Source organism: Rothia sp. HMSC065G12, assembly GCF_001811455.1.
Lineage (GTDB): Bacteria > Actinomycetota > Actinomycetes > Actinomycetales > Micrococcaceae > Rothia > Rothia dentocariosa.
Window position 1 is genome coordinate 1 of sequence record NZ_KV804815.1, and the last position, 208930, is coordinate 208930.

Annotated in this window: 169 protein-coding genes, 5 tRNA genes, 1 pseudogene and 1 CRISPR repeat array; of the genes and pseudogenes, 128 read left to right on the top strand and 47 right to left on the bottom strand. The window is 52.0% G+C overall.

The genetic code is table 11. The features are described from left to right. Positions 1–212 precede the first annotated feature (212 nt). From HMPREF2804_RS05320 to der, 17 genes are all read left to right on the top strand, one after another. Positions 213–1343 (top strand): tetratricopeptide repeat protein, encoded by a 1131-nt coding sequence (locus tag HMPREF2804_RS05320; protein WP_070449439.1) that lies wholly within the window; start codon positions 213–215, stop codon positions 1341–1343. Between the two features lie 62 nt (positions 1344–1405). Then, positions 1406–2440 carry an HAD-IIA family hydrolase gene (locus HMPREF2804_RS05325; protein ID WP_070449441.1) on the top strand — a complete coding sequence of 345 codons (1035 nt, stop codon included), beginning with the start codon at positions 1406–1408 and terminating at the stop codon, positions 2438–2440. Positions 2441–2443: 3 nt separating this feature from the next. After that, the gene (locus tag HMPREF2804_RS05330) at positions 2444–2644 is read left to right on the top strand and encodes a hypothetical protein (protein WP_004004338.1); all 201 of its coding nucleotides are present in this window, start codon (positions 2444–2446) and stop codon (positions 2642–2644) included. After that, on the top strand, positions 2645–3379 hold the full coding sequence (locus HMPREF2804_RS05335) for a TlyA family RNA methyltransferase (RefSeq protein ID WP_070449443.1): 735 nt from the start codon (positions 2645–2647) through the stop codon (positions 3377–3379). It abuts the gene before it with no gap. Positions 3380–3505: 126 nt separating this feature from the next. After that, on the top strand, positions 3506–4474 hold the full coding sequence (locus HMPREF2804_RS05340; RefSeq protein ID WP_070627628.1) for an NAD kinase: 969 nt from the start codon (positions 3506–3508) through the stop codon (positions 4472–4474). 141 nt (positions 4475–4615) lie between these two features. Further along, positions 4616–6325 carry a DNA repair protein RecN gene (gene recN / locus HMPREF2804_RS05345; protein WP_070627630.1) on the top strand — a complete coding sequence of 570 codons (1710 nt, stop codon included), beginning with the start codon at positions 4616–4618 and terminating at the stop codon, positions 6323–6325. Positions 6326–6563: 238 nt separating this feature from the next. Continuing rightward, a complete protein-coding gene (locus HMPREF2804_RS05350; protein WP_070627632.1) occupies positions 6564–8261 on the top strand; it encodes a CTP synthase in 1698 nt (565 codons plus the stop codon). A 151-nt stretch (positions 8262–8412) separates the two neighbouring features. Next, the gene (locus HMPREF2804_RS05355) at positions 8413–9135 is read left to right on the top strand and encodes an NUDIX domain-containing protein (RefSeq protein WP_083308356.1); all 723 of its coding nucleotides are present in this window, start codon (positions 8413–8415) and stop codon (positions 9133–9135) included. Positions 9136–9141: 6 nt separating this feature from the next. Further along, complete coding sequence (locus HMPREF2804_RS05360) at positions 9142–10317, top strand: site-specific tyrosine recombinase XerD (RefSeq protein WP_070627634.1); 1176 nt, start codon at positions 9142–9144, stop codon at positions 10315–10317. A 343-nt stretch (positions 10318–10660) separates the two neighbouring features. Beyond that, positions 10661–12088 (top strand): cation:dicarboxylate symporter family transporter, encoded by a 1428-nt coding sequence (locus HMPREF2804_RS05365; RefSeq protein WP_070627636.1) that lies wholly within the window; start codon positions 10661–10663, stop codon positions 12086–12088. A gap of 271 nt (positions 12089–12359) precedes the next feature. After that, positions 12360–13220: a ParA family protein gene (locus tag HMPREF2804_RS05370; RefSeq protein WP_037231464.1), complete on the top strand. Its 861-nt coding sequence runs from the start codon at positions 12360–12362 to the stop codon at positions 13218–13220. A gap of 144 nt (positions 13221–13364) precedes the next feature. Beyond that, positions 13365–14357 (top strand): segregation and condensation protein A, encoded by a 993-nt coding sequence (locus tag HMPREF2804_RS05375; protein ID WP_070627638.1) that lies wholly within the window; start codon positions 13365–13367, stop codon positions 14355–14357. Then, positions 14354–15289 (top strand): SMC-Scp complex subunit ScpB, encoded by a 936-nt coding sequence (scpB, locus tag HMPREF2804_RS11180; RefSeq protein ID WP_083308357.1) that lies wholly within the window; start codon positions 14354–14356, stop codon positions 15287–15289. The genes HMPREF2804_RS05375 and scpB overlap by 4 nt, the downstream gene beginning before the upstream one ends. 86 nt (positions 15290–15375) lie before the next feature. Then, positions 15376–16452, top strand: a complete 1077-nt coding sequence (locus HMPREF2804_RS05385) for a pseudouridine synthase (protein WP_070627640.1) — start codon at positions 15376–15378, stop codon at positions 16450–16452. Then, positions 16452–17588, top strand: a complete 1137-nt coding sequence (locus HMPREF2804_RS05390) for a prephenate dehydrogenase (protein WP_048752008.1) — start codon at positions 16452–16454, stop codon at positions 17586–17588. The genes HMPREF2804_RS05385 and HMPREF2804_RS05390 overlap by 1 nt, the downstream gene beginning before the upstream one ends. Before the next feature lie 99 nt (positions 17589–17687). Next, positions 17688–18413: a (d)CMP kinase gene (gene cmk, locus HMPREF2804_RS05395; protein ID WP_070627642.1), complete on the top strand. Its 726-nt coding sequence runs from the start codon at positions 17688–17690 to the stop codon at positions 18411–18413. Positions 18414–18504: 91 nt separating this feature from the next. Next, positions 18505–20094: a ribosome biogenesis GTPase Der gene (gene der / locus HMPREF2804_RS05400; RefSeq protein ID WP_070627644.1), complete on the top strand. Its 1590-nt coding sequence runs from the start codon at positions 18505–18507 to the stop codon at positions 20092–20094. A 93-nt stretch (positions 20095–20187) separates the two neighbouring features. Here der and HMPREF2804_RS05405 read toward each other — a convergent pair whose 3' ends face one another. Further along, positions 20188–20787, bottom strand: coding sequence for an NAD(P)H-dependent oxidoreductase (locus HMPREF2804_RS05405; protein WP_041321726.1), 600 nt, complete (start codon positions 20785–20787; stop codon positions 20188–20190). A gap of 290 nt (positions 20788–21077) precedes the next feature. Between HMPREF2804_RS05405 and HMPREF2804_RS05410 the strand changes: the two genes are divergently transcribed. From HMPREF2804_RS05410 to HMPREF2804_RS05420, 3 genes are all read left to right on the top strand, one after another. Next, a tRNA-Pro gene (locus HMPREF2804_RS05410) sits at positions 21078–21151 on the top strand. A gap of 617 nt (positions 21152–21768) precedes the next feature. After that, positions 21769–23427, top strand: a complete 1659-nt coding sequence (locus tag HMPREF2804_RS05415) for an L-lactate permease (protein WP_070627646.1) — start codon at positions 21769–21771, stop codon at positions 23425–23427. 188 nt (positions 23428–23615) lie between these two features. Beyond that, positions 23616–24011: a DUF1304 domain-containing protein gene (locus tag HMPREF2804_RS05420; RefSeq protein WP_070627647.1), complete on the top strand. Its 396-nt coding sequence runs from the start codon at positions 23616–23618 to the stop codon at positions 24009–24011. A gap of 109 nt (positions 24012–24120) precedes the next feature. Here HMPREF2804_RS05420 and HMPREF2804_RS05425 read toward each other — a convergent pair whose 3' ends face one another. Both HMPREF2804_RS05425 and HMPREF2804_RS05430 read right to left on the bottom strand, forming a co-directional pair. Beyond that, positions 24121–24825: a DNA-3-methyladenine glycosylase I gene (locus HMPREF2804_RS05425; protein WP_070627649.1), complete on the bottom strand. Its 705-nt coding sequence runs from the start codon at positions 24823–24825 to the stop codon at positions 24121–24123. 98 nt (positions 24826–24923) lie between these two features. Beyond that, positions 24924–25517: a methylated-DNA--[protein]-cysteine S-methyltransferase gene (locus tag HMPREF2804_RS05430; RefSeq protein WP_048751996.1), complete on the bottom strand. Its 594-nt coding sequence runs from the start codon at positions 25515–25517 to the stop codon at positions 24924–24926. Between the two features lie 194 nt (positions 25518–25711). On the opposite strand from HMPREF2804_RS05430, the gene HMPREF2804_RS05435 reads away from it, so the two are divergent. The 3 genes from HMPREF2804_RS05435 (at position 25712) to HMPREF2804_RS05445 (ending at position 28164) form a co-directional block, all read left to right on the top strand. Beyond that, positions 25712–26689, top strand: coding sequence for a hypothetical protein (locus HMPREF2804_RS05435; RefSeq protein ID WP_048751995.1), 978 nt, complete (start codon positions 25712–25714; stop codon positions 26687–26689). 198 nt (positions 26690–26887) lie between these two features. After that, positions 26888–27328: a hypothetical protein gene (locus HMPREF2804_RS05440; protein WP_048751994.1), complete on the top strand. Its 441-nt coding sequence runs from the start codon at positions 26888–26890 to the stop codon at positions 27326–27328. 203 nt (positions 27329–27531) lie between these two features. Continuing rightward, positions 27532–28164: an endonuclease III domain-containing protein gene (locus HMPREF2804_RS05445; RefSeq protein WP_070449465.1), complete on the top strand. Its 633-nt coding sequence runs from the start codon at positions 27532–27534 to the stop codon at positions 28162–28164. Positions 28165–28367: 203 nt separating this feature from the next. On the opposite strand, the gene glpK is transcribed toward HMPREF2804_RS05445, so the two are convergent. The 3 genes from glpK to HMPREF2804_RS05460 all read right to left on the bottom strand — a co-directional run bounded on the left by glpK (position 28368) and on the right by HMPREF2804_RS05460 (position 32851). Next, a complete protein-coding gene (glpK, locus tag HMPREF2804_RS05450; protein ID WP_070449466.1) occupies positions 28368–29924 on the bottom strand; it encodes a glycerol kinase GlpK in 1557 nt (518 codons plus the stop codon). A 102-nt stretch (positions 29925–30026) separates the two neighbouring features. Then, positions 30027–30818, bottom strand: a complete 792-nt coding sequence (locus tag HMPREF2804_RS05455) for an MIP/aquaporin family protein (RefSeq protein WP_070449468.1) — start codon at positions 30816–30818, stop codon at positions 30027–30029. 266 nt (positions 30819–31084) lie between these two features. After that, complete coding sequence (locus HMPREF2804_RS05460; protein ID WP_070449470.1) at positions 31085–32851, bottom strand: glycerol-3-phosphate dehydrogenase/oxidase; 1767 nt, start codon at positions 32849–32851, stop codon at positions 31085–31087. Positions 32852–32984: 133 nt separating this feature from the next. Between HMPREF2804_RS05460 and HMPREF2804_RS05465 the strand changes: the two genes are divergently transcribed. Next, positions 32985–33932 (top strand): sugar-binding transcriptional regulator, encoded by a 948-nt coding sequence (locus HMPREF2804_RS05465; RefSeq protein ID WP_013398821.1) that lies wholly within the window; start codon positions 32985–32987, stop codon positions 33930–33932. 16 nt (positions 33933–33948) lie between these two features. Here the strand turns inward: HMPREF2804_RS05465 and HMPREF2804_RS05470 are convergent, their stop codons facing one another. Continuing rightward, the gene (locus HMPREF2804_RS05470) at positions 33949–34854 is read right to left on the bottom strand and encodes a LysR family transcriptional regulator (protein WP_048754844.1); all 906 of its coding nucleotides are present in this window, start codon (positions 34852–34854) and stop codon (positions 33949–33951) included. A 576-nt stretch (positions 34855–35430) separates the two neighbouring features. Between HMPREF2804_RS05470 and HMPREF2804_RS05475 the strand changes: the two genes are divergently transcribed. The 6 genes from HMPREF2804_RS05475 to HMPREF2804_RS05500 all read left to right on the top strand — a co-directional run bounded on the left by HMPREF2804_RS05475 (position 35431) and on the right by HMPREF2804_RS05500 (position 44549). After that, on the top strand, positions 35431–38922 hold the full coding sequence (locus HMPREF2804_RS05475; protein ID WP_048751982.1) for a bifunctional proline dehydrogenase/L-glutamate gamma-semialdehyde dehydrogenase: 3492 nt from the start codon (positions 35431–35433) through the stop codon (positions 38920–38922). A gap of 289 nt (positions 38923–39211) precedes the next feature. After that, positions 39212–39598, top strand: coding sequence for a glycine cleavage system protein GcvH (gene gcvH, locus HMPREF2804_RS05480; protein WP_004004367.1), 387 nt, complete (start codon positions 39212–39214; stop codon positions 39596–39598). Between the two features lie 453 nt (positions 39599–40051). Continuing rightward, positions 40052–40828, top strand: a complete 777-nt coding sequence (locus HMPREF2804_RS05485) for a transcriptional regulator FtsR (protein WP_004004368.1) — start codon at positions 40052–40054, stop codon at positions 40826–40828. A gap of 588 nt (positions 40829–41416) precedes the next feature. Then, positions 41417–42004 (top strand): MerR family transcriptional regulator, encoded by a 588-nt coding sequence (locus tag HMPREF2804_RS05490; RefSeq protein WP_004004369.1) that lies wholly within the window; start codon positions 41417–41419, stop codon positions 42002–42004. Positions 42005–42193: 189 nt separating this feature from the next. Further along, positions 42194–43006: a ParA family protein gene (locus tag HMPREF2804_RS05495; protein ID WP_048751981.1), complete on the top strand. Its 813-nt coding sequence runs from the start codon at positions 42194–42196 to the stop codon at positions 43004–43006. Between the two features lie 106 nt (positions 43007–43112). Beyond that, positions 43113–44549, top strand: coding sequence for a mycothione reductase (locus HMPREF2804_RS05500; RefSeq protein WP_048751980.1), 1437 nt, complete (start codon positions 43113–43115; stop codon positions 44547–44549). 81 nt (positions 44550–44630) lie between these two features. On the opposite strand, the gene HMPREF2804_RS05505 is transcribed toward HMPREF2804_RS05500, so the two are convergent. Both HMPREF2804_RS05505 and HMPREF2804_RS05510 read right to left on the bottom strand, forming a co-directional pair. Beyond that, entirely contained in the window at positions 44631–46727 is a 2097-nt protein-coding gene (locus HMPREF2804_RS05505; RefSeq protein WP_239664739.1) for an AMP-dependent synthetase/ligase, read from the bottom strand. Positions 46728–46755: 28 nt separating this feature from the next. After that, entirely contained in the window at positions 46756–47619 is an 864-nt protein-coding gene (locus HMPREF2804_RS05510) for an alpha/beta hydrolase (RefSeq protein WP_048751979.1), read from the bottom strand. Between the two features lie 339 nt (positions 47620–47958). Between HMPREF2804_RS05510 and HMPREF2804_RS05515 the strand changes: the two genes are divergently transcribed. Together HMPREF2804_RS05515 and HMPREF2804_RS05520 are read left to right on the top strand one after the other, a co-directional pair. Beyond that, the gene (locus HMPREF2804_RS05515; protein WP_070627651.1) at positions 47959–48708 is read left to right on the top strand and encodes a lysophospholipid acyltransferase family protein; all 750 of its coding nucleotides are present in this window, start codon (positions 47959–47961) and stop codon (positions 48706–48708) included. Between the two features lie 118 nt (positions 48709–48826). Then, complete coding sequence (locus tag HMPREF2804_RS05520; protein ID WP_013398830.1) at positions 48827–50188, top strand: class II 3-deoxy-7-phosphoheptulonate synthase; 1362 nt, start codon at positions 48827–48829, stop codon at positions 50186–50188. An 80-nt stretch (positions 50189–50268) separates the two neighbouring features. On the opposite strand, the gene HMPREF2804_RS05525 is transcribed toward HMPREF2804_RS05520, so the two are convergent. Beyond that, a complete protein-coding gene (locus tag HMPREF2804_RS05525) occupies positions 50269–51933 on the bottom strand; it encodes a serine/threonine protein kinase (protein ID WP_070627653.1) in 1665 nt (554 codons plus the stop codon). 197 nt (positions 51934–52130) lie between these two features. Here HMPREF2804_RS05525 and HMPREF2804_RS05530 point away from each other — a divergent pair, with 197 nt between their 5' ends. Further along, on the top strand, positions 52131–52499 hold the full coding sequence (locus HMPREF2804_RS05530; RefSeq protein WP_004004377.1) for an Rv2175c family DNA-binding protein: 369 nt from the start codon (positions 52131–52133) through the stop codon (positions 52497–52499). Between the two features lie 108 nt (positions 52500–52607). Here the strand turns inward: HMPREF2804_RS05530 and HMPREF2804_RS05535 are convergent, their stop codons facing one another. Further along, positions 52608–53750, bottom strand: a complete 1143-nt coding sequence (locus HMPREF2804_RS05535; RefSeq protein WP_070627655.1) for a polyprenyl synthetase family protein — start codon at positions 53748–53750, stop codon at positions 52608–52610. A gap of 168 nt (positions 53751–53918) precedes the next feature. Here HMPREF2804_RS05535 and dinB point away from each other — a divergent pair, with 168 nt between their 5' ends. The 24 genes and pseudogenes from dinB to nrdR all read left to right on the top strand — a co-directional run bounded on the left by dinB (position 53919) and on the right by nrdR (position 84745). Continuing rightward, positions 53919–55253: a DNA polymerase IV gene (gene dinB, locus HMPREF2804_RS05540; protein ID WP_048751976.1), complete on the top strand. Its 1335-nt coding sequence runs from the start codon at positions 53919–53921 to the stop codon at positions 55251–55253. Positions 55254–55509: 256 nt separating this feature from the next. Further along, the gene (locus HMPREF2804_RS05545; RefSeq protein WP_004004380.1) at positions 55510–55929 is read left to right on the top strand and encodes a DUF3040 domain-containing protein; all 420 of its coding nucleotides are present in this window, start codon (positions 55510–55512) and stop codon (positions 55927–55929) included. Between the two features lie 246 nt (positions 55930–56175). After that, positions 56176–56607: a division/cell wall cluster transcriptional repressor MraZ gene (gene mraZ / locus HMPREF2804_RS05550; protein WP_004004381.1), complete on the top strand. Its 432-nt coding sequence runs from the start codon at positions 56176–56178 to the stop codon at positions 56605–56607. An 86-nt stretch (positions 56608–56693) separates the two neighbouring features. Further along, positions 56694–57773 (top strand): 16S rRNA (cytosine(1402)-N(4))-methyltransferase RsmH, encoded by a 1080-nt coding sequence (gene rsmH / locus HMPREF2804_RS05555; protein ID WP_256388193.1) that lies wholly within the window; start codon positions 56694–56696, stop codon positions 57771–57773. An 83-nt stretch (positions 57774–57856) separates the two neighbouring features. Then, positions 57857–58834 (top strand): cell division protein FtsL, encoded by a 978-nt coding sequence (locus HMPREF2804_RS05560; protein WP_135007633.1) that lies wholly within the window; start codon positions 57857–57859, stop codon positions 58832–58834. Between the two features lie 50 nt (positions 58835–58884). Further along, positions 58885–60732 carry a peptidoglycan D,D-transpeptidase FtsI family protein gene (locus tag HMPREF2804_RS05565; RefSeq protein WP_070627657.1) on the top strand — a complete coding sequence of 616 codons (1848 nt, stop codon included), beginning with the start codon at positions 58885–58887 and terminating at the stop codon, positions 60730–60732. 127 nt (positions 60733–60859) lie between these two features. Continuing rightward, positions 60860–62578, top strand: coding sequence for a Mur ligase family protein (locus HMPREF2804_RS05570; RefSeq protein ID WP_070627660.1), 1719 nt, complete (start codon positions 60860–60862; stop codon positions 62576–62578). A gap of 9 nt (positions 62579–62587) precedes the next feature. After that, on the top strand, positions 62588–64195 hold the full coding sequence (murF, locus tag HMPREF2804_RS05575; RefSeq protein WP_070627662.1) for a UDP-N-acetylmuramoyl-tripeptide--D-alanyl-D-alanine ligase: 1608 nt from the start codon (positions 62588–62590) through the stop codon (positions 64193–64195). A 2-nt stretch (positions 64196–64197) separates the two neighbouring features. Continuing rightward, entirely contained in the window at positions 64198–65403 is a 1206-nt protein-coding gene (mraY, locus tag HMPREF2804_RS05580) for a phospho-N-acetylmuramoyl-pentapeptide-transferase (protein WP_048754838.1), read from the top strand. Continuing rightward, on the top strand, positions 65403–67004 hold the full coding sequence (murD, locus tag HMPREF2804_RS05585; protein WP_070627663.1) for a UDP-N-acetylmuramoyl-L-alanine--D-glutamate ligase: 1602 nt from the start codon (positions 65403–65405) through the stop codon (positions 67002–67004). Before mraY ends, murD begins: the two co-directional genes overlap by 1 nt. Positions 67005–67106: 102 nt before the next feature. Beyond that, positions 67107–69083: an FtsW/RodA/SpoVE family cell cycle protein gene (locus HMPREF2804_RS05590; RefSeq protein ID WP_070627664.1), complete on the top strand. Its 1977-nt coding sequence runs from the start codon at positions 67107–67109 to the stop codon at positions 69081–69083. Positions 69084–69216: 133 nt separating this feature from the next. Then, positions 69217–70311, top strand: a complete 1095-nt coding sequence (gene murG / locus HMPREF2804_RS05595) for an undecaprenyldiphospho-muramoylpentapeptide beta-N-acetylglucosaminyltransferase (RefSeq protein WP_004004391.1) — start codon at positions 69217–69219, stop codon at positions 70309–70311. After that, positions 70312–71796, top strand: a complete 1485-nt coding sequence (murC, locus tag HMPREF2804_RS05600; protein ID WP_070627666.1) for a UDP-N-acetylmuramate--L-alanine ligase — start codon at positions 70312–70314, stop codon at positions 71794–71796. It abuts the gene before it with no gap. Positions 71797–71798: 2 nt separating this feature from the next. Next, on the top strand, positions 71799–73019 hold the full coding sequence (locus tag HMPREF2804_RS05605) for a cell division protein FtsQ/DivIB (protein WP_246824173.1): 1221 nt from the start codon (positions 71799–71801) through the stop codon (positions 73017–73019). Positions 73020–73228: 209 nt separating this feature from the next. Next, complete coding sequence (gene ftsZ / locus HMPREF2804_RS05610; protein ID WP_004004394.1) at positions 73229–74440, top strand: cell division protein FtsZ; 1212 nt, start codon at positions 73229–73231, stop codon at positions 74438–74440. 94 nt (positions 74441–74534) lie between these two features. Then, positions 74535–75350: a purine nucleoside phosphorylase YfiH/LACC1 family protein gene (locus HMPREF2804_RS05615; RefSeq protein WP_048754834.1), complete on the top strand. Its 816-nt coding sequence runs from the start codon at positions 74535–74537 to the stop codon at positions 75348–75350. A gap of 54 nt (positions 75351–75404) precedes the next feature. Beyond that, complete coding sequence (locus tag HMPREF2804_RS05620) at positions 75405–76223, top strand: YggS family pyridoxal phosphate-dependent enzyme (RefSeq protein ID WP_048754833.1); 819 nt, start codon at positions 75405–75407, stop codon at positions 76221–76223. Positions 76224–77050: 827 nt separating this feature from the next. Beyond that, positions 77051–77347: pseudogene (locus tag HMPREF2804_RS11310) on the top strand (cell division protein SepF); the annotation flags it as partial. Positions 77348–77350: 3 nt separating this feature from the next. After that, positions 77351–77653 carry a YggT family protein gene (locus HMPREF2804_RS05630; protein ID WP_004004398.1) on the top strand — a complete coding sequence of 101 codons (303 nt, stop codon included), beginning with the start codon at positions 77351–77353 and terminating at the stop codon, positions 77651–77653. A gap of 274 nt (positions 77654–77927) precedes the next feature. Continuing rightward, complete coding sequence (locus tag HMPREF2804_RS05635; RefSeq protein WP_013398846.1) at positions 77928–78512, top strand: DivIVA domain-containing protein; 585 nt, start codon at positions 77928–77930, stop codon at positions 78510–78512. A gap of 170 nt (positions 78513–78682) precedes the next feature. Continuing rightward, a complete protein-coding gene (gene lspA / locus HMPREF2804_RS05640) occupies positions 78683–79306 on the top strand; it encodes a signal peptidase II (protein WP_070627668.1) in 624 nt (207 codons plus the stop codon). 66 nt (positions 79307–79372) lie between these two features. Next, positions 79373–80281: an RluA family pseudouridine synthase gene (locus HMPREF2804_RS05645; RefSeq protein WP_246824232.1), complete on the top strand. Its 909-nt coding sequence runs from the start codon at positions 79373–79375 to the stop codon at positions 80279–80281. A 56-nt stretch (positions 80282–80337) separates the two neighbouring features. Beyond that, entirely contained in the window at positions 80338–83880 is a 3543-nt protein-coding gene (dnaE, locus tag HMPREF2804_RS05650; RefSeq protein ID WP_070627671.1) for a DNA polymerase III subunit alpha, read from the top strand. A 253-nt stretch (positions 83881–84133) separates the two neighbouring features. Further along, a complete protein-coding gene (gene nrdR / locus HMPREF2804_RS05655; RefSeq protein ID WP_013398850.1) occupies positions 84134–84745 on the top strand; it encodes a transcriptional regulator NrdR in 612 nt (203 codons plus the stop codon). A gap of 111 nt (positions 84746–84856) precedes the next feature. Here the strand turns inward: nrdR and ppgK are convergent, their stop codons facing one another. Then, positions 84857–85648, bottom strand: a complete 792-nt coding sequence (gene ppgK / locus HMPREF2804_RS05660; RefSeq protein WP_172461400.1) for a polyphosphate--glucose phosphotransferase — start codon at positions 85646–85648, stop codon at positions 84857–84859. Between the two features lie 123 nt (positions 85649–85771). Next, the gene (gene map / locus HMPREF2804_RS05665) at positions 85772–86668 is read right to left on the bottom strand and encodes a type I methionyl aminopeptidase (RefSeq protein WP_070627673.1); all 897 of its coding nucleotides are present in this window, start codon (positions 86666–86668) and stop codon (positions 85772–85774) included. A 228-nt stretch (positions 86669–86896) separates the two neighbouring features. Here map and HMPREF2804_RS05670 point away from each other — a divergent pair, with 228 nt between their 5' ends. Continuing rightward, a complete protein-coding gene (locus HMPREF2804_RS05670) occupies positions 86897–87091 on the top strand; it encodes a hypothetical protein (RefSeq protein ID WP_004004406.1) in 195 nt (64 codons plus the stop codon). A gap of 107 nt (positions 87092–87198) precedes the next feature. On the opposite strand, the gene panB is transcribed toward HMPREF2804_RS05670, so the two are convergent. The 3 genes from panB to HMPREF2804_RS05685 form a co-directional block, all read right to left on the bottom strand. After that, positions 87199–88122, bottom strand: coding sequence for a 3-methyl-2-oxobutanoate hydroxymethyltransferase (gene panB, locus HMPREF2804_RS05675; protein ID WP_070627675.1), 924 nt, complete (start codon positions 88120–88122; stop codon positions 87199–87201). Positions 88123–88221: 99 nt separating this feature from the next. Next, positions 88222–89751: a hypothetical protein gene (locus HMPREF2804_RS05680; RefSeq protein WP_048754829.1), complete on the bottom strand. Its 1530-nt coding sequence runs from the start codon at positions 89749–89751 to the stop codon at positions 88222–88224. 65 nt (positions 89752–89816) lie between these two features. After that, positions 89817–91469, bottom strand: a complete 1653-nt coding sequence (locus HMPREF2804_RS05685; RefSeq protein WP_070627678.1) for a hypothetical protein — start codon at positions 91467–91469, stop codon at positions 89817–89819. Positions 91470–91948: 479 nt separating this feature from the next. Here HMPREF2804_RS05685 and HMPREF2804_RS05690 point away from each other — a divergent pair, with 479 nt between their 5' ends. The 3 genes from HMPREF2804_RS05690 to HMPREF2804_RS05700 all read left to right on the top strand — a co-directional run bounded on the left by HMPREF2804_RS05690 (position 91949) and on the right by HMPREF2804_RS05700 (position 97821). Then, complete coding sequence (locus HMPREF2804_RS05690; RefSeq protein WP_004004410.1) at positions 91949–93289, top strand: glutamine synthetase family protein; 1341 nt, start codon at positions 91949–91951, stop codon at positions 93287–93289. Positions 93290–93316: 27 nt separating this feature from the next. After that, complete coding sequence (locus HMPREF2804_RS05695) at positions 93317–96703, top strand: bifunctional [glutamine synthetase] adenylyltransferase/[glutamine synthetase]-adenylyl-L-tyrosine phosphorylase (protein ID WP_070627679.1); 3387 nt, start codon at positions 93317–93319, stop codon at positions 96701–96703. Between the two features lie 80 nt (positions 96704–96783). Continuing rightward, a complete protein-coding gene (locus HMPREF2804_RS05700; protein WP_070627683.1) occupies positions 96784–97821 on the top strand; it encodes a hypothetical protein in 1038 nt (345 codons plus the stop codon). 403 nt (positions 97822–98224) lie between these two features. Here HMPREF2804_RS05700 and HMPREF2804_RS05705 read toward each other — a convergent pair whose 3' ends face one another. Further along, positions 98225–98863, bottom strand: a complete 639-nt coding sequence (locus HMPREF2804_RS05705; protein ID WP_070627685.1) for a hypothetical protein — start codon at positions 98861–98863, stop codon at positions 98225–98227. A 118-nt stretch (positions 98864–98981) separates the two neighbouring features. Continuing rightward, on the bottom strand, positions 98982–99398 hold the full coding sequence (locus HMPREF2804_RS05710) for a hypothetical protein (RefSeq protein WP_246824175.1): 417 nt from the start codon (positions 99396–99398) through the stop codon (positions 98982–98984). 353 nt (positions 99399–99751) lie between these two features. On the opposite strand from HMPREF2804_RS05710, the gene HMPREF2804_RS05715 reads away from it, so the two are divergent. Further along, entirely contained in the window at positions 99752–100006 is a 255-nt protein-coding gene (locus tag HMPREF2804_RS05715; RefSeq protein WP_070627690.1) for a type II toxin-antitoxin system Phd/YefM family antitoxin, read from the top strand. 2 nt (positions 100007–100008) lie between these two features. Next, complete coding sequence (locus tag HMPREF2804_RS05720; protein ID WP_013398864.1) at positions 100009–100269, top strand: Txe/YoeB family addiction module toxin; 261 nt, start codon at positions 100009–100011, stop codon at positions 100267–100269. A 67-nt stretch (positions 100270–100336) separates the two neighbouring features. On the opposite strand, the gene hrpA is transcribed toward HMPREF2804_RS05720, so the two are convergent. Continuing rightward, positions 100337–104776, bottom strand: coding sequence for an ATP-dependent RNA helicase HrpA (hrpA, locus tag HMPREF2804_RS05725; RefSeq protein ID WP_070627692.1), 4440 nt, complete (start codon positions 104774–104776; stop codon positions 100337–100339). A 111-nt stretch (positions 104777–104887) separates the two neighbouring features. Here hrpA and HMPREF2804_RS05730 point away from each other — a divergent pair, with 111 nt between their 5' ends. Continuing rightward, on the top strand, positions 104888–105583 hold the full coding sequence (locus HMPREF2804_RS05730; RefSeq protein WP_070627695.1) for a GNAT family N-acetyltransferase: 696 nt from the start codon (positions 104888–104890) through the stop codon (positions 105581–105583). Here the strand turns inward: HMPREF2804_RS05730 and HMPREF2804_RS05735 are convergent. The 3 genes from HMPREF2804_RS05735 to HMPREF2804_RS05745 all read right to left on the bottom strand — a co-directional run bounded on the left by HMPREF2804_RS05735 (position 105580) and on the right by HMPREF2804_RS05745 (position 107606). After that, positions 105580–106524 (bottom strand): NADP-dependent oxidoreductase, encoded by a 945-nt coding sequence (locus HMPREF2804_RS05735; RefSeq protein ID WP_210399313.1) that lies wholly within the window; start codon positions 106522–106524, stop codon positions 105580–105582. The two genes, HMPREF2804_RS05730 and HMPREF2804_RS05735, sit on opposite strands and share 4 nt — an antisense overlap. Positions 106525–106746: 222 nt before the next feature. Beyond that, on the bottom strand, positions 106747–107265 hold the full coding sequence (locus tag HMPREF2804_RS05740; protein ID WP_070449519.1) for an HXXEE domain-containing protein: 519 nt from the start codon (positions 107263–107265) through the stop codon (positions 106747–106749). Positions 107266–107533: 268 nt separating this feature from the next. Next, positions 107534–107606, bottom strand: a tRNA-Arg gene (locus HMPREF2804_RS05745). Between the two features lie 118 nt (positions 107607–107724). Here HMPREF2804_RS05745 and argS point away from each other — a divergent pair. The 9 genes from argS to HMPREF2804_RS05790 all read left to right on the top strand — a co-directional run bounded on the left by argS (position 107725) and on the right by HMPREF2804_RS05790 (position 120760). After that, positions 107725–109389, top strand: a complete 1665-nt coding sequence (gene argS, locus HMPREF2804_RS05750; protein ID WP_210399314.1) for an arginine--tRNA ligase — start codon at positions 107725–107727, stop codon at positions 109387–109389. Between the two features lie 183 nt (positions 109390–109572). Then, positions 109573–111087: a diaminopimelate decarboxylase family protein gene (locus HMPREF2804_RS05755; protein WP_070627699.1), complete on the top strand. Its 1515-nt coding sequence runs from the start codon at positions 109573–109575 to the stop codon at positions 111085–111087. A 208-nt stretch (positions 111088–111295) separates the two neighbouring features. Further along, positions 111296–112579: a homoserine dehydrogenase gene (locus tag HMPREF2804_RS05760; RefSeq protein ID WP_070449523.1), complete on the top strand. Its 1284-nt coding sequence runs from the start codon at positions 111296–111298 to the stop codon at positions 112577–112579. A 79-nt stretch (positions 112580–112658) separates the two neighbouring features. Then, positions 112659–113759 (top strand): threonine synthase, encoded by a 1101-nt coding sequence (gene thrC, locus HMPREF2804_RS05765; protein WP_013398873.1) that lies wholly within the window; start codon positions 112659–112661, stop codon positions 113757–113759. Between the two features lie 195 nt (positions 113760–113954). After that, positions 113955–114935 carry a homoserine kinase gene (thrB, locus tag HMPREF2804_RS05770; protein ID WP_070449525.1) on the top strand — a complete coding sequence of 327 codons (981 nt, stop codon included), beginning with the start codon at positions 113955–113957 and terminating at the stop codon, positions 114933–114935. Between the two features lie 390 nt (positions 114936–115325). Next, entirely contained in the window at positions 115326–117413 is a 2088-nt protein-coding gene (gene rho, locus HMPREF2804_RS05775) for a transcription termination factor Rho (RefSeq protein ID WP_070449527.1), read from the top strand. A gap of 163 nt (positions 117414–117576) precedes the next feature. After that, positions 117577–118659, top strand: a complete 1083-nt coding sequence (prfA, locus tag HMPREF2804_RS05780) for a peptide chain release factor 1 (protein ID WP_048754816.1) — start codon at positions 117577–117579, stop codon at positions 118657–118659. A gap of 17 nt (positions 118660–118676) precedes the next feature. Then, positions 118677–119618, top strand: coding sequence for a peptide chain release factor N(5)-glutamine methyltransferase (prmC, locus tag HMPREF2804_RS05785; RefSeq protein WP_070449530.1), 942 nt, complete (start codon positions 118677–118679; stop codon positions 119616–119618). Between the two features lie 92 nt (positions 119619–119710). Beyond that, positions 119711–120760 (top strand): L-threonylcarbamoyladenylate synthase, encoded by a 1050-nt coding sequence (locus HMPREF2804_RS05790; RefSeq protein ID WP_070449534.1) that lies wholly within the window; start codon positions 119711–119713, stop codon positions 120758–120760. Positions 120761–120882: 122 nt separating this feature from the next. On the opposite strand, the gene HMPREF2804_RS05795 is transcribed toward HMPREF2804_RS05790, so the two are convergent. Further along, entirely contained in the window at positions 120883–121893 is a 1011-nt protein-coding gene (locus HMPREF2804_RS05795) for an NAD-dependent epimerase/dehydratase family protein (protein ID WP_070449536.1), read from the bottom strand. A gap of 307 nt (positions 121894–122200) precedes the next feature. Here HMPREF2804_RS05795 and HMPREF2804_RS05800 point away from each other — a divergent pair, with 307 nt between their 5' ends. The 13 genes from HMPREF2804_RS05800 (at position 122201) to HMPREF2804_RS05860 (ending at position 135284) form a co-directional block, all read left to right on the top strand. Further along, positions 122201–124120: a glycosyltransferase gene (locus tag HMPREF2804_RS05800; RefSeq protein ID WP_246822619.1), complete on the top strand. Its 1920-nt coding sequence runs from the start codon at positions 122201–122203 to the stop codon at positions 124118–124120. Beyond that, a complete protein-coding gene (locus tag HMPREF2804_RS05805; RefSeq protein ID WP_048754813.1) occupies positions 124121–126031 on the top strand; it encodes a polysaccharide biosynthesis protein in 1911 nt (636 codons plus the stop codon). A gap of 141 nt (positions 126032–126172) precedes the next feature. Next, positions 126173–127279, top strand: coding sequence for an MraY family glycosyltransferase (locus HMPREF2804_RS05810; RefSeq protein ID WP_048754812.1), 1107 nt, complete (start codon positions 126173–126175; stop codon positions 127277–127279). Between the two features lie 134 nt (positions 127280–127413). Next, positions 127414–127767 (top strand): hypothetical protein, encoded by a 354-nt coding sequence (locus HMPREF2804_RS05815; RefSeq protein ID WP_239664734.1) that lies wholly within the window; start codon positions 127414–127416, stop codon positions 127765–127767. Between the two features lie 39 nt (positions 127768–127806). After that, positions 127807–128061, top strand: coding sequence for a DUF2339 domain-containing protein (locus tag HMPREF2804_RS05820; RefSeq protein WP_048751857.1), 255 nt, complete (start codon positions 127807–127809; stop codon positions 128059–128061). A gap of 99 nt (positions 128062–128160) precedes the next feature. Then, positions 128161–128958, top strand: coding sequence for a F0F1 ATP synthase subunit A (atpB, locus tag HMPREF2804_RS05825; protein WP_004004435.1), 798 nt, complete (start codon positions 128161–128163; stop codon positions 128956–128958). A 112-nt stretch (positions 128959–129070) separates the two neighbouring features. Further along, positions 129071–129277: an ATP synthase F0 subunit C gene (gene atpE / locus HMPREF2804_RS05830; RefSeq protein ID WP_274378571.1), complete on the top strand. Its 207-nt coding sequence runs from the start codon at positions 129071–129073 to the stop codon at positions 129275–129277. Between the two features lie 50 nt (positions 129278–129327). Next, complete coding sequence (locus HMPREF2804_RS05835; RefSeq protein ID WP_013398885.1) at positions 129328–129885, top strand: F0F1 ATP synthase subunit B; 558 nt, start codon at positions 129328–129330, stop codon at positions 129883–129885. Further along, the gene (locus HMPREF2804_RS05840) at positions 129885–130700 is read left to right on the top strand and encodes a F0F1 ATP synthase subunit delta (RefSeq protein ID WP_013398886.1); all 816 of its coding nucleotides are present in this window, start codon (positions 129885–129887) and stop codon (positions 130698–130700) included. The genes HMPREF2804_RS05835 and HMPREF2804_RS05840 overlap by 1 nt, the downstream gene beginning before the upstream one ends. Positions 130701–130852: 152 nt before the next feature. Beyond that, complete coding sequence (atpA, locus tag HMPREF2804_RS05845) at positions 130853–132478, top strand: F0F1 ATP synthase subunit alpha (protein ID WP_037230835.1); 1626 nt, start codon at positions 130853–130855, stop codon at positions 132476–132478. A gap of 79 nt (positions 132479–132557) precedes the next feature. Further along, positions 132558–133502 (top strand): F0F1 ATP synthase subunit gamma, encoded by a 945-nt coding sequence (locus tag HMPREF2804_RS05850; protein ID WP_037230839.1) that lies wholly within the window; start codon positions 132558–132560, stop codon positions 133500–133502. A gap of 55 nt (positions 133503–133557) precedes the next feature. Further along, positions 133558–135000, top strand: a complete 1443-nt coding sequence (atpD, locus tag HMPREF2804_RS05855) for a F0F1 ATP synthase subunit beta (protein ID WP_013398888.1) — start codon at positions 133558–133560, stop codon at positions 134998–135000. 2 nt (positions 135001–135002) lie between these two features. Continuing rightward, entirely contained in the window at positions 135003–135284 is a 282-nt protein-coding gene (locus tag HMPREF2804_RS05860; RefSeq protein ID WP_004004442.1) for a hypothetical protein, read from the top strand. Between the two features lie 113 nt (positions 135285–135397). Here HMPREF2804_RS05860 and nucS read toward each other — a convergent pair whose 3' ends face one another. Next, positions 135398–136111, bottom strand: coding sequence for an endonuclease NucS (gene nucS / locus HMPREF2804_RS05865; protein ID WP_037231476.1), 714 nt, complete (start codon positions 136109–136111; stop codon positions 135398–135400). 112 nt (positions 136112–136223) lie between these two features. Here nucS and HMPREF2804_RS05870 point away from each other — a divergent pair, with 112 nt between their 5' ends. Beyond that, entirely contained in the window at positions 136224–136550 is a 327-nt protein-coding gene (locus HMPREF2804_RS05870) for a hypothetical protein (RefSeq protein ID WP_004004444.1), read from the top strand. A gap of 66 nt (positions 136551–136616) precedes the next feature. Continuing rightward, positions 136617–137435 carry an alpha/beta hydrolase gene (locus HMPREF2804_RS05875; RefSeq protein ID WP_070449539.1) on the top strand — a complete coding sequence of 273 codons (819 nt, stop codon included), beginning with the start codon at positions 136617–136619 and terminating at the stop codon, positions 137433–137435. Positions 137436–137519: 84 nt separating this feature from the next. Here HMPREF2804_RS05875 and HMPREF2804_RS05880 read toward each other — a convergent pair whose 3' ends face one another. After that, positions 137520–138842, bottom strand: coding sequence for an AI-2E family transporter (locus HMPREF2804_RS05880; protein ID WP_210398370.1), 1323 nt, complete (start codon positions 138840–138842; stop codon positions 137520–137522). A 213-nt stretch (positions 138843–139055) separates the two neighbouring features. Here HMPREF2804_RS05880 and HMPREF2804_RS05885 point away from each other — a divergent pair, with 213 nt between their 5' ends. The 5 genes from HMPREF2804_RS05885 to HMPREF2804_RS05905 all read left to right on the top strand — a co-directional run bounded on the left by HMPREF2804_RS05885 (position 139056) and on the right by HMPREF2804_RS05905 (position 145290). After that, complete coding sequence (locus tag HMPREF2804_RS05885; protein WP_070449545.1) at positions 139056–140012, top strand: co-chaperone YbbN; 957 nt, start codon at positions 139056–139058, stop codon at positions 140010–140012. 299 nt (positions 140013–140311) lie between these two features. Then, entirely contained in the window at positions 140312–141160 is an 849-nt protein-coding gene (locus HMPREF2804_RS05890) for an ABC transporter ATP-binding protein (RefSeq protein ID WP_070449610.1), read from the top strand. Further along, positions 141136–142791: a transporter gene (locus HMPREF2804_RS05895; RefSeq protein ID WP_070449549.1), complete on the top strand. Its 1656-nt coding sequence runs from the start codon at positions 141136–141138 to the stop codon at positions 142789–142791. Before HMPREF2804_RS05890 ends, HMPREF2804_RS05895 begins: the two co-directional genes overlap by 25 nt. A 169-nt stretch (positions 142792–142960) precedes the next feature. Then, positions 142961–143260, top strand: coding sequence for a DUF3039 domain-containing protein (locus HMPREF2804_RS05900; protein WP_004004450.1), 300 nt, complete (start codon positions 142961–142963; stop codon positions 143258–143260). 239 nt (positions 143261–143499) lie between these two features. Beyond that, a complete protein-coding gene (locus HMPREF2804_RS05905; protein ID WP_070627701.1) occupies positions 143500–145290 on the top strand; it encodes a DEAD/DEAH box helicase in 1791 nt (596 codons plus the stop codon). A 17-nt stretch (positions 145291–145307) separates the two neighbouring features. Here the strand turns inward: HMPREF2804_RS05905 and HMPREF2804_RS05910 are convergent, their stop codons facing one another. Further along, a complete protein-coding gene (locus HMPREF2804_RS05910) occupies positions 145308–145934 on the bottom strand; it encodes an isochorismatase family protein (protein ID WP_004004452.1) in 627 nt (208 codons plus the stop codon). 41 nt (positions 145935–145975) lie between these two features. After that, positions 145976–147283, bottom strand: a complete 1308-nt coding sequence (locus tag HMPREF2804_RS05915; protein ID WP_305793931.1) for a nicotinate phosphoribosyltransferase — start codon at positions 147281–147283, stop codon at positions 145976–145978. Positions 147284–147425: 142 nt separating this feature from the next. On the opposite strand from HMPREF2804_RS05915, the gene clpS reads away from it, so the two are divergent. From clpS to HMPREF2804_RS05950, 7 genes are all read left to right on the top strand, one after another. Beyond that, positions 147426–147773: an ATP-dependent Clp protease adapter ClpS gene (clpS, locus tag HMPREF2804_RS05920; RefSeq protein ID WP_013398899.1), complete on the top strand. Its 348-nt coding sequence runs from the start codon at positions 147426–147428 to the stop codon at positions 147771–147773. Between the two features lie 3 nt (positions 147774–147776). Further along, positions 147777–148343 carry a DUF2017 domain-containing protein gene (locus HMPREF2804_RS05925; protein ID WP_013398900.1) on the top strand — a complete coding sequence of 189 codons (567 nt, stop codon included), beginning with the start codon at positions 147777–147779 and terminating at the stop codon, positions 148341–148343. Between the two features lie 224 nt (positions 148344–148567). Beyond that, positions 148568–149608 carry a glutamate racemase gene (murI, locus tag HMPREF2804_RS05930; protein WP_070627705.1) on the top strand — a complete coding sequence of 347 codons (1041 nt, stop codon included), beginning with the start codon at positions 148568–148570 and terminating at the stop codon, positions 149606–149608. A gap of 12 nt (positions 149609–149620) precedes the next feature. After that, positions 149621–150508, top strand: coding sequence for an MBL fold metallo-hydrolase (locus HMPREF2804_RS05935; protein WP_070449564.1), 888 nt, complete (start codon positions 149621–149623; stop codon positions 150506–150508). Positions 150509–150515: 7 nt separating this feature from the next. After that, complete coding sequence (gene rph, locus HMPREF2804_RS05940; protein WP_070627706.1) at positions 150516–151253, top strand: ribonuclease PH; 738 nt, start codon at positions 150516–150518, stop codon at positions 151251–151253. Positions 151254–151260: 7 nt separating this feature from the next. Continuing rightward, positions 151261–151923 (top strand): non-canonical purine NTP pyrophosphatase, encoded by a 663-nt coding sequence (locus HMPREF2804_RS05945; RefSeq protein ID WP_070627708.1) that lies wholly within the window; start codon positions 151261–151263, stop codon positions 151921–151923. Positions 151924–152127: 204 nt separating this feature from the next. After that, positions 152128–153357 carry a peptidase E gene (locus HMPREF2804_RS05950; protein ID WP_070627709.1) on the top strand — a complete coding sequence of 410 codons (1230 nt, stop codon included), beginning with the start codon at positions 152128–152130 and terminating at the stop codon, positions 153355–153357. An 88-nt stretch (positions 153358–153445) separates the two neighbouring features. On the opposite strand, the gene HMPREF2804_RS05955 is transcribed toward HMPREF2804_RS05950, so the two are convergent. Continuing rightward, positions 153446–153658, bottom strand: a complete 213-nt coding sequence (locus HMPREF2804_RS05955) for a DUF7455 domain-containing protein (RefSeq protein ID WP_070627711.1) — start codon at positions 153656–153658, stop codon at positions 153446–153448. Positions 153659–153876: 218 nt separating this feature from the next. On the opposite strand from HMPREF2804_RS05955, the gene HMPREF2804_RS05960 reads away from it, so the two are divergent. From HMPREF2804_RS05960 to cydC, 4 genes are all read left to right on the top strand, one after another. Next, complete coding sequence (locus HMPREF2804_RS05960) at positions 153877–155979, top strand: DNA gyrase/topoisomerase IV subunit B (protein WP_048752618.1); 2103 nt, start codon at positions 153877–153879, stop codon at positions 155977–155979. 487 nt (positions 155980–156466) lie between these two features. Beyond that, the gene (locus HMPREF2804_RS05965) at positions 156467–158044 is read left to right on the top strand and encodes a cytochrome ubiquinol oxidase subunit I (protein WP_004004464.1); all 1578 of its coding nucleotides are present in this window, start codon (positions 156467–156469) and stop codon (positions 158042–158044) included. A gap of 20 nt (positions 158045–158064) precedes the next feature. After that, a complete protein-coding gene (gene cydB, locus HMPREF2804_RS05970) occupies positions 158065–159138 on the top strand; it encodes a cytochrome d ubiquinol oxidase subunit II (protein WP_048752620.1) in 1074 nt (357 codons plus the stop codon). Positions 159139–159319: 181 nt separating this feature from the next. Then, positions 159320–163114, top strand: a complete 3795-nt coding sequence (gene cydC, locus HMPREF2804_RS05975) for a thiol reductant ABC exporter subunit CydC (protein ID WP_246824178.1) — start codon at positions 159320–159322, stop codon at positions 163112–163114. A 113-nt stretch (positions 163115–163227) separates the two neighbouring features. Here the strand turns inward: cydC and HMPREF2804_RS05980 are convergent, their stop codons facing one another. Beyond that, entirely contained in the window at positions 163228–163698 is a 471-nt protein-coding gene (locus HMPREF2804_RS05980; RefSeq protein ID WP_070627715.1) for a GNAT family N-acetyltransferase, read from the bottom strand. A 60-nt stretch (positions 163699–163758) separates the two neighbouring features. On the opposite strand from HMPREF2804_RS05980, the gene HMPREF2804_RS05985 reads away from it, so the two are divergent. Then, positions 163759–164136, top strand: a complete 378-nt coding sequence (locus HMPREF2804_RS05985) for a nuclear transport factor 2 family protein (protein WP_048754797.1) — start codon at positions 163759–163761, stop codon at positions 164134–164136. 62 nt (positions 164137–164198) lie between these two features. Here the strand turns inward: HMPREF2804_RS05985 and HMPREF2804_RS05990 are convergent, their stop codons facing one another. The 5 genes from HMPREF2804_RS05990 to HMPREF2804_RS06010 form a co-directional block, all read right to left on the bottom strand. Beyond that, entirely contained in the window at positions 164199–164798 is a 600-nt protein-coding gene (locus HMPREF2804_RS05990; protein WP_070627716.1) for a tetratricopeptide repeat protein, read from the bottom strand. Between the two features lie 162 nt (positions 164799–164960). Then, positions 164961–165476, bottom strand: coding sequence for a GNAT family N-acetyltransferase (locus HMPREF2804_RS05995; protein ID WP_070627717.1), 516 nt, complete (start codon positions 165474–165476; stop codon positions 164961–164963). Positions 165477–165482: 6 nt separating this feature from the next. Continuing rightward, a complete protein-coding gene (locus HMPREF2804_RS06000; RefSeq protein WP_246824179.1) occupies positions 165483–166829 on the bottom strand; it encodes a tetratricopeptide repeat protein in 1347 nt (448 codons plus the stop codon). Positions 166830–167032: 203 nt separating this feature from the next. Next, on the bottom strand, positions 167033–168757 hold the full coding sequence (locus HMPREF2804_RS06005; protein WP_070627719.1) for a tetratricopeptide repeat protein: 1725 nt from the start codon (positions 168755–168757) through the stop codon (positions 167033–167035). A 160-nt stretch (positions 168758–168917) separates the two neighbouring features. Then, positions 168918–171446 carry a DNA gyrase/topoisomerase IV subunit A gene (locus HMPREF2804_RS06010; protein ID WP_070627721.1) on the bottom strand — a complete coding sequence of 843 codons (2529 nt, stop codon included), beginning with the start codon at positions 171444–171446 and terminating at the stop codon, positions 168918–168920. A gap of 213 nt (positions 171447–171659) precedes the next feature. On the opposite strand from HMPREF2804_RS06010, the gene HMPREF2804_RS06015 reads away from it, so the two are divergent. Both HMPREF2804_RS06015 and HMPREF2804_RS06020 read left to right on the top strand, forming a co-directional pair. Then, positions 171660–172256, top strand: a complete 597-nt coding sequence (locus tag HMPREF2804_RS06015; RefSeq protein WP_013398920.1) for a DUF5998 family protein — start codon at positions 171660–171662, stop codon at positions 172254–172256. 1 nt (position 172257) lies between these two features. Beyond that, on the top strand, positions 172258–173502 hold the full coding sequence (locus HMPREF2804_RS06020) for an alkaline phosphatase family protein (RefSeq protein ID WP_070627722.1): 1245 nt from the start codon (positions 172258–172260) through the stop codon (positions 173500–173502). 59 nt (positions 173503–173561) lie between these two features. Here HMPREF2804_RS06020 and sepH read toward each other — a convergent pair whose 3' ends face one another. Continuing rightward, a complete protein-coding gene (gene sepH, locus HMPREF2804_RS06025; RefSeq protein ID WP_070627729.1) occupies positions 173562–174653 on the bottom strand; it encodes a septation protein SepH in 1092 nt (363 codons plus the stop codon). 325 nt (positions 174654–174978) lie between these two features. On the opposite strand from sepH, the gene HMPREF2804_RS06030 reads away from it, so the two are divergent. Then, positions 174979–175278 (top strand): DUF4193 domain-containing protein, encoded by a 300-nt coding sequence (locus tag HMPREF2804_RS06030; protein WP_004004482.1) that lies wholly within the window; start codon positions 174979–174981, stop codon positions 175276–175278. A 66-nt stretch (positions 175279–175344) separates the two neighbouring features. Here HMPREF2804_RS06030 and HMPREF2804_RS06035 read toward each other — a convergent pair whose 3' ends face one another. Next, positions 175345–175794 carry a DUF3093 domain-containing protein gene (locus tag HMPREF2804_RS06035; protein WP_004004483.1) on the bottom strand — a complete coding sequence of 150 codons (450 nt, stop codon included), beginning with the start codon at positions 175792–175794 and terminating at the stop codon, positions 175345–175347. Between the two features lie 208 nt (positions 175795–176002). Between HMPREF2804_RS06035 and dut the strand changes: the two genes are divergently transcribed. The 5 genes from dut (at position 176003) to HMPREF2804_RS06060 (ending at position 180905) form a co-directional block, all read left to right on the top strand. Then, positions 176003–176449: a dUTP diphosphatase gene (gene dut, locus HMPREF2804_RS06040; protein ID WP_246824193.1), complete on the top strand. Its 447-nt coding sequence runs from the start codon at positions 176003–176005 to the stop codon at positions 176447–176449. 108 nt (positions 176450–176557) lie between these two features. Next, complete coding sequence (locus tag HMPREF2804_RS06045) at positions 176558–177421, top strand: DUF3710 domain-containing protein (protein WP_070627733.1); 864 nt, start codon at positions 176558–176560, stop codon at positions 177419–177421. After that, positions 177421–177978: an asparaginase gene (locus HMPREF2804_RS06050; RefSeq protein ID WP_070627735.1), complete on the top strand. Its 558-nt coding sequence runs from the start codon at positions 177421–177423 to the stop codon at positions 177976–177978. The genes HMPREF2804_RS06045 and HMPREF2804_RS06050 overlap by 1 nt, the downstream gene beginning before the upstream one ends. After that, positions 177971–178711 (top strand): DUF3159 domain-containing protein, encoded by a 741-nt coding sequence (locus tag HMPREF2804_RS06055; RefSeq protein ID WP_070627737.1) that lies wholly within the window; start codon positions 177971–177973, stop codon positions 178709–178711. Before HMPREF2804_RS06050 ends, HMPREF2804_RS06055 begins: the two co-directional genes overlap by 8 nt. 88 nt (positions 178712–178799) lie before the next feature. After that, the gene (locus HMPREF2804_RS06060) at positions 178800–180905 is read left to right on the top strand and encodes a hypothetical protein (RefSeq protein ID WP_070627739.1); all 2106 of its coding nucleotides are present in this window, start codon (positions 178800–178802) and stop codon (positions 180903–180905) included. Positions 180906–181021: 116 nt separating this feature from the next. Here HMPREF2804_RS06060 and HMPREF2804_RS06065 read toward each other — a convergent pair whose 3' ends face one another. Together HMPREF2804_RS06065 and HMPREF2804_RS06070 are read right to left on the bottom strand one after the other, a co-directional pair. Then, the gene (locus tag HMPREF2804_RS06065; protein WP_004004494.1) at positions 181022–181675 is read right to left on the bottom strand and encodes a potassium channel family protein; all 654 of its coding nucleotides are present in this window, start codon (positions 181673–181675) and stop codon (positions 181022–181024) included. 12 nt (positions 181676–181687) lie between these two features. After that, a complete protein-coding gene (locus HMPREF2804_RS06070; protein WP_004004495.1) occupies positions 181688–182455 on the bottom strand; it encodes a potassium channel family protein in 768 nt (255 codons plus the stop codon). Positions 182456–182588: 133 nt separating this feature from the next. Between HMPREF2804_RS06070 and HMPREF2804_RS06075 the strand changes: the two genes are divergently transcribed. The 3 genes from HMPREF2804_RS06075 (at position 182589) to dxs (ending at position 188554) form a co-directional block, all read left to right on the top strand. Next, positions 182589–184634: an APC family permease gene (locus HMPREF2804_RS06075; RefSeq protein WP_246824194.1), complete on the top strand. Its 2046-nt coding sequence runs from the start codon at positions 182589–182591 to the stop codon at positions 184632–184634. A 111-nt stretch (positions 184635–184745) separates the two neighbouring features. Further along, positions 184746–186380 (top strand): class I SAM-dependent RNA methyltransferase, encoded by a 1635-nt coding sequence (locus HMPREF2804_RS06080; protein ID WP_070448612.1) that lies wholly within the window; start codon positions 184746–184748, stop codon positions 186378–186380. Positions 186381–186544: 164 nt separating this feature from the next. Then, entirely contained in the window at positions 186545–188554 is a 2010-nt protein-coding gene (gene dxs / locus HMPREF2804_RS06085; protein WP_048754282.1) for a 1-deoxy-D-xylulose-5-phosphate synthase, read from the top strand. A gap of 137 nt (positions 188555–188691) precedes the next feature. Here dxs and HMPREF2804_RS06090 read toward each other — a convergent pair whose 3' ends face one another. From HMPREF2804_RS06090 to HMPREF2804_RS06125, 8 genes are all read right to left on the bottom strand, one after another. Further along, on the bottom strand, positions 188692–189213 hold the full coding sequence (locus HMPREF2804_RS06090) for a Rieske (2Fe-2S) protein (RefSeq protein ID WP_048754283.1): 522 nt from the start codon (positions 189211–189213) through the stop codon (positions 188692–188694). Between the two features lie 192 nt (positions 189214–189405). Then, positions 189406–190680: an HRDC domain-containing protein gene (locus HMPREF2804_RS06095; RefSeq protein ID WP_048754284.1), complete on the bottom strand. Its 1275-nt coding sequence runs from the start codon at positions 190678–190680 to the stop codon at positions 189406–189408. 172 nt (positions 190681–190852) lie between these two features. After that, a complete protein-coding gene (gene msrB, locus HMPREF2804_RS06100; RefSeq protein WP_048754285.1) occupies positions 190853–191269 on the bottom strand; it encodes a peptide-methionine (R)-S-oxide reductase MsrB in 417 nt (138 codons plus the stop codon). A 22-nt stretch (positions 191270–191291) separates the two neighbouring features. Then, entirely contained in the window at positions 191292–191510 is a 219-nt protein-coding gene (locus HMPREF2804_RS06105) for a GNAT family N-acetyltransferase (protein WP_070448616.1), read from the bottom strand. Then, on the bottom strand, positions 191491–191991 hold the full coding sequence (gene ybaK, locus HMPREF2804_RS06110) for a Cys-tRNA(Pro) deacylase (protein WP_004004504.1): 501 nt from the start codon (positions 191989–191991) through the stop codon (positions 191491–191493). The genes HMPREF2804_RS06105 and ybaK overlap by 20 nt, the downstream gene beginning before the upstream one ends. An 88-nt stretch (positions 191992–192079) precedes the next feature. Further along, positions 192080–193006, bottom strand: a complete 927-nt coding sequence (locus HMPREF2804_RS06115; protein WP_070627743.1) for an anti-sigma factor — start codon at positions 193004–193006, stop codon at positions 192080–192082. After that, positions 192996–193625 (bottom strand): sigma-70 family RNA polymerase sigma factor, encoded by a 630-nt coding sequence (locus tag HMPREF2804_RS06120; RefSeq protein ID WP_048754289.1) that lies wholly within the window; start codon positions 193623–193625, stop codon positions 192996–192998. Before HMPREF2804_RS06120 ends, HMPREF2804_RS06115 begins: the two co-directional genes overlap by 11 nt. A 115-nt stretch (positions 193626–193740) precedes the next feature. Continuing rightward, positions 193741–194118, bottom strand: coding sequence for a hypothetical protein (locus HMPREF2804_RS06125; RefSeq protein WP_013398938.1), 378 nt, complete (start codon positions 194116–194118; stop codon positions 193741–193743). Positions 194119–194477: 359 nt separating this feature from the next. On the opposite strand from HMPREF2804_RS06125, the gene HMPREF2804_RS06130 reads away from it, so the two are divergent. From HMPREF2804_RS06130 to HMPREF2804_RS06150, 5 genes are all read left to right on the top strand, one after another. Next, positions 194478–196289: a cytochrome c biogenesis protein DipZ gene (locus HMPREF2804_RS06130; RefSeq protein WP_070627747.1), complete on the top strand. Its 1812-nt coding sequence runs from the start codon at positions 194478–194480 to the stop codon at positions 196287–196289. Between the two features lie 238 nt (positions 196290–196527). After that, complete coding sequence (zapE, locus tag HMPREF2804_RS06135) at positions 196528–197580, top strand: cell division protein ZapE (protein WP_070627749.1); 1053 nt, start codon at positions 196528–196530, stop codon at positions 197578–197580. Between the two features lie 206 nt (positions 197581–197786). Further along, positions 197787–197859: transfer RNA gene (locus HMPREF2804_RS06140), tRNA-Gly, on the top strand. Positions 197860–197904: 45 nt separating this feature from the next. Continuing rightward, a tRNA-Cys gene (locus HMPREF2804_RS06145) sits at positions 197905–197975 on the top strand. Positions 197976–197998: 23 nt separating this feature from the next. Continuing rightward, positions 197999–198070, top strand: a tRNA-Val gene (locus tag HMPREF2804_RS06150). Positions 198071–198130: 60 nt separating this feature from the next. On the opposite strand, the gene HMPREF2804_RS06155 is transcribed toward HMPREF2804_RS06150, so the two are convergent. Next, entirely contained in the window at positions 198131–201124 is a 2994-nt protein-coding gene (locus tag HMPREF2804_RS06155) for a CRISPR-associated helicase/endonuclease Cas3 (protein WP_070627752.1), read from the bottom strand. Positions 201125–201464: 340 nt separating this feature from the next. Between HMPREF2804_RS06155 and casA the strand changes: the two genes are divergently transcribed. From casA to cas2e, 7 genes are all read left to right on the top strand, one after another. Beyond that, complete coding sequence (gene casA, locus HMPREF2804_RS06160) at positions 201465–203180, top strand: type I-E CRISPR-associated protein Cse1/CasA (protein WP_070627754.1); 1716 nt, start codon at positions 201465–201467, stop codon at positions 203178–203180. Continuing rightward, positions 203173–203796: a type I-E CRISPR-associated protein Cse2/CasB gene (gene casB / locus HMPREF2804_RS06165; RefSeq protein ID WP_070627755.1), complete on the top strand. Its 624-nt coding sequence runs from the start codon at positions 203173–203175 to the stop codon at positions 203794–203796. The genes casA and casB overlap by 8 nt, the downstream gene beginning before the upstream one ends. 17 nt (positions 203797–203813) lie before the next feature. After that, on the top strand, positions 203814–204947 hold the full coding sequence (gene cas7e, locus HMPREF2804_RS06170) for a type I-E CRISPR-associated protein Cas7/Cse4/CasC (protein WP_070627757.1): 1134 nt from the start codon (positions 203814–203816) through the stop codon (positions 204945–204947). A gap of 2 nt (positions 204948–204949) precedes the next feature. Further along, positions 204950–205654: a type I-E CRISPR-associated protein Cas5/CasD gene (gene cas5e, locus HMPREF2804_RS06175; protein WP_070627759.1), complete on the top strand. Its 705-nt coding sequence runs from the start codon at positions 204950–204952 to the stop codon at positions 205652–205654. Next, entirely contained in the window at positions 205651–206316 is a 666-nt protein-coding gene (gene cas6e, locus HMPREF2804_RS06180) for a type I-E CRISPR-associated protein Cas6/Cse3/CasE (RefSeq protein WP_070627761.1), read from the top strand. Before cas5e ends, cas6e begins: the two co-directional genes overlap by 4 nt. A 111-nt stretch (positions 206317–206427) precedes the next feature. Further along, the gene (gene cas1e / locus HMPREF2804_RS06185) at positions 206428–207366 is read left to right on the top strand and encodes a type I-E CRISPR-associated endonuclease Cas1e (RefSeq protein ID WP_070627762.1); all 939 of its coding nucleotides are present in this window, start codon (positions 206428–206430) and stop codon (positions 207364–207366) included. Beyond that, complete coding sequence (gene cas2e / locus HMPREF2804_RS10770) at positions 207366–207713, top strand: type I-E CRISPR-associated endoribonuclease Cas2e (protein WP_080972529.1); 348 nt, start codon at positions 207366–207368, stop codon at positions 207711–207713. Before cas1e ends, cas2e begins: the two co-directional genes overlap by 1 nt. Before the next feature lie 90 nt (positions 207714–207803). After that, positions 207804–208929: a CRISPR direct-repeat array (repeat unit 28 nt; unit sequence ATGTTCCCCGCACCCGCGGGGATGAGCC). Position 208930 lies beyond the last annotated feature (1 nt).

Genomic DNA, 208930 nt, shown 5'->3' on the forward strand with positions numbered 1-208930 from the left:
TGTGGTTTTTACTCAACAACCCCAACCCGGTAGCCCGCCTTCTACGAGTAGATGCAGAAGAAAAGCTATCTTGTGATCTAGTATCTCTAGGGTATCGGTCTATGCCAACCTGTACTAGAATATAAAAGGTGCATTTAGCACCCTGAGATTATCTTCCATAATTTGTAGCGAAGATTCTGCGTTTGATCCCGCCTTCCCCTTTGAGGAGATTCATGTCTGAGACCCCCCAGTCTAAAAATAAGCAGGGTGCTATTGGTGCTTCCACTGCGAAAAACTCCCAGAAGAGCAACTACCACAGTAACGCTCAACATTCTGATGGGGCTGGGGCAAATCATAAGGATAGCGATGGAGGACGCCGAAACGACTTGAAAAACCCGAATAAATCGCATCGTTTCGGTTTTCGGAGTAAGTCACCTAGGCAGCACGCGTATAAGACAGAGTCTCAGGAGAACGTGCGATCTGTTGACGGTCGAGCGGGTTATCGTCCTGCCAAGCCAAAGGCGCCTGAGATTGACAGTGATGTAACAGGTCGTGAGTTAGACAGTACTACAAGCCGTCAACTTCGCGCGCTTGAGTCTAGGAATGCCGCTACCGTTGCAAAACATCTTGTTATGACTGGACGATATCTGGAGCTTGATCCCCAGTTTGCGCTTGAGCATGCTGTTGCTGCGTCTCGAAGCGCAGGACGTATTTCTGCGGTACGTGAGGCTGTAGGTGTCGCCGCATATGTCGCTGAAGATTACGAACTAGCATTACGTGAATTACGTACGCATCGTCGCATAAGCGGTTCTCTGGATCATCTTGCGCTCCTCGTAGACTGCGAGCGCGCTCTTAACCGTATTTCTAAAGCTCTTGACATGATAGAGGAAGCTAAACGTGAAGAGCTTCCTGCCCCGGTTCGCGTTGAACTCGCCATTGTTGAATCTGGGATATATGCAGATCAGGGCAAAAAATCGCAAGCGATATCGGCCCTTCAAATTCCGCAGCTAAACCCAAAACGGGCTTTCGAATACAGCCCTCGACTCTTCACAGCATATTCCGAGGCTCTAGATAATGCAGGACGAAGCCAGGAAGCAGAACAGTGGGCACGCCTCGCGTTCAGGGCCGAAGCCGCTTTGGGACAGGGTGAGTTCGCCGAGCCTGAGATTTTCGATATTTATGGTGAATCCGAGCTCTTTGAACCTGAGGAACCTGTGCTAGAAGACCTCGAACAACAAAGCAATACTGACGAGGGAACACAGCCAGAGAAGGAAGAGACATATAGTTCTGACAAGTCAAAGAACTTGGCGGTTGCATCTTCTGAATATGAAACGAAGCCTTCCCAAAATGAAACAGAGCAGTAGAAACTATCCGTCCCTCGCCTGAGGCTACTTGCTTTGTCTATAACCAGAAAGAATTGAACATTATGACGAGCGAACCCCTACTAGCTCAGTACGATGCCTTACTTTCAGATCTCGACGGGGTAGTATACGCTGGACCCTACGCTATTGAGGGAGCGCCAGAAGCCTTGAACCGCGCTGAAAGCAGTGGGGTTCCCGTCGTCTTTGTGACTAATAATGCCTCGCGCTCCGTAGAATCTGTAGCGGCTCACCTGCAAGATTTAGGCGTGCGCACGCAGGCGGAACGTGTTGTCAGTTCTGCCCAGGCTGGTGCGGCTTTATTGGCTCAACATGTGCCCGCCGGGTCTAAAATTCTGGTTACCGGTACTGAAGCTTTAGCAGATTGTCTGCGGGCTGTCGCGTTGGAGCCTGTATCATCACAGTCCGACAACCCTGTTGCCGTGGTTCAGGGTTTTAACCCGCAACTCAGCTGGGAAGATTTGGCAGAGGCAGCGTACACTCTCGCTGATCAGAACGTCTTATGGGTTGCCACGAACACAGACCAAACTATTCCTAAGGAACGAGGGCAAGCGCCCGGTAATGGTACTCTAGTAGCGGCGGTAGGCATCGCAGCACGCCGTACTCCGATAGTCGCAGGGAAACCTGAAGCCGCTATTTTTGAGACTGCGGCTCAATCAGTAAAAGCCTCAAAGCCCGTTATTGTAGGGGACCGCCTTGACACCGATATTCTGGGAGCCAACAAAGCTCATATGGCGGGTGCACTTGTGCTGACCGGCGTGCAGACCTATCAGGATGTTATATCGGCGGTCCCTGAACAACGTCCCACATATATTTTGCGCACTCTTGATGACTTTTTCGAACCATATCCACAGATCGAAATTCTCCATGAGGACCACGCGATTACAGCGCATGGACCATCATGGACTGCCAAGGTACAGGGAAACAATATCTATTTAACCGTCCAAGGCTCTTTCGCGCCAGATGACTTTTCCGGCAGCGATGCGGAAGCAGAAGCATGGCGCGTAGCCTGCGCTGCCTGGTGGGCGGCGCATCCGGAGCAGGCAGTGACCCCGAATATTCAAGGCCTTCCCGAGGTTTAACTTATGGGTAAGAAACAACAAAACTCTACAGAAAATGCTGATAGCCATGAGTCCCTTGAAGAAGCTGATTACCAGGAGTTTGAAACACAGCTGCAGGCTGTTTTAGCGATGGATCCTGTAGAGCGTATTCGGGCCTATGGAACCTTAGTTGATAACCTCGAAGATAATGTACGTTTCTCCCGAGAACCCGGGGAGAACTCCTAGGTGCGGCTCGATAAATTTCTTGCCGAGCATGAGCTTGTTGCATCTCGTACTTTAGCGGCAAAACTTATTGATGCCGGGTGCGTGAGTGTTAATGGGAAAATTGTGTATAAGGCATCGCAGCCTGTACATCGTGATGATGATGTACTGGTACAAGAAAGCCCTCTTACAGAATATGTGAGTCGTGCCGGGCATAAACTTGCTGGTGCCTTAGATATTTTTACGCACATAACTGTAGCCGGTCGTCGCTGTCTGGACGCAGGTGCCTCTACCGGAGGATTTACCGACGTACTTTTGCGCCGTGGGGCTTCACATATTGCAGCAGTTGACGTGGGTCACGGTCAACTTGTTGAGTCTTTGCGCATGGACCCCCGAGTTGATGCTTATGAAGGTCTTAACGTGCGTTATCTAACTCCAGAAGATATTGGGGGCTTAGTTTCCCTAGTTGTCTCGGACCTATCCTTTATCTCGTTGACGTTAGTCATAGACGCTCTTGCACAGGTGACTGAAGAAGATGGGGACTTAGTACTCATGGTGAAACCACAATTTGAAGTAGGAAAACACCAAATTGGGCGTGCAGGAGTGGTTAAAGACCCTCAAGCACATGCTTTCGCCGTGCGCAAGGTGCAAGATTCGGCTCAATCATGTGGTCTTCGCGTTATAGATACTGTGCAAAGCCCCTTACTCGGGCAGGATGGTAACGCCGAATTCTTCTTATGGTGCAAGAAGCAGAAGTAACGAAAAAACCTTCTGTCGAAATAATGTTCTAGAAAATATGTTCCAGTGTAGTGGGAAATTCGGCTATACTAAAGAAGTAGTCGTGAGATAATTCGCAAATAACGCCTGCTGTGGGGAGGATAGAACGTGTCAGTAACGGAAAATCGTAAAATTCTAGTCTTTGCGCATACTGGCCGCAAAGAAGCACGGGATGCAGCCCGCCAGGCGTGTAAACAGCTGCATCGCGCAGGTCTAGTGCCCGTGATGAACCGTTCTGATCTGGAAGCCCTGACGGAAAATTGGGACGATCCGGTGCCTGTGCAGGTGGTACATGAGAGTGTTGCGCTTATTGATATTGAGCTTGGTATGGTCCTCGGTGGTGACGGTTCTATCCTGCGTGCCGCAGAAATGGTGCGACATACAAGCATTCCGCTGATCGGCGTGAATCTGGGACACGTAGGATTCTTAGCGGAATCGGAAGAAAGTGATCTGCAAGAAACTGTAGACCGCATCGTCAAGAGCGAGTATGCGGTCGAAGAGCGTATGGCAATCGACATTGAAGTATGGCACGAGGAGAAACGTGTTCACACAGATTGGGCGCTTAATGAAGTAAGTGTTGAAAAAGGCAACCGCGAGAAGATGATTGAGGTCATCATTGAGGTAGATCGTAAGCCAATAAGCACATTTGGCTGTGATGGTGTGGTGATAGGTACGCCCACGGGATCCACCGCATACGCATTTTCAGGTGGGGGACCGGTAGTCTGGCCCGAGGTAGAGGCTATATTACTGGTGCCGCTTTCAGCACATGCCCTTTTTGCACGACCGTTAGTAGCATCTCCGTCTTCTATGGTAGCTGTTGAAATGATGGCTCATGGTGCATCCGGTGTGTTGTGGTGCGATGGACGACGTATGAATGATCTGCTGCCCGGTTCCCGCATTGAGGTGCGTAAATCTGAAAAACCAGTGCTTTTGGCACGTATCCACCCCGCCCCGTTCTCTGAACGGCTGGTTCGTAAGTTTGCTCTGCCTATTCGAGGATGGCGAGGCCCAACCTCTGAGGAGGAGCGTGAGGTGTGCGATGCCGGTGAAAAAAACAGTTCGCAAGATCCTCATTAGTTTATATCTGGTACCCACACGGAAGCCGAATGTTTGGGGTGCTCCAGCAGGAAGTCAGTCAGTGCAATAGAGCCGCACATAGCTTGCGTATGTGGCATGACTCCAGCCCCTATGCGGTAAGGACTTTAAGGTAGACGCATCGTGATTGAAGAAATCCATATTCGGGACTTGGGCGTTATTACTGATGCTCGATTACCCTTGCAGCCCGGGCTGTCGGTTCTAACAGGTGAAACTGGTGCCGGTAAAACTATGGTCGTTACGGCGCTTGGTATGCTTCTTGGGGCACGTAGTGATGCTGCAAGTGTGCGTCAAGGGGCAAAGAGCGCTTTAGCGGAAGCCATCGTGCGCCTACCTCAAGAGCATAAGGCTTTGACCCTTGCGGAGGACGTGGGCGGAACAGTTGACCCGGTAGATGAAAAAACAAGCGAACTTCTCTTAGCTCGCACCGTTAATGCTTCTGGGCGTTCTCGAGCACATGTAGGAGGATGCACTGCGCCTATCGGTAAGCTTTCAGAGATTGGGCAAACTCTTGTAGCTGTGCACGGTCAGTCGGATCAATTGCGTCTCAAGTCTGCCAGCGAGCAACGTCGTGCACTAGACCTTTATGCGGGCGAAAAGCTTTTTGACCTGTTAGAGAAGTACCAGCATACCTATGAGCGGTACCGAGTCGCAGCCGCTGAATATAAAGAGGTTCGTGAGAATTCTCGTGCACGAGCATTAGAGGCGCAAAGCTTGCAGGGGGCGCTTGAAGAAATAGACTCCGTAAACCCACAGACGGGCGAGGACGAAGCGCTTAAGAATGAAAGCATCAAACTGATGAATGTTGAGGCCCTTCGTACCGCAACCGATGTTGCAGCGGCGGCGCTGTCGGGCAGTGAATATGCGGAAGGCACAGAGGCAAATGTACTGAGTCTTCTGGATGCGGCCCATACATCTCTTCTGGGACAAGCCGGTGCCGATAGCGATATAGAGAATTTAGCTCAACGGGTCAACGAACTTTTAGTTCTGGCGACCGATGTTGCCACCGATATCTCTACCTATTCGACCTCGTTAGATTCTGAAGGGCCTGAACGCCTAGCGCAGGTACAGGAGCGTCGTGCGCAGCTGAAAAATTTGACGCGAAAATATGGTGCAGATATTGCGGAAGTCCTTGAGTGGGCCGAAGAATCTCGTGATCGCCTGACTCGCCTTGTTGATGATCCAGCGCGACAGGAATCTCTGGAACAAGAGCTCACCGACCTGCGTCAGGCTTTAGGAGAGCAGGCAGCTCAGCTTATGAAAGCGCGTCAAGAAGCCGCTTCGCGCTTGGCGGATTCTGTTAGTGAAGAACTAACCGCGCTTGCCATGCCGAATGCTTCTCTTGTTGTTGAAGTTGCCGAGGCAGATAAATTTTCAATTCATGGTCGTGACACAGTGACCTTTATGCTTGCTCCGCATCGTGAGGCAATCCCTCGTCCACTTGGGAAAGGCGCCTCTGGAGGTGAGCTTTCGCGCGTAATGCTTGCGTTGGAGGTTGTGTTGGCAGAAGTTGATCCGGTACCTACCTTTATCTTTGACGAAGTAGATTCGGGCGTTGGCGGTAAGGCTGCTATTGAGATCGGTCGCAGGCTTGCAATGCTTGCCCAGCATGTACAAGTTTTGGTGGTAACTCACCTACCACAGGTTGCGGCTTTCGCGGATCAGCATATTCTGGTCCTTAAAAATGATGACGCATCGTTATCGAAAGTACAGGTACTTTCTGACCAAGAGCGTGTTGTAGAACTCGCTCGTATGCTCGCCGGACACGATCAGTCGGAAGCAGCCCAAGAACACGCGCGGGAGCTTTTACGCGCAGGGGGTCAGCTTGAGTAAACAGGTGCTGAAAAGACAACGGTCATAGCTGATATATCTGAGGAGCATTCCAAGGATATTCGGTAGTATTGGGTCGCAGATATTTCTAGAGGCCGTTGTGGTGTAACACGGTATTCAGCGGTAGATGAAGCGTTTATTATGGCGTAAAAACTGCGCGAAATACGGGAAAGAGCTCATTAAATCTAGGGAAGAGAAACGCTCTCGTCCGTTAGTGTTCTATTGGATAGGGGAAAAGAAAATGGTAAGCTTGAATTCCGTGGTGAATGAAAATAATAACGCTCTTAACGCGTCCGCTAACGGTAAGGTAACCCGCCAAATCTTTGTTACGGGTGGTGTTGCTTCTTCTCTCGGTAAAGGTCTTTCAGCTTCTTCTCTCGGCCAGATTCTACGTTCTCGTGGTCTATCGGTCACGATGCAGAAATTTGACCCGTACCTTAACGTAGACCCCGGTACCATGAACCCTTTCCAGCACGGCGAAGTCTTTGTAACTGACGATGGTGCTGAAACAGACCTTGATATTGGGCATTACGAACGCTTTCTTGATGAGAACCTTGACCAATCCGCTAACGTTACAACCGGTCAGGTGTACTCGACCGTTATCGCAAAAGAACGTCGCGGAGAATATTTGGGCGATACCGTGCAGGTTATTCCTCATATCACTGATGAAATCAAAGCACGTATGCGTTACGCCGCCGAAATCGAAAACGCGCCCGATATCATCATCACCGAAATCGGCGGTACGGTAGGCGATATTGAATCGCTGCCCTTTATGGAAGCGGCACGCCAAGTACGCCGTGACGTTGGACGTCAGAACGTGTTTTTCCTCCATGTATCTTTGGTCCCCTTTATCGGCCCTTCCGGCGAACTCAAAACGAAGCCTACTCAGCATTCCGTTGCAGCATTACGTGGTTTGGGTATCCTGCCCGATGGCTTGATTCTGCGTTGTGAGCGTGATGTTCCGGAATCGCACCGCGCCAAAATCGGTAACGCCTGCGATGTTGATACTGCCGCCGTTATCTCATGTCCCGATGCCCCCAGCATCTACGATATTCCCAAAACCCTTCATTCCCAGAAGCTCGACGATTATATTCTGGAATACTTTGGCATGACTGCCCCCGAACCCGATTTCACGCAGTGGGATCGTTTGTTGGATGCGGTGCACCGCCCCTCCGCCGACGTTAACATTGCCCTCGTGGGTAAGTATATCGATCTTCCCGATGCATACCTCTCGGTTTCTGAGGCTCTGCGCGCCGGGGGCTTTGCGAATAATGCAAAGGTCAATATCAAATGGGTCGCTGCAGACCTATGCGCCACCGATGAAGACGCAGACCATCAGCTGCACGATATGGATGCCATTTTAGTACCCGGCGGTTTCGGTATTCGCGGTCTAGACGGCAAGATCGGCGCATTGAAATATGCTCGTGAACATAAGATTCCTACTCTGGGCATTTGCCTGGGGCTGCAGTCCATGGTGATTGAGTACGCTCGAAACGTTTTGAATCTTTCTGACGCATCCTCAACCGAGTTTGACCCGGAGACATCGGTTCCGGTCATTGCCACGATTGAAGAACAAAAGCAGTTTGTGGAAGGCGCAGGTGATTTGGGCGGAACCATGCGTTTGGGCCTGTACACAGCTAATCTGGTTCCCGGTTCACAGGTTGCTCAGGCCTATGGCGAGACCGAAGTGGCGGAACGGCATCGTCACCGGTACGAAGTTAATAACGAGTACCGTGAACAGCTTGAGAACGCGGGCTTGGTTATCTCCGGTACTTCGCCGGATTCCTCGCTCGTGGAGTACGTTGAGCTCCCCACTGATGTGCATCCTTACTATGTGGCGACTCAGGCACATCCGGAGTACCGTTCGCGTCCTACGCGGCCGCATCCGCTTTTTGCGGGGCTGGTGAAAGCAGCTCTCAAGCGTAGCGGTAAAGAGTAAGAACTTTCTTCATAAAAAGTCGCGGACTGCCAATGTAGTCCGCGACTTTGCTCTGCCAAAGGAAAATAGAAACGTCAGCGCTGTCAGCTGATAGCTCTGTCCTTAAGGTTCTGATTCTGGCGACCGTAAGTATGCAAATTAGAATAGGGATATGAACACTTCAGAGAACAAGAATCCGCATCGAATAGATTCTATGTATGCTGATGTGACCGATGCTCCCTCAACGCGAGAAATCCTAAGCCGTGAGGTGCAGTATAGCGGATATGTTCTCCAAGCAGCCGTGGAACACTATGATCTTGACGGGCACGGTACCACTTTAACGCGGGATGTTATCGACATGCCCGGTTCCGTTGCGGTTGCTGCGGTGAACAACCGGAATGAGATTCTGCTTCTGCGCCAGTATAGGCATCCCGTGCGTATGAATCTCTGGGAGGTCCCCGCAGGTCTTCTTGACATCACCGGTGAAGACCCTCTTCATGCAGCGCAGCGCGAGCTTGCGGAAGAAGCCGATCTTGGGGCTCATCGCTGGCACAGCCTGGTCGATTATTATACGACTCCGGGAGCCGCTTCGGAAGCGGGCCGTATATACCTTGCCCAAGACCTGTACGAGATTCCTGAAGCAGACCGTATAGTACGCAGGGACGAAGAAGCGGAGATTACCTACCGGTGGGTTCCACTTGAACAGGCCGTACGCCTTGTGCTCGCGGGACGACTACATAACGGTTTGGCTATTCAGGCTATTCTCGCGGCATATTGCGCGGTCGGGACTCGACAAGAGCAATTGCCCTTGCGAGATGCCGCCGATACCTGGGATTTTCACCCTTACTTGGGAGGGCGCCGTATCCGACCCGAAACTTTTAAACACGAGGAATAATTCGCTATGGTTTCTCAGCACCTGAGCGAAGGAATACATCGTATAAGTCCGCTTGAGCGGGATATTGAACAGTATCTTATTCACCTGCGAGTTGAAAAAGGCAGCAGCGAGAATACGATAGCTTCGTATTCACGTGATTTAAGGCGGTATGTAGAATTTATGGCGTCACGCGGTATCATTGATGCCCACCGAATTCGCACTGCCGATGTGCGTGCCTTTATGCGTGAACTTGCCCAACCGACACTGCCGCGTGCGGAGGAGAGCGGGGATTCGGGGCATCCCAGCAAACGTCAGGGAGAAAAACCATCTGAATCTGATACCCGAGCAGAGGAACTCGAAGATACCCTGGAGTCTTTGGCGGTTTCCCTCTACACCTCGGATCAGACAAAGGCTCCTTCAACGAGTACGCGTGATGTCACACTGCCTCTGCCGCTGGGCCCTAATTCAATTGCACGTACCATGGCTGCAGTTCGTGGCGCGCATAGTTTCTGGCATGCTTCGCGCATCCTGGAGACCGATCCTGCCGCTGTCGTGAAACCGCCTAAAAATGTGAAGCGATTGCCCAAAGCCGTATCCGTGGAGCAAATGCAAAAGCTCCTTGCCATTCCCAGCCTCAAGAATCCTACCGGCCTGCGTAATCGAGCGATACTTGAGTTCTTATATGCTACCGGTGCGCGCGTGAGCGAGATGCTGGCAACAGATCTGGACGATATACACCTGGGCGAAAAACCCCGCGATGAAAACGGGGAATCTATTGCCGTGCCTGGGTATGTGCGTCTTTTCGGCAAAGGGGGTAAAGAGCGTTTAGTACCTTTGGGATCCTATGCGCAGAGGGCGCTGGAAGACTACATTGTGCGCGCTCGCCCCAAGTTTGCTTCACACGGTAAAGGCACCGCTGCGCTTTTCCTCAACGGGCGGGGGAGCCGGCTGGGTCGACAGGGGGCATGGCTTATCCTCAAAGAAGCAGCTGAGGAGGCGGGGCTGAGCTCTGATTTTTCGCCCCACTCTATTCGACACTCGTTTGCGACGCATCTTGTACAGGGCGGCGCCGATATTCGCGTGGTTCAGGAACTATTGGGACACGCCTCGATTGCGACTACGCAGGTGTATACCAAGGTTACTCCGGAAGGGATGCTGGAGGTTTACCGGATGGCGCATCCTCGTGCACATGAGCGTACTTAGTAGGTGATTAGTAGAAGTAGACTGTGGGGAATAGCGGCGCGGAAGAACGACGACACTATGTCTGTATAGCTATGCCGACAAATATGCGTTTAAAGAGAAAATACGCCAATAAGATACTATAATTTAGCTTATTTATACGATTTACACTCTAAAGATGTAATATTTATGCTGTTTGTAACAGACATGTAAATATTCTGTTGCAATGGCATATTTTAGTCAGAAAACACCCGCGTTAATGTTGCCGTAGGTGTAGCCTGTATAACATCCTGAATCCGGAACAATAAAGTTCTGGTCGGTATAGACACACAGCACCGTGCGTCCCCGGCGCGAAAGGAAAGAATTAATGAGTACGGAATCCGCAAAGAAACCGTTCTACAAAGACCCAACCCATATGCTCTACCTCTCGGTGATTGCCGCTGTGATCCTTGGGTGTATCTTGGGAATGACCGTTCCCGATTTTGCAAAAGAGCTGCAGCCCATCGGTACTGGTTTTATCGCTCTCATCAAGATGATGATCGCCCCTGTAATTTTCTGCACGATTGTGCTGGGTGTAGGGTCTATTGCTAAGGCAGCAACCGTCGGCAAGGTCGGTGGATTGGCACTGCTGTACTTCGTACTCATGTCGACCTTTGCCTTAGGAATTGGCCTGGTTGTAGGTAATATTATCGAGCCGGGAAGCTCGCTGCACTATGACCCGGCAACAACGAAATACACGCTTCCGAATTCGTCTGAAGGACATGGCGGTGACAGCACTGTCTCGTTCCTGCTCAACATCGTGCCGACTTCTTTGCTTTCGGCATTGACGAGCGGTAATATTCTGCAAACCCTTTTCGTAGCGCTTTTGACCGGCTTTGCCCTGCAGAAGATGGGACCGGTTGGCGCTCCCATTCTCAAATTTCTGACCTATTGTCAGGCGCTCGTATTCCGTCTGCTCATGATGATTATGTGGTTAGCGCCTGCTGGTGCGCTTGGTGCGATTGCAGCTGTTGTAGGTTCTACGGGTTCCCGTGCGATCTCCTCAATGTTTATTTTGATGGTGGCATTCTATATCACTTGTATTCTCTTTGTCGTAATCGTTCTGGGCACTATTCTCAAGCTCGTAACCGGTGTGAATATCTTTACCCTGTTGAAATATCTGGCGCGCGAATATCTCCTCATCTTCTCAACATCCTCGTCTGAGGCGGCGCTGCCGCGTCTTATCGCCAAAATGGAACACTTAGGTGTTTCGAAGCCTGTCGTAGGCGTTGTGGTTCCTACGGGGTATTCCTTTAACCTGGATGGCACCGCAATTTACCTGACGATGAGCGCCCTTTTTGTCGCGGAGGCTATGGGGACTCCACTTGCATTAGGCGAGCAGATTTCTCTGCTGGTCTTCATGATCATTGCTTCGAAAGGAGCTGCCGGTGTTTCGGGCGCAGGGTTGGCGACCCTGGCAGGCGGTTTGCAGTCACACCGCCCCGACCTTGTTAATGGTGTGGGCTTGATCGTGGGAATCGATCGCTTCATGTCTGAAGCACGTGCGGTCACTAACTTCACAGGCAACGCAGTGGCGACGTTACTCATGGGGAAGATTGTTAAAGAGGTAGATATGGATCGTGTTCATGCGGTGCTGAAAGGGGAGATCCCCTTTGACGAATCCACCATGGGCGGCGAACTACACGGTGACCAATACGTGGATAATGCGGTAAGTCAAAAATCTCCCACCAAACAGATGTCCGTTGTGACTGAACCAAAGATTAAAAATACTGTAACGCTACCGGAAGATCAATAAGTTAAAAAGTATGCGGGGAGGTGTATCTGTTTCTAGGAGGAAAGCGCCTTCCCGCATATTGCAAGGTCTGATTTAGCATGAGAATTACATAATGCTGTGGCTTATGGTGAGCGGGGCCTCTAGAATTCCCGAATTATTTGTTTTATAGACCTGAACAGAGCGCGATGTAACATAATTCGTACGTAAAGCGAACTCACAAACCTGCTGAGCGGGCGTGTGTGGGGTAACCTTATACATGAAGAGAAAATTCGTTGACGAAGGTGAAGATAAGTTGACCGAAGCACCGGCACAAGAACTCGGACCAACCGGCCGACCCCTACGTGAATATCCCGATCCTGCGCCTATAAGCCAACATGGTCCCGCCCGCATCATCTCAATGGTGAATCAGAAGGGTGGCGTAGGAAAGACGACCTCAACCATAAACCTTGGTGCTGCACTTGCGGAGTGTGGTCGTAAAGTGCTCCTTGTAGACTTTGACCCTCAGGGTGCCCTATCCGCTGGTTTCGGTACAAATCCGCATGAGCTTGAGCTGACCGTGTACAACGTGATGATGGATCGTAAGGTCGATATTAACGACGTTATTCTACCGACCGATATCGAGAACATCGACCTTCTTCCCGCAAACATCGACCTTTCTGCGGCTGAAGTTCAGCTAGTAAACGAAGTTGCTCGCGAGCAGGTACTCGCCTCAGCCCTACGTAAGGTACAGAATGAGTACGATGTTATTCTGATTGACTGTCAGCCCTCGCTCGGCCTGCTAACCGTAAACGCATTGACAGCATCGCATGGCGTTATCATTCCGCTTATATGTGAATTCTTTGCCCTGCGAGCTGTGGCGCTTCTCGTGGACTCTATCGAGAAAGTGCAGGATCGCCTGAACCCGGATCTAGAAATTACCGGCGTTCTTGCGACCATGTTTGACGCCCGCACCATCCATTCTAAAGAAGTGCTTGCACGTATTATTGACGCCTTCGGAGATAAAGTCTTTGACACCGTGATTAAGCGAACCGTTAAATTCCCGGATGCTACAGTATCGGCAGAGCCTATCCTCTCATATGCCAGCAACCACACCGGGGCTCAAGCTTACCGGCAGGTAGCCCGTGAACTTATTTACAAGGGTGGAGCCCGATAAGATCCTGGATCCCATGTGCCTTGACACCACCTATAAACCTTGAAGGTATGGTGTCAAGGCACGTATAATATGGGCGGTACATCCTGTATCTTTCATGATCTCGCAGGTTATCCTGCAATCCCCAGTAAAGGAAATCGGTCACCTATGACCAAAAATGTCGCTGCCGTGAGGGTACCGACACCGCATGAGACGCCTGATGCCTCCAATTCGGTGAACGGTGCCGGATTCACGCTTAATTTACCGAATTTTGAGGGCCCATTCGACCTTCTCCTAACACTGATCACACGTCGTAAGCTCGATATTACAGACATTGCGCTTGCTGAAGTAACCGACGAGTTCCTGGAGTATCTGCATGCCCTATATTCACAGGGCACCGAACGCGCATTAGATGAGGCAAGCGATTTTTTGGTAACGGCCGCGACTCTGCTAGAGCTTAAAGCCGCCCGGCTACTCCCGCAGAATCATGAGCCATTGGATCAGGATGTGGCTCTTCTAGAAGCGCGTGATTTGCTTTTTGCCCGGTTGCTTCAGTACCGCGCCTACCGTGAGGTAGCCGCTATTTTCGCTGATCGTTGGCGCGAAGAGACCCAGCGCTTTCCGCGGACCGTGGCGCTTGAACCTGTATTTGTGAAGGCCCTTCCAGAGCTTGTTTTCAAAGGGGGAGTGGAGGAATTTGCGCGTATTGCAGCGCAAGCATTTGCCCCGAAACCTTCGACTAATCTAGAACCGAACCCGGCTGATGTTGCTGAGGAACTGAATGAGCATCTTCACGGCGCCTCAACAACGATTGCACACGAAGAACAATATATTCTGGATGCGCTTCTTACGTGTAAACCGACGGTATCATCGGTAACATTTTCGGCACTGGTGCATGATGCTCAGGGACTTGACATCGCAGTTGTGCGTTTCTTGGCGCTCTTAGAACTGTATAAAGAGGGTGCGGTAGACGTACATCAGGATGCGCCGCTTGCCGAGATTTCGGTACGTGCTACCGAATATGCGCGTGCTTTTGTTCCTGCTGAACCGGCAGTTTCAGCACATGATACAAGGCAGGGCTACAGCCCAGAACATCGCGATAGCCCGGATGATCTTACCTTTTCAGAGAACGTTAAAAACGCAGGGGAGGAGACCGCATGAGCGAAGAATCCTTCGACTCTGCTGGTAAGACAGCCGCGCAGCAGCAGGGGAGCCGATTTGAGGATGAATTCACCGAGAATGATTTAGCGATGGTGAACCTAGGCTACTGGGACCCTAGTGCCGATACTGAGACAGACAGTGAATCCGGAGAAGAATCTGATCGCGAAAATGCCTCGGTACCCGAGCAGACTTCTACTGACCAGGAACACAAAGCCGAGACTGAGCGCGATTCTGATAAAAATATAACGTCTTCGGATGCTCGGCATCCCGCGAAGGTAACCCGAGCGGTTGCCGCTGATGCAGAGGAATTCTCGCGCGTTGAGCTTATTCCTGGGGGCGTGAAAAGCGCTATTGAAGCTATTCTTGCTGTCGCTGATACTCCTGTAAGCGTGCGCGAACTCTCTGCCGCCCTGATTGTCAATGAACGCAGTATTGAGCATGCTCTTGACGAGCTTTATCGTGAATATAACGGTGACGATTCGGAATATGGTGAAGACACTCCAGCCCACGAGCCGCGTGGTTTTGAGCTTCGCCAAGTTGCCGGTGGCTGGCGGTTGTATTCTCGCACCGATTTTGCTCCCTGGGTAGCGAGGTTTGTGACCCGTTCACAGAGCGCTACCCTGAGCAAAAGCGCATATGAAACCCTGGCAGTTATCGCTTACCGGCAGCCGGTTACGCGTGCCGCAATAGCCGCAGTCCGAGGAACAAACGCAGATGCATCGGTACGTCAGCTGCTACAGCGCCAGCTCGTGCGCGCGGCCGGTAAAGAGGAGGGAACCGGCGCGGTTCTTTACGAGACTACGGAACTTTTCTTGACAAAATTAGGTCTCAACTCTCTGGAAGAGCTTCCCGCGCTTGCGCCTCTTTTACCTGATGAAACCGAGGCAGCAGTGCTCTCTGACAGCCCCTCTGAACACGGTAATCGTAACTAACCTATCCGCCCGCGGACTAAATCTAGGAAGCGGCGGGCACCAAAATCTTGTGAAAACTTCAGGCGAACGACATAAGGAATAAGACTATGACATATGGAAACTCTCGCGGTAAAAACCCCGGGTCGCGGAAACCTCGACCTGGCGTGAAACGTAATGGCGTGGGCGCTAGATCCTCAACCCGAGGCGGTAAATTTAGCGGCAAAACTTCATCAGGCGGCGGAAAGCCTAAAGCCGGTACATCAGGGTCTCCACGCGCCGCGCGTAGCCACGGTGCGGGTGCTTCCAAGCGGGATAGGCGGGCGCCGCATCGCCCCTATCGTTCCGGTGAAGCTTTCCCACATGAGCGCGGTGAATACAGGGTAAATAACTACTCTGGGCCACATCGCCCACGCCGTCCCCGTAATGCGCCTGTGGATCATTTTGATTTCTATGATCACGACGGTGTACGCCTGCAAAAATTGATGGCGCAGGCAGGTGTTGCATCGCGTCGTGTATGTGAAGAGATGATCACGGAAGGACGAGTGACCGTTAACGGTGAGGTCGTGACCGAGCTGGGGGTGCGTGTTAATCCTGCCGATGTGATTGTGCAGGTTGATGGTATGACCGTGCAGACTAACGAGAAGCTCATCTACATGGCGTTCAATAAACCTGCTGGCGTCGTTTCCACGATGGAAGACCCCGATGGCCGCCCCTGCATTAAAGATTTTCTACGTGACTCTATGAATGAGCGTGTTTTCCATGTGGGACGATTAGACGTGGAAACCGAGGGTCTGCTGCTTCTTACTAACGACGGCGAGCTCGCAAACCGTTTAACACATCCTTCGTATGAGGTACCCAAAACGTATCTGGTGCAGGTGCGCGGTCCAGTAGAATCAGGTATTGGCGCTGAGCTAAAGAAAGGTATTCGCCTTGAAGACGGCGTATCGAGGGTGGACTCTTTTAAACTTGTGGATTCGGCGCCCGGCCATGTGCTGATTGAAGTGACCATTCACTCGGGCAAGAATCGTATTGTGCGCCGCCTCTTTGAAGCCGTGGGGTACCCTGTGGAGAAACTTGTTCGTGTGCAGATGGGCCCCATTCGTATCGGATCGCAGAAGCAGGGGACTGTTCGTAATCTTTCTAAAGTCGAAATTGGGCATCTGCTTGCTTCGGTGGAGATGTAATGACAGAAACAACTATGACCCCCATGCTGGAAGGACCGGTCCTCGTGGTAGGGGCTGGCCTATTGGGCGCATCTATCGGGCTAGGTTTGCGTGCTGCGGGGCTTGAAGTTTATCTGCAGGATATTTCGCCCACCGTTGAAGCCGTCGCCGAAGATATTGGGGCAGGAACCCGGCTCGATACCCTTGAGCCCGATGAGCGTGAGTCTTTCGCCCCGCAGCTGGTAGTTGTGGCTTCTCCGCCGGATATAGCCGGAAAGCTTTGCATACAGGCATTGCGGGAGTATGCGCCTAGCCCCGGATATGCGGGCGCTACCGTGACCGACATTGCCTCCGTTAAAGTACAGCCTTTAGAGCAGGTACTCGCCTCTGATGCTGATGCTTCACGATACGTTGGTTCGCACCCGATGGCTGGGCGTGAAAAGACCGGCCCGGTTGCGGCGCGTGGGGAGCTTTTTCAGGCGCGTCCCTGGATTATCTGCGAACATGACGATGCACGTATCGAGTGCGTGCGATTAGTGCGCGCCCTTGCGGTAGAGCTTGGCTCTTTCGTGACGACTCTTAGCGCTGAAGAACACGACGAAACGGTTGCGTTGATTTCACATCTGCCGCAGGCTATGAGTTCCCTGCTAGCGACTCGGCTGCAGGAAACTCCCTTATATGCGCTTGGTTTAGCGGGGCAAGGGCTTCGCGATACGGTCCGCATCGCTGCTTCCGACCCCGCACTCTGGGTGCAGATTTTTGCGGCGAACGCAGCGCCTATCGTGAAGAGCCTCTATGGTGTGCGAGAAGATTTAAACCGTCTGATTGAAACATTGGAAGATCCTTCGGCATCGGGCGCCAGGCTTGATCTTGCGCAGCTGATGAGCGAAGGCAACGCCGGTGTGGCGCGCATCCCCGGTAAACACGGCGGAGTTCCGACGGCTTTTGCGACCCTCACCGTTTTGGTTGATGATGAGCCCGGAACTTTGGCCCGGATGCTGGCAGATATTGGTGACTTAGGGGTTAACCTTGAAGATTTGCGGCTGGAGCACTCCACGGGCGCGCCCGTCGGCATGGCTGAGGTCTCGGTAAACCCGGCAAAACACGACTATTTGGTAGACGGGCTCACGGAACGAGGCTGGAAAGTCGTAAAATAGCTGGCGTTCTTCAGCAGTTACCCCCCCCCGTAAGCCTGGATATTCAAGATTATTTTGACACTCAACATGCGGGACCCCTCGCAGACAGAAAGTAATGTTATGCATGAGAACCCTAAACTTACGATCGCGATCGATGGACCGTCAGGTTCTGGAAAATCATCGGTCTCAAAAGAAGTCGCACGCCATTTTGGGTTAGCGTATCTAGACACAGGCGCTATGTATCGTGCCGCAACCTATCGTGTACTTCAACTCGATATTGATCTTGCTGACCAAGACGCTATCGGGAAAGCTGTGCGAGAGATGCCGCTCGTCTTCGGAACCAATATCAATGAAGAAGAAATTTTGATGGGCACCACCGATATTCGCGAGGAAATCCGCACTGAACGAATTTCTGGTGCGGTCTCTGCCGTAGCTTCTGTGCCTGCCGTTCGTGAATACCTCATCGAGCTACAACGCTGGACGATCAACCACGCGGTCAACGGTATTGTGGCGGAGGGGCGAGATATTACAACCGTGGTGGCACCGGATGCGGATGCACGCATACTGCTAACCGCATCGGAAGAGGTGCGCATGGCACGCCGTGGACTAGAGAACACCGAAAAATCAGGGGAGTCCGGCGACCTTACGCAGCAGATCTCTGAACGCGATACCCAAGATTCTAAAGTGAATAATTTTATGGAAGCCGCTCCCGGTGTAGCCCTGGTAGACAGCTCGGATTTGGATTTTAACGAGACCGTATCAGCAGTTATTAATGCTGTTAATGCGCAGGTGAAGGCAAAACGACAGGCATCACGGGATGCCTCTGCAGGGACCGAGACCGCATAAAATACTTGAAAGACAGCGAACATACTAGTGAGAAATTAAAGCTGCTAGGACAAGCCTTAAGCTGGCGTTCGCGCAGAAGAAAGGACGGCGCATGGCTGAGAACGACGCTACCCGCGATGACTACGAAGACAAATACCTAGGCGGCGGAGAAGATGACCTCACCGAACGTTTAGCCGATATTGACGACGAAACCGCAGAAGCGCGTGCGCAGGCTCTTCTGGAAGGACTCGACGACTATGACCTTGATGAAGAAGACCGTGCCCTTCTTGGTGCTTGGGGCTTCGACTTTGACGAAGAAAACGAACAATTCGCCGATCCTGTAGTAGCTATCGTGGGGCGCCCCAACGTGGGAAAATCCACCATTATTAACCGCATTCTGGGGCGTCGGGAAGCCGTGGTAGAAGATAAGCCGGGCGTGACTCGCGACCGCGTCTCCTATAAAGCCGAATGGGTTGGCAAACGCTTTACCCTCGTCGATACCGGCGGCTGGGAGTCCGATGCTCGTGGTATTGACGCGCAGGTAGCGGATCAGGCAGAGATTGCGGTTGAGCAGGCCGATGTTGTCATCCTCGTTGTGGACGCACGCGTGGGAATTACCGCCTCAGACGAACAGATCGTGCGTATGCTTCGCCGTGTCAAGAAGCCTATCATTCTGATGGCAAATAAGATCGATGATTCCCACCTGGAACCGGAAATCTACAGCCTGTGGTCGCTGGGTATGGGACAGCCCTTCCCTGTTTCGGGTTTGCACGGTCGTGGCCTGGCGGATGCCCTCGACGAGCTTCTAGAGGTTATGCCCGAGCACTCCCAGTATGCGCAGCCGGAGGCACCGGGCGGACCGCGCCGTGTGGCACTTATCGGTCGCCCCAATGTGGGCAAATCCTCGCTGCTGAACAAACTAGCGGGTTCCGAACGTGCCGTCGTGAACGATCTCGCGGGTACTACACGCGACCCTATTGATGAGGTTATTGAGTTGGGCGGCTACCCGTGGCGATTCATCGATACGGCGGGCATTCGCCGTCGCCAGCATATGGCGAAAGGCGCCGAATTTTATTCCTCACTTCGCACTCAGACAGCCCTGGAACGCTCCGAAGTAGCAGTCGTACTTCTGGATGTTTCTGAACCGCTGAGCGAGCAGGATGTGCGCATCATTCAGACCACGATCGACTCCGGTCGCGCCATGGTGCTGGCTTTCAACAAATGGGATACCCTCGATGAGGAACGCCGCGATATGCTCGAACGCGAAATTGACCGCGACCTGGCACATGTGAAATGGGCTCCGCGCGTGAATATCTCGGCAAAAACCGGCTGGCATAAAGATAAGCTGGTTCCCGCCCTGGAACGCTCGCTGGAATCCTGGGATTCGCGTATTCCAACCGGGCGACTGAACGCTTTCTTAGGCGAATTGGCGGCGGCGCATCCCCATCCGCTGCGTGGTGGTAAGCAGCCGCGCATTCTGTTCGGTACACAGGTGTCTTCACGCCCGCCGAAGTTTGTGCTCTTTACAACCGGGTTCTTAGACCCGGGATATCGGCGTTTTATCACGCGTCGCCTGCGTGAAACCTTTGAGTTCACAGGTACGCCGATCGAAATTTCGATGCGCGTACGCGAACGTCGCTCCCTCGGGGATCGTCAGGGAGGCAAAGCGAAAAAGGGTGGCAAAGGCTCACGCAAACGCTAACGTGCTACCCAAACGTGAACGAGCATAACTACCCCACCCTTTATATCTTTGGTGGGGTGCTTATGCTTCCCTTGGCTAATTCGTCGCGCTCATCTAAAAAGGTACGTTTGCGAGTAACTGGGCGCGTTGTTCAGCTGTCATTTTGTCTACCCGCGCATAAGGAAGCCAGCGGAAATTTTTGATCCCGGTCTTCCGGAAAATACTCTGTTTGAAAATTCTGACGGCGGGCGCTCGCATGATGTATTTGTATATGGGCAAGGGCATACCGAGCGGGGTTACAAGAACGATTTCGGTATCGTGATTCAGCGTAGTAACAAGCCGGTATTCGCTGGGCTGTGTGTACAGCAGATCTTTGGCGTAGACTTTATCGATAAAGCCCTTGGTCATAGCGGGCATAGAATCCCACCAGATAGGGAAGATAAAGATCAAGCGATCTGCGGATTTTACACGCGCCTGATAGTCCGCTATCTGGTTAGTGATGGGATTACCACGACGCCAGTTAGCAAGATCTTCTGCTCGCATGACCGGGTCGAAACCATCGGCATGTAGATCAAGAAGATCGACCTCGTCGCCGCGTGCCTCAAGTTTATCGGTTATATTCTTGCACAGGGCAGCGCAAAAAGACCGCTGATGGGGGATATTACGCCAAGCCTCGGCAGTGTAGGGATGATCGAAAATAATGAGGTTTTTCATGATGCCCTCTCTAAAAGTCTGTAGCGTCTGTGAAGAGTCAGTGTGTTTTAACACTGTCATCGCAGTAGCCCATATGCAAGCAGGGCTTTGGCAGGAATCCAAGCATTCTGAAGAGACGCTATGTTCTCAAAGTTCCCTTAGTCGTCTGCGTGGAATATATATTGAGCGGCAGCGAAAAATCCAGTATTTTCGCGTTTTCTAAGTTGCACGGGGTGAGAACCTGGGGTATAGTTATTCGAGTGTTCGCAGGGATTTCCTGGAAACACGGTACATAATAGTGTGATGTACATCGGGTTGTGGCGCAGCTTGGTAGCGCACTTGACTGGGGGTCAAGGGGTCGCAGGTTCAAATCCTGTCAACCCGACGTAGAAGACGCTCTAATCGGTAAAACTATCGATTGGAGCGTTTTTATATTGGATTTATCGTATATCGCTGTTTTCTGTCTACAACGCCGTTTTTTGTTAAGCTCTGCCGTGGTACGGGTAATCCCCGTCTTGGTTATTGAGCTGCTACTCTCGTATTTTTTTACCGCATCTGAACATTCTTTAGATCTGTGAGGGCGATGTCGCTGCAAGCTCCTCCTTGGATAGATTATTTCGCGAATCAATATCGTTTTTTGTCTCGATTCGTATGCTTTGCATATTATGGCTTTCACTAGGCAAGAATACGCTTTAGGTGAAAGTACAACTATGATGTTCCTGTCTTTGAGTGGGAATACTTGCGAATTATTCTGTCGATAGTGGTATATTTTGGAGTGGATGAGGTGTCTACAGCTGGTCTGCCAAGGTAAATTCCTTGACACTACAAAGAGGTATTGGTAGCGCAGTGTGGAAGCAACATCCGCACACACTGGCTTTCATAGCCAAAAACCACAGAATCGCAACCGTGGATCTTGGGTAAAAGTTCATGAACCCACGTTAATCCACATTAGCGGTACGCAGTGACCACTAAGAACCGCGTATGTCGCGGAAAGGAAAAACCATGTGGCAGCAGGTATATGACCCGCTCAATTCCACTATGCTCTCAGCACTAGTAGCGGTAATCCCCATTGTCTTCTTCCTCCTTGGACTAACCATTCTCAAACTCAGCGGTATCAAAGCGGCGATTATTTCTCTCGCACTCGCACTCGGTATCGGAATCTTCGTATTTGGGCTGCCAGTAGGCGCTGGAGCGGGCTCAATCCTTTATGGTTTCTTGGCTGGTCTATGGCCTATCGGCTGGATCGTGCTCATGGCGGTGTGGCTATACCGCATTACAGTGCGTTCCGGTCACTTCGACATTGTTCGCTCCTCTATCTCGGCCATCTCCACTGACCAGCGTATCCAGATGCTGCTGATCGCATTCTGTTTCGGTGGATTTCTCGAAGGCGCGGCAGGGTTCGGTATTCCGATCGCAATTTGTGCGGCTTTGCTGGTCAGCCTCGGGTTTAACCCGCTCAAGGCCGCAATGTTCGCGCTGGTTGCTAACGTTTCATCCGGTGCATACGGTGCTATCGGTATTCCGGTCAGCACCGGCGCCGAGAAAGGCAGTATTCCTCTGGCCGAATTATCGGCAAATATGGTTCCTGTGTTGCAGATTTTTGCGATGCTTATCCCAGTGCTCATGGTCGTTATCCAAGACGGGATACGCGGGTTACGCGAAACCGGCTTGGTGGCTCTGATCGTTGGTGCCGTTTACTCTGGCGGACAATCCCTGCTGCTACTGACCTTGGGAAACCCTGAGCTGGTTGATATTATTCCGCCGCTTCTATCATTGATCGTTTTGGCTCTCATCATGCGCGCATGGCAACCCAAGCATATTTTCCGTGAGCCTACTGCTCCCTCCCTGGAGGAAGTGCAAGCACAAGGCGAGACCAAGCATACCTCCGGTGAAATATTCAAGGCTTGGAGCCCATTCATCTACCTGTCCGTCGCAATTCTGCTCTGGTCTACGGTCCTAAAACCGGTATTCGCTAAAGCAGCTAAAGCAGGGGAGAGCGATGGTCCCCTAGGTTTCACTAATATCCTTGTCAATGTTCCTGGTATTCATGGGGCGATCGAGCAGGTGGCTCCTATCGCTAAAAACCCGACCCCTGTGAAAGCCGTCTTCACCTGGAATATTCTGGGAGCCTCGGGTACCGCGATCCTTGTGGCTGTTATTATTACCGTGCTGTTCTCCTCCATCAGCTGGAAGGCCGCTTTCGAAGAGCTGGGCGGTGCTTGGAAACAGCTGCAGACGCCCATCATTATGATTTGCCTCGTGATGTCAGTTGCTAACGTGATGAACTATGCAGGTATGATCTCTTCCATCGCACTGGCCGTTGCGACGGTGGGTACATTCTTCCCGCTCTTCTCGCCGATTATCGGCTGGATCGGCGTTTTTGTGACCGGGTCTGTGGTTAACAACAATATTCTCTTCGCGGGTCTGCAATCGACCACCGCGCACCAGATTGGCGTGAACCCCACCCTGCTGGTGGCATCAAATACCGCAGGCGGCGTGATGGCGAAGATCGTTTCGCCGCAGTCTATAGCTATTGCGGCCGCTGCTGTGGAAAGCTCCGGGCAGGAGTCGAAGATCACCTCAATGGCGATCAAGTACAGCGCCATTTTGTTGGGGCTGACCTGCGTGTGGGTATACCTGCTGTCGCTCGTCGTCCACTAGCACATACCCCCCCCGAATGCGCCAGTCTTGTGCCTCGAACGAGGTATGAGCTGGCGTATTTTGTATGTAGGTGGGAGGAGGTTCCTCTTGTTTATCCTTGAGCCTTGGCTGTCTTACGGATTATGACGATGAGATAGTAAAATTGGTGCTTGATTTACCGAACTACCTTCGAGAAAGAGGAAATAACAATGTCTACCTTGGCAAGCGTCGTCACGGTCTTCGCATTCGTGTCCATCGCTATTCATGTGTATATCTGGATTCTTGAGACTTTCCTGTGGACTAAACCTCGGGGTCGGAATACCTTCGGTACCACGGAAGAATTTGCCGAAGCCTCCAAAGAAATGGCTGCAAATCAAGGGCTCTACAATCTCATGCTGGCCTGGATTGCAGCAACCGGCCTGTTAGCGTTCTGGGTTGGTGGTCTGCCTCAAGTTGGCATCGCCCTCATGTTTGCCGGTCTAGGTTCGATGGCCGTCGCGGGAATTTATCTCTTCTCGACCTCACCGGATAAGCGTAAACCTGCGCTTATCCAGTGTGTGCCGCCAATCCTATCTCTCATATTGCTTTTCACGATGGTGTCATAACGCAGGGCTTTAAAAACAAGACCCAACTAGCCACACAGTAGAGGTTTCTGCTTTCGCCTTTCAGCAGGCGAGGCAGGAATCTCTTCGTTTTAACCAAAACCCTTTATATCTATGAGCCCCGGCGCAGTTCTCCTTCGGGAGTGAATAATCCTGATGATCCACGCCGGTGTGAGTCCAGTAGGTGCGCATCCACCATACCAACGGCACTCATTAAGGCGTAACAGCTGGTTGGACCCAAAAATTTGCCTCCGAGCTTCTTGAATGCTTTCGACATAGCTGCAGAGACATCATTTTGCGTAGGAACCTCCTCAAGAGTTTTCGGAGTAATAGTGCTTTCGGGAAGGAAAGACCAGATAAAAGCGGGTAAACCAGGTTCAACCCATAACCCGTTTGGGAGGTAAAATCCTGCTAATGACTCGTCTCCAGCAGCTGCACGCTCGCGTAGGTCAAGAGTTAGGCGCGCATTTGAGATAGTGGCACGAATCTTGAGGTTATTCCGAATGATACGTTTATCGTGGAGCAATCGTTCAACATCATCGTCTGTAAATGCTGCAAGCTTTTCAGGAAGAAAGTTGGCAAAGACTTCCCGAAACACTGGCCTTTTGACTAAGACCGTATACCATGAAAGACCGGCCTGAAACCCTTCGAGACAAACCCGTTCAAGCACCCCGGTTTCATGGGTGATAGGTATGCCCCACTCCTTATCGTAGTAGTCGCGTTCAAGATCATGACGTACCCAAGCAGGATATTTTCGGTCTGCGCTCGTTTCGACTTTGCCAGAAGCGACAGCGTTCGCAGAATCATCTGACGACATGGCCACCTCCTAATATCGTAAATATATACTAGTATAGTATATAGAGATTCAGTTGGAAGGCAAATATAGAATATTATTTCGATAAAATAGTCGAGAGCCTAAAAGAGTCGACCCTCGCGAATTTCTGCAGGTTCTTCGAGGTCGAGAAGGAATTGTTTGCGGTCGAGCCCGCCTGCGTAGCCGGTGAGCTTGCCATTAGACCCCAAAACGCGATGGCAAGGGATGATGATTGAAATTTTATTGTGCCCAACAGCTTGTCCGACCGCCTGTGCGGGTGCGCCTGGCCCCACGGCATGTGAGATGGTTCCGTAGGTTGTGGTGTATCCGTAGGGGACTGAACATAAATATTCCCATACCATGAGCTGAAAATCTGTTCCCTCAGGCGCTAAAGGAATTGTGAAGGTTGTACGTTTGCCGGCGAAATACTCCTGCAGTTCGCGAGTGGTGTGCTTAAGGATGCTCGCTGCAGGCGCTGGCTCGCTGTTTGCAGCGATTGCCGAGGGGTCTGGAATAAACTCACCGAGCTCGTCTGGTATAGGAAAATGTGTCTGTTCCTCATACCAAAGCCCGGTAAGAGCTTTGGTGCTTGCTGCAAGATAAAGGCGTCCTACTGGGCTGTCGATGAGGCTGTGCCAGCGTTTTGCTGTGTTGTTAATGAGTTCTTGTGGTGCTTTAAGTTTCTTCTCGCTCATGACAGCTCCTTTGTGTTTTTACTTCCTTAATCATAAACTCTGCCGCGAAAACATGACGTAGAAAAACTTTACATTGCATATTATTATATAAAAATATGATATAAAATACATAGTTGTTTTTAAATTTTTTAGTTATTTTGGGTAAAATAAAACTTACATACTCACTCTTTCACTTATATGTTCGGGACCCAAAGATGACTTCCTTGACTTACCCGCAAAAAACTGTGGGCGCGCATACCGTACATTCGGTGCCAAACCTAGATTACTGGCGTAATTTAGTTCTTGACTATCTTGATGATAGTGATGACATAAATCTTTATTTCGCTGCGCAAAAACTCAACGTTTTAGCACCTGAAGACCCGGTAGGTTTATATGGACTAGCTTGCGCTCAACGGTATAGAGGGGAACTTAATACCGCATATTTTAATGTTATCCAAGCACGTCGACGATTGGCATACAATTCCGGGTTTCCCGTAACCTACGAGGAAGCTCTAGAACTTGAAGCAGCTATTGCCGTCGATCTGGGACATATTGCAACTGCGATCGATCGTTATGGGGAACTCATTGAGTTGAACCCCTTAGAACCTAACTATGTATCGGCTCGCGCAAAGTTATTCGATACCGCTGAGAACATGACGGTTAGCGCGCATAAGCGACGGCAGGGACAGGACGATTCCTCTCTGGCTGATGCGCAGACCAGCCTGTTTTTGCGCGCTGCTGAGGCACACGCAATTGAGCTTGAGGGTAAGCCGGTTTTCGTTTCCTACGAAGCCGCTCTTGAAGCGTCCAAGGCACTAAGGCGCATTCAGGATATTCAGCGGGCACCGCAAAACCTCAGAATGCGATATACCGAATTGCAATCCGCTGTTACCTATGCTCTCCGTAGAAATTTTGTGCGTTACCAATGGTGGCAATTTTGTCTTTACGTTCTGTGCGGAATGACTCTGCCAGGATCGGTCATGAACAATATTGCAAAAGATATTGCAGAAAAGGGGAGCGCCGGAGTTTTCTCTGGAATATTCACGAGTATTATGATGATTTCTCTCTTTATTCTTGTGGGACTTTATTTTTTCTACCCCGTAGGGCATAAATACAATGCTCGTCGCGTGCGTAAACGTGATGCAAAACTACGTGCAGAGATGCTTGAAGAACCTGAGGGCATCTCTAGTTAACCCTGCGAATCCTGCGATGATAGACTCGTATCCCGTACACTTTCCTGCATATCGTACGCTTTTACCCTACGAAGATGCGGCAAAGTGTACGGGATATTTCTATCCTTCTAGGCGTATCACCTAATCATCTGAGACGCTGACTGCTTTTTCGATAGGTTTGATACCCTAGACATGCGCAGTGCTGAAGGGAGTGCGTAGATGCCCATACGTTTTTCTAGCGAGCAGGAAGCCAGAGACTATTCTCAGAGCGTGCTGGTTCTCCCGCTTTCGACGATGCGCGTGAGTATCAGTCCTGATGCTCGTAAACACAAGCGGCTATTTTTTGCCCCGGTTTATTATATAGATATACAGTTTGAGACCAGCCAAGAGACCGTTGTTATTGGTGGGTATGAGTTCTATGACCGTGCGTTGACCATGTTAGACACTGATCCTGATCACGTGCTTATTGGTGATAATGGGCCACCTTTTCTGATGGGCGGTGGTTTCCCAGGTGTGTATGCAGGAGAACTCAGAGATGCATATCATGTCCCAGAAGATTATTTAGCTTTAACTAGTGCAGATTGTGAACGCATTATCGCAACGGTTGCCCCGAACGAGATTCCTATGCTTCGTACTTGGATGGCTAGAGTTGTCTCTTAAAATTCGAATAGCATTTATCTTGTCTTGGGTCGCCCAACTACTCGACGGCGTAGTCTGCCAACGCTGTAAGAAGAGAGAGCTCAGATTCCGAATAGAGATTGCTGGTTTTCAATCCATATCAAGTGTGAAGGTGCTGAAATTGAACTCTTTTATGATTTCAGATGCACCATGGGTTACGCGAAAATCTATTGGAAGGGTCTGTTATGGAATCGATGCGCCAGATGATGACGGTGCTCCAGCGCGCGATTCCTGATGTGGGTGTGTGGTGGCCAGCCGAAACAAAGTTCGAGATCCTGGTAGGCGCAGTATTGGTGCAAAATACCACGTGGACGAACACCGAAACCGCATTGGCAAACCTGCGTACCCTCAACCTCCTCACTCCTGAAACACTTGCTGCAGCTGATTCGGCTGTGGTGCAAGACGCGATCCGACCCTCAGGATATTGGCGCACTAAAACCGTCTATCTGCAAACCGTCACCGATTGGTTCCTCACTACTGATACCCTTGCTGAATCCATGGGTGATGCACAGTTGAGAGCATCGTTGCTCGGGGTGAAGGGCGTAGGTGAGGAAACCGCTGACGATATTTTGCTGTATGCCTACCACCGAGGTGTGTTTATTTACGATGCTTATGCGCGCAGGCTTCTCGCAGCGGCTGGATGGGGAGATTACACCACCTATGCGCAAGCACGTAAAGCGTGCGATGAACGCATCCGTTCTGAAGTATTGAGCGTTGAAGAGTATGCACTGTTACATGGGTTAATCGTCCAAGCAGGCAAAGCGGCCCGAACCGCGGGAGGATGGCAAACCTATTGGCCTGCTATTGCTGGTAACTAGGGTTCTTCTCATACCTGATATAGACACGTGCTGTAATTACCCCGTACATTTTCCTGCAATTTCGTAGGGTAGAAGCGTACGATATGCGGCAAAATGTACAGGATACAGTAAGAATATAAAGCCCGCACTCTTTTGCATATCTCGAACAGCGGTGCTGTGCGTTTTACGCAAAAGAGTGCGGGCTTTATGTACGAAGAAAATTCTTAGGAAGTCGGTACGTCCTCATCCACCCAGTCGAGGGTACGGGCCACGGCCTTCTTCCAGAGGCGGTACTGGCGGTCTACCTCGGACTGCTCCATGGCAGGCAGCCACCGCTTATCCTCAGCCCAGTTTTCGACAACGTCTTTCTCGCCGTCCCAGAAACCGACCGCAATACCGGCTGCGTAGGCGGCACCCAACGCAGTAGTCTCAATAACCTTCGGACGGATCACCGGAACCCCCAGAATATCTGCCTGGAACTGCATCAGGAACTCGTTTGCGGTCATACCGCCATCCACACGCAGCTCGGAAAGCTTCACACCGGAATCGGCGTTCATCGCGTCCAACACCTCGCGGGTCTGGAAAGCGGTTGCCTCCAACGCCGCGCGCACAATATGGGCCTTGTTTACATAGCGGGTTAAGCCCACGATCACGCCGCGCGCATCTGAACGCCAGTGCGGTGCAAACAGGCCCGAGAATGCAGGAACCACATAGCAACCGCCCGAATCCTCAACCGAGGTTGCTAGTGCTTCGGAATCAGAGGCGTTGGTGAGCATGCCCAGGTTATCGCGGAGCCACTGAATTAGCGAACCGCTCATCGCGACCGAACCCTCTAGGGCATAAACGGGGTCAGCTTCCCCAATCTTATACGCCACGGTCGTCAGAAGACCGTTATCTGAGAACACAGGCTCATTTCCGGTGTTCATCAGCATGAAGTTACCGGTGCCGTAGGTGTTCTTCGCCATGCCCTTCTCAAAGCAAGCCTGTCCGAAGGTTGCCGCCTGCTGATCGCCAAGAATACCGGCAATGGGTGTGCCGCGCATCAGACCGGTGGGGCGACCATAGCCGTAGACCTCAGATGAAGACTTGATTTCGGGGAGCATACTCATGGGAATGCCCATATCTGCAGCGATCTGCGGATCCCACTCAAGAGTACGAATGTTCATGAGTAAAGTGCGGGATGCATTCGTAACGTCGGTTACATGTACACCGCCATCAACGCCGCCGGTCAGGTTCCACACCACCCAGCTGTCGGTGTTGCCAAAAAGTAGATCACCGCGTTCGGCACGTTCACGAGCGCCGGGAACGTTATCAAGAATCCACTTAATCTTGGGCCCTGAGAAATAGGTTGAGAGATTCAAGCCCACGATGTCATGGTACTTACCCACACCGTCATCGCCAGCAAGTTCATCGACAATCTCTTGGGTGCGGGTATCCTGCCAGACAATTGCGTTATAGACCGGCTCACCAGTGTTTTTATCCCACACCACTGTGGTCTCACGCTGATTGGTGATGCCCACTGCAGCAATCTCGTGATGGTTTACCTCACCGTTTGCCATCGCCATTGCAACGGCTTTACGCACGTTATCCCAAATCTCAACGGGGTTGTGCTCAACCCAGCCTGCCTTGGGGAAAATCTGCTCGTGCTCAAGCTGACCCACAGAAACGATCTTGCCCGCCTTATCGAAAAGGATAGCTCGGGAACTGGTGGTGCCCTGGTCGATAGACATAATGTATTTACGTTCAACATCCAAAGTTGCCGAATGCAAGGAAGTAGTCATGAGTAACCTCACTTAAATGGTTGGGGGCGCATGACCGCGCCATAACAAGGAATAATGGGTTATGCCCACTCACCAAAATATCTTTAACCTGTGTAGTGGTTTCTAGAATCCCAAGACTGCAGGCACACTCAAGCCAGCCAATACGCCACCGATGATGGGGCCCAGAATCGGAACCCAGGAATATGCCCAGTTCGAGCCGCCCTTACCGCGAATAGGCAGAACAGCATGGGCCATACGAGGGCCAAGATCACGCGCAGGGTTGATAGCGTACCCAGTAGGTCCACCTAGACTCATACCGACAGCTACCACAATAAGTGCCACAGCCAACGGACCCAAGCCGGAGGGAGTCTGCCCGGAGGCAACGACCCAGCCAACAAGTACGAAGGTACCCAGAATCTCCGTCACCAGGTTCCAGCCATAAGACTTGATCGCGGGACCGGTCGCAAAGATACCCAGACGATTACCGGGCTCTTCATCAAAGTGCTTCTTATAGGCTAAGAACGCGGCAACAGCACCTAGGAAAGCCCCAAGAATCTGCGCCACAATATAGATCACAATGTTTTCTGGAGTTGCTGGAACACCCTTAGCCAAATCTTTACCGGCCGCCGCTAAACCAAGGGTAACCGCCGGGTTAAGATGCGCACCCGAAGGTCCAGAAAGATAAACGGCCGCAAAAACCGCAAACCCCCAAGCAAAAGTAATGACAACCCATCCGGCGTCCTTCGCATATGATTTGGGGAGTGAGACACCGGCGACCACGCCAGCGCCCAGAAGAATCAAAATGAACGTTCCAAAGAGCTCGGAAGCAAAAAGCCCAAGATGGGTAGCAACACCATTATCTCCCACCAGCAGGCTTACCGCCTGTACGGGAATGGTTGCAGCCAAGAGAGACATATTTTTCCTTTCGTCGCCGTACAAGACATCCGCCCTAAGGCACGTTACAGTGTAGCCCGGTCGCGCCATTGCGGATGCGCTATGACGGTGCGTTTGTGAGGTAGAGGAATCCCACGGAATACAACATATCGTAGGATTCCAAAATTATGGGTGGTGTGCCTGCTGGAAAAATACTAAATCAAACAGGCATACCATGCAGGATACGGCAACGATAAAGGCCGTATCCTGCGGCTGTATTGAGCGAAACTCTGAGCTTCGCACAAGTTTTAGTGATGTTGCACGCTGAGTTTCCTGCGGGGAGCCACCGGGTCTACAGCCACAATCTTGGCAGACGCCTCAGCATCGGTAGAAGTGGACTCTGCCTCGCGAATAGCTTTTACCCGTTCGGTGTAGAGTGCAAGTTCGCGCGCGACCTTCGCATCATCCCAGTTGAGTTCGGATCGCATAATCTCAAGGATCTCAGGGGCCGCAGCCAACCCGCGATCACGCTGTTCAAGGTCTAGACGCACGCGGCGAACCAGTACATCCTCGAGGTGCAGGGCCCCTTCGTAGCGAAGAGCGAACACGACATCGGCGCGTAAGAACTGCGGTGCATGTTTAAGAGGTTCGCCAAGATCCGGATCAGCATCAATAAGCGCACCAAGATCTTCAATCTGCGCGCCATAGCGTTCCAGCAGATGGGTAATACGGTCTTCATCCCAACCATAGCGTTGCGCGTAACGGCCACGGCCCGCCTCAATAGCGCGATATCCCTCGGCGCCTACCAGCGCGATAGTCTCTGTCACCGACGGACGTTCCTGAGCACGATCACCGAGTGCAAAATCAACCGCATCCGCCGCCATTACGCGGTAGGTAGTCAGTTTGCCGCCAGCAATGGCACTCATACCGGGGGAAACTTCCGTAACAGTATGCTCACGAGACACCTTGGTGGACTGTGCACCATCACCTTTAACCTTCGGCTGCAAGAGGGGGCGCAGCCCCGAATAGGTACCGATGATGTCGTCGTGGGTCAACGGGTTAGCAATCAGTTTGTTCGCTTGTTCCAGCACGTAATCAATATCCTGGCGTGTTGCCACGGGGCGCTCGCGGTCCTCGGTATATGGTGTGTCGGTCGTGCCAATAATCCAATAGCGTTGCCACGGAATAATGAAAAGCACTGATTTTTCGGTTTTCGTGAAAATACCGCTGGTAGCCTGGATACGATCACGCGGCACGACAATGTGAATACCCTTAGAAGCGAGTACTTCAAGACCGGCATCCGGGTTTGCCAGAGATTCGGATTCTTCGGTCCAGACCCCGGTGGCGTTAATAATGTGCTTGGCTTTGACCGTGAGTTCCTGTCCGCTTTCAAGATCTGCCAGTCGCGCACCTACCACCTTGCCAGAGGTGTCTTTATCAATACCCACCACCTGGGTACGTGAGGCAGCCAGGGCACCATAACCGCTGGCGGTGCGAACAACATCAACGACCAGGCGGGCATCATCTACACGGGCATCGTAGAACTGAATAGCGCCGGTAAAAGCGGAGTCTTTGATATCTGGGAAGACTGTTTTGGTGCCCTTTTTTGTAAAGTGACGCTGCGAAGGAACTCCCTTTTTGCCACGCGAACCGAAGTATGCGAGAGCATCGTACATGCCAATACCGATAGCGGAATAGGAGCGCTCAATGACCGGTGTCTTCAATGGCCACAAAAAGGGCTGCGCGTGTACAAGGTGAGGTGCAATTTTTTCGAGTAACAGACCGCGTTCCTTGAGAGCCTCGGTTACGAGTTTGAAATCTAGGTTATAGAGGTAACGTAGGCCACCGTGAATAAGTTTTGAGGACCAAGCGCTGGTGCCCGCAGCCCAGTCTCCGGCCTCCACAATACCCGTACGTAGGCCGCGAGTCGCCGCATCAAGGGCAATACCGGCACCAGTAATGCCGCCGCCAATTACCAGAACATCAAGTTCAGTACCGCTGCTCATCTCAGCTAGGGCACGTGCACGGGAATCTGTTGTTAGGTGCGAGAGTTGCGCAAATTGTTGAGAGCTCATAGGTATCTTTCTTCTTGTGAGTATGGAGGCCGGACTATATGCCGAACCGAGGACGTATTGCTCTCAAGTAAAACCTAGTGGTGAAATAATTACCAAGTGGAGTGAACGGATTTTCACTTAAGGTTAGGAACGAATGAACGAACGACTCAGCCAAACCTATGAGGTCGCGCAGCTGTATTACATCCAGAATCTCACAATGGATACTATTGCATCCCGCCTAGGAGTTTCACGCGCAACTATCTCGCGTTTACTCAAAAATGCGCGCGAGACAGGCATGGTGCAGATTCGCCTCGACGACTCGTATAGAACCCGACATGAGCTCGAAAAACGGTTGGGGGAGCGGTACAAAGTTCGCGTTACTCTTGTGAATACCAAGCAGGACGCTACCCCAATCGCTAGGATGAGCCAGGTTGCGCGTTCTGCCGCGCAACTTCTTGATTCGCTAGTCGATAACGGCACAAGCATCGGGGTGGCCTGGGGTGCAACTCTCACAGAGGTTTCGCGGCATCTGCCTAAACGACCACTAGAGGGGGTGAGCGTGGTGCAATTAAACGGGGCAGGGAATGCGCATCATTCTGGAATACCATATTTAGGCACGCTACTGGGACGCATGGTAAGCGCCTACGATGCTTACATGATTCATTTTCCGGTACCCGCATTCTTTGACTTTGCCGATACCAAAGCTGCGATGTGGCGCGAGCGGAGCATCCAAGCAACACTGCAGGTGCAAAGCCGGGTCGATGTAGCAGTTTTCGGTATTGGTGCTTTCGGAGGGGCTATTCCCTCTCATGTGTACTCGGGTGGGTACTTTGATGTGACAGAACAGCGCTTACTGCGTGAGCAGGGAGTGGTTGGCGATATATGTACGGTGCTTCTGCGGGAGGACGGAAGCTGGAATGACCTTGAGATTAACCGTCGGGCATCCGGCCCCAGCCCTCAAGAGCTTTCCCGCATTCCTCGTCGTATATGCGTAGCCTCCGGAACGCACCGTGCGGCAGCGCTAAGAGGAGCGCTGCGTACGGGCGCTATTACAGACCTGGTGCTCGACGAAAAACTCGCCCGAGCCGTGATGGAGAAATAGTGTTAAAGAATTCTTGTTATGAGCCGAATGCTTCTTTAACGGCATGCTGAAGCGCATCACGAACCATTACTAGGGCCGGATTCTTCGCGGACTCTGTGCGCACTGCGGTAAAGATCTTGCGTGAAGGCTTACCCGGAAGATCTACTGTGCGAATACCCTTTGTGTTAGATAGGCTTGAGAGTACGAATCCTGGCACTATAGTGGTTGCGCATCCTGAACGCACCAAGTTTGCATTAGTGATCATGTCGTTTGCGCTGTACCGAATATCTGGTTCGAACCCTACAGTGCGGCACTGATTGATAGCCCATTGGCGCGATGTATTCTGCTCCATCTCAAGAACCCAAGGCAATTCATTGGCTTCTTTGAGAGATTTGATGCTGGAATCTTCAGGAACGATAAGACTCAGGGGATCCTCTACCAAAAGCTCAGAGTGCAGGTCTGGATACTCGGGGATAGGATGGTGCGGATAAGCCTCTGAAAGAACCATGTCGTACTCGCGGCTTCGAGTGAGTGAAGTTCCCGTCTCTGGGTCGATCTGTAGAACGTGCAGAATTAGACGCGGTGCATGTTCTTCGAGGTATTTGATAGCGCGGGGCAGAAGTGCAAAGGAAGCGGATTGGAAGATCGCCAAGCGCACGGTTCCTGCTGGTTCTCCTGCAAGGTTTGCTACTGCTGTCTGCATGCGGTCTATCTCGCGCAATATAGTACGAGCACTATCGACCATGACAAGACCGGCGTTCGTGAGCTGAACGCGCCGCCCAACACGTTGTAATAATGCTGTACCTGTATCTTTTTCGAGGTTTGCAATTTGCTGTGACACAGCAGATGGGGTCAAGCTGAGAGCATCCGCAGCAGCGATAATGGTGCCGCGTTCGTGAATCTCCAGAAGCATTTGCATACGCCGGATATCAGATACAGACATAAAGTCTCCTTAAATTAGCGCGGTCGTGGTTGGTTTAGTGGAGTAAGTGTGCGCTGTTCGCATCGGTCTTGCTGTCCCTCGTTTTGTGGAGTACTAGGCTGCCTGATGCGGTATCTTAAACCACCTTAAGCTTTTCTTCATGGTATCGAAATAGGTACTTTCTGTGTCGCAGAAACGACGGACGCAACGATAAAGTTTTCATAAACATTTTGGGATGTCATTCTCTTGTAATAAATGAACTCTGTTCGTTTTGTCCAGTACTAAGTACTGTATTTTGATTGCAAACAAGTCTGGTTTAAAGCCGTAAATCTTTAAGGTTTAAAGTGCTTGTTGAATGTTGGATGAGGTGGGGTTGGATGGTAGTTGTTTGGCTTGTAGTGCGCTCAGGCCCTTCCGCCTATTTCATGGGGCTTAGTGGGGATTTGCGGCCGTCAAAAATATTTAGATATTCTAAAATATTATTGGCAAAAACATTCAGTTTTTCTAATGAGGTATTCAATACCCTTTTGTGGTGAAATAGAGACATCAATACGCTTCGTGTGCTTATAGCACACCGTAGTTAGTTAGGAGTCAAGGATGACGCATCCTTTCGCATCTGAGCATTACCAGAAATTGGCTCAGGACGCTCGTGCACTCGTTCGTCAATGGGTGACTGAGTCTCAGTCCATTAAGCCAACTTATGCTGCCAAGCAACTGGCTGGTGTTTTGAAAGACCCAAAGGGTCTGCCCTTTACCGTTGGATTTGTCGATGGCGTCATTCGCCCTGAGGACGACAACGTTTCGGGTCGTAACCTATCTCGTATTTCTGGTCTAGCTCCTTCCTTCTTGCCGTGGTACATGAAGTCCGCCGTTGGCTTCGGCGGTAAGCTGGCCGGTAAGATGTCGTGGCCTACCGTTCCTGTGGCGCGTCGCGTATTGCGCGAAATGGTAGGTCACCTGATCGTCGATGCTTCCGAAGAGAAACTGGGAGATGCCATCGCAGAACTTACCAAGAGTGGTAACCGTTTGAACGTTAACCTGCTGGGTGAGGCAGTGCTGGGTGATAATGAAGCCGAGCATCGTCTCTCTGAGACTAAGCGTCTGCTCGCTCGTGACGACGTTGATTATGTTTCTATTAAGGTATCTGCTGTCTCTGGTCCTCATCAGCACTGGGCATTTGACGAAGTTGTCGAAGAAGCAGTTCGACGTTTGACTCCGCTGTATGAGCTGGCCGCATCCTCTTCCCCCAAGAAGTTCATTAACCTGGACATGGAAGAGTACAAAGATCTCGATATGACCATTGAGGTCTTTACTAAGATCCTGGATCAGCCTCATCTGAAGGATCTTGAAGCAGGCATCGTGCTTCAGGCATACCTGCCCGACACCCTTGCTGCAATGCAGCGGTTGCAGGCGTGGGCAGCGGAGCGCGTTGCTAACGGTGGTTCTTCCATCAAGGTTCGTCTGGTTAAAGGTGCCAACCTCTCCATGGAAATCGTGGAAGGTGTTATGCATGGTTGGCCTGTCACCACCTGGGACACCAAGCAGGCTGCAGACACCAACTACAAGCGCATCCTTGATTACGCACTGCGTCCCGAGCACGCAAAGAACATCCGTCTAGGCGTTGCCGGGCACAACCTCTTTGACGTTGCGTTTGCTCTGCTTTTGGCTGAAGACCGTGGCGTTAAGGATCGCGTGGAGTTCGAGATGCTGATCGGCATGGCCGAGCAGCAGGCAGAAATCATTCGCCGTCGTGTGGGACACCTGCTTCTGTATGTGCCCGTGGTGAACCCCAAGGAATTCGACGTTGCTATTGCATACCTGATTCGTCGCCTAGAAGAGAACGCATCTTCCGAAAACTTCATGTCGGGTATTTTTGATCTCGCAACTGACGAAGAAATCTTCAAGCGCGAAGAAGACCGCTTTATGCGCTCACTGAACTCGGTCACTGATGAGGTTCCGGAAGGCAAACGCCATCAGAACCGTCAGACTGAGAATGCAGATAACGTCTTCGTGCCCGCAGGTCGTTTTGAGAACACACCCGATACCGACCCATCGCTGTCTGGCAACCGTGAGTGGGGCCGAGCAATCCTTGAGCGTTCCAAGACCACTCAAATCGGTATTGCTACTTTGAAGGAAAACGAGCTAACTTCTGTCGCTGAGGCTGAACAGCTTGTTGCTGATGCTGAAGCATCGGGTAAGGTTTGGGGTCGTCTCTCCGGCGCTGAGCGTGCTGCTGTACTGCGTAACGTTGGTAAGGAAATCGCCCTGCACCGTGCCGAGCTTCTGGAAGTTATGGCTGCTGAGGCTGGCAAGACTCTGGATCAAGGTGATACCGAGGTTTCTGAAGCTATCGACTTTGCCTACTACTACGCAATGCTTGCTGAAGACTTAGAAAAGATTGACGGTGCTCAGGTGCAGTCGGTTGATTTGACTGTGGTTGTTCCGCCGTGGAACTTCCCGACGGCTATTCCCGCCGGTGGTGTTCTTGCCGGTCTGGCTGCAGGTTCGGCTGTTATCTTCAAGCCTGCAACTATTACTGCACGTACTGGTGCTCTGATTGCTGAGATCATGTGGAAAGCAGGCGTTCCCAAGGATGTTCTGAAGCTCGTCAAGGTTGTTGACCGTGAGGCTGGCAAGGTTTTGATCTCTCACCCCGAGGTTGATCGTCTGATCCTCACCGGTGGTTACGAGACGGCAGAACTCTTCCGTTCCTGGCGCGATGATCTTCCGCTATTTGGTGAGACCTCTGGTAAAAACTCTATCATCGTGACCCCCAACGCTGACATCGATCTTGCTGTCAAGGATGTTGTATACTCGGCATTTGGACACGCAGGTCAGAAGTGCTCCGCAGGTTCTACCGTCATTTTGGTAGGCGCTGCCGCACAGTCCGAGCGTTTCCGTCGTCAGCTTCTTGACTCCGTCAACTCTCTGCACGTGGCACATCCGCAGGATATTGAAGCTCAGATGGGGCCTGTTGCACAGAAGCCTGAAGAGAAGCTTCTGCGTGGTTTGACTACTCTAGGGCCGGGGGAGCGCTGGCTCATTCAGCCTAAGGAACTTGACGATACCGGTCGCCTATGGAGCCCCGGTGTTCGTGAAGGTGTTAAGCCTGGATCTGAGTACCATATGACCGAGTATTTTGGTCCGATCCTGGGCATCATGACCGCGGATACTTTGGAAGAAGCTATTGAGCTTCAGAACGCACCGGATTACGGCCTCACCGCTGGTCTGCATTCGCTGGATGCAGAGGAGCTTGAGCTCTGGCTCTCCAAGGTGCAGGCAGGTAACGTCTATGTGAACCGTGGTATTACCGGCGCTATCGTTCGTCGTCAGCCCTTCGGCGGATGGAAGAAATCCACTGTTGGTTCTGGTACCAAGGCAGGTGGTCCCAGCTACCTTATTGCATTGTCCGATTGGGAGCGCACCGAGGCTACCGCAACCGCTGTTCCTCAGTCAGTTGCTGTACGTGAAGTTCTGGCAACAGCAGATAATGCCGATTTGTGCACCGCAGAAGATTTCGCCTTCCTGACCCGTTCGGCATCCTCGGATGCTGAGGCTTGGGAGAGTGAGTTTGGTTACGGCTACGATCCCTCGAAGCTTGGCGTTGAACGTAACATTCTGCGTTACGTTCCCACTCAGGTTCTGGTACGTGCTGACGAATCCGCCTCTGTGGCAGATGCTGTTCGTGTGGTTCTTGCTGGCTTGGCTGCGGGTGCGCCGATGGCTCTGTCTGTGGGCAAGGATCTGCCGGTCGCTGTACGCGGTATTCTCGAAAACAAAGGCATCAAGTATCTGGTCGAATCCGATGAAGCATGGCGCACATACTTGGCTTCTAACGCTAAGACTCCGGTTCGCGCTCTGGCTGGTACTCCGCTTGAAGGTACTCGTATCCGTTACATCGGTGATGACGTCAAGTCCGTGTACACGGCCTTGGGTGGTCGTCCCGATGTTGCTGTGAACTTCCACCCCGTGACCGAGGCTGGTCGTATCGAGATGCTCCCCTTCCTGCGTGAACAGGCCGTTTCGATTACCGCACACCGCTTCGGTAACCCGAACCCCTTCTCAGAGAGTGTTATCTCCTCTCGATAAGTGAGGTTCTAGCCTGAGTTGGGCTAAATAGAATGAGATGCCTCGTCTCTGCTATACGTAGAGGCGAGGCATCTCACTATATTCTGTCTGATTTTCAATGTGTGAAATTTGCGAGGCACATCTTAACCTTACGGAAATTACTTCTGAGAACCCATGACACGATTCGGAAAAACGTGCTCAACATTACGTATCTATGAGATAATTTGTGTATTGCCTCTCGTGTCCCACACCGTGAGAGGTTCGCACAGAACCGTGCGTAGCAAGAACACACTGAAAGGAAATCGCTGCTATGAGCAACGTTCCCGCAGAACTTCTGTACACATCTGATCATGAGTGGGTTTCCCCCCTTTCGGCTGAAGGTACTGTTCGCGTCGGTATTACCGATCATGCGCAGGATGCGCTGGGTGACGTGGTTTATGTAGACCTGCCCTCTGTCGGTGACTCCCTCGATGCTGAGGGTAGCTTTGGCGAGATTGAGTCCACTAAGTCCGTATCCGATCTTCTGTCACCAGTTGCCGGTGAGGTTGTCGCCGTCAATGAGGCGCTGGCTGATGACCCCGCACAGGTGAACTCCGATCCTTACGGTGAGGGCTGGCTTATCGAACTTCGTCCTGAAAATGCTGATGATGTGGCAAAGCTTCTCTCAGCGGAGGCCTATCAGGCTGAGCTGGACTAATTACCGGTACCTAGGCGTAGGATAGATATCCGGTGATTACCGTCGAAAAGACGGTAATCACCGGATAATTTTGTAAAATGTGACGAAAAATAAATACAAATAATTCTAAAAATTTATCAATACCTATACTTATATGTCGCATGGAAAAATAAGGGTTTTTGGATGAATTGGTATTGTTTTACTACTTGATAGTTAAAGTTTTGTAATCTTTCGGCATCGAAAATGCCGTTATTCAGCGGTTTTCTAATGGAATTCTGAGACGGAACACTATAAGATTGACTCAAAGGTTCAGTGTTTATCATTTTGTGATAAATTATCTGAACCTCACTCACTCATAATACAAAAGAACAAGTAACGCCGTCTGCGAAGAAGCCGATTAGGTACTATGCAGCACGCCGAGGCGGTCTGCGCATCGGCGTGGCTTTGACGAGCACAATTTCTCAAAGGAATACTATGAACTCCCGCATTGATGACAATCTCGCTCGGGCAGAGGCTCTAGTAGAGAGCGCTGAACGTGGCAAAGATAGTCGTGACCCCCGAGATATTAAGAGCCGCACTATAGGACAGGTTTTAAGTCAACTGGATCTTGATTTTCCAGGGATCAGCGCCTCTAAGATTCGTTTTTTGGAGGAGCGTGGTTTGGTCCACCCCAAACGTACCGATACTGGGTATCGAAAGTACTCTCAAACCGACATCGAGCGCCTGCGGTATATCTTGACGATGCAACGCGACTACTATATGCCGCTCAAGGTTATTCGTCAGCATCTTGACGATCTTGAGGCGGGTCGCGCCATTAACTCTGTACCTGCACCCGTTTCGGACGAGATGTTGGACCAGGTTTTGGGATCCACCAACGTTGCGGAAGGGCGCACATACAGTATTCGTGAACTCGCAGAGTACTCGGGTGCGCCCGTTGAGCTTATTCGTGAGCTTATTGACTTCGGCCTTCTGGATGACGAGGCAGATGCGAAATATACTGAATATGATGTGCTTATTGCCCGAGCTAGCGCTGAACTTATGGGACATGGCATTCAGCCCCGTCATCTGAGAGCTTTCAAATCTGCAGCAGACCGTGAAATCTCTCTTGTTGAGATCGCGGTAGCTCCTTTAGCTTCGCGCCGTGACGCAGCTTCGCAGACGCAGGCTCAAGAGCGAGCCGATAAGATTCGCAAACTTTGTCTGCAGCTGCATGCAACCCTTGTAGAGTCGGCAATGCCGACGTATAACTAGGACTTTCCGTACGCATGTAGTTAGAAACTTGCGCTGGCTTCTGCGTCTGTCTACGAAGTAGGGGCTAGTCCTGCCAAGAAAAATATCACTCAATCTCAGCGTTGGATGCGTGAAAGTTGATCGCTTTTGCGCATCCATTTTTTTAAGGTTTGTTGCGGATATAGTGCTCAATATGAGTAGGGTTTACATGTTTCCATGACCGTATTCTAGGCGCGCTTAGACGTTGTATGGGCGGAGAATAATCTACTAAAGCTCGACTCCCACCCTGAAGATGTGCAAGTTTTATGCTAAAGGGAGAGATAGGTTAAACTATAAAGGCTGCCGTAGCTTTCAGAAGGCGCGGTTCCTCTTTTTATCCCGTAATGTATTTGCTCTCTAAACGTGTAAAAACTGCTGGAGCTTAGTGCCCGGTATTTCCGTGCATTTGAACGGGTAACAAGGTAGGATAACAAACAGAAGTAACCCGTTCGGCTACGGACATCGGATAAGAAGGAGGTATTGCCAATGGCGCGATATAGCGTCGGTGACAAGACCACACCAGGGAATACCTCAAAAACTGGATCTCGTTCTTCTGAGGCTTACCATGATATGCATGGTACAGCCGAGCAGTTAGAAGGGTTTGAAGTTCTTCTTCCGATGGCACCACCTCCGCGTGGTGAACAGGGGGTTCTTTTTAAAGATCCTGTATCAATCGTCGACGAGAACCTAGGGTACCGCGGGTCTGTTGCCAGGAAAGCTGCCGGGATTAGCTATCGGCAGCTTGACTACTGGGCTCGTACGGAGCTTGTGGTGCCTACTGTGCGCTCCGCCTCAGGGTCTGGGACTCAACGGCTCTATAGTTTCCGCGATGTATTGGTTCTCAAGATCGTTAAGCGCCTTCTCGATACCGGAGTATCTTTACAACAGATTCGTACCTCTATTGACCATCTTCATACTCGGGGGATCGAGGATCTTGCAGGAATCACCCTGATGAGCGATGGAACCACTGTTTATGAGTGTACGTCGCCGAGCGAAGTTATTGATCTCGTACAGGCTGGCCAAGGTGTCTTCGGAATTGCTATTGGGCGAGTCTGGCGTGAGATCGAAGCGAATCTGAATGGGCAACCTAGTGAAGAGATGCAGACGGTATCGGACGCGGAAGACGAACTTGCCGCACGCCGCGCCCGTAAAGCCTGACGTGCACTAAAACCTCAATACTCTAGTAGAGTGGTTTTAAAGACATACGCTGTGGCACCACATATGCGTGATATACACGAGTGTAAAGATTATTGGGAAAACTTGCGATCGAGAGTTATCGAACGCAAGTAATTTCGATAAAATAAGAGTGCACTCATTCAATTGTTGAACTTATAACTTCGGAGCGCCATGCCTAGAATTGTCAGTGTTAGTAGCCTCAAAGGTGGCGTGGGTAAGACCTCCATTGTGTTAGGTCTTGCATCAGCAGCGTTGCACGGTGGGCTCAAAACCCTTGTCATAGATCTCGATCCCCATGGGGACGCTAGTACCGGACTTGCCGCGGAAGGCGGGTGCCCGGACATTGCCTCTATCCTGCTTACCCATGACACCGATGCGCTCACCCGCCTTGTGAGCCCGTCAGCTTGGAATAGCCTGGTGGGTACACCTACGCTACTCACGAGCACTCCTATAGAGGGCGGCGAAATTCATGTAGCTCGTGGTTCGGCACGTTCGGCTCTTCTCGATACGAAAGAGCCCGCGCCCTTCATTGAACGGTTGCAGAACCTTATCGAAAATACTGGGAGCACATACGACCTAGTCCTCATCGACTGCCCACCGTTTTTAGGGACCCTTACAGCAACTGGATGGGGTGCAAGCCAGCGAGTGCTTTCGATTGCGGAGCCTTCACTTTTCTCTGTGGCGGGTACTGAGCGTACCCTCCGTGCGATTGTTAGGTTCCAGAAGGACGAGAATAGTTCTGTTGAGGCTGCTGCCGTTGTCGTGAATAAATTACGTGCCGACGATCCCGAGCACAGCTATCGGTATGAAGAATTGAAGGCACTCTTCGGGCAGCTTGTTGCTGAGCCTACGTTCAACGAGGAAGCTGTTATTCAACGTGCTCTTGGGGCAGCACATCCGATTCACTTCTGGCCCGACGAAGAAGCTGTGGAGCCCTCCATACGATTTACACGTCTGCTTGCCGGACTCATGGCAGCACTGTAGAACCTAAGTAATTGGTTGCCTGCCTGCACCCCGGAATAAAATCTGGGGTGCAGCGTTGTATTGTTCGTATTAAGACTCAAGTAATTTTTATTGCAGGTGAGGGACTATGAGTATCAAAGAGCTCGAAATTATTGATGGCGTAGCACAGTACGACCTTATCGTCATCGGTTCGGGATCGGGGAACACCCTGATAGGACCGGAATGGGATACCAAAAAAGTAGCGCTTATAGACGGCGGTACTTTTGGCGGAACATGCCTGAACGTTGGGTGCATCCCCACGAAAATGTTTGTGTACCCGGCAACTACTGCGCAGAAAGCACGTGAGCTCAATAAGTTAGGCATTGAGGCTGAAATTACTGCAATTAACTGGGCACAGATACGCGATCGTATTTTCCCTCAGCGCATCGATAAAATTTCTGCTGGTGGGCGTGACTGGCGCGCTGGTCTACCTAATGTGGATTACTACCCCGAATACGCTCATTTTGTTGATGCTCACACAGTGCAGACAGAGTCCGGGCAGAAACTTTACGGTCGCCAGGTTGTAATTGCTGCGGGTTCGCGGGCGGTTCTTCCGGCGGTTCCCGGTATTGACTTACCACAGGTTCATACAAACGACACGATTATGCGTTTGGAGGAGCTCCCTAAACGTCTTGTAGTGCTTGGTGGCGGGGTTGTCGCTGCTGAGTTCTCACACGTATTCTCTGCTTTGGGGGCACAGGTCTATCAGATGGTCCGTTCTAACCGTATTCTCCGTGAGGTAGATGTAGAAGTTGTAGACAGGTTCGTAGAAGCAGCATCTCACCAGTGGAACATTCTCCTGGAACGCTCTCTTGTCGAAATCCGCGAGAATGGCGATGGAACCGTTACCGTTGTGGTTGAACACAATGGTGAGGTAGAGGAGATTGTTGCGGATATTGTACTTGCCGCAACTGGTCGCCGCTCCAATAGCGATACTCTTAAAGCATCCAGTTTCTTTGACGTCGATAGCCGCGGGTTTATTGGAACTGATAAATACCAGCGCGTACTGTATAACGGTTCTCCCGTACCTGGAGTATTCGCGCTAGGTGATGTCTCCTCGCCATTCCAACTCAAGCATGTGGCGAACCATGAGGCACGGACCGTTCAACATAACCTCAGCCACTCCGATAGCTTCGTTGCCAGCGATCATCGTTTTGTCCCTGCTGCGGTTTTCAGTAATCCGCAGATAGCAACTGTGGGACTCTCAGAAGAGAACGCCCGGAAGCTGGGAGAGCGTGAGGGCTTCGAAGTTACGGTGAAGAGCCAGAACTACGGCGATACCGCTTATGGATGGGCTATGGAAGATTCCGTGGGATTGGCGAAACTTATTGCCCGCAAAGACACGGGACAGCTCTTAGGCGCTCACCTTGTAGGGGAAGAAGCCTCAGTGTTGATCCAGCCGCTTATTCAAGCCATGAGCTTCGGGTTAGGCGTGAAAGACATGGCCCGTGGTCAGTATTGGATTCACCCTGCTCTGACTGAAGTTATAGAAAATGCTCTTCTTGGGCTAGATGTAGATAACTAGTTTTCATATATAAAGCTGTGGGGCCCCTCCCCAACCTTGGTGAGAACCCCACAGCTTTTAGCCTCTTTTCGCATTCAAGAGCTACGATTCTTCCGAAGAGATTCGTGGAGCTTTTTGTTGTTCTGAATCTCCGTGCACGTGCTCTTTACCATCAGGGTATGTACGCTCTTTATCTGAAGGTGTGGCTCGGACTGGCTGATGCTGAGATAACTTTTCCGCCGCTTGCCCTTTAAACTCTTCAAGACGTTCAGTCGCTTCAACCTTCAGATCATGAAGTTTTTCTGTCTTCTCTGTTTTGAACTCTTGGAGCCTATCAGAAGCTTGCTCGGCGTAGCTTTGCAGACGTTCGAGTTTATTATTAGCGCTTTCCGAAACACGGCTATAGATGTCATCCACATAAGCAGAAAAATCCTGCAGAATCTTAGCCCGTTTGAGCTTTTGAGAAGGTGTTAAATAGCCGTCCGCCTCCGTCAAATCCTTACCCATAATGCGGAATTCGCGAATAGCTTCTGCACGAGATACCAGTTGATTAGCCTCATCAATAATGCGCTGGATCGCGGCGCGCACGGCAGGATGCACGGCGGCCTCTGGCATAGAAAGGGAACGCGGAAGCCCCAAATGCTCAAGCTGATCGGGGAGAGTATCGGGATCGAGAGTAACCAAAGCCGCAATAAAGGGTTTCTGGTCTCCCACGAGCATAGCCTGAGATACCAAGGGAGAAGTTCGTAGATGGTTCTCCGCAGTGCCCGGAATAACATTCTTGCCCCCGGCCGTCACGATGATTTCTTTTTTGCGCCCCACAATTTTGAGGAGCCCTTGATCATCGAAACGGGCTAGATCACCGCTCTTGAACCATCCATCGTCAGTGAAAGACTGGGCATTTTCAGCGGGATTTTTGTAGTATTCCTTCATCACGCCGATTCCACGCAGTTCAAGCTCGCCATCTTCGGCAAGACGGCCTTGAGAACCTGGCAGGAGCGGACCAATAGCCCCGATCTGAAAATTGCTGATGCGCCCGGCAGCAATCGGCGCACATGTTTCCGTGAGACCATAACCCTCAACCACTCGGACTCCTACCGCATGGTAGAAATGATTCAACCGTGGGGAGAGAGGCCCGCCTCCGCAGACTGCGTAACGTAATTTACCACCCATAGCGGCACGCAATTTTGTGTAAACTAGCTTATCGTAGAGTGCATATTGTGCCGCCAACTTGAGGGGGAGTCGTCCAGAAACTTTAGCCTCAGACCAAGCGATGGCGACCTTAACCGCTCGCTTAAAAAGATTTTCGTTTATGGTTCCGCCACGAGCCGCCTTAGCCAATGCTCCCTCATAAATCTTTTCAAAGACACGCGGTACCACCAGCAACATGGTGGGCTTAAAACTATCCAGGTCAGCCGCAAGATTCTTGATGGTAGGGGAGTGCCCAACAACAACCCCGGAATCCAAAGCAAGAACCTGAATAAACCTTGCCAGAACATGCGCTAAAGGTAAGAAAATAAGGGAAGAACTACGCGGATTAGCGATCTCCGGCTCCGCGATGCGCGTGTTAAGACTCAAATTAAGAAAGTTTCCGTGCGTGAGCGCACATCCTTTAGGCTTACCTGTTGTTCCAGACGTGTAGACGATGGTTGCAAGCGAATCGGCATGGGCATGTGTGCGTGCCGCTTCAAGTTCGGCATCGGAGACGTCTAAACCTGCTCTGATGAGCATATCCAAATCCCCATTTTCAATGACCCAACGATTTTTAATATTGAGCGGGTGAAATTTATGCGCCTTATCAGTAATCTGAACCAGTTTATCGTTCTCCACAAAAATTGCTTGTGCCTCAGAATGCGATAAGGCCCAGGCAACTTGTGCGGGTGCGTTCGTCTCGTAGATAGGTACCGATATGGCTCCGGCATACCAGATAGCAAAATCTATTAAAGCCCACTCAAAGCGGGTGCGGCTCATAATACCTATGCGATCACCAGGTTTAACGCCATGCGCAATGAGTCCCTTGGCTACAGAAACCACCATGTCATGAAACTGATGTGCGTGAATGTCCTGCCAATTGCCAGGCGACATCTGCCACCGATACAGCACTGGATTTGAGGTGTCGGAGGCATGGCGTTCCACAATACTGGTGAGATTCAACGCTGGATCTACCATAGCTTCTGCGGGTACGGAGACAATTTGCATACAAGGCCTTTCAACGCTGTAGCTTGGATTATGCTTCACAGTCAACGACAAAATCTTGTATCACGGATAAGACAAGTTCCGCGTCGTAGTCTAGAGTCGGCACATGGTAACTGTGAGTCAACCATTTAAAGTTTACCGGTGCTGAGCAGTGTTCTAGAAAATAGCGGTGCGAACTATCTGAGACAACATGATCATGAAGGGAACGCAGATAAAGCACCGGAGCTCGTAGCAAGGGTATCAGCTCACGAGTCTCTCGGCCCAAAAGGTGAAGCTGCCGTACAGAAACGGTAGGAGTTCGCGGATATGCACCTTCATCAACTCCAGGACGGGCAATGTCAGATCCCACAGATTTGAGCGAAGGAAATATAGGGGCAACTCGGTGTGCCACTTTCATCATGGGGTTTACATCCACAAAATAGGGGTTAATGAGCACCATGCCTAGAACATCATGCCGAGCCGCTAAATTGGCAGCAATGCACCCGCCCATAGAAATACCGATTACGATAACCCGATAGCCTGCATTGAGGAGTTTCCAATATCCTTCTTCGACACCGTCAACCCACTCTTTATACTCGGTCGCCACCATGTCTCGCCAGTGTGTGCCATGCCCAGCAAGACGAGGCATCTCAACAGGGTAGCCGAGCTTAATAAAGTGATCTGCTATAGGTCGCATACTGTGCGGGGATCCTGTGAAGCCATGAATGATGAGAATGCCAACATCACCCTCATAGAGTTCACGGTCAGCCGGATGGGAAATAGGATCGTGGTTGAACTCCGACTCTAAAGAGCTTTGCGCACGCATTATTGAGGGCTGGATGGCAAGCTCACGACGCTGACGTGCCTGACGGCGGATGCGGCGAAACGGTTCACCTGCATTCTCGAAAATACTCATGGCATCCTTTCAACAGTACACTCTCACTTTGAGACTTGGAACCGTTCAAGAGTTGAAATAGGTTCGTGGTCAATTATTACCTACAGCTCTGGGATAACACCGTCTGAGCTACGCTAAGAGCGCGAAAACGATAATATTCACAGATAACTATCAGACAAAAGTCACCTCGGCGTCGGGAAAGAGGGGATTTCGGCACGGTACTGCTAAAACCGTTACAATCTAATCACGTAGAGGTTTCGCATTGTTGCCGTCCTCTCGTGATATGTGCTCGCTAACCACATCCGTCATATACGGGTACGCGTGCCTATCCCGCATTTATTGTTTTATGACGGAAGAGCTATGACCCTCGCCTACAGCACCCTCAAATTTCTTAGTACGCCCATTCTGCATAGTCTCTATCGGCATGAGATTATCGGGCTTGAGAACATACCCCAGGGACCGGTCATTATTGCAAGTAACCACCTAGCATTTTGCGATTCAGTTTTTATACCTCTTGCGCTCGATCGCCCTATTAATTTCTTGGCGAAAAGTGATTACTTCACAACATCCGGTGTCAAAGGTCGCGCTATGGCTAAATTTTTTACAAGCATGGGTCAGCTTCCGATGGATCGTTCCGGTGGGGTCAAAAGTCAAGAATCTCTTGCCAGAGGCCTTCGGGTGCTAGAATCAGGCGGCATACTGGGGATCTATCCCGAAGGCACCCGCAGTCCTGACGGGCGTGGCTACCGTCCCAAAGTTGGAGTAGCAAGGTTAGCCCTTGAATCTGGAGTTTCTGTTGTACCAGTAGGGCAGATTGGTACGGACCTGGTGCAGCCGCTGGGAACAAACAGGCCGCACCTGCGCAATCGCGGACAAAAGATAACGATTCGTACAATTTTTGGAAAGCCGCTAGATTTCTCCAGCAGAAGTCACGAAGCGCATCTTTTCTCCGTACAGCGTGAGATTGCGGATCGTGTAGGTGTAGCTATTCGTGAGCTTAGCGGGCAAGAATATGTTGATGTGTACGCGGATGCGGTGAAAAAACTCATGGCGTCCGACAGCTTAACCGCCGAACAGGCTGTAAACCGTCTGTGTGCAGAGTGCCCATAAACTTATCTAAGACTGCGCCATATGCTCAGATACGGCATTTTAGGAAGGTACAATAATCTTTATCCTTTGATGCCGCGTCAGCGTGCTGAACCATACAGAAATTCTGGAGTACACACCCATGAGCAACGCGAACCATAACCACCAGCTTGGCGCAGATTACGGGTTGGATACCTGGCGGAATCTGCATATAGATCAGCAGCCTACATGGGCAAATCACGCTGATTTTGACGCAACTGTTGCCGAGCTGAGCTCTCTGCCCCCGTTAGTTTTTGCTGGTGAGGTAGATTCTATGCGCGAACAGCTGGCGGAAGTAGCCGAAGGACGTGCGTTCTTGCTACAGGGTGGTGACTGTGCCGAAACTTTTGAAGGTGCCACAGCCTACAAAATCTCTGGTCGCATCAAAACTCTTCTCCAGATGGCGGCGGTTCTTACCTACGGCGCTTCGATGCCTGTGGTGAAGATGGGTCGTATGGCTGGCCAGTTCTCAAAGCCACGTTCCTCGGATACGGAAACACGTGGCGATGTTACTTTGCCTTCCTTCCGGGGCGAAACCGTCAACGGTTTTGAGTTCACGCCTGAAGCTCGTGAGCATGATCCTAAACGTATGCTGCGCGGCTACCACACCAGTTCCGCCACCCTTAACCTTGTGCGTGCTTTTACAAAAGGTGGCTTTGCAGATCTACGCGCGGTACATCAATGGAACCGCGGGTTTACTTCAAACCCAGCGCATGAGCGATACGAACAAACAGCTGATGAAATCGGCCGCGCCCTCAAATTCATGGAAGCCTGTGGGGTTGATTTTGATGCGCTCAAAACTACCGATATGTATGTGGGGCATGAGGCTTTAGTCCTTGACTATGAAAGGTCCCTCACCCGTATCGATTCACGAACCGACTTGCCCTATGACACCTCAGCCCATTTCTTGTGGATTGGTGAGCGAACTCGTGGGATTGATGATGCGCACGTGGATTTCCTCTCTAAAGTGCGTAACCCCATCGGTGTAAAACTCGGTCCCACAACCACCGCTGAAGATGCACTGGCCCTTATCGATAAACTTGACCCGAATCGTGAACCCGGTCGCCTCACTTTTATTACCCGTATGGGGGCTAAGAATATTCGAGAGAAGTTGCCTCCTATCGTCGCAGGGGTACAAGCTGCTGGTGCACAGGTTATCTGGGTAACCGATCCTATGCACGGTAATACAATTTCCGTTCCTTCTGGCTATAAGACCCGCCGTTTTGACGATGTACTGGATGAAGTTCGCGGTTTCTTCGAGGTACATGATGCTCTCGGCTCATTCCCTGGCGGTATTCACGTTGAGATGACCGGGGATGACGTTACTGAATGCCTAGGTGGCTCAGACGCTATTGATGAAGAAGCCCTAGCTGATCGTTATGAATCTCTTTGCGATCCCCGGCTGAATCACTCGCAGTCGCTTGAAATCGCGTTCTTGGTATCCGAGTATCTCAGGAACCGATAAGCAATGTAGTTTTAGCTTTATGCTGAAGGTCGCATAGAACTTTACAGAGTTTCTATGCGACCTTCGCATATGGGATTACTCTATAATCCGCCGAAAAGCCTGGAAAAATCTTGCCACCAGGCGGCCTGCAGTACTGATGTGGCGAGCATCCAGCCCGTAAAACCAGCCGCCATAAAGAGAACGACCACCACTAATGCGGCGAGGCTCCACGCTGTAGCTGAAGGTGGCTCGGCAAGAGACTCGGTAGGGAATCGAGGATCAAGAATGTGCCGACGTTCGCGCTCCTGCGTTTGAGAAATCCAGCTTTGTTCAGAGTCTAGAGAGGAATTTTGCTCCTGGTTTGCTTGGACAGGAACACTTGAATTCCGGCGATCATATATTTGTTGCGGATCTGCATAGGCAGAGAACGATTCATCATCCAGCTGCTCTTTGGACATAGACTTTTCTTGCTGAGGAACGTGCTGAGTGGAAGGTGATTCTGATCGTGGTACTGGCGATGGCTCCGGTTGTAGCGCGTTATGGAGATTCGCTGGTGCACTAGGGGTTGAAGATGGGGGAGATATTAGGCTCTCGTCGGGACCATGTGGTTCTGGACCAATACCGATATGCCCTTGTTCATGGACAGCAGGGGAGAGAGGGACACCGAAATCGTCAATTACCGAATTCTCTGCATCTACGTCGAGAATCAAATCTACCGCGCTGCCGTACGCGCTAATAGGAGTATCACGCACCATTTGCGCCATGCCGCTGCGCTCAGCAATATCACCCACCTCATCCCAAAGCGCAAGCTCGGAAGGCTCAAGATGCGGGGAACGCCATGCACGATCTTTAGGATTCATCCGCTGGGCTATCTCGGATAAAGCAGTGAAAAGTTCCGTGGCGTCCTCGGGGCGTGCATCCGCTTGTTTACGTGTGCACCACCTGATAATCCCCGCTATATCGGGGTCGATTCCCGGAGCTACTTCCGTAATTGGAGGCATCTCAATGTTGGCGTTGTGGTAGAGAACCTGTTGATCGTTGTGTAAACCGGTAAACGGTAAACGACCGGAGAAAATACGGTACATCATAACGCCCAGCGCAAAAATATCCGCTGGAGCACCAACACGTCCTTGCGGGTCTAAAATTTCAGGCGCCACATAGGCGGGGGTACCCATAAGAACCCCAGAGTCATATTGGTCATTGCGGCGCGTAAGACCAAAATCTGCTAACTTAATGCGCCGCTGAGTATCTAAAAGAATATTCCCCGGCTTCATATCGAGGTGAACATACCGATGCGCATGCACCTCTGAAAGCCCCTCAACAACGGGAAGCAAAATTTCAAGACCTTCCCCCATAGACAGCGCTTGGCGAGAGCGAAGGAGCTGGCTGAGCGTACACCCATAAACGTACTCCAAAGCGATATACATAATGCGTTGCCCCTGAAGATACTCAGTACCTGAAGACAACACACCTACTGTGTGACCCCCGCCAATTTTACGCAGAGAGCTTTCCTCACGATGGAATTTTTGCCTGTTCTCCGCTTGTTCGGCAAGTTCGGGCGTAAGCACTTTAATAGCTACGGGATTATTCGACCACAAGTCAGAAGCGTAATAGACTTCACTCATGCCTCCGCGGGCTATCATTCGTCCCATGAGGTAGTGCTTTTCGAGCACTTGACCAGTTAACCGCAGCGGCTGCTTATAATTCGTCTGGGGAGCAGGACCGGGCACAGAGGAACCGGAATTAGGCTGTGGAGTATGACTCATAGTGATAAAAATTTTAGGCGATGCATTTGAATGATGCGACCCTATTCGTCATGTCGGAACCTAACCCTCAGCAGATTTTCAGGAAAGGTGTATACCTATGATTTAGTCGTAGGCTAGATGAGCACGCTACTTGCAACACACCAGCTTGCGGCACGGAATAAGTGGTAATTGATTAGGCTCTCTGGCACTCTTAAAGGGTGACTAACGAAAATATTGCTCAGACCTTTGCCCTTGTAGGCGAGTGGGTCACTATTCCAGAGATCGCTGAGATCCTCGATCTGAAGATCACTCGCATACATAACCTTCTTTCTGACGGGTCTTTGATAGCCTTGCGCGATCCCGAAACCAACGTGCGTAAAGTCCCCGCACTCTTTTTGAACGGGAACCGCGTCTTGGAATCTTTAAAGGGAACTCTAGTCGTACTCAAAGACTCAGGGTTCAGCGATGAAGAAGCAATCGTCTGGCTATACACGGATGATGACTCTCTTCCTGGGCGCCCTATTGATGCTTTGAAAGACGGACGCAAGACAGAGATCCGCCGTCGCGCACAGGCGCTTGCCTGGTAAAACAAAACTAAGAAGAGTTTTTATCAAGATCGAGTTCCAACGGTACCCGAAAAATATATAGTTATGCGGCGCATCTAACAGCTTGGACGCGCCGCATCACCATTCTCTCTAAGCTTTACGGTGCAGCGCCTTAGCCGCTATCGCGCTGAGCGCGCAGCGTATCGGCTCGGATACCGGCAGCGCATGAAGAGCAGTATCTACAGCTTCTGACTTCTGAGCGATAAGCTCTTCGACATGCTCTAGAGCCCCAGAGCCTATCATAAGCTCTCGGATTTTAGAGATTTGCTGGTTCGTGAGTTCCGGGTTCCCTAAGGCACCTTCAAGCATCCTGCGGTCTTCAGCAGAGATATTTTGTGCTGTTAGCGCTATGAGAACGGTGCGTTTTCCCTCACGAATATCATCTCCGGCGGGTTTGCCTGTGGCGCTAGGTTCTCCAAAGACACCAAGTTCATCATCACGAAGCTGAAATCCTTCTCCCAGCGGAAGTCCGAAAGCACGATATTTCCCAAGAATCGGGTGGTCTTGATGCGCGATTCCGGTGAGTGCTAAAGCCCCTCCTAAGACGAGTGGGTGCTCACAGGAGTACTTTGCGGATTTGTATTGAATAACACGGTGAGCACGAGCGAGGGCGTTCTCAGGAGTCTCTGCTGGAATAACTTCGGAAAGCACATCAAGGTATTGGCCAGCCATAACTTCGGTACGCATAGTATCGAAGATATTTCGCGCTTCGGTGCCGGATAAAGCACCTTCTCCGATGGATGAGAACATCTGTTCCGACCACGAAAGGCACAGATCACCCGCGATGATTCCACCGGTTAGTCCGTAGTTGAAAGTATCGCCCACCCATGAGTTCTGGATGTGCTGCGTTTCAAACTTTTTATGTACTGAGGGCTTTCCGCGGCGTGTATCAGAGCGATCGATAATATCGTCGTGAATAAGAGCCGCTGATTGAAAGAGCTCAAGGGCAGCCCCTGCTCGAATAATAGGGGTAGGAGCCGATCCTTCGAGTATGGAGTCTCCTCCAGCACCTCGCCATCCCCAATAGCCCAGAAGAGCCCGGAGACGTTTCCCCCCGGAAGAGAGCGACTCGATAGCTTCAAGAAGGGGCAGTGCATCGTGAGATATAGCGGTCAGCAGAGTGCGTTGTTGTGCGAAAAATTCTGACATAGTAGCTTCGACTGCGCGTAGGTAAGCTTCTTGCTCAGACTTAACGCCGTCGCTGAGATTTTCAGGTTTCGGCTGTTCTGCCATGTTTGTGTTCCTTAGGGGAGTGCGCGCGAATACTCCTCTAGAGTAAAGCACCGGTCGATATTTGCGAATATTATAACCTTCCTAAGGTCAGAGGTTTCTATAATATAGAATACAAGTACTAATTATAGAATATATATGCTATTATATTGTGAATTGGGAAGGAGGGGTATGAACCAGCAGCAGGGGCGCGTTGTTATGCATCTTGATATGGACGCTTTTTTCGTTAATGTGGAGCTTCTGGAGAGCCCCGAATTACAGGGTGCACCTATCATCGTTGCTCCACAAGGGCCTCGCGCCGTGGTGTGTTCTTCCTCGTATGAGGCTCGCATATATGGAGTTCGTTCTGGTATGCCCCTTTCACGAGCTCTTTCTCTATGTCCTGCTGCTGTGGTCATGCCTCTTCGCGGTAACTATAGGTATTATTCGCAGGCTGTTATGGATATTTTGCGTACAGAAAGCCCGTTGGTAGAACAGGTAAGCGTGGACGAAGCTTTTGTGGATCTCACGGGTGCAGTTATCCATGGAACGAGTCCTGTAGATATCGCTCAGCGTGTGCGTTCACGAATTGCGGAGGAACTTCATCTACCAAGCTCGGCAGGGATTTCCGTCAATAAACTTATTGCCAAGATGGCTTCGACCGGTAGTAAACCTAACGGGCTATGGGTGGTTCCTCCCGCAAAAGTCCGTGAGTTTTTAGATCCACTTCCTGTCTCAAAGCTCTGGGGTGTAGGGTCTAAAAGTGCTGCAGCCCTCGGTAAATACGGTATTACAACAATTGCTGGTTTACGCGAACTCGACATAAGCTGGCTGCGTGCACGGTTCGGACGAGCTGCTGGAGAACACCTTTGGGCTACATCTCGTGGGCTCGATAGCCGTGATGTTGTGCCCTATCGTGAAGAGAAAAGTATAGGCGCTGAGCACACATTCGGGACTGATACTACGTCGGGGTATGAGATTACAGATGCTTTGCGCTCGCTTTCGTTTAAAGTGGGTATACGTTTGCGCCGTGCACGTAAGCTGGCAGGTTCTCTCAGCCTCAAAATTCGGTATGAAGGATTTGAGACTCATACGAAATCTGTGCCGTTGTCAGTTTCTTGCGATTCAGGTATGGAAATTTATCGGGCATCTCATGCTGCACTGCGCGGGATGGGGCTTTTGGCCTTTTCTGCTGAGCAGTCTCAGGAGTATGCGACACGCGCTATTCGCCTCATTGGTGTTCGCGCCGAAAAACTTGAACGTAGTGAGCTCGGAGTGCAGTATCCACTCTTCGACGATGCAATACTGTTAGATTTAGAGGCAGGTTCTAAACATCTTGAAGATACTGTGGGTGATGATAGATTCAGGCCTGGTGCTTGGAATGGAATCCGCAATGCTCCTGACTGGAGCGCAGTGGAACATACTCTCGATAGTATCCGTCAGAAGTTTACTGATGCAGCTGTTTCTAGTGCTTCTGATCTTTCATATATTCACAAGAGCAGCCCAGAAAAACAGAAAACTTCTTAGGGGAGCGCTCTGGAGTATAGGGGAGTAAAAAGTGGAGGGAATCGAAGGATTTGGGGTAGAAAAATCTGTCCTGAGGTGAATCTTCCCATAAAGAGTGTAAACAAGACCATATTTGGTTAGAGAAGAAAATTTTCACGCGAGCGAGCGGTAGGTATCTTAAAAAAGGATTGCGGGGTAGTATAAAAGCAACGGAGTGTTGTAGGTTTAGGATAGACGAATAAGCACTCATGTCACCGGTTCGTTCAAGGAGAATGAAATGGCACTTTCTGAGCGTGAACAGAAGGTTCTCGACCAGCTCGAAGAACTGATGAGCGCTGAGGATCCACATTTTGCGTCATCAATGTCATCAACGGGTAATACAGCTCCCGTATTTAGTGCCCGACACATGGCTCTCGGCATTTTAGGCGTGTTAGCTGGGTTGGGTATTATTATCGGTGCCGTTGCCTCAAAGATGATATGGCTGGGCATTATTGGATTTATTATTGCTGCCGGTGGTGTTTATTTGGCGACAACAAGTAAGAAGACTCCGGTGGATTCGTTCTTAGGAGACAAGGCGCAGGGAGCAACCCAAGCTCGCCAGGAAGGTGCGGGTTCTTCTGAAAAATCTACAAAGCAGTCGAAGTTCATGTCTCGCCTCGAAGAGCGTTGGGACGATCGTAACCGTGGTGAAAACTAACTTTTGATGATTTAAATTTTACTAATAAGTTTAAAGAAACGTCCGAGAGGGCGAGTGGTTTTTGATAAACCACTCGCCCTCTTTGGCGCTTAAAACTAAGGAAAAGCTGTGTTCTTTCTGAGAAAAATCCTCATGAGGTAGGAATAGTGGAGCAAAATGGAGTAAAGTGGAGGGGAAGATAGTTTCAGGGGTAGACATGCCTAATTGGAGTCGCGGGTATTCCGCTTGTCAGGAAAGGGGTGCCGCATGTTTCTTGGAACATATACACCCCGCCTGGACACCAAGGGGCGCATCATCCTGCCAGCGAAATTTCGCGATGAGCTATCAGCTGGTCTCGTGCTAACACGCGGTCAGGAACGCTGCCTATACGTGTTTCCTGTCGCCGAGTTTGAGCGTATCCACGAAACAATGCGAAGCTCTCCGCTTCCTGGGCGGCAAGCACGTGACTTTATGCGCATGTTCCTTTCGGGAGCTTCTGATGAGGTGCCTGATAAGCAGGGACGTGTAACGATCCCGCCTGTGCTGCGTGAGTATGCAGGTCTGTCGCAAGAGCTGACTGTGATTGGTTCAGGAAGCCGTGCGGAAATCTGGGACTCCAAAGCATGGGAAGAATATATGGCACAGACAGAAGCAGAATTTGCGTCGTTGGACGAAGATCCTTTCGCCCCGATTCTGTAATGACTATGTCACCACACAGTTTTGTTGCCCCAAACGTAACCTGTGATCCGCTGTGAACGACCGCTAGAGCTATGGGAAGGAGCATCATGATCGCCGAGTCTCACTCACTTACCGGCGTGGTTACCCCAACGCACGATGTTTCGACATCCCCCAATGCTGTATCTGGCGACCCTGGATATCGGGAAGGGCTTTTGGGGCAGCTTTCACAACGACAGGCACAGGAACGCCATGTTCCAGTTATGCTCGATCGTTGCCTGGAGCTGTTGGAACCCGCTATTTCGCGCCAGGATGCGGTTGTCATTGACGGGACTTTGGGCATGGGGGGCCATACAGAAGCAATGCTTGAAAGGTTCTCCAACCTAACGGTTATCGGCATAGACCGTGATGCACAGGCGCATGCTATTGCTGCCGAACGTCTGGCACGTTTTGGAAATCGCTTCGTGCCTGTGCACACCGTATATGACCATATAGAAGATGCGATGTCTGCGGCGGGAGTCACCTCTGTAGATGGCGTTCTTCTGGATCTAGGCGTGTCTTCGATGCAGCTGGACGAGCGTTCCCGTGGGTTCGCGTATTCCTATGATGCACCTTTGGACATGCGCATGAACGGTGATGATGAGCTAACTGCCCGCATCGTTGTCAATGAGTACAGCGAGAATCAGCTGCGTCGCATCATCAAAAACTGGGGTGAAGAGAAATTTGCTGCCCGTATTGCCCAGCATATTGTGGAACAGCGAAAGCACGCACCCTTCACCACGACTGGGGAACTGGTAGCTGTCATTCAGACGGCTGTACCCGCTGCAGCACAGCGCAAAGGCGGTCATCCGGCTAAGAGAACTTTCCAGGCTTTGCGTATCGAGGTTAATCATGAGCTAGAAGCTCTTGAACGGGCGGTTCCAGCGGCTTTGGATGCTCTGAGACTCGGCGGTCGTTTTGTCGCTATGAGCTATCACAGCCTTGAAGACAAAATCGTCAAATGTGCTTTGACCGAGGCTGCTACGTCGAAGGCCCCTAAAGGCTTTCCCGTGGAGCTTGACGAACATCAGCCGACGATAAGAGTTATCACCCGCGGTGCAGAGCCGCCTACAGAGGCTGAAATCGCCGAAAACCCGCGTGCAGCAAGCGCTAAACTGCGTGCCGGAGAAAAAATCAAAGTATCCAGCTGAATCTCTAAGACAGCTTAATTTAACTCTCCCGGCACATCTACCTAATTGGCATAACAACAGATACAGACTTGAAAGAGCAGGATATGACCCCTCCGCAACACTCTCCGAGCGTTACCACTCCCGAAGCGCCGACTGTAACCGGCGTAGAGGAGACGCCCCGCACTGCCAATCGGCGCAGGGGAACTCGGAACGCTAATTTGCGTATTATCCCTGAGCATAAACCTGCTCAAAAACACCCAACGCGCCGGGGTGTACCGGGGCGGAATAAACCTGCGTCAAATGTGAAAAGCCGTGTTTCTCAAATCCAGGTTCCACGTACTTCTGTAACTTCTGATACGCACGCTCGAATTGCTCATCGTGCGCAGAACCGGTTGTCGGAACATGTAACCGCATACGCTGGTCCGCGCACTGGCGGTGCTCAGCATCCGCGTACTATCGGATACCCGGCGAAATCTGCATACCCAGCTCGTTCGATTGCGGCTAAGAGCTCACGAGTAAAAGCTCAGGCTCGGGAGACTCGTCGTGTACCGCTTGCCCTGTCACTGGTACGTCCGCGAAGCTGGAGTCCTGTGGCGTTGGTGGGTGTATTTGTTGCTATCCCGTTGACCTTGGTCTTTATCTTGATGCTCAATATCTTGATCGCAACCCGTCAATACGACCTTGTGGACTTGCGTACCCAAGAGCAAACACTGACCCAAGAGAACCAAGCCCTGCAACAAGAAATTGGGTACCAACAGGCCCCGCAAAACTTGGCGAACCGTGCAAGCTCACTGGGTATGCATGCGACGGATATTCCGGCAACTTTGGATATCAACAGCGGGCAGATTAACGGCACGGCTACTCCTGTAGCGAAGCCTAAAGATGATGCCCCGGGCGCTCGCAACCTCGTGGATGCCCCCGCCGTTCCCAGTCAGGGGAGCCGCGCTTCGACATCTGCAACACCGAGTGCAGCACCGTCTGCATCGGCAGATAAACAGCAGCCGGCTTCGAGTGCGTCTGCTTCATCGTCAGCGTCTGCAAAACCCTCGGCATCCACTAACCCTTCAGCATCTCAACGATAGTATATTGGTGGAGACTGGAACGAACTGTTTAAGAGTTTGAAAGGACACCTTTGAGCTTTCATGAGAATGCGCCCGTGCCGCCCGAGCCTCAACAGCTTGGGCGTCGCGGGTTTGTAGTGGGTGCTTTGGCCACTGGCGGCTTGGCAGCCGTGGGTGCACGGCTTCTCTATCTACAGGGGTTTGATCCACAGCATACTGCCGAGAAATCGCGTGAGAAACGCATGCGCTCTCAGATTGTTCCAGCGGTTCGAGGTCAGATTCTCGATATTAACGGAGTGGTGCTTGCTCGAAGCGTGCAGCGGTACAACATCATTGCGGATCAGACTATTGTTGCTTCGTATAAGCGCTACGATAATGACCGCGATACTAAGAGTGAAATCACTCCAGAACAGTTGGTGTATGAGCTAACCGACATTCTGCATACCGTTGACCCTACGATTACAGACGAGTTTATCAAGTCTAAGCTTGACGGAGACTCAAAATATGCCGTCGTGAAATCAAATGTCACCCCTGAGATATTTCGCCGTATTGATGCTCTAGGAGCCCCGTTCCTTTATGGGGAAGCCATCTCTGAGCGCCTGTACCCAAACGGACCCGTGGGCGGCTCTGTTGTGGGCCGTTACCGCATTGTTGATGAGGCAACCGGTAACGAGAACGAGACGATCAAGAAGAATTTATCTGTAGGTATTGAGCGCGTCTTTGAAAAAGATCTTGCGGGCGTGGACGGTCAGCGTACCTACGAAATTAGTGCCGATGGTGTGCGTATTCCTGTTACTAAAGAAGAGGCGACCGATGTAGAAAATGGGAAGAACGTACGTTTGACCATTAACCAGGACATCCAGTATTTCGCGCAGCAGATTGTCAAAGCGCGTGTGGACGAGCTCAAAGCGGAATGGGGCACCGTTATCGTTATGGATGTGCGGGATGCCTCGATTTTGGCAATGGCCGATTCTACGATGATGGATCCCGGCGCCGAGAAAGTTAAGAACGAGCAGGATACAAGCCCACGCGCTATTTCCCAGGTTGTTGAGCCTGGCTCAACTGAGAAGATTCTGACTGCATCAGCTTTGATCGAAAGCGGCATTACGACCCCTACCTCGGCGTATGATGTTCCGGAACGTTTGGTGATCAACGGGCAAACATTCACGGACGCCTTTGACCACCCCGCACAGCGCCGAACTTTTTCCGGTATTATCACCGATTCAATGAATACCGGAACGGTACTTGTCGGGAAGAAACTCCCTAAGGAAGACCGCTATAACTGGCTCAAAAAATACGGTATGGGGGATTATACGGGTATTGAGCTGACTGGCGAACAGCAGGGGTTAGTATCTGATTGGCATGAGTGGGACGGTCGTCAGGAATACACAGTTTTCTTCGGGCAGGGTATTGCCCAGACCCCTCTACAAACCGCCATGATTTTTCAGGCACTCGGTAATAACGGTGTGAAACTTAAACCGCGCATCGTTGACGCTTTGATTGATGCCGATGGTACGGTGCATAAACGCGATGTGGAACCCGGCACCAGGATGGTGAGCGAAAAAACTGCTGAACAATGTCGAGAACTAATGGAGAATGTTGTACTTCAAAGCCATGCGAAAACAGCCTCGGTCGAAGGGTACCGAGTCGGCGGTAAGACGGGTACAGCTGAAGCTCCCAGCGATAAAGGCGGATATGACGGATACACCACATCCTTTATAGGGCTTGCGCCTATAGACAACCCGCAGTTTCTCGTAAGCGTTACTCTGCAGCGCCCTCAGGGCGATGTGCGTAGTGTGGGAGCAACAAGCCAGTTCTCACAGATTATGGAGAAAGTACTGCACACGTATAACGTGCCTAAATCCACCACAGACCCAGTAAAAATTCCTATTTTTGCGGATGGAAAATCTAACGGGTAAGTCACATGCGGTCACCCGACTGTGCAGAACTTATTACAATAGGAACGTACCTTGGCGTTGATCGAGGACGATAACAATAAAAATCTCGGCGGCAAGAAATGCGTATGACCGTCAGGAAAGAAGGATAATGGACAGCGAAACGCGCTTGGCTCAAGACGCTCGTCGCACCCCGCACTTGGGCGGCGATGCGCAGAGTCTGCGACCTCAGAATTCACGAGGGAGCACGGTTACTGAGCTCGTGGAGCATCTAGAGACCTTAGGCGCGCATCCTGTTCTAGAACATCAAGGCTCTGAAGAAGATGTGCGAGGGATCAGCATGGATTCTCGCGCGGTTCGTCCTGCAGACCTATATGTTGCTCTTCCAGGCGCGAAAGCTCATGGTGCACAATTCGCGCAAAAAGCACTAGAGGCCCAGGCTCACGCTATCCTCACGGATACTGCAGGCGCTCGGATGATTCGGGAGGCAAATCTTTCTTTAGATGGGTGCTCCCTGCTGGTCTGTGACTCTTTACGTCCTGTTATAGGATCACTCGCCGCTTTGATCTATGGGTCACAAGATTACAAGGGTCTGAATCGCTACGCTGTCACAGGAACCAATGGAAAAACGACGACTACTTACATGCTGGAGTCGGTATTCCGAACTGCTCTCAAGGCTAAGACCGGTCTTATCGGTACTATCCAAATTCTCGTTGATGGTGTGAGCGTTCCTTCAGCTCTAACCACCCCAGAGTCTGTTCACGTTCATTCGCTCCTTGCGATTATGGGGGAGCGCGGTGTGTCTCATGCAGCAATGGAAGTTTCCTCGCATGCTATCGACTATCACCGTGTGGATGGTGTAGTTTATAAGGTTTCTGGGTTTACAAACCTCACCCAGGATCATTTAGATTTGCACGGCACCATGCAGAATTATTTTGATTCTAAAGCACAGCTTTTTACGCCCGAGCGGACTGAGCGCGCTGTCATCACTGCCGATGACGAGTGGGGCGAGAAGATGCTTCGCCACGCCCAGATTCAGCTGGGTACCGGTAATGTTGTTCGGCTTGTTACTGAGCACGGCGCGGGTCTAGCCGAGGTCCCGGCTGAGTTCGGTTCGCTCGATTGGGCGGTAACCAACGTTGAACGTGATGGTTTAGGGCATCGTTTTACGTTGGCTAACGGCGCGGGAGACACTATTCCCTGTTGTACCCATCTTCCGGCAGATTTCAATGTCTCAAACGCCGCGCTCGCCGCGCTGATGGTATATATTGGTGCTTCTGAGGAAGAACGCATTATCCTACGACCTGCCCTAGCTGATGGCACGGCACTAACCCCTATAGTGCCCGGGCGTATGCAGCTGATTTCTCTGGCACCGCATACTATTGTCGATTTTGCCCACAACCCTGACGGGCTCACTCGGGCGCTTGAAGCCATGGACCGACCAGGTGGTGGGCGAGTCATTATTGTTTTCGGGGCAACAGGCGAACGCGATCATCTCAAACGTCCCCTAATGGGAGAAATTGCTGCGCAGCACGCCGATATTGTGATTGTGACCGATGACGATCCGCACGGTGAAGATCCCGCCCCAATTCGCGAGGCTGTTGTTGCCGGGGCTGAACGAGCGATTGCCGGAGGTGCGCGGGCATCCCAAATCCTTAATCTTGCTCCACGAGAAGTAGCGATTGCGCGGGCAATTGAGTTCGCAGATGCGAGAGATGCTATTCTTATCGCCGGTCGTGGACATGAAACGGCGCAGGATGTTGCCGGTACCGATGTGCAACTTGACGACCGCGTGGAGACCGCGAAAGCGCTTGTCTCCAACGACTTCGAAATTCTTCCGGATTATCGACGCATGCTTGAAGAAGCATAAGGAGCATAGATGATTAAGCTTTCCGCCGCCGAAATTATTACGGCAACAGGCGGCTCACCGCTCGGCTTAGCCGGGCGTGAGAGCGAGCTAGGTGCTACCTTCGCGACCACCGATTCGCGTGAGGTTATACCAGGCACACTATTTGTTGCTAAGCCAGGTGAGGTGACCGACGGACACAACTTTGTGTCGGGAGCCTTCGACAAAGGCGCTGTCATAGCGCTTGTTGAACGCCCCGTTAAAGATGAGCGGGGTGTTTTGTACCCCAGCATCCAGGTTGATGATGTGGTTCTCGCCATGGGTAAGATCGCACAGTATGCTGTTGAAAAGATGCGGTCTCTAGGCGATCTTACGGTTATCGGTATTACCGGTTCTGCGGGGAAGACCACCACAAAAGATTTATTAGCAGCGACCCTAAGTTCTCAGGGCGAAACTATAGCCCCTGTAGGTTCGTACAACGGCGAAGTTGGCGTACCTTTGACTGTATTCCGCGCTGACGAAAGTACTCGCTACCTTGTGATTGAGATGGGTGCCGATCATGTGGGGAATATCGAATACCTGGCAAATATTGTGCACCCTGACCATGGTGTGATTCTTAAAGTTGGCACCGCACATGCTGGCGAGTTTGGCGGGGTCGACAACATCGAACGTACTAAAGGGGAGCTTGCCGAAGGTATTCGTACTGGCGGAACCTTGATCCTCAATGCTGATGATGAGCGTGTTGCACGCATGTCAGCTCGCGCAAGTGTGCCGGTAACCTACTTTGGGGTGGGGGAGAAACCACAGTACGAACGCTATGCTGCCGCTTTGGGGCTGCATACTAATGATGCTGGTTGTCCGGAATTTACTCTTCGCCTTCCCGACGCCAGCGAATATGAGATTTCCTCCAAACTCATTGGTGAGCATCATGTATGCAATATTCTGGCGGCTGCTACGGTAGCCTATAACGCTGGTGTTCCTGGAGGCGCTATTGCGCATGCCCTCAATAACACCGGTGCGCTGTCGAAATGGAGGATGGCTCGCACAGACCGCGCAGACGGCGTGACTGTCATCAACGATGCCTATAATGCTAATCCCGAGTCAATGACAGCTGCTTTACGCACTTTGGCCCAACTGGGACGAGGCGCGAAGCCACGACGGACATGGGCAGTTTTGGGGGCCATGCTCGAACTGGGCGAGGCCTCTTTGGAGGAGCACGATCGACTCGGTCGTCTGGTGGTACGCATGAATATATCAAAGCTTATTGCGGTTGGGAATGAGGCGAAACCAGCCTACAACGCCGCGCATCTTGAAGGTTCATGGGGTAACGAAGCTACCTGGGTAGAGACACCGCAAGAAGCACTAAATATTTTGCGTGCAGAGTTACGTTCTGGCGATATTGTGCTGTTTAAATCTTCAAATGGCGCTAAACTAGGTTCTTTGGGCGATGAGGTTGCCTTCTGCACCGAAACCTTTGGCGAGGCTCAAGAACAGGCTCCAGCTTGGCTGAGTGCTGGCGATTTTGTTGAGGTGACGGATTTAACGGACGCCGCTCTGAGCACGGTATCAGCTGGTAGTTCTGCAGCGCAAACCTCGACGACCGCCCTAGACCGTAGCCATCTTCACGAAGGAACACATTAACCATGATTACTGTGCTTATTGCTGGAATCCTAGGGTTTATTATCTCCTTCTCAGCAATACCGCTCTTCATCAAGCAGATGCAGAAGCTCAAGTTGGGGCAGCTGATTCGTGAAGAAGGCCCCGCCGCGCATCAGCATAAGGCGGGGACGCCCACGATGGCAGGTCTTATTTTTATCCCAGCCGCCGTTGTTGCCTACTTGCTTGCGTTGCTGATTAACGCTGCGGTTTTTGGAACCTCGCCGGTTCCTAGTGCGACGGCTTTATTGACCCTCGGGTTTACACTAGGAATGCTCGGAGTCGGTGCCGCCGACGATATTATGAAGTTCCGCAACCAGGGGAACGAAGGACTTACCGAGAACCAGAAGACTATTGGTCTGCTGGCGGTGACTCTTCCTTTTGCGTATTTGGTGTTTCAATTTCCTAATGCGGCGGGAGTGACCCCCGCCTCGACGGCGATTTCGTTTGTGCGTGATCTTCCGTTCGACTTCATGGCTGCTGGGGCTATAGGCGGTACTATCCTCATGGTGTTGTGGATTACCCTGATTTCTCTTTCGGGCACTAACGCCGTGAATTTCACTGATGGTCTCGATGGACTTGCGGGTGGCGCAACGATGACCATCTTTACTGGATACCTTGCCATGACTATCTGGCAATACGTACATGCCTGCAGCGGTGGGGCGGGAAATGCATGCTATGATGTGCGGGATCCAGGGTCGCTGGCACTTATTGCAGCCGCACTTGTTGGTTCCCTCGCTGGGTTCCTATGGTGGAACGTTTCTAAGGCACAGATCTTTATGGGTGATTCTGGTTCTCTTGCTTTGGGGGGTGCACTGGTTTCCTTCGCTATTTTCACCCGTACCGAGCTCCTGCTTCCCATTATCGCGCTTGTGCCGGTTCTGGAAGTGTTTTCGGTGATTGTGCAGAAAGTTGTCTTCAAAGTTAGCCGTAAACGTTCTGTATCTGTTGGCGATAAAATTCCTCATGCCTACCGTTTCTTCCGCATGACTCCTTTCCACCATCATCTTGAGAAAACCGGTGCAAACGGAAGATACTCCATAGATAAGAAGGGTCTTGTCCCCGGCTCTGTCAGCAGTGGTGAAGTGAACTCGGTATTCCGTCTGTGGATTGCAAATGCGCTTTGTGTGCTGGTTGCTCTTGCAATTTTCTTTGGAGATTGGTTCTCACAGACGTCTGGAGTGATTCACTAATGCCTGACGCTAAGAACTCGCAGCGGGCCTCCAACTATCAGGCACAGCGTGCCCAATATGCAGATGCTATCGCTGTCAATCCAGTCGTCAATAATCCTCGGCTTGCTGAGCTCACTACCTGGGACGGGCCTTGGGCGGGGCTGAAGGTTGTCGTGATAGGCCTCGGCACCAGCGGCGATGCTGCAGTGGATGTGCTGGCCCAGAAAGGTGCCCACATTACCGCTATTGATGCGCAGGATACGCAGGAAAAGCGAGAGCGCATCCGAATTTACCAAGAAGCCTATGGGAACGTGACGGGTTTATTTGGTGAGGAATACATGGAATGTGTGCCTCGTGTCGATGATCAAGACCCGGATGTTATCGTGACTTCGCCAGGAATCCGTCCAGATAGCCTGGTCATGCTCGATGCTTATGAACGGGGTATTCAAATTTGGAGCGAAATCGAACTGGCATGGCGTCTGAATCAACGTCAAGGTCGGGTTACTCCAAAGTGGCTGTGCCTGACAGGAACCAATGGGAAAACTACGACCGTGGGCATGGTCGATTCGATTCTTAAAGCAGCCGGTAAAAAATCTCTGCAGGTTGGGAACGTGGGCATGCCAGCAGTCTACGCTGTTGCCGACGATGAACCCTATGAATTTTTTGCGGTAGAGCTTTCGAGCTTTCAGCTGCATTGGACTTCTTCACTGTCGCCATACGCTTCCGTGGTGCTTAACGTAGCGGAAGATCACGTCGATTGGCACGGTTCTTTTGAGGCTTACAAGACCGATAAAGCACGTGTGTACGAAAATACTCAGGCAGCGTGTATCTTCAATACCGATCATGTTGATACTTTGCGTATGGTTGAAGAAGCAGATGTTATAGAAGGTGCCCGTGCCATCGGTATTAGCTCAACCGAGATCCCCTCAGTCTCCATGTTGGGCTTGGCGGAAAACATTATTGTTGACCGTGCGTTTTTGAAGAATCGATACAGCGAGGCACTTGAGCTTGGTGTTCTTGAAGATTTAGCGCCCGTTCCCGGTCAAGCTCCCGCACAGCACACCGTGGAGAATGCACTAGCCGCTGCCGCATTATGTCGTGCTGCAAATATTGCTCCTGAGGCTGTGCGGGATGGACTGCGTTCTTATAAGCCTGGTGCGCATCGTAATCAGACGGTGCTGTACCGCGATGGAATCCAGTGGGTCAACGATTCTAAGGCTACTAACCCACACGCCGCTAACGCTTCAATGAGCGCTTATCCTTCGCTGATTTGGATTGCTGGAGGTCTTTCTAAAGGGGTGGAGTATGATGATCTTATAGCTCAGCATGCTTCACGTTTGAAAGCAGTATTAATCATTGGCACTGATACGGCGGGACTTAAAACATCTTTGGCGAAGTATGCAAGCCATGTTCCTACCTATAATATGACGGCTTCGGCGAATGATCCCTCTGACGGGGTTACTGTTATGGAAGCTGCCGTAGTCAAAGCAGAAGAGCTAGCCGCTGAGGGGGATACAGTACTCATGGCGCCTGCCGCTGCTTCGATGGACCAATTTAACAATTATGCCGTTCGTGGTAACGCTTTTGTGGATGCGGTCAAATCTCATATTGTCGGTAACTGAAGGCATATTGATTGCTCTGAAACGATAAACGCCGTGTAGACTTTTTTGCTGTAGGAAAAATCTATCGAGTTTGTCGCGTCAAGACACAGAAGAGGAGAGCGCATGAGTAATGCACCCGGTCAGACTCACTCGTCGGCCCGTGGAGGCGTAAGTCATGCACAGCGCCAGGGCAGGAACGGCTCAACGAGGCTCGGTTCTTTTCTGCATAACGCTATCTCGTCTCTTTATAAGCGTTCCGCATCGCGTGATTTAGCGGATGTGCCGCGACTGATTCTTTTAGTATGCGCTGGTCTCACGGTTTTTGGCGTGATCATGGTACTGTCTGCATCATCTGTGAGCATGATTTCACAGGGAATATCCCCTTTCTCGCAGGTAACCCGTCAGGTAATGTTTGCCGCTCTAGGCGCCGCTGCATTAGGGGCTATAGCAGTATTGAAAGTACAGCGGTACCGCAAAATGTGGGTCGTTAATATCCTCTTAGCCCTGGCGATTCTTGCCCAGATTGCCGTTCTTGCTATTGGTACCGATATTAATGGCAACCGTAACTGGATTAGGTTCAGCGGCATTCAGATTCAGCCTTCGGAGTTCTCTAAACTCGCTATTGTGCTGTGGATGGCGATGGTCATGACTCGGCAGGGCAGTAAACTTAAAGAGAAGACATCTCGTGCAATTTTTCCCGCACTTTTTGGGCTCTTGCCCTTGATGCTGCTTATTCTGGCAGGTAAAGATCTCGGTACCGTGATCGTCTACGCCTTTATCTTCTTAGGTATGGTATATATTGCGGGCGCAAACCGTAAGACTATGGTATGGCTTTCGATTATTCTGATCGTGAGTGCCATAGTGGGGTCAATTTCAAGTTCAAACCGTCGTGAACGACTGATGAGTGTTTTCGGCGTGTGCACCGGTTCTGTCTGTGATCAATCTCAGGCTGGCGGGGTTGCGTTGGCAACCGGTGGGTTCTGGGGCGTTGGGCTAGGACAATCCCGCCAGAAGTATAACTATTTGCCCGAAGCACATAACGATTACATTTTCGCCATTATCGGCGAGGAACTGGGGCTTTTGGGTACGCTTACCGTGGTGCTTTTGTACCTGGGCCTGATCTATTGCGCATTACGCATTATTGCCCGAACAGCAGACCCGTTTATTCGTATTGCCACGGGCGGTATTATTGCGTGGCTTTCTACCCAAGCTATCGTGAATATGGCGATGGTTTCCGGTATTTTGCCTGTGATCGGTGTGCCGCTTCCCTTTATCTCATACGGCGGTTCATCCTTGATTTCATCAATGCTCGCCGCAGGGATGCTTTATGCTTTTGCACGTCAAACGCCACTTGTAGGCGGGCCTATACCAGCCGCCGATTTAACGAAGCAGACACCTCGCGAAGTGCGACGCGCTAATGAAGACTGGAAGCGACGACTGTCTCTTCAAGCCATCGTTGAAGATGAGCGGCTTCAACTGCAAGAAGCCGGTGGATCCCTTGGTAAAGATTACTGGGGTGAAGGCTTACTGCGTAGAGTCAAAGAACTGCCATCGTGGTTGGGCATAACCCAGCGACAGCGTGAGCATACTCGCAAGACGTATGAGCAGCGCGCTCAAGCACGTGCCGATCGTGCTGCTGAGCGTCGCCGTGAGGCGGAGCATCAGGAAGCTCTCGCTCATGAAGAGCAGCGTATTCAGCGTGAACGGCAGCGACTTCGTGAGCAGCGGTTCCAAGAGGAACATCCAAATGGATTGCATACCCATGAACGGGTTCCCCAATTGCGCCGTAAGGGAGACGTGCAGCCTGTATCTCGTCCCTCGCAGGGCAGGCAACGGTCAACCCCTGCAGACCACGAAGATACGATTCCCCTGCAGAACCTGCAAAAGCGCACAAACGCCAATCGAGCGCGTCACCGTTCTCCGTCATCGGGACGTTTGCCAGCCGGGTTGCGACCTTTGCACCCTCAACCGGGTTCCCAAACATCTTCTTCAGGGCAGCCTTCTGCGGGAACATCACGTCAGATACGTCGGCAGCAGCCTTCACAGAGTCAGCAGAACCCGCGAGGCCGTAAACCTGGCCAGGGTGGTTCACGCTCATAGCCTCTGAAATAGGGAAAGGAGGAATACCAGGCTCGGGACGTGGGTATATACCCGACTTCATATTCTTTCACTACGGGGTTAGTCCTGCTATGTCGTAAAATGAGGTGAATGTATTTGTTGGGAGTTATTATCTATGTCTAAGGCACCCTCTGTGGTTCTCGCTGGCGGCGGCACCGCTGGTCATATTAACCCGATGCTTGCTATAGCACGCGAAATCCGCCGGATTGAGCCGGAAGCTAATATTCTGACTCTTGGCACCAAGGATAAGATGGAAGCTCAATTAGTTCCTGAAGCTGGATTTGATATTGAGTTTATTCCGCGTGTAGCTTTCCCCCGAAGTCTATCGCTTAACGCATTAACCTTTTTACCAAGATTCGCAAAAGCGATTTCGCAAACCCGTAAAATTCTCAAAGATGCGAATGCAGATGTTGTAGTAGGCGTAGGTGGTTATGTGTGTCCGCCAGCATATCTTGCCGCTTTTTTCTCCCGCATTCCTGTTGTTATTCACGAGGCTAATGCAAAGCCCGGTTTAGCAAATAAACTGGGTGGTCCTCTAGCGAAGTTTGTGGGTGTGGCTTTCTCCAACACCCCTTTCCCTCGCGCCAAACTTGTGGGTATGCCCATGAAAGATGAGATCGCGCATCTGAACCGTCGAGCGGCACGAGCACAGGCGAGGCATACTCTAGGTCTTGACCCCGATAAGCCTGTTCTGATTGTGACGGGCGGTTCCTTAGGCGCACAAAGTCTTAATAACGCCGTCGCTGAGAACATTACGAATTTTGAGGACTGGGGTTTTCAGGTTTTGCATATTACTGGTAAAGGCAAAGCTATTGTGGATGATTCAGGCGAGCCCGTTACAGCCCCAAATTATCGTCAGATTGAGTTTAGCCACGGCATGCAGGATGTATATGCCGCAGCCGATCTTTTGATAGTCCGTGCTGGAGCCGCAACCGTAAGCGAAGTTGCTGCGGTGGGTGTACCCGCAATTTTTGTTCCGCTCCCGTTTGGTAATGGTGAACAAAGTCTCAATGCTCGTTCTCTGGTTATGGCAGAAGCCGCGCTTCTCATCGAAGATAAGAAAATGACCGGGGCGTGGTTTGCCCGTGAAATTCCATCATTGATGGCTGATGCTCAGAAGTTAAAAGAAATGGGTCGTCGAGCATATAAATTGGGCATTCGTGATGCCGCACATGTTATGGCTGAGGCAACCCTGAAGGTGGTTAAATAAATGTCCGAACTGATGAACCTTAACATGGTGCTTCCTGAGCCCCTGAACCCGCCGTTTCCCGCGCGCGCATCTCTGCAGGAGTTGGGACGTGTGCATTTTGTAGGGATCGGCGGTGCCGGTATGAGTGCTATTGCAACGTTGATGCTGAAAGCTGGTATTCCCGTAAGCGGCTCTGACCGAGCAGAAACGGCGACTATTCAGGCTTTACGTGAAGCGGGCGCTCGTGTTTATACTCCCCAAGATGCTGCGAATATTCACGATATTGATACCGTTGTTATCTCAACGGCCATTCACGAAGATAACCCCGAACTGATTGCGGCTCGTGCTCAGAACCTTCGGGTATTGCACCGCTCTGAGGCTTTGGCTGCCGCTATGGGAGCATCACAGGGTGTAGCGGTTGCTGGCACGCATGGTAAGAGCACAACCAGTTCCATGATTGCCGTCATGCTGGATAAGTTAGGGTTTCACCCGTCTTTCGCGGTAGGAACAGTTATTGCAGGATACGGCAGCAACGCGCGATTGGGGGCCACTGGTGAAGGCTCTTGGTTTGTAGCAGAGGCTGACGAATCCGATGGGTCTTTTGTGCGCTACCAGCCTGCGATCGCAGTGGTTACCAACGTTGAACCTGACCACTTGGATTTCTACGAAACTCCCGAACGCGTGTATGAGGCGTTTAACCGTTTTGTTGCCTCTATGGCCCCTGGTGGCGTCTTGGTGACATGCTGGGATGATGAAGGCGCTCGTGCGCTTGCAGAACGTGCGCGCGATGCTGGGATTGAAGTGGTAACTTACGGCCAGTCTACTGAGGCTGATCTACGGGTTTCACGCATTACGAGCCACGGCTCGGAGTCTTCGGCAACACTGCGCTGGTCTTTCGAGTGCGCGAATAAACATTACGAAGGCGAACAGGATGCTCAGCTGCGGGTACCCGGTATTCACAATCAGTTGAACGCAGCGGCAGCTTTTATTACCGCTCTTCTCGCTGGAGCACAACCTGAGGACGCGGCCGCCGCGTTATACGGCTTCGGAGGAGCAGATCGACGTTTTACTCTGCGTGGTGACGTAGCGGGTATTAAAGTCTTTGACGATTATGCTCATCACCCAACAGAGGTATTCCGTGCACTTGAGACCGGCCGCACGGTTGCCGATGGGCATAACCTCTATGTGGTTTTCCAGCCGCATCTGTTCTCACGCACCCAAGAATTTGCCGCCGATTTCGCGCAGGCTCTTTCGAAGGCTGATCGTTCGTATGTACTGGATATTTATCCTGCCCGGGAACTTCCGATTGAGGGAGTCACGAGTGAACTTATCACCGGTGCTGGATTTTCTGAGGTGCATTATGCGTCGGATGCAGCTGCAGCCATTGAAGATATTGCTATGTGTGCTGTTCCAGGCGATATTATTATGACCATTGGTGCAGGTGATGTTACCGCATTAGGAGAGCGTATTCTGCATGAGCTACATGCCCGTTACCTTAAGGAGTAATAGTGGCTAAAGGACGTCAAAAGCGAAAACCGGGCACGGAAGCGTTTGCAACCTCGCCGATACGTACTCCGAAGTTACCGGTTGTTCGCGGCAAAAAGAAAGCTAAACCTGCTGAAGATACGTCAAAATCTTCTGACGGTGCGAGCCCTCAGAATCAGACGAATCCTGTTGAGCAAGAAACTCATACCGAAAATAAGAGCCAGACGGGTTCTTCCCGTGCAACGTATTCTGAGTCTTCAGAGCCCAAGGACCGTGATATACGTCTGGATGCAGGGGAATCTGAATCGGATGAGCTGGATTCACAATCGGCGAAATCTACGTCTAGTACCTTTGGCCGATGGCGTCGTGAACGTGAGAAGGAACGCCAAACCGAGATAGCGCGGGAACAGGAGATCCGCGAAGAGCAGGGGCGTATCGCCCAATTACGCGATGACCCCGGGCTCGACGGGCTTTTGGCAGAAGACCAAAGTAAGAGTCAGACTTCGAAGCGCCGACGTCCGCTCACTCGATTGCGGAAACTCCTTTACGGCTTTGGTGCGTTCATGCTTGCTGTGCTTCTATATATCGGTTTGGTCTTTTATTCTCCGCTGCTCTCTGTTCAGACTATTCGAGTTGAAGGCGCTTCGCTATTGGATAGCGTGCAGGTTGAGCAGAAACTGGAACCACTCAAGGGCACGCCGCTGACTCGTATTAATGATCAGAAGGTGCGTGAACTTATCGACCAGGAGCATGTACTGCGCGGCGTGCAGATTGAGGCGCATCCTCCGCATGAACTAGTTGTAACCCTCAAAGAGCGTACCCCTGTTGCCGTCATTCATCAGGACGGGAAATATGTGGTTGTTGATAGTGAGGGAATCAAACTTCGTGAAGTTGAGAATGCTGATGGAATCAATGTTCCGCTTGTCGATGTTGGACAGGAAGTTCCCCAGGATTCTGCGGCCTTCCGCACGGTTGCAAATGTGCTCTCTGCTTTGCCCTCATCAATCCTGACGCAGGTGAAGGAGGCACGGGCAAGCTCAACCTCAAATATTAACTTAACCTTGAAGGATGGGGTTGTCGTGCAGTGGGGTACAGCTGAAGAGAGTGACCTTAAAGCTAAGGTTTTAACTAAGCTGATGGAGGCGGTACGTGAGGACCAGTCAAAAACCGCACAACAAGGACGAGCCGCTAATAAAGTAAACACTTATGATGTTTCTTCGCCGCGTGTTCCGGTTACTCGTTAGCCTTTAACCTTATGGTTAAGCATCGGGTAAAAAGATAGATTTTTTATAAAAATCTATAAATAATACACGTCAAATACCTCAGGCAACTAGGAACCTGGTGAAACTGTTGGTATCCTTGCAGATAAAGTCACTATGAGGTTAGGAAGACTAAGGTTCTACTTGAACCCTTGGGTTTTTCTAGAGATTTACACGAAATAATCGAGGGATAAATGGACGCTGGAACTCCCCAGAACTACTTGGCAGTCATCAAAGTCGTCGGTATCGGTGGCGGTGGCGTCAATGCAGTCAACCGCATGATCGAGGTTGGCCTGCGAGGCGTAGAATTCATCGCTATTAACACAGATGCTCAGGCACTTTTGATGTCTGACGCTGACGTCAAACTTGATGTTGGTCGTGAACTAACTCGCGGTCTCGGAGCGGGCGCAAACCCCGAGGTCGGTCGTCAGGCTGCTGAAGACCACGCCCAGGAAATCGAAGAGGTTATCAAGGGCGCAGACATGGTCTTCGTGACTGCAGGTGAAGGCGGCGGCACCGGTACCGGCGGTGCTCCCGTTGTAGCACGTATTGCACGCTCTTTGGGTGCCCTCACGATCGGCGTGGTAACTCGTCCCTTTACCTTTGAAGGTCGTCGCCGTTCGAACCAGGCGGAAACCGGCATTGCTGCACTTCGTGATGAAGTAGATACCCTCATTGTGATTCCGAACGATCGTTTGCTCTCTATCTCTGATCGCAACGTTTCGATGCTTGACGCCTTCAAATCGGCAGATCAGGTTCTTCTCTCCGGTGTGCAGGGTATTACCGACCTGATTACTACTCCGGGTCTGATCAACCTTGACTTTGCAGACGTTAAGTCTGTTATGCAGGGGGCTGGTTCGGCTCTGATGGGCATTGGCTCTGCCGCTGGTGAAGACCGCGCTGTTAAAGCCGCCGAGCTTGCTATCGCATCCCCACTTTTGGAAGCATCCATTGATGGGGCACACGGTGTACTCCTCTCCATTCAGGGCGGTTCCGATCTCGGTCTATTTGAGATCAATGAGGCTGCCCGCCTGGTCCAGGAAGTCGCACATCCTGACGCAAATATTATCTTCGGTGCTGTGATTGATGACGCCTTGGGGGATGAAGCACGTGTGACCGTTATTGCCGCTGGATTTGACGCTGTCAATCCTGAGACTAACACCAACGCTAACAGTTCAGCTTCGGCAAATGCTCAGGCGCAGCGTACCCAGCAGGCATTCGGCGGCTCTGCGCAGGCCGCTCCTGCAGCTCCCGCATCAACCGGATATGGTTTCGGCGGTGCGCAGAATGGTACTCAGCAGAATGATGTTCCTGCCGCAGCTGGCTTTGATGTTGATCTACCGCCCGTCGTGGAAGAATCCCCGGCACGGCGCGATACCCTCGATGTGCCCGACTTCTTGAAGTAAGTCGCACACATCCTTTTTAGACATAAGGGAGCCAAGGACATATACGTCCTGGCTCCTTTGTGTATGCTTTGACCTTATGACAGCAGAAAGAACCATGAGTACCCTCAACCCGTTTTACTCCACAGGAACTTATACCAGCGGCCCATATACCGTGCATATCGGATTTACTTCACGGTCGGCCGGTAATTTGGGGCTTCATGTTAATGCGGGCGAGCCCCATACCGCAACGCTGAAAAACCGTGCTGATGTACAAAGTCTCTGTGGTTCAGCTCCTTTCCTCTACCTCAATCAAGTACATGGTGCAGATATTGTATGCGCCGATCATATTCTGACTACTCAGATTTCTCCGAATGACGAGTGTGGGGCATATACGTTGAAACGTGCCGATCAATTACGCGAGCAGGCTCCGCAAGCAGATGCTGCCTACAGTACAACGGGTCAGCCTCTAGCTATTATGGTTGCTGACTGCATTCCACTCGTGTTCGTGGGAGAGAAATCTACCCCACATGACGTGCCCATTATTGCTGTGGCGCATGCAGGGCGTCCTGGGCTACTTGCAGGAGTTATTCAACGCACAGTTGCGACGATGCGAGAGCAGGGCGCAACACAGATTCACGCGTGGTTAGGGCCTAGTATATGCGGAAGTTGCTATGAGGTACCCGAAGATATGCGCGAACATGCGACACGGCAGATTCCTGAAACATACGCTCAGACAAGCCAAGGAACACCAGCTTTAGATTTGCCAGCGGGAGCGATTGCTCTCTTGAATAAGCTGAAGATAGAGGTTTCTACCGACTTGGCAGCCTGCACTTATGAAAGCACCAGCCTCTTTTCGCATCGAGGATTTATGAATCGAGGTGAAGCACCCGGACGTATCGCTGGGCTCGTATGGGTGACGAAACCTTCCTAAGATCTTAAAATCGAAGAAAAGCTGAGTATGAGGGTATATCGGTAAAGGGGACTGATGATGAGCGAAGAACAGACATTGACGTACACCTCGGAACGCGCGCAACAGCTTGCGGATAACTACGCGCGGGTTATGGCGCGCGTCCGCGATGCTGAAGCCGCCAGTGGTGTGCGCACCGAGCATAGCCCTGCAGTTCGCCTTGTCACCGTGACCAAGTTTTTCCCTGCCTCTGATGTAGCAGCGCTTTACACCCAGGGGGTACGTATTTTTGGTGAGAATCGTGATCAAGAGGCGGCTCCTAAAGCTCGTGCTCTTCGAGCCATCGAAAAACCTGCCGACCCCGCTTACTGGGCGTTTATTGGGCAGTTGCAAACAAATAAGGCAAAGTCCGTCGTAAAATATGCCCATCAGGTACAGTCCGTAGATCGTGCGTCTCTGATTGATTCTTTAGCAAAAGCCTATCGCAACCAAGTAGCTCGCTATGAGGCGGGGGAGCAGGACGCCCCAGCGGCTCTATCCCAAGGAGCTCTAGAATGTCTGATTCAGGTTTCGCTTGAAGCGCAGGCAACGGCCGGGCATGCATCGGAAGGGGCGCGTGGTGGAACGGACCAAGACGAGATTTTAGAGCTTGCTGAGCGTATCGAAGCTCAAGAAGAATTACGCTGTGGGGGTATTATGGCGGTGGCGCCACTGGGTGCGAACCCTGACGAATCCTTTGAAAAACTCTGGGAATTGGCGCAGGGTCTGCGCGCCGAGTTCCCGCATGCAGATCAGATTTCGGCGGGCATGAGTGCAGATTTAGAAGCCGCTATTCGCTGGGGGTCTACGTGTGTGCGGGTAGGAAGCGACATCATGGGGAAGCGAGATTACCCCTAGATTTTTACCAGGTTTTGTTGTGCAAGGCATGCAGCAGATGAGAAATACGCTGATAGGATTTTCAAGCGCTGGTAGAATATACACCTGTGAGGGCTGGTTGACGTCGTCTTTAAGAATATGCATCATCGTCAATAAAGCCCGTGGGAATACCCCCAAAATTCTCTGTGAACATATATAATCGGTGTCGAACCGACAGCATGTGCGGTGCTATTTCCCACGTTAGAATCTCAGGTATCGGTGGAGCGAATCTCCCGCATATATGTGAATGTACGACTGCGAAACGAGAGTAAAGAATGGCGAAACAAGGCGGTGGCAAACTTGCCAATAGCCTCGGTTCTTTCTTCGGCGTGACTCGTTATGGGTCGGAAACTGAAGAATTATCGGAAGGTATGCAGGATGTCCATAGTCATGATTCGACGGATGAGGCATCTATTCCTTCCACTGAAACTCCCGCTCCATCACCTGGAATCCGGCTGAATGCATTACCCACACCAGCATCTGCTAACCCTGATACCGCAGCTATGCCACAGGCAACGGGCGCTGCGGAGCCACTATCTGTAGAATCAGAAGCGATTACGGCATCGTCTGCTTATCAAACTTCAGCTCAGCGGCAAGAAACCAACCAGTTTGCCGCGACTTACACGCCAATCCCACACCGGGAACAGAAAACTAACCGAGAGGAATACCAGGTGCAAAATCACTACGAGACCGACGAGTACCCCTACCCTTCCTCCGGCTACGATCAAGTTCATGAGCTTGATGTGAACTCTTACGGCATTGACGAGGGTCTTGGTGCCGGATACCCCTACGAGGAAGATGAGGACGAATTGCGCCGCATTACAACAATCCACCCCCGCTCATACAACGACGCCAAAATTATTGGTGAAGCGTTTCGTGAGAATATTCCTGTGATTATGAATGTCGCTGAAATGAGCGATTCGGATGCTAAACGTCTTGTGGACTTTGCCTCCGGACTCGCATTCGGGCTCTCAGGTCGCATTGAACGTGTGACCGGGCAGGTATTCTTGCTAACCCCCGAAAACCTAGAGGTACTGGGGGCTGACACGACTCCGGCACCGGGCGCTTTTGAGGCTGAGGGCCCGTTTCCTTTTGACCAGGGGTAATGCATGGGGTACATCTTCGCCATCATTACCATAGCCCTGCACATTCTCTACATTGGGTTGCTCTTGCGGATGCTTCTGGACTGGGTGCGTGTCTTTGTGCCGGGGTGGCGTCCGCGAGGGATTGCCCTGCTGTGCGCCTCTGGAGTGTATGCTCTGACGGACTGGCCTATGAACCAGCTTCGTAAGGTTGTACCGCCACTGCGTATTGGTAATTTCGCCCTTGATACTGGGTTTCTGATTCTGATTTTAGGCGTGGGACTTTTATTGTCAGTGATGACCTCTTTGACACTAACTTTTTCACGCTAAATAACAGTTATATTTCCTGGTCAAAGCATAAATTTTTCTGATATGCATAAAGATGTATGAAGCAATAACGGCGAGGCAGACTTTCCGTCAGGAAATACATTTACTATGATGGTAAGAGGTTCTCTGCGCCGAATTCCTGGAAAATCGGGTCTTGAAGTGTAGAGAAGAGTAGAATAATGGGCGGTACCCTAGCCAGCACCGTAAGTTTATTTAATAAATTTATGGGCATCCCAAAACCTATTCACAGATAACTTTATTCCAAAGGAGATAAGCTGTGGCTATCACCCCCGAAGATCTGATTAACAAGAGCTTCAAAATTGTGAGAAACGAATCCGGGTACGACCGCGATGAGGTTGATAATTACCTTGATGAGCTTGTTGTTGAGCTCCGCGCGCTGTACACCGAAAACGAATCCCTCAAGCGTAAGCTTGCAGCCGCCCAGTCTGGTTCGGCAACTCCGGCGACCAACAATACGTCTTCTTCGTCCGCAACGGCTAAGTCCGCTGCACAGGATAAGACCAGCACCCCAGCACCCGTTGCTGCTGGCGGCGCTCAGGATGCAGCAGGTCTGCTTGCCATGGCCCAGAAACTCCATGACGAATACGTCTCTCAGGGTGAAAAAACCCGTGCAGAACTCGTTGCTAAAGGTGAGAAAGAAGCTAAAGATCTGGTGGCAGCTGCACGTTCTCAGCGTGATGAGGTTCTTTCCAAGCTCACCGATGAGCGTGACAGTTTGGAAATCACCGTGGAATCCCTGCGTGGTTTTGAGTCGCGTTACCGTTCGAAGTTGCAGGAACACCTCACCTCTCAGCTTGAAGAGCTGAAGACTCTTAAGTCTTTTGAAGCAGATGCTCGCTAAGCTCTAAGCTTCGATACTTTTTTATAAACACCGTCCGCATCCGTGGCAAGAAGAACTTTGCTACTGGCTTTGCGGGCGGTTGTTTATACCTGGCTTAAGATAAGCTAGAGGAGGGCGAATTCAGGTACAACATCCGCCGCCCTGCTCATTGCCCTTCACCGAGGAGATACATGGAATCTGAAGAGACCACTGCGTCTGCCGCTGGTTCAACAGCATCGCATAAATCTGTTACGCGCATACTCTCATCACGCGGCGCATGGGTAGTCGGGATTCTAACGGCTCTTATTATTTTTTTCATTGACCAGGGCACAAAGCTTCTGGTGGTTACCAAGATGCAGATTGGGGAGCGCATCCCCGTGATCGATGGTCTTCTGTGGTGGTATTCCATCAGGAATTCTGGCGCTGCCTTTTCTCTCGGCGAGAATGCAACCTGGATATTTACGGTTATTATGGCGCTTGCCGCTGCAACCGTCCTTTACCTCTTCCGAAGGACGCGGGCTCTGAACTGGACCCTTGCCCTTGGAGGGCTGCTGGGCGGTGTTCTCGGAAACCTTTTTGATCGTCTTTTCCGTGAGCCAGGATTCGGTATGGGACACGTGGTGGACTTTATTTCGGTGCCTAACTTTGCCATCTTTAATATTGCCGATTCGGCGATCTGCGTTTGTATGGCTTTAATCGTACTGCTTAACTTCCGTGGCATAACGCTGCTTGGTACACGTGCTAAATCCTCTGCGAAGAAGGCTTCCGCACTATCTACCCACGTGAAAACTCAGAAGATCTCCGAAGGGAAATAATTGACCGATAATGTTGCGCCAGCAGGCATAACCGCCGAGTTCGATGTTTCTGAGGCTCTAGTAGGTATGCGATTGGACGCTGCTCTCGCCGGTGCCCTTGAGATACCGCGTACCCGCGCATCCAGCTGGATTCGCGACGGGCATGTGCGTGTGGTTCAGCGTGGAAATAAGCTGAAAATCGGTAAGTCGCATAAACTGTCCGCGGGCGAGACTGTGTTTGTGAATGCGCCTGCTCCGCGTGACCTTGCCGATATTCAGCCCGAAAAGGTAGATGGCTTCGGCATAGTCTATTGCGATGACGATATTGTGGTGGTCGATAAACCTGCTGGTGTTGCCGCGCATCCTTCTCACGGGTGGCAGGGGCCTACTGTTCTTTCGGCTCTTCTGGGAGAAGGCGTTACCGTGGCTACCTCCGGGGCGGCGGAGCGTCAGGGGATTGTACATCGGCTGGACGTCGGCACTAGCGGGCTTATGGTGGTGGCACGCAGCGAGCGGGCATATACCGAGCTTAAACGTGCCTTTAAGGATCGTACCGTTGAGAAGGTATATCATACCCTGGTACAAGGACTGCCGGATCCTCTCATGGGGACTATTGATGCTCCTATCGGCAGGCATCCCGGGCATGAATGGAAATTCGCCGTTATTGAGGATGGACGTTCTTCTATTACCCACTATGAAACTTTGGAATCTTTCGGGTCTGCCTCTCTTGTTGAGGTGCATTTAGAAACGGGACGGACTCACCAGATCCGTGTGCATTTCTCTTCATTACGGCACCCCTGTTGCGGCGACCTCACTTATGGAGCCGACCCCCGGTTTAGCGCCGAACTTGGTCTGACCCGGCAGTGGTTGCATGCGCATCGCCTAGGCTTTACCCACCCGGGAACTGGAGAGCACATTAAGTTTGAGAGTCCCTACCCGCAGGATTTAGACTATGCACTTGAGGCACTTCGCACCGGGAACATTACTAGAGCATAACTAAAACTCAGTCAGCACACTAAGAGACCAACAACCACAGCTAACGAGGAGAAAACGTGGCTAAGAAGGGCTTCGCGCATCTGCACGTGCATACCGAATATTCCATGCTGGACGGCGCTGCCCGCCTAGGCGATCTCTTTCAATACGCACGGGAACTCGGAATGGACTCGATGGCCACTAGCGATCATGGGTTCCTTTTTGGTGCTTTCGACTTTTGGCGTCAAGCGAAGGCCAATGACATTAAACCCATTATCGGTGTGGAAGCGTACCTGACTCCCGGAACTCACCGTACCGACCGTTCACGTGTGCGCTGGGGCGATGGATCTCGCGACGATGTTTCCGGTGGCGGTGCATACACCCATATGACTATGTGGGCGGAAACCACCGAGGGCATGCACAATCTTTTCCGTGCATCATCTGTCGCCTCACTGGAAGGTCAGCTGTACAAGCCGCGTATGGACCGCGAAGTACTGCAAACCTACTCTAAAGGACTCATCGCCACGACCGGATGTCCTTCCGGAGAAATTCAGACTCGTCTGCGTTTGGGTCAGTACCAAGAGGCAGTCGCAGCGGCAGCAGAATTCCGTGACATTTTTGGCAAGGACAATTTCTATTGCGAGGTCATGGATCACGGGCTTGATATTGAGCGTAATGTGCAAGCAGATCTGCACCGTCTGGCCAAGGAACTCAACCTGCCGTTTGTCGCGACGAACGATCTGCACTACACTCGCCAAGAAGATCACACCGCGCACGCTGCACTTTTGTGCGTGCAGTCCGGTTCGACCCTGACCGACCCTAAACGCTTTAAATTCGATGCGGACAACTTCTACCTGCGCTCGCCGGAAGAGATGTATCAGATATTCGGCGATGTTCCGGGTGCCTGCGAAAACACTCTTGAAATCGCCGAACGATGCAACGTCGAGTTCAATACCAAAGCGAACTATATGCCAAACTTCCCTGTACCCGAGGGGGAAAACGAAGAATCCTGGTTCGTGAAGGAAGTTGAACGAGGACTGCACTACCGATTCCCCAACGGTGTGCCCGATAAGGTACGTGAACAAGCCGAGTATGAGGTAGGCGTTATTACCTCCATGGGGTTCCCCGGATACTTCCTTGTGGTGGCGGACTTTATCAACTGGGCGAAGAACAATGGTATCCGTGTGGGCCCAGGGCGTGGCTCCGGCGCAGGCTCGATGGTCGCCTACGCCATGCGTATTACCGATCTGAACCCGCTCAATCACGACCTGATTTTTGAGCGCTTCCTCAATCCCGACCGCGTGTCGATGCCCGACTTCGATGTGGACTTTGACGATCGCCGCCGCGCCGAAGTGATCGACTATGTGACCGAGAAATATGGTGAGGACAAAGTCGCACAGATCGTCACTTTCGGAACTATTAAGGCGAAGCAGGCGCTCAAAGATGCTTCTCGTGTGATGGATCAGCCCTATTCGGTAGGTGAGCGCCTCACGAAGGCGATGCCGCCGGACGTTATGGGTAAGAACATTGCACTTGCCAATGTGTATAACCCCGAAGATAAGCGCTACTCCGAAGCGGGCGATCTGCGTGCACTTATCGAGGACCCGGTCGATAAGATTTACGGCGAAGTCTTCGAGACCGCAAAAGGTCTGGAAGGTCTGAAACGTCAGTGGGGTGTGCACGCCGCGGGCGTTATCATGTCGAGCAAAAACCTGACTGACGTGATTCCCGTGATGCGCCGCGAGGCTGATGGGCAGGTTATTACCCAGTTTGATTACCCCACCTGTGAAGGTCTGGGTCTTATCAAAATGGACTTCTTGGGTCTTCGCAATTTGACGATTATTTCTGACGCACTAGATAACGTCAAGATGAACCGCGGCATAGAGATAGACCTCGAAAACCTAGAGGTTGATGACAAAGAGTCCTACCGCCTACTGGCGCGTGGCGACACCTTAGGCGTATTCCAGCTCGATGGCGGTCCGATGCGCAGCCTGCTTAAACTCATGGAGCCCGAAGAGTTCGAGCATATTTCCGCTGTGCTTGCCCTGTACCGCCCTGGACCTATGGGCGCGAACTCGCATACGAACTATGCCCTTCGTAAGAACGGTAAGCAAGAGATTCAGCCGATTCACCCCGAGCTTGAAGAGCCTCTTGCCGAGATTCTTGATACTACCTATGGCCTGATAGTGTATCAGGAGCAGGTGATGGCGATCGCCCAGAAGGTTGCAAATTATACGCTGGGTGAAGCGGATCTGCTGCGCCGCGCGATGGGTAAGAAGAAGAAAGCTGAGCTGGATAAACAATATGAGGCTTTCCACGATGGCATGATTTCTAACGGGTACTCGGAGGGCGCAGTTAAGGCCCTGTGGGATATTCTGCTTCCGTTTTCCGATTACGCATTCAACAAAGCCCATACTGCGGCATACGGTTTGGTATCGTACTGGACCGCCTATTTGAAGGCGCATTATCCGCAGGAATATATGGCGGCTCTGCTAACGAGTGTGGGCGATAACAAGGATAAGCTGGCTCTATACCTCAACGAATGCCGTGCCATGGGTATTACCGTGCTGCCCCCGGATGTGAACGAATCCACCCTGACCTTTGCGCCTGTGGGGAAGGATATCCGTTTCGGCATGGGCGCTATTCGTAACGTGGGCGCAAACGTGGTCGACGGCATGATTGCAGCCCGCGAAGAGAAGGGGCACTTCGAGTCTTTCAACGACTTCCTGAAGAAAGTTCCGCTGGTTGTGTGTAATAAACGCACCATTGAATCGCTGATTAAGGCGGGTGCTTTCGATGAGCTGAAACATACTCGCCGTTCTCTTTCTCTGGTGCACGAGTCGGCAGTAGATGCTGCAGTCTCCGTGAAACGCAAAGAGGCAGCAGGTCAGTTCGATCTCTTCGGATCCCTGGGTATGGATGATGCACTCGGTGACGATCTTTCGGTGACAGTTCCAGATATTCCCGACTGGGAACGCCGCGAGAAACTGAATTTCGAACGTGAAATGCTGGGTCTGTACGTTTCCGATCATCCGCTGCGCGGTCTGGAACGTGCGCTTTCGGACGCGGCAACCGCATCTGTGCACGATATTATCGACGAGGACTCGCATATTCGCGACGGCGAAGTGGTAACGATCGCGGGCATGCTCACGAGTGTTTCGCGGCGTATTGCCAAGTCGAGTGGTAACCAGTATGCGTCGGTAGAGCTTGAGGACTCATCGGGCGCTACCCTGACCGTCATGTTCTTTTCCCGTGCATATGAGACGATGGGCAACGCCCTGGCAGATGACCTGATTTGTTCTATTAAGGGCCGTATTCAGCGGCGTGATGACGGCAGCGTGAATATGAGCGCTCAGGAAATGCAGATTCTTGAGCTGAGCGATGATGGTCGCGGCGCCCCGATTACGATTTCAGTGCCCGAGTACCATGTGACGGAGGATCGTCTTAAAGAGCTGAAGGGCGTTCTGCGTGATCATCGTGGGAATGTGGATGTCCGGATGCTCCTGCGCACTCGCGATAAAGAACAGCTGGTCCTTCTGGATTCGAGTGTGCGAGTTGATCCCAATCCCAGCCTCTTTGGTGAGATTAAGACGATTTTCGGTCCCAGCTGCATTCGCCGGTAGGGGAGAAGCCCTCAATATCTAGCGATATGGGTAAGGCTTATTCAGGAGGGGTAATTCCCCTGGATAATCCTTACCGAAACGTTAGGTCAGTTCTTCAGAGAGATCTACACGGCGGGCTAAAACTGGGTGTTAAACCATCGTGGGCGTGGCTAGGATGGACACAAGCCTCTGACGGTTCTCTTGACGGCATCTGTAAAATAAGAATGATGATGCTCGACGCGGGTGCTGCACAGCGCCCACCTGAGGAGACACCATGTATTGCCCGTACTGCAAACACACAGACTCTCGCGTAGTGGATTCGCGAACTACCGACGACGGTGCGGCCATCCGCCGCCGTCGTCAATGTACCGCGTGCAGTCGGCGTTTTACAACCGTTGAAACAACCACTATTTCCGTTATTAAACGCTCCGGCGTGACCGAGCCATTCGACCGTTCTAAGATTGCTGCCGGTGTGCGTAAAGCCTGCCAGGGGCGTCCAGTGGGCGAAGACGATTTGGCAAAACTCGCCCAAGAAGTCGAAGAACTTATTCGGGCCCGCGGACTCGCCGAAATTAACGCGCACGAAGTGGGACTTACCATCCTTGAACCGCTCTCCAAACTGGATGCGGTAGCCTATCTGCGCTTTGCCAGCGTTTACCAAGCGTTCGAGAACCTTGAAGACTTTGAATCTGCGATCGCTCTTCTGCGTGAGGACCGCGTGGGAGATGCCGAGCCTCCCGAGGACGCGGTAGCCTCTTCGGATAAAACTTCCCAAGACAAACGAAATAAAGACGCGAAGCCCGCGAAGAAAAATACCGCCAAAACTACCAAGGCTCGCTCCGGGAAATCAAACGAGAGCAACCCGCTTCAGGGTACATTCCTCTAAAACTTCAACAGCTACTCCTCGCGAGCAGATAGTATTTTGACGAGCAGATAGCAATCGGCTATCTGCTCGTCAAAATACTATCTGCTCGCGCTTTATGAAGTTTTACAGGCTTTAGAGTTCGCCGCGCCGCTGACGTTCGGAAGGCATTCCGCCAGCCCAAAGCGCAGCACCCACAATGCCAGCATTATTGCGCAGAGTCGCCATCACCATAGGGGTGCGAATCTCGTCCTCGAAGTAGGGCATAAATTTCTCGGGGTTCTTTGAGATGCCTCCACCAATAATGAAAAGGTCGGGGGAGAACAACGCTTCAACATGCTGGAAATACCGGCGCAGACGCTTTTTAGCGTACTTCTTCCACGAAAGATCATGAACTTCGCGTGCTCGCGCGGATGCGCGGGATTCCGCATCATACCCGTCAATTTCAAGGTGTCCGAGTTCGGTGTTCGGCACCAAAACCCCGTTGTTAATCAGGGCGGAACCAATACCGGTTCCTAAAGTGATAACGGCGATGAGCCCCGTCTTGTCTCGTCCTTGCCCGTAGGTGGCTTCGGCAAGACCGGCGGCATCAGCATCATTAATGCCGTAAACAGTCCTTGAATCCAGGGCGTCGCTGATGAGCTGCTCAAGGTTAGTGTTAATCCAGGCGGGATCAACATTTGCAGCTGAGAAAACCACACCATTCTTCACGACGGCGGGGAAATCGACGCCGATAGCAGAATAAGGCTCTGGCGCTATCTCACGTGATTGAAGCTCATCAACAATCTGGCGTGCCACCTGTGCGATAGCCTGTGGGGTTGCTGGCTGCGGGGTGGGAATACGAAAACGCTCGGACACCAGGTTGCCGGTTCGCAGATCGACGATACCGCCTTTCATACCGGTACCGCCAATATCAATACCGATCATCAGGTCTTTGGGGGTGGGCGCCGGAACATCGACGTATTCTACCGAGTTTTCGACCGGAGGAATTGCAGCAGTAGTCTCGTTCATAGGTCTCTCTTTCGTCGTGTCTGTGTTATTGGGAGGAAACTAAGGCAGGGTGAGAACATCCACGCCGTCTGCTGTGACAACCATGGTGTGCTCAAATTGGGCGGTACGTTTGCGATCGCGGGTGACCACAGTCCAATCATCATCCCACAGATCCCATTCGATCGTGCCGAGGGTCAGCATGGGCTCGATGGTGAAGATCATGCCCTCTTTGATCTCCATATCATAGGCGGGTGCCGCATCGTAGTGCGGGATAATAAGGCCCGAGTGGAATTCGCGCCCCACGCCGTGCCCGGTATAGTCACGCACTACACCGTATCCAAAACGCGCCGCATATTTTTCAATCACGCGACCGATAACGTTGATCTGACGGCCCGGTTTAACCGCCTTCATCGCACGGTTGAGGGCTTCTTCAGTACGTTCTACCAGCAGACGGGATTCTTCATCGACGTTGCCCACCAGCAAAGTTTTATTGGTGTCGCCGTGCATTCCATCAAGGTATGCGGTGACGTCAAGGTTTAGGATGTCGCCGTCCTCAAGTACCGTGGAGTCGGGAATGCCGTGACAGATTACCTCGTTCAGCGAGGTGCATACCGATTTCGGGTAGCCGCGATAACCCACGGTGGAGGGGTAAGCACCGTGATCGCAAATATACTCGTGGATCAGCACATCGATCTGATCGGTTGTCGTGCCCGGGACGGCAATCTTTGCCGCCTCCACAATAGCGCCTGCAGCAACCTTACCCGCTGCACGTACTCTCTCAACCTCTTCAGGGGTGTACATATTTGAATCGTTGCCCTCATTGGGGGTTTTCTTACCCACGTATTCGGGGCGAACAATATCTGCCGGTATAGTGCGCATGGGGGTGACAACTCCGGGGGTCAGGCACCCTATGGGTGCGGCACCCGGTTCTGCGGGAAGATTATGAGAAGTAGCCATAAAATTATCTTACCGGCAGAACACAGGTGTATCGCTAGGTACCCCATACAAAACCCGAACCTTTTTCCATATACGCAGAATATTTTTCGCCATGCGTGCGCAGGGCCTTAAAGTTGACGAAAATTGGTGAAAGACGGCGCATAAGGATGTAAAAGGTGCTACCGTGAAGGACATAAAGAACCTGCGTAGTTTTCTGTCACCAAAGCGCAGGCATGCTGAAGGAGAATAATGAGTATTACCGAAGACATCACCCCCGGTCCGCACCCGGTGCAGTACTGGTACAACACCTTTACCGGGCAGGTAGAAGAAGGGCAGCAAAGCAAGATTACCCACCTGTGGGGTCCTTATGCGACACGCGAAGAGGCCGAAAAGGCCATGGAAACAGCGCAGAAGCGTAATGAAGAATGGGACAATCAGGACTAGCCGATTTCCGCGCAAATCTTAAGAGCCAGACTCACCGTGTGTGAGGCTGGCTCTCGTGCTTTGTAGATTTTCCGCTGCTCCCTAAGACGGCTTTTCTGAGAGGATTTCTACTCAAAAGTGTGTTCTTGGGCGGGGAACTCACCCGAGCGCACCTCGGCGCGGTAGGCACGTGCCGCATCCTCAAGAAGCGAACCGATCTGCGCAAATTGTTTGACGAACTTGGGGAGTTTACCCTCGCGCATTCCCATAGCATCTTGCCAGACGAGAACCTGGCCGGTAGTGACGTTGCTTGCGCCGATACCGATAGTGGGGACTGCGCCCACCGCCTGATCAACGCGGCGCGCGGTCTCTGTAGTCACCATTTCGAGAAGCACGCAGAATGCGCCAGCTTCGGCGAGAGCGCGTGCATCCGCAACAACGGTATCGCTTTTTTCGCCGCGGCCCTGCACCCGGAAACCCCCGAGAGCATGCTCCGACTGCGGGGTGAAACCGACGTGTGCGACAACCGGAATACCTGCACGAACTATGGCACGAACCCACTCGGTCATAGCGGCTTTGGCCTCGATTTTGATAGCGTGTGCCCCGCCTTCTTTCATGAGGCGCGCCGCCGAAGCGACCGCTTGTGCGGGAGACTGCTCGTAACTGCCGAAGGGGAGATCGGCGACCACCATAGCACGGGATGCGCCGCGTGCTACTGAGGCTACGAGCGGAATCATCTCGTCAAGAGTAACGGTGAGAGTGGACTCATATCCGTAGACGACATTAGCGGCGGAGTCACCGATAAGAAGCATATCGATTCCCGCGCGGTCAAAAATCTGGGCTGTTAAGAAGTCATAGCAGGTGAGCATTGAGAATTTTTCGCCCGCAGCTTTAGCCTGCGCGAGGTGGAGGGTACGCACTTTTTTCACCGCTTCAAGGCTGAAAGGCTTATCTCCGGTTCCCGTGGGGGCAGCGCTCGTCGCGTTGTGCGGGTGCTGCGTAGATGCGGCAGAGGCGGATGCTGCGTAAGGGGCGTTTTCGTTCTCGCTCATGGGGTCTATTTTATCGTGGTTGCTCCGGTATTGCTGGGGGAGCGGTTCGCTGATAGATAACGCCTGATGCTATGGCATACCAAAACACCCATCATCTGGTTAGTACAGGGCGCGTAATGGGGAGTAGTCACCTCTGACAAGGGACTTTCGCCAGCCCCAGCGCCCACCGTGACGTTCTGCGTGGAAGAGGAAAACGGTATCTTGTGTGAGAGCAGGGGGCCAGTACACGAGTGGGTCGGTACCGGAGTCTCGTTTCTCAGCGGCGAGCGCATCGCATTGGAATTGTTCAAGACAGTGTTGTGCTTGGGCTTGCAGTTCGGCTGAAGACCGGGTCAGAGCCTCCGTTACAGTCGAGAGAATTTCTTCATGCGTAAAAGCTGAGAATTTTTCGTGATATTCAGTGCGGGCTCGATGGTGCAGCGCAGATGCGGATTTCATGAGGCGTTCGCACTCGCGGACCATCTGGCTAAGCGACATCATCTCGTAGAGTTGGGGTACCTGAACATGTGCCTGAGAGAGGGCGGCGCGAAGCTCTGGGCTTATAGGCAGAAGGCGACCGAGCGTGTACACGTTGGTGCGGGCTAGATTAGCAGAGATAAGTGTTTCGGTAGTGGTGCTCAGGAGGGCTCGCGCATCGTTTTTAGTGTCTGCGGAAAATGCGTATCCGAGAGCTTTGACAATATCGAGAGTAAGCTGTGTTGCCTGTACCAGCGCGGTGATGGGGTCTTGTGATGGCACCGCCGATTGTAGCTCGGTGAGCCTTGCACGATATTCGGTAAGCGTCTGAAAATGCTCTGATGCGTGGTCATCAATCTGCTGAAGCAGACCCTCAAGGGTTTTCAGCGTTGGGTTCAGCTGTGATTGTGCGGAGTCGAATGCGTCCGTGAGCAGGGTGAGGTGTCGATAAATCGTCTGGGCACCTTGGAGGTATCGTTCATGGTGCATATTCTCGTGCAGCGTTTGGGCTAGGCGAAGGTGCCTATGTAGTACATCAAATGGGAATGAGGTGATGGCTGGATAGCGTGTCTCAAGATCGTGAATTTGGCGCGATAAAGCCTGTTGGTGCTCCCGAGCACGGTCGGCGATATGCGCGAGTTTTTCATCGGTGAGATAACTTTCGGGAACGGGCAAATAGGCAATGCTCAAGAGTACTCCGAAGGAACAACTGAGAGACTGCGCTACAGCGGTTTTGAGGGCTTGATCGTCTCTGTGCACCGTGGTCGCAAAAGCATAATATGCATCGTGCATATTCCGGATGAAACTATCGGTATCTTCCAGATAGTCACGACTGACGGCTTTGCTGACTCGAACTTGGGCTATCTGCGCCCGTTCTCGTATCAGCTGAAAATATTGGGCGGCGTATACAGCTTCGCGGTACCAGGCGGTGCATCTGTGCATGAGTTCCGCCTGCGATAGCTCGAAAATTGAGGGGTGAGCGTGGGCAGGGGCGAACCCTTGGGGAGAGAGTGCTACTGCCGAGAGCGCATAGGGATCGGCCACGATAAATTCGGGCTCATAGATTCCATCGGGTAAAGGACAGGGCTCTTTGAAAGAAGAGATATAAGAAATAAGCCAGATGATACTGAACATAACGAGCATGAAGGCGCCGCTGAAAATAAGATACTCCACAATTATTCCTTCCTGGTTTTACGAAGGGCAGCTTCGCCACTTTATACGACGTGATGAACCGAGTATCAGACTTTCAGATAGTCCGGTCGTGGGTAGTCTGGCTCCTCCCACACCTTATGCCAAGGTACAAAAAAGTCATCCTTATACAGGGAATGATAAAACCAACTAGGGTTTTGCAGCATCCAGTAATGATATTCCTCTGAATCGGGCTGCAGTCTGCTGCGCTTATCGCGTTCGAGCATACGCTGGCATTCGTCATATGCCGCATACATTTCGGTGTCAGAGACAAGAAGCTCGTAGCTTAGCGCCGTCACAAACCGTTTTTGGCTTGGGGAATCTGGTGTCATATCGGGGAAGTAGCCGTCGTATGTTTGCAGCATTTCCTCTCGCGTATGCCGTAATTGTTTTACCAGATTAACCAGGTACTCTAAAGAGCCCGATAGATCATCTTCATCCTCCAGAAGTATTTGGCAAGCATACTGATTCAGCATAGCCGCGCAGAGCTCATGTGCGTTCAGCGGCGCGTATTCTCCAGCAAGAAGGAGCTTTGTGTAACCGTATTCGCGTCGTATCTGCGTTATGCATAGGCGTTGAATAAAGCGCTCGCAGCGTGTATAAGATTCCTCTGAAAGTACCGGCTTCACCTCCGTAAGCAAATCTACGCAAAAGCTCGTTATGCGGTCTCGAAGCCCTTGACTTTGTGACAGATCAGCGGGTGCCTTGCCGGTTGTCGCTAGGAGTTCTTCGAGCTGTTCGGCACGGTGGCTAACAATTTGCCGATAAAAACGGTTGCGGCGTTCTTCGGCTCCGTGCTGCGCTGCTTCAAGAAGCTCAACGGCAGCCTGCGTTTCGGGGGCGGTACGGCAGTACTCCCTGTATGCGTCAAGGGCTTCTTGCAGCGCCGTCAATATAGTCCTAACGCCGCATATTGCATGCTGAATTTCGTGGTGCAGGTAAGTGCGTGCTGCATCCCCACGAATATGCGGATGTTCGGCGAGTTTATGCTGCGCTGCCTCTAGAACCTGTGTTGCGGCGGCAAGGACCGCACAAGCAATCTGTTGGGGAAAATCACTGTTCTTATGCTGCGATAGTGTGCTGGAAAGATGCTGTTCGGTTTCATTACGGATGCTGTAAAGTTCTTGTACCTTAGCTTCTTGCCCTTTAAAGATTTTTGCGGATATATTTCGCGGTTCTTTCCAATCTCCAAATATCAAACCTGTCTGACGTATAACACCCCGAGAGTATCCGAGAGCGTCGGTACTCGCCTGACGGAGTTTCTGCGGTTGAGAAGATTTAGCATCTAGCGCGTATTCATATCTGTTCAAGGCCGTGTAGGCTCGCAGAATGTCAACACGGACAGCTTCAGAGTAGGCATCGTCCAACGCGGGTTTTTTGAGGGTATCAGGGCGGATAGCGATATTGAGGTAAATACGATGCGCCCACCGTACGTATAGTTCATGCCGGTCGCGCAGTTGGCGAGGCGATAGAGCCCAGGTAATTTCGTCGAGTTTAAACGGGTTTTTGGGAGTCTCTGGAACCGGGGTAGGATTTCGGTTCCGGAACTTGTCTATGACCCATAGGATTGGCGTGAGGGGTATAGCTAGAAGGGCGCATACGATAAATCCAGCGAAAATGAGAACAGGAATTCCTAAAACGATAAAACATACGATGTACATGAATGCTATAGCTATCATTCTGCATATTTCTGCAATGCTCATATGTATTTCCTCTGGAACGTATTCAGTGATTTCGTGGTTGGGCTGTACACAAAATTTTGAAGTGATGGGAGTCACCCAGCAACTTCTATCTTAGGTGACTTGCCGGGCAGTCCAGCGCCCGTTAGCGTGAATTGAACGTGAATTTTGGGGGAATAAACTACTGTGTGCATATGAAGCGGGCTTTTTGGTTGGGAACGAGAGAGGTCTACTTTCTCAGCCAAAAGCCGCCTCTTGTGGTTCAGTTTTCAAAGGCGGGTAAAACGCGGAACATACAACAACTGAGCTACACCTGCCTACCTGACCCACAGAATTTACATAAACGAAACCTGAACATCGGGCGTTTGCGGGAAGAAACCGATAGTCTAGAAAGAGACATAAAACCGTGCCAGCGCACTCGCGTCTTGCGGCACCAACATATGCGTGAGCACGGCATCACTCACCGCCGAGTCAGCTACCGCCCGGAACACAGGGAGATATCTATGGACCGTCAACAGGAATTTGTACTGCGCACCATCGAAGAGCGCGACATCCGCTTTATTCGGCTGTGGTTTACCGACGTGGTGGGAACCCTCAAATCCGTGGCATTAGCCCCAGCTGAGGTTGAAAGCGCCTTCGAGGAAGGGCTCGGCTTTGACGGTTCCTCTATTGAGGGTCTTTCGCGCGTGTACGAATCCGATATGCTGCTTCAGCCCGATCCCTCTACATTCCAGATATTGCCTTGGCGCGGGATTGAAGACCATACCTCCCGCATGTTCTGCGATATTCTTACACCCGATGGTGAGGCGAGCGCATCCGACACGCGCGGCGTACTTAAGCGAACCCTCAACAAAGCTGCTGAAATGGGGTTCACTTGCTATACTTCGCCCGAAATTGAGTTTTATCTGCTCAAGTCTGCTCAGCTGGGTGATGACGGTTTTCCGGTACCGGTAGACTATGAATCCTATTTTGATCACACACCCGGCGGGATTGTACAGGATTTCCGTCGCAAGGCAGTGACCATGCTTGAAGAGGTTGGTATCTCGGTGGAGTTCAGCCACCATGAAACTGGTCCTGGGCAGAACGAGATCGACCTGCGCCATGCTGATGCTCTGCAGACCGCCGATAATGTGATGACGTTCCGTACCGTTATCAAAGAGGTGGCGTACACGCGGGATCTTTACGCAACGTTTATGCCTAAGCCTTTCACCAAATATGCCGGCAGCGGTATGCACACCCATTTCTCGCTTTTTGAGGGCGATACCAACGCGTTCTTTGAGGCCGGGGCTGAGTATCGTCTCTCAAAGACGGCACGGCACTTTATTGCCGGGGTGCTCAAGCATGCCCCGGAGTTTACCTCGGTCACCAATCAGTTCATCAATTCATATAAGCGGCTGTGGGGCGGCGGGGAAGCACCCAGCTACGTTTCATGGGGACACAATAACAGGTCGGCGCTGGTGCGTGTACCGCTCTATAAGCCAAATAAGATGCAGGCGGCGCGCATCGAATACCGCGGGCTTGATTCGGCCTCGAACCCCTATCTGGCATATGCGGTAATTCTCGCCGCAGGGCTCAAAGGTATTGAGCACGAGTATGAGCTCATGCCTGCCGTGACTGAAGACCTCGCCGCCATGACAACAGCAGAACGCCGCGCTATGGGTTACAACCCGCTGCCTGCTTCTCTGCGTGAGGCTATTAACCGCACTGAGGACTCCGAGTTTATGGCAGAGGCTCTGGGGGAGCAGGTTTTCGAACAATTCTTACGCAATAAGCGTGCCGACTGGGAACAATACCAGGCGCAGGTCACTCCGTACGAGCTCAAGCATAATCTGGGTATTCTCTAGCGGATAGGCGAGTTTCGGGAGGGGACCATGCCAGAGCAGCAACCTACTGAAGGCACAGCGGCGGTACCGGCGGATGCGGAACGTCAAGAACACGCACGCAGGCGCAAGCGCATGGTCGCCGCCGGGTTCTACGATGCCGCAAAGAGCGAGCGCTGGCTTGATTCCCCCGAACTCGCCCAGGTTAATACGGATGCTCTCTTCGCCGGGCTCCGCTGGGCACCCTCGCCGGATATCGCGTTACCTTCGCTGGTGAGGCTTATCGAAAAGCACCCCGCAACGGCGGAGCGCGCGAACCGCGGGGATGCCGAATTTAGCATGTTCCGGCTTTTGGGCTCTTCGCAGGCATTGGGCGATTTTCTGTACCGCAACCCGCATTTAATCGACCATGTTCTCGACAGCCACGGGCTAGACTCTGAACCCGAGCTCATCGCCACTCAAGAGCCTAGCACTATTCAGGCAGAGGACATCGAGCCGCAGATAGACCCGCACGATGTTGAAGAAACCCCGCATATTCGCGGGTACAGCGGCGCTGCCGGGGGTAAAAAGCTCGACGATATTGATGAGCCTACGGCCCCGCTGGCAACCGCATACCGCACGCATCTGTTGGAAGCGGTGGGTGCAAACCCCGACGATGAGCGGCCGCGCGCATCACGTGAGATGACGGGTAAAGACGGGTATACAGCGCTGCGCGTGGCGTACCGTGCCGCACTCACGAAAATTGCGCTTGTGGATGTGTGTTCGCCAGACCCTGTGGAACTTATGCCCACGGTTGGGCGGCATCTTGCCGATCTTGCCGCCGCCGCTCTGGAAGGGGCGCTTGCAATAGCCCGCACTGAGGTGGCAGAGGGTCTGGGTGGTGGACTGTGCTCGGCACCCGCGCGGGGCGCATCCGTAGATGCCCTGGATTTGGCGATTATCGGTATGGGCAAGTGCGGGGCACGCGAGCTGAACTATATTTCTGATGTAGACGTAGTGTATGTGATAGCACCCGTTCCCGCCAGCGAACTGCCCGAGGGAGTAGAACCCCTCACCGAGCAGGACTGCGCCCAGATCGGTACTGAGCTGGTGCATGCGCTAACGAAGGCAATCATGGCGCCCGCCGCTGAGCCTCCGCTGTGGGAGGTAGACGCGAACCTACGCCCCGAAGGCAAGGACGGTCCGCTGGTGCGCACCGTCGAATCCTATGTGCGGTACTACAAGCGTTGGGCTGAGAACTGGGAGTTTCAGGCGCTTTTGAAAGCCCGACCAATCGCTGGGTCTGCGCATTTGGGTGAAAAATATGCGCGCGCAATCGAGCCGTTCGTGTGGGAGTCAGCCGCTCGGGATTCCTTCGTGGAATCTGTGCAGGCTATGCGCGCCCGCGTGACCGATAATATTCCCGCCGCCCAGCTGGAACGTCAAATAAAGCTCGGCCCCGGCGGTCTGCGCGATGTCGAGTTCACGGTTCAGCTTTTGCAGCTGGTGCACGGGCGCACCGACCCCGCCGTGCGCACCAAATCTACTCTGGATTCGCTCGCTGCACTCACCCGTGCCAGTTACATTAGCCGTGCCGATACCGAAGCGTTCTCACGCGACTACAAGAAGCTGCGTCTGCTGGAGCACCGCATTCAGCTTATGCACCTGCGACGTACCCACCTGATGCCCGACCGCGCCGGGGAACAGCGCGCCCTTGCCCGCTCCCTGGTGCCCGCCGAACGTATGGGGACGCTCTCGGCCGAGCAGATGCTCAAAGCATGGCAGAAACTTAAACGCAATGTGCGTTCCCTGCATGAACGTATTTTCTTCCGTCCGCTGCTGGCCGCGGTTTCAACGTTGAGCCGCGACGAGGTAGCGCTTTCTGACCAGGCGGCACAGGACCGTCTGGCTGCGCTCGGCTACCGCGACCCGCGCGGAGCCATGCGGCATATCGAAGCGCTCACCAACGGAGTCAGCCGCCGCGCCGAGATTCAACGGCACCTGATGCCCGTGCTCTTGGGCTGGTTTGCTGAGGGGGTGGATGCAGACGCCGGGCTGCTGGGGTTCCGCCTGGTCTCAGAGTCTTTGGGTACCACGAGCTGGTACCTGCGTATGCTTCGCGATTCGCCCGCCGCGGCGGAGCGGCTGTGTCAGATACTCTCAAGCTCGCGGTATATTACCGACCTGCTGGAAGACGCGCCCACTTCCATCACCTGGCTTGATAAGGTTGCCGACCTGCAGCCGCTGAGTGCGGGCGCTCTCAAGGCTGAAATTACCTCGCTCCTGTCACGACATGAAGATTCTGCGGACGCTATGCGCGCGGTACGATACCTGCGCCGCCGCGAGATTCTGCGCATCGCCATGGGAGACGCCCTGAACCTGCTGAGCGTGCAGCAGGTGTGCACCGGGCTGGCGACCGTGGACGAGTGCACCATCGGTGCGGCGCTCGCCCTGGCGGAACGCGAAGAGATTAACGCAGGGGAGCGCAACGAGAAAACCGCGCCTCAGAAGAACGACGCACCGCAGCACGATTCTCAAGATGCGGCGGGGGAGAACCCCGAAGACGAGCAGCGGAACCCGCTACTAACCGAGATCACGGTGATTGCGATGGGGCGCCTGGGCGGTGCCGAGAACGGTTTCGGCTCCGATGCAGACGTAATGTTCGTGCACCATCCCGTGGAAAGTGCCGATGAGAAAGAAGCCCAAGCGCAGGCAAACCGCATTGTGAACCGGCTAATGCAGCTGATTAAACAGCCGGTGCGTCCTGCGATTCGTGCCGAACGCCCGCTTGAAGTAGACGCGGATTTACGCCCGGAAGGTAAGCAGGGGGCACTGGTACGCTCGCTGGATTCGTACCGCGCCTACTATGAGCGCTGGGCTGAGACCTGGGAGTTTCAGGCGCTCTTGCGGGCTCGCCCGATCGCCGGTTCTGAGGACTTAGGGCTTGCATTTGTTGAGCTGATTGACCCGTACCGGTATCCGCGTGAATTCACGGTTGAGCAGGCGCAGCAGGTGCGGCGCATGAAGGCGCGCGTGGAGCATGAGCGCATGCCGCATGGGGCGGATCGTACCAGGCAGTTGAAGTTGGGGCGTGGCGGCCTTTCGGATGTGGAGTGGTTGGTTCAGCTAATTCAGCTACAGCATGCTCATAAGGTTGAGGGGCTTCGCACGACTTCGACTCTGGAAGCATTGGATGCCGCCGTGCAGGCTAGTCTGGTGGCTGCCGAGGACGCCGAAGTTTTGCGGGATGCGTGGCTGTTGGCGACCAAGATTCGCGGCGGCAATGTGCTGCGCGGCGTGCGCCAATCCGATTTGCTGCCGACTCTGCGGGATGCTTTGGAGGCGGTTGCCCGCTGGAGCGGTTACACCCCAGGCAGCGCCCGCCAACTGGAAGAAGACTATTTACGAGTCACCCGAAATGCTAGGAAAGTTTATGAGAGGCTTTTCTTTGAGGGGTAATGTTAGGAAAAGATTGCTAGAATCCTTTAGAGGATAATCTTTGAAGAAAATTAAGTCTATAGTGAGGATAATACAGGATCATGCAAGAAAGTTTGAAAGTGAAAGACAAATCTGAAAGTCAGCAAAATCAGAAGTATAAAACATCTCCAATATTCAGAGGATTTTTATATAGTCTACTCACTATCTTGAAAGAAAATTGGCATATCATAGCAGCTGTGTCATTCTCATATATGGTATTCATATCTAGGAATATATATAGTGAATTATTTTCTGGAAACGTAGATGTTGCTATAGAATTTACTCAAGCTTATTACTTAAATAATCTTTATAGGGTAATTCTATATTTTTGTGTGTATGTTATATATTTTGCAGGAATGATTATTTCACTATCCTGCATAGTCTCCGATGAAGATATTAAAATAAAATATATTTTGGATCGAGCTAGGGTGCAAAAGTGGCCTTCTTGGAGGATATGTTTTCTAAAGTCTTTCTATGGGAGCTTATATTTCATGATAGTTGTATATATAGTTTTATATTTGACCAAGATGTTTACTTTTAAAACGTTCTTAAAGGAGGTTTTGTTTTATGTAATTGTGTTTATGGTTTCAATAGTTGCAATGTTGTTTTTAAATCTTTTAAATGCTTATTCCATGAAGAAAACCCATGAGATTCTATCATTTATAAGTAGAAAAAGTAAACTTTATAGAATTGCTATTTTATTAACTTCTAGGAAATTTATTGTTTCCTTTTGTGTATTCTTAATTCTTGCTATTATTACCTTTATACCTTCTTGCTCGGTTGTATCCTATGGGTATATTGATGTGGCATATCGTAAAGGATATATTTCATGTATATCCAGTGAAGATGGAAGTTTCTCAAAGAATGGTATACCTGTATCATATGATTCCCGTGGTGTTAATGTATTCACTGGAGAGTATTATCTTGATGAGTCTTTGGAATATTTTAATGGTGAAAATGTAGAGAAAGGATATAGATGGAGAAATATACATAGAGAATATTTGCAATTTGAGAAAGGTTATAAAGTTACCTCTGGTGCTTGCAATTCTGGTTCTGGCACGTCTTCTGCGCCTCCCCCGCAGGGACAACAAATTCCGTAGTAAACAGATCGTTAGATATTCAATCTTTAAGAACTATTTTTACCCTAATAGCGAGAATCGCCCTATGAAAACTTTTCCTATAGCGATTCTGCCGAGCAGTTTATCTAAGTTCTCGACTACATCGAAACGTATTGTGAAGAACCCGTGATTACCCGTGCTGGGCATGAGTCCATTGTGGTTTTACCTCTTTCTGAATACGAATCACTCTGAGAAGCTATGTACCTCATGAGTTCTCCGGTAAACGCTCGTCGCATCATAGATTCTACAGCCCGGCTTGAGCAGCATATTCGCAAAACAAGAGCGGTTTCTTTATCCGAGAGCAGCTAAATGCTCTCGGATAAAGAAACCGCCCCCCGAACTGGGTGACGATCCTATACATATGTGCATACGTACCTGTAGAACGTTACACCTGTTGACCGCTTAGATTCTGGCCGATGGGGTTTTCTGTAAGATACTGCGGAGCGGCTGCCAATGAGGCTTCCTGTATCAAAACTTGTTGATCCTCGGGGCTCGTTGGGGAAGGCCAGCGACCATTAATCTGACGAAATACCAGCGCACACATAACCCGTTCACCTCGCAGATACCGGGACGTAAATGCAATCTTGCGCTTATCTGCTGTCTTGAGAACTAGCCATCCACCGGGATGCCCCGAGCTATACGCATACGAATCAATCTCGTGAAAGGGGATACGGGTAACTTTGCCGTACCATGTGCACTGCTCTATGTAATCTACGCCGGTTTCAACATACTGACGTTGACCCATGAGAATTGCCCAGGTGCCAAACACTAAGCAGATTCCAATAACCCCAAACGCCATATATGGAGGCATCGGATTACTGCCCGAGATCAAAGCTGGGGTGATGAGGGTAAAGAGCACTCCCACAGCAACAAGGAAGTAACCACAAAATCTGTACCAACCGGGCAGCTTTGCCCTGATCGTCCCATCGGGTTGAGGCTTTACCTGTGCGGCATGTTTTCTATAGAAGTAGCCGCTAACCGTACCGATACACACCAGAAGAATCGCAGTAATAATAAAAGTCATATATCCATAATACGTGTTCAAAAACTGAGGAAGAGGAGTCCAGATACTTGCGGACCGACCTTAGAGCAAGGTTTTCTTGCCCACCTCCGAGCCTCTTGATGTTGTAGGCACTAATCCGTCACCTCCGCAAACCCCGAGCTCTCGGAGTCTTCGTAAGGTACTGCTGAGCGGCTCTCAGGGATGATTCCTCTCCCAAGACTCGTTGTTCCTCCTGGTTGTATGGGGAGGGCCAGCGGCCATTAATCTGGCGAAACGCCAACGCAGCAATCACCCGTTCACCCCGTAGAAAACGAGAGTTAAACGCTATCCTGCGTCTATCCGCCGTCTTAAGAACCAGCCAACCGCCAAGGCCCGCTGGACTATACGAGTACGAGTCAATCTCATGGAAGGGAATTCGGGTCACTTTGCCGTACCAAGCGCGGCGTTCGATATAGTCCACGCCGGTTTCAATGTATTGGCGCTGACCCATAAGAATCGTCACGATACCAAGACCGAAGGTCATAGCAGGAAAGCCAATCGCCATGTTTAGGGGCATAGGATTGCTGCCTGAACTTAAAATAAGTGAAGCAAAGGCTAAGAAGACTCCTGCTGCAATGAGAAAATAACCAAACGCGATGTACCAGCCGGGCAGCTTCGCTCGGACGGTTCCATCAGGCTGAGGTTTTATCCGCGCGGCATGTTGTCTATAAAAATAGCTGCTTCCCGCACTAATACCTATCAGAAGAACCAACGTAGCGATAAAACTCATACCATCATCATACGTGTTCAAAACTTTCGGACTGGCGCAGAAATAACTGGAGAAACCGGTCTAAATGTATGGTAACCGAGCTTTATTGCTTTCCTGTCAAGCCTTCTGTACATTATACTGTACAGAGAAAGAAGGTGTTTATGAAAACCATGTCTTACACCGAGTCTCGGGCTCGGTATGCTGAAGTACTTGACCACGTTGAAGACCACCGCGAAGAGGTTGTTATTACTCGATCGGGGCACGAGCCGGCAGTTATCCTCTCCTTGTCTGAATATGAATCTCTTCAAGAGACTGCCTACCTTATGCGTTCCCCGGCTAATGCACGTCGTCTTATGGAATCTATCTCTCGTCTTGAAGCTGGTCTTGGGTCTGAACATCAGCTGGTTGAGGAATAGTTGTGAGAATCATTTTTGACGATTCAGCATGGAGCGACTATCTCTGGTGGCAGGTGCAAGATCGGAAGGTTCTCAAACGCATTAATCTACTGATCAAAGATGTTGAGCGAAATGGTAATGAAGGTATAGGGAAGCCTGAAGCTCTCAGACATCAATTTTCAGGCTGGTGGTCACGCAGAATTACTGATGAACACCGTCTCGTATACAAGCTTACTGACGATTCTATTGTCATAGCTTCATGCCGATATCACTATGGCGCGTAGAAGGGTTGGGTGTTGCCACAAGATTCAGAATCTTGTGGCAACACCCAACCCTTCGAGGAACGAAAACCTACCTCTTCACTTGCTCCAGCGCCTCACGCTGAGCCTTGGCGATGCGCTTCTCAGAGACCGTGTACGCCGTGCCGAGTTCCTGGGCGAAGAAGCTCACACGCAGCTCCTCAAGCATCCAGTTCACGCGAGCGAGCGCATCGGGAATAAGAGTCCCCTCAGGCAGCGACTTGACGGCGGAATCGTAGGAGTCCTCCAAATCCTGCACCGTGAGCATGAGCTGATTATCTCGGTTCAGGTTCGGTCCTAGCTTCGTCAAGCGTATCTGCGCTGCCTTCAGATAGCGCGGCAGGTGAACCAACTGATCGTACCCGGTATTTGCCACGAATCCGGGGTACACCAGGTTATCGAGCTGCCCCTTCACATCTGAGACGGCGTGCATGGTGCTCAGCGAGGTTGCCTTCTTAATGGCTTTGCGCAGCGCCGCCGCCTCTGAGAGGATTTCGGCAACCAGCTTGGTGACATCAAAGACGGTATCGATCAGCTCGGCGCGCACATGCTCGAACAGCTCGCGGTATTCGGCGCGCGTGAACACGGGCGTATGAGGCACCAGCTTGTCGAGTGCGGCAACTGTGCAGTCCCGAATCAGCTCGTCAATCGAACCGTGCGGGTTCTGTGTGAACACAATCTTCTCTTTATTTGACAGGTGGTCGCTCACGTACCGCTCAGGTGAGGGCACCTGCAGCTGCAGAAGACGAATAATACCGCGCCGCTGCGAATGCACCTGCTCGGCCTCGGTGGGGAAAATACGGATGCCCACGCTCGTTTTTTCGTCCACCAGCGCCGGGTATCCACTGACCGCCTGGGTCGCAATAATGCGCTGTACCTTGCGCGGAATCTCCTCGCCGGGAAAGTCAGTCAAGCCCGTGGTCTCACGGATAGAATCTTGAGAATCTGCACCCTGAGCGGCGGTTTTTCCGGGTTTTGCGCCCGATCCTGCGCTGTTTTCCTTTACGCCCTGCTGCGCCGAACCGGTTCGCGATGAGGCCCCCTGCGCGGAGTTCCCGCCCGCGAGCGCCGCCATCTTCGCCACCGTATCCTCCGAAGCGCCCAGCGAATCTGCCAGGGCTGAGCGAACCTGCGCGTGGAGTTTTTGCTGCAGCTCACGGATATCTTTGCTTTCGCCCAGAATCTTATTGCGGGCATCGCGCACCTGGAACGTGAACTTCAGATGATCCGGCACGGAGTCCCAGTCGAAGGCATCCGGCTCAACCACCACGCCGCGCAGACGGCGCAGCACCAGCGCGAACGAGGGCAAAAGCTCGTCAGTCGCGGGGGAGTAGTCCGCCTCCAGAGACTCCAACGCCATGCGTGCAACATCCGGGGTGGGCACAAAATTACGGCGAATCGCCTTCGGAAGCGACTTAATGAGCGCCGTTAAAAGTTCGTGGCGCATTCCCGGAATCTGCCAGCGGAACGGCTCGGGGGTCAGCTGGTTCAAGAACAGAATCGGTACCTGAACCGCCACGCCGTCGCGTTTCGCCGCATCCGTGCGGGCACCGCCCAACCCTGCCCCCGGGGCGTATTCGTACCGCAAATCCAGGGTGAGTTCGCCGCCGTCGGTACGCTGCACCCACTGGCGCGGGAACTGCGAGTCGTCATAATCAGCAGCGTCCTCATTAATAAGGTTTTCCGGGTTGAAATCGAGCAGGTTATCGTTCTCTAAACGCGCGTGCTTCCACCATTTATCGAAGGACCGAACGTCCGTTACATGCTCGGGGATGCGCGCATTATAGAACTCGAAAAGCACGGCGTCATCCACTCGCAGATCGCGGCGGCGCAGGCGGGCCTCAAGCTCCTCAACCTCAGCCAAGGCACGCAGGTTGCGCTTGTAGAACTTGTGCTGGGTGCGCCAGTCGCCCTCCACCAGGGCGGAACGAATAAAAATCTCACGTGCAGCGGCGGCATCTACCCGGGAATACTGCACTGGACGGTCGGCATAAATCGTCAGTCCGTACAGTGTGCCCTTCGTATACGCCACGGCAGCACCTCGGCTTGCCGACCAGTGCGGCTCGGAATACTGCTTTTTCAGCAGGTGCCCGCCCACTTCTTCAACCCACTGTGGCTCAATCGCGGCGTTTGTGCGCGCCCACAGCCGGGAAGTCTCCACAAGCTCGGCAGAAAGCACCCAGTCAGGGTTCTGCTTGAAAAGCCCTGAACCTGGGAAGATAGCGAATTTTGTGCCGCGCGCCCCCAGATATTCGCGCGGGCCACGCGGGGCTTTGCCGTAGGTTTTCTCACGCTCCTCTTTAGCGCCCACATGCGAGAGCAGGCCCGAAAGCAGGCTCTTATGAATCTCAACCTCACGCCCCGACGCGTCAATATCGCGCCCGTTCGACACGCGGATATTCGCGGTGCGCCCCATCTCGCGCAGCTGGGCGAAAAGATCCTGCCACTCACGAATACGCAGAAAGTTAATAAACTCGCGGTGGCACATCTTTCGCAGCTGTGAAGAGGAAAGCTCAGCCTGGCGCTCATTAACGTACTGCCACAGCAGCAGGAACGACGAAAAATCAGATTTATCGTCCGTGAAACGGGCATGCATCTCATCGGCGGTGCCACGCACCTCAGCCGGGCGTTCACGCGGATCCTGAATCGTCAAAGCAGCGGCAAGAACCATCATCTCTTTAGCACAGTCACGGCGCGAACCCTCAATAATCATGCGCGCCAAGCGCGGATCGACCGGGAACGCACTCATTGCACGCCCCGTAGCGGTCAGCGTCGAGGTAGTACGATGATGCTTCCCCCTTTTATCCGTGCGCGCCGGTTTTTCAGAAAGCGCCCCAAGCTCACGCAGTAGATTCACGCCGTCATTAATCGCGCGTGATGCGGGCGGCTGCACAAACGGGAAACGCGCAATATCGCCGGGCTCACGCACCACGCCGATCGCAATCATCTGCAAAATAACGGCTGCCAGGTTTGTGCGCAGAATCTCCGGGTCGGTAAATTCGCTGCGCGAAGCGAAATCGTCCTCAGAATACAGCCGAATCGCAATACCATCGCTCACACGACCGCACCGACCCGAACGCTGGTTCGCGCTCGCCTGAGAAATCCGCTCGATCGGAAGACGCTGCACCTTCGTGCGTGCCGAATACCGCGAAATGCGGGCGGTACCGGTATCGATCACATACTTGATACCCGGCACCGTCAGCGAAGTTTCCGCAACGTTCGTCGCCAGCACGATGCGCGGCCGACTCCCCGGTGTAAACACACGGTGCTGCTCCGCGAGAGACAGACGCGCATACAGCGGCAGAACCTCATAGTTCATACGTGGGGACTTGGCAACCAAAGACTCCAAAGCATCGTGAGCATCACGAATTTCGCGTTCGCCCGAGAAGAAAATCAGGATATCGCCGGGCGCCTCCTTCGACAACTCCTCAACGGCGGCCAGGATCCCATCGGTTGGGTCACGGTCTTCGTCGCCTTCATCTTCATCAGCGTAGCCGTCCCCATCAAGCGGGCGGTAGCGAATCTCCACCGGGTAGGTGCGCCCCGAAACCTCAATAATCGGGGGAGCATCATCGGGAAGAATCTGCTCGGCAAGCTCACGTTCCTCATCGCTGAGAGAATCGTCTACCACACCCTTACCTGGCACGAAACTCGGTGCGAAATGCCTCGCGAATCGTTCAGGATCAATGGTTGCGGAGGTAATAATGACCTTCAAATCGGGGCGCTTCGGCAGAATCCGCTTCAGATACCCCAGAATAAAATCAATATTTAGGCTGCGCTCATGTGCCTCGTCAATAATGAGCGTGGAATACTTGCGCAGCAGCTTATCGTGCTGAATTTCGGCGAGCAGAATACCGTCCGTCATGAGTTTGATAGCGCTGTTCTCGCCCACCTCAGAGGTGAAACGCACCTGGTAACCCACGGTCTCACCAATTTTCTGCCCCAGTTCTTCGGCGATGCGCTCCGCCACCGAACGCGCGGCAAGGCGGCGCGGCTGGGTGTGCCCAATCATACCTTTCTCGGCAAGACCGAGTTCCAAGCACATCTTGGGCAACTGCGTGGTCTTACCCGAGCCGGTCTCGCCAGCAACAATGATGACCTGGTGATCACGAATAGCCGTCTTAATGTCTTCGCGGCGCTCGCTGACGGGCAGTTCTTCGGGATAGGTAATCTCAGCGGGAATCAGCGGGTTGTAGGGACGCTGTTCGGGCCGGTCCCGGTGGTTCTTGCGGTGCGCGCGTTTTTGCGGGTTTTTGGAGCGTGAAGCGTTATTTTTACGCGAGGGATTCTTGTGGGCATTACGCCGTTTCGAGCTTGGCTCTGCTGTGGAATCATCGCCGGGTTTCTCATCGGATGTTTGGGATGTGCGCGCGGGCTTTTGAGGTGCGCGCATCGGCGCCGCATGAATGGCAGCCACCATGCTCGCCATACTGGGCGCGGTTCGAGTGGTCTTAGGAGTATCTGTGTGTTCGGTGGGTTTCTGCTCAGACATATCGTTACTAGTTTACTCTTCTGTATTTGGTACCCAAGAAAGCCGTATTTTCGGCGAAGTCTTGTGTAATCTTGGAGCAGATACTAATAACCTCAAACACAGAGGCGGATCATGAAAATAAAACTGCGGGCTTGGCGGGAAGATGATGCCGCAAGACTCTATGACATATACCGTGCAACGCCCGATCTTGTACATCAGATGCCAGCTCTCAACAGTGTAGAAGATGCGCGAACTCTTATCTGCGAAGAGCTTCTTCCATCTTCTGGACACATCCCATGGTGTTTGGAAGTTGATAACCAAGCTGCCGGGTGCGTAGGTTTCAGATGTATGGGGCGCCAGCCCTCTGGAACCTGGGATAGAGCTTGGGTTTACTACTGGATCTCGGCAGAAACCCGAGGGCTCGGTATAACAAGTAGATGCGTGCGTGCGGCGTGCGACTGGGCACAGAATATAGACGCGTCGAATGATAGCGCTGTATCACCTGGAAAACCCGCAGAACAAGCCAAGATCAGCTACGATTTCTCAGCTCTTACATCCGCAAGGTCCCCACGTGTTCGCCGTTTAGAGCTTGGGTACCGCACCAATAACCCTGCATCAGCGGCAGTGGCACGCCATACAGGGTTCGTGGTTGAGGGCGTAGAACGTGAAAAGTTCTGCTACAACGGCGTGCTCTATGATGCCGCCATAGCCGCGCGCCTTCACAGAGACGTGGACCATATGCTGGCAGCCACCTCATCGTCTGGAGTGTCGGCAGCGCAGCCCTATAAAGATTCAGGTTCTTCTTCCAGAGAACACATAGAATCCTAAGGAACAAGCACCACTTTGCCGCGCACATGCCGGGAGCCCACAAGCTCATGAGCTTTCGCTGCCTGCTCTAGCGGGAAAGTCTGATCCACGTGAATTTTCACGATCCCCAGCGACATGAGTCGAGCAATCTCACCCAGCTGATAACGGTCGGGATGCACCGTCAGCCACTCTGCCGTAAACCCGCGCTCGCGTGCAGTCTCTAAAGGATCGGGGCTTGTGAGGGTCACGATTCGACCGCCCGGAACCAGTACATCCAAAGAATCTACGAAGGTTTGTGCACCCGTAGAATTCAGTACCACATCAAGGGTAGGACCTAGAACCTGCCGGAAATCTTGGGTTGTGTAGTCGATAAATTCTGCGCCCAAAGACTGTATAAACTCACGGTTTTTCTCAGAAGCCGTAGCGTAAACTGTAGCGCCAGCGTCGAGGGCAAGCTGAATCGCGAGATGACCAACACCGCCTGCGCCCGCATGGATCAGCACGCGCTCCCCGGAAGAAAGTTTCGCAACCTCAAAAAGTGCCTGGTATGCCGTCAATGCTGCCAGGGGAGCGGCACCCAGCTGCTCATCGGGAATATCTGCAGGGGCGTGCACAAGCTGATGGGCAGGAGCCAAAACGTATTCGGCATATGTCTTACCCGGATGCGGAAACTGCACCAGCCCGAAAACCTTCTCGCCTGGCTGGAATCCCGTGTAATCGCCCGCCGTTTCACAAACCAAACCGGCAACATCCCATCCTAAAACGGCGGGTTCTTGGTCAAGATTAATCAATGATGCCGCAGGGCCCAATCCCTTGCGCGTTGTAAGGTCTATAGGATTAACACCAGCGGCGGTAACTTTGAGAAGAACATGCCCGCGAAGGGGCAAAGGCATAGGAGTCTCTGTAAAATGCAGATTCTCGGGCTCACCCCATACGGTGAGCTGTACCTGGTGCATGGTCATGATGAGCCCCTTCTGCCGTGACGATAACGATTGGAAACATTCTCTCAAGCGCAGGTCACGGGGCAAAATAGCACGTCATAAAAGGCAACTCTCACACATGCCGTTTTCGTGGCGAGTATGTGCATATCTAGCTAAATTGAAGCCCTATCAGTTCCTGTAGTAGAGAGCTATCAGCACCGCGAGGGCTTATTGTCTAACTATAGAAACCCGGGAACCCTAGTATTACGCAATCTTCTGAATGAACGTTTCAATCTTTCCCGATAGTCGGTAAAGCATCTGGAGGTTAATAAGAACCACAGCGCTCAAGACCACGGTCAAAATAATTAATTTGAGGTAATCGATATGCTGGGTAGCAAAGATAGCGTATAAGGTAATAGCGTTAAGCGGCATCGTAAATACTGCGGTCCTGCTGCCCGGTGCCCATCCCGGAAAGATAAATGCCTCACGGATATGAAGGATAAGATGCAGGATATAAGCGATAAAGATAGCTGTGACGGTCTCAATGGAATCAAATATGACCCCGCTAAAAAGGATCAGACAAGCAACAATAAATTCTTCACCTATCATGGCAGCAATAGCTGCGGTTGAGGGGTAATGGTCTTGCCCCGCTATAAAGATTTCGTCGTGGTACCGGTTATCGCTGGAGTACTTCTCGATGTAGCGGCGCACCAAGATGATCTCCTCGAATTCGTGCACCATGAAGAGAGCGATCGTAATAAATGCAAAAGTGCCTATAGACATCCTAGCCTCCCAGGTTCCTGCATAGTTTCGTTTCTCCACGTCATTTCATGGTACGGCTCAGCGGGCTAATTGTCAGTGGTTCAATAAAAATGGCCTGCCCCATCAAGAACGAGGGGTAAGCCAATAAAAAGTGCCATTACATTAAAGGGTGAGGGAGAATGGTTCGAGTATGCGAGAACAGAGGAGCCGACCGAAAGCACGCAACGCTACCTTCGACTTTTGGGCGTATATAAAGCCTACCCGCTGAAGCAGATAGGCCCGTAAAAAGTGCCCTTGAAAGGATTCGAACCTTCGACTTCTTGCTCCGGAGGCAAGCGCTCTATCCACTGAGCTACAAGGGCTGACATATGAAATTTTGGCGACCGCTTTGGTGCCTCGACCGAAAACTAGGCGTTTCAGCCGCATACGGCGCACAAGCGAACCTCTATATCCTATCAGATGTTGCTAGAATATGTAGCTATGACTCCCGAAGAATTATCAGCAGCAATTGCTCAAGAACTCGATAAAACTATCGCATCCGGTCAGCTTACCCTCGCAGATAACGCAGAGCTTCCCCTCGCGCGCGTGGAACGCCCGAAATCTCGCGAACACGGTGACTGGGCGACTAATATTGCGCTGCAGCTCGCCAAGAAAGTTGGCAAGAACCCGCGCGAAGTAGCAGCCGTTCTTGCCGATAAAATTGCCTCAATTCCGGGAGTTTCAACGGTAGATATTGCCGGTCCAGGCTTCCTCAATATAACCCTGGATGCGGCTGCGGCAGGCACCCTCGCCGCCACCATCGTCGAAGCCGGAAAAACATACGGAACCAGCGATAAATTCGCGGGAAAAACCATTAACCTTGAATTCGTCTCGGCTAACCCCACCGGCCCCATCCACTTGGGTGGAACCCGCTGGGCGGCCGTAGGTGATGCGCTCGCCAATATCCTCGAAGCCGAGGGCGCAAATGTGGTGCGCGAATACTACTTCAACGATCACGGCACTCAAATTGATCGGTTCGTAAACTCGCTTCTTGCTGCAGCCAAAGGAGAGCCTACCCCTGAAGACGGCTATGCGGGCGCCTATATTACCGATATCAAAGATCAGATTCTCGCCCAACGCCCAGACGCGCTCGACGCCGAAAACCCCGCAGAAGTTTTCCGTGAAATCGGAACCGAGCTTATGTTCGCACAGATTAAAGAGTCTCTGCACCGTTTCGGTACCGACTTTGATGTCTTCTTCCACGAAAACTCGGTATTTGAATCTGGCGAGGCCGACCGCATCATTGAGCAGATGAAACAGGATGGTCAGCTTTTTGAATCCGAGGGTGCGTGGTGGATGCGCACCACCGACTACGGCGATGATAAAGACCGGGTGGTCATTAAATCGGATGGTAATCACGCCTATGTTGCTGGAGATATTGCGTATTTCCGCAATAAAATGACTCGTCCTGAGAACCCTGCGGACATAGCCATCTATATGCTTGGCGCAGACCATAGCGGCTACGTGGGACGGCTCAAGGCTATCGCTCAAATCTTGGGGTACCGGACCGAGCAGATTGAGGTCATGATTGGGCAGCTGGTGAACCTTGTCAAGGACGGCAAACACGTGCGTATGTCGAAGCGCGCCGGTAATGTCGTCACCCTTGAAGACCTTGTAGAGGCTGTGGGTGTGGATGCGGCACGTTACGAACTGATCCGCTACTCGGTAGACAGCACAATTGATATCGATCTTGATCTGCTGGTGCAGAAGAGCAGCGATAACCCTGTCTATTATGTGCAGTATGCGCATGCCCGCACTGCGGCTGTAGAACGTAATGCCATTGATGCTGGCCTGCATCTTGCCGATGGTGTGGACACAGGGCTTCTGAATACGCCCGCAGATACTGAGCTTCTTGCAGTGCTGGGGCAATACCCGGCAACCGTGCGTACCGCAGCGGAATTCTACGAACCGCACCGCGTGAGCCGTTATCTGGAAAACCTTGCGGCGGCCTACCACAGCTGGTACGGCCTCTCGCGCGTGGCTCCGAAGGGCGATGAGCCAGTGACTGATCTGCACCGTACCCGTTTGCTTCTCAACAATGCAACACGTCAGGTACTCGCCAACGGATTGGGTCTGCTGGGGGTCACCGCCCCCGAGCGTATGTAACGCCGAACCGACCGGAAGCCGCGTACCCCGTTAAGATGATGACGGGGTACGCGGCTTTTATTTATTGGTTTATCCGCTATCTGAACACCGCCCATGAGCAGCATCGTGACGGCGAGGCGTTCCGATATAGTGGTGATGGGATCACGAATCTGTGACCGTGACACAAGACCCGAGGACTTCTGCATGAGCGACGCACAATCCCTGTACGCCCCCGAATGGCTTACCTGCCCCGAACATCCGGCCGAGCTGAACCGTACCATCTGGACGGACTCATTTCAGCGTAATCATGGGGGAGAGCTAACCATCGACGGCATTGCAGCGAGTGAGCTTGTCAAAAAGTTTGATACTCCGCAGTACGTATTTTCGGAAGATACATTCCGAGCTAGGGCACGCGGGTACCGCCAGGCATTCGAGGATGCTTTCGCCCGGTATGGCGCGCAGGTGAGCGTCTACTATGCGGGAAAGTCATTCTTGTGCACGTCCGTGGCGCGGTGGGCGCATGAAGAAGGCTTGTGTCTTGATACGGCGTCGGGAGGGGAACTGGCGATTGCCCTGCGGGCTCAGGTTCCCGGGCAAAATATTGCGCTGCACGGTAATAACAAGTCGCGCGGCGAGATTGCGCGCGCCATCAAACACGGGGTAGGGCGTGTGGTGGCAGATTCCGTTGACGAGCTTAAACTCATCGCGGATGTGCATGCCGAGCTGAACACAGAACGCGCCGCAGCGGGGCAGGAGCCGTATCCGGCGGTACCCGTGCTCATTCGGATTACGCCCGGGGTACATGCCTCCACCCACGAATCTATTGCTACGGCGCATGAAGATCAAAAATTTGGGATGTCGCTTCAGCCTGGAACCGCGCGTCTTGCCGGGTTAGATGCCGATGAACTTGAGTATTGGACGAGTACCGAGAATGAATCCTACGCGATGCTTGCCGCCGGTATTCTCACCGCTACGGATTCCCTGGAATTCCGGGGGATTCACTGCCATATAGGTTCGCAGATTTTTGAGGCTCAGGGTTTCGAGCAAGCGGCAGATACTGCCCTCACCTTTATGCATGCCGTGAACCAGAAATACGGTATCAGTCTGCCTGAGCTTGACCTGGGCGGCGGCTACGGTATCGGTTATACCGAGGCCGATACCCCGCGCAGTATTGAGCAGATTACTGTCTCTATTGCGGATGCAGTCGCGTCAACCTGCGAGCGTCTTGGCCTGGCGATTCCGCATATGTCTTTTGAGCCTGGCCGCTCGATTTCAGGCCCCTCAGGGGTGACGCTCTACACTGTCGGCACCATTAAAAACGTGAGTATTGAGGATGAGCACGGTCAGATTCGAGTGCGCCGGTATGTCTCGGTGGACGGGGGTATGAGCGATAACGCGCGCCCGGTGCTCTACGACGCCGACTACACGGTTACCCTGGCAAACCGCGCCCCGGCGGGGGATCAGGTGCTTTCTCGTGTGGTGGGTAAACACTGCGAATCGGGTGATATTGTGGTGCGGTATTGCTATCTTCCTGATGACCTGCGTGCGGAGGATATTCTCGCGGTGCCAGCTACCGGTGCGTACTGTTATGTGCTGGGGTCGAATTATAACTATCTGAGCCGTCCGCCGGTTATTGCTACGTCGGCGGGGGAGGCAGCGCATCCTATTATTCGTCGACAAAGCGAAGATGAGATGTTTGCTCTAGACACGGGTTTCTAGTACGGGCACTGAATCTTTTCCGCATGATGACACCGCATGGCGCATGTTTGGGTAAGAAGCTGCACGTAATATAACGACACCCCCCCGTAAATGGCGGTAATGTTGGCGTCTTGACCGCGTCCAGGCGCCGCTCTCTTGATACAGTTGATGATGACGTCGCCCGTTCGTACAGGCGCGTTCACCACTCGGTCAAAATGTAGGAGATAACGTGACTGACACTATTAAGGTTGCTCTGCTCGGCGCTGGGAACGTTGGTTCTCAGGTAGCGCGTATTTTTAGTGAGGATAGCGCGGTTCTCAAAGAACGTATAGGGGCACCTGTTGAGCTGATCGGTATAGCCGTGCGTGATACTGCGGCTAAACGCCACTGGGATGCCGACCCAGGGCTGTATACCACCGACGCAGACGCCCTGATTGACGCTGCCGACGTGGTGATCGAGCTGACCGGCGGTATTGAACCTGCACGAACCCGCATTCTGCGCGCCCTAGAGGCCGGTAAATCGGTGGTTTCAGGGAATAAAGCGCTCCTGGCAAAGCACGGTGTTGAGCTTCAGGCTGCTGCCGATAAGTCCGGTGCACAGCTTTCCTATGAGGCGGCGGTCGCCGGTGCAATTCCGATTTTGCGCCCCCTGCGCGATTCTTTGGCAGGCGATACCGTCACACGTGTGCTGGGCATTATGAACGGCACCACCAACTACATTCTGGATCAGATGGATACCACCGGTGCAACTTTTGCCGATGCACTCAAAGACGCCCAGGAACTCGGCTATGCCGAAGCAGACCCCACCGCTGACGTTGAAGGTCATGATGCCGCATCAAAGGCTGCTATTGTAGCCTCATTGGCGTTCCACTCTGATTTCACCATTGATGACGTTCACATAGAGGGTATTACCGCCGTAAGCGCCGATGACGTTGCCGCCGCAGATGCCGACGGCTACGTGATTAAACTCCTGGCCATTTGTGAGCGAGATGGTGACGGAGTCAATATCCGTGTGGCTCCTACGCTTATTCCGCGGCAGCATCCACTGGCAGGTGTTCATGGCGCATTTAATGCCGTGTTTGTACAGGCGCAGAACGCAGGCGAGCTGATGTTCTACGGTCCCGGTGCCGGTGGGGCACCGACCGCTTCTGCCGTTCTGGGTGATTTTGTGTCGTTGGCGCGCCGTCTGGTATTGGGTGGTCCGGGTGTGCCCGAGTCCTCTTACGCGCAGCTGCCTGCTACCGGATTGGGCGACATTATCTCCCGCTATTCGGTAGGCATGCTGGTTGATGACAAATTGGGCGTGCTCGCAAACATTGCCCGTATTTTCGCCGAACACGGTATTTCGGTGGATTCTTTGCGTCAATCTACTCCGCGGGATGGCGCCGCACAGATTCGCCTGGTGACGCACTCTGCCAAAGACTCTGACCTGCGCCGCGCGATCGCGGTGATCGACGGTTTAGATACTGTGCGCGAGATTATTTCCGTGATTCGCGTCGAGTCCGGTAAATAGATCAGGAAGACTAGAATTTCAGCGCGGAAATTCTCAAGTCCGCGCGAGTAAAACCATCAGCAGAAAGTAGGAGAATCCCATGGCACATGTGTGGCAGGGCGTCATTAACGAATACCGCGACCGTCTTCCGTTCGGGGACGAGGTAAAACCGGTAACTCTAGGCGAAGGCGGAACACCGCTGATTCACGCACCGGCGCTGTCAGCGCAGACTGGCAATACGGTATACCTCAAATTCGAGGGGATGAACCCCACCGGATCTTTCAAAGACCGCGGCATGACGAGCGCTATTACCGCCGCTAAACGCGAAGGTGCGAAGGCTGTTGTGTGCGCTTCGACCGGTAATACTTCAGCGTCGGCAGCGGCATATGCGCTTCAAGCGGGGATGCGCTGCGCGGTACTCGTGCCGGACGGCAAGATTTCGATGGGTAAACTCTCGCAGGCCATCGCCCACGGTGCCGATATTATTCAGATTGACGGAAACTTCGATAACTGCCTCGAAATTGCCCGTAAACTCAGCGAGAATTACCCAGTATTCTTGGTGAACTCGGTGAACCCCTACCGCATTGAGGGGCAGAAGACCGGTTCTTTTGAGGTCGTCGACACCCTGGGAGACGCCCCCGATTACCACTTGCTCCCGGTAGGTAACGCGGGTAATATCACCGCTTATTGGAAGGGATACAAGGAGTATTCCGAGCCTTATACGAACCGTGACGGCAAGGTTCTAGAGCCGGTCGCCACCAAGCGACCCATCATGTGGGGTTTCCAAGCAGCTGGCGCGGCTCCGATTGTTGCAGGGCACCCGATTGACACTCCCGAAACGATTGCGACCGCAATTCGCATCGGCAACCCTGCCTCGTGGGAGAAAGCTGAGGCGGCACGTGACGAATCCGGCGGCGTGATTGAAGCTGTCACCGATGAGGAGATTCTTGAGGCGCACCGCTGGCTCTCTTCCCGCGAGGGCGTTTTCGTTGAGCCCGCTTCAGCCGCTGGTGTTGCGGGTCTGCTCAAGAAACATCGCGCGGGTGAGGCTCCTGAAGGCAAGACCATTGTCATTACGGTGACAGGTCATGGTTTGAAGGATCCGCAGTGGGCGCTGGAACCGGTCAACGGTGCGAAGGTTGAACCGACTAAGGCAGCCTTCGATGTTGTGGCTGTGGCAGATATTCTTGACCTGAACTAACCACCCTATAGCCTGTTAACCGATAGGTCGATACGCCCTTGTCCGAGAAAATTTTCTTGGGCAAGGGCGTCTTATTCTGTCCGTAACCCGCTCAATGCTAGGATAAATTCTCGTAAAGTAAGTGACATTAGTGTTGTTCCACCGCTTGAACAGCACGGTATGCGCTCCTAACATCCACATGCACCCGAGGTTTCCATGTCGAATTCCGATACCCCTATCACATGCGCAGATATTCCTGTCGGTAAAACCGTCACCGTCAAGGTTCCGGCATCAAGTGCTAACCTCGGGCCCGGCTACGATACCTTAGGGGTGGCTTTAGGGTTTTATGATGAACTTAGGGTTGAGCGTATTTCTGAAGGTTTAGAATTTGAGCTTTCCGGCGAGGGCAGTGAGGCCGTACCGCGCGATGAAACCCATCTAGTGATTCAGGCGATGCATGCCGCCTTCGAGAGGGTCGGGCTTCATGAGTTCCCCGCCCTCAGGCTGACGGCGCACAACCGTATTCCGCATTCACGTGGCATGGGCTCATCTGCCTCCGCTATTGTTGCGGGCGTTGCGGCGGCTTCCGGGTTGCTTCCCGAGCACGCTCAATTGAGTCGTGACCAGATTCTTCAAGTAGCTTCAGACCTTGAAGGGCACCCCGATAATGTGGCGCCTTCGGTGTATGGTTCGCTGTCAATATCCTGGGGCGAACTGGGGGACTGGCGTTCGTTGGTCGTACCGGTTCATTCTGCCGTTGTACCTATCGTAGCGGTGCCCGATTATGAAGTTTCTACAAAACTTGCGCGTTCGCTGATTCCCGCCGAGATTCCGCATGAGCAGGCTGCGGCAAACTCAGGTCGTGCTGCTTTATTGATTCAAGCCCTTTCGCAGGCACCGGAGTATCTTATGGATGCGACCGTGGACTATCTGCATCAGGGCTACCGTATTCCTGCGATGCGACCGAGTGCGGCGCTGGTCGCCTATCTGCGTGATCGGCAGCTTCCCGCCGTAATTTCGGGGGCCGGACCTACCGTATTAACCTTCTCCCGTAGCTGTGAAGAAGTCGCTGCAGCACAGCGAGCGATCGCTGAGTTTGAGGCTACTCATGAGGGGAGCGAATATGAGGGGCGTCGCCTGTCATGGCGCGTCATGCCCCTTGAAATCGATGCAGAAGGTGTTATAGTTACACAGTAAGGTGTTTTTCACCTGACATGGTTTATCGTGTTTGTTTTATCTCCCGGTCGCACGAAGAACCGCCACAACCGGGAATGGAAAGTATTTTCTTTGAACCACGTCTTTTTGTGTGTTCGCGTATGCTTCTTCTTCCGTGGGGAGCTCGCGAGGAAATATTTTTCTGTGGTTATGTATTTTTTTGCCTCACTTCACAAGGACTTTGCCGTTTCTTGACCTCACGTAACGACGGTTCGAAAGTGAGTGCCTCGGATATATATGAGGCAATACAGCGTAGCGCGATACCGCACAGTATGCGGTATGTAGTTTCTACACTGTATGCATGATGAGAAAAACCCGATCCTCAATTCTGAGAGGATTTTCTGGGTGTCCCTGACTAAAAGGATAAATCGTTTGGCAAAGAACATTGTCGTGATCGAGGATAATGGCACCGGTTCCGGTGACGCTTTCTCCGAATTCAGCGGCTTGAAGGTCGCACAGCTTCGTACTCTCGCTCAGCAGCTCGGTATTCGTGGATACCTGAAAATGAAGAAGGCTGAGCTTGTGGAAGCGTTAACCCTGCATCAGCGCGGCGGCACCACCGAAGGTGCCGAGGCTGCCTCGACTCAAGAAAGCACGAAAACTTCTAAAAACACCCGCTCAAAGTCGCAAGATTCTCAAGCGCAGGATGAGACTCCGGCACAGAAGCGCGCGCGTAGTCGCAAGGCCGCTAAGGCAGCTTCTGAAGAAGTCGCTAAACCTGATGAGGCTTCCTTAACAAAGAAATCTTCCGAAGAAGCATCTGGCGAGAGTACCGAGACCCCCGAGCACGATGAACGTACCACTCGCCGCACTCGAAATTCACGATCTCGGAAAGACCGTGAAGCTAAGAACGGTCGCGGTCCCCAAGAGGGTAAGAATGCGGATTTGCCTCCCTTAGATGTGAAAGCAGAACTGGCTTCTGAAAGCATCGGTTCGCGTTCTGCACAACGTGATCTTCCCGAGAATTCCGCCGATTTGAAAGCCACAACTTCGGACGGCTCTACTACCCTGGACTCCATTACGGCGGCTCTGGATATGACTTTCGGCTCTGAACCTGAGAAGCCGACTAAACGTACCCGCACACGCGATCGGAATAACCGTCGTAAGGGCGAAGAAGAGGCCGAAGAGCGCACTAGCCGCCGTAACAAGCGTGACCGTTCTGAGAAGAATGAGCGTTCCGAGAAAAACGATCAACGATTCGAAAAACAGAATCAGAATCGTGAGGAGCGCACTAGCCGCCGCAATAAGCGTGACCGCTATGAAAAGAACGATCGTCGTAACCGTCGTGGGGACTCCGATGAGCCTCAGGTGAATGAGGACGACGTACTGGCACCTATTTCCGGTGTCCTCGATATCCTCGATAATTATGCTTTTGTGCGTACCTCCGGCTATCTGCCCGGTCCGAACGATGTCTATGTATCCCTGGCTCAGGTTAAGCGTTACCACATGCGTAAGGGTGACCATATTCTGGGCGCTATTCGCGTGCCGCGCGAGGGAGAACAAAACTCGCGCCAGCGTTTCAACGCGCTTGTGAAGGTAGAGGCTATTAACGGGCAGCCTGTGGAAGAAGCTTCCAGCCGTCGTGAGTTCTCGAAACTTACCCCACTGTATCCCAAGGAACGACTGCGCCTAGAAACCACCCCGAAGAAACTGGGTACCCGTGTTGTTGATCTGGTATCTCCGATCGGTAAAGGTCAACGCGGTCTGATCGTCTCGCCGCCAAAGGCCGGTAAAACCCTTATGTTGCAGTCGATCGCGAACGCTATTACTGCCAACAACCCTGAGGTTTACCTCATGATGGTTTTGGTGGATGAACGCCCTGAAGAAGTAACCGACATGCAGCGCACGGTCTCCGGCGAGGTTATAGCTTCAACCTTCGACCGTCCTGCTGAGGATCACACCACCGTTGCTGAGCTGGCTATCGAACGAGCTAAGCGCATGGTTGAGCTGGGTTACGATGTGGTCGTGCTGCTGGATTCCATGACTCGTCTGGGGCGTGCCTACAACCTGGCGGCTCCTGCCTCCGGTCGTATTCTCTCCGGCGGTGTTGATTCTGCCGCTCTGTACCCGCCGAAGAAATTCTTCGGTGCCGCTCGTAACATCGAAGAAGGTGGCTCGCTTACTATTCTGGCGACGGCTCTGGTAGAGACCGGCTCGAAGATGGATGAAGTTATCTTCGAAGAGTTCAAGGGCACCGGTAATATGGAACTGCGTCTGTCACGTCAGCTCGCGGATAAGCGTATTTTCCCGGCGGTGGATATTAACGCCTCCGGCACACGCCGCGAAGAGAATCTGCTCTCTCCGGACGAAGTTAAGATTATGTGGGGTCTGCGCCGTGCTCTGGCCGGTATGGAACCCGAGCAGGCTCTAAATATTCTTACGAACCAGCTTCGGAAGACTGAGAGCAACGTTGAATTCTTGCTGACCGTTCAGAAGAATGGGCTGCGCCTTGTGGATTAGCAAGGTAACCGTCTCGTAGCGGTTATCGCACAGCATTGTTCGCCCCGTACCGCCCAAAAGATTGTGCGGTACGGGGTGTGCGGTGCCTAGACCCTGTAATAATGAAGTGAAGATATACGCGAGTCCCGAAAATCGGCGCGTATACAAAGGTAAGAGAGCAAAAATGTTTGAGTCTATCCAGGTGCTCCTTGACGAGCACACTGAGCTTCAGGAGCAGCTGGCTGACCCCGCCGTTCAGGCAAATCAGGGGAAGGCTCGCCGCGTGGGGCGGCGTTATGCGGAACTCACCGGTATCGTGACCGCATATAACAAATACAAGTCCTTGGCGGATGACTTAGAAGCGGCGCGTGAAATGGCCTCAGAAGACCCTGAGTTTGCGGCTGAGATTCCTACTCTTGAGGCCGAGCTTGAAGAAGCCCAAGAGAGGCTACGCCGTCTTTTGATCCCTCGTGATCCTGATGATGGTCGCAACGTTATTCTTGAGGTCAAAGCGGGCGCGGGCGGCGATGAGGCGGCTCTCTTCGCGGGTGACCTTTTGCGCATGTATCTGCGTTATGCCGAGCATAAGGGCTGGAAGACTGAGGTTATTTCCTCCACCAGTACCGATGTGGGTGGGTACAAGGATGCCCAGATAGCAATCAAGGGAACCTCCAACGAACCTGCCGAAGGCGTATGGGCACACATGAAATATGAAGGCGGCGTGCACCGAGTTCAGCGTGTTCCCGCGACTGAATCACAGGGGCGCATTCACACGTCGGCTGCGGGCGTGCTCGTATTTCCTGAGGTTGATGAACCCGAAGAGATCGAGATCAGTCAGAACGACCTGAAGATTGATGTTTACCGTTCTTCCGGTCCCGGTGGACAGTCTGTGAATACAACCGACTCTGCCGTGCGTATTACTCACCTTCCTACGGGCATTGTTGTGGCTATGCAGAATGAGAAATCACAGCTGCAGAACCGCGAAGCTGCAATGCGCGTGCTGCGTGCCCGTTTGCTGGCGCATCAGCAGGAGCAGATCGACGCTGAGAACGCCGCGCATCGTGCCTCTCAGGTGCGCACGATGGACCGTTCGGAACGCATACGTACCTACAACTTCCCCGAGAACCGTATTGCCGACCATCGTACCGGATACAAAGCATATAACTTAGACGCGGTTTTGGACGGCGACCTTGATCCAGTCGTGCAGTCTGCCATCGAAATGGATGAGGCTCACCGACTGGAACAGGTTGGCCAAGAGCAGGAATAATCCGAGGCAACGCAGAAGTGACAGGATTACGGGTCACCCCAACAGCACACCGCGGCGAAGGGCTTGATGAAGCCTTGCGCCGCGGTGCTGATGTACTGCGTCACGCCGGGATAGAACAATACCGAGCAGATGCCGAACTTCTTGCCGCATATCTGTTAGGTACTGGCTCTCAAGGCATTAAGCGCGGTAGCTATGGGGAATCCTCAGTAACTCGTGCGGACGTGCAGCGGTTCGCCCTGATGGGGCGTAGGATTACCCCACAAGATTCAGTACGCTATACGGAACTGCTAGAGTGTAGAGCTCAGCGCGTTCCGTTGCAGCATATTACGGGGGTCGCACCTTTTTATCACCTGGAGATAAAGGTAGGTCCGGGTGTTTTTATTCCCCGTCCTGAAACTGAGCTTCTAGTGGAGGAAGCTCTGCGGGTCTTGGCGTCATACGAGTCTAACGCTCGCCCTCGCGTCGTGGATTTATGCACGGGATCCGGGGCAATCGCCGCAGCGATTAAAGAAGAGAATCCTCAAGCAGAAGTTTTTGCGGTTGAACTTTCCGAGCAGGCTCTCCTCTGGGCACGCAAGAATCTTGATCCTCAGAACGTACACCTTATTCCGGGCGATATTCGTACCTCGCTTGAAGATCTGCCCGGATACTTTGACTTGGTGCTTTCAAACCCTCCATATATTCCTCCTCACCGCAAACCCCAGGCTCCTGAAGTCGCCGAGTATGACCCGCAAATGGCGCTTTATGGCGGGGGAGAAGACGGCATGGAAATTCCTCGGGAGGTAATCGCTCGGGCTCACTATCTTTTGCGTCCCGGCGGTTTCTTTATGATGGAGCACGATGATTCACAAGAGACCCGAGTGGCTGAGACATTGGCGGCACAGGGGTTTGTGAGCATATACTCAATCCGAGATTTGAACGGCAAACCCAGACATACCGCAGGATATAAACCCCGGTAGAGAGCGGTATATTCGGGTGTGGCTACTCGCTTATTGCGTAACCTTGTCACGCCATCCACCGCCTCGTACCAAAACATGAGAGAATAAGGCACGTGAACGCAAAGCTGTACCCAGTAACGACTGATACCGAGACCACGGAGGCCGTCGAAGCCGCTCGTGAGGCATTGAATGCCCACGAAACTATCGTGATTCCTACCGATACCGTCTACGGCATCGCCTGTGATGCTTTCTCGCATCAGGGCGTTTCGAAGCTTCTGGCTGATAAAGGCCGTTCCCGTACCATGCCTCCGCCTGTGCTGATATTCGACCTTGCAGCTCTTGCGGGCGTTGCTGACGAAATCCCAAACGATGTATATGATTTGGGCAATAAGTTTTGGCCCGGAGCCCTAACGATTATTCTGTATTCCTATCCATCGCTGACGTGGGATTTGGGCGAAACCCAAGGGACGGTTGCTGTACGTGTTCCTGACGATAAGTTTGCGCTCAAGCTTCTTACCGAGCACGGCCCATTGGCAGTGTCTTCGGCTAACAAGACAGGACAGCCTGCGGCAGCTAATGCCGAAGAAGCGCTTACTCAGCTGGGTAAGGACGTCACGCTTGTTGTGGACGATGGTCCTCGTCCTGCACCACAGGAAGACGGAAGCGTTGGCGAAAGCAAACCGTCCACAATCCTGGACTGTACTTCGACCCCTTATGTTGTGGTTCGTGAAGGTGCTATTACCGTTGAAGAGCTTCGTGAGGTTGTGCCTTCAATCGTGACCCGTAGCGAGCTCAATGCTCGTAACGATGAGAAAGATAAGCAAGAAACCTCCACTCAAGAAGATACTGAGCAGAAACCTACCGGTCAGGAAGACCTTGATGAAGCATATGACCAGTGGGACGCAGAGCATTCCGGCAGCGGCAAAGAACCGGAACGGGCAGCATCACCAGTAGCCGGTTCCATCGCAGACATGCTGTTGGGCGCCGTTAATACCGCAACCTCGCTTGCTGCCGATAAAAAGCCTGAGTTTGATCAAAAACGTTTGCGCGGATACCGCAACAACACACCTCAGCCGGTCAAGACAGCGCAGGCTCCAGTTAAGCCGGTATCGACGGATGCTGCTCGCGCCCTTGTGCACGGCGAGGCGAAATCAGAATCTTAGAGGGCAGATAATTCTCACAAGAAAATACGGCTATTCAAAAACGGTGAGGGAATCGAGATACTAACTCTCGAATCCCTCACCGTCGTTGCTTATGCTGTGTAGAAAAGTGTAAGGGCCTGTAGCTAGGCGTTCTTAAATCGCTTATCTTTCTTTTTACCGAGTGCAGTATGGGCATTGCGCAGCACTTCACGCACTCGCGGCTCGGGTAGAAGACCGTTTTCACGAGCCCAGGAATCGTCGAGTTCTTGTCCAAACCACATGAGCTCAACTTTGCGAACGGAACCTTGGAACCTATCGTTCATCATTTCGGAGACTGTATACCCGGTCTTAACCGCCAGATTGCACAGCCATTCAGGCAGGTGCACGGGCTTGCGGCGACCGGCATCCGCCATGGTAGAGGCTACCGTCTCGCCTTCCCACGGCTGCAGCACAATAGAGGGCAGTTCACCCTTAAAGGAGCCGACTTTAACCACAAATTCAGCCAGTGCATATGAGCTCGATACGGGGGATTTGCGGGTTCCTGCACCTGCTACAGAAGCTAACGGGGAAGAGGCTATTTTGGCGAAGACCTCGGTAGTGCGGCGCCCGCGCCCCTGCACGCTGGTGGCTCGCAGGATGCACAGCTCAACAGGTTCAGAGGTTTCGCCATGCGAGGCCTCGTGGAACGTATCCTGCAAGTCTAAAAGAGTTTCTTCACCCAAGGCTTTTGAAAAGGAGTATGCGCTAAAGGGAGCTGTGTATTCGCTCGCATCAAGAACAGATTTTGCGCCCTGAACTGCTGCCGAACTGAGGTGAATAACTCGGCGTACTCCGGTACGGTGTGCTGCTATAGCGATAACCGCCGGTAACAGAGCATTAGCACCCACTAGCGCAGGTACGTCTTGCATATTGGGGGCAGCAAGACCTGCTGCGTTAACAACAACCTGAGCCCCGGCAAACGCATCCGCTAGGGAGTCGATGATGCCTTCAAGGAGCTGAGCTTCTTCGATAATAGTTCTTGAGTCGAGTGCTCGGGTTGCTAAACGGGGTGCCTCAATGGGATCTACGCTGATTCCTTCGGCATTTAGTCGTGCCACGATGGACGACCCCACGAAGCCACTTGCACCGATAACTTTCCATTTAGACTCGGACACGTCTTTTCACCTTTCTCACCCCAAACTGTTACGGAGTGTGTATTTCAACTTTCGCATATTCGGTGGTGTTTAAGAAACAGAAATAACGTTTTAGAGTAGTACTTCAGGGCAGAAGAGAGCTAAAGCATAGTCGTGGCACAGGAGCACGTGGCGGAACTAACTTTTTGGTCTCTAGTCGAAACTGAAGCTGGAACGTAATGTTTAGCTATAGAGCTTTCGACGGGTAGAATAGCTATCTTGGGATGTCTCATATATCCGTGTGTTTATAGGTCCGCCTGAAAAGTGCGTGCTGGGGGAGGAAGCGTCGATGCCTGATGAGAGCGAAAACTCGGTGAGTGCGCCTGTCTGCGGTGTGGCACAACTCGGTAGGCCGCGTGTTGTAGCGGTTGTTGTGACCTATAATCGTCAAGATTTATTACCCATTACCCTTGCAGGTATCGCCGCAGGGCAGGTTGTGCCGGATGCCGTTGTCGTGGTTGATAACGCCTCTACCGACGGCACGGTCGAGTATCTAAAAAATCTAAGCTATTCGCTTCCGCTCGATATCATCACATTGTCTCAGAATATGGGAGGTGCGGGTGGATTCGCCGTTGGAATCGATCGAGCGTTAGCGCGCCACAATCCAGATCTTGTGTGGGTTATGGATGATGACACTGAACCAACCGAAAACACCCTGCATGAGTCTGTTCAAGCATGGGAATCATATTCGCCGGACCGCAGCCGTCGTCCCGCCTTGATAGCTTCACGGGTTGTGTGGACCAATGGGGAAGACCATCCCATGAATACGATGCGCACTATGTTCGGTGCTGGCTCTGGGCGGCATCGTCGTGCACAAGCGGTGGGGGGTCGGCCTATACGCAGCGCCTCCTTTGTATCTTTGGTGATGGACGCTCAAGTTATTCGTCAGAATGGCGGCCTACCGATTGCGGATTTTTTTATCTGGAATGATGACTTTGAATTTTCGACCCGTCTTGCGCATCACCGAGATGCCATTGCTGTACCCGCCTCGGTGGCTCGTCACCACACGAAAACTTTTGGGACGACGAATGCGAAGCCGGGCCCACGATTTTATAACGATGTTCGCAATAAATTGTGGGTTTTCACGCGAGCCCGTACTCTGAGCCCGCTTGAGAAGTTTTTATATGGCGGGTCGGTAGCAAGACTTTGGGCTTCGACGGTTCTGCGTACGGACGAAAAATCTATCTACTTGGGGTATTTCCTGAGGGGCATCAAGGATGCGCTGCATGCCCCTCGCCTTAATCGTGATGTGCTTCGCGAAGTGTACGACCTTGAATTTCCGGGGCATTATGGCGCTCAAAAAAATTGTGGTTCCTTCGGCGCACCACATTCTCAGGCAGAGTTCTCTGTTCTGATGAGTGTTTACGCTCGGGAATCTGCTGATCATGTGGAGGCGGCTATTGCCTCGAACGCTCAGCATCAGACCCTTCGGCCTGCTGAACTGGTTTTGGTTCAGGATGGTCCGTTGCCTTCTGAAGTGCGTGCGGTCATTGACCGTTGGGTCGAACGTAGCAGGGCGGGGGAATGCGCTCCTATCGTCACAGTCAAGCTGCCTCAGAACGTGGGTCTTGCCGCTGCACTCAACGAGGGGCTGAATGCTTGTTCTTACGGCATCGTTGCCCGTGCGGACTCTGACGATATTTCGGAGTCAGACCGATTTGCAACCCTAATTCCGGCGCTTATCGAGAGCGACTGTGCGGTGATGGGCTCTGCCATGTACGAAGTTGATGCACAGAATACCACATTAGAGGCTACCCGCCAGACGGTAACTGATGCATCTCGGTTGGCTGACATGATGCCTTCGCGCAATCCCCTGTACCACCCAACGGTGGCTTTCTACAAAGACGTTGTTCAGCGTTTAGGAGGGTATGAATATGTACCCGGGGCCGAAGACTGGTGGCTGTGGTCGCGGGTTATCTCAGCCGGTTATAAGATTGGTAATGTGCCTGAGCCATTAGTCCGTTATCGTGCGGGTGCAGGTGCCTACACACGGCGGGGCGGACTTAACGCCTGGAAACAGGATTGGGCGATTCAACGTCGACTATATACCGGGCACGCGATCTCAAAGCTCGGGTGGATTAAGAATATGAGCGTTCGAACGGCGTACCGGTTTATTCCGGAGAGTACGCGCCGTAAGGCATTTCGAGCGCTCACCGATATACGGCCTAGTAGGAACGTAGAGAATAGTTTGCAGGGGAAGGACGCATAAGTGGAGAACTATCCCACGACTCAACCGATTGCGGTGGTGGATCGCCAACGCCCCTACACCCCTAAAAGCTGGTGGCTTCTCGTTCAGATTGCACTAGATTCCGTAGCCTGGATTATAGGGCTCGTCATCGCGTTTATGCTGCGGTACAGCCTGCTTCTGAACCAGAACTCTGTCTTTGATGTGATTGATCTTCAAAGCGTGGCGCTCAGTATGGGGTTTGCGATTATTCTGCAAATTCTTGTGGGCTACGGTATGAAGGTGTACCGCGGCCTGTATTCTTACGGTTCTTTCGAGGAAGTCTGGCGTGCGGGCGCAACCGTAGGTATCGTCTCGGTGGCGCTTTTCCTCTTCAGCTACGTAGACGAAGCTCTCGGACTAGTACATGTGCCTCATGGTGTGCCGCCTATTTCGGTGGGTATTACATTGCTATTCATGGCGGCGATGCGCATGGTTAAGCGTATTTATGTTGAGCATAAGACTTTGCGTAATCTTGATGGTGAGCCTGTTATCGTCTATGGCGCCGGGTTTACAGGTCGCACAGTTATCGAAGCTCTTATGCATGATGACTCTGCATATATGCGACCTGTTGCGGTAGTGGACGATAACCCTCAGCTACGCGGTATTAACATTCATAATGTGCCGGTTTATAACACCGGTAAAGAACTGGATGCGGTCATCAGGCGCTATGCCCCTAAAAAAATGATCGTCGCTATCACCAACATGCCGCATGATCGTTTCGACAGGGTCTGGGCACGCATGCAAAAACACGGAGTCGAAGTAACTCGTGTAGCGAGCGCCAGCGAAAAGCTCTTCGGCAACAATGTGGTAGAAACCGACGATAACGAGCTCATGAAGCTTATCCGCGGTGAAATCAACTACGATGTCGATACTGAAGTTTTGCGCAGCTACCTTCAAGGTAAGCGGGTCTTGGTGACCGGTGCAGGAGGATCTATTGGTTCTGAGCTATGCCGTCAGATCCACGAATACGACCCTGAGCTGCTCATGATGCTCGATCGTGACGAAACCCTGCTGATGGAAACAAAGCTCTCGATCACTGGCGAGTCCAGCCTGGATGATGAGCGTATTATTCTCGCGGATATTCGTGAGGGAGAAAACCTGCGTAATATCTTCCTTGAACGAAAACCGCAGGTGGTTTTCCACGCCGCAGCTTTGAAGCATGTTTCTGCACTGGAGGCATACCCTGAGGAAGCATGGAAAACAAATTCGCTGGGCACCCTTAACGTTCTATATGCTGCGCAAGCGGCGGATGTTGAAACGTTTGTGAATGTTTCAACTGATAAAGCGGCAGACCCTAAGACCGCTTTGGGGCAGTCAAAACGAACCGCTGAATGCTTAACCTCGTGGTTTGGACAGCAGACGGGGAAGACTTATGTATCGGTTCGATTCGGTAACGTTTTTGGCTCGCGCGGCTCTATCAAACCTCTGTTTACGCAGCAGATTCTCAACGGCGGTCCCATTACACTTACTGATGAGAACGCTACCCGATACTTTATGCTCATCACGGATGCTTGCCTGCTGGTGATGCTGGCAGGGGCTATTGGTCATCCGGGTGAAGTTATGGTGCTTGATATGGGTGAGCCTGTATTTATCTACGATGTTGCACATGAGATGCGTAAAGCCTATGAACGTTACGATGTTGATATTGTAGTGACCGGTCTGCGTCCTGGCGAAAAATTGGATGAAACCCTCTTTGGTGCTAATGAGCAACACACTCGAAGCACTCAAAACAAGTTTATTTCTCACTCGACGGCACCAGCTCTCAATCCTGAGGATTTGGATTATGAGCAGTGGATTCAGAATTATGAAGCGCATCGTTCTTATGAGCGTCATGGATTTACCCGCGTAGTAGATCCGCGTCAGGGTCGTCTTCTGGAAGAACACAGGGACTGAATATTGAACGATGAAATTTTGCCCCGTTAACGTCTACATAGGCGTGTACTACGTGATGAATTCGTCTTGTAGAACCAGCAGCGGGGAAGTAGAATCCCAAATTACACCCTGTTACGAGGTTTTACCGTCTAGAGGAGAGACATGAACCAGGCATCTCTGGTGCTTATACTAGCGTTTGTGTTAGGAGCGCTTCTGCCTTTTGCGGTACGCCCCCTGTTGCACGCGCTAAATATGGTTGATATACCCAATGAGCGTTCCTCGCATACGATTCCGACGTACCGGGGCATGGGGCTGGCAACCGCTAGCGCTACCTGTTTGAGCTTCGCGGTCGCTACCCTCATGGGGTGGACTGTAAATCTCCCCATCTCGTTAACTTTTTTGGCAGGCGGCGGTCTTGCTTTGCTTTTGGGATGGACCGAAGATGTCTATGGGGTCAGCGTTGCCAAGCGTGCCGGGATGCAGCTTGTTATAGGACTCGGTATTGCACTTTCTCTCGCTATTATTCAAGAGGCATCATTGCTGTGGGTTCCTGTAGCGGGGCTCTTTATTGCGGGGTATATAAACGTTACAAACTTTATGGACGGCATCAACGGTATCTCCGGATGCCATGGGCTGGTGGCTGGGCTTGCCTACGCCTATATGGGTGGCGTAAGTAGTTTGCCGTGGATGACGATAGGTGGTCTGGCAGTTGCAGGTGCCTATACGGCTTTCCTACCTTGGAATTTACGCATGGGTCACAATGTTTTCTTAGGTGATGCTGGTTCTTACTTTCTAGGTGCCTCTCTTGGAACAATTGCCGTTGGTGCTTTCTATGCTGGAATTCCGTTCCTTGCGTCGATAGCCCCGCTTCTGGTTTATCTTGCAGATTCTGCGATGACTCTTATACGTCGTATGGCTGCTGGGGAGCAGTGGTACAAACCGCATCGAACCCATGTGTATCAGCGTCTGACTGACGTCGGATTGGGACATATCAGCGCAACAATTATGGTGAGTTCTGCGACTGCGATTGTATGGGCTTTTGTACTCTTTGCCTCAGATCTTTTCCTAACAGGTGCCTTTTTTGCTGGTGTTGGCGTTCTTGCCCTTGCTGTAGCCGTCATTGTTTTATACCTGCGACTTCCCGAACTACTGGATACGCGTCTGCAGCCTGCCGAGCAAGGGCACTCTAATTCCAAGCAGAATATTGCAGATCTGAACACAGAGACGCATCCTATGAGCGAGCGGAAGTCTGAAGGTTCACAGGAGTGAAACAACGGCGGCTAAATTCGATTCGGAGGGCTCTGTGGAACCCAAAATTTATCTATGGTATAGGTAAGAAAGACAATAAGCAAAATAGGGTGCAAGGCTTTTCCTGGGGGCTTTTAGCCTATCGCGAGACCGTAATGTCTGCACTGGTTTTAGTTCTTTGTTTACCGATTCTGGGAATCATATTGGGCATTCGCGGGTCGGCGGGATTTATGGTTGGGTTTCTGGTAGTCTATATATGTTTCACCATGGGCGTAGCAACTGCTTTGGGGGCACACCGTATAAAGATTGGGATTCCTCAGGCTTTGCTTGTAAGTTATGTGGTGAAGGTGTTACTCATGGCGATGGTGCTTTTACTAGTACCTATGCCAGAGGCACTTAAACACGGTTGGACGCTTGGTGGTGCCGTCATAGGAGCGGTACTGTGGTTAAGTGTCGAGGCTGTAACCATTATGAATTCAAGGATTTTGTACTTCGATCCTGAGTCTTAGCACACACAAAGGCTTACTCAGAAGTAGATAGGGAAATTTTTGACCGATTCTGAGAAGAAATGGTGGGACGGAGATAAGAAACTCCGTACCACAGGAGAACTGGTATCCGGCGGTGGATTATCCGGCGGCGTGATGTCTGTTTTGTATCTTATTATCGGCATGGCTTTTTGGGGATTGGTCGGCTTTGGAGCTGACTGGCTCCTCAATACCCGGTGGTTTGTATGGGTTGGTGTTCTGATAGGTGCTTGCGGAGGCATCTACCTGGTATATCTGCATACGAGTCGCTCTAAATAAATAGCCTAAAAATTTTAGGTTTTGCACACATTCCATCCAGTTAGTTGAGCATAGTTTTGCACCAGCAAGTAGCCAGCTAACGGCAAGAAAGGACTTGCTTTGAACGAGAACGGGTCTGTACTCGCAGAAGGCTATACGCCGCCGACACCGGCCGATATGCATCTGCCTGACTTCTTCCAGGTTGATTCTCTTGGGTTCGGCTTTGGTAAACAGATGCTGCTCGTCATCCTGTCTGTCGTAGTCGTTTCCCTATTCTTTATGATGGCTGCACGCAAGCGTGCAATGGTTCCGGGTAAAGCCCAGTTCATTGCAGAATCAGGCTATCTCTTCACCCGTAATTCACTTGGCAAAGACCTGATTGGCGCACAGCATTTCAAGCCTTTCGTGCCCCTGCTCTTTACTTCTTTCTTCTTTATTCTGATTAATAACCTTTACGGTTCAATTCCCCTTATTCAACTTCCTTCTTTTTCTCACCCAGGCAGTGCATATGCATTGGCTATCGTCGGCTACCTTACCTGGGTCGGTGTAGGTATCAAGCGCAAGGGACTGGTTGGATTTTTTAAAGATCTGACGATGCCCTCCGGAGTTCCGGGGTGGGTGTACGTTATTTTGGTGCCGATTGAGTTCCTCTCGAACCTTATTATTCGTCCCGTGACCCACGCGCTTCGTCTTTTCGCTACGATGTTCGGCGGTCACATGGCAATGATGGTGGCAGCATCCCTAACTCAGTTCCTAGTGATGAGCGTCGGCGGGGCTGCAGCTTTGGGCGGTATCGCCTCTGGGGCGTTGGGTCTATTCCTCTACTTCCTGGAACTGATGATTCAGGTAATCCAGGCTTATGTCTTCACACTGCTCCTCGCGGTATACCTGCAAGGGTCGGTTTCCGAAGGACACTAAAATATAGGTTTTCGTAACTGGCTATCTAGTTGCGAAGAAAGCAACCCGTTTTACGGGTCGAATACACATAAGTAGCTCTGTAACTTCGGTATTTTCACTGAAGCACACACTGTTGAAAGGAATCAACATGAACGTTATTGGTTACGGCCTCGCAGCTATTGGTGGCGGCATCGGCGTGGGTCTAATCTTCGCTGCCTACATGACGAGCGTTGCGCGTCAGCCCGAGTCCCAGCGTACCCTGCAGCCGATGCTGTTCATGGGTTTCGCGGTGGTTGAGGCTCTGGCGATTCTGGGTCTCGTTCTGGCCTTCATCATCTAAGCTCAGATATAGCTGTTAACGAACCAACCTAAAGAACAGGAAATCCCTCAATGACTTATCTGGCAGAAGGAGGGGGCGCAGAGCACAGCTCTAACCCTCTAATTCCCAATCTCTGGGAATTGGGCATCACCGTCGTTGGGTTCGTGATTCTCTATTTCATCGTTCATAAATACGTTGTCCCGGCGTTCGAGAAGATCTACCAGGACCGTAAAGAAGCAATCGAGGGTGGTCTTGCCAAAGCTGAGAAAGCTCAGGCGGAGGCCGCAGCGGCTCGCGAAGAGTACAACCAGCAGCTTGAAAACGCTCGTTTGGAAGCTCAGAAAATTCGCGAGGAAGCGCGTACCGAAGGCGAATCAATTATCGCAGCGGCTCGTGAGCGCGCAACCGTTGAGGCTCAGCGTATTACTGATAATGCGCAGAAGACTATCGAGGCTGAGCGCCTAGCTGCTTCAGTATCTCTTCGTCATGAAGTTGGTACTTTGGCGACTACTCTTGCAGGAAAGATTGTGGGCGAAGCCCTTGACGATGATGAGCGATCGGCCCGCGTGGTAGATCGTTTTCTTGCTGACCTTGAAACCGAGCAACAGAATGCAGGTGCAACTCGGTAATGGCAGGAGTATCTACTGAATCACTGAGCAAGGTGGAAGCGGTTCTTGAAGCCAACGCTTCGTTGAACCCACTCAACCTAGCTAGCGAGCTTTTCGCCGTGGTCGATGTACTTGACCACGATGGCGGTTTGCGTCGTGGTTTGACCGACTCTTCGCGTGAAGGGAAGGATCGAGAAAATATTGCACAGGCTATTTTTAGCGGCAAAATTTCTTCTCAAGCACTCAAAGTGCTGACTACGGCGGTAGCACTGCGTTGGTCTCAAGAGCGTGATCTTGCAGACGCGCTTGAGAAGGCTGCGGTACTCGCATCCATCGCATCCGCTCAGTCTCGTGGTGGTGCTGATGCCCTTGAAGAGGTTACCAACGAGTTGTTGACGTTTGTGCGCAACGTTGATGGTACCCCCGAAGCGCAAGCGGCGCTGTCCGACAACTTGGCAAGCAAAGAAGCAAAGAAGAAGCTCGCTGTAGCATTAGGCGGTCCAGCCGTCACCGCGGAAGGCGTACTTCTCTTGGAACGAATTGGTAGCGAATCCCGTGGTCACCATGCCGCTCGCCTCGCTGACGAATTCGTGGAAATCATCGTCACGCGACAGAACCGTTACATCGCAAAGGTAACTTCTGCAGTAGCACTGTCGCAGGCACAGCTTGAACGCCTGAGCCGGACCTTGAACAAGATCTATAATCGTCAGCTTAAACTCGACGTATCTATAGATACAGCTGTTCTAGGCGGTATGCGCGTACAGATTGGAGATGAGGTTATCGACGGAACCGTTGGTACCCGTCTTGATGATCTTGAACGTGACCTTCAAGCATAGAGATTAGCTGAACATTTCTGCGATACGTCGCAACGGTGATTTAGAAGATACCTTGGGAAGCAGACAAATTTTTAGAATATTGTTCCTTCCCACGAAGCAAGTTTCGGTTGTTCCGAGAGGTGCAACCACAATTAGGAGAGCAGGGACATAAGATGGCCGATTTGACCATCAACGCCGATGATGTCCGTAACGCGCTGAACGAATTTGCAGCGTCTTACGAACCCGGCAACGTGGAACGTGTTGAAGTGGGGCGCGTTGTAGCAGCCTCCGATGGTATTGCGCGCGTCGAGGGTCTGCCCTCGGTGATGGCGAACGAACTACTTCGTTTTGAGGATGGCACCCTTGGCCTCGCGCAAAACCTTGATACCCGCGATATTGGCGTCATTATTCTGGGCGACTTTACCGGTATCGAAGAAGGACAGCCAGTTCACCGTACCGGTGAGGTGCTTTCGGTCCCGGTAGGCGATGCTTACCTCGGTCGTGTAGTCGATCCGTTAGGTAACCCTATTGATGACCTGGGTCCTATTAAGGATGAAGGGCGTCGTGCTCTTGAGCTGCAGGCACCTGGTGTAACGCAGCGTAAGTCTGTGCATGAGCCCCTACAGACCGGTCTGAAAGCTATTGACGCTATGATCCCGATCGGTCGAGGGCAGCGTCAGCTTATTATTGGTGACCGTCAGACCGGTAAAACTGCGATTGCAGTCGATACGATCCTGAACCAGAAGGCTAACTGGGAAACCGGTGACCCCAGCAAACAGGTTCGTTGTGTTTACGTGGCAGTTGGACAGAAGGCCTCCACCATTGCCGCTGTTCGACATACCCTTGAAACCAGGGGAGCGTTGGAATACACCACGATCGTTGCTGCCCCCGCATCTGACGCAGCAGGCTTTAAATACTTGGCTCCCTACACCGGTTCTGCCATTGGTCAGCACTGGATGTATGGCGGAAAGCACGTCCTGATTATCTTTGATGATCTTTCAAAACAGGCAGAAGCATACCGCGCCGTGTCGCTATTGCTTCGTCGTCCGCCGGGACGTGAAGCATACCCTGGTGACGTTTTCTACCTGCACTCTCGTCTATTGGAGCGTTGCGCTAAGCTCTCTGATGAGTTGGGCGCAGGGTCGATGACCGGTTTCCCCATTATCGAAACCAAGGCAAATGACGTTTCTGCCTTCATCCCGACCAACGTCATTTCTATCACTGACGGTCAGATCTTCCTACAGTCTGATCTGTTCAACGCTAACCAGCGCCCAGCCGTTGATGTTGGTATTTCCGTCTCTCGTGTGGGTGGTGCAGCGCAGACCAAGGCTATGAAGAAGGTCTCCGGTACTTTGAAACTGGACCTTGCTCAGTACCGTGCTATGGAAGCGTTCGCAATGTTCGCCTCCGATCTCGACGATGCTTCCAAGGCACAGCTGACTCGCGGTGCCCGTCTTACCGAGCTGCTTCGCCAGCCGCAGTACACTCCGTATGCGGTAGAAGAGCAGGTTGTCTCCATCTGGGCAGGTACCAACGGTTACCTTGATGATCTTGAGGTTTCTGACGTTCTTCGCTTCGAGGCAGAGTTCATTGACTATCTGCGTCACCGGACCTCGGTGTTGAGCGATATTGCCGCATCCGGCAAGCTTGAGGATGAAACCCTAGATGCCTTGAAAGCTGCCGTTGCAGATTTCAAGAAGGGATTCCGCTCGGAGGGTACAAGTCACCTTGTTGATGCAGGTCATGAGGAGCATAAAGCGGCTCAGGATCGTGACATCACTCAGGAAACCATCGGTTAGCGATTAGTCCTAGGTGTTAGCCCCGCTCTGAACTTTCAGAGTTATGGGCGGGGCAGATGTCCAGGAGAAAGGAAGCTCTATGGGAGCCCAGATTAGGGTTTACCGACAGAAAATTGCTTCGACATCGTCTATGCAGAAGATCTTCAAGGCGATGGAGATGATCGCGACCTCCCGTATTAACAAGGCGCGTCGGAGCGCTCAAACCACGGGTCCTTACGCAAACGCATTGACCCGCGTTGTGACTGCTTTGGCAACGCAACAGTCCGTGCAGCATCCTCTGATCCATCGTCCTGATACCTTTGGCAAGCATGAGCATAAGCGCTCTGCAGTCTTGGTGATGACGAGTGATCGCGGTCTTGCAGGTTCGTATTCGTCGTCTGTGCTGAAGAAAACAGAGGAGCTTATCGAGAGGCTACGCGGCGAGGGGCGCGAAATACAGCTGTACTTGGTGGGGCGTAAAGCGAAGTCTTATTTTGAATTCCGGGAACGTCCCTATGAACGTGCTTGGGAAGGACACACCGATAATCCGCATATTGATACCGCAGTTGAGATTCGCGATGTGTTCTTGGAGGAGTACGAAAAGGGACATGAAAACGGCGGGGTAGACGATCTACACATCGTATACACCGAATTCAAGTCCATGGTGACTCAAGAGACTAAGATTCTTCGTTTGCTTCCCATTCACGTGGCAGAAGCAACTAAATTGGGGGAGGAAATCGTACCTGACGAAGAACTGTCTTCGGCCGATTATCAGCAACCCGCATCCTTTGAATTTGAGCCTTCTCCCCAGGAAGTATTGGATGCGCTGCTACCGCGTTATATCGCTTCTCGTATCTTCGCGTGCCTGCTCCAAGCCGCTGCAAGTGAACTTGCGTCGCGTCAGCGTGCGATGAAGACTGCGGGCGATAACGCTGAGACTCTAATCAAGAAGTACACTCGACTGATGAACAACGCTCGTCAGGCCGAGATTACTCAGGAGCTCTCTGAGATTGTGGGCGGCGCAGACGCTCTCGCCTCCTCTTAAGAACATTGCTAACTCGAAGCTATCTACTTTCAACTTTTCAAGGTAAGTGAGAAACATGACTACTACCACCACCCAGGGCGCAACGGGTCGTATTGCCCGCGTGATTGGCCCCGTGGTTGACGTTGAGTTCCCCGCTGGTCAGGTGCCGGATATTTACAATGCACTGACCACTGAACTCACCCTCGACGGGAAAACCTACACCATCACCTTTGAGACTGCTCAGCATTTGGGTGATTCGATTGTTCGTGCCATCTCTATGCAACAGACTGACGGTCTTGTGCGTGGGCAGGCTGTTCTAGATACCGGGGCTCCTATCGCTGTACCCGTGGGCGATGGCGTGAAGGGGCACCTCTTCAACGTTCTTGGTAACGCACTAGATGTGCCGAACTCCGATATCGATGCTGACGCATACTGGCCTATTCACCGCGCCGCTCCCGGCTTCGCAGAGCTAGAGGGATCGACCGAGATGCTAGAGACCGGTATTAAATCTATCGACCTGCTCACCCCTTACATTAAGGGTGGTAAGATCGGTCTGTTCGGTGGTGCTGGTGTTGGTAAGACAGTGCTGATTCAGGAAATGATTACCCGTGTGGCGCGCAATTTCGGTGGTACCTCGGTGTTCACCGGCGTTGGTGAGCGTACCCGTGAAGGTAACGACCTGTGGGTTGAGATGGAAGAAGCAGGGGTTTTGAAAGATACTGCCCTTGTCTTCGGACAGATGGATGAACCCCCGGGAACTCGTCTGCGTGTGGCACTCACCGGCTTGACTATGGCGGAATACTTCCGCGATGTGAAGAACCAGGATGTGCTGCTCTTTATCGATAACATCTTCCGCTTTACTCAGGCAGGTTCTGAAGTTTCGACTTTGCTCGGTCGTATGCCCTCTGCTGTTGGCTACCAGCCTAACCTGGCGGATGAAATGGGTCTGCTTCAGGAACGCATTACCTCGACTCGCGGTCACTCCATTACTTCGATGCAGGCAATCTACGTTCCTGCAGACGATTACACCGACCCTGCACCGGCGACAACCTTCGCACACTTGGACGCGACTACCGAGCTTTCGCGTGAGATTGCATCGCGCGGTCTGTACCCGGCAATTGACCCGTTGACCTCGACCTCTCGTATTCTTGATCCGCAGTACATTGGGCAGGAACACTACGACACGGCTATTCGCGTGAAGGCTATCCTGCAGGAAAACAAGGACCTTCAGGATATTATCGCGATTCTGGGCGTTGATGAGCTTTCTGAGGAGCAGAAGGTCGTTGTTTCACGTGCACGCCGCATTGAGCAGTTCCTCTCACAGAACACCTATACTGCAAAGCAGTTCACTGGCGTTGAAGGATCCACTGTTCCGTTGAAGGACACCATCGAATCATTCCAGATGATCTGCAATGGCGATGTAGACCATATTCCTGAGCAGGCGTTCTACAACATCGGTGGCATGGATGACGTGATGCGTCAGTACGAGGAAATCAAGGCACAGACCGGAGCCAAGTAATTATGGCACTAACAGTTGAAGTTGTTTCTCGCGAAAACGTCGTGTGGACTGGTGAAGCTTCCTATGTACGGGTGCGTACTACGAACGGCGATTTGGGCATTTATCCCGGACTCATTCCCACCTGTGCGCTTCTTGCGGAGGACGGAGAACTTCTGATTCGACCCGTCGATGGTGGCGAACTCACCACGCGTTTGCATGATGGGTTCTTGACCGTCTCAAACGATAAGGTAACGATCGCGGCAAAGCATGCCGAGATCGCTACCCCTACGACGGGTAAGAAGTAAACCGTTAATAAGGTAAAAGCCGGTACAACCAATTGTTGGTTGTACCGGCTTTTACCTTCCCGAATACTTGAGTTTTAGAGTCGCGAAGATCTCTACAGCGCATAAATATTGGCTTAGAAAAGCCGATCTGCAGCGTCGTCGATACCGCGCATCGCATCGTAATCGAGAGAGATGCAGCGGATACCGCGATCTTCGGCAAGAGTCCGTGCCTGGGGCTTGATCTTTTGTGCAGCAAAAACCCCCTTGACGGGTGCCAGCCGTGGGTCGCGGTTGAGCAGATCGAGGTACCGGGTAAGCTGTTCCACCCCGTCAATATCGCCCACGCGCTTGAGCTCTACCGCAATGCTGATACCGTTGGAGTCTCTCGCCATAATATCCACAGGACCAATAGCCGTAGGGTATTCACGGCGTACCAAGGAGTAACCCTTACCGAGTGTTTCGATCTGCTCAGCAAGAAGACGCTGCAGGTCGGCCTCTACGCCGTCTTTGATAAGTCCAGGATCGACTCCTAAATCATGGGTGTGCTCATGAATAACTTCGTACACGCGGATGAGAAGGCGGTCATCACTTTTAGCGGCTTGTACCGTCCACAGCTGCTGCACATCCGTATCAAGATCTTCCCGGGTGCTATCTGGAATCTCGTCATAGTCTGCGACAAGGAGAGAACATGGTGGGCTCATCCAGTTCAGCGGCTTATAGGAACCGCCATCGGAATGGATAAGCACAGAACCGTCATTCTTCACCATAAGTAAGCGGGTAGCACGGGGGAGATGGGCACGCAAACGCCCTTCGTAATCAACAGAACATTCAGCTATAACGATACGCACCCCATCTACTCTACCGAGGAAGACTATGACATGCCAGCTGTAGAAACCGCTGCCTGGCGGCATCAAAGCAGCTAAAAGATGGCAAGCCGTACTGAACGCTAGAATAGAAAGCATGGCACGCAAGAATCACCCCGGTAAACGTTCCTCGGGCACAACCTCCAACAAATGGACGCGGTCTGCACCCGGTGGACGTGATATATCTCGTATTCTTGACCCTGCGCCGCGCATTGAACGTGACCGTTTTGGTGATTGGCTGGTGCAGTACATTCCCGCCGTAAATGCTCTGAAAACCTATACGTGCCCGGAATGTAACCGTCCAATTCCGCCAAGAACAGCGCATCTTGTTGTATGGCAAGAAAGCCATACACTGGGGCGTTCTCGCGCCATTGATGAGCGCCGCCACTGGCACCAACATTGTTGGCGTACCAGACGCGCTTAGAACTATTACGAGATCGGAATACCTATCGTGGGCGCGAAGACCTGTTAGAACGAAGAAAGTGACACTATGGCGACTGAAGAGTCCTCTGGAAAACTCCGAGAGTTTGATCCCTCACGGTATGTTTTCACCCAATCTGATCAGCCTGTTCTCATTAAATCTCGCACGGTACTTCCCGCGCGCCGAGAGAACTTTGATGTTACAACCGCTGACGGGAAGCGCCTTGTGGGTGAACTGGCACTTCCCGAAGGGGACATTAAAGCTACTCTCGTGACTTTTCACCCGCTTCCAACACACGGTGGGTATATGGATTCGCATGTGTACAAGAAGGCTTCATTCCGTCTGCCAGCGCTTGCAAATATTGCGGTTCTGCGGTTCAACACCCGTGGTACTTCTTCGATCCGCGGTACAAGCGAGGGCGTGTTTGACGGAGGATTTGCCGAGAAAAAAGATTTTGACGCGATCTTACAATATGCCGTAGAACGCCAGCTGCCGAATATCTGGTTAATCGGGTGGTCTTTCGGTACGGAACTTGTGCTCAAGTATGCCCCAGAACATGCATCAGAATTTGTGGGGGCTATTCTGCTTTCTCCGCCTCTGCACCGAGTGCATCCCGCCGAACTGGACGAATGGAATAAAATCTCAAATCCGCTCTATGCCTTTATCCCGGAGTTTGACGACTATCTACGCCCCACCGAAGCGCGCGAGCGTTTTAAATCAATAGCCCGCACTCAGGTCGTGCCTTTTGAGAACTGTAAACACCTTTGGGTGGGTGAAAAGTCGGTAAACAGCGTGATCAACGCCCTTGTCTCAGTGGTGACGGGTCAGCAGACTACACTTCCTACCGAATACAACGGCCCGGTCGCAGAAGAGATTACTGAACCATAATCTGTCTACTCCGTCTATACGAAGGATGCGCCTGCCGCTTTTCTCAACGGCGGGCGCATCCTTATATTTCTAAGAAAAGGTTTTTTACCGATGGTCTTGGCGGGGAATAAAGACTTCCTTCACCAGAATCAGTAACGATGCGGCGACAGGAATCGCGATAAGCGCGCCCAAGACGCCCCACAGCGCACCGCCTGCAGCGACGGCGATAATAGCGACACCGCCGGGAACCGAAACAGCCTTTGACATAATACGCGGCGAAATTATGTATGCCTCAATCTGTAGGTAGATAAAATAGGCGATCGCAAATGTGACAGACATTTGCCAGCCCTGCGTCAAAAGAATGAGAGACACCAGAACAAGCGCCGCTACGCCGCCAACCAATGGGATGAAGGCCAAAATCAAGACGAACACAGCCACAAGTTGAGGGAATGAGAACCCCAAGATAATCATGGTGATAAGCGCGAAGGTTGCGTTGAGAACAGCGACAACTCCCTGCCCCATCACATAGTTACCAACAGCACCCGTGATACGTTCGGTAAGTTCCTCAACACGTTCCCGCTTGGAAGCCGGAGCCAAACGCGACCCCCACGCCTTAATAGTGCGCATTGATGAGAGGAAATAGAGCGAGAGGAACAGCACAATAATAGTGCCGGTCAAAATCTGCGCAATTGTGGAACCCGCAGTAATTAGGTTACTCATGAATCCGCCGACCGCAGAGCTTGATGTAAGAGACTCTAGGAACTTTGGAACGTTGTTATTAACCCAGTCGTTAACATGCAGAACGTCATCAATGCGTTTGAAAGTATCAGAATCGATGAAATCCTGATAAATAGCGGGTGCCCGATAGACAAAGCTGCTGGCCTGTGCGCTGATAATAGGCACAATCCACACCACAAGTCCGCTAATGATGGCTGCGAAGGAAAGAACCACAATCACCACACCGGCACTGCGTTTAACGCCGAAACTCTCAAGTTTACGAACAATGGGGTCAAGCCCAAGCGCGATGAAGATAGCGCCAGTGACCCAGCCGACAAGCGCGCCGACATTGGTAAAAGCGTAGTAAGCCAGCAGGGCCAGACCAACACCAACCGTCGTCAGGAAACCGAAAGATACAGGATTATGCAGCGGTGAGCTTTTCTCATAAATATGAAGTTCAGAAGCCTCATCGACTTTTGGAGAGATGCGGGGAGGAAGAGAAGCTTTGCGGCGTTGTGAGCGTGCCTGACTGATGCTATCGGTCAAATCGCTGATGGTACCCGTAATATGTGAAGTCAGGGATTCGCGCTTTGTAGACGATGCGGAACCGTCCTGTTCAAACATGTGTTCTTCCTGCTCCGGCTTTTTCCGCGGAACCCGGGGAACTGGGGGAGGAGTCTGCTGGGCTTGCGGATTCGAGCTATCGGACATAGTCTGCCTTTCATAAAGCTTACCTGGCTATTCTACCGGGCATCTCTGAAAACTGTATGCGCTCGCAACATTCTTGAGGCAGAAAGCTACCGAGTAAGCCTATCTGAAATTTCGCGCACCTCGAACGATTGCCGAGAATCCTGTAAAACAGCGGGTCGCGCGGGATAATTAGGGAGTACGTTAAATTTCTCTGAGGCTCGCAAAGGATTCTCGATGACAATTCCTCCAACCCCGAACCAACTGCCAACAAACCCCCAAAGCTCAGCAGAACAAATTCCCGCGTCGGTACGTAGCGCTCCAGTGCTTGGCGGTCACGATATCAGTACTTCTACACCCACTGCAGCACAAAGCAATTCGGCGAAAAGCTGGCGTTTCGATGTTGCAACACCTGAAGATTTTCAGAAGTACGTACAACTGTCTACCCAAGGCGCCGTGATCTTTGGGCTATATGCCCCGCATTCTCCAGCGTCGCTTGAAATGCTAGACGCCGTCGAAAACCTAGTCAATGCGGCGGAAGGTGCGATGCTGCTTGCCGCCGTCGATATTACGAATCTTCCGGAGGCTGCCCAAGCGTTTGGCATGGACGGCGTACCGGCAGGCGTGGCCGTTATCGCCGGTCGCCCGGCCCCTCTTTATAACGGTCAGATCAGTCCGCAGGATCTGTCAGAAATGCTGAAGCAGGTCTTGCAGGTTGCTGCGCAGTATCAGCTTCCCGGTGGATTTGAGCCTGCTCCTTCGGATGAGGAAGAGAAAACCCTGCCGCCGCTGCACGCTAAAGCACTGGAGGCGCTTGATGAACGCGACTATGAAGGAGCACGAGCCGCCTACCGCAAGGCTTTGACAGAGAACCCGGGCGATCATGATGCTAAAGTCGGGCTTGCTCAGGTTGATTTATTAGCTCGCGTGGCAGATTTGGATCTTGCCCAAGAGCGTGAAGCAGCTGCATCCGACGCTCTCAACATTGAGGCTGCCTTTAACGTTGCCGATCTTGACGTTATAGGCGGGCATGTTGAAGATGCTTACGCACGCCTTCTACGACTTTTTAAAGCGGTTCCGCCGGAAGATAAGACCCGAGTACGTGAGCGTCTTGTGCAGCTCTTCGACGTTGTGGGTGCTACAGACCCACGAACAGTCAAAGCACGAGCTGAGTTGACAACGGCAATTTTCTAGACCCCACAGAAGAGAGAATAAGGCGGGATGTTTGTATCTTATGGTGCATCCCGCCTTATTCACACCTTCAACGGGAAGTTCATGGAAAATACTCTAGTCATCCTTATAGTTCATGCTTTAAAAAGTTTAGAGAATTATTGATGATATAAGCCCAAGATATGGTTCTGAAGTATTCCCAAACTGGTACCGTTGTATGTATGAAAGAACACAATTCTGTGCCTGGGACGGCACCTGAAGACTACGGCTATTCACCAGAGAATACACAAGCTGGTACACCGGCGTATGATGCTGGCCAGTCAATGACCAAACAGAGTTATGCAAACGCGCAGCCGGGGAGCTTGCCTCAAGTCACCCGTGAGGCTCTTAGTCACCAACCTGGTGCGCACCTTGTTAATGCCATCGAAATTCATGGTTTGACGAAGGCGTTCGGCATGACTGTTGCCGTTAATCGCATTAATCTTTCCATTCCTACCGGCTCTTTTTACGGTTTGGTAGGGCGCAACGGTGCTGGTAAGACGACGACTATCTCAATGGTTTCGGGTATGCTGCAGCCCACCGAAGGCGTGGCGTTGATTAAGGGAACCGATATGTGGCAGAACCCTTTGGAAGCCAAAAAGCACTTGGGCGTTCTGCCGGATGGCGTGCACCTTTTCGATAAACTCACAGGTGAACAGCTTATTACCTATTCGGGGTACCTGCACGGTCTCGAACGTGACACTGTTGCCGAACGTACCAAGGACCTTCTGCAAGCTATGGATTTAACCGATGCAGCAGGCCGCGCGGTAGCCGACTATTCAGCAGGTATGACCAAGAAGATCGCCCTCGCAGCAGCGCTGATTCACGCCCCTTCAGTCTTGATCTTGGATGAGCCCTTTGAAGCGGTTGATCCGGTTTCAGCGGCTAATATTCAGGATATCCTCAAAGGATTCGTCGCCTCAGGCGGAACAGTTATTCTCTCATCGCATGTCATGGACTTGGTGCAGCGTTTATGCGATCACGTCGCCATTATTGATGAGGGACGGATTCTCGCTGCGGGTACGGTTGATGAGGTGCGTGGGGAATCTACTTTGGAAGAACGTTTCATACAGCTCGTGGGCGGACGCACCACCTCGGAAGGACTATCATGGTTGCGCACCTCGTCTCACTAAAATGGCGGTATGTGCTTGCCTCGCTCAAACGTAGTGTGTGGGCGATTATTGGTATTGCTTTTGGCGCCCTGTACCTGCTTGGCGCACTGACTGGTTTGGGATTCACTTACGTTGGTTTAGGGATTGATGGTAGTTTAGATGGTCCTGCACTCGCCCTATTCCTCGGGTTTCTTGTATCTCTTGGCTGGGCTCTTATCCCCATTGTCTGGACTGGCCTAGACGGAACCCTTGATGAAAGCCGCTTCGTGTTATTCCCGCTAGAGGCTAAGACGCTGCAGAAGGGGCAATTTTTCGGTGGGTTTATAGGTCTTCCAGGTATAGCGACGATTATCCTAATCCTTCTGGGAACCCTTGGATTTATTGGTAATCCTGTGGGACTAGCAGCCTATCTGCTGAGCATAGTGTTGGGGCTGGCTTTGCTGATGACAGTGGCGCGCCTTGCCAATCAGCTTGGCGTTTATTTGAATGCTAACCCCCGTATTGATCTTATCTTCAAGATTATTCTGGGCGTGCTGTTGGTAAGCTCGGGCTTCATATTCAGTGGAGCTATGTTCTATGTGATAGATCATTTCCAGGAGATCGCTCAGAAAGTTCAATGGTTGGGGTATACGCCTTTCGGGTCCGCTTTTGCGATTGCATACCATGTGGCGGCGGGTAACTGGGCTCTAGCAGGTCTAAGTCTGGTACTTTCCCTCATATACCTGGGTGGTGCTTGGGTATTGTGGGGTCGTAGCCTCGAACGCTCAATGCGTAATGTCAGCGGTGAACAAAAACGGGGCAAGGCTAAGAACCTGACGGCAGGAGATATTGGTATTTTTGCGAGGTTCCCAAACACTGGTTGGGGTGCTGTGGCTGCACGTACCATTCATAGCTACTTCAAAGATACGCGCATGACTTTGCTGATCGTCATGACTGCCATGCTCTATGTACTCTTTGCTCTCGTGATGCCGCTCTTCACGAGCAGCATGGGGTCTCGTGTTGCGACGACGGGAATCCAGCTCGCTAATTCCGGGGCTGGACCTGAAACGCTCTTTGGCTTCTGGGTTTATTTCTGCAATGTCTTCACAGGATTCTACATAGCGTATATGGTCTCGTACGATAACACGGCTTTTAGTCTGCACGTGCTCTCGCCTCTGTGTGGGCGTGATGATAGGCTCGGGCGTGCACTCGGACATTCCATCGTAATGCTGCCAATCGTCGTGGTGATGTCCTTTATTATGTGCGCTGTCCACGGGCTTATAGCCTATTACCCGGTCGTGCTTTTGCATCAGCTGGGAGTCTACGCAGGAACCGTAGGGTTCGGATTGATGCTTGATACAGTGCTTTCACCACCGGTCGCGCCTCCTGGAGCCAACCCCTTCAAAACGCCTAAGCAGCCAGACGGCTTTGCGAAGCAGCTTTTACTGATGGGTAGCATGATTATCTGCATGCTGATCGCTCTTCCCGGTGGGATTGGCTCGTTCATCTACATGGTCGGCGGCAAGGATGACATGGTGCTGATTATCTCCGGCGTTATCCAGCTGGTTATCGGCGCTGCACTATTCATTATTGGAATTTCTGCAGGTGGTAAACTCTACGATCGCCATAGCTCGATGATGCTTCAGCAGGTTGCAAAGTTCAATACGAACTAGAGCCTATATAGAGAATATGGGGTGGTGTTATGGGGCAGCTACACGTATGTTTCCAATCGTCGCCTTTGTTCTCTATGGAATAACTATGAATCCCTTCCCGTTGTTACACTAGTCTCTACAATAGAACTAATAGCACTAAGACGGCGAGAACATACTTGGAGGATAGAACATGAGCTCCATTGAAGGCGTTGAAGATCCCTTTGGTCCTGAGACGGCGGGCGGTACTGCATTACTTGAGCGGGAAGAAGCCCAGCTTTCTGAGCCGGGTGACCATGAACGCTTCTCGCATTATGTGCGTAAGGAAAAAATCATGGAATCCGCCCTTACCGGTGAACCCGTTCGCGCGCTATGCGGTAAGGTGTGGACTCCTGGACGCGATCCGCAGAAATTCCCAGTCTGCCCAACCTGCAAAGAAATCTACGAGGGTCTTAAGCCTGGTAAAGATAATTCGGATAACGGCGACAAATAACGGAAGTTTCGCTCCGGAACCTGCAGAGTATGTGCCTGCACCCCCATAATGGGGGTGCAGGCACATACTCTATTTTTGGGCTCAAACAGACTTCGCGTCGGGCAAAATAATTGCGCGAATCTTCGCGGACGTATCACGACACGGTGGTAGAATTTATAATCTGTGTTTCTGTAGGAGCCTTTGTACACAGGAAATACTGAATCAAAGGTAAACCAGAGAAAATATGGGGGGAGAAGAGCATGAGCGAGTACGAAGAACCTACATTATTTGACAGTATGGTTAAGCCAAAGCTCTCCCCGGCATACCCTGACCGTGCACCCTGGGGTACTTCCGTCAGTCTGCGCGCCTGGCAGGCCGAGGCGATGAAAAAATATTTTGAGACGAACCCTCGGGACTTTATGGCTGTAGCAACCCCTGGCGCGGGCAAGACAACCTTTGCTCTCACCTTGGCACGCGAACTCTTCGATCGCGGGGTTGTGCGAAAACTTACCGTGGTAGCACCCACCGACCACCTCAAGAAACAGTGGGCGGATGCCGCCGCTAAGGTCGGTATTCCGATCGATCCTAATTTCAAAAACGCCGATGTTCACGTTGGACGCCAATACAAGGGTGTAGCGCTCACATATTCGCAGGTTGCTAATAAGCCGCAGCTACACGCCCGAAATACCGAAAATGACAAGACTCTTGTTATTTTCGACGAAATCCACCATGCAGGTGATGCTTTATCTTGGGGCGATGGTCTGCGTGAAGCTTTCGATGAGGCCACACGTCGCCTTGCGCTGACCGGTACACCATTCCGATCTGATGCCTCACCTATCCCATTTGTTACCTATGAGCAAGACCATGAAGGTATTCGTCGGTCGCGAGCCGATTACTCCTATGGTTATGGCCCTGCGCTGAAAGACCACGTGGTGCGGCCAGTTATTTTCATGGCATATTCCGGACAAATGCGCTGGCGGACCTCCGCCGGCGAAGAAATGGCGGCGAATCTAGGGGAAGGATTCACTAAAGATATTACCGCCCAGGCATGGCGCACCGCACTTGATCCTCAGGGTGAGTGGATTCCCACTGTGCTCTCTGCGGCCGATAAACGACTCACCGAAGTGCGCCGCACTGTTCCCGACGCGGGAGCGCTCGTCATCGCAACTGACCACGCCGATGCCAAAGCCTATGCTGAAAAACTGCACAAGATCACGGGGGAGAAGCCGACCGTAGTACTTTCTGACGATCGTGAAGCATCCGCTAAAATCGACGATTTTCGTGAAAGCAGCAAGCGGTGGATGGTCGCGGTACGCATGGTGTCCGAAGGGGTGGACGTACCCCGCTTGGCGGTGGGTGTGTATGCTACCAGCACCAGCACACCTCTCTTCTTCGCACAGGCGATTGGTCGTTTTGTGCGAGCCCGTAAACGTGGGGAAACCGCATCTGTCTTTCTGCCGTCTGTGCCGCAGCTGATGATGCTTGCCAATGATATGGAAGTTGAGCGTGACCACGCCCTCGACCGTCATACCACCGACGACGATATCGATCCAATGGCTGAAGGGCTGGACGATGAAGCGCTCGAAGAAGCAAACCGCGAGGAACGTGCTTCCGAACAACTAACGCGCGGTAAATTCGAGGCGATTGGTTCGCAAGCTTCCTTCCACGGCGTGCTCTTCGATGGCTCCGAATTTTCGTCAGGTGGTCTGGAGATCGGTTCGGAAGAAGAACAAGACTTCCTCGGTATTCCCGGTTTGCTGGATGCCGACCAAGTGGGTACTCTACTTCGTGCACGCCAGCGTGAACATGCATCCCGCCGCCCAGCGACAGCAGCTCCCGCAATTGTGGACCACCGCCAGCTTAAAGAGATGCGCAGTAAACTGGCGAAAAACGTGGCGGCCTGGTCTATCCGTTCAGGCAAACCACACGGCGTTATCCATAATGAGCTGCGTAAAATTTGCGGTGGTCCCGCAGTTGCGCAGGCATCCGCGGAACAAATTCAGGCTCGCCTGGATAAACTGGCGGATTGGTTCGTGGGCAGGAGCTCGTAGAATAATCTCTCGCCTGACTAAAGCACTTCCGCAACGGTAATACCGTCATCCTCCATATCGGCGATAACATCATCCAGTTTGTCTTCATGAACCGGCGCCGTGAGGTCAATCAGAACGCGAGTTTCGTACCCGGCGTCTACTGCATCCTTTGCCGTCGCTAGTACACAGAAGTCGGTCGCGATCCCGACGATATCAACATCTTTAACATCATGTTCGTCGAGCCAATCGGCGAGCGGGGTGTTAGGTGCCTCATCTTCCAACGATGCTTCGGGATCGTGCTCACCGGTCATCACGGAATCTTCGGCAGCTTGAAGACCCTCGAAGCCCGAATATGCCGCCTCATACTTACCCTTGCGGAAATATGCTTCGATATAGTCGGTATCAAGATTCGGGTGAATCTCTGCCCCCTCGGTGTTGGCAACGCAGTGTACGGGCCAGGAATTCACATAATCTGGGGTATCTGAGAAATGATCACCGGGATCAATGTGCCAGTCTTGAGTTGCCACAATGGCATCGTACTGGTGATGGTGTTCCTCAACGTATTCGCTAATTAGCGATGCAACGTTGGCGCCTTGCTGTGTTGCAAGGGCTCCGCCAGGGCAGAAATCATTCTGAACGTCGACAATAATAAGCGCTTTTGCCATGTGTATAGTCCCTTTCTTGGCAATATCTGGATGGGCTGTGGCTAGATGAATTCAGTGGGAATAACGGGTTCGCCTTCTGAAAGGCGACGAGCGGATTCGGGAAGTTCCGCTAGGGATGCGCTATGTCGTTCGGTTGCGTTGCGTACCGCCTCCTCGCCAGTAAAACCGGGCAGGAGCTCGCCAGAAACCACAAAATCGCGAATAAGGTCGCGAGTATTTTCGAGGGCAGCGGGGTTGTTCCCCGTTCCGATAAGCTCGGCGGTGGCGATACCCAAGGAATTGTGGCGGCGCGCAGCTTGCTTTGCACCACCTAGAGAACGTTTGCCAGCAGAGGTTTTAGCGACGGGTTCCAGCTCGCCAGCAGTATTTTCACGTTCCACCAGCTTGTACACCATTGCGGAGGTAGGCGCACCGGAGCCGGTCACTAGCCTGGTGCCCACACCGTAAGAATCTACCGGCGCGGCGGCTAAGGAAGCGATAGCATATTCATCAAGATCACTTGTCACTGTAATCTTGGTGTTGTGGTTGCCCAAAGAATCGAGAAGTTCACGCACGCGCTGTGCCGATGCTACCAGATCACCTGAGTCTAGGCGGACTCCGCCGAGCTCTTCGCCCGCGAGTTCCACGCCAAGGCGTACCGCATTCTCGACATCATAGGTATCAGCAAGAAGGGTCGTGCGTGCCCCTAACGATTGCAGTTGCGCTTCAAAGGCTTCACGCTCAGAGTCGTAAAGAAGGGTAAAGGCGTGGGCGCTGGTACCGAGAGTGTGAAGCCCATAGCGCTTGCCCGCTTCCAGGTTAGATGTTGCAGTGAAGCCTGCAATAGCAGCGGCACGTGCCGCTGATACAGCGGCACGTTCGTGCGCACGGCGCGAGCCCATCTCAATACAGGGACGGTGGCCCGCCGCCGCAGTCATACGTGATGCTGCAGCGGCAACAGCTGAATCATAGTTCAAGATAGACAGCAGGTAGGTTTCTAAGATGCAGGCTTCTGCGAAAGTTGCTTCGACCTGTACAACGGGGGAGTGCGGAAAGAAAATCTCTCCCTCGACATAGCCTCGAATATTGCCGGTAAACCTAAAGTTCTCAAGGTATTTTAGGGTTTGCGCATTCACAATATTGCGAGAGGCTAGAAAAGATAGATCTTCGTCATCGAAGCGGAAAGACTGAAGCCCTTCGAGAAAGCGTCCTGTACCTGCGAGCACGCCGTAGCGGCGGCTCGCGGGCAAGCGACGTGTAAAGACTTCAAAGGTGCAGCGGCGATGCGCAGTTCCAGAGGCGAGCGCTGCCTGGAGCATCGTAAGTTCGTAATGGTCGGTTAGAAGCGAGGTAGTTGCCATATGTCTCATTTTAGTTGTCTGTTAGGCAGGTTACTACCTTTACGGGATGTGTTGTCCGCGACATAATGTAAATTTGACTTTAAGATATTTATGATTATTTGAACGGAATCAATCCCGCGGGAACAAAGCCCCCACGAGTATAATCTTATGCATGACCAACAAGCTCACCCATCTTTCCAACCACACTGTAACGGCTGTTCTTGCGACCGATACTCTAGATGCCACTGAGCTTGATGCGACGATTGACGAAAATCTTGAAACGCAGACGCCGTGGCAGGTAATCGTCTGGAACGATCCCGTTAATCTTATGACCTATGTTTCTTATGTTTTTCGCGCTCATTTCGGGTTTAGCCGTCGTCGTGCCGAGAAACTGATGCTCCAGGTGCACAATAACGGCAAGGCTGTTGTGTTCACCGGCAGTCGTGAGGATGCAGAAAAGCATACCCAGGCCATGCACGCGTGGGGTTTGATGGCGAGCTTTGAAAAGGCGGAGAACTAATTTATGGCGCAGGGTTTTCGACATACACCGCATGGCTATGCCGCTCGATTTGAGAAGGCTGAATTTGATCTTATTCGAGATCTAGCCGAAGACGTGATTGCTCTTCTGGAATCTCCGGATTCGGAAAATCATGATCCTCTTGAAGCTCTCATCGGTATTGTCGAGAATCCCAGCATCCCAGATGATCCAGCGGTGGCACGAGTACTGCCTGCAGGAAGTAGCGATCCTGAGGCTGCGCTGGAATATCGCCGGTACACCGAACAGGATTTACGCGCCACGAAGGTGGCAAATCTGAGTCTCCTGGCTTTCGATATTGAAGCGGGAGACATCGTGCTTAGTGATGAGCACGCTCATGCGTGGGCGTCTGCACTTAACGATATCCGTTTAGTTTTGGGAAGCCGTTTAGACATTATTGATGAAGAACGCGCAGACCAGGTGCACCATCTCACGGACTGGTCAAAGGTTGAGAACGACGACGATTATTTGGCGGTCGTGTACAATTTCGTGACCTGGGTACAGGACTCGCTTATGGTTGCGATGCTTGATTCGATGGAAACCCCGCAGTCTTAGAAACGTGCTGATCAGAGACAAAATAAGCGCATCACACGATGCCTTCCAGATTAACGAGCTCAGTACAGCATGCGATATGAAACATCACTGCCCGAACCTTGATGTGGCCCATCCTATAGGGTGGTTTAGGACTCAGAGGCGGCTATCTAGAACAGGACAGTATCTGTAACACCTTAGAATGAAAATAAAGTACATCATATGCTGAAGGACAACAGGTAAAGTTCGTGAGCGATAACTTAGATACCTCAAATCCATATCGTACCCGCACCCCGTGGGGAACCCCCGCGCCACCGGCTGGTCCAACATCAAGCGCACCCATCGGAGTTTTTGACTCCGGGGTAGGTGGTCTGACCGTTGCACGCGCTATTATGGATCAGTTGCCGCATGAGCGCATTATTTATGTAGGCGACACCGCTCATGGACCCTACGGCCCGCTCAAAATTGCCGAGGTTCGTGCCAATGCCCTGCGCATTATGGACGAGCTTGTTGATTCCGGTGTAAAAATGCTGGTTATTGCGTGCAATACAGCATCTGCCGCCGTTCTCCGGGATGCACGCGAACGCTACACCCGCCACTACGGTATTCCCGTGATTGAGGTAATTCAGCCCGCCGCGCGTCGAGCACTAGCCGCGACCCGCAACCGTAAGATCGGGGTTATCGCTACAGAGGCAACGGTAACCTCACGCGCTTACGAAGATACATTTGCGATTGCCCCGAACCTTATGGTGCAGTCTATCGCATGTCCTCGATTCGTCGAGTTCGTGGAGAAGGGCGTGACATCCGGACCCGAACTTTTGCGTACTGCCGAAGAATATCTGCAGCCCCTTAAAGATTCGGGAGTAGACACGCTGGTACTTGGCTGCACTCACTACCCTTTGCTGACGGGCATTATTTCCTACATCATGGGGGAGGACGTAACTCTTGTTTCTTCGGCAGATGAGACTGCCAAAGACGTTTATCGGGCACTTCTTACCGAGAATATTGAGAACCCTGACCTTGAAACGAATCCGCATCATGAATTCTTAGCGACCGGCGAATCTGAGACTTTCGAGAACCTAGCGCGCAGGTTCTTGGGTCCAGAAGTTCACAATGTGCGGCACACGGCATCTGTGGCAGAACGATTCCCCACGGGCTCTTTGGCGGCTCTTCCCGCACCAGCAGGCAGCGAAAAGGCCACTACGAAAGACTCCAACTCCAAAGAAGCCTCAGGACTGCCTTCCGTCACGATCGACTCAAGTCTTGCTGCTTTCACACACACCGAATAGGAAACACCCCGTATGCGCTTGACGATTATCGGCTGTACCGGCTCGTTTCCCGGACCAAATTCTCCGGCGAGCTGTTATCTGCTCTCAGCAACTGACTATGCTGGACGCACGTGGCGTGTGCTCATGGATATGGGCAACGGCTCCCTAGGCGTACTTCAACGGTATATTGACCTAGCTGAGATTGACGCTATCCTGATATCGCATCTTCACCCTGACCACTGCATTGACCTCTCCGGTTTGCATGTTGCCGTGAAATGGGATCCCCGAGGCTGGCCCAAAGGTAGGATTCCTCTCTACGGACCTGCTGCCATTAACGAATATCTTTCGGCAACGCACGGGCTTGACCCAGACCCGGGCATGAGTACTGAGTTTGAATATCATACTTGGGACGAAGGGCATAAAGTCGAAATTGGACCTTTCACGGTCGAGCCATTCAGGGTACTCCACCCCGCTAAAGACCCTTACGCCCTGCGTATTACCTGCAATAGCCGGGACGGCAGAACACTTTTTGCTTACTCCGGTGATACCGATACATGCGATGGGCTCATCAAGGCTGCCCGCGGCGCTGATCTTTTCCTATGCGAGGCGGCATACCAAGAAGGGCGTGACGACGCGCTGCGTGGTATTCACCTGACCGGTAAGCGCGCCGGTGAAGCAGCCCAAGAAGCCGGGGTACGCAACCTTTTGTTAACGCATCTGCCCGTGTGGAATGACCCCGATATCGCCCGTGCCGAGGCACAAAGCGCATTTGACGGGCCGGTAGGCGTCGCCGAGGTTGCAGCAAGCTATCGCGTGCATCCTAGGCCAGCCCCCACGCATCCGCCAACCTCAACTCTGAATGTTATCGAACTGCTCGATCCACCCATGTCAAACATATCTCTTCCCCCGGAAGAAGAGTAGGAGAACTATGACTTCTGTAGCCCGTGCCGACGGTCGTGCCCTCAACGAACTGCGCCCCATCATCATCACTCGTGGGTGGTCAAACCAAGCCGAAGGGTCTGCGCTGGTAGAGTTCGGCGATACCCGGGTGCTGTGCACCGCATCCTTCACGGAAGGGGTACCACGCTGGCTCAAAGGTGAAGGAAAAGGTTGGGTAACCGCAGAGTACGCTATGCTTCCACGTGCTACAGGAACCCGGTCTTCGCGTGAATCCGTCAAGGGAAAGATTGGCGGTCGTACACACGAAATTTCCCGTCTTATTGGGCGATCCTTGCGTGCCATTATCGATATGAATGCGTTGGGAGAAAATACCATTGTTCTGGATTGCGATGTTCTTCAGGCAGATGGCGGAACACGTACCGCTTCGATCACGGGTGCCTATGTAGCGCTCGCCGATTCTATCGCGTGGGCACAGCGTAATGGTCTGCTTTCACCCAGTGATAAGCCTTTAAAAGACTCTGTATCCGCTATTTCTGTGGGTATTATCGACGGTACTCCCATGCTTGATTTGCCCTATACCGAGGATGTGCGCGCTGAAACTGATATGAATGTGGTCGTGACTGGTTCCGGGAAATTTGTGGAGGTTCAGGGTACGGCAGAGGGCGCACCGTTTGACCGTGATGAGCTGAATGCTTTGCTCGATCTTGCTTTAGAAGGCACCGCCGAACTTGCTCAGATACAGCGTGAATCTCTTGAAGAGGGGTAATACTTTTATGGTTAAGGTTGTCTTAGCGAGTCGCAATCAAGGTAAGCTGCGCGAACTTCGCGAAATTTTGCGTAACCGTATTGTTGGGCTGAACGTGGATACCGATGTGGTCGACGCCGCCAGCATCAATGCCCCCGATGTTCCAGAGACCGGGGTAACATTTGCCGAGAATTCATTGCTCAAGGCACGTGCCGTGGCAGAATCTACAGGGTGTATCGCTATTGCCGATGATTCGGGTCTTTCCGTTGAGGTTCTTCACGGCGCTCCCGGCATTTTTTCGGCGCGCTGGGCAGGGGAGCATGGGGACGATACCGCGAATCTCACCCTGCTGTTGAAACAACTTTGTGATATCAGCGATGAACACCGTGCCGCTAAATTCTGCTGTGCCGCCTCCTTAGCTGTTCCTTCAGCGCTCGGTGGGTATGAAGCAGTTGAGTACGGCGAGCTTCCTGGAACGCTTTTGCACGCACCGCAGGGGAACGGCGGGTTTGGGTATGATCCTATTATGATGCCGGTGGAGCTTAATGGTGACAACGCGCTTTATGATGGAGCCTATGCGGACCAGTCGTGTGCCCAGATCCCGGCGGAGATCAAAAATTCAATAAGTCACCGGGCGCGTGCCTTTGAAGCATTAGTTCCGCATCTGCAGCAAGCTCTTGAGCATAAATAATCATGCGTCCTATGAGGTTCTTTTATAAAGACACATGATCGGAGTGTTTTAGCACATCAATCGGGTATGTACGACATCTTCTGAAGAAAGAACGTTGCGGTCATCTCTTTCTCAGCTTCGACCGTGAAGATCGTATAAAACGATTCTGGTACAAGGCACAATGGTAAGTAATATATACGGCAACAGATATGCTTTGAGGCCCTGATGATTGTTCTCTTTGCTGTAATGATTATTCTGCTGATTCCCGCGCTGTGGGCATACTCTTATATCTGGCGCGGGCTCAATCGGCGTGTTATCGCCGCTGTTAAAGTAGTTGATCCAGTGATAACTCTCGGGCCCTATGCCATGGGATGCTGGGGGCTCTTAACAGCATGGGTGGGCATCAATATCTGGGCGACAGGTACCGCAGCACTGGTTGGAAGTATCGTAACTCTGAGCGGCGCAGCTTTATGCGTTCTCTGGGCAGGGTTTTGGGTTTTGATGCACTGTTTGGGCGGGCAAACCCCCGGTAAACGGCCCCTTTGGTGGCGCGAAGCAGTTGCCGCAAAATACGCATGGCGCAATCTGGAAAGGATGCCCGCCTACTTCGGTGGACGCACCAGCATTCTTCCGGTGCAGAACCCGCGCATCGTCAAACCCTATTCAGGATCATGGACTCGACCGGTGGGAGCAACTCTGGAAGGTTATCTGCCGGATGGAAAATCCCGTGAGGGTTTTGACGAATATGGGCGGCCTATGCCCCGTATGTACCCTGTAGGACCGGAACCAACTATTTTTGAAGTTGCACGCTGGGGCAAATCGGTAAGCGCCGATAGGTTGCTTTACACTTTTCTGCCTACAGCACCCTTTGAACGGTTACGTTTGGCCGGTACTATTCGCGGTCCGTTCACCTTTGCGGGAGAAGTTCCTCATGGAGCCGTCACCAAATGGCCGCGTCGTTCCGGCGCAAACCGCGCTTTTGGGAACTACGCCAAGCTGGGGGACATCACGGAACGTCGGGTAGAGCTCTTGATTGACCACCGCCTTATCGCGGCTTTGCAGACAACCCGTGAATGCTATGAGCGCCGACATAGCTGGATGCTCGCGTTCACCGATATTATGCCCAATGATCTTCTTTATTCCACGACCGACGATGGGTTCTTGCAGATTACCTTCGGTACCGTCGCTGAAGGATACGAGAAACCGTGGATTTTTACCTCGACGCAGAAAGATACCCCACGACTTCGCCGTCAAGTAGCGCGCGCCATGCGTGTGCGTAAGATCCTGAAACAGACAAGCGCCGAGCTGATGGACTGGTATTTTGTGCCTAAGATTAGCGAATTTCCGCACGGTCCTGTGACTAACGAACTGCCGGAAGAGTTCTATTTCTCGTCCAATATTATGGTGACTAATAGGCATGAAAGCTCGGCGCGGGCGACCGGCGAAACGCATTAGAAACTTCAAGGGTACGACTTCCTCCGTCAAGAGGAAGTCGTACCCTTGGTAATTTACTGGCGGATGTCACACCCTCGGGAATCTCGCCCTAAAGTCGTGACGTCTGATCGTCCCACAACAAGATGCCTTCAAGCCCTTTGAGCTTTTCTTCGTGGGCACGTCCGTGGTGACCGCAGAAGAACAGTTCGCCCCCGGAAGGCAAGACCGCACGAATATATGCCTGAGAACCACACACATCGCAACGGTCGTGGGAATTTAACGTACGCGAATTAACAGATTCGAGAGTTGCATGAGCGTTCACTGAAAATCTCCCTTACTGAAGTTCTCATAGGTTCCTAGAATTGTCGTAACTCTATCCAACCACACATACCCTCGGTGCCATACCTTCGCCCTGTCCCTTTCGCTCTCAGCGTCCAGGATGGACTACACATGAAATGTCCGTGACGAGAGTGAACACAAGTTACCTGCGGTGCACGATAGAATAGACCTACGAAGAAAACCATTTCGAAAGGGAACATCTTGGCTGCATCGAACTATACTGCCCGACACCTCTCGGTTCTCGAAGGTCTTGAAGCGGTGCGTAAGCGCCCGGGCATGTATATTGGTTCGACCGATTCCCGCGGTCTTATGCACTGCCTCTGGGAGATTATTGATAACTCTGTTGATGAGGCTCTTGCCGGTTACGGACAGTCAATTCAGATCATTCTCTACCGAGACGGTTCTGTTGAAGTACAGGACGACGGTCGTGGTATCCCTACCGATGTTGAGCCTCGAACCGGGCTTTCCGGGCTAGAGGTGGTTTTCACGAAACTCCATGCTGGCGGCAAATTTGGCGGCGGATCGTACACGGCATCGGGCGGTCTGCACGGTGTGGGCGCCTCGGTGGTGAACGCGCTTTCATCACGTCTTGACGTTCAGGTAGATCGCGGGTCAAAAACCTATCAGATGTCCTTTCGACATGGGCTACCGGGCGTGTTCGATTCCGGGCGCACTCCTAAGCCTGAAGACTCTTTTACTCCTGCAGATGAGAAACATCCTGCGCTTCAGATCGTGGGGCGCGCCAAGCGTGGTGTAACTGGAACCAGAGTACGGTATTGGGCTGATCCGCAGATTTTTACCCCGGATGCGCGTTTTAGCTACGAGGATTTGGTGGCACGTGCCCGCCAAACTTCATTCCTTATTCCCGGGCTGCGCATTGCTATTCGAGACGAGCGGCGCATCCCTGGAACTCCGGGGGAGTTCGGCCCTTACGAAGAGGTCTTTCAGCATGACGGCGGCATTAGCGAATTTGTTGAATTCCTGGCCCATGACTCTGCCGTGACCGATATTTGGCGTTTTAGCGGCAGAGGCTCTTTTACGGAAACCGTACCCGTTCTAGGCTCGGATGGGCGCTCTAAGCTCACCGAAGTTGACCGTGAGTGCGAGGTTGATATTGCTCTGCGCTGGGGCATTGGCTACGAGACGACAATCCGCAGCTTCGTCAATATTATTGCCACGCCCAAAGGCGGAACCCACTCCACGGGGTTTGAACAAGGACTTCTCAAAACATTCCGCAAGCATCTTGCCGACAACGCTCGAAAGTTTAAGGTTGGCAACGACAAGATCGAGAAAGACGATGCGCTCGCCGGTCTTACCGCCGTGCTGACGGTGCGTCTTGCGGAGCCTCAATTCGAGGGGCAGACAAAGGAAATTCTGGGAACGCCGGCTGTGCGGCAGATCGTCTCTAAAGTAGTTGGTGATCAGCTCAAGGCTCGGCTGAACTCTACGGCACGCGCCGAGAAAGCACAGGCTGCAGCTCTGTGTGAAAAAGTTGTGTCTGAGATGAAAACCCGCATCTCAGCACGTATTCACAAGGAAACTCAGAGGCGCAAAACCGCCTTGGAATCTTCCTCAATGCCAACAAAACTTGTGGACTGCCGGTCAACAAACGTAGAGCATTCTGAGCTGTTTATTGTGGAGGGTGACTCTGCACTGGGTACCGCCCGCTTGGCGCGATCCTCGGCCTATCAGGCGCTTCTACCGATTCGCGGCAAGATTCTGAACACTCAGCGTGCCTCGGTAACAGATATGCTGGCGAACGCCGAATGTGCGGCCCTAATCCAGGTAATTGGTGCCGGTTCTGGGCGTACATTCGAGCTTGAGGCGGCACGCTACAGCAAAGTCATCATGATGACCGATGCCGATGTTGACGGTGCTCATATTCGTACCTTGCTTCTTACTCTCATGTACCGGTACATGCGCCCGCTCATCGAAGACGGTCGTGTATATGCGGCTGTACCACCACTGCATCGTGTAGAGGTTATTAACCGAGGTAAACCGAACGAGATGGTGTATACCTATTCAGAACGTCAGCTGCATGAACTGCTGAGCCAGCTGCAGGCTGAGGGTAAGGGCTATAAAGAGCCCATTCAGCGCTATAAAGGTTTGGGTGAGATGGATGCCGACCAACTTGCCGAAACTACGATGGATCCCCGGCATCGTATGCTACGCCGCATCCGAATTGAAGACGCGGAGGCAGCTGAGCAGGCTTTCTCGCTCCTGATGGGGGCGGAGGTTGCTCCGCGTAAGGAATTTATTATTGCTGGTGCGCATCAGCTCGATCAGGACAATATTGATATTTAGCTTGCACCTGTGAACAATCTGACGCAGGAGAGTTGAAACCTCTTTTTGACAGATATTTGACGCTGCAAATATTGGTGATTATACTCACTGTGTCCTTCTTCATAAATCATGTATGACTATAAGAAAAAGGTGTCTCTCCTCATAATTTGGGGGAGTCACCTTAGTACGTGTAAATTGCTGACCTTCGATTTCTTGGAAAGTTTTAGGAAAGGCATCACCAAGGCGTGATGCTTATCTTGAAATTTCTCCCAATATCTACGGGTCAAAGCGCATAAAAATCAATAATTGTGTTAACTACCTTTATAGGTTCGTCAAGCCATGCACACCTGAGTGTAAAACTTGCCTGGTTCATGCCGTTTTTAAAACGCGTTACCTTACCTATGTAAGACATCCTGAGATATGTGCACCTGACTTCCGGAGGTGTGCTACGCTCCCGGGCGTGTCTGCCAACAGTAGACTTTACACATTCTAGAAAAGGACCATGTACATGGATCCCCTTGACATTGGGCGGTGGCAGTTCGGTATCACGACCGTCTACCACTTCTTTATGGTGCCCCTAACCCTCGGCTTGGGTATGGTCGTCACCTTCCTGTACCTGCGCTATATCTTCACGAAAAAAGACGAATACAAACGTATGACGAAGTTCTGGGGAAAGCTCTACCTCATCAACTTCGCAATGGGTGTGGCAACCGGTTTAGTGCAGGAATTCCAGTTTGGTATGGCCTGGAGTGAATACTCGCGTTTTGTGGGTGACGTCTTTGGTGCGCCGCTAGCTATGGAAGGTCTTTTTGCCTTCTTTATCGAATCAACCTTCCTGGGGCTTTGGATCTTTGGCTGGGACAAACTAAAGCCCAAAGTTCACGCCCTATGCCTCTTCATGGCGGTTCTCGGTTCTTGGGTATCCGCATACTTTATTCTGGTGGCAAACTCCTGGATGCAGCATCCGGTAGGCGTTGAAATGGTCGATGGCCGTCCCCGCATGACCGATATTTGGGCTGTTCTCACAAATAACACCGCGCTTCTTACCTTCCCCCACGTGATCTTTGGCGCCATTCAGGTCGCCGGTGGATTCCTGGTCGGTATTTCTTGGTATAAGCTCTGGCGCCGACGCCGTGACGGCATTGACATCGTAGAGGATGGCAAGGTTGTAGTTGGAGATGCCGAAGTTGGCGGTCGTGATAAGACCGACTACAAGGTTTGGTTCCGTTCCCTGCGCATCGGCGCGATTGTGGGTCTCATCGGGTTCTCTGGTGTGGCTCTTAGCGGTCATGCTCAAGCTCAGCTCATGATTCATCAGCAGCCCCTTAAAATGGCGGCTGCTGAGGCGGCATGCCATGACGGCACCGGTTTCTCGGTTCTTTCTATATCTTCTTTGGGGTCTCAAGACTGCGATAAGGTGCAGGCAGTGCTTGAGGTTCCCGGTGCACTCTCATTCCTGGCCCACGAAGATTTCACCACCGAGGTCAAGGGTGTGAAAACCCTCATGCCTGAATACGAAGCTAAATACGGTACGCATCTGGCGGATAACCCCCTCTACGGTGAGCGTGCCGGGCAGAAGATCAACTATTTGCCCCTTATGGAAGTCACCTATTACGGCTTCCGCGGCATGATCACGCTTGGTGGTATTGGTGCACTTTCGTACGTCTATGTACTATGGGTTACCCGTAAAAAAGGAACCGGTACCGTTCCCGAAGCCAAGTGGCTGAAAACCCTGGCTTTGTGGGGAATTTGGGCTCCCTTCTTCGGCAACGCCCTCGGCTGGATCTTCACCGAAATGGGACGCCAGCCCTTCGTGGTGGCGCCCAACCCTGAGGGTGACCCATCCATCCTCATGTTCACGGCGGCAGCGGTTTCTCCGGGTGTGAGCGGCGAAGAAATCCTGTTCTCGCTTATCGCCCTAGGAACGGTATACGGCATCCTGATGGTGGTCGAAATTTACCTGCTGACTAAATACATTAAGGCCGGCGTGGTAGCCGCTATGCCCGAACTCGTGCGTTCTGAACACGAGCAGGACGGCGAAAAGAGCGGTCACGATAAGCGCGATGTCTTGGAGTTCGCCTACTAGGCGGGTAAGGATTCTAAACGATGACCTTCGACTTTAATATCTTTGCCGGGCAGCCACTGCTGCCAACCATCTGGTTCGTCGCTATCGGTATTTTCTGGATTGGCTACCTTATCCTCGACAGTTTCGATTTGGGCGTAGGCATGCTCATGAGCATCTTCGCCAAAAACGAGAAAGAGCGACGCCTGCTTCTGAACACGATCGGTCCCGTATGGGATGGTAATGAAGTTTGGCTCGTTACTGGTGGTGCTGCCACCTTCGCGGCGTTCCCGTTATGGTACGCGTCCCTATTCTCAGCCCTATATATTCCACTAACTTTAGCGCTGCTTGCCCTGATCTTCCGCGTGGTTGCTATTGAGTATCGCGGTAAGAAAAACGATGAACGATGGATTCGCGGTTGGACTATCGCTCTCTCGCTATCATCATTCTTCATCGCTTTACTGGTAGGTGCGCTTCTTGCGCTGACCTCCATTGGCTTACCAATTAATGCCAACGGTGACCGCGTAGGCGGTGCCTTCGCCTGGGCCTCCTGGCCTGTGCTTCTAGGCGGCCTCTCTCTTGTAGGGTTTGCCCTCGTGCAGGGACTTGCTTTTGTTGCATTGAAAACCGATGGAGATATACGCCACCGCGCGCGCACCATCCTGGTGCGTTGGCTTCCGCTTCTGCTCTTGCCTATCGTGCTCTGGGTACTGTACATGCAGGTTACAACCGGTAACGGTATTTCCTGGTTATGCACTATTCTTGCCGTATTTGCAGTGCTCTTCGCATGGATAAGCGCCCGAAGCTCACGCGAAGGCCGTGCCTTCGCAGGTCTGAGCTTCTTCATGGCTTTTGGCGCGCTGGCGATTTTCACTGCTCTTTTCCCCAATGTGCTGCCTTCAACCTTGGACGCGGCTCATTCGCTCACCATTGCAAACGCCTCAAGCTCGGAGTACACACTTGGAGTTATGAGCGTTGTGAGCGGATTTGGATTGCCCGTTATTATCGTGTACCAAGTCTGGACATACTGGGTGTTCCGCAAGCGTTTGCGTGTTGAAAACATCCCCGATGCCCACGATGCTAGCGAGCTGGTGATGCACCCGAACAGGTCGTCATAGCCAAGAACGTACCCCGGTAATTGGGAGGGGACAGGAGTATTTCCGGTGCTTTCAGCAACACGTGAAGGCACCGGAAATACTTTAAAACCAAAGACAGACAAGCCCGCCACCAGTGTCTAAACTAGGAAACACACCGGAGAAAATATCCACACTCACTTTAGCGGTAGGGAAGGAACGAGACGTGAGCCTACGCGCCAATAAAACACAGCGCAACAACGATAAACGTCCTCCGCTAGGACCAGACGCCCGTAAAAACCTAGGGTTTTTTGGGCTTATCACCGGGATACACACACTGGCAACCGTGATCTTTAGTGCGGCGCTCGCATCCCTCATTGCCCGGGCAGCTCACGCCGGATTTACCGCACTCACCGCCGAGCACGAGCATCTAAGGGTCGCCAGCGATCCAGAAACCTATCGCGCTCTCATCGAATTCTCGGGTAACTCACAAGCGAAACTCGACAGTACCAATGGGTGGCTTCTAGGGCTAGGCAATCTTCTTGGCACTGGAAACGCCATAACATGGGGGCTAATCGTTACGGCGCTGATAGCGCTTGCTGTACGTTCGGGTGCCGACTACGCACTGTCTGTAAGTGCTCAGCGTGCAGCCGTAGGAGCCAAAGCAAGTATCCGCCAAAAACTTGTGCATCGTGTCTTAGCCACAGGAGGGGCAGACACTCCTGAAGGTACAGGCGCAACTGCCGTTCTGCTGGCGCGGGGACTGAACGCTCTTGATGATTATTACACTAAAACCCTGACTGCCTTTGTCTCGGTCGCCGTAGTGCCCGTTCTGCTGTGGCTTATTGTGCTCTCATTGGATATCACAAGTGCCCTCGTCCTAGCGTGCACCCTGCCGCTTATTCCCATCTTCATGATACTTATCGGTAAAACCACACGTGAAGATACAGCCGCCGCTCAAGCCGAGCTGCACCGTCTATCAGACCATATTCTTGAACTCATCCGTGGGCTGCCCGTATTGATCGGGCTGGGGCGTGAACGTGCACAAACTCGTGCCCTTAGGAAGCTGGGTGAACAATACCGCGAACGTACCATGCAGACGCTTCGCAGCGCATTTATGTCTTCGCTCGCTTTAGAACTTATCACGACCATCTCGGTGGCGCTGATCGCCGTGCTTATTGGCGTGCGTTTGGTACAGGGTACACTCGGACTCGATACCGCAATCCTTGTACTCCTGCTGGCTCCTGAATGCTATCAGCCTTTGCGTGATGTAGGTGCAGCCTACCACCAATCTGAAGACGGCATAGCCGCACTTCGATCTGTACGTACAGTCCTTGATACTCCCGTACCAAAAGCCTCTGCGGATGCTTCCTGCGAAAAGGTATCGACGATTCCCGAAACACCCGAGCACCTTGTGATTGAGAACCTCTCGGTTACATACCCCGGACGTACACAGATCGTAGACTCAGTAAACCTGAATATTCCACGTACTTCGAAACGCCCAAATACGGTAGGAAAACAGCGCGGAGCGTTAGTAGGCATTCTGGGACCATCAGGATGCGGTAAATCAACGCTCCTCGGAGTACTTTCCGGGAACGTTCGCGACGGACTGGTACCAACCGGCGCATCCGCACCGATTAAGGTAACCGGACGCATTATAGGTGCCGGAAACATCCTGAGTATTCCGCAGAATCCTATTTTTGCCGCCCCCACGGTCCTGCGCGAGATGGCGCTCTACGCCTTCAGCGCTGATCTCAGCGAAGAGGACTATGCGGCTAAACTTCTCACGGGGGAAACACAGATACGCCCCTCAGATCGTGAACGCCTAGAGAACTATTTGTGGAAGCTCGGGCTCGAAAACCTGAGCGAGCTTAGCCCCGAATCGCTCAGCGCGGGTCAAGCGCGCAGGTTGGCGTGCGCCCGCATCTTAGCTCGCATTGATGCCCTCCACCGTGCAGCCGATCACCATCAAAATCTCCAGATTACCGTTCTAGTAGATGAACCTACCGCCCACCTGGATGCACACGCCGCCCTCCTTGTAACTCAGTCCCTGGACGCACTCGCAGAACGCGGAGTAACCGTTCTAATCGTGACCCATGAAACGGAACTTACCGAGTACTGCGATAGCGTGGTGCGGGCATCGGCGGTAGTCGAGGGAGCGCATGCGGAACCATCGCATGAGCAGGTGTATCGGTGGAGCATCGTCCAGAATGAGGCGCCCAAGATTATCCCCGCTGCAGCCCCGCATAAGCAGGACTCAGCCGATACCTCTGCTGAGCATCGCCCAACGTTACACAACGCTCCTGAAAAGATGGTTCGAGAAAACACAGAACATACTGTTGGAGTCGTGAAAACCCTCGAAACACTGCGGAATCTTACGGGACTAGGCATATTACAGGGACTGCCGCCGGTAATTCTCGCCGCTCTCACCTCCCTTGCCGCAATTTCCCTAACTGCACTCTCAGGATGGCTTATCGTACGTGCAGCCGAAGGCCCAGCCATGATGTTCCTTATGGTAGCTATCGTGGGCGTGCGCTTCTTTGGGCTAGGGCGTGCCTGTGCTCGATATGCCGAGCGTTTGCTCACCCACGCTAAAGTCTTGACCGCAGCGAATACTCTGCGTGTGCGCGCCTGGACCGGGGCCTATCTTAATGTTGGCAGCGTGCGGGCCCTGCTTCGCGGAGACGCCCTGCTGGAAAGGCTTATTGGCGGAATAGATGAGCTGCGCGACAGCATTCCGCGTGTTCTTATTCCACCTGCCGCACATGTACTTGTGATGGTAACAGCACTAATAACCACCGTTGTTGTGCTACCTCAGGCGATTGTGCCCGTAGCGCTCGCAGCCTTGATATCAACAATTCTTGTGCCATGGGCTGTTACGCGCGCGGACGCTCACGCTGAGGAAACCACACGGGAAAGTACAGCTGAGCTTCTGCGTTTAGGCACCGGTGTGCTGAGCGCTGCAGAAGATATTCGCGCTAACGGGGTTGCGCCGAGCATCGAGATTGCTACAACACGTTTGAATGACCGCAATGTTGCCGCATTGACTCGCACCTCGTATGCCCAAGGTCTTGGTAGGGCGCTTGTGACCCTGAGCTGGTTCGGAGCAGCACTGTGGTGCGCAATTATCGCGTATCCGTTAGCGGTATCGGGAACGGTAGGTGCTCCGGAATCTGCCGCCGTAGTTCTCATGTGTACGGCGATGATAGAAAGTTCCGTGCAGCATATAGAAGCGGTGCGTTCGTGGTCTTCTTTTGCCACTCTGTTGGCGCAGATTGCTCCCGGTATTGCGGATGAAAATAGTATTTCAGACCTTGAGGACGATACACAGGATACATCTCATGCTGGGTGTGTTCGCGCCCCTCAGGGGCAGGAACCTGCTCTTGAACTTGTTGATGCTGCCGCTCGGTGGCCGAGCATGGATAAGCCCGTTTTTGAGCATCTTAACGCTACGGCGCATACCGGAAAGTGGACGGGAATTACCGGTCCCTCAGGTTCGGGTAAGAGCACCGTGCTGGCGACTCTTTTGGGTTTTTTGCCGTTGGAAGCTGGCGAAATTCGCTCCTACGGGAAAGTGCTGGGGAACGATCAGCTTCGAGGGTATGCGGCATGGTGCCCGCAGGCTGCGCATATTTTTGAATCTACTCTTGAAGGTAATTTACTCTTGGCACGCGATAGTGCTGATCGCCCGAGCGAAGAACAAATGATAAGGGTCCTGCAACGTGTAGGTTTGGGGGAGTGGTACAGCACCTTGCCGGAAGGTCTGCACACCCGTGTTGGTGCTGGTGGCGGGTTCCTGTCGGGAGGCCAGCGGCAGCGTCTTGCGGTGGCTCGTGCCCTGCTTGTGGAATCTCCGGTGCTTCTGCTGGATGAGCCTACCGCGCATCTGGACGCCGAATCAGCTGCGGCGCTTATGGTTGATCTGGATACGGCAACCCGCGCTGGTGGTACGGCAACTGTTTTGGTTTCGCACCGCCCCGAAGACATTGCCCGCTGCGATGCGGTTGTTACATTGGAATAGGTCTATACATGACGTTGTGAGGGGCTCAAGAAATGTTAGAACCCGTTTTAGACGTCTTGAGAAGCGTAAGCTTTTGGAAGGATGAAGCCTACGCTCTATGTACGTCAAGCCAGTTAGATTGCTTTTACCATAATCAGACAGGGAGTATCTTCGCCCCACAGGTCTGTCTCTTCAAGAGGCAAAAACCCTACAGCTTTATAGAAATTTCGGGTGCGTTGGTACGGTTCGTTGAAAAAAGATTCCCCAAGCGTCTTAACCTGTATCAGCCTGATACCACGGTTACGTGCCTCCTTTTCAAATGCACTTATTAGGGAAGTGCCAATTCCGTATCCGTGAAAGGCGGCATCTACTGCCAGCAAATGAATTTCTGCCTCAACCGGGTAGTGCTGGGTGATCAGCATGATACCCACAACTTCGTGGGTTTCCGGATGGGTTACCGTCCACGTTTCCAGTCGTTCAGCAGCATGTATGTATTCGGCATTGGACTCTTCACGTCCAAACCATTCAGGCAGGGTCTTGAGGATACGTGCCACCGCTTGAGGGTTGTGAGCGGTTTGAGCTGCAGGGGGCCAGGGGATAGTCATGACTGTTTCCTTTGCTAGGCTGAGCTTGTACGTATTTCCACGTCAGAGAGCGAGGGCATCATGATTGACGAAACGATGAAAACACTTACCGAAGAATTGATTTCGCGCGGTACCAGCTACGATATTGATTTTCTGAAACGGGTGTATGCCGATGACCTAAAATTTGTGCGGATTCTACCGGATAATACCGTGCAGATTCTCTCGAAACAGGACAACATCGATTTCTTTCAAACCCTCAAAGACAGCGGCGCCGCTCCCCTGAACACAGCGCACACCATACTTTTTGCAGATTCTGACGGTGAAACTGGAACTATTGTGCTCAAACGCAGGATGAGTCAGGGAGCGCAGGAGCAGGATTTTCTATTCACTATCACCTGGAAAAAGCGCAGCGAAAACTGGCAGATTGTTCAAGAAATTGTGGCGGTACTGAGCGAGTAAACAGCGTGCGCCTTAAAAGCAGGTTGCGGTGATAATACCTCACCGCAACCGTTGTTGAACTATTAGGAATCTTCGTCGTTCAGATATGACTGAGCCACCTCATAGAGCTCAGGGAAATCTGGGGAAACACGTTTCCACGCCTCAAAAGCCTGGTCATTGTGCCCCATCTGCTGGTACAAAACGCCTAAATTCAGCTGTGCTCGTGCATACTGATCGGGAACATTGGCAGGTATTTTCTGATAGGTACTTAGAGCCGTGGTCAAGTTACCATGCAGGTGCAGGAGCACAGCGCTATTGAACTGTGCCATAGAATAGTGCAGAACATCTATTTTAGGAACTTTGCTGTATGCCGCTAAAGCAGACTCGTCCTGCTCTAAAGCCTCGTGCACAGATCCGATATTGTACTGTGCCACGGCATAGGGCTGAGTCTCACTTTCGGGAACCTTCTGCCATGCCTTAATAGCCTGCTCATGCTGGCCTTGACCGTCGTAGACAATGCCTATATTTACATGCGCGATGGCGTATTGATCGGGAACACTTTCAGGTACTTTCTCCCACGCTTCACATGCCTGATCGAGCAGACCCTGTTCGTAGTATTGTGCGCCAAGATCTACCTGTTCCTGGGCGTAGCGTTGCATCCCTGCATGAGGCTGATCGACCATGATTTCCTTTCCTGCACCAGGTGTTGATGAGCACCTATTTTGCCGGGGCTTGCCCTCAAGCAAAAACTGTTTTCTCTAACTATACGGGAAGGAGCCTCAGCGCGAAGATAAGCGCATCCTTCATATCCTAACCGCCGAAGGGACTTAGGCTAGGCGCAGCGTTTAGGCGGCAACAGATTTCTTCATCAGGATATCCGTCTGCTGGTCGTTACCTAGCTGAAAAATATGCGTACCGAAGGCGATGAACCCGTTTTTCTCGTAGAAACGCAGGGCTCGATGATTATGTTCCCAAACCCCTAGCCACACGTAGCTTGCCTTTCGGTCTTGTGCCACACTCATGGCGTGATGGTAGAGGGCCTGCCCCACGCCGTGGCCGTGGTGGGTGCCCAGCACGTAGATACGCTCAATTTCGAGCGCGTTCGCCGCCTGTGGTTCGGTTTGCGCATGTGCAGTATTGAGCTTGAGGTAACCCACGACGTGCCCGTTTACCTCGGCAACGTAGAAGAACGAATCAGGGTTGCTGAGCTCCCGAGCGAGCTGATCTTCTGAGAACCGTTCCGCAAGGTAGCGATCCATATCTTCGGCTTTGTTAGCCTCTGAAAATGTTTCGGTAAACGTATCACGGGCAATGCCGCGCAAAATCGAAACGTCGCTGACAGTGAGGGAGGTAATCCTCACGTTATCTTAGCCTTCCTGCTTTTGCACGCTGTCCTGCTTCTTCTGTTCGGAAGGTTTTTCTTGGTTCTTGGCGCTCCCGTCCTGCTGCTCGGTTTCGCCGCTACCCTTGGATTTTTCTTGGTTTTCGGCGATGATGCTCAGGTTGGTTTGTGCCATCTCGTACTGCTCCGAAGCAGACTCGGGAATATTCTTCCAGACGGCAACTGCCTCGTCCGTTTCACCCAGTTTGTAGTAGGCCCCGCCAATATTGAATTGGGCTTTGTAGAAGTGCTCAGAAGCATCTTTGGGAACACGTTCCCACGCCACTAGGGCATCGTCGATATTGCCCTGTTCTTCGTAGATAAGTCCGGTGTTGTATTGGGCTACCGCGTAGGGCTCAGAGGCGCTCGCAGGAATACGTTCCCAAGCCTCGACTGCTTTCGTCGGTTTGCCCTGCTCCACATAGGAAGTACCGATATTGTACTGTGCCGAAGCGTAGCGTTCCGGTAAGCTCTCGGGTACACGCTCCCACGCGGCAATAGCCTGTTCTAGCTTTCCTTGGCTGTCGTACACCATGCCCAGATTCATCTGCGCGGTCGCGTATTGTTCGGGAATATCGGCAGAAACGGTCTCCCAAAGTTCGAGAGCCTGCTCTGTCTTACCTTGGTTGTAATAGGTTACGCCCAAGTTGTTGAGAGCCATCGCGTACTGGTCAGGAACGGTGCTGGGTACCTGCTGGTAGGCTTCAGAAGCCTGTTCGGCTTTACCCTGCCCTTCGTAGAGCACGCCCAAGTTGTTGAGAGCTTTTGCGTATTTTGCGGGGGCAGCATCGGGGACGTTCTTGTAGGCTTCTGCGGCCTCGTCCATTTTGCCCTGCTGTGCATATGTGGCGCCCAGGTTGTATTGTGCGTGTGCATAAAGATTGGTGACATCCTTGGGAACACGCTGGTAGGCTTCAATAGCTTCATCAATGTTGTTTTGTTGCGCGTAGGTCACGCCCAGGTTGAACTGCGCCATCGCGTACTGCTTTGGGGCAGCAGAGGGAATATTCTTCCACGCTTCAAGAGCCTTATCAGTTTCGCCCTGTTTAATATAGGCAGAGGCAAGGTTATTGTGCGCCTTGGCATATAGTTCGGGAACATCTTTGGGAATGCGGTTCCAGGCTTCGACCGCCTGCTCTACCTTGCCCTGGTCTCGGTAAACGATACCCAGATTGTTTTGAGCTGTTGCGTAGGCTTGCGGGTTCTCGTCGGCAGAAATTGTGCCCAGCACGTCGATAGCTTTATCGAAAGCACCAGCTTTGTAGTGCTCCTTGCTCAGGTTAAGACGCTCCTGCACGGTCATCTGCTCTAACGGGTTCTCTGCTTCGGTCACGGTGATCTCCATAGGCGGTGTCTGTAGAATTTCGGGCAGGGCATAAGATCCTGCCTGAAACGCATATATATAAGAGTAACGGTGTGCAACCTCTGTGTGAAGTTTGACGCCCCCGTAGAAAGATGAAGATTAGAATAAGTTTTTGCGGGTAGACATCATGTTTTCAGGTGTAGGAAGACCCCTTGTGCAGGCTCCCTACTCCTTTACTCCTTGTTTCTAAAGGGGTTTTGAGAGATACGAACCTTGCTTTTGCCGCCGTCTTGATCAAGCAGGATGCGGAAGAAATCTTGATCCTTCGCCGCACCAGGGGAGAGCCAAATTTTATCGATATGTGGCAGTACAGGCTCCTCATACTCGACGTACATCCACTGTTTTTCACGGTCGTTGTGAATCTTCTCATCACGGAACTGAGTAATATACATAATGCGGCACTCCTGCTCCTCCTGGAAAGCAATATGTTTCACCAGATACTGCAAGGGGAAAAGAATAAACCGGATGGCCTCAAGAATTTTCTGTTTTTCGTCTTTATTGCATTTATTGTATAAGTTATCTTCTGTAAATATTGATTGAAGTAAGGATGAGACAGATTCAATTTTACTATCTTCTTTACCAAATAAGTATGTTTCAACACTTCCTTCTTTCTCTGAAATTAATCCATAATATTCTCCCCATTTTTCTTTCGCATCTGCGTCTTCGTCTTCATTGTGTTCGCGATAGAAGGTGGATTTATCGCGTTGAGCCAGAGTCCAATACTCGGTTTCAGGGTCCAGGTAAATGCATCGGTAGAGTGTGGATTTACCTATTAACGGTTTTTTATTGTCATTCTCCATTTTTCCTGTTTCATTGAGCTTAATCTGTTCCGATTTATTAGATAGGTCTGTCGAAGGGCCAGCTATAAACCCTAATGTATCTGCCTGATTGCTAAAAAACTCTTTGTTGAATACCAAGCTAACGCCTGTTGCTTCCCGACCATTCTCTTTCCCGTAGAGACGAAACTGGTTAAGGTTGTCATGGTTAAAAGTGAAACAACTAATAAATGTTGCAGTATCGTTTGTATGTATAGTTTCTGGGATACCTTGCTGATCCCAATAATCACTTAGGACTAGCCCTTCCGTTGGGTCATTGACACCACGAATAGTATTGAGTCGGAATTTTGATGGCTTCTGTTCATTTTTTTTGCCTTCAAATAGATCAAAAGCTGTTGATAGTCGACTATAGTGTGCAACCTTCGATTCAAATTCTGGGATTATCTGGAGAGATTTTAGGACTTCGTCGGTATTTTTAGCTAGATTGTGAAGATCATTGATTAACTCTGGAGGACAATCAAGGATCCTGTATTCCCGCTGAGCCCTATAGTAGAAGGGTCCCTGCACATTGCGGTATGCGTCTTTTGCCTGCTTAATCTCTCCTTTACCTTTATGAATTTCGCCGAGGTAGAACTGTGCCCGTGCGTAGGTTTCAGAGTCGATTTCTTCGCGGCGGATCTTTGATAACACAGTGATAGCTTCATCCGGCTTGTTTGATACCTTATAGGCTTCTCCGAGGCTGATCTGTGTCAGTGCGTAGGTTTCGGAGTCGATTTCTTCGCGGCGGATCTTTGACCAGGCGGTGATAGCTTCATCCAGATTGCCTTGCTCTATATAGACGACTCCGAGGCTGAGCTGTGCCAGTATGTAGACTTTGAGGTCATCGTCATGGCGGATCTTTGACCAGGCGATGATAGCTTCATCCAGATTGCCTTGCTCTCTATAGACGACTCCGAGGCTATACTGTGCCCATGCGTAGGTTTCGGGGTCGGCTTCTTCCTGACGGATGCTTGACAAGGCTTTAATAGCCTCATCGAATTTGCCCTCTTTGAAGTAAGATCTTCCAAGGACAAGCCGCTCTTGTGCGGTCATCTGATCTAAGGGTTTATTTGCTTCGGTCACGCCTGTATCTCCTTGACGCAGTGGTTAGAAAAGTTCAAAGCCTTAGGTCTCGCCTAAAACTTCATATTAAAAGGTAGCAGTGTTACCTCTTATGCAGAGGTAACACTGCGTTATTCCCACAAAAGAATAAAAATAACAATAGTGGCATGTCAGCACAAAGCTAGAACAACTTTTCCCCGTCAGACGCCATTTTTGCTTGCTCGGTGATAGCCGCATAGTTAGGGCCTACCGCGCCGATCGCCTGGGTAAGGGGCACACCCGAGCCGTCGCGTGAACCGTGCTCGGTCGGCAAGGAGCGTGCCACACCGCCCGGCGTGCCAGCCTTTGCAGGACCAACGCCAACCCACGCCAGCGCCAGCTTCGACTCTCCCGTCAAGAAACGATGCGCCCGCACACCACCGGTCGCGCGACCCTTCTGTGGGTACTCCGCTAGGGGAGTGACCTTCGCACTCGCCATACCATCCTGCCCATTCGTGACGGTCACAACCTCTGCGGCAGAACCCGGGGCGGTCACGCCGAGCGCAATTACCGCATCTTGCGCGCCCAGCTTAATACCGGCGATCCCGCCGCCCGCGCGGCCCTGCGGACGAACCTTAGCCGCATCGAAGGTCAGAAGTTTCGCCTCCTGAGTAACTAACGTTAGGGCATTATCGTCGGAAGAGCACACGGTTGCGGCAATGACCGTATCCTTTGGTTTGAGCTTGATAACATCCCACTCCGTCTGATTCAGCGGATACTCCGGATTCACGCGCTTAATCACGCCGTTCGCCGTTGCCAGCGCAATTACCTCATTCAACGGCACAAGCCCCACCAGCTTCTCGCCCTTTGCCAAGGCAACAACCTCGGTAGCTTTGACGCCCGTAGTCAATACGGGAGTTCCCGAAGAATCATCGAACACCACCAAATCCATGACCGACAGGCGCACCATGCGCCCCGTAGAGGTCACCGCACCAATCTCGCCCCGCGCCGTCGTAGGAACAATAGACGTGAAGACATCATGCTTAATGCGTTTGCCCGGATCAACCAAAGCCTCACGCATTGGTTTACCCACCGTGCGCCCCAGTATGCCGGAAGCCGTCAGCAGCACCCAACAGGGCTCATCGGCAATTTCAAGCGCCAACCCGAGGCTCTTCTTCGCCTTTGAGGCCCCGTTTGAGACAGCCTCAATCGCAGACTGCATATCGTCTTTCGTCTTCAAAACGGTACGGCGATCGTTGCCGTATTTCTCAGCAACCTCGGCAAGCTCGTCAGATACCAGCTCACGCAGCGCAGAATCGGAACCCAAAATTCGCTCCAGTTCAGCGATCTCCTGGCGTAACTTATCACGCTCAGCCTCAAGCTCAATACGGGAATACTTTGTAAGCTGGCGCAGACGCAGCTCAAGAATATAGTTCGCCTGAACCTCCGTCAGATCGAAGACCGCCATCAGCTTCTCACGAGCTTGCGCGGTTTCATCCGAAGACCGAATAATCTCAATAACTTCGTCAATATCAACAATGGCAATCAGCAGACCATCCACCAAATGCAGACGATCCTTATGCTTACCCAGACGGAATTCGGTGCGGCGGCGCACCACCGACAGACGATGATCGATATACACCCGCAGAAGATCAAGCAGCCCCAAGGTCTGCGGCTGCCCATTCACCAGCGCCACATTATTAATGCCGAAGGAATCCTCCAAAGGCGTGTGCTTATATAGCGAGGCCAGCACAGCCTGCGGATTAAAACCGTTCTTAATCTCAATAACAAGGCGCAACCCGTGTTTGCGGTCGGTCAAATCGACCACATCAGAAATACCGGTCAGTTTCTTGGCGTTAACGCCGTCCTTGATCTTTTCAATAACCTTTTCGGGGCCCACCATATACGGCAGTTCAGTCACCACAATGCCCTGTTTACGGGGGGTCACCTGCTCAATAGAGACCTTGGCACGGGTCTTGAATGTGCCGCGCCCGCTTTCGTAGGCATCCTTAATACCGCTCAATCCGACAATCGTGCCGCCGCTGGGCAGATCGGGACCGGGAATGAACTTCATAATCTCTTTGAGCGTGGCATCAGGGTGCGCAATCAAATGTCGCGTACCCGCAATAACCTCGCGCAGGTTATGCGGAGCCATGTTCGTTGCCATACCCACCGCGATGCCGGTTGTACCGTTGACCAACAGGTTAGGGAACGCCGCTGGCAGCACGCCCGGCTGCATGAACTGGTTATCGTAGTTCGGCACAAAATCAACAACGTCTTCGTCAAGATCCGCAGTCAGCGCCGTCGCTGCAGGGGCCATGCGTGCCTCCGTGTAGCGGGCAGCCGCCGGGCCGTCATCAAGCGAACCAAAGTTACCGTGCCCATCCACCAGCGGCAGGCGCATCGCAAAAGACTGCGCCAAACGCACCATCGCATCGTAAATAGCGGCGTCGCCGTGTGGGTGCAGTTTACCCATGACCTCGCCGGTCACACGGGCACTCTTCACATGCCCCTTATCCGGGCGCAGTCCCATCTGCTGCATCATGTAGAGGATGCGCCGCTGCACCGGTTTCAGCCCGTCGCGCGCATCCGGCAGAGCACGCGAATAAATAACCGAGTAGGAGTACTCCAAAAAGCTGGATTCCATCTCGGCAGAGACATCAATATCGACAATATTTTCGACAATATCAACCGGGTAATCTTCAACGGCGGACTTGCTGCGGCGTGCCATTTCTCTCCTTGAGGCGCACAATAATGCACCCAATGTGGGGTGGGCATATTCGTAATTCTATTCTACAGGTAGCGCAGAAAAATCCGCCCAAATGCTCGTCAAAGTAGCACAGGCAGCATGTAAAGCACTAAGGTATAAACTACAGTGTCTAACAACAGCACCACACATGCGCACACGAACCTGCCTTATTACCTATGACCCTAAGGAGTCTTCATGACAGCGACCGCATATGATCCGCGGGAAAAGCTCACGGCCGATATCGAGCGTGCAGGTTTCTACCCAGATCTAGTGCGTGACATTGTTGATGAAGCCCTTGCCGGTTTAGAACCAGAATCCCATTTTGTGCAGGTTGAAACGCATTTCAGCCATAATAATTTGCATCGCCATATCACGGTCTTAGTTGTTAGTGGATCTTTGCTGATTCTGGCTCATTTAGACGACCAGCATCTTGAAGAAGAAGGGCAGCAGACCGTAGCACATGTGGGCGTTGAAGCGGTTAAACTGAGTTCTCTGCGCGCCGTCACCATTAGTTACGGGTACGATAATCCGCAGGCATATAAGCCCGGAACGGTCCCCACCGAACTTTCGATGCAGATAGCATGGACGGGCTCGCTGCACCTGGAACTGGCACCCGCTACCTGCCCCGATCCACATTGCACCGCAGATCACGGGTATAGTGGTGACGCCAGTCGAGAAGATTTAGCCCTGCGCGTCTCGGCAACAGCGGACGGTCCCGAAGCTATCCTTCAAGCGCAGCAGTTCGCCCGCGCCCTACACCGCGCACATATTCAGGTGAGCGAAAGCCGCTGATATGTCTGAATACCTCGATTACGCTGGAAATCCGGTGCCCCCGCCACCTGCCTATGGAAGCAACAGCGTGGCAGATGTTTTCGAATCGGCCGCATCATTGGTAGCGCAAAGAAGCTTACCGCGTGCTCAGCACCCATTAGATGATGAACCAGATTTCAGCCTGGATGCAGACCCGCTCAACCTGGCACAACGACTAACTGAAGCTGGGGCTGACCCAAACGGATTCCGTAATATCTGCCTGATCATGGTCGATGGTCTGGGAGAACAATTGCTGCAAAGCTACGGATCTTATGCGCCTTATCTAAAGAAAACAGTCTCTTTAGGGGCATTGGATGCGGCATTCCCCACCACGACTGCAGCGTCGCTGGGCTCGTTGGGCACCGCCTCCGCGCCGGGGGCTCATGGGATTGCTGGCTACGAGGTTCGCAACCCCACGACGAATACCGTGATGAACCATCTTTCGGGGTGGGATAAGAACGTTGATCCGCACGCCTGGCAACCCCTGCCCACCGTTTTCGAGCGGTACTGTACCGATAGGCGCGTGGTGACGATTTCACTGGAGAAATACCGGGGGAGTGGGCTCACCGAAGCAAACTTGCGCGGCGGTGAGTTCGTGGGCGCAGCCGACTATAACGCTCGTATTACTTATGCCTGTGAACTTCTGGCCTCGCGCACACCGACCTTGATATATCTTTACTGGGGAGAGCTTGACCAAGCGGGGCATCGCTACGGTGCGGGAAGCGACGAATGGCTTGAACAACTTGAAGAACTTAATCTGGCACTGCGCCGCCTTGCCGAACGTTCTCCGGCGTGGGCTGGTATTTTCCTCACGGCCGATCACGGCATGGTAAATGTTCCGCAGGAAAACCGCATCGACTATTCGGCGACCAAAGAACTTCTGGAAAATGTTGCTATGACGGCGGGGGAACCGCGAGCAGTACAGCTCTATCTGCACGATACTTCACCGGATGCCCGCCGCCAGAGCGCACAATATTGGGTTCGGCACTGGGGTGAGCACGCTTGGGTGCTAGACTCGCATGACCTGTATGAGCGGGGCTACTACGGCACGGTAATTCGTGATTCAGCGCGAGAACGAATTGGCGATCTGATCGTTTGCGCTCGTGATGATTATGCGCTCTACGATATGCGCCGCCAGAAGGAACGCGCACTCGCTATGGTGGGGCAGCACGGTTCGCTGACCGATGCGGAGCGTCTTATTCCTCTGCGGTATCTGCCGACCTCGTAACGGCAAGGACGGCAGGCTAAACTGTCTGTGTCTTCAGGAATCCTAGTAAGAAATTACTACTATTTGCGCCCGCCGAAAAGGATATCGTCCCATGCGGGAATGCTTCGGCGCTGCTTCTTCGAAGAACTGGTCTTGTTCCCATCACGATTGTTTTGGTGATGCTCGCCTTTGGGCTCCGAAGTGTGATGAGCATGCTCGGGCGTCGAAGGAGCAGAGTCGTTGCTGTCATGTTCATCAACGGGTTCAACTGACTGCGGTGTATCTGGCTCAGGCTCATACACTTCCGGTTCTTCCACCACGGGAGTGACTGGGCGTACCGAGCGGGCGCGTTCGAGAAGCTCATTGAGTTTACGTTCGTCACGGCTTTCGCCCTTCAAAGAAGAGGTAGGCGCATTAACGCGTACCGGAGTCGTATGAGTAGTCACAAGCCGCTGCTGTACCGGGGCGGTTGCCTCCGGATGTTCTTCGTGCTCTTCATCTTCGCCGTCTAAAGAAGTTTTTTTAGCCGCAGCTGCCACCGCAGCCGGGCTCCCCATCAGGAAGTATGCTGCCTCATTTGATGCGTACAACCCTTGATTAGCCGGATTGTAGGTCCAACGAGCGGGGAACCGCACCTTCTCAGACAAGTTCGCGCGTGCCTCGTCGGAGAGCGCAAAGTCGGCTTCAACCCGCCACTGCCCGTTTTCTTTCTGCCGAGTTTCCCAATCCTGGGTGGCATCCTCAAAACCGTGCTGGTGCGCAATCTCGGCAATACGAGCCGCGAGGGTGACAGGAATTTGCCCTATGCCAGAGGCTGAATCACGCCGTCCCACTTTCACGTTTTGAGCGGCGCGAATAATGTGCGAGCGCTCCGCCACGATAGGCCACTCGTACCTGCGCACGCGTTCCGGTTCCCAGCCGGATTCTTCAGCAATTTCTTCTACGCTTGCACCCTGTCGGAAGCGAGTTTGAATATCACGCGGACCGAAAGACCCCTTAGTACCTCGCCCGCGAAGCGGCTGGATGCGTCGTGCCTTAGTGATGCTTGTGCGCAGATTTGCGTCAATTGGAAGGAGAAACCTAGTGCCGTCAGCAGACTCAAGCACCAGATTTTCACCGTCATCATGTATACCAATCAGACGCAATTCAAGCATAAGAACCTCCAAATTCATGGGTGGGGCAACACCACAACCATGCCGTTATGCCGGTTTAAAAAACATAAAGTTACCTACCAAGGGTACCGTGAGAGCCGTAAAAAACGGTAGTAAAACCCCCAAAACATCGTGAAAAAATCCTAAATTGATATCTTCCAAGAGGCCTTTATGACGGCTAAAAGTTCACTAACTGCGTCCCGATTAGACAAAATGGGTATCAATAGTGAACAATACCTGCATGCCGCCGTCGCATAACACGCCGACATGTGATGGGGTACTACCTATTTAGACCACCGTGGGCGGTAGGATTTTCAGCCCACCAAAAACGACGGAGCGTGATAGTTTGGCAACTGATTACGATGCACCCCGCAAGCAGGATGACGAACAGAACGAAGAATCCTACGAAGAGCTGAACGCGCACCGTTCGGAGATGCAGTCCGGGGCGGTGGATGAGGATGAGAATACCGCGGCAGAAAGTTTTGAGCTGCCCGGTGCAGATCTCTCCAATGAAGAGCTCAACGTAGTGGTTTTGCCCGCACAGGAAGACGAATTCACCTGCGCATCCTGCTTCCTGGTTCGTCACCGCTCGCAGATTGCGCGTGAAGAAGACGGTCTGTTGTACTGCGTAGAATGCGAAGGATAAGAAGCTAAACCATACGACTCAAGGGCGGTTTCCTTAGGGAGACCGCCCTTTTAGCTGAGAAGAAAACTAGCCGTTTAGAATCTCGGCTATTTTTTCGGGATTACGGGTTGAGGCAATCCAGTAGGGGGTTGGATCGGCAGGGTCGGTAATATCGAGGCGGATTTTTGGTGTAATCCAGCCGCGAAAACACATATATGCGCGCCCATCAAGGTCAGGACCAGCCGCAATACGGGCCTGTTCGCCACGAAATGCGTGTGTTTCACCCACATAAGCACGCTCAATACTTGCTCGCCCCACACGAACCCAATCCTGCGATATTTCGATAGTGGGCGCGGAGAAATATAAAATCCACCCGAGAAGAAGCGTAACAACGACAGCAGCAATAATACCCACCGGAATACCAATAGGGGCGCCCACCAGATAAGATGCACCTCCGGCACACAGCGTGAGAAACCACATGCCAGGTCCAGGAGAAAGACGCTCATAATAGAGCGTATGAGGTGACGAAGAAGCCATCGTAATAGTCCTTCTAAGCTTGTTGGGTATCTGTTCAGATGGCGTCTAGAAAAAGAGTGTGTGCACCACCCGAGCAGAAAATCATATTCAACATTCTAACCGAGGTTATTTTCTGCGCACTCCAGCACCATGCAGTACTTATGTGAAACTCCTGTACGCTAAGGGGACAGAGATGACGTAGCCCCGTATGTTCGGTAGAGTGAAAGACATGATTAATCCCATTGATGTCCAGATTAAAATGCTTGATGCAGAGCTCCCAGCACCGTCTTACACCAATCCTGGTGATGCGGGCGCAGATCTGCGTTCACGAGTAGATTTTGTACTGGCGCCTGGAGAGAGAGCACTTGTACCTACCGGTATTGCTATTGCTCTTCCTGAAGGATATGTAGGGTTGGTGCATCCGCGTTCGGGGCTTGCTACTAAACACGGCATCACAATTGTTAACGCACCGGGAACTGTCGATTCTGGGTATCGCGGTGAACTTATGGTGACGTTATTGAATACGGATCGTGCAAAGTCTTTCCAAATCAAGCGTGGTGATCGTATTGCCCAGCTTGTCATTCAGCGTTATGAACACGCTAATTTTGTGGTGGTAGAGAACCTTGACGAAACCGAACGAGGATCTCAGGGATTTGGCTCAAGCGGCTTGAAATAATCTTTTACCGCGTAATTCGGCAGATAATAGACTTTAATCGCACGAAGAAATATACAATATCTGCATACAATATGAGACGCACTAACATCTACCAGTAAGGGATATTCAGTGTTTGGTTTTGGCAAGAAAAGCTCTGACAATGAGCGTAAGAAAGCAGAAGAGAAAACTACTAAGGTTACTTCTAAAGACTCCAAGAAAGAAGATGCTGAGCTAACCAAAGCTAAGCCTAAGTCCAGCCTTAACAAGGTCGATCGTGATGATGAAGAGCCCGAGGTAGTTATCTACGACCGTTCTGAAGGCCCCCACGATATTGGTGAGGTTGATGATACCGAAGAATACATCGACCTTGGTGCTCTATATATTAAGATGCTTGACGGTCTAAACCTGCGTCTTGAGATGGACGAAGGTACGGGAGCTGTAATTGCCGCAACCTGTATTCGTGCTGGTGGAACCCTCCAGATTCAGGCGTTCGCAGCGCCTCGTAGTACTGGCATATGGGACGATATTCGGCATGATCTTGCCGAGTCTGTAGCATCGCAGGGTGGAACCGCCGAAATGTATACGGGTGAGTTCGGCGCCGAGATGCTAACCCGCCTTCCCGCTACGACTGAGGACGGGAAACGAGGGGAGCGCATCGCACGATTCGTTGGCGTCGATGGCCCGCGTTGGTTCTTACGCGGTGTTATTTCTGGCGAGGCTGTTCTAGGCAATGAAGAAGCTGCTGAAGCGATTGAAGAGGTCTTCCGTACTGCTATTGTCAATCGTGGCGACGACCCCCGCCCGCCACGTGAGCTATTACCCATGACGATGCCGGAACAGATATATACCTTAGACGACTCAGATGATGAAGAGCAGGAACCTGAGGAGCAGGAGGGTAGTCGAGAGACTGAAACGAAGAAAAAGAAGAATGAGGATAAACGCGAACTACGCCCAATGCCTCGTCGCGGACCCGAAATTACAGAGATTGGGTAATGCCGCGCATAGATAACAGCCACGCTGCACCCGGTTCGGGGACTTCTTCTCAAATTGAGGCGGAGTACCCCGAACGTTTTCGTGTTCGCCTAGCTGGCCGTATCGATCAGGTGTGGATCCCTGCTGTTTACGATAAACCTCTCTACCAAGCAGAACTTATCGTGGCGAAATCAAAACCGCTTCAATGGGCCAGTCCTCTAGCTCTGATTGGTATGCCCATTGTTGAGCCTCCTGGCGAAGACTTTGACGATGAGCAGGAAGACTCGCAGAATGCTGAGATCATTATGCCTGATGGAGACCAACAACAATCGGTTCTGGGGAAGAACCCCATGACGGAGAGTTTAGAAGTGCGGTTCCCCTCACGTCCGCCGTTTTCTGTGGGAGAAAGAGTAACCCTTATTTGGCACGGGCAGCGTGTGGTTCCTGGTTTACTGGCGGGGTGCCTGTTGCGGTGCTCTGGGGTTATTTCAACGCACACGTATCCGCCCGTGATGTACAACCCCCGATACGAGATTGTTCCCCAATACTTCTTAGAAAAGGATCCTCGACGTGGTTAATACTCCACATGACCCTCAGCATTCGAATAACCAGTATGCCTCTGACGGCGCCCAGAGTGCAGAGACAAACTCGATATCGGGGCAAGAGTCATTAGGTAAGAGCCTGGGCGCTTCTTTGGGGGGCAATATCCGCCGTACAGAGTCAGGTCATGTGGATGTGCTCCATGCAATTGGCGGGTGGCGTGGACTCGTAGAAACTTCTCTGCCTTCATTACTCTTCCTTATCTTCTTCACGGTCACCAAAGATTTAAACTTGGCCTTAGTTATCGCGGTAGCAGCTGCAGGTATTTTTACCGTGCTGCGCCTTATACAGCGCAGTAAACTCATACCTGCGGTGTCGGGTATTGTGGGTGTTGCAATTTGTGCTTTCACTGCTTTTCGTACAGGGAACGCTGCCGACTACTATTTGCCGGGGTTTTGGACAAACGGCATTTACAGTGTTGCGTTCATAGCTTCGATTATCGTGGGTTGGCCTCTGGCGGGACTCATTTTCGGGTATATCAGGGGAGAGCAGCTTACCTGGCGGCAAAAACCCGAACGTTTGAAAGCCTATAAGCTGGCAACGTGGATTATGGCGGCTGTCTTGCTGTTGCGACTTGCGATCCAAATACCGCTTTACTATATGAACGCTACCGAAGTCTTAGGTGCTATGCGCATCGTTATGGGGCTGCCTCTGTACGCGGCGGGTATCTGGCTGGCGTGGCGAGTATCTGATCCGGCTGAAACCTTATAAAACTCTTTACGTCACTAAGCATGCTTAAAGTATGCTTAGTGACGTCTTTGTAGTCTCTTGGTCTATCCAACCACCCAAGGAGTAAGTTATGATAAGTATTTTAAAATCATTATATGCTAAATCTATTTTAATTTTTGCATTTTTTATTAGCGCGTGTGCAGTAATTCTTATTACATTACGTGGAGATAATCCAGTAAATGTCGTATCTGGTGCTGTTATTTTTACAGCGTCTGTTATTCTTTCGCGATTTTTGTGGTATGTACTATGGGAGTTGATATTAGGTGCTTATAGGTATGAAGTTACAAAGACAAAATTTTTTGAGATTGTAGCCTGGGGGTATCTTCCCTTAATGTTTATGGGTTTAGCTATTTCATTCGATGATAAAAGTATCTGGGTATTTACAATATATACATTTTTCTCACTTTTAATATTAGATACCATGATTATCCATACTCTTTATCTCCTTGTTAGCCAAGAATATAGTGCGAAAAATCTGTATACCCAGGTGGTGAAGCCTAGAGATTCTTTTGCTTTTATACGAACATTGGGGGAGGCTAAAAGTGAAAGCCAGAGGTATTTGAACTATAAAAAACCTATTTCACAGGAGTCTATAGAATATTTTAATCTAGAAATTGATGGGCGCAAAACTCGTGTTAGAGAATACGTATTCTGGGCAGGTTATGTCGATTATGTAAATTATATTATGCTGTTGCATAAAGATATTTTGAATCTTTCTGATGAGGACACCGTGGAAACATATAGCAACCATCGGCATTTGGCCCAGGCATACCGTTATTTACATGACGCTGAGAACCACTGGGAGTCTGGACATGAATCTATTAAAGCAGATGATGAAGCGATAAGGCATGCTTATGCCTTTATTCGGAGTAAAGCCCAACGTCTTGAAGATCCTATAAATAAGATTAAAATTCCCGTACTGCGCTCTCACATAAGCAAAGACTTAGAGCTGCGCCGAGAATGTTTTGAAAATGCTAAAACTAAAGTTGCTTCATTAGCTCCGCAGCTAAGTGATGTATTACTGCAGGGACGGCAGCAGAAGAGTTCAATAGTTGAACCAATTATTATGTATTCTGCTGCACTTGATAATCTATTAAGCGATATTGATGATAATCTTACTGAAGCGGAAAAACAGTTGTTGTTAGTTTCTCGCAACGTATCGGACGAGCAGCGCATCAAAATATTCAAGAGTGCATATATTGCGCAGGATGCAGAAGTTGCTCTTTGGATTCTATTTTTTAAACTTCAAGAATTTCTTAAGGAATGGGAAAAATCTGTTGATGCTCCCGCACATATTGAAGAAAGTTCTTCTCATCTTGCGCATTATCTTTTTGATTTTGCACAAAATCATGAAAATAGATTCTTCAAAAAATATTTTGATAGTCGCATACAAGAAATAAGTAACTATGCGAAGTCTCTTGAGTCCGAAGAATTTTATGCTGTTGCAGACCATTTTTTGGAGTGGGTTATGAGGATATATCAAGGTTTTCCTATTCCTATGCCACAAGATATAAAAGATATTTTTGAACAGACTCTAATTTCTATAATTCAAAAAATTGCGGAACGTCTTCTCATTGAAACTAGAATGTATGCGCCTCTGGGTTATCTCTCTCTACAGCCAGAAGATATTAAGGAATATGCTCAGCTGCAACGCATCCAAGATCTTTTAGAGACTGAGCATGAGAGCACTACCCGAGTTCTTGAAGACCGCCAAGAAGCGCTCCGTTTGGTGCGGGCATCCCATGAATGGGCACAAGAAACCGGAAAATATTTATACCCAGAACTCTCAGGACGCCTCGACGCGCAAAATTTCGTGCTTGAAGCTCAACGTTATGCCGTTCCCACAACTGTTGGTGTTTTCAGTGTAAATGCTGTTTTGAAGAAGCTGCAGGAACTTGACCAAAAAGAAAGTGAGAAAACCGGGAGTGGCCGAACCTACTGGTTCCCGGTTCAGAACGTTCTTACACACGGAACCTATGCAAACAGTGCTACTCCCGAAACGAGCGGCTGGGATGTCGATCCTTGGCAATACTCGTGGGGATCCTGGTACGGCGACGGCTTTACTCCTGCCGACAACAGCTCCTCGGACTCTGGAATTAGCTTTAGCGGAGGTGACGGCGGAAGTTTTGACGGTGGCGGCGGAGGCTTTGGCGGGGGAGACGGCGGAAGCTTTTAGACCTCACACAATCCTCAGCCATCATTAGAGACGCTAAACGTGCGTCTATATTTCGCGCGTTTCAGCTGAGAAATAGCTCGTTTTCGTTGGTGATCTAGGAGGGGCAGAGAGATAACCTAGGCGAAGAGCGCCCGAATTTGGTCTTCTCCGTCAAGCGTTGTGATGAAGAAAAGTTCGTCGCCACCCTCAATAACAACATCGGCGGAAGGTGCAACCGGAACACCATCGCGCAAGATGGCGGTGAGTACCGTATCGGTTGGCCATTGCACATGGTCTATCCTGTAGCCAATCACAGGATGATCGAGCGGTACCGTATACGCCGCCAACGTCGCCCCGCCGGCCTGAAGCGTAAGCAGACGCACCACATCGCCCACCTCGACGGCTTCCTCTACGAGAGCCGTCATCAAACGCGGAGTGGAAACTGCCACATCCACGCCCCAGGCATCATCGAAAAGCCACTCATTCCGGGGATTATTCACACGCGCTACAGTGCGTTGTACACCAAACTCGCTGCGGCACAGTAGAGATACCATCAGATTAACTTTGTCGTCACCGGTGGCGGCAACAATCACATCAGCGGTATTCGGGTGAACCTGGCGCAAAACAGATAGCTCACAGGCGTCACCAATATGCCAGCGCACCCCCGGCAGGTCGGTACGTTTTTTCATCTCAGGCTTGGAATCAATAATAGTGACCGTGTGCCCATTCGCCTTGAGCTCCTTAGCGATAGATGCTCCCACGGAACCGGCCCCAACAATAAGTACCTTCATGTTATAAGCTCCTTATGCTTTCGGGCGACGGCGATCGCTGGGGTGCTGCGCCGGGTCTATCGGCTTCGCATGGAACCAATCCAGCCGGGGATCGGTACTGTACTCGACGTCTTCATCAGTACGAGGCGACCGCGAAAGAATCCGAGAGACTTCGTTAATATCGTCCGTGCGCATCATAATATGTACGGTATCTCCCTGCTGATAGGCGGTATCTGGGCGTGGAAGCATGCCTTCACCGAATCGGGTAATGTAGGCGATGCGCACCCCGGCAGCACGCTCAATATCCACGAGTGCATGACCTGCCCATTGTTCATGCAGTGGAATCTCAGTAAGCATGAGCCTGCCCGATGGCTCCCGAAAATCACCCTTGAGTGCCTGCTCCGGTAGCAGACGACGAAGCACCTGATCCGTTGACCACCGCACGGCGGCTACCGTGGGAATACCTAGACGCTGAAAGAATTCGGCACGATTTGGGTCGTAGACTCGGGCAACAACATTTTTTACTTTGAAAGTCTCACGCGCAACGCGGGCGGCAATAATATTTGAATTATCTCCCGAAGATACAGCAGCAAAAGCGTACGCGTCCGAAATACCCGCCTGTTTGAGCGTTTCTTGGTCAAAACCGACACCGGTCACCAACTGCCCGCTGAACCCTTTACGCAAGGGCTGGAAAGCTCGCTCATCTTGATCGATAACGGCTACCGTATGCCCCGAAGCCTCTAGAGTACGGGCAAGCATAACTCCCACACGACCAGAACCCATAATGACGAAATGGGGCATGTGCTTTCCTCCTCAACAGACGACCGGTTTTCCTGTTAAGTGTACCGAGTAAGACCACTAAACGCCCGATGACCTGCGAAACACGCGGCAAATAAAATTGAGCTTTACCCCGCAGGCGGATAGCCTTAAACCTGTGAAATATCGTTGGGAAAAAATTCGCAGCGCCTTCACCGGTAAGCCGGTAGATTCGCGTCAAGTAGCGGCCATGTCGCTGCCTAAGCGTTTTGCCCTACCCCTTTTCGGCTCTGACGGTATTTCATCTGTCGCATACGCCGCCGACGAGATTATTCTGATGCTCGCCGTTGCGGGTAACGCAGCCATTGTCTATGCCCCTTGGGTTGGGTTAGCGGTCGCCGTCGTAGGTCTTATGATCGTAGGAACCTACCGATACAACATTAATCAGGTCGCTGCCGAAGGCGATTTTGAACTAGTGCACCGGCGGTTGGGCAGTAAACCCGCCGTTATTTTGGGGGCCTCGGTACTTCTTGATTTCGTGCTTACGGTTGCCGTTTCCATGTCGTCGGCGGCAACATTCCTGGTGGCACTCTACCCAGAACTACAAGATCATCGCAGCGCCATCGCAATACTGCTCATCATTATTTTGACCGTAGTGTCTCTGCGCGGTCTACAACTCATGGGAAAGATAGCACACTGGCCGCTCTATATTTTCCTCGCGATCCTAGGCGTTACGCTGTGCATTGGAATTATCAAATCCTGGATGGGTGTGCTTGCTAAAGCAGAATCGGCAAACTACTCGGTACTCCCCGAAAACGTCGATTCACAGCTGATTGGCATAGCGTTCTTCTTCTTGATCTCACGGTCTTTTTCAGCGGGTGCCGTTGCGCTCTCCGGAGTTTCCACGATCTCAAACTCCGTGCGTTTCTTCCGGCGCCCCAAAAAACATAATGCCGCCCTCACCCTCATGATTATGGGTACCATAACGGGTGTGCTTCTCGTCAGCATACTTTACATAGCCCAAGTTACCGGCGTTACTATGGTGCATGACACCACACAATATTTGTTGATTGAGGGGGGCGCGCCGGGCGAATTCTTCCACCAGAAACCCGCGCTCTATCAGATAGCACTCGCTATCTATGATGGTGCCCCGCTCATACCTCAGCTGCTTGTTTTTGCCACCGTTGCAGTGCTGACCATAGCGTCTTTTACAGCTTTTATCGGTTTTCCGTTGAGTTCATCTGCTCTCGCTGATCGCAGGTATCTGCCAGTTCAGCTACGGAGTATCAACTCTGTGGGCCTCTACCGTAACGGGGTTCTCCTGCTGGCTGTTATGGCAACATGTCTAACGTTGCTTTTTGGCTCGGATATTTTCTCGCTCATTCAGCTCTATCTCGTGGGTATGTTCCTCTCGATGCTGCTCACTCAGGGATCGGTAGTGAGCTACCGCATTCGAAAACTGCGCATTACACTGGCATTTACTTCGCGCCGACACCTGATCCGTGACCTAGCCGTCAGTATCATCGGGGTTATCGTGACCGCCGCTGTACTCATTACTGTTGTTGTCACTAAGTTTATGGCAGGTGCCTGGCTTTCGCTTCTTATAATCGCTACCTTGTTCGGGGGCATGATGATAACCCGTAAACACTACGATGCCGTCATCAAAGCAGCAGAAATACCATATGAAGATCTAGAAACCGCCGATCTATCCTCGCTGCCTTCACGGGTGCACGCCATTGTTTACACGAAGGACCTCAACAAACCCGTGCTTCGTGCCCTAGCCTATGCACGCGCATCCCATCCTTCAACGCTGGAAGCTCTGACCGTTAATAACGACCAGGCCACTCTTGACGATGTGAAGACTCGCTGGGATCGCATGCGGATTCCTGTACGACTCTCGGTGATTGACTCACCCTACCGCGATACCGTCCAAGCCGTACATAACTATGTGCGCCGTATTCAGAACAATACATCGCGGGATGTTATTGCTGTTTACATTCCAGAGTTTGTTCCGGAACATTGGTGGCAGCGCCTCATTCATCCGCGAACTGTCAAACAGCTTAAGAAAGTTTTAGAGCAAGAACCTAATGTTATTCTTGTGACTGTTCCGTGGAGCATTCATGAGAATGCAACGTCCATTGATACCGAGGACATTGATACCTCCGTTCACTCCCATAAAAACGATACGATGTATCGGGGCTCAACCCACACAGAAGAAACGTGATATTCCATGAGAACCCTTGAGATTTTCTCATGCTTATGGCAGGGTTGAACGGTTATTTAAAAATAAGCGGTGTAGAATGCTTCACATCAGAATTCTGTAAGGAGAAGACGCGTGAACACCCCTGAAATCAGCACAGTACGTGACTCCGGTGCGGATAACGTTACCTCGGAGCAGGGGTACACTATAGGCGATCTAATCCAGGTAACCTGTGAGACACCCGCCCACGGAGGTGCACTCGTTGCACGTACGCACGCCGGGGTCGTTTTCGTACGGCACGGTGTAGTGGGTGAAGAAGCCCAAGTTCGGATTACCGCAATAGGCCCCAAAAACCGTTTCTACTTTGCAGATGTTGTAGCCGTCAAAGTGCCTGCACCAGTGCGCCGTAAGCATCCCTGGGCACAGGCAGATGCCCTCAAAACCCCCGAAGAACGTCAGAAACTCACCGGCATAGCAGAGCTTCTTGGTGGGATGGAATATGGACACCTAGAACCCTCTGAACAACGGCGTTACAAAGCCGAGATCGTACGAAATCAGCTTCATCGCCTAGGCGGCATCCCTCTAGAATCACCACTCTTAACAAACCTTATCGTTGAGTCTATGCCTAATCGAGACCTCGTCGAAGGCGACCTCTCCTGGCGATCTCGTATACGGTACACTACCGCTAAAAGCATTGAAGACGGTACCACGTATTGGCGCATCGGCATGTACCCCTACCACAGCTCGCAGCCGGTACCCGTCGTTGATTTTCCCCTCGTGGCACGCGAATTACGTGATCTAGAACTTCACAAGCTCAACCTGCGGGGCGTTCGAGAACTGGAAGCAACACTGTCTTCACGCGGACGTATTCTGCTCCAATTCATGGTTGACCCCCGGTTTGAGACAACCCATGTCGCCAAAGAGATTGAAAGGCAGTGCATCCAGCTTTGGGGCGAGCTTGCTAAGCGTAAAATCTCGCTTTTCTTCACCCCCTATAGCGGATCGAAAGCAAAACCGAGCAAGCGTTCGGGGCAGCCCAGCGTGCATAGCCCTTATCGGCGTGTGCGTCAGGGAGATATACTCCTTGGCGGTGGGTTACGTTCCGTAACCGAAGAAGTAAGTTTTGGTCCGCGAAGGTTCAGCTATCAGGTTTCCGCAGGTGGCTTCTGGCAGATTCACCGCTGTGCCCCCTCAACTCTCATGGGCACCATGTTAACCATGCTCCGCCCAACCTTAGGCGAATGCGCCCTCGACCTATACGCCGGTGCTGGGCTATTTACAGCAGCGCTCGCGGATGCTGTCGGATCAGAAGGAACGGTTATCAGCGTTGAAGGTTCCCCGGTAACGCACCGTGATGCGCGTTCCAACTTCGCGCCGGATGGTCCTTCCCGAAGCGATAACTCCAAGGAAACCCGTGTTGAGGTTATTCGCGGAGACGTTGCACAAAGCCTTCAAGATCTTAAAGCAGCACATAGCCTTGGTCAGATACCTACCCCGGATGCCGTGGTACTTGACCCATCTCGTGAAGGGGCAAACCGCAAAGTTTTGGAACGCCTCAACGAACTCAAACCCGGGCGCATTCTATATGTGGCATGTGATCCTGCAGCCTTAGGACGCGATACAGCTATTTTGCGTGAACTAGGCTGGGATCTCGTACAGGTACGGGCATTTGATATGTACCCTAATACGCATCATGTTGAGACGCTTGCTCTTTTTCACCGTGCGCCTGCGCGTATTCGTCCAGCGCGTCTGTCAAAACGTCATAAGTAAATTCTCGTAGAGACAGCAAAACTGTATGTACCTAAGATGGCGAACACGGTAACCATGACTTTTTTCGGCAACCTTCAAATGGGTATATATAACCTAACCCGTTAGAATTTAACTGTTAGACCTAGAGGTACATTGTTGACCTCAACCGTGCAGAAGGAGAGTGTATGTCTGCTGAGAACGAGGCGAACAAGGAATCCTCAGGGCTCTTGTCCGATATTCGTGAACCTCGGGATTTGCGCCCCCTCAGCTACGATCAGCTGCGTGAACTCGCTGAAGAGATCCGTCAGTTTATCGTAACGAATGTTTCTGCAACGGGTGGTCATTTAGGCCCCAATCTTGGCGTTGTTGAGCTGACTCTTGGTATCCACCGTATTTTTGATTCGCCCCACGATTCTATTCTCTTTGATACAGGGCATCAGTCCTATGTACACAAGCTGGTGACCGGTCGTCACGCCTTTGACACCCTGCGCCAAAAGGGTGGGTTGTCGGGGTACCCGGATCGTGGCGAGTCTGAACACGATATTATTCAGTCCTCGCACGCTTCATCATCAATTTCCTGGGCTGATGGTATTTCACGCGCCTACGCTCTCAACGGAGAAAATGACCGCTATACGGTGGTTTTAATCGGTGATGGTGCGTTGACCGGAGGCATGGCCTGGGAAGCCGTGAATAATATCGCCGCTGACCGTAGTCGTAAAGTCGTTATTGTAGTCAATGACAATGGTCGATCGTATGCGCCTACTATTGGCGGTTTTGCTAACCAGCTGACGGCACTTAAGCACGAGGTGCAGCAGCAGGTTGACCGTATGCGTCTTGACCATCGATATGATCGGGCGCTTGATGCTATGCGCCGTGGTCTGCAGCGTGGCGGCCCGCTGGGGCAGATGATTTACCGGGGGCTGCACGGCATGAAGGTCGGTATTAAGGACGTTGTGGTCCCCAAGGGTATTTTTGAAGACCTCGGCATGAAATATGTTGGTCCAATTGATGGGCACGATCAAGAAGCTGTTGAGACCGCCTTGCGTGCCGCTAAGAACTACGGCGGACCGGTGATTGTGCACGCTATTACAGAGAAAGGGCACGGCTACGCTCCGGCACGTGCGAATGATGATGACCAATTCCATGCGGTAGGCAGGATTGATCCTCTTACCGGCAAGCCTGTCTCAACCAGCACCGAAGAGTCATGGACGAGTGTTTTCGGTCGTGAGATCAAACAGATCGCGGATGAACGCGAAGATATTGTAGGCATTACCGGTGCCATGCTCATTCCTGTTGGCCTACGTGAATTCGCGCAAGCGCATCCGAACAGAGTCATTGATGTTGGTATCGCAGAACAGCACGCCGTTGCGATGAGTGCGGGCTTGGCATACGGCGGTATGCACCCTGTGGTGGCGCTTTATGCGACCTTCTTGAACCGCGGCTTCGATCAGCTCTTGATGGATGTTGCTCTTCACAAGGCAGGCGTGACTCTGGTTCTTGACCGCTCCGGCATTACTGGACCTGACGGCGCAAGTCACCACGGCATGTGGGACTTATCGCTTCTGCAGTTTATTCCTGGGTTAAACTTGGCCGCTCCACGCGATGCTGCGACGCTTCGTGAAGCGCTTCGTGAAGCCGTTGCTATTGATGATGCACCGACCGTTGTCAGGTACCCAAAGGGGTCGGTGGGTGAAGATATCGTTGCCCTGGAACGCCGCTCTGACGGGGTGGATGTGCTGACCCGCACCGGGCGGCCGCATCCTGAAACTGGGCAGCGCGATGTGCTGTTTGTTGCCGTTGGCGCTATGGCACGGGTAGCGCTCGAAGTGTCTGAGCGCCTTGCCGAGCAGGGCATCCATTCGACGGTGATTGATCCGCGATGGGTTATGCCGGTTCCGCATTCGGTGGTGGATTTTGCGCGAGACCACCGCATTGTTGTGACTCTCGAAGATGGTGTGCGCGCGGGCGGTGTGGGTTCACGCATTCGTCAAGAGATGCGTGCGGCTGGCGTAGACACGGCGTTGAGTGAGCTCGGCTTACCGGCAGAATTTATACCGCATGCGTCGCGCGAGGAAATCCTGGAAGATGTTGGTTTGTGCGCGGAAACCATTACTGCCGATATTCTCGCGCAGCTTGCGGGCGATAAGGTTCCCTTCGCACGTGAGGAAGGGCAAAAACCGCGGCATACCCAGTAATTTTTGTGGTGCTTGACCGAGTGCAAAAAAATAAAACGTTGGGGTGTGTAGATTTTCACACACCCCCAACATTTTTATTGACGTAAAATCTAGACGTTAAAAACTAATATACCGTCAATACCCATATGTGAAAGATATTACCCTCCAACAATGATCCTGCCGTCTTTCACCTCTGCTTTATAGGATTTTAACGGCGACTCAGCCGGACCACCTTTGACTGAGCCATCGGCGAGCGCAAACTGAGAACCATGGCATGGGCACACAATTTGGCTGTTGTTTTGTACGTTGAGTTGGCATCCTTGGTGGGTGCAGGTGGAGCTAAAAGCCTTGAAGACACCGTTTTCAGGCTGAGATACGATAACGGTAACACCGCCTTTGGTAAGTTTCGCCGCTTTGCCGACGGGTACCTCCGAAGCAGCCGCAATATCGGTGGGGGACTCTGGCCCGGCAGCACCGTTACCGCCGCTTCCACCACCACCGCTGGAACCTTCGGCACAGGCGCTTAAAGCAAGAGCCCCTGCGGTAGCTGTAGCCCCCGCCACGAGTGCATTTCGGCGCGAAAGTTTATGCTCCAGCTCCTGAATGCTCTGAGAGTTTGGCTCGTGCCCAGAAATTTCTGATTGTGCGCACGAACAGGTGCACGATGGTACTTCGTTCATCGTTCCTCCTTGAATTCCCCGGTGTGTGAAGCCGGGCTTGTGTGATGCTGAGGCGACCGTACCTGTGGGATAGCTGCGTGTCGCTCTTTTATAAATCTAGAGGATAAATCGTATGCACGCGAATAAGCCGTTTTGTTGTGTGGCGTGCGCCTCCATATTTTTCTTGGGTTGAGAGATCCATGTGTTAAGGCGTTAGCCAAGGTGTCGCTGGAAAACTTCATGAAGATCCGGGGTGAGGATTTCAATCTGCCACGGGCGCACATCATGCGAGCGAAGAGCCTCAAGAAGGGCCTCTTGAGAGTAAGGCTCGGGCGGATCCCAGCACAGACGCCGTATGCAATCAGCGCTGATAATATTCTGTGCTGGAATATTGAGCCGCTCTGACTCCCGTTGTACTATCTTCCGCACTTCGCTAAGAATCTCTAGTGAAATAGGGCGTTTCGTTTCCCAAGCCTTAAGCGGGGGAGGGGCGGTTGCCGGAATGGTGTAGGGCGCCGGGTCCTCACCCCGAGAAGCTGATACTATCGCACGCACCCAGCGAGGGCCTTCACGTTTCAACAGTCGAGTACGGAACCCCGGAATCGCCATGATAGCTGGTACATTACGAGGCATTTTCTGCGCAGCCTCAACGAGCGCGGCATCTGAGAGTAAAGCCTTAGAATCTATATCTTTCTTCTGCGCTAATTTATCGCGCTCGAACCAAAGATTCCGCAGGGCTGTTAGTTGCGGTACGGACCGGAGCGTGTTCCGTCCCTTCGTTTTCCTCCACCGTTCGGCTTTCTTCGCAGCGGGGTCAGCGGGCGGTAGTGAACAGAGATAGGCAAATTCCTGGCGGGCATACTCAAGTTTTCCCTGGTCTTCTAAAACTTCTTCCAAGGCATCGCGTAAATCTGCCAGTACATCAACATCAAGGCATGCATAGTTGAGCCAAGACTCTGGCAAAGGACGTTGTGACCAGTCTTCTTGGGAGTGCTTTTTCTCAAGTTTGTACCCCAGAAGCTCTTCGACAACAGCTCCCAGGTTCACCCGTTCCAGGCCCGCTAAACGTGCACCGAGCTCGGTATCAAAGAGAAGACGCGGTCGCATTCCAAGAAGATCCAGACTTGGAAAATCCTGGGTTGCCGCGTGAATAATCCATTCGGCATCTGCTAGAGCATCGTTGATGATCCTAAGGTCAGAAAAAGCTTCGGGATCGATCAGGTAGAGTTTATCTTCGCGTTTCAGCTGCACCAAGAAAGCCCTGATCCCGTACCGTATACCCTGTGCGCGTTCCGTATCGACTGCAACCGGACCGGATGCAGCACGCAAAGATTCAGCAGCACGTTCAAGCGCCCTCTCCGTGTTGATAATGGAGGGGACCGGAACTGACGGGGTAGTTAGCGGAATAACATCAGGAACTGTGAAATCAGCAGGTAATCCGAGCATAGGTGGGAGTTTGATAGGCTCGGTACTCGGGCTGAGACTCATCTGAAAGTGGTTCCTTGAATATCCGTTTCTGGTAGCTCCCTCGACGGGGCTGAAAACAATAACTCCACCATTCTACCCGTTGCCGCTGTGCGTTACATTTTTCTTCAAATATACCGAAAACCCAAGGATCGGCACCGGCTAACAGCAGTATTGTCTCGTAAATAGCTCTAGCTTACGACTTCTGCGGTTCCAATGTGAGACAGACAGAATTGATGCAATACCGCAGATCAGTCGGAGTATCGTATCCTTCGCCTTCAAACACGTGACCCAGATGCGAATCGCAGGCGGCACAACGTACCTCTACTCGGCGCATCCCTAACGTGGTGTCTTCCAGATACCGCACACGATCTTCGGCGAGTGGAGCGAAGAAAGAGGGCCAGCCGCAGTGCGACTCAAACTTCTCAGCAGAGCGGAAAAGCTCGGTCCCACAGGCTCGGCACGAATACACACCCTCGGTTTTCGTATCCCAGTATTCACCGGTGAAAGCACGTTCGGTGCCGCCTTCACGCAGTACCACGTACTCTTCGGGCTTGAGAACTTCACGCCAATTCTTCGCAATTTTACCGACACCCGGTAATGAGTTTCCCACTGCTACTCCTTCAAATCTTCTCTTATGAGCTGTCGTCGTTATAACGGTGCTGGCTCGGGTTTTGTTCCCGGTGGTACAGGGTACGCACCACCATATCCTCATAGTGGGCGAGTGAATCTGCGGGTCGCCCCAAATACTCCATGACGCGCGTATCCCTGAACAGCGCATACCATTCGGCGGCGTCCTTCGCTGCAGGGATCCGCAACTCAAGACACGGCTGCTCAGGCGCGAAGAGGCGCATAGTTGCCGCCAGTGAGTTTAAGCAAGTCGGCGGGGGAGAGCTCAATATCAAGCCCGCGTTTACCGCCAGAGACCAAGATAGTTTGATACTGCTCAGCGCTGGCATCCAAAAGCGTGGGGGAAGGAGTTTTCTGCCCTAACGGCGAAATACCACCCACCACATATCCAGTGCGGCGCTCGGCAACCTTCGGATCGCACATGGAGGCGCTCTTCCAACCAAGGGCGTGTGCCGCCGCTTTCAGGTTTAGCTGCCCACTCACCGGCACTACCGCCACCGCAAAATCTTTGTCATGAACAATAAGAAGCGTTTTAAATACCTGCTCAGGATTGGCGCCAAGTTTCTGCGCGGCCTCCAACCCAAAGGAGGTTTCTCCCTCCACATGCTCGTACTCACGAATCTCAAAAGGAGTCTTAGTTTCCTTCAAGAGCGCGACCGCAGCGGTGGAGGCACCTTTCTTGCCGCTTTTATTCTTTTTAGCCATGAAGACTATTCTACGAAAACGTAAGGTGAACCCCTAAGGTATGTATCACCTTTACCTGCGTAGGGATGGGGTGCCTGCAAGCGTTAGGTCACACAACGTTTTCCAGCATAGCGGGTTTCTGACTAGGAGAATTAGCCGATTCATCTTCAATTGAGATACCAAAGTCGGTGACCGTACTCAGATCGTGCTCTGTCATGGTTGTGATCCCGGCACCGCGGCCAGCAGAATTGAGGATTCCAGATCCCACAATATTGCCCTGAGCATCGTAAAACCAGAGTTTATAGACCTTTCCTTCGGGCAGCGCAGGCAGATTTGTCGTTGAAACACCCGCCATGTTGTGGGAAGGGGAGTACATGACCGATACCGGCATGCCGTTGACTTTACCTTGAGCCATTGAAAGGTCAGGAGCCATGCTGATTTGCTCGACGATCGACTGGTCGCCGGGCCGTGCAGCTGCCGGATGCGCTGGGGCCGAAGAGGACGCCCTCGCGGCTTGTAGCTCCTGGGAGGTATGTTCTAGTTGCTGGTGCTGCGTGAAACCCCATACGCCCAGACCAGCAGCGATAATAATACTTGCCGCAGCCGTCATGCGAGATGGTGAGAATTTACCCTGAGCCCCGAACCAACGCCGTTTAGCTCGTGCATAAGCGGAATTCTCTGAGTCTGCGATAGCTTGAGCGTTGTCTGCACTATCTGATACAAAGTAACCTTCGGAATCGGCATGATCACTCTTATGCTCGGCATTCACGTCATCTGTACCTAGCTCATTAGCTGGCTGGATTTGCTCGGTATGCGCAACCTGCGCCATCACACGAGCTTTAAGCTCAGCGGACGGCTCTTGCGGAGTGAGCGAAGTACCAAAAACCTCAGAGAGGACCGCAGCATCGGCCTTAGCATCTTCGCGTTCGTGTTTGGGAGCCCACGATTCAAACGCTATACGTTGCGTTGGTGAAAGCGTGTGGAGGGCGTAGTCGAGTTTATCGGGGAAATCTTCGGGATAGTCTTTAGTGCTCACGGGTGCCCTCCAATCGTTCGCGTAGTTTCTGCATGCCAGCGCGCATGCGGGTTTTGACAGTTCCTAGAGGAATGCCCGTTTCATCGGAGATTTCGCGCTGTGATTTACCTCCGAAATATGCCATGGTGAGCAGCTGGGCTTGTTCGCGTGGAATACCCGATAGAGCATGGTGAATCTCCTCAGTATCCATAAAAGCAGCTATTGCATCATCAACGTGATGATAAGATTCGCGATATTCCTCAAGACCGCGTGTGAAATCACGTTCTGTGGAGGCTGCAACGGAGCGCACCCGATCAACCGCACGGCGGTGAGCAATAGTTGCAGCCCACGACAACACAGTACCCCGTTCTGCACGGTATAAAGGCGCTTTTTGCCATATTTCTAGAAAAACTTCTTGAGTAACTTCTTCCGCATGCGTTCGGTTATGAAGAATGCGGTTAATAAGCGCGTACAGACGCGGAACAAGGGCATCGTATAGAGCTTCAAAACAATGTTCGTTTCCTGCAGCAGCACACTCCATCAACGCAGTTAAGCGCTGATATTCCTGAGGAATTTGGGTGGCTTTTTGAGCTTCTTGATACGCCGAAGTCACCTGACGATCCAAAAAAGTCATGGTCATATCATCTCACGCCCTATGATGACATTTGATTATTGTGTCGGTGATAAGCGAAGTTTAGGTATGTTTTACACCCTAGAAAATATTCCAGGGTGTAAAGCAGCATACCAGCAAAATATTACTTCGACATGGCGGAAGCCGAAGGAGACATCATGGCGTCTTTGTTTTCCATCTTGCCCCCTTTGTCACCGTCCATCTTATTGTCATCATGCTTCATGCTGTCATGATCTCCCTGCATTTTATCGCCGTCCATCTTGCCGTGGTCGCCATCCATCTTGTCCCCAGACATGGCAGACTGGCTCGGCATAGCTGAAGGCGACATCATAGCGTCTGAACTCATCATGGCAGAAGAAGAGGGGGTGGATGATGCAGAAGAGCTCGACGATGCGCTTGGCGATGAGTTCTGATCAGAAGCGTTAGAAGAACATGCAGAAACACCAGCAACGAGGGCTAGAGAAACAGCTGCAAAAGACGCAGTGCGAAGAATAACGGACATACGTAACTCCAATCTTATATCGGCACAGGTAACGCGGAGGTGCGCCCGCACCATCGCAAAATATTCAGAATCCTAAACTGGACTCATTAGGTATTCGGAACATTCAGTCCGCTCGGATTGCAAAACCTCAGAAAAATTTTTAAATGATGTATCCGACTACCTCTCGCAACACCTTGAGAAAAACATCCATGAGCTTGAATATTGCGCAGTAAAAGGTCTCATCAAGACTCTGCCAATTGTGCAGGCATCGCTATAAAAATAATTTCAACCAAACCGAAACCGCAGTTCGTTCCGAATATAACCATGACAACACGTGAGGCAGAATCGCCTCGCATTACCAATCCATGAGGAAAATAACTATGCTGTTATCGCTCATCATCCTAGGCATACTCGGTGGTCTTATCACTGGGATCTCGCCCTGCATCCTGCCTATCTTGCCCGTTATTCTCGTCACTGGCGGTGCAGATTCAGCGCGCACTGCATCCACCGAATTTGGACAAACAGGCACAGCAAAAGATTCTGCGGACAATGTGCAAGCCTTATTCTCGCGCAGAAGCGCAGTTCTCGGAAATGCAGCTCCAGCACCCATGCAGCGTACTGCATCACGCTGGCGTCCCTATCAAGTTGTAGGCGGGCTTGTTCTGAGCTTCAGCCTCTTTACCCTGCTCGGTTCGGTTATTCTTGCTGCCCTGCACTTGCCGCAAGATACGCTGAGGATTTTAGGTATCACCTTCCTCATTATTGTTGGGCTGAGCATGCTTATACCCCCGTTGGAGCGCCTGCTTGAAAAACCTTTCGCGAAATTCTCAAAACTCGGAGCGAAACGCAGCACCACACGTGGCGGCTTCCTCATGGGGCTTGCTCTCGGTCTCGTCTATGTGCCCTGTGCGGGTCCGGTTCTTGCAGCTATTACCCTTGCTGGCGCAACCGGAAACATCGGTATCGAAACTGTAGCACTCACCCTATCTTTTGCTTTCGGAACAGCTATTCCGCTGTTGATCTTTGCTCTTGCGGGGCGGAGCATCGCAGAACGAGTTAAGACGTTCCGCAACCACCAGCGTGGAGTGCGCACCGCCTCGGGTGTACTCTTGATCGCTCTTTCAATCGGACTAGTATTCAACGTTCCCGCCCAGCTACAGCGCGCAATTCCGAATTATACGGAAGGGATTGAGCAGACTATCAGTCAAGATACGCAGAATAATATTATTTCTTCCTCCACCGGTGGGTCGATAAGCTCGTGCCGACCCGACGAAGAAAAATTGCAGGACTGCGGCTCAGCCCCGGAATTAGCGGGTGGCACTGGTAACTTCAACACTGAGAATCAGCCAAGTATCGCTTATATGCGCGGAAAGGTTACACTCGTTGATTTTTGGGCATACTCGTGCATTAACTGTCAGAGGACGGCACCGCACCTGAATGAGCTCTACGCCAAATACCATGATTATGGTCTAGAAATAGTGGGAGTACACACGCCGGAATATGCGTTCGAACACGAAGGTAAGAACGTCCAGGCAGGCATTGAGAACCTAGGTATTAAATACCCGGTAGTTCAAGACAACGACTATGCTATTTGGCGTGCTTACAGCAACCGCTATTGGCCTGCACACTATCTCATTGATAGTGAAGGTAAACTTCGTGCTGTTCACTATGGTGAAGGTGGGCATAAGGTGACCGAGGCACAGGTACGCGAACTTCTCAAAGCCGCAAATCCACAAGTGCAGCTTCCAGACCCTATTCACAAGGATGATGCACAAGAGGAAACACAAAACGCGCATGATGCGCGAACTCCTGAAACGTATCTGGGCTCTAAGCGCGCAATGTACTTTGCGGGGCAAGAAAGCTACTCTAACGGAACCCGAACCTTCAAACCGGCAGATCGTCTAGCTGTTGACCAATACGACCTCAACGGTACGTGGTCTATAACCCCCGAACGTATTGAGCCTCAAGGAAACGACGGCACTTTGCGGATTAACTATCGTGCCCACGGAGCGCAGGTTGTTGCCGGCGGCAGCGGTACCATCGAAGTGCGGCGCAATGGTACAACGGAAAAGATTCACATAGACGGCGCTCCCAACGCCCACCACATTGTGCGCGGCGATGAGCAAAGTAGCGGAGTTATTGAGCTCAAGGTCTCGCCCAGAGTGCAGCTGTACTCGCTCACCTTCTCATAAGTCTCTGCCGAATCTCACGCAGAATTCACCCCTGACGACTAAACCCGGGACTGTGTTTTCAAGGTTTAGATCACACATGACTAAAACCACGTAAAACGCATAGTCCCGGGTTTTACTGCGTTTTCACCGCATCTGTACCCGAGGGAGAGAGCACTCCGAGTACCGGGCTGCGGCAAGCTCAGCACATCCGTACTAAACTTAAGACAAGTAACATAGACGTCACTCAGAAAGTTATATCGTGCCCGTCACCTACGAACACCTTACCGAACGTATCCCAAACGTCTCAGCAGAAGAGCTTCTCGCTGGATTTCGTCCCTCAGAACGATTCGGTGAAGTGTCATTCGACAGCTATATTCCCGATCCAAACCAGCCCTCCCAAGCTGAAGCAGTACAAAAACTCAAAACCTTCGGCGATAAAATCAACAAAGGAGGAAATTCCGGCGGGTTCTTCGGCAAACTTTTTGGCGGTAAAAAGAAAGACTCCGCAAAATCCGGGCTCTATTTAGACGGCGGCTTCGGTGTTGGGAAAACCCACCTTCTAGCCTCCCTATGGCACTATGTTGACGGGCCCAAAGCCTTCGGTACTTTCGTTGAATACACCAACCTGGTTGGTGCCCTCACCTTCCGCAAAACCGTGGAGGCACTCAGCAGCTACAAGCTGGTGTGCATTGACGAATTTGAGCTTGACGACCCTGGTGACACCGTGCTCATGTCCCGCCTGATGCGCGAACTCGCAGATGCGGGCGTCAAACTCGTAGCAACCTCCAACACCCTCCCTGGTGCCCTCGGCGAAGGACGCTTTGCCGCCGAAGACTTCAAACGTGAAATCCAAGTACTTGCCGAACAATTCGAAGTACACCGTGTGGATGGTGAAGACTTCCGTCATCGCGGTCTTCCAGCTGCACCGGAACCCGTAACTCCCGACGCGTTCGACGCTAAGGTTGAGGAAGTATTCGATGGAAAAACCGTGGGTATCGATACCTTCTCAGAGCTTGTCGAACACCTAGCGAAAGTGCACCCTTCCCGTTACCGCCAGTTTATCGACGGTCTGCAGGGTATCGCTTGGCGCGATGTACACCCGATTACCGAGCAAGCGGTAGCGCTGCGCTTTGTTGTGCTCGCTGACCGTCTTTACGACAAAGACCTGCCGATCGTCTCATCCGGTGTACCTTTCGACCAGGTCTTCACACCCGAAATGCTTGCTGGCGGTTACCAGAAGAAGTACTTCCGTGCCGTCTCGCGTCTGACGGCGCTCGCTCGTGAAGGCTTGCTAGGGGAATCAGAGGCTTAGACTTCATGGCATTGCGGTATAGCGTAGAATGCTGTGCTTGATATTTGCGACCTTGTTTGTGTAGAAGGTCGTAAGGTTTTTAGTGCTGACACTTGGCCTAAAAAGTGCGGCAAAAGATTTGGCAAACGATGAAAAAACCCGTATAGTATTTATCTGTCAGTGTGACGGGTAAAGCCTGTTGTTGATGCTTGAAAAGCACCTGATAAGCGGTTGTAGCTCAGTTGGTAGAGCACCACCTTGCCAAGGTGGATGTCGCGAGTTCAAGTCTCGTCAACCGCTCGTAGGACTCCTAGAGTTCGAGCTCATCTCGCGAGAGGTGTATGCGGTGAGGTGGTCGAGTGGTTAGGCAGCGGCCTGCAAAGCCGTGTACGCGGGTTCGAATCCCGTCCTCACCTCGCACAACACATTGATGTTGTAGGCGCGATTGGCGCAGCGGTAGCGCGCTTCCCTGACACGGAAGAGGTCACTGGTTCGAACCCAGTATCGCGCACAAGTAAAAAAGTCCCGGTTCTTAGAGAACCGGGACTTTTATGTTGCTTATAAACCTTCTTTAGTCATCAGAAATTTGAATGGCCTCAAGGCCTAATTCAGGAGAGTAACGAAGAAGATAATCGACGAGCTTTACCTCGTAGAAACCGGAATCCTGTAGCTCAAAAGGCAAAATTAGCTCACCGGCAAGCATAAAGCTTTTCTGCCACGAGTCAATGCGCTCGTCTTCTAACTCCTCAATGGCAGCATCAAAGCGGAGTTGTCCATTAACCCTGTTCTTTGGAGAATCCGAGTATTGGTAGGGCAGACGTATAGCTGATGCTAACAGCTCGAAGGCTAGGGGCTTTGTGGGCTCCTCTGGATCCTTTGCATTGTGCCAGTCAATATCCTGGTTTTTCCGTGTAGCGCTGGGAATCGTACGGTAGCGGTCAATGTAGCCGTCCCCATCGCGTTCAACCACTATCGCAATCACCTCAAGAGAAGCGTCACTATCGCGTACACGTGCCTCACCGATTTGGTCTTCTGAGAGTGTTCCGTTTTTGGTGTTGATGTAATTATTCATCACATCAGCCATCACTGTTTGGGTTTGCGCACCTGGATGTTTCAGTAAGTAGGATTGCGCCCTATGCTCAGCGGTTTCCCGGTTCTTATTGAATTCTTCGCATGCTTCCTGGTATGCATCGTTCCAAGCATCAGGGTACTTTGGAGTATCTTCGTATGCTTTCTGAACAAGCTCGCTCATATCCTCCGGAATGCGCAGAGCTTTGCCGTCAAAATAGGGGAGTAACTGCGCATAACTGCTGAGCAGGATAGCGGGCTCGTAGACCGAACGTGAACCTTTGGGGAACTCGGGGACTTGAGTTTCAGAACCAAAAATTTCAACACCACGAACGTAGCAGATGGGTGAGCGATACTCGGAAGGTCGTTCTGAGTCATCACGCTCATGACGGTGCAGGCGGCCTAGCCTTTGAAGTACTAAATCTACCGGGGCGAAGTCGGTCACCATGACATCAAAGTCGAGGTCGAGAGACTGCTCGATAACCTGTGTTCCCACCACGATTAAACGTTCTGGGCGGCCATCACCTCGGTGAGCGCCTTTACCGAGCTGCGAAACTAAATCAGCTTCTTTCTCCGCACGATGTTTAGAGGTAAAACGGGAATGGGTCAACATTACGTCAGTGCCAAATTTTGTTCGAAGATGCTCGTAAACGTTTTGAGCCCGACCCACCGTATTACAGATAACTGCGGCACAGCCGTGCCCGCTTTCTAAGGGTTCCAGCATTTTATCAAAGTCGGTGAACTCGTCACCTATCTGACGAATGGAGATTGTTACCTGCTCTTCGGGGGCAGTTACCTGCCATTTACGTGGCGTGTAACCATCCTCGGCTGTGAGCGTATAAATAACTGGATAATCTAGGTCGAGAGAAGGCTCGGTAACATTCTCTGAGTCGAAATCATCAAAATCCCATTCAGTAGAATCCTGAATTTCAAGACCTTCCGCGTAACTTTCCATCAAAGAGGTGCGAACATGTGCAGGTAGAGTAGCCGACATGAGAATAACGGGTGCGTTCATCTGACCCAACCAATGGAGTGCCTCCTTGAGATAAACACCCATATAGGCATCATAAGCGTGCACCTCGTCAATGATGACGACTTTAGAACCTAACCCAAGGTGGCGAAGCATCACATGGCGTGACTGTAGAGCCATCATAAGAATCTGGTCGATAGTACACACAACGAAGGTCGAAAGAATGCCGCGTTTCCGACCGCCTATCCAACTGTGACGTGCTACTGAAGTATTAGGGCGTATACTCTGTTTCCCTTCAACGTCGGCTTCTGAATCGAAGATATCAGCTCGTTGTAGGTAGCGGAAAGAATCTTGCTGTTGGTTTTTCGCATGGCCTAAAAACATAGTGTGCGGTTCAGAACCTGCAGCAGGCCCTTGCGCCCATGCTTTGACCCGATCAAAAAGTGCGTTTGATGTCACCTGAGTAGGGGCAGCAAAAGCAAGCCCGCTGCGTCCTGTTTCTTGGGCTAGAATTTCGGCAGCGATGAGTCCAGCCTCAGTTTTACCTTGTCCCATAGGGGCTTCAATGCACATCATGCCGCCGCCCTTCATCGAACGTGCGGCTTCGACAACAACTTCTTGCATAGGTCGCAGAGTGGGATTTTCCCAACTAAACCGTGAACTGTACAGATCGGAAGTATCACTGTTTTCAATATGAGCAGCCCAGGGATGTTCGAGTCCGAGAGCTTCCCAGCCTTGATTTAGGCGCCCATGTTGTGCCTCAACACTAAATGTGCCCATGGGGAAATACTCGGGATTAGAGGCGATCCAATCCGCCATAATTACCAGGCCAGTGAGATAAAGCTGTACGGAAACAGGGATTTTGGTTCCTGACATGAGTTTCTTAAGAACCTGATCTGCGCCAGTTTGCTCCAGTGTCATCTCGAAAAGCTCTTGCCATGCTTGATGCCACTTATCGTTAAGCCCCTCAAAAATTGCACAAGCACGTCCGGTTTCTGGAAAATATTCTGCAGGCACGCCATGGTGAGCACCAGCAATACTTGCAATTGTTTTGGCAGTCTCTACATCGTCTGTGTAACGTTCAGTAAGCAGCTTGATAATGATGCTCTGGCTATAGGTTGAGTGAGGGCATCGGGTTCCTGCAGGTGGTGTTGTGAGGTGAAGAGGAAAATTAAACTTGTGTTCTTCAATCCTATCTCGAAATACGCGGAGCTCTTCTTTGCCACGTGAATCTAACTGCCCCGCAAACTCTGGTGTCGCTTTGCCCATATCGTGGGTGGCGGCAACCCAACAGGCGAAAGACTTTGCCTCGTCCTGTGTGAGGTTGAGTAACTCCATGATGCGCTGTTTAGTGCCAGGGGAGAGCCACTTATCCCAAAGCTCCGCAGCTACAGACCCTGCATCTGTCATGTGTTGAGGTAGGGAAAGGCCTCTAGAGGGTGTTTCTTCAGAGCCAGTTTTGGCCCATAGCGTTGATGTCTCTACTGAGGCAAGTTGGCTGGGGCGCATAGTATTTTCGGCTGTCATTTTAACTCCTTATCGGCTAGACTTATAAACCATTGTTCCCGCGAGGCGAGAAGCGCGGGATGAGCCTTTTGTACGGTTCCTTCTTAAAATGTTCCCCAGATTCCTCTGGGGATCTTCTCGCTTTAATCTTATTTTATAACTTTGTACGCTTCCTTCTTGACTTAATATTTCCTTTGGGTCTACACTGGGGCTGTGCTCAGTTGAACCTGGTGATACCTCAGAGTATCTAATGAGCTTCATATCATTTATTTTGAAGTATGCGACAAGAACATGCTTAAGAATTCGTCATCGTACGATGGTTCTTGATGTGTGACTTTAATCAATAATGAAAGGAGGGACCATGTCTAGTAATCAGTCGGTGCAAGATAATGTGAGCTCCGGCTTCAGTCTGTACTATGAACCATGGATTCCTGTTCTCTACACTTCGGGGGAAATCCAAACAGTTTCCCTGAAACAGCTGTTTGAGGATGGATATTCAATCCGCAAAATCCATTCGGGTGATGCAACGACCGATGTTGCGATTCTCGGAGTGGCTACTGTTGTGTTGTTCCGTGCAATTCTTACAGATTCAGGGGAATATGGAGAGCTATACACTAGTCCTAAAAACTGGATTCAGGGTGTTCGTTCGGGTGACCCTGAGCGGTTAAAGTTTATTTTTGACTATTTGGAGAAGTATCAAAACCGCTTCGACCTTTTTGACGCCGAGCGTCCTTTTATGCAGGTTGCAGATCTGCACACGAGTAAATGTGAAGTAAAACCTGTATCACGTTTGGTGTTAGACTCCGAGAGCGAATATTTCTCAATGCGTGCCGAGCAAACATTGACATCGCTGAGTTACGCTGAAGCGGCACGATACCTAGTAACCGTGCAGGCATACGATTATTCGGGCATTAAATCTGGTGCTGTCGGGGATCCTCGTGTTAAGGGAGGCAGGGGATACCCTATCGGCGTAGGTTGGTATGGAGCTACGGGGAAGATTATCGTTCACGGCGAGAATCTTACCGAAACCTTACTGTACTGTATCGATTATGAACAGCTTCTCAATGTTGAAAGGGTAAGGGGTAAGAACCATCGACTTGCTCTACAAGACAAGCCTGTTTGGGAACGAGAGCTTCCCGATACCGCCGCTCCTCGTGCATATACGGGTGGTGACCCCACCAAGTATAAAGACGAGCCAACGCCTGCAACTGGCATGTGCGAAATTCTGACCTGGCAATCGCGCCGTGTTCGTCTTTTCCCTGAAAATGGGCGAGTCACTGGGGTGCTTGTATCGAATGGTGATAAGTGGCTTGACCGGAATACTTATACCGATCCGTTAACCGCCTACCGGTTTAGTAAAAATCAGTCTACTCAAACTCACTATGTCTGGATGCCTCAAACACACAGCGCCGAACGCACCTTATGGCGAGGAGCAGATGCGCTACTAACCAGGCTGTCTTCCTCTCAAGAAAAGCAGAACAAACCTGCCACCGTTATCCGTCAAATCTCCAGCGGTAAATATTTTTCACCTGATACAAAAACCAAAATTCAGCTGGTTGGCATGGTGTATGGTACTCAAAGTTCTATCGTTGAAGAGACTATTGATGAGTCTGTGACCTTAGAACTAGGCATTCTCACGGAACAAGGTGCCGAAATTTCTGCAATGGTGCGTGACAATATTCAGCTAACCATGGACGCGGCCATTGCGCTTGGGCAGTATGCAGGAAACCTGCTTCGTGCTGCTGGTAAGGAATATGAATTCCGTCCTTCCGTAACGGAAAGTATTTTGCACCGTATGGAAGATGAATTTCGCAGCTGGCTTGCAGATCTGAGCGTTTCTGACGATGTCTCTGCACAAGCCGCTGCCTGGCAGTCAAAAGTACATCGCATCGTTGAGAATGAGGCTGACCAGCTTGCTGTGAGTGCTGGCCCTAAAGCTGCCATAGGAACTATCTATGATGAGCAGCTCTACAATACGGCTAAAGCACGCCGTCAGTTTGGCGGCCGACTGTATAAGCTTCTGCCTCTCGCATATTCTTCAACAATTACCCGTGTTCAGGAGGAAAATCATGCATGATGTGGGGAACCATAATACTTTGCGGATATATGTTACCCGCAAAGTCACGTGGCTCTACGAGCAGAAAGAAAAACAGGGTAGCCCTCTTGCTACTGCCCAATTAGCACAGCTCCGTCGTGGTGCAGGTGACGAGCCCGCAAACCATCCAGAGCTCTGGGAAATTATCTTCGGGAATAATACAGACATACCCCAATTTCCCAAACGATACTTGGGATACAACGATGCCGTTAGCCATGGGGAACAAGCAACCTATGCCGCTGTCACGTTATTTGCTTTGCATCAACAATCACGGTCACAACCAATGCATGTAACAAACTTTAGGTTTGGTACGGCAGTGGGACAACTTGTTCTGCAGACCAGCGAATCCATGAAAAAACGATTCGACGCTTTGTTAAAAGCACGAAGTGAATCGGCACGCAGGCATTATTTGCGTAGCCTCATAACACTTCTACGGTCAGAAGAAATTGCTTTTGACTATGGGCAATTTGCTCAGGATTACATGCAGTTACAAAATCCTGAAAAACGCGATGCGGTTATTCTGCGCTGGAGCCGTGACTTTTTGTATGGCTACGAACCCAAGAAATCTAAAACCTCAGAGGAAACCTCTAAAAACTAATTGAAAGGATAAAAACTATGTCGTTCTTTGTTGATATTCACGCTTTGCAAACTCTTCCCCCGTCAAACATTAACCGTGACGATACCGGAAGCCCAAAATCCGCTATTTTTGGCGGTGTGAGCCGTCAGCGTGTTTCTAGCCAGGCATGGAAATCAGTCATCCGCCGTAACTTTGAAGAACACTTAGACCGCTCTGAAATCGGTGTTCGCACCCGCCAGGTTGCCGACATGATTGTAGACCGCATCACCAATATCAGCCCCGATTTTGACCCAGATAAGGCCGAATCAGCTGTTGTGGATGCATTCAAAGCGGCCAAAATCAAACTTGAGAAGCCTAAGGCCAAGAAGGGAGAAGAAAATACTGGCCGCGCTGTATCGGGTTACCTTCTCTTCCTGAGTAACCAGCAGATTAACCGTCTTGCCAACGCCATCATAGAAGCTAACGGCGAGAAAATCCCCGCTAAGGAAGTCAAAGACATTCTGGACACCGAGCATAGTGTTGATATTGCACTCTTTGGCCGTATGCTGGCCGACGCCCCCGATTTCAACGTGGACGCCGCTTGCCAGGTGGCTCATGCCCTTGGGGTACATGGTTCGGAACCTGATTTTGACTACTACACTGCCGTCGACGACGTAATCCGGGAGTCTGAGGATGAAACCGGTGCTGGAATGATCGGCACCATCGAGATGGCCTCCAGCACCCTTTACCGTTACGCCAACATCAACGTGGACGCTCTGAAAACTAACCTAGGCGGTTCAGCAGTTGCCACCGTTGAAGCTACCCTCGCTTTTATCCGTGCCTTCATTGATTCGATGCCCACCGGTAAACAGAATACGTTTGCTGCACGTACTCTGCCTGAGGCAGTAATTGTAACGGTGCGTGAGGATCGCCCGATCTCCTACATTAATGCATTCGAAAAGCCTGTTACAGAGAAATCATCCGAAGGACGCCGTCTCGCGGCTGCCCATGCATTAGCAACGGAAGCAGCAAATATCCGTGAAGCCTACGGATATGAGTCTAAAGTTTCATACGTGGTAGCGCTTGGCGAGCTACGTGAAGCACTGTCAAATATGGGAGAAACTGTCACCTTAAAGGAGCTGCTCGCTTCCCTTGAAAGTCAGCTGACCGAGCTGGTTGGTCAGGAGTCATAATCATGCCTAGTCTGCTCCTTAAACTGAGCGGGCCAATGCAGTCCTGGGGTACACAAAGCCGATACCGCCGTCGAGATTCCGGGCATGAACCCAGCAAATCTGGCGTTATCGGCTTGATAGCCGCAGCCTTAGGACGTGCACGGACGGAGCCCGTAGATGACCTCGCTCGGCTTAACTTTGCGGTGCGTGTGGACGCGCCGGGCACTTTACTGCGCGACTACCAGACCGCGAAGGACTGGGCGACAGACCCGAACGGTTCGGCATCGCTGTCCACTCGTTATTATCTTTCAGATGCAGTTTTTGTGGCTGCTGTAGAAGGAGACCAAGAGGCCCTCAAGAATATCGAGTCAGCGCTTAAGAAACCGGTGTACCCGTTATATTTAGGGCGGCGTTCCTGCCCAGCAGGGTATGACCTTGTACTTGGTATTCGTGAAGAATCTGCTGAAGAAGCCTTGCGGAATGAAGAGTGGCATGTGCCTGAGCACCGCCGCGCTGAGTTCCCCGATCCTGTACAGCTGCGTATTCTGCGGGATGCAAAACCTGGTGAGCAGGGAGATCTAGTACAGGATGTTCCGGTGAGCTTTAACCAGGAACATCGGCAATATGCAGTACGGGCTGTAGTTTCTGCCGAACCTAAGACAGTTGAGAACCCCAAAGGCAAACGTCACAGCGACGTTGACTTTATGAGGACGGTGACCGAAGCATGACATACTTCTCAAAATTCCTCATTAATCCACAGCGCCGGGGCGCTCGCAAACTGTTAAGCAGCCCGCAGGCTCTGCACGCAGCCGTCATGGCAACCAATCCGCCAGACATAAAAAACGAAGATGGGCGCATACTATGGCGTCTAGACATCACCGGTCACCAGTATGTGCTATATGTGCTAAGCCCGGAAAAGCCTGACTTCTCGGCTCTGGCTGAGCAGGCAGGATGGAATACCCGGCAAGGGGAAAGCGCCCACTACGGGCGCCTACTCGCGAAACTGGAGAACGGGCAGGAATGGGGGTTCAGGCTTGCTGCCAATCCGGTAAAACGCCAGGTTAAAAGCGGTAAGACATGGCCACATGTAACACCGGTTCAGCAAAGTGCTTGGTTGCGTGAGCGCGCTTCACAATGGGGGTTCGAGATCATCCCGGCGGAAGGCCAGGAGCTTGAGGACGCCCCTACTGTGACGGGCCGTCACGATCTTTCCTTCAGCCGCCGTGATACCGGTGGGCATGTAGGACGGGTCACCTTACGTAAAGCGCAGTTTGACGGTGCCTTGCGTATTACCGATGTTGAGCTGTTCCGTAAGGCACTGGTTAACGGTATGGGTCGAGGTAAAGCTTACGGCATGGGTCTTATGACTTTAGCGCCACTTGCCCAGTAAAACCTCTACCTTGTTTATGCGCACATTGTGTGGGCGGGGCGCCAAACAGCGCCCCGCCTGATGCATAAGTAGACATGTGTTATCGACTTGTTCATTCTTCAAGGAGGAACGATGATTGGGGCAACTCCGCCCAATATCAGTGAGCTAACAAGGAGCTCAGAACGAATCTCTTACATTTATGTGGAACACGCAACAATTCACCGTGCAGACAACGCAATCACTGTGACAGAAGAGCGGGGAGTCGCCCATATCCCAGCAGCGTCTTTAAGCGCCTTACTGCTGGGACCCGGTACGCGGGTAACTCATCAGGCCATGACATTATTAGGAGAATGCGGTACCTCGGTTGTATGGGTAGGAGAGCAAGGGGTGCGTTACTACGCACACGGTCGGTCTTTAGCACGTTCCTCTCGATTACTCCTTGCTCAGGCAGAGAAAGTATCAAATACGCGTTCTCGCCTAGAAGTCGCACGCACTATGTATGCATGGCGTTTTCCCGACGATGACACTAATGGGCTCACGATGCAACAGCTCCGGGGACGTGAAGGTGCTCGGGTGAGGCGTGTGTATAGGTATTGGTCAGAGAAAACAGGAGTTCCATGGACACGACGTAGCTATAATCCAAATGATTTTGGAGATGGAGACCCTATTAACCAGTCTCTTTCAGCAGCACACGCTTGCCTCTACGGTATTGTTCACGCCGCAATAGTTGCTTTGGGATGCGCGCCAGGACTGGGATTCGTGCATACCGGTAACTCGTGGTCTTTTGTATATGACATCGCTGATCTATACAAGGCTGAGATTACTATTCCGGTGGCTTTTCAGGTGACTGCTAAGTATGAGGAAGGTCAGGATATTGGGGCTATTACTCGTCGTGCTGTCCGTGACCGTATTCGTGGTGAAAAGATTATGCAGCGGGTGGCCCGGGATATCCAGAAATTACTAGTGCCTGAAGAAGTTCCGGAGGATATCTTAGAAGCAGATATCGTGGGGCTCTGGAACGGTCGGGGAGAGGAGCAAGAAAGCGGGTACAACTATGGAGCTGATGAGTGATGATTGTTGTCGTATTATCCGCATGCCCGGTTGGTTTACGAGGTGATCTTACGAGGTGGCTATTAGAAATTAGTGCTGGCGTTTTTGTAGGAAAAGTGAGTGCGCGTGTGCGGGAGCATCTATGGAATCGTATTACGGTTACTTGTAGTGATGGACGTGCTCTTATGGTGTACTCGGCAGATAATGAACAGCGTCTTGATTTTAAGATTCATAATTATCCATGGGAGCCTGTAGATTTTGAGGGGGTTAAACTTATGATGCGTCCGTCTACTCCAAAAAAGGGGTTGGTACCTCGAAAAGGATGGAGCAAAGCAAGTCGATATAGGCGTGCTTCACGACGCAGGTAAGAGCATATCGTGTATTCTTGGAAGTAGGTTATGGGCTTTAAACTAATACTAAAACTTGAGGTATGGGGGTAAAACCCCATGTCAGAAAGTATGTTCCCCGCACCCGCGGGGATGAGCCCCCCCACAACACTCAATATCAGCCTAGACGACAATGTTCCCCGCACCCGCGGGGATGAGCCCTGGTCTTTTGTTGCTTGGATGATACGGGCTGCATGTTCCCCGCACCCGCGGGGATGAGCCCCTCGTCGGTTGCCATGCGGCGGAGTGCGCGTGATGTTCCCCGCACCCGCGGGGATGAGCCCCCACGCCAGAATACAAGGCATAGCCTCAGGCAATGTTCCCCGCACCCGCGGGGATGAGCCCTACTTCCACCATTCGTTATAATCTTCATCCGCATGTTCCCCGCACCCGCGGGGATGAGCCCTTTGGCTCTGCTGTTATGTACAACTCTATGACATGTTCCCCGCACCCGCGGGGATGAGCCCCAGAGAGCAGGCGCGAAATGATGCAACAGGACATGTTCCCCGCACCCGCGGGGATGAGCCCGAAACAGTACCAAGTGCCCGCCCTACTCTCTGATGTTCCCCGCACCCGCGGGGATGAGCCCCGCATCACCACCGGCGAGGTTCGCCTTTCATTATGTTCCCCGCACCCGCGGGGATGAGCCCGAGTCGCCACCCGGTGCTACGAACACTTTCACATGTTCCCCGCACCCGCGGGGATGAGCCTTAGCGCAGGATGCGCTCATGAGCTATCTACAAATGTTCCCCGCACCCGCGGGGATGAGCCCGGGTATGTGTGGTTGACGTACACTAGCTACTCATGTTCCCCGCACCCGCGGGGATGAGCCCCAAACCCTGCGCCAGGTCACCAGTGATCGTGTATGTTCCCCGCACCCGCGGGGATGAGCCCGAGCGTAGCTAGAAATAGCTTCTTTGATCCAAATGTTCCCCGCACCCGCGGGGATGAGCCCAATGTTATCTGCCATGCCGTCCACCTCTCTACATGTTCCCCGCACCCGCGGGGATGAGCCCAAATGAGCGAATTTCTTAACTACGAAAAGCTAATGTTCCCCGCACCCGCGGGGATGAGCCCGTTACCCACCCGTCCGTTGAAAAAGACCAATCATGTTCCCCGCACCCGCGGGGATGAGCCCAACCACCGACTCACCACGCACAGACCCCACCAATGTTCCCCGCACCCGCGGGGATGAGCCC

Coding starts and splice junctions, on each gene's coding strand:
- HMPREF2804_RS05320 (WP_070449439.1), top strand. CDS start 213: ATGTCTGAGACCCCCCAGTCTAAAAATAAGCAGGGTGCTATTGGTGCT.
- HMPREF2804_RS05325 (WP_070449441.1), top strand. CDS start 1,406: ATGACGAGCGAACCCCTACTAGCTCAGTACGATGCCTTACTTTCAGAT.
- HMPREF2804_RS05330 (WP_004004338.1), top strand. CDS start 2,444: ATGGGTAAGAAACAACAAAACTCTACAGAAAATGCTGATAGCCATGAG.
- HMPREF2804_RS05350 (WP_070627632.1), top strand. CDS start 6,564: ATGGTAAGCTTGAATTCCGTGGTGAATGAAAATAATAACGCTCTTAAC.
- HMPREF2804_RS05355 (WP_083308356.1), top strand. CDS start 8,413: ATGAACACTTCAGAGAACAAGAATCCGCATCGAATAGATTCTATGTAT.
- HMPREF2804_RS05360 (WP_070627634.1), top strand. CDS start 9,142: ATGGTTTCTCAGCACCTGAGCGAAGGAATACATCGTATAAGTCCGCTT.
- HMPREF2804_RS05365 (WP_070627636.1), top strand. CDS start 10,661: ATGAGTACGGAATCCGCAAAGAAACCGTTCTACAAAGACCCAACCCAT.
- HMPREF2804_RS05375 (WP_070627638.1), top strand. CDS start 13,365: ATGACCAAAAATGTCGCTGCCGTGAGGGTACCGACACCGCATGAGACG.
- scpB (WP_083308357.1), top strand. CDS start 14,354: ATGAGCGAAGAATCCTTCGACTCTGCTGGTAAGACAGCCGCGCAGCAG.
- HMPREF2804_RS05385 (WP_070627640.1), top strand. CDS start 15,376: ATGACATATGGAAACTCTCGCGGTAAAAACCCCGGGTCGCGGAAACCT.
- HMPREF2804_RS05390 (WP_048752008.1), top strand. CDS start 16,452: ATGACAGAAACAACTATGACCCCCATGCTGGAAGGACCGGTCCTCGTG.
- cmk (WP_070627642.1), top strand. CDS start 17,688: ATGCATGAGAACCCTAAACTTACGATCGCGATCGATGGACCGTCAGGT.
- der (WP_070627644.1), top strand. CDS start 18,505: ATGGCTGAGAACGACGCTACCCGCGATGACTACGAAGACAAATACCTA.
- HMPREF2804_RS05405 (WP_041321726.1), bottom strand. CDS start 20,787: ATGAAAAACCTCATTATTTTCGATCATCCCTACACTGCCGAGGCTTGG.
- HMPREF2804_RS05415 (WP_070627646.1), top strand. CDS start 21,769: ATGTGGCAGCAGGTATATGACCCGCTCAATTCCACTATGCTCTCAGCA.
- HMPREF2804_RS05420 (WP_070627647.1), top strand. CDS start 23,616: ATGTCTACCTTGGCAAGCGTCGTCACGGTCTTCGCATTCGTGTCCATC.
- HMPREF2804_RS05425 (WP_070627649.1), bottom strand. CDS start 24,825: ATGTCGTCAGATGATTCTGCGAACGCTGTCGCTTCTGGCAAAGTCGAA.
- HMPREF2804_RS05430 (WP_048751996.1), bottom strand. CDS start 25,517: ATGAGCGAGAAGAAACTTAAAGCACCACAAGAACTCATTAACAACACA.
- HMPREF2804_RS05435 (WP_048751995.1), top strand. CDS start 25,712: ATGACTTCCTTGACTTACCCGCAAAAAACTGTGGGCGCGCATACCGTA.
- HMPREF2804_RS05440 (WP_048751994.1), top strand. CDS start 26,888: ATGCCCATACGTTTTTCTAGCGAGCAGGAAGCCAGAGACTATTCTCAG.
- HMPREF2804_RS05445 (WP_070449465.1), top strand. CDS start 27,532: ATGGAATCGATGCGCCAGATGATGACGGTGCTCCAGCGCGCGATTCCT.
- glpK (WP_070449466.1), bottom strand. CDS start 29,924: ATGACTACTTCCTTGCATTCGGCAACTTTGGATGTTGAACGTAAATAC.
- HMPREF2804_RS05455 (WP_070449468.1), bottom strand. CDS start 30,818: ATGTCTCTCTTGGCTGCAACCATTCCCGTACAGGCGGTAAGCCTGCTG.
- HMPREF2804_RS05460 (WP_070449470.1), bottom strand. CDS start 32,851: ATGAGCTCTCAACAATTTGCGCAACTCTCGCACCTAACAACAGATTCC.
- HMPREF2804_RS05465 (WP_013398821.1), top strand. CDS start 32,985: ATGAACGAACGACTCAGCCAAACCTATGAGGTCGCGCAGCTGTATTAC.
- HMPREF2804_RS05470 (WP_048754844.1), bottom strand. CDS start 34,854: ATGTCTGTATCTGATATCCGGCGTATGCAAATGCTTCTGGAGATTCAC.
- HMPREF2804_RS05475 (WP_048751982.1), top strand. CDS start 35,431: ATGACGCATCCTTTCGCATCTGAGCATTACCAGAAATTGGCTCAGGAC.
- gcvH (WP_004004367.1), top strand. CDS start 39,212: ATGAGCAACGTTCCCGCAGAACTTCTGTACACATCTGATCATGAGTGG.
- HMPREF2804_RS05485 (WP_004004368.1), top strand. CDS start 40,052: ATGAACTCCCGCATTGATGACAATCTCGCTCGGGCAGAGGCTCTAGTA.
- HMPREF2804_RS05490 (WP_004004369.1), top strand. CDS start 41,417: ATGCATGGTACAGCCGAGCAGTTAGAAGGGTTTGAAGTTCTTCTTCCG.
- HMPREF2804_RS05495 (WP_048751981.1), top strand. CDS start 42,194: ATGCCTAGAATTGTCAGTGTTAGTAGCCTCAAAGGTGGCGTGGGTAAG.
- HMPREF2804_RS05500 (WP_048751980.1), top strand. CDS start 43,113: ATGAGTATCAAAGAGCTCGAAATTATTGATGGCGTAGCACAGTACGAC.
- HMPREF2804_RS05505 (WP_239664739.1), bottom strand. CDS start 46,727: ATGCAAATTGTCTCCGTACCCGCAGAAGCTATGGTAGATCCAGCGTTG.
- HMPREF2804_RS05510 (WP_048751979.1), bottom strand. CDS start 47,619: ATGAGTATTTTCGAGAATGCAGGTGAACCGTTTCGCCGCATCCGCCGT.
- HMPREF2804_RS05515 (WP_070627651.1), top strand. CDS start 47,959: ATGACCCTCGCCTACAGCACCCTCAAATTTCTTAGTACGCCCATTCTG.
- HMPREF2804_RS05520 (WP_013398830.1), top strand. CDS start 48,827: ATGAGCAACGCGAACCATAACCACCAGCTTGGCGCAGATTACGGGTTG.
- HMPREF2804_RS05525 (WP_070627653.1), bottom strand. CDS start 51,933: ATGAGTCATACTCCACAGCCTAATTCCGGTTCCTCTGTGCCCGGTCCT.
- HMPREF2804_RS05535 (WP_070627655.1), bottom strand. CDS start 53,750: ATGGCAGAACAGCCGAAACCTGAAAATCTCAGCGACGGCGTTAAGTCT.
- dinB (WP_048751976.1), top strand. CDS start 53,919: ATGAACCAGCAGCAGGGGCGCGTTGTTATGCATCTTGATATGGACGCT.
- HMPREF2804_RS05545 (WP_004004380.1), top strand. CDS start 55,510: ATGGCACTTTCTGAGCGTGAACAGAAGGTTCTCGACCAGCTCGAAGAA.
- mraZ (WP_004004381.1), top strand. CDS start 56,176: ATGTTTCTTGGAACATATACACCCCGCCTGGACACCAAGGGGCGCATC.
- rsmH (WP_256388193.1), top strand. CDS start 56,694: ATGATCGCCGAGTCTCACTCACTTACCGGCGTGGTTACCCCAACGCAC.
- HMPREF2804_RS05560 (WP_135007633.1), top strand. CDS start 57,857: ATGACCCCTCCGCAACACTCTCCGAGCGTTACCACTCCCGAAGCGCCG.
- HMPREF2804_RS05570 (WP_070627660.1), top strand. CDS start 60,860: ATGGACAGCGAAACGCGCTTGGCTCAAGACGCTCGTCGCACCCCGCAC.
- murF (WP_070627662.1), top strand. CDS start 62,588: ATGATTAAGCTTTCCGCCGCCGAAATTATTACGGCAACAGGCGGCTCA.
- mraY (WP_048754838.1), top strand. CDS start 64,198: ATGATTACTGTGCTTATTGCTGGAATCCTAGGGTTTATTATCTCCTTC.
- murD (WP_070627663.1), top strand. CDS start 65,403: ATGCCTGACGCTAAGAACTCGCAGCGGGCCTCCAACTATCAGGCACAG.
- HMPREF2804_RS05590 (WP_070627664.1), top strand. CDS start 67,107: ATGAGTAATGCACCCGGTCAGACTCACTCGTCGGCCCGTGGAGGCGTA.
- murG (WP_004004391.1), top strand. CDS start 69,217: ATGTCTAAGGCACCCTCTGTGGTTCTCGCTGGCGGCGGCACCGCTGGT.
- murC (WP_070627666.1), top strand. CDS start 70,312: ATGTCCGAACTGATGAACCTTAACATGGTGCTTCCTGAGCCCCTGAAC.
- ftsZ (WP_004004394.1), top strand. CDS start 73,229: ATGGACGCTGGAACTCCCCAGAACTACTTGGCAGTCATCAAAGTCGTC.
- HMPREF2804_RS05615 (WP_048754834.1), top strand. CDS start 74,535: ATGAGTACCCTCAACCCGTTTTACTCCACAGGAACTTATACCAGCGGC.
- HMPREF2804_RS05620 (WP_048754833.1), top strand. CDS start 75,405: ATGATGAGCGAAGAACAGACATTGACGTACACCTCGGAACGCGCGCAA.
- HMPREF2804_RS05630 (WP_004004398.1), top strand. CDS start 77,351: ATGGGGTACATCTTCGCCATCATTACCATAGCCCTGCACATTCTCTAC.
- lspA (WP_070627668.1), top strand. CDS start 78,683: ATGGAATCTGAAGAGACCACTGCGTCTGCCGCTGGTTCAACAGCATCG.
- HMPREF2804_RS05645 (WP_246824232.1), top strand. CDS start 79,373: ATGCGATTGGACGCTGCTCTCGCCGGTGCCCTTGAGATACCGCGTACC.
- nrdR (WP_013398850.1), top strand. CDS start 84,134: ATGTATTGCCCGTACTGCAAACACACAGACTCTCGCGTAGTGGATTCG.
- ppgK (WP_172461400.1), bottom strand. CDS start 85,648: ATGATCGGTATTGATATTGGCGGTACCGGTATGAAAGGCGGTATCGTC.
- map (WP_070627673.1), bottom strand. CDS start 86,668: ATGGCTACTTCTCATAATCTTCCCGCAGAACCGGGTGCCGCACCCATA.
- HMPREF2804_RS05670 (WP_004004406.1), top strand. CDS start 86,897: ATGAGTATTACCGAAGACATCACCCCCGGTCCGCACCCGGTGCAGTAC.
- panB (WP_070627675.1), bottom strand. CDS start 88,122: ATGAGCGAGAACGAAAACGCCCCTTACGCAGCATCCGCCTCTGCCGCA.
- HMPREF2804_RS05685 (WP_070627678.1), bottom strand. CDS start 91,469: ATGAGCATTGCAGAAATATGCAGAATGATAGCTATAGCATTCATGTAC.
- HMPREF2804_RS05690 (WP_004004410.1), top strand. CDS start 91,949: ATGGACCGTCAACAGGAATTTGTACTGCGCACCATCGAAGAGCGCGAC.
- HMPREF2804_RS05695 (WP_070627679.1), top strand. CDS start 93,317: ATGCCAGAGCAGCAACCTACTGAAGGCACAGCGGCGGTACCGGCGGAT.
- HMPREF2804_RS05700 (WP_070627683.1), top strand. CDS start 96,784: ATGCAAGAAAGTTTGAAAGTGAAAGACAAATCTGAAAGTCAGCAAAAT.
- HMPREF2804_RS05705 (WP_070627685.1), bottom strand. CDS start 98,863: ATGACTTTTATTATTACTGCGATTCTTCTGGTGTGTATCGGTACGGTT.
- HMPREF2804_RS05710 (WP_246824175.1), bottom strand. CDS start 99,398: ATGCCCCTAAACATGGCGATTGGCTTTCCTGCTATGACCTTCGGTCTT.
- HMPREF2804_RS05715 (WP_070627690.1), top strand. CDS start 99,752: ATGAAAACCATGTCTTACACCGAGTCTCGGGCTCGGTATGCTGAAGTA.
- hrpA (WP_070627692.1), bottom strand. CDS start 104,776: ATGTCTGAGCAGAAACCCACCGAACACACAGATACTCCTAAGACCACT.
- HMPREF2804_RS05730 (WP_070627695.1), top strand. CDS start 104,888: ATGAAAATAAAACTGCGGGCTTGGCGGGAAGATGATGCCGCAAGACTC.
- HMPREF2804_RS05735 (WP_210399313.1), bottom strand. CDS start 106,524: ATGACCATGCACCAGGTACAGCTCACCGTATGGGGTGAGCCCGAGAAT.
- HMPREF2804_RS05740 (WP_070449519.1), bottom strand. CDS start 107,265: ATGTCTATAGGCACTTTTGCATTTATTACGATCGCTCTCTTCATGGTG.
- argS (WP_210399314.1), top strand. CDS start 107,725: ATGACTCCCGAAGAATTATCAGCAGCAATTGCTCAAGAACTCGATAAA.
- HMPREF2804_RS05755 (WP_070627699.1), top strand. CDS start 109,573: ATGAGCGACGCACAATCCCTGTACGCCCCCGAATGGCTTACCTGCCCC.
- thrC (WP_013398873.1), top strand. CDS start 112,659: ATGGCACATGTGTGGCAGGGCGTCATTAACGAATACCGCGACCGTCTT.
- thrB (WP_070449525.1), top strand. CDS start 113,955: ATGTCGAATTCCGATACCCCTATCACATGCGCAGATATTCCTGTCGGT.
- prfA (WP_048754816.1), top strand. CDS start 117,577: ATGTTTGAGTCTATCCAGGTGCTCCTTGACGAGCACACTGAGCTTCAG.
- HMPREF2804_RS05800 (WP_246822619.1), top strand. CDS start 122,201: ATGCCTGATGAGAGCGAAAACTCGGTGAGTGCGCCTGTCTGCGGTGTG.
- HMPREF2804_RS05810 (WP_048754812.1), top strand. CDS start 126,173: ATGAACCAGGCATCTCTGGTGCTTATACTAGCGTTTGTGTTAGGAGCG.
- HMPREF2804_RS05815 (WP_239664734.1), top strand. CDS start 127,414: ATGTCTGCACTGGTTTTAGTTCTTTGTTTACCGATTCTGGGAATCATA.
- HMPREF2804_RS05835 (WP_013398885.1), top strand. CDS start 129,328: ATGACTTATCTGGCAGAAGGAGGGGGCGCAGAGCACAGCTCTAACCCT.
- HMPREF2804_RS05840 (WP_013398886.1), top strand. CDS start 129,885: ATGGCAGGAGTATCTACTGAATCACTGAGCAAGGTGGAAGCGGTTCTT.
- atpA (WP_037230835.1), top strand. CDS start 130,853: ATGGCCGATTTGACCATCAACGCCGATGATGTCCGTAACGCGCTGAAC.
- HMPREF2804_RS05850 (WP_037230839.1), top strand. CDS start 132,558: ATGGGAGCCCAGATTAGGGTTTACCGACAGAAAATTGCTTCGACATCG.
- atpD (WP_013398888.1), top strand. CDS start 133,558: ATGACTACTACCACCACCCAGGGCGCAACGGGTCGTATTGCCCGCGTG.
- HMPREF2804_RS05860 (WP_004004442.1), top strand. CDS start 135,003: ATGGCACTAACAGTTGAAGTTGTTTCTCGCGAAAACGTCGTGTGGACT.
- HMPREF2804_RS05870 (WP_004004444.1), top strand. CDS start 136,224: ATGGCACGCAAGAATCACCCCGGTAAACGTTCCTCGGGCACAACCTCC.
- HMPREF2804_RS05875 (WP_070449539.1), top strand. CDS start 136,617: ATGGCGACTGAAGAGTCCTCTGGAAAACTCCGAGAGTTTGATCCCTCA.
- HMPREF2804_RS05880 (WP_210398370.1), bottom strand. CDS start 138,842: ATGTCCGATAGCTCGAATCCGCAAGCCCAGCAGACTCCTCCCCCAGTT.
- HMPREF2804_RS05885 (WP_070449545.1), top strand. CDS start 139,056: ATGACAATTCCTCCAACCCCGAACCAACTGCCAACAAACCCCCAAAGC.
- HMPREF2804_RS05890 (WP_070449610.1), top strand. CDS start 140,312: ATGACCAAACAGAGTTATGCAAACGCGCAGCCGGGGAGCTTGCCTCAA.
- HMPREF2804_RS05895 (WP_070449549.1), top strand. CDS start 141,136: ATGGTTGCGCACCTCGTCTCACTAAAATGGCGGTATGTGCTTGCCTCG.
- HMPREF2804_RS05900 (WP_004004450.1), top strand. CDS start 142,961: ATGAGCTCCATTGAAGGCGTTGAAGATCCCTTTGGTCCTGAGACGGCG.
- HMPREF2804_RS05905 (WP_070627701.1), top strand. CDS start 143,500: ATGAGCGAGTACGAAGAACCTACATTATTTGACAGTATGGTTAAGCCA.
- HMPREF2804_RS05910 (WP_004004452.1), bottom strand. CDS start 145,934: ATGGCAAAAGCGCTTATTATTGTCGACGTTCAGAATGATTTCTGCCCT.
- HMPREF2804_RS05915 (WP_305793931.1), bottom strand. CDS start 147,283: ATGAGACATATGGCAACTACCTCGCTTCTAACCGACCATTACGAACTT.
- clpS (WP_013398899.1), top strand. CDS start 147,426: ATGACCAACAAGCTCACCCATCTTTCCAACCACACTGTAACGGCTGTT.
- HMPREF2804_RS05925 (WP_013398900.1), top strand. CDS start 147,777: ATGGCGCAGGGTTTTCGACATACACCGCATGGCTATGCCGCTCGATTT.
- HMPREF2804_RS05935 (WP_070449564.1), top strand. CDS start 149,621: ATGCGCTTGACGATTATCGGCTGTACCGGCTCGTTTCCCGGACCAAAT.
- rph (WP_070627706.1), top strand. CDS start 150,516: ATGACTTCTGTAGCCCGTGCCGACGGTCGTGCCCTCAACGAACTGCGC.
- HMPREF2804_RS05945 (WP_070627708.1), top strand. CDS start 151,261: ATGGTTAAGGTTGTCTTAGCGAGTCGCAATCAAGGTAAGCTGCGCGAA.
- HMPREF2804_RS05950 (WP_070627709.1), top strand. CDS start 152,128: ATGATTGTTCTCTTTGCTGTAATGATTATTCTGCTGATTCCCGCGCTG.
- HMPREF2804_RS05965 (WP_004004464.1), top strand. CDS start 156,467: ATGGATCCCCTTGACATTGGGCGGTGGCAGTTCGGTATCACGACCGTC.
- cydB (WP_048752620.1), top strand. CDS start 158,065: ATGACCTTCGACTTTAATATCTTTGCCGGGCAGCCACTGCTGCCAACC.
- HMPREF2804_RS05980 (WP_070627715.1), bottom strand. CDS start 163,698: ATGACTATCCCCTGGCCCCCTGCAGCTCAAACCGCTCACAACCCTCAA.
- HMPREF2804_RS05985 (WP_048754797.1), top strand. CDS start 163,759: ATGATTGACGAAACGATGAAAACACTTACCGAAGAATTGATTTCGCGC.
- HMPREF2804_RS05990 (WP_070627716.1), bottom strand. CDS start 164,798: ATGGTCGATCAGCCTCATGCAGGGATGCAACGCTACGCCCAGGAACAG.
- HMPREF2804_RS06010 (WP_070627721.1), bottom strand. CDS start 171,446: ATGGCACGCCGCAGCAAGTCCGCCGTTGAAGATTACCCGGTTGATATT.
- HMPREF2804_RS06015 (WP_013398920.1), top strand. CDS start 171,660: ATGACAGCGACCGCATATGATCCGCGGGAAAAGCTCACGGCCGATATC.
- HMPREF2804_RS06020 (WP_070627722.1), top strand. CDS start 172,258: ATGTCTGAATACCTCGATTACGCTGGAAATCCGGTGCCCCCGCCACCT.
- sepH (WP_070627729.1), bottom strand. CDS start 174,653: ATGAATTTGGAGGTTCTTATGCTTGAATTGCGTCTGATTGGTATACAT.
- HMPREF2804_RS06035 (WP_004004483.1), bottom strand. CDS start 175,794: ATGGCTTCTTCGTCACCTCATACGCTCTATTATGAGCGTCTTTCTCCT.
- dut (WP_246824193.1), top strand. CDS start 176,003: ATGATTAATCCCATTGATGTCCAGATTAAAATGCTTGATGCAGAGCTC.
- HMPREF2804_RS06050 (WP_070627735.1), top strand. CDS start 177,421: ATGCCGCGCATAGATAACAGCCACGCTGCACCCGGTTCGGGGACTTCT.
- HMPREF2804_RS06060 (WP_070627739.1), top strand. CDS start 178,800: ATGATAAGTATTTTAAAATCATTATATGCTAAATCTATTTTAATTTTT.
- HMPREF2804_RS06065 (WP_004004494.1), bottom strand. CDS start 181,675: ATGAAGGTACTTATTGTTGGGGCCGGTTCCGTGGGAGCATCTATCGCT.
- HMPREF2804_RS06070 (WP_004004495.1), bottom strand. CDS start 182,455: ATGCCCCATTTCGTCATTATGGGTTCTGGTCGTGTGGGAGTTATGCTT.
- dxs (WP_048754282.1), top strand. CDS start 186,545: ATGTCTGCTGAGAACGAGGCGAACAAGGAATCCTCAGGGCTCTTGTCC.
- HMPREF2804_RS06090 (WP_048754283.1), bottom strand. CDS start 189,213: ATGAACGAAGTACCATCGTGCACCTGTTCGTGCGCACAATCAGAAATT.
- HMPREF2804_RS06095 (WP_048754284.1), bottom strand. CDS start 190,680: ATGAGTCTCAGCCCGAGTACCGAGCCTATCAAACTCCCACCTATGCTC.
- HMPREF2804_RS06105 (WP_070448616.1), bottom strand. CDS start 191,510: ATGCGCCTCTTCGCGCCTGAGCAGCCGTGTCTTGAGTTGCGGATCCCT.
- ybaK (WP_004004504.1), bottom strand. CDS start 191,991: ATGGCTAAAAAGAATAAAAGCGGCAAGAAAGGTGCCTCCACCGCTGCG.
- HMPREF2804_RS06120 (WP_048754289.1), bottom strand. CDS start 193,625: ATGACCATGACTTTTTTGGATCGTCAGGTGACTTCGGCGTATCAAGAA.
- HMPREF2804_RS06125 (WP_013398938.1), bottom strand. CDS start 194,118: ATGTCCGTTATTCTTCGCACTGCGTCTTTTGCAGCTGTTTCTCTAGCC.
- HMPREF2804_RS06130 (WP_070627747.1), top strand. CDS start 194,478: ATGCTGTTATCGCTCATCATCCTAGGCATACTCGGTGGTCTTATCACT.
- HMPREF2804_RS06155 (WP_070627752.1), bottom strand. CDS start 201,124: ATGACAGCCGAAAATACTATGCGCCCCAGCCAACTTGCCTCAGTAGAG.
- casA (WP_070627754.1), top strand. CDS start 201,465: ATGTCTAGTAATCAGTCGGTGCAAGATAATGTGAGCTCCGGCTTCAGT.
- casB (WP_070627755.1), top strand. CDS start 203,173: ATGCATGATGTGGGGAACCATAATACTTTGCGGATATATGTTACCCGC.
- cas7e (WP_070627757.1), top strand. CDS start 203,814: ATGTCGTTCTTTGTTGATATTCACGCTTTGCAAACTCTTCCCCCGTCA.
- cas5e (WP_070627759.1), top strand. CDS start 204,950: ATGCCTAGTCTGCTCCTTAAACTGAGCGGGCCAATGCAGTCCTGGGGT.
- cas6e (WP_070627761.1), top strand. CDS start 205,651: ATGACATACTTCTCAAAATTCCTCATTAATCCACAGCGCCGGGGCGCT.
- cas1e (WP_070627762.1), top strand. CDS start 206,428: ATGATTGGGGCAACTCCGCCCAATATCAGTGAGCTAACAAGGAGCTCA.
- cas2e (WP_080972529.1), top strand. CDS start 207,366: ATGATTGTTGTCGTATTATCCGCATGCCCGGTTGGTTTACGAGGTGAT.